Genomic DNA, 226,480 nt, shown 5'->3' on the forward strand with positions numbered 1-226,480 from the left:
GCGCCAGGCCGCCATCCACCTGCAGCGTGGTGCCGGTGATGTAGCTGGCCGCGGCCGAACAGAGGAACACCGCCGCGGTGGCGATTTCTTCCGGCTCGGCGCCGCGGCGCAGCGGCACGTGGGCCAGCTGCTCGGCTTCCAGCTGCGCCACGGTGAGGCCGCGCTCGGCCGCCTGGCGCTGCATCAGGCTTTGCCAGCGAGCGGTGCGCACCGGACCGGGATTGATGGCGTTTACCAGGATGCCGTGCGGCGCGCCCTCGTCACCGAGCGCCTTGGTCAGGTTCATCAGGCCAGCGTTGGCGGCGCCACCGGCCAGATAGCCGGCGCTTGGCTGGCGGCCGGCGCCGCCGATGATGTTCAGCACCCGCCCACCGCCGCGCGCCACCAGCAGCGGCCAGACGGCGCGCGTCAGGCGCACGTAGCCCCAGAACTTGAGCGCAAAATCCTCCTGCCACTCCGATTCGGGCTTGCTCAGCAGCGAGCCGGCGCGGATGGAGCCGGCGTTGTTGACCAGAATGTCGAGGGCGCCGAAACGGGCCGTGTGGGCCGCCACCAGCTGGCCGATGCCCGCCTCGCTGGACAGGTCGGCCGGCACCGCCAGCGCAGTGATGCCGTGGCGCTGCGCCAGCTGGTCGGTCACGGCGCGCAGCGGCGCCTCGCCCCGCGCGCACAGCGTCAGCTGCACGCCCTCGGCCGCCAGCGCCTGGGCAATCGCCCGGCCGATACCGGCGCTGGCGCCGGTGACCAGCGCAATCTTTCCGCGCAGCGCCAGTTCCATGTCGTGTCTCCTCCTGGGGGGGGCGCCCGGCAGTGTAGCGGCTGGCGCAGCCTGGGTCCGGTATTGATAAAAGCGCCAGCACCGGCCCGATAATGGAACTATCCGCTGTCGCCGCGAGCACCCGCCATGAGCCAAGCCCTCGATTACCTGATCCAGGCCCGCCCGGACGCCATGCAGCCGTATTTCGCCTTTCTGAAGGTGGCCGGGCGGCGTCTGGACCCCAAGACCCGGGCGCTGATTTCGCTGATCAGCAAGGTCCATGCGCAGACCGAACGCGGCTTTCGGCAGTACCTGACGCGCGCGCTGCGCAGCGGCGCCAGCGCCGACGAGGTGCTCGACGCGCTGTTGATGGCCTTTCCGATGCTGGGCCTGACGCGGGTCGTGTGGGCAGTGGACCAGCTGCTGGCGCTGGACCTGCCGGAGTTTCGCCTGGAGCAGCTAGGCCACGTGCCGGACTGGCATGCGTTGGCGCCGCTGGCCGAGCTGCCGCCCGCCGGCTGCGTGCGCCGCGAGGCCGACGGCCGCGCCGTGTTCATTCACCGCACGGGCACCGAGCTGATGGTCTACGACGCCCGTTGCCCGCACCAGAGCACCGACATCCCGGAGCTGGCCATCGACGGCGAGCGCTTGACCTGCCCCCGCCACGGCTGGGCGTTCGATCTTGGCAGCGGCATGTGCGTGGCCAAGGGCTCACGGCCGCTGCGGGCGCTGGCTCACCGGGAACAGGACGGGCAGTTGTGGGCGTTCTGGTAAGCCACGAACGGTGTGTGTGGGAGCGGCGCCCTCGCCGCGAACCCTCCAATCAAGCATTCGGCCCGGGGCGGGCCTCCCACAGGTCGCGGTCTGCTAAACGCCCACTTTTGATCGCAACAGCGCGTTCACCTGCGCCGGGTTTGCCTTGCCGCCGGTGGCCTTCATCACCTGCCCGACCAGGAAACCGAGCACCTTGTCCTTGCCGGCCCGAAGCTGCTCGACCTGCTCCGGATTGGCGGCCAGCACCTCCTCGACGGCCGCCTCGATGGCGCCGCTGTCGGTGATCTGCTTCAGCCCCCGCGCCTGGATGATGGCGTCGGCCTCGCCCTCGCCCTGCCACATGGCGGCGAACACGTCCTTGGCGATCTTGCCCGAAATGGTCTGGTCGGCGATGCGCCCGAGCAGTCCGCCCAGCGCGGCCGGGCCGATCGGGGAGGCGGTGATCGGCAGATCGTCGCGGTTCAGGGCGGCGGCGAGTTCGCCGTTGATCCAGTTGGCGGCGAGCTTCGGTTCCGCGCCGCTGGCCAGTGCGGCTTCGAAGTAGTCGGCCAGCTCGCGCTCGGTCGTCAGCAACCCGGCGTCGTAGTCGGACAGGCCGTACTGGGACACGAAGCGCGCCTGACGGGCCTGCGGCAGTTCCGGCAGTTGCGCGCGCAGTTGCTCCACCCAGGCCTCGGACACCTGGATCGGCAGCAAGTCCGGATCGGGGAAATAACGGTAGTCGTTGGCTTCTTCCTTGCTGCGCATGGCGCGCGTCTGGTTGCGCTCGGCGTCGTACAGGCGGGTTTCCTGCACCACCTGGCCGCCGCTTTCCAGCAGCTCGATCTGACGCTCGACCTCGACCTCGATGGCGCGCTCCACGAACCGGAACGAGTTGATGTTCTTGATCTCGGCCCGCGTGCCCAGTTTGCTGTCGCCGACCCGGCGCACCGACACGTTGGCGTCGCAGCGGAACGAGCCTTCCTGCATGTTGGCGTCGGAGATTTCCAGGTACCGCACCAGGGCGTGCAGTTTTTTCAAGTAAGCCACCGCCTCGGCGGCGCTGGACAGCTCCGGCTCGGAGACGATCTCCACCAGCGGCGTGCCGGCGCGGTTCAGGTCGATGCCGGTCAGGCCGTGGAAGTCCTCGTGCAGGGACTTGCCGGCGTCTTCCTCCAGGTGGGCGCGGGTGATGCCGATGCGCTTGACGGTGCCGTCCGGCAGCGTGATGTCGAGGTGGCCGCGGGCGACGATCGGCAGCTCGTACTGGCTGATCTGGTAGCCCTTGGGCAGGTCCGGGTAGAAATAATTCTTGCGCGCGAACACCGAGCGCGGCGCGATCTGCGCGCCGACGGCCAGGCCGAACTTGATGGCCATGGCCACCGACTCGCGATTGAGCACCGGCAGCACGCCGGGCAGCGCAAGGTCGATGGCGCAGGCCTGCGTGTTCGGCGGCGCGCCGAATGCCGTCGCGGCGCCCGAGAACAGTTTGCTGCGGGTGGCCAGCTGGCAGTGGACTTCCAGGCCGATGACGGTTTCCCAGGCGCTCATGCTTGGGCCTCCGGCGCGCGGCGCATGTGCCAGTCGGTCACCTGCTGGTAGCGGTGGGCGACGTTCAGCAACCGCGCCTCGTCGAAATCGCGGCCGATCAGCTGCAGCCCCACCGGCAGGCCCTGCACCAGCCCGCAGGGAACGGACAAGGCCGGCAGGCCAGCCAGATTCGCCGCGATGGTGTAGATGTCCGACAGGTACATGGCGACCGGGTCGTGCTGCTTCTCGCCCAGGCGAAAGGCCGGCTGCGGCGTGGTCGGCGCGGCGATCACGTCCACCTGCCCGAACGCGCTCAGAAAGTCTTCACGAATCAACCGCCGCACACGCTGGGCCTTCAGGTAATAGGCGTCGTAGTAGCCGGCCGACAGCACGTAGGTGCCAATCAGGATGCGCCGCTTGACCTCGGCACCGAAGCCCTCGCTGCGCGTGCGTTTGTACAGATCGGTCAGGTCGGCCGGATTTTGCGCCCGGTAGCCGTAGCGCACGCCGTCATAGCGGGCCAGGTTCGACGAGGCCTCGGCCGGCGCGACGACGTAATAGGCCGGCACCGACAGCGCCGTGTGCGGCAGCGCGATGTCCACCAGCTGGGCGCCCAGGCGCTCCAGTTCCGCCAGAGCCGCGCGCACGGCATCGCCGACGGCGGTATCCAGGCCGGCATTGAAATATTCCGCCGGCAGGCCGATGCGCAGGCCGCTCAAGGGCGCCTCCAGCGCGGCCGCGTAATCCGGCACCGGGCGGTCGATGCAGGTCGAGTCGCGCTCGTCGAAACCGGCCATGACCTGCAGCAGCAGCGCCAGGTCGGCCGCCGAGCGGGCCATCGGCCCGGCCTGGTCCAGCGACGAGGCAAACGCCACCATGCCGTAGCGCGACACCCGGCCGTAGGTGGGCTTCAGGCCGCAGATGCCGGTCAGGGCTGCCGGCTGGCGGATCGAACCGCCGGTATCCGTGCCCGTCGCCGCGCTGCATAGGCCGGCCGCCACCGCCGCCGCCGAACCGCCGCTGCTGCCGCCCGGCACGCGATCCAGATCCCAGGGGTTGCGCACCGGGCCGTAGAACGAGGTCTCGTTCGACGAGCCCATCGCGAACTCGTCCATGTTGGTCTTGCCCAGCATCACCGCGCCGGCGGCGGCCAGGCGCTGGACCACGGTGGCGTCGTAGGGCGCGATGAAGTTGTCCAGCATCCGCGACGCGCAGCTGGTGCGCACACCGTCGGTGCAGAAGATGTCCTTGTGGGCGATCGGGATGCCGGCCAGCGGACCGGCATCGCCGCCGGCCAGCGCCGCGTCGGCGGCCGCCGCAGCCGCGGTGGCCGCCTCGGCCGTGACGGTGATGAAGGCGTTCAGTGCAGCGTTTCGAGCGCCGATGCGGGCCAGGTAGGCGGCCGTCAGTTCGGTGGCCGAATAATCGCCCCGGCGCAGCGCGGCGGCCTGTTCGGTCAGGGTCTGGTCGAGCATGGGTCAGGCTTGCCGTGGGGTGTAAACTGCGCTCATTCGATGACCTTTGGCACCAGATACAGGCCGTCCTGCACCGCCGGTGCGATGGCCTGGAAGCGGCGCCGCTGGTCGGTTTCGGCGACGGTATCGGCGCGCAGGCGCTGGCTGGCGTCGATCGGATGGGCCAGGGGGGGCACCTGCGCGGTGTCGGCACCGTCCAGCTGGGTCACCAGTTCCAGAATGGTGCTCAGTTCGGCCGCATAGGTCGTCAGCTGCCCGGCCGACACCTCGATGCGGGCCAGATGCGCCACCTTGCGCACCTCGTCGCTGCTTATCGACACCCTGTTCCTCGCCGCTGGTTGTTAACGCCGGGCGCCGTTGCTAGATTGCGGCGCCACGGCAGTTTTGTTGCCGTTCCAATATCTTAGAGGCCGGTCGGACCCACTGATGTTCAAAAAACTGTTCGGGCTTTTTTCGAGTGATCTTGCCATCGACCTTGGCACCGCCAACACGCTGGTGTCGGTACGCGGGCGAGGCATCGTGCTGCAGGAGCCTTCCGTGGTGGCCATCCGCCACGGCGCCAGCACCAACGGCCGCAAGGTGATCCAGGCGGTGGGCATCGAGGCCAAGCGCATGCTCGGTCGCACGCCCGGCAACATCACCGCCATCCGGCCGCTCAAGGACGGCGTGATCGCGGATTTCTACGTCACCGAGAAGATGCTGCAGCACTTCATCCGCAAGGTGCACGAACGTGGTTTCTTCCGCCCCAGTCCACGCGTGGTGGTGGGCGTGCCCTGCGGCTCGACGCAGGTGGAAAGGCGCGCCATTCGTGAATCCGCGCTCGGCGCCGGGGCCCGCGAAGTATATCTGATCGAGGAACCCATGGCCGCCGCCATCGGCGCCGGGCTGCCGGTCAGCGAGGCCACCGGCTCGATGATCATCGACATCGGCGGCGGCACCACCGAGATTGCGGTCATCTCGCTCAACGGTCTGGTGTACTCGGAGTCGGTGCGCATCGGCGGCGACAAGTTCGACGACTCCATCATCAACTACGTGCGCCGCAACTACGGCACGCTGATCGGCGAGTCCACGGCCGAGACCATCAAGCATCAGATCGGTTCGGCCTATCCGGGCAACGAGGTGCTGGAAATCCAGGTCAACGGCCGCAACCTGGCCGAGGGCGTGCCGCGCAGCTTCACGCTCAACAGCAACGAGGTGCTCGAGGCGCTGCAGGACCCCCTGCACGGCATCATCGCCGGCCTGCGCAAGGCGCTCGAACAGATCCCGCCGGAACTTTCCGCCGACGTGGCCGAGCGCGGCATGGTGCTGACCGGCGGCGGCGCGCTGCTGCGCGGCATCGACAGGCTGTTCTCGGAGGAAACCGGCCTGCCGGTGGTGGTGGCCGACGAGCCGATGCTGTGCGTGGCCAAGGGCGGCGAGATGGCGCTCGATTTCATCGACCAGGTCACCGACATCTTCGACGAGGAGTGAGTTCCCGCGCGGCCGATCCGGTCGCGCGGTATCGCCGCATGTCCCATGCCTAGCCTGTTCCGGCGCCGCCCGTCGCTGGCGCTCCGCCTGCTGCTGGCAACGCTGGCGGCAGTGGTGCTGCTGTTTCTGGACCAGCGCGGTCCGCGCCTGGTGCCGCTGCGCAGCACCTTGCTGACCGTGCTGCACCCGGTGCAGCAGGCCATCGATCTGCCGTTTCGGGCCTGGGCCTGGGGCACCGACAACTTGCGCGAACGCGCCGTCCTGCGCGCGCAGACCGCTGCCCTGCGCGAGCAGAACCTGCGCCTGCATCTGCAGGTGCAGACGCTGGACGCCCTGCAGGCCGAAAACCGCCGCCTGCGTGCCTTGCTCGATTCGCTGGCGCACACGCAGCAGCCGCTGCGGGCGCTGATCGCCGGCACGGTCAAGGTCGGCCTGGACCCCTACATCGGGCAGATCCAGATCGACAAGGGCTCCCTGCAGGGCGTGTTCGTCGGCCAGCCGGTGCTCGATGCCGACGGCGTGGTCGGCCAGGTGCAGCACGTGGCGGCGCAGACCAGTCAGGTGCTGCTGATTACCGACAGCCGGCACGCCATACCGGTCAAGTGCGTCCGCAGCGGGGTACGCGCCATCGCCGTGGGCCGCGGGCCGATCGGTGCGCTCGACCTGCCCTACCTGCCCAACCACGTCGATATGGAAGTGGGCGACGCGCTGGTCACGTCCGGGCTGGACGATGTGTTCCCGCCGGACCTGCCGGTGGCCACGGTCAGCAGCGTGAACCGCATCGGCGAGGGCGAGTTCGCCGAGGTGCAGGCCACGCCGCGCGGTCGCGTGGACCGCATCCAGGAGGTATTGCTGGTATGGCCGGCGGCGCAGACTGCGCCCGCCGATCCCGGCGCCGCGACGGCCCCGGCGTCAGTCCCGTGAGCGCCGCGCCCGTCCCGCCCCGGAGCATGGCCATCGCCGCCAGCCTGCTGGCGGCAGGATTGCTGTTGTCGGCGCCGCTGCCGGCCTGGGCGGTGGCCTGGCAGCCGCCCTGGCTGACCCTGGTGCTGGCCTATTGGTGCCTGGCCCAGCCGGACCGGGTGGGGATAACCGCCGGCTTCACGCTGGGCCTGTTGCAGGACGCGCTCACCGGCGCGCCGCTGGGCCAGCATGCGCTGGCGCTGGCCGTGGTGGCGGCCGCCGTGTTGGCCGAACATCAGCGTCTGCGCGTGTTGCCGTTGTGGCAGCAGGCGCTGCTGCTGGTGCCGCTGCTGTTGGTACAGCAACTCATCGTGGCGCTGGTGACCGGCAGCAGCGGGCGGCCGGTGTCGGCCGGCATGCTGCTGCCGGCCTTCAGCGGCGCCCTGGTGTGGCCGTGGCTGTTCCTGACCCTGCGCGACCTGCGCCGCCGCGCCAGTCGCTGAGCCCATGGTGCGCCGCCAGCAGACCATCAAGGACCCGGCAGCGGAACTGCGCCTGTTCCGGCGCCGCGCGGCGCTGCTGCTGGTCTTGATGGCACTGGCCGGCGGCGGTCTGCTGGTACGCCTGGGCTTCCTGCAGGTGGTGCAGCACGACCGCTACGCCACCGCTTCCCGTAACAACAGCATCCGCGCCGAGGTGATCGCGCCGGCGCGCGGCGTCATCACGGACCGCAACGGCACGCTGCTGGCCGAGAATGTGTCCAGTTACAGCCTGTACCTGACGCCCGAGAGCGTGCCGGACACGGCCGCCACACTGGCCGGACTCGGGCGCCTGATCGACCTGCGTCCTGCCGACCTGGAGCGCTTCGCCAGCCTGCGCCGCACCCGCCCGCGCTTCGAGGCGCTGGTGCTGCGTCGCAACCTGGACGACACCGAGGCGGCGCGCTTTGCCGCCCACCGTCATCAGTTTCCCGGCGTGGAGCTGCGCGGCGACCTGTCGCGCCATTACCCGCTCGGCTCGCTGACCGCGCACGTGGTCGGTTACGTCGGCCGCGTCAGCGAAGCGGAACTGGCGCAGGCCAGCGCCGAGCAGCGCGCCACCGACAGCATCGGCAAGACCGGCGTCGAGAACTTCTACGACGCGCTGCTGCAGGGCCGGGTCGGTTATCAGCAGGTGGAAGTGGATGCCCATGGGCGGCGGCTGCAGGTGCTCGATCGCACCCGGGCGCAGCCGGGCACGCCGCTGCGCCTCGAACTGGACATCGACCTGCAACGGGCGGCGCAGGCCGCGCTGGCGCAGCGCCCGGGTGCCGTGGTGGCCATCGACCCGAGCAGCGGCCATGTGCTGGCCATGGTCAGCGAGCCGGCCTTCGATCCGAACCTGTTCGTCGGCGGCATCGGCAACGCGGATTACCGCGGCCTGATGGACAATCCGGAGCGACCGCTGACCGACCGGGCCCTGCGTGGGCTGTACCCACCGGGCTCGACCATCAAGCCGTTGATGGGCCTGGCCGGATTGGTCAGCGGCGTGGTGACGCCCGACAGTCACGTCTGGTGCCCCGGCTGGTACACGCTGGGCAATTCCCCGCACCGCTACCGCTGCTGGCAACGCCACGGCCACGGCCGCATGGAACTGCTGCGGGCCGTGTCGCAGTCCTGTGACGTGTATTTCTACGACCTGGCCCTGAAGCTGGGCATCGACCGCATGCATGAGCAGCTGGGCCGCTTCGGGCTGGGGGCGCGCACCGGGATCGACCTGCCCGGCGAGCAGGCCGGTGTGCTGCCGTCGCAGGCCTGGAAGCGCAGTGCCCGCAAGGCGCCCTGGTATCCGGGCGAGACCCTGATTGCCGGCATCGGTCAGGGCTATAACACCGCCACACCGCTGCAGCTGGCCTACGCCACGGCACTGCTGGCCAGTCGTGGCCAAACGCCGACGCCGCGACTGGTAGCGCCACCGCTTGGCCTGCCGCCGGCCGCGCCCGGCCAGTCGCCACAGGCCAGCCCCGAGCAGTGGCAGATCATTGCCGATGCCATGCATGCCGTGGTCTCGCCCGGCGGTACCGCCTTTCGGGCGCTCGCCGGTGCGCCGTACAGCGCGGCCGGCAAGACCGGCACGGCGCAGGTGTTCAAGCTCAGCCAGCGTGCCGACGACCGCGGTCGCACGGCGCCACAGCATCTTCAGGACCATGCGCTGTTCATCGCCTACGCGCCGCTGGAAGCGCCGCGCATCGCGCTGTCAGTGGTCGTCGAGCATGGTGGCTCGGGCAGTGGCACCGCCGCGCCGGTGGCCCGGCAGGTGCTCGATGCCTGGCTGGCGCGCCCGGGAGGCACATGAACAACTGGCTCGCTTTCTGGCGGCGGATCGCCATCGACTGGGCGCTGCTGATCGGCCTGCTTGGCCTGTGCACCATTGGCCTGCTGCTGGCCTATAGCGCCGGCGCCGAAGCCCTGCCGGCGGTGAAAAACCAGGGCCTGCGGGTGGGGCTCGGCCTGCTGCTGCTGGTGGCGGTGGCGCAGGTCCCGATCGCCTGGTTGCAGCGCCTGGCGGCGCCGATTTACCTGCTCACGCTGCTGCTGTTGCTGGTGGTCGACGCCATTGGTGCCATCGGCCACGGCGCACAGCGCTGGCTGGAGCTCGGCCCGCTGCGCTTCCAGCCCTCGGAATTGGCCAAGCTGGCCGTTCCGATGATGGTGGCGCGCTACCTGAGCGACCGCCCATTGCCGCCGACGGCGCGTGACATTCTGGTCAGCGGCGCACTGGCGCTGCTGCCGGTGTTGCTGATCGCCGTCCAGCCGGATCTTGGTACCTCGCTGCTGGTGGCGGCGGCCGGCCTGTCGGTGCTGTTTCTGGCCGGCCTCAGCTGGCGGGTGATCGGCCTTTTCACAGGGCTGGCGGCCGCCGCTGCACCGTTGATGTGGCTGTTTGGCATGCATGACTACCAGCGCCAGCGCGTGCTGACCCTGTTCGATCCGCAGCGCGATCCGCTGGGCACCGGCTACCACATCATCCAGTCGACCATCGCCATCGGCTCGGGCGGTTTCTACGGCAAAGGCTGGCTCGAAGGCACCCAAACGCGCCTGCAATTCCTGCCCGAAAGCGCCACCGACTTCGTGTTCGCCGTGTTCGGCGAGGAATTCGGCCTGCTGGGCGCCATCGGCCTGCTGCTGCTGTACGGCTTTATCATCGGCCGCGGCATGCACATTGCCGCGCAGGCCAGCGACGGTTTTGGCCGGCTGCTGGGCGGCGGACTGGTGTGCACGTTTTTCGTTTATGTTGTGGTCAATATCGGCATGGTCAGCGGCGTGCTCCCGGTGGTCGGGGTACCGCTGCCGCTGGTCAGCTACGGAGGCACTTCGATGGTTACCCTGATGCTCGGTTTCGGCATGCTCATGGGCATCCGCGCCCATCGCAAACTGTGGCCGGCATGAGGCGTCTGGCCGCCCTGCTGCTGGCGCTGGGCAGCGCCGCGCCGGCCTCGGCCGTGCCGCTGGCCGAACATCCGCCGCTGCAGGCCCTGATCGATACCCTGGTCAGCCAGGACGGTTTCGCGCGGGCCGATGTCGAGCGCCTGCTGGCCGGCGCGCAGTTCCAGCAGGGCATCGTCGACGCCATCACCCGTCCGGCCGAGAAGATGCCCTGGTATCGCTACCGGCCGATCTTCCTGACCCAGCAGCGCATCGACGGCGGCGTGGCCTTCTGGCGCGAACACGCGGCGCTGCTGGCGCGGGCCGAGCGCGAACACGGCGTGCCGGCGTCGATCATCACCGCCATCATCGGCGTGGAGACCCGTTACGGCGCCGTCACCGGTCGCTACCGGGCGCTCGACGCGCTGACCACGCTGACCATCGCCGGCCTGCCGCGCAGTGCCTTCTTTGGCCGCGAACTGCGTGAACTGCTGCTGCTGGGCCGCGAGGAACGGCTGGACCTGACCGGCCTGAACGGCTCCTATGCCGGCGCGCTGGGCCTGCCGCAGTTCATCCCGTCGAGCTACCGCGCCTACGCGGTGGATTTCGACCAGGACGGCCGGCGCGACCTGCTCGGCAGCCCGGCCGACGCCATCGGCAGCGTGGCCAACTACCTGCGCCGTCACGGCTGGGAAGCGGGCCAGCCGATCACCGCCGCGGCCACGGCAACCCCCGCCGCGGCCAGCCTGGGCGGGACCGATCCGGCCCTGAAGTACACCGTGAGTCAGCTGCTTGCCGGCGGCGTCAGCGCCCCCGGCGCGGCGCCCGGCTCGCGCAAGGCGGCGCTGATCCGCCTGGAGGCCGAGCAGGGCGACGAGTACCACCTCGGTTTCCAGAACTTCTACGCCATCACCCGCTACAACCACAGCCCGCTGTACGCGATGGCGGTCACGCAACTGGCGGCAGCCATCGGTGCGCAGCACCCGGCCTCACCCTGAATCCGATGTCGCCGCCGGCCGGCTGGCGCTGCTGCTGGTGCTGCTTCTGGCCGGCTGCGCCGGTCCCGGCAGCCGGCCCGGGCCGGACTACCGCAAGGACGGCCCGCCGACCACGGCGGTGGACATCGACGCCATCCCGGACGCCGTGCCGCGCGCCGAACCCCTGTGCCAGCCGTGCCTGCGCCCGTATGAGGTCGAAGGCGTCGCGTTCCGGCCGCTGGCCAGCGCAGCCGGTTACCAGGCGCGCGGCATCGCCAGCTGGTACGGGCGCGAGTTCGACGGCCGCCCGACCGCCAACGGCGAGCGTTACGACATGCTGGCCATGACCGCCGCGCACCCGACCCTGCCGATTCCGAGCTACGCGCGGGTCACGCATCTGGCCAACGGCCGCAGCGTGATCGTTAGAATCAACGACCGCGGACCGTTCAGGCGCGGCCGGCTGATCGATCTGTCCTACGTGGCCGCGGCCAAGCTGGGCCTGGTCGGCCACGGCAGCGGACTGGTCGAGGTGCGGGCCGTGCTGCCGGGCGGATCGCCCGCGCCGGCGGTCATCACGGCCAGCGCATCGCCGGGCGCGCGAGCACTGCCGACCGATGCGGTCTACCTGCAGGTCGGCGCCTTTGGCGAGGCCGCCGCCGCGCAGCGCCTGGCCAGTCGCCTGCGCGGCGAGGCGCTGGCGCCGGTCAGCGTGCAGCCGGCCAACAGCGACAATCGCTGGCTGCACCGGGTGCGGGTCGGCCCGCTGCCGCAGGCGCTGGTGGAACAGACCGTGGCCCGGCTGGGGGCGCTCGGCCTGTCGGCCCTGCGCCTGCCGGCGCACTGATTCACCGACATCGTCAGGATTTTCGGATCCCTAACACCGTTTTCGCGGGCCAGTTGCCACCTCCTGGCAGCGGCCAGCCACTTACCTCAAGAGTCACCATGCAATCCAGATATGCCCTTGTCCGCCGCGCCTTCGGCCTGATGTTTCTGACGGCCGCCGCCACCGCGGCGCCGATACCCAGCGCCCCGCAGCTGGGCGCGCGCAGCTACGTGCTGTACGACTACCACACCGGTCAGGTGCTCACGGCCAAGGATCCGGAAGTGCCGCAGCCGCCGGCCAGCCTGACCAAGATCATGACCGCCTACGTGGCCTTCGATGCGCTCAAGAAAGGCGAGCTCAAGCTGGATGAGGAAATCACCATCAGCGCCGATGCCTGGCGCACCGGCGGTTCGCGCAGCTTCATCGACCCGGCCAAGCCGGTGCCGGTCGAGGTGCTGGTGCATGGCGTGCTGACGCAGTCCGGCAACGACGCCACACTGGCGCTGGCCGAGCACATGGCCGGCACCGAGACCGCCTTTGCCGACCTCATGAACGCCCAGGCCAAGCGGCTCGGACTCACGCAAACCCATTTCGTGAACTCGCACGGCCTGCCAGCGGACGATCACTACTCCAGCCCGCTCGACATGGCGCACCTGGCGGCGGCCACCATCCGCGATTTCCCCGACTACTACCCCTGGTACGCGCTCAAGTCCTTCACCTGGAACAACATCACCCAGCCGAACCGCAACCGCCTGCTGTTCTGGGACGCCAGCGTCGATGGCCTCAAGACCGGCTACACCGAGGCCGCCGGCTACTGCCTGGTGGCCTCCGCCAAGCGCGAGGACATGCGCCTGATCGCGGTCATCATGGGCAGCGCCAGTGACCGCTCGCGCTTCCAGGAAGCGCAGGCCCTGTTCAACTGGGGTTTTCGTTTCTTCGAAACCCACCGTCTGTACCCGGCCGGCGAGAAGCGCACCGACGCCCCGGTGTTCGGCGGGCAGGAGCGCTCGGTGCCGCTGGGCCTGGCCGAGGATGCCTACATCACCGTGCCACGCGGCAAGTACGCCGAACTGGCCGCCTCGGTGGAAGTGGCCCCGCGCCTGACCGCACCGGTGGCCAAGGGCTCGGCGCAGGGCACGCTGCGGGTGAAGCTCGGTGACGAGGTCCTGATGGAGCGCCCGCTGGTGGCGCTGGCCGACGTCGGCGAGGGCAACATCTTCAGACGCGCCATCGACGCCGCCCGCCTGTGGTGGCAGGAATGAGCCCATGAGCGTTGCCCTGCCCAACGAGGCCGACATCACGGTCCATTTCGACGGCGCCTTCATGCCGCTGTCGCAGGCGCGCGTGCACCCGCTGGATCGCGGCTTCATCTACGGCGATGGCGTGTACGAGGTGATCCCTGCCTACGGCGGGCATTACCTGCGCCTGGACGCGCACATCGCGCGCCTGGAGCGCAGCCTGGCCGAGGCGCGCATCGCCAACCCGTACCCGGCCCAGCGCTGGGCGGAAATCCTGACCGAACTGCTCAGCCGCCACGGCGGCGGCGATGCGTCCATTTACCTGCAGGTCACCCGGGGCGTGGCGCCGCGCGATCATGCCTTTCCGGACTGCCCGCCGACCGTGTTCGCCATGCCGCGCGTACTCAAGCCGGTGCCGACCGGCCAGGTCGAGGGGGGGCTTAAAGCCATCAGCCTGGCCGACATCCGCTGGCAGTGGTGCCAGATCAAGTCGATCTCGCTGCAGGGTGCGGCCATGCTGCGCCAGCAGGCCATCGACGCCGGCGCCGACGAGGCCATCCTGCATCGCGGGCGCTGGGTCACCGAAGGTGCCGCCGCCAACGTGTTCGCGGTGATCGACGGCGCCGTGGTCACGCCGCCGCCGAGCAACTGGCTGCTGCACGGCATTACCCGCGACCTGGTACTGGAACTGGCGGCGCAGGTCGACCTGCGGGTCGACGAACGGCCGCTGCGCCTGAAGGAACTGCTGGCGGCCGACGAGATCTGGCTGTCGAGCTCCACCAAGGAAGTGTTGGCGGTAACGCAGCTCGACGGCGCGCCGGTCGGCGACGGCCGGCCGGGTCCGGCCTGGCGGCGGGTGTGGGACGCCTACCAGGCCTTCAAGGCCGACCTGCGCGCCCAGTGACCGGGCTGCGCCTGCGCCGGCTGGGGCAGGTGGACTACGCCGCCTGCCTGGCGGCCATGCAGGACTTCACCGACCGGCGCACGGCCGACACGCCGGACGAGCTGTGGCTGCTGCAGCACCCGCCGGTGTTCACGCTGGGTCTGGCTGGCAAAGCGGAACACGTGCTGGACGCCGGCGACATCCCGGTCGTGCAGTGTGATCGGGGCGGGCAGGTCACCCACCACGGGCCGGGGCAGGTCGTGCTGTACACGCTGCTCGACCTGAAACGCGCCGACATCGGCGTCAAGGCGCTGGTGACCACGCTGGAGCAGGCGGTCATCGATCTTCTGGCCACGCTGGGCATTGACGGCGAACGGCGCGCCGGCGCCCCGGGCGTGTATGTGGCGGGGGCCAAGATCGCCGCGCTGGGGCTTCGCGTGCGCCGGGGCTGCGCCTACCACGGCCTGAGCCTGAACGTGGCCATGGACCTGGCGCCCTTCGAGCGCATCAACCCCTGTGGCTATGCCGGGCTGGCGGTCACGGACCTGCGCACCCTGGCGCCGGCCGCTGCGGACCCGCAGCGGATCGGTGAGTGCCTGGCAAGGACGCTTGCCACGCTGCTTGACCGGCCGCTGGCCGACTGACGGGCGCAACGCCGATTCGGGCGGGCGCATTCGGCCCGAGGGCGGGCCTCCCACGCAGAAGGATTGTGGGAGCGGCGCCCCGCCGCGAATGCTCTGGGACCGAGTTCCTGGTTGCCGCATGACCCGCGGCGAGCCTGGGACCGGCCCGCCTATCCGAAAGCCCCGTCTGCCAGGCCGCAGGCAGCCGTCGTCAGCAGCCGCTTGATCGGAGCTGCCCGATCCACCGCCAGCAGCCCCGCGCCGCGCAGGGCGCGCAGCGGCGCTGCACCGGCGGTGAACAGCCGGTGCAGGCCGACGATGGCCTGCACCACCGGCAGATTCTGGCTGCGCCGCGCCCGCTCGTAAGGACGCAGCGTCTGGATGAGCCCCGGATCGCGCCCACTGTGCAGGGCGGCGATCACCAGGCGCGCCAGCGCCGCCGCATCGCCGATGCCCAGATTGGCGCCCAGACCGGCCATCGGATGCACCACATGCGCCGCGTCGCCGATCAGCGCCAGCCGCGGGCCGACATAACGGGCCGCTTCCAACCCGCGCAGCGGGATGACGGCCCGCTCGCCAATGGCCGTGATCTGGCCCAGGCGATGCTCGAAGGCTTGGCCCAGTTCCAGCATGAACTCGCCGGCCGGCAGCGCAGCCAGGCGCTGCGCCTCGGGCGGCGTGGTGGACCAGACGATCGAGCAGCGGCCATCGGCCAGCGGCAGAAAGGCCAGCGGGCCCGTGGGCAAGAAACGCTGGCGGGCGGTGTGGGCATGCGGGCGCTCGGTGGCGACATGACCGACCAGGGCGCACTGCCCGAAATCGTCGGCCGCCGCGCCGATCCCGGCCCGCAGGCGCAGCGGCGAGGCCGCGCCGTCGGCGCCAACCAGCAAGCGCATCGTCAGTTCGCGGCCATCGCCGAGGCGCACGATCACGCGGTCAGCCCGCACCTCCCAGTCATCCAGCACGGCGGGAGCGAGCAGGCGCGCCGCCGGCAGCTCGGCCAGGCGCGCATGCAGCGCGGCGACCAAGGCCCGGTTCTCGGTAATCGAGCCCAGCCACGGCTGGCCGATTTCCGCGCTGTCGAAGCGGATGCTGCCCACCGAAGCGGCGTCCCACACCTGGATATGGCCAAACGGCGCCCGGCAGGCCGCAGGCACCAGCGGCCAGGCGCCCAGGCGCTCCAGCAGGTCGACGGCCGCGGCGTGGATGGCGCTGACGCGCACGTCGAGCGGCTGTCCCGGCGCCGGCAGCGACGGGGCCGCCTCCCGGTCCAGCATCGTGACCGCGACCCCCGCATCGGCCAGCGCCAGCGCCAGGGTGGCGCCGGTGATGCCGGCGCCGACGATCAGTACCTCGCAGTCGCTCATGGCCAGCGGCCGCGTTGCAGGCGATTTTGCGCGCCGCCCAGGCCCATGGCGCGCGTCATCAAACGCCGCTTGACGGGAGCCAGCAGGTCCAGTGCCGCCAGGCCCAGGCCACGGGCGCCCGCCAGCGGTGGGGCCGGGTTCTCGAACAGCCGCGGCAACCAGCCGGTGACCTGCCGCAACTGCCGCCAGTCGTCCTGCCGTGCGCGTTGATACGCCGCCAGCAGGCCGGCGGCGCCCGGATCATCCTGGCCGGCCGCCGCCGCGGCCAGCAGCCCGGCTACCGCCGCCACGTCGCGCAGCCCGAGGTTGAAGCCCTGCGCGGCGATCGGGTGCAGCGTGTTGGCGGCGTTGCCGATGGCCAGCACCCGCTCGCCGGTCGCCTGCACCAGCCAGCTCTCGGCCAGGCGCACGCTGCGTGGATTCGACAGGCCAAGAAACTTGCCGGCCCGCCAGCCGAAGGCCTCCTGCGCAATCGGCGCCAGATGCTGCGGCGGCAGCGCGGCCAGGTCGCTCGCCCGCTCGTGCGGCAGGGTCCAGACCAGCGTGTAGTCGCCCGCTGCGCAGCCGGGCAGCAGTGCCATCGGGCCGCTGGCGGCAAAGCGTTCGTGCGCCGTGCCGGCGTGCGGCCGATCGGTGCGCAGTTGCGCCAGCAGCACGCTGTCCTGCGTCTGGCGCGCCCGGCGGGGCAGGCCGGCCAGCCGACACACGGTCGAGTCGCTGCCGTCGGCCGCCACCAGCAGGCGCGTGCTGACCGCAGTGTCGCCTTCGGGGCCGCTCAGTGTGACGTCGAGCGCGCCGTCGCGCGGCGTCAGCGCGGTCACTGCGGCAGCGCGGCGCGTCACTGCAGTTTCGGCGACGCGCGCCAGCAGGGCGCGCTGCAGGACCCGATCGCCCACCACCCAGCCGAGCGCCGGGGCGCGGACATCCACCGCCGCCATGCGTGTCACGCCCGGCCAGCCTTTTTCGGTGACTTCCAGCCGCGCAATGGGCACCGCCTGTGGCGCCAGTGCCGGCCACGCGCCAAGGCCCTGCAGGATGCGCTGGCTGCCCAGACCCAGCGCCAGCGCGCGCCGGTCCGGCTGACCGGGCGCCGGTGGCGGCGCGGCATCGACCAGCCACACGCGCAGCGGCAGCGGCGAGAGCGCGCAGGCCAGCGCCGCGCCGGCCGGCCCGGCGCCGGCGATCAGCACATCGCAGTCGGTGCTCATGCGGCGGCCATCAGGGCTTCGATGTCGGCCACTGTCTTGGGCACGCCATCGGTGGTGATCTCGTGCCCGCGGCGGGTGACCAGCACGTTGTCCTCGATGCGGATGCCGATGTTCCACCATTTTTTTGCCACTCCCGGCGTGCCGGCAGCGATGTACAGCCCCGGCTCGACCGTGGTGACCATGCCCGGCTCGAACACTCGCCAGGCGTCGCCGAGCTTGTACTCGCCCACGTCGTGCACGTCCATGCCCAGCCAGTGACCGGTGCGGTGCATGTACATGGGCCGGTAGGCGCCTTCCTCGATCAGTTGCCGCAGCTCGCCCTTGAGGATGCCAAGGCGCACCAGGCCGGCGGTGAGTACCTCCACTGCCGCCTCATGGGGTTCGTTCCAGTGGTTGCCGGGCCGCACCTTGTCGATGGCGGCGTGCTGGGCATCCAGCACGATCTCGTACAGGGCCTTTTGTTCCGGGCTGAAGCGGCCGTTGATGGGGAAGGTGCGCGTGATGTCGGCGGCGTAGCAGTCCAGCTCGCAGCCGGCGTCGATCAGCAGCAGCTCGCCGTCGTTCAGGCGGGCGTTGTTTTCCACGTAATGCAGGATGCAGCCGTTGGCGCCGCCCCCGACGATCGGCTCGTAGGCCGGCAGGCGCGCGCCCTGGCGGATGAACTCGTGCCGCAGCTCGGCCTCGATCTGGTACTCCCACATGCCCGGCCGGCACACGCGCATGGCGCGGCAGTGAGCGGCGGCAGAAATGTCGGCCGCACGGCGCATCACCTTCATCTCGGCCGCGCTCTTGAACAGGCGCAGGTCGTGCAGCAGATGACCCAGGTCCGCGAACTCGCTGGGCACGTGCACACCCGCGCGGCTCTTGCTGCGCAGGCTGTTGACCCAGCCGAGCACGCGCTGGTCGAACTCGCTGTGCGCGCCCAGGCTGTAGAACACCTTGCCGCGGTTCTCCAGCAGGCCGGGCATGATGTCGTCCAGATCGGCGATCGGGAACGCATCGTCGGCGCCGAAGTGCTCGCGTGCACCTTCCGGTCCGGCGCGGCGGCCGGTCCAGGTCTCCTTGGCCGGGTCGCGCTCGCGGCAGAACAGGATGTACTCACCCTGTGGCCGGCCCGGGATCAGCACCGCCACCGCCTCGGGCTCGGCAAAGCCGGTCAGGTACTGAAAATCGCTGTCCGGGCGAAACGGAAACTCCGTGTCGCGGTTGCGCAGGTGGTGCGGATTGGTCGGGACGATGGCGATGCCGCCGTCCATCTGCTGCATCAGGGCGCGGCGGCGGGCGGCGAATTCTTTGGGGGACATGGCGTGGCTGGCGGCTGGTTGATGGCGGTGCGGGCGGGTCCGGTGCGCGTGCAGCCCGGCCGTGCTGGCCGGAAAATATCCGGTACGGCATTTTGCGGCCGGCTTGGTAGATCATAGCCGGCCCCCGTCCACGTCGGGCATCCCGGGAGCACAGACCATGGCACAGCAGGACGAGGCGCTGGCGGCACTGGAAGAATGCCTGCAGGCCGCTGTGCAGCGGGTCGAGGGCTTCGTGCTGGAGTACCGGGCCATGCGCGCCCGGCATCAGCAGCTGCTTGCCGAGCGCGCCGATCTGATGGACAAGGCCAACGCCGCGCGCAGCCGGGTCGAGACCATGATCGCGCGCCTGAAGAACATGGAGCAGCCATGAGCAGGGACAGCGGGGGCGTGGCGGTGCGCGTGCTCGAGCGCGAGTACGTGATCGCCGCATCCGGCGAACAGCGCGACGCGGTGCTCGCCAGCGCTGATTACCTAAACGAGCGGCTGCGGGAGCTGCGCCGCGGCGGGCGGGTGGTCGGCAACGACCGCCTGCTGGTGCTGGTGGCCCTGAACGTGGTCAACGAGCTGCTGCAGGAACGCGGCGCCCGCCGGGATCAAGCGGCCGCCATCGAACGGCTGGGCGCGCTCGCGGCGCGCCTGACCGCCGCCCTCGGCACACTTGAGCCGACGCCCCATTCCGGGTAATCATTGGCACGGGTTCCACTGCGGTGTTCGTGAGTGGATCAATCATTTTCTTGAACCACAAAGCGCAAGCTTTGGAAGCTGTTCGCCGGCCTGTGTGCAGGACCGCCCTGGTAGCGGGAAGCCTGATGGCCGGCCCCTGCTTCCACCTTGAACCATCAGGTTCAAGAGTGACGAACCGCAACGGCACAAGTGGTGGAACCCGCTGATTTCCCGGCCCTCGGCGCCCCGGCGCCGCCGGCCAACCTGCCCGCCCTGCGCCGCAGCCTGCGCGCCGGGCGCCGGCAGATCGGCCGATCCGCGCGCCGCTTGGCCAGTGCTGCCGTTGCCCGAAAATTGTCGACCCTGCCGGCGTTTCAGCGCGCATCGCGCGTGGCCGGCTACTGGCCGGCCGATGGCGAGATCGATCCGCTGCCCGCTCTGGCGCGCGCCTTCGCGGCCGGCAAGGCCTGCTACCTGCCGGTGCTTTGCCCGCAGCGGGATGGGCATCTGTATTTCGCGCGCTGGTGGCCGGGGGCGCCGCTGCGCCGCAACCGCTTCGGCATCGCCGAGCCGGTCGCCCCGCGCCGGGCCTGGCTGGCGCCGCGCATGCTGGACCTGGTGCTGGTGCCGCTGGTGGCTTTCGACATGGCCGGCAATCGCCTGGGCATGGGCGGTGGCTACTACGACCGCAGCTTCGCCTTCGTGCGCCTGGCTTGCTGGCGCCGGCCGCGCCTGGTCGGTGTTGCCTTCGACCGCCAGCGCGTTGCGGGCCTGCCGCGACGGCCCTGGGACGTGCCGCTGGACGCCGTGATCACCGAGCGCCACCGCCATTCCTTCAGGCCGCTTTGAGGCGCCCGGGCGCCATGCTCTAATGCCGGCCCGCGAGGTCCCATCACTCATCCGTCAGCCGGGGATCAATTCATGTCCGACAGCTACCTGTTCACTTCGGAGTCGGTGTCCGAAGGCCATCCCGACAAGATCTGCGACCAGATTTCGGACGCCATCCTGGACGCCTACCTGGCGCAGGATCCGGACGCCCGCGTGGCCTGCGAGACCCTGACCAAGACCGGCCTGGCCTTGGTGGCGGGCGAGATCAAGGTCAAGAAGGGCGTCTTCATCGAGACCGAGGAAATCATCCGCGGCGTGATCAAGGACATCGGCTACACCAGCTCGGACATGGGCTTCGACTGGGAGACCTGCGCGGTCATCAACGCGCTGGGCAAGCAGTCGAAACACATCAACCAGGGCGTCGACCGGCCCGATCCGGAAGACATGGGCGCCGGTGACCAGGGCCTGATGTTCGGCTACGCCTGCCGCGAGACCGACGTGCTGATGCCGGCGCCGATCACCTACGCGCACCGGCTGGTGCGCCGCCAGGCCGAGCTGCGCAAGAACGGTACGCTGCCGTGGCTGCGCCCGGACGCCAAGAGCCAGGTCAGCTTCCTGTACGAGGGTGGCCGCCCGGTGCACATCGACACCGTGGTGCTGTCCACCCAGCACGCGCCCGGCATCGAGCAGTCGGATATCCGCGAGGCGGTGATCGAGCAGATCATCAAGCCGGTGCTGGGCGACTGGCTGGCCGATCAGCCGACCATCCACGTCAACCCGACTGGATGCTTCGAGATCGGCGGGCCGATGGGCGATGCGGGTCTTACCGGGCGCAAGATCATCGTCGACACCTACGGCGGCATGGCCCGCCACGGCGGCGGCGCGTTCTCCGGCAAGGATCCGTCCAAGGTCGACCGTTCCGCCGCCTACGCCGCCCGCTACGTGGCCAAGAACATCGTCGCCGCGGGTCTTGCCGAGCGCTGCGAGGTGCAGGTGTCGTACGCCATCGGCGTGGCCGAACCGACCTCGATCATGGTCGATACCTTTGGCACCGGCCAGGTCAGCAACGTCACCCTGACGCGGCTGGTGCGCGAGCACTTCGACCTGCGCCCGGCCGGCATCCTGCGCATGCTGGACCTGAAGCGGCCGATCTATCGCGCCACCGCCTCGTATGGTCACTTCGGCCGCGACGAGGCAGATTTCACCTGGGAGCGCACCGACCGCGCCGACGCCTTGCGCGCCGCGGCCAACTGAGGGTCGGTCAGAGCTCGGCGCTGCCGGCCGGCTGCACATTGCTGCTGGCGAGCGCGCGCAGCGCTGCCGCCAGTCGCGGATCGGCAGTGGTTTTGGCCACTGTTTCGAGGTGTTCCCGGCTGGCGGTGCTGAGCGGTACCGGCAGCGGCGGCGCAGCGGATGGTGCCGCGCCGGTGGCCGTGGCCACGTGCACCTGCACCGCGTCGACCGGGCCGTAGGGCCAGTCGGCCAGCTGCCGGCACAGCTGCGGCGCCATGAAACGCAGGCGCGTCGCCCAGGCGCTGCCGCTGACGCCCAGACGCAGACGGCCGCGGTCCAGGGCCGCGCTGCGCAGCGCGGCGGCGAGGTCTGCCGGCAGGCGCTGCCGCAGCTGCGCCAGCAGTCTGGCGTGTTCCTCGCTCGCATGCAGCAGCTGCGCAAGCGGTCCGCCGGCAGCCGCCAGCAGCTTGTGAAGGTGTTGCTGGGAACCCATAATGCCTGCCCCCGGTCCGGCCTCCCATGGCTTGGCGACCGCCCGGATTATAGTGTTCCGCGATGATCAGCCTGCATATTCACTGGCTCCGCACCGGCGGCCAGCGCAGCCTCAGTCTGCACGGACCTACCCTGCTGGCGCTCGGCGGCCTGGTGCTGGGCGCCCTGGCCGGCAGTTTTGCGCTGGGCGCGAGCCTGCCGCTGGCCGAAGCGCTGCGCGACCGCAAGGCCGTTCGCCACGAGCTGCGCGCGCAGCGCTCGCGGCTGGACGACACGCTGCTCAGCGCACGCGCCCAGGCGCAGGCCCTCGCCAGCCGACTGGGTGAACTGCAGGGCCGCCTGACGCAGCTGGAGGCCGTCGGCCAGCGCGTAAGCGAAGCGGCCCGGCTGGCGCCGGATGCCTTCGATTTCGACGCCCCGCTGACCAGCGGTCCGGCCGGCGAGCAGCCCTTCGCGGTGGTCGATTTCGTGGCTGAGCTGGACGGTTTGTCGCGCCAGATCGACCGCCGCGCGGCGCAATTTTCGGTGCTCGACCGGGTCATCGGCGCCGGCCTCGTCGAGCGCGGCCCGCAGCTGCCCTCGCCGGTGCCGGGCGCGCAGCTGTCGTCGTACTTCGGCAGCCGCAGCGACCCGTTCAGCGGCCGGCGGGAGTTTCACCCCGGCATCGATTTTCGTGCCCCGCAGGGCGCACCCATCCAGGCCATGGCGGCCGGCGTGGTGGTCGGCAGCGGCTGGGAAAGCGGCTACGGCAACGTCGTCGAGATCGATCACGGCAACGGTTTCCGCACCCGGTATGCCCACAATCAGGCCAATCTGGTTACCAAAGGTCAGACAGTGAAACGCAGTCAGCTCATCGCCCGCGTCGGCCGCACCGGCCACGCCACCGGCTCGCATGTGCACCTCGAGGTGCTGCGCGGCGGTCGACTCATGGATCCGGCCGATTATTTGGGTGCGCTGGCGGCCGGCGAGCCGCTGCGCACGGCCACCCGCTGAGGCCGGCCACATGCTCCAGTCCCTAGTGCGGCGCATCGTCGGCAGCCGCAACCAGCGCGAAGTGAAGCGCTATTTCAAGTCCGTCGGGCGCATCAATGCGCTGGCGCCGCAGTTCGAAGCGCTGACCGACGCTGAGCTTCGGCAATGGACCGATACCCTCAAGCAGCGCCACGCCAACGGCGAAACGCTGGACCAGCTGCTGCCGGAAGCCTTCGCCCTGGTGCGCGAGGCGGCCGGCCGGGTGCTGGGCATGCGCCATTTCGACGTGCAGCTGGTCGGCGGCATGGTGCTGCACGAGGGCAAGATCGCCGAGATGCGCACCGGCGAGGGCAAGACCCTGGTCGCCACGCTGCCGGCCTACCTGAACGCGCTGGCCGGCAAGGGCGTGCACGTGGTGACGGTGAACGACTACCTGGCGCGCCGTGATGGCGCCTGGATGGGCCGGGTGTACGAGTTCCTGGGCCTGACCACCGGCATCATCGTGTCGAACCTGGACCAGGCGGCGCGTCAGGCCGCCTACGCGGCCGACATCACCTACGGCACCAACAACGAGTTCGGCTTCGACTACCTGCGCGACAACATGGCCTTCACGGCTGCCGACCGTGTGCAGCGCAGAAGCTACGGCATCATCGACGAAGTGGACTCGATCCTCATCGACGAGGCGCGCACGCCGCTGATCATCTCCGGCCCGTCCGAGGGCAGCACCGAGCTGTACGCCAAGGTCAACGCGCTGATTCCGCGCCTGACGCGCCAGACCGAACCGGACGGCCCGGGCGACTACCACGTCGACGAGAAAACCCGTCAGGTGCTGCTGACCGATGCCGGTCACGAGCACGCCGAGCAGCTGCTGGCCAAGGCCGGCCTGCTGGGCGAGGGCGAGAGCCTGTACGACGCCGCCAATATCACCCTGATGCATCACCTGAACGCCGCGCTGCGCGCCCACGCGCTGTTCCAGCGCGACGTGCATTACGTGGTCAACAACGGCGAAGTGATCATCGTGGACGAGTTCACCGGGCGGCTGATGCCCGGCCGGCGCTGGTCCGAGGGCCTGCATCAGGCGATCGAGGCCAAGGAGAAGGTGCCGGTCAAGCAGGAAAACCAGACCCTGGCCACCATCACCTTCCAGAACTATTTCCGCCTCTACGACAAGCTGTCGGGCATGACCGGCACCGCCGACACGGAAGCCTTCGAGCTGCACTCGATCTACGGCCTGGAAGTGGTGGTCATTCCCACGCACCGGCCGATGGTGCGCAAGGATCATGGCGACCAGGTGTTCCTGACGGTGGAGGAGAAGTACGACGCCGTGCTGGCCGACATCACCGACTGTCACAGCCGCGGCCAGCCGGTACTGGTCGGCACCGCCTCCATCGAGACCTCGGAGCTGGTGTCCGCGCGGCTGAAAAAGGCCAACATCCCGCACCAGGTGCTCAACGCCAAGTACCACGAGCAGGAAGCGCAGATCATCGCCCGCGCCGGCGAGATCGGTGCCGTCACCATCGCCACCAACATGGCCGGCCGCGGCACCGACATCGTGCTGGGCGGCAACCTGGAGGCACGCCTGCACGGCGTCGAGGATCCGGCCGAGCGCGAACGCATCCGCAGCCAGTGGCAGGCCGAGCACGACAAGGTGGTGGAACTGGGCGGCCTGCACGTGGCCGGCACCGAGCGCAACGAATCCCGCCGCGTCGACAACCAGCTGCGCGGCCGCTCCGGGCGCCAGGGCGACCCCGGCTCGTCGCGCTTCTATCTGTCCCTGCAGGACGATCTGATGCGCATCTTCGCCTCGGAGCGGGTCTCCGGCTGGATGCAGAAGCTGGGCCTGGAACCGGGTGAGGCGATCGAGCACCGCTGGGTCACGCGCGCCATCGAGAACGCCCAAAAGAAAGTCGAGGGCCGCAACTTCGACATGCGCAAGCAGCTACTCGAATACGACGACATCGCCAACGAGCAGCGCAAGCTGATCTACCAGCAGCGCAACGAACTGCTGGAAGCCGACGACGTGTCCGGCACCGTGCTGGCCATGGTGCGCGACGTGGTCGGCGCCACCGTGGACCGCTACCTGCCGCCCGGCAGCGTGGAAGAGCAATGGGACCTGGCTGGCCTGAAGGAAGCCCTGCACGACGAGCTCGGCAGCGCCTGCGACCCGGCGGAACTGGCCAGCCAACCGGACATGGACGCCGCCGCGCTGCGTGCCCGGCTGATCGAAATCATCGAAGCGGAGCTTGCGCAAAAGCAGTCCCGGGTCGAGCCGGCCGTCATGCGCCACTTCGAGAAGGCGGTCATGCTGCAGGTGCTCGACAGCCACTGGAAGGACCATCTGGCGGCCATGGATCACCTGCGCCACAGCATCCACCTGCGCGGCTACGCCCAGAAAAATCCCAAGCAGGAATACAAGCGCGAGGCCTTCACCCTGTTCACGCAGATGCTCGATCGGATCAAGACCGACGTCGCCACCACCCTGCTGCGCGTGCAGGTGCGCGCCGAGGAAGACGTGGAAGCGGTCGACCGTCAGCGCCGTCCGGCCGGCGAATACGACTACCAGCATGCATCGGCAGGTGCGCTGGAAGGCGAGGCCCAGGCCGAGGAAGCCGACCTGGCCGTGGCCCAGCGCCCATCGGCGGCGCCCTTCGTGCGCGGCATGCCCAAGGTGGGCCGCAACGAGCCGTGCCCGTGCGGCTCCGGCAAGAAATTCAAGCAATGCCACGGCCAGCTACAGTGAGCGCCGGGGCCTGATCGGGGGCGCCGCGCCATGGCCGTGAACCTCGCCGCGCCGGACGCGCTGACCCCCGTGGCCGGCGTGCGCCTGGCGGCCGTTGCCGCCGGCGTGCGCAAGCCGGGCCGCGACGACGTGGTGCTGCTGGAACTTGCCCCCGGCAGCCGCGTGGCGGCGGTATTCACACAAAACGCCTTCTGCGCCGCGCCCGTGACGCTGGCCAGGCAGCACTTGGCCGCGGCCGCGCCGCGCTTCCTGGTGATCAACAGCGGCAATGCCAACGCCGGCACCGGCGCCGCGGGCCTGGCTGCCGCGACTGCCTGCTGCGCCGAACTGGCGCGCCTGGGCGACTGCTCGGCGCAGTCCGTGCTGCCGTTCTCGACCGGCGTGATCGGCGAGCCGCTGCCGGTTGATCGCATCAGCGCCGTGCTGCCGGCCGCCCTGGCCAGTCTGCGTGCCGATGGCTGGAGCGCCGCCGCCCGCGCCATCATGACCACCGACACCGTGGCCAAGGGTCACAGCGTCACCGTCGCCAGCCCGCAGGGGCCGATCACCGTGACCGGCATCGCCAAAGGCTCGGGGATGATCCACCCGAACATGGCGACCCTGCTGGCCTACGTGGCCACCGATGCCGCGGTGGCGCAGCCGGCCCTGCAAGCCTGCCTGGCGCGCGCCGTGGGCGGCAGCTTCAACCGCATCACCGTGGACGGCGACACCTCCACCAACGACGCCTGCGTGCTGATCGCCACCGGTCAGGGCCCGGTCACGGTGGACGATCTGGCAAGTCCAGCCGGACCGGCGCTGCAAACCGCCGTGGACGAGGTCTGCCGCGTGCTGGCGCAGGCCATCGTGCGCGACGGCGAGGGCGCCACCAAGTTCATGACCGTGCACATCGAAGGCGGGCGCGACGCCGCCGAGTGCGCGCAGGTCGCCTATGCCATCGCCCGCTCGCCGCTGGTCAAGACGGCTTTTTTCGCCAGCGATCCGAACTGGGGGCGCATCCTGGCCGCCGTCGGTTACGCCGGCCTCGACGCGCTGGCCATCGAGCGCGTGAACGTGTACCTGGGCGACGTGTGCATCGTGCGCGAGGGCGGCCGGGCGGCGGACTACACGGAGGCCCGCGGCCAGGCCGTGATGTCGCAGGACGAAATCACCGTGCGCGTTGAGCTTGGCCGCGGCGGCGCCCAGACCACCGTCTGGACCTGCGATTTCTCCTACGACTACGTGCGCATCAACGCCGAGTACCGCACCTGACCGCGGGCGCTTCAGCGCGCTGGCCATGAGCCGCGATCCGGTCCACGTCGCCGTCGGCGTGCTGCGCCGCGCGGGCGAAATCCTGCTCACGCGCCGCCTGGCCGGCACCCACCTGGCCGGTTACTGGGAATTCCCGGGCGGGAAATTCGAGCCCGGCGAAATGCCGGAACAGGCACTCGCCCGCGAACTGCGCGAAGAACTCGGCATCGAGGTCGTGACCACGCAGCCGCTGATCCGCCACCGTCATCCCTACCCGGGCCGCGACGTCGTCCTGCACACCTATGAGGTCACAGCCTGGCAGGGCGAACCGCGCGGCCTGCAGGGCCAGGCGCTGCGCTGGCTGCCCGCCGACCTCATCGACCCGGCCGACTTGCCGCCCGCCGACGGACCGCTGCTCAGCGCCGCGCGGCTGCCCGACATCTACGCCATCAGCGGCGATTTCAGCGACCAGGCGGATTGTCTGCGCCGCGTCGAGCGCCTCATCGCCGGCGGCGTGCGCTTGCTGTGCCTGCGCTGCCCGGACCTGGACGCCGGCACCCACCGCGCCCTGGCAAGCGCGGTGCTGGCCCGGGCCCGGCCGATCGGCATGCAGGTCCTGCTGCATGGTGCGGCGGATTGGCTGACCGAACTTGCCGCGGAACTTGGCGCCGGCCGCCACCTGCCGGCGCGCGCCTTGGCGGCGCTCGACCAGCGCCCGTTGCCGCCCGGCGCCTGGTGCGCGGCCTCCTGCCACGACGCGAGCGAACTCGCCCAGGCGGCCCGCATCGGCTGCGACTTTGCCGTGCTGTCGCCGGTTGCGGTCACGGCCAGCCATCCGGACCGGCCGGCGCTCGGCTGGGCGCGTTTCGCCACGCTGGTCGAAGCCGCCGCCTTGCCGGTCTTCGCGCTGGGCGGCATGCAGCCAGAACTGGCCCGCGCCGCCCGCGAGCACGGCGGGCAGGGCGTGGCCGTGCTGCGTGGCTTGTGGAGCCGTGCCGGCGGCTGATCGTCTGTAGTCAGCCGCGCGGATGGCTCGCCGCCGCAGCGGCAACTGCCCGTCTATCACAGCAGCGGGCTCACTCCCACTCTATTGTCAACGGCCAGTCGCTTTTCATAGGTAAGGACCGAGCTTTGTCGGCCGGAAATCGGCCGGATACCGACATCTCTACCGTCGCCAAGCAATGCATGACAACAGTCATCCCTATGACTTGGAGCGATGAAGCCCGCTTCACAGCCTTCGGCAAGGCAGAACGGGACGTCCTCACCCGAGGTTGACGGTATCGGAAGTGCCGTGCCGCGAGCCAATGACGGTTGACCCTGCCTCGGTTTCACATACATCAGAACGTTGATAATTTTCTGATGAACGGAGAGCGAGATGGGCAACAGAGCATTGGTACCGAACCGGCAGTACCCGGATGAGTTCAAGGCGGAGGCGGTGCGGCTAGGAGCCTGGGCGGTAGGAATCCATGGCGCTAAGATTTGGCCATGCCAACGACCTACCGCCCGTACGATCCCGACCAGCTTCTGTTGCTGCCTGCGTCACTCAAGGAGTGGCTGCCGGAGCGGCATCTGGCGTACTTCATATCCGACGCCGTGGAAGCGCTGGACCTCAAAGCGTTTCATGCGCGCTATGCGGGTGACGGCCGGCGGCGTCAACCGTTCGATCCATCGATGATGGTCAAGGTGCTGGTGTATGCCTACGCCAGCGGCGTGTTCTCGTCGCGCAAGATCGCCAGTCGTTTGGAAGAGGACGTGGCGTTTCGCGTGCTGGGCGCGGGGAATTTCCCGGCGCACCGGACGCTGCGGGAGTTTCGGCAGCTGCACCTGGCGGAGTTCTCGGCACTGTTCGTGCAGATCGTGCAGCTGGCGCGGGAAGCGGGCTTGGTGAAGCTGGGCCGGATCGGCATCGACGGCACCAAGATCAAGGCCAACGCCAGCAAGCACAAGGCGATGAGCTATGGCCGGATGCGGGAGCAGGAGGCGCGGCTGAAGTCCGAGATTGCGCAGCTGTTGAAGCAGGCCGAGGCGCAGGACGCGCAGGAAGATGCCCAGTACGGCGACCGGCGCGGCGACGCGCTGCCGGATGAGCTGGGACGGCGCGAGCAGCGGCTCAAGATCATCCAGGCGGCCAAGGCGCGGCTCCAAGCGCGGCAGCGCGAGCAGGACCACAGGGACGGACGCAGCATGGACGACGACGGCCAGACGCGCGGTCCGGGCGGGCGTCGCTGCAAGCGCGCCTTCGGCGTACCCGAGGACCAGGCGCAGGACAACTTCACGGATCCGCAGTCGCGGATCATGAAGACGGCCGATGGGTTTCAGCAGGGCTACAACGCTCAGGCGGCCGTGGACGAAGACAGCCATCTGATTGTCGCGACCGGGTTGACGGACTGTGCGGCAGACACCCATCAGCTGCTGCCGATGATCGAGGCCACGATGCGCACCGTGGGCGCTGCGCCGACGATGACGCTGGCTGACAGCGGCTATGCCAGCGAGGACAACTTCGCGGCACTGGAGGCGCGGCAACTGCCCGCGTGCGTGGCGCTGGCGCGTGAAGGCAAGGCCTTGCGCACGATCGATCCAGCGCAACACCCGGCAACGCAGCGCATGGCCGAGCGATTGGCCACGCCGCAGGGCAAGGATCACTACCGGCGGCGCAAGTTCATCCCCGAGCCGGTCTTCGGCTGGATCAAACAGGCGATGGGCTTTCGGCGATTCAGTGTCCGCGGCCGTGAGGCGGTGACGGGCGAGTGGAATCTGGTGTGTCTGGCGCTCAACCTGCGGCGGATGCAGCGGCTGGGATGGGCGCCGACGTAACCGATCAAGGGCGCAATGCGCCACCCACTGCATGCAAGCCCCCCGACCCGCTTCAAAGCGGATCATGCACGGCACGCTCCAGATCGATCATCGCCTCGCGTCGCTGGCGCGCTCGAATCAAGATCGGCTGAAACTTTCAGCCGCCCAGGCTCCTAGCGGAGTCGATCGGCGGCTGCCAGGCGGCGAAGCGGCTCGGGATTCCGGATTCCAGCTTGTGGAACTGGATCCGGCTCAGCCGGGTGGGAAAGCTGGCCACTGGGAAGCCGGGAGCCGTGCCGGTGAAGCGATCCGGGTCGGAGTTGGAGGCCGAGAACGCGCGCCTGCGTCGCGAACTGGCCAACACCCGGCTGGACCTGGAGATCGTAAAAAAAGCGGCGGCGTATTTCGCGAAGCAGTCGCGGTGAAGTACGCCTGGATCGATGCGCACCGCGACCGGTTCAGCGTGGCCCGGATGTGCCGTCAACTGGACGTTTCGCGCACCGGCTACTGCCAGTGGCGAACGCGGCCGCCAAGCCCGCGTGCGCAGGGCAATGCGGCGCTGGACGCCCAAGTGGCCGCACTTCACGCCCAGTACAAACGCCGCTACGGGCGCCGGCGGATTGTGCGGGCGCTGGGGCAGCCGGTCGGCCACGAGCGCGTGCGCAAGAGCCTGCAGCGCCAGGGGCTGCGCCCGCTGTACCGACGGCCCTACCGGGTGACGACGGACTCGGATCATCGCCGGCCGGTGGCGCCCAACGTGCTCGAGAGGCAAGGTCACGCCGTTGTGCTCTCCAGCCCAATCCCGAGCACAGATCCATGCCAGACTTCCTCGCGCCAGTCCCCGTAATCGGTTTCGCGCTTCAGCACCCTAGCCCTCCACACATGGCAAAGCCGCATTCCGTCGACGTGAAGTAGTCGCCTGGTCACGTCGCGGTCGAGGACGAGTGCCACACCAGTGGGACCGCCCATATGCTTCGGATGGGTTGGCCTCCACCTCCAGTTCCAGTGCAGCAGTTCGCCGACTTTGGTCCCAGAGAGAAGCACATCCGCGCCACCCTCTCTAGAAATCGCAATCAGGGGACTTTGTGATTCGTGCGCCGGGAGGCAAGGCATGCGGCTCACAAGATCGGACTGCAGATATCCCACTCTGTTGCCAACCAGCGGCAATAGGACAGGCCGGAGGCGACCTCCCGCCTTCGCCGGAAAGGTCGCCTGTCTGTCCAGCGCATCGATCCGCAGCGTCAGGTCCTCGGCCCTGGGCACGTACATCGTGCCCGGAAGGAAGTCGTGGACCCGGAAGACTTCCTCCGCATCGATGGCTTCGCCAGAGCTAAGGATGGAAACAATCTCCAACTCGCAGTTGTATCGAACGTCTCCATGCAGCGGCAGGTTGAGATGAAGCAGCGACTTAGCCTCGGCTTCTTGCACTTCCCTCAGGACTGAAGCGGCAAGGCGTGCCACCTCTTCCGGCGCACCGGGACGGGCCCCGTGGAGAGGCACCACCCATCCGGGTACCCCACCGGGCAGCATAGGCAGCAGACTGAGGTCAGCCGGCGACGCGACCATAGCCGCGGCCTGGGCCTCCGCAATGGGCATGTTCCAAATATCAGCGGCGAGGGCAAGCGTCCTGAGGAAGGCAGACCTCGCGAGCTGACCACGCCGCGCGACGAACTGGCCCACCTCGCCCCGGTCGCTCTCGGGAAGGAAGAAGCTGAAGTGACCGTCACTGCTGCTGTCGGTATGCTCGATCAGCCGCTCGAACTCGAAGGTCCACTGCGCAATGAAGGGCCTGCCCGACTCCTGCTGCAGGTCTTGCAAGCTGAGCACCAGGGCCCTCGGGACGATCTGGCCGCGTGCGAGTTCCTCTCTCAGCTCTGGTCGCTGGTAGAAGCGCGGCGCCTCGCCAGAGTGACCCTTCAGCCACGAGTGCACGAGCACGGGCGTGCCGAAGGCGTGCCCGATGAAGGCATCAGACAGCGCGGAGGGTGCGTTGATCGAGGCCCGCAGATCCGCCGACGAGAGAACCGGTGCCCCCCGCGCAGCAACCACGATGGCGAGTGCCTCAAGTACCTCCGACTCAAGTGTGAGCGCACGCAACCATCGCAGCAGCGCCTGCCACGTCGCCGCGCCCGTCCTCTCGTTCTTGAGTGCTCCGGCGACCTGATGGATCACTTGCAACTTGGCCATGGGAACGGGCAGGCGGAGCCTGCACATCGCAACATCGAGTAGTTCCGCGCTCGTCATGCCTCTGCCTGCACCAGCCAGGCCGGACTCGTCAGCGGCTGGTCGGAGAAGTCCTCGACGGTCGTATCCACCATAGCCTCGACCACGCTCCTTGCCGCGGCAACCTCGTCCACCGCGAGGAGGAAGTGGACCAGGCGATGGTGCGGGATGGACAGCGAGCCACCAGGCCCGTCCGGCCGGGTTGTATCGGAGATGAACTGCCTCCACCTCTCCTTGTAGTGGGCCGCAAACGTCGCGTATCGCTCAAGCGCCTGCTGCAGGCCGTGGTACTCGTCCCAGCCGCGGCATTGCAGTTGCGCGGCGACCAGCCAGCGGTATGCCGTCTCCCTTCCCTCCAGACGCAGGCTCGTCTGGAAGGCCTGGTCCAGGATGTCGGCGATCCCGCCGAAGCCGTCGCGCCGGTCGCGAAGCGGTTCGAGGCAGCGCAGCAATTCGATACCCCGGCCCCGAGCCAGCCAATGCTCAAACCATCTACGGACGATTCTTCGCTCCGCCACGTAGGCCTTTCGCGAGCGGAGCTCCGCCAGCAGCTCCTGGACACTGGAGGCCGAGTAGATGGTTACGTCGATGTCAGGATCTTCCGGCTCGGGCGAGCTGTAGCGCTCCCGCTCGCTGCCAAGCTCTTCGACCGGCAGGCCGAAGCGTTCCGCGTTGGCGGTGATCAAAACCTGTGCGTGGGGATCGCCTGCCGCTGCGCGGCCGCGCAGCGCGCCAACGGCAGTGCTGTCCCACAGCGCCGCGGCGACGACAGGCATGGCCGGGTCATCGAGCGGCTGGCTCGACAGCAGTTCAGCGAAGACGTTCGCCGCCGTGTACCACTCGGAGGACACGAGGCAGTGGTTGAAGAAGGCGGCGAAGACCCCCGGCATGAGATCGATCATCAGGGCCGCAAGGTCCGAAGGGCGGGTGCCGGAGTCCTCGGTCATGTCCCCCAGAGGCAGGACGACCGGGACAAGCCGGCGCAGCATGTCCGTCGCGAACGCACGATCCTTCGGCGAGATTGCCTTCACTGCATCAAGCGCGAAAGCAATGGTGGGATCCTTGCGCCAGCCGTAGCCGATCACGCAGGCCAGCGACCTGCGCAAAAGGGCGTCGGCGCGCTCCCTGAGTCCGAAAGTGGTCGCGAGCTGGCAGAGCTCGACATAGCTGGCCGCCCTTTCGTTGAAGGGGGTCACGACCGCCGTGATGCCGCGAGCCCGGCCATCGATGTCGTCACCAACGAGTTCGCGATCCAGCAGATCCAGGCCTGGACCAGCAAACCGGTCGCACCAGCTTGATGACGCGAAGTGCTGCGACTTCCTGGCGTGGGCCCACTCAGTGGACGGGACCTTTACCCGACCCGAGCGCAGCGCGGTCAGCAGGAACAGGTCGCCGGACACCTCCGTGAGTGCGTCACGGAATGGGACGTGGTCGGTCACGGCCTCGTAGCCCTCGGGCTGCCTGACTGCGTCCAGGAGGCGGAACGGCAATGCGAACGCCGGGTCCGCGTGGCGGGCCAGGAGTGCCCCAACAGTGTCTGCAAGCATCGCCATTTGCTTGCAGGCTTCCGTCAGCCAGGCTCGCTTGCCGTAGACAGGCGCCGGCTCGACGACCGCGGCACCGCGCTGCGACAGGCATCGCGCAACCCTCGCGAAGAAGAAGCGATGCAGATAGCGCTGCGTGAACTCGCGCGACGGTGAGTTGTGCTGAGCCACATCGAGCAACGGCTCATACTCCTTGAAGTGGCGATGCCTGTAGGTGGCCTTCTGGTAGAGCAGTCGCCAGCACGAGGACAGTGGATGCTTCGAGAACCTGGTGAAGGCCGGCCACTCGTGAACCTTCGCGCGCAGCGCGCCGGCGAGACGCAGGCACGCCAACTCTAGTTCGACCCGCTGAACAAGCGCCATCGGCAGGTAAACGAACGCCATCAGCGGCGCAAGCTCGGCCTTTTTGGTGAGCTCCCGAAGAAATATTTCGAACAGGTGCGCGGCGTCATCTTTCGTGCCGCCGCCGCCGGTGATGGAAAGGATCCGCTCAGGTTCAAACCGGCTGGTGCCTGCGGCAAGCTGCAGCCAGCCCTCGATGGCGACCTTGTACTCATCGCGCGTGTAGGCGCCCACGCTAACTCGGTCGTTGATGCGCCGTCGCATCCGCTCAAGCAGGTCGGTCGCTTCAGCGCTTCGCCCCGCCTGCAGATACTGACCGCCAATCAGATGGAGGCGATCAACACTCGCAGTCTGCAGGCCAGCAGCCAGTGTCTTCAGTGGGTACTCGTCGTCGGTGAGCTGCAAGGCGCAGGCGTGGAGCCGCTCGTAGTCGTCGACCTGGAACTGCGGTCCGTTGTAGACGCGCGTCTTGAGCCACCGCATGCGGATCGCATCCGCAAAGTCACCGTTTCTGAACGCGATTTCCTCGGCACGCTCGAGGATTGCCTCGACCTGGTCTCGGGGATACGCGGTTGCAAGGCTCTCGATCACCCAGTTCCTGTCAGGGCGGGCCAGCAGGTTTCGCGGATCGCCGGCCCGCGCTTCGTACAACCACTGCCAGCCCCAGCGGTGAAACCTAGGAGCGTGATTCTTTAGCCACGCGACCACCTTGGGTAGAAGGACTTGCACCCGCTCGGCATGCTCGGTGATCTCACGGACGAATGCGTACAAGCTTCCGTGGAAGGCCACCTGCCCGGCTTCCGAGTTGTGGAGCAGGTGCCCGATAGCGGGGCTCAGTTCGCCCGGCTCGATGCCCAGGCAGGTCTCCAGGCCCAGCGGCGGCCAGATGAAGCCGGTATCCGCCAGTAGGTGCAGGGCGTCCTTCGCGTGATTCGGCTGTTGCTGCCAGAGCATGCCGTAGTACTTCCGGATGTCTCCGTCCGGCGCCAGCGCGTTTGAGCGGACCGTCGAAGGCTCCAGGACTCGATGCTGCCTGAGCAGTGACTCGAAGGCATAGGTCAGCACCAGCGGGTGGCTGCCAGTGACGTCCTGGAAGGCACCGGCGAGCCCCACCAGGCCGTCTGCCGCCGGATGCCTCGCACTCTCCAACTCGAAACGCCCTGCGTCGAGCTGAGCTCGGAGCCAGCTCTCGATGGACACGAGTGACATACGCGGAAGCTCCCGCCAAACATCGGCGTCGACAAAGCGGCCGAGCTGGAACGGCAATTGCGCGTCGGATACCTTCTGGGTGCCGATGACCAGGGTGACGTTGGCGGGCACTGGCAACAGCGCCTTGAAGAGGCTGTCCAGCGGTTGCCGGTCGCGGTCGTTCTCCCGCCAGACATGGTCGAGGCCGTCGACGACCACGATGAACCGCTTGCCTTCGCTGGCGTAACCGTTCGCGCAAGCCTCGATCCAGCCGCGCAGGTACTCCGGGCCGAGGTGCAGCCCCTGCACATGGGCGAAGTGACGCACCTCCATCTGCGAGATGAGCGAGTTGGCCACGCTCCCCAGCGTGAAACGATCGGAGCGGTCGCCCAAGTCGAGGAAGTAGTGGTGGCGGATGTACGGCAGGTCACGTTGATCGAGTTCCCTGCAGACGTAGCTCAGGAACGTGCTCTTGCCCTGGCCGGGTGAGCCCCAGAGGACCACTGCCGCTTCCGTCTCCAGGTCGCGCAGGAACCGGGCGGCGAACTCCGCGTCGGGCGGCTGGTAACCATCCGGCACGCGAAACGCCTGCTCAAGGGGTCTCGGACGGCGGACGTCGACGGTCCCACGCAGGAAGTCAAGGGTGACCCTCCCATGCGGCGGTGGAAAATTCCTGCGTACCGCCCAATCGATCGCCTCTCGGAACAGGGCTAACCACCCGGTGCGATCACCGTGTCGCGGGATGAAGCGATCGACGACGGTTCGTTCGAGCGCTTCCGCGCCCTGGTAGCTGTGCCGGAACTCGAAACGGTCGAAAAAGGCCCGTGCCCTTCCTTCACCCCCAAGTTGCTCAAGGATCTCGGTGCGTGAAGCCGCGTCGACACGATCCAGGGTCACCTTGAGGGACGACGCGTCGATCGTGGCCTCGAACTCTCGGCTCGGGACTCGGTTCGTGACTAACGCGGCTGTGTGGACGCGTTCCGCCGCGATCTCGAACAGGCCGTCGCACCACTTTTGCAGCAGTGACCGACCCCTCGGCCTGCGGGTTAGCAGCCAATCCCAAGTCAAGGCATTCCCGGCGTCCTGCGCGTTGACGGTGAACTTGACCTGCAGCAGGACGAGCGTGCCATCCCGTCGTTGCGCGACGATATCGTCGAGGCCCTGAGGAACCTCGTCGTGATCGGCCTCGAACTGGACCCAGTCGTAGAGTCCCGGATCGTCAAGCCAGTCACAGAGAAGACCGAGGCCGACGAGGTTCTGGTACACGTACCCGCTAAGCGGGATCGCGGTTCGCTTTATTGCGGTTGACAGTGCTGACATCGTGTGCAGTCTGACCTGCATCGGCAAACGGTTGGCTGCATTCCAACATGGTATTGCGTCAGACCTAGTGTTGTGTCCCATTGATAACCTTACATAGACGCTCGATCTTGGCGAGGATCGATTCGGCCGTGGCGGTCCACATGAAGGGCTTGGGGTGCTGGTTGTAGTGCTTCACGAACTCATCGATCTTGCGCTTGAGGTCGGCCACCGAATCGAACGAGCCGCGGCGAATGGCCTGGGTCGTGATCAACGCGAACCAGCGCTCGACTTGGTTCAGCCACGAACTGTAGGTCGGCGTGAAGTGCAGATGAAAGCGCGCTCGACGTGCCAGCCAAGCCTTCACTCGAGCGTGCCTGTGCGTCCCGTAGTTGTCGCAGATCAGGTGCACGTCGAGCGGCTCAGGCACGTTCGCTTCGATATGCCTCAGGAACGCCAGGAATTCCTGATGACGATGCTTGGGCTTGCACTGCGTCAGCACGGTGCCGTTGGCCACGTCGAGCGCCGCGAACAGCGTCGTGGTGCCGTGGCGCACGTAGTCGTGGGTGATGCCCTCGACGTAACCAAGCCCCATCGGCAGCACCGGCTGGGTGCGCTCGAGCGCCTGGCACTGACTCTTTTCGTCAACGCACAGCACCAGCGCATGATCGGGCGGGTTCAGATACAGCCCGACGATGTCGCGCACCTTCTCGATGAAGAACGGATCGTTCGAGAGCTTGAAGCTCTTGGAGCGGTGCGGCTGCAGGCCAAACAGCGTCAGGTAGCGGTGTACAGTGCTCTTCGACAGCCCGGTTGCGTCCGCCAGGCTGCGACGCGACCAATGCGTCTTGCCGCTCGGCTTTCTGGTCAGTGCGGTATTGATCAACTGCGCGATCTGATCCTCGCCGGTGCTTCGCGGACGACCGGATTTGAGCGCATTGTGCAGTCCGGCGATGCCCTGGTCTGCATACCGCTTGCGCCACAACGACACGGTGGGGCGGCTGACCCGGTAGCGGCGCGCCACCGCGCTGTTGGTCTCGCCGTCAGCCAACCGCAGGATCATCTGTGCCCGACGCGACAACGCGGCCGGCAGACTCTGCGATCGGGCGATCGACTCAAGCTGCATCCGGTCCTGCGCAGTAACCAACAACTCAACCGCAGGCCTTCCCATCGATGTGCCCTCCCAGTGCCAAGCATACCGCTTGGACCGCGCAAATCATGGAAAGTTACATTCGGGACACAACGTTAGGTGGACCAATCACTTCCCTCATCCAACCAAGGCTTCCAGCTCCGTGGACGCCGAGCGCGGCAGCCGCCGGCCTTCCTTCGCCACGTTGACCTGCAAGGCTACCCGCGCCACGTCCAGCACGTCCTGCGCCAGCGAATAGCTGCCCTTGGCCTGCAGCCAAACCAGCACGTCGGCCAGGTGCCAGATTGACGCACTGCCTTCATGCACCGGTGCCGGGAAGCTGCCTGGATGGGCCAGCATGAGCTTGCGCATGTTCTGCCGCGATACGCCGACGATCTCGGCCACATCAGTCAACCCGACGAGATCCGGCGCCACCTCGATCAACCGCGCCGATGGCACAGCGCGGCGCACGTCGGCCAGCGCGCTGCGCACAGCCGCGTCCGCATCAGCTGCCTCACGGGTGAATTCCAGCGCCAGGCGGCTCGGCTGCCCGATGCCGACCAAGGCATCATCGCAGCCGGCTTCACCCAAGCGCTCGACCATTGCATCCAGGTCGCGGTCGTCGTCGGCAAGCTGATACTTCAGGGTGAAGGTGTACTCCATCACGCTACTCCTTGGCACCGTCGTCAACCTCACGTTGCTTACGATGCGTGGTGCAGTTGTCCACGACGCGCCGCAAGGCGCGGGCGTGGTTGCTGGGGTTCTTCGGCGTGCTCCATATACTGGTGATGCAGAACTCGCCGCAGCGGCATTCCTCGTCGTTGTACGGGCAATACATCCGTCCCCAGGCGTGGCTACCGCCGACTTCGACTCGCCAGCCCTGCCCTTCGGCGTGCCTGAGAGCTTCCTCGACCTCTTTCTTCGGGTGAGGGGAACGAGCCATCAGTGGTCTCCAATATGGGGAAGACTGGCGAGGTTGTCAAGTGACAACCTCGCCACCTTTCAAGCAGTTGCGCTCAACGCCGGCGCCACCATGTTCTCCGGCATCAACTTCGGCACGTAGGTCACACCCGCCGCTTCATTGGGCGAGGGGTCACGTGATGCCACGATGAAGCCCCGGGCCGCAGCGATGGCGGCGATGTAGCCGTCTGGCGTCGGGAAGCCGCGCCCGCCGTCCCTGGCCGTCACGGCCAGGTCGGCACAGTGGCGCGCGGCACCCGTGTCGAACGGCAGCACCCGATCCTTGAACAGCTCCAGCAGCGCCGCCAGCGCCCGGTCGAACAGGTTCTTGCGCTTGCCCGCCGGCGCCGCCCGGATGCCAAGACAGCAACTCGGCCAGGGTGACGCGCGACAGATACAGGGTTTCCGCCGCCTGGTCGTTCAGCCAGGCCCTCATGGCGGCGTCTGGTTCCGGCTTCATCACCGCGGAAACGACGTGGGTATTCAGGATGATCATTCAGTCGAAGCTCAAGGGTTTGGCCGGCGTCTTGTCGCGCACACGCTCGAAGACGGCGAAATCTTCGTTGCTCAGACCGATCTTGCGGCCGATGGCGGCCAGGGCATCGCCCACACGCACGCGGCTCGAAGGCTTGACCACGGCCGCCAGAATCTCGCGCACCTCCGCCTCCGTGCTGCGGCCGTGCGGGGGCGCCCGCACGCGCAAGGCGCGATGCACGTCATTCGGCACATTCCTTACCGTCAGGGTGGCCATGATTCGCAGTTCCGTCTTTGCTTTCGGTGACTGCAAGGATGGGTTTGTGCAGTCGTTCGTGCAAGGTTCGAACGATCACAAAAAAGCCCGCAGTGACGCGGGCCTAGCTGTGTTTTGGTGCCTGACCGTACCAGCCGGTGCCGGACCCCAAATCACTCCCACTCGATGGTCGCCGGCGGTTTGCCGGAGATGTCGTAGACCACGCGGGACAGGCCGGGCACTTCGTTGATGATGCGGCGGGAGCAGATGTCCAGCAGCTCGTAGGGCAGGTGCGCCCAGCGGGCGGTCATGAAGTCGACGGTTTCGACCGCACGCAGGGCGACCACCGGCTCGTAGCGGCGGCCGTCGCCGGTGACGCCGACGCTTTTCACTGGCAGGAACACGGCAAAGGCCTGGCTGGTCTTGTCGTACCAGCCGGCGCGGCGCAGTTCTTCGATGAAGATGTGGTCGGCCAGGCGCAGGGTGTCGGCGGCGGCCTTGGTGACTTCGCCCAGGATGCGCACGCCAAGGCCCGGCCCCGGGAAGGGGTGGCGCTGCACCATCTCGGCGGGCAGGCCCAGTTCCAGGCCGATGGCGCGTACCTCGTCCTTGAACAGCTCGCGCAGCGGCTCGACCAGTTTCAGTTTCATGTGCTCGGGCAGGCCGCCGACGTTGTGGTGGCTCTTGATGACCTGCGCCTTTCCGGTCTTGCTGCCGGCCGATTCGATCACGTCCGGGTAGATGGTGCCCTGGGCCAGGAAGTCGACGCCCTCGATCCGGGCGGCTTGCTCGTCGAATACCTCGATGAACAGGCCACCGATGATCTTGCGCTTGGCCTCGGGGTCGGCCACACCCTGGAGTGCGTCCAGAAAGCGCGCCTCGGCATCGACCCGGATCACCTTGACGCCGAGGTTGCGCGCGAACACCTGCATCACCTGGTCGCCCTCGTGCAGGCGCAGCAGGCCGTTGTCGACGAATACGCAGGTCAGTCGATCGCCGATGGCCCGGTGCAGCAGCGCCGCGACCACGGACGAGTCGACCCCGCCGGACAAGCCCAGCAGCACCCGGCCAGAGCCCACCTGCCGGCGCACGCGGGCAATGGCGTCGGCGATGATGTTGCCGGGCGTCCAGGCCGCGCCGCAGCCGCAGATGTCGTGCACGAAGCGGGCGTAGATGCGCGTGCCCTGGGGGGTGTGGGTGACTTCCGGGTGGAATTGCAGGGCGTAGTAGCCGCGCGCCTCGTCGGCCATGCCGGCCAGCGGCACGTCGGGGGTGGAGGCGATGCGCTTGAAGCCGGCCGGCAGGGCGCTGACGCGGTCGCCGTGGCTCATCCACACGTCGAGCAGGCCGTGGCCCTCGGCGTTGACGCGGTCCTCGATGCCGTCGAGCAGCCTGGAATGCCCGTGGGCGCGGATCTCGGCATACCCGAATTCCTTGACCTGGCCGGGCTCCACGGTGCCGCCGAGCTGCACCGCCATGGTCTGCATGCCGTAGCAGATGCCCAGCACCGGCACGCCGAGCGACCAGACCACCTCGGGCGCGCGCGGCGAGCCGGCCTCGGTGACCGACTCCGGCCCGCCGGACAGGATGATCCCCTTGGGCGCAAAGGCCCGCAGCGCGGCGGCGTCCATGTCCCAGGGGTGGATTTCGCTGTAGACGCCCAGCTCGCGCACGCGCCGGGCAATCAGCTGCGTGTACTGGGAGCCGAAGTCCAGGATCAGGATGCGGTCGGCGTGCAGGTCGGTCATGGGCGGGCCAGGGGCGAGGTTGGAGCGGGGCGCGTGTGGGAGCGGCGCCCCGCCGCGAATCTTCCGATCAAGCACGCGGCCCGGGGCGGGCCTCCCACAAGCAAAGTTGCTGCCGGCGACCGCTCAGTACGACGGGTAATTGGGCGCTTCCTTGGTCACCGTCACGTCGTGCACGTGGCTTTCGGCCACGCCGGAACCGGTGATGCGGGCAAAGCGCGTGTCGCGGCGGAAGGCGTCCAGCGTGCGGCAGCCGGTGTAGCCCATGCTGGCGCGCACGCCGCCGCACAGCTGGTGCACGATCGGCACCGCTGAGCCCTTGTACGGCACGCGGCCTTCGATGCCCTCGGGCACCAGTTTTTCGGCTTCGCTGTTTTCCTGAAAGTATCGGTCGCTCGACCCGTACTGGCCGCCCATGGCGCCCAGCGAGCCCATGCCGCGGTAGGACTTGTAGGAGCGGCCCTGGAACAGTTCGACCTCGCCGGGCGCTTCCTCGGTGCCGGCGAAAATATTTCCCAGCATCACCGTGTGCGCGCCGGCGGCCAATGCCTTGGCCAGGTCGCCCGAGTAGCGCACGCCGCCGTCGGCGATCAGCGGCACGTCGGTGCCTTCCAGGCCCTGGGCGGCGTTGTAAATGGCGCTGATCTGCGGCACGCCGACGCCGGCCACCATGCGCGTGGTGCAGATCGAGCCCGGCCCGATGCCGACCTTGACGCCGTCGGCGCCGGCCTCGGCCAGGGCGCGGGCGCCCTCGCCAGTGGCGACGTTGCCGCCCACCACCTGCACCTGCGGCTGCTCGGCCTTGAGCCAGCGCACCATGTCCAGCACGCCGCGCGTGTGGCCGTGGGCGGTGTCCACCACCAGCACGTCGACGCCGGCCTCGATCAGCGCCAGCGCGCGTTCGCGGCCGGCCGCGCCGACACCGACCGCGGCGCCGACCAGCAGGTGGCCCTGGTCGTCGCGGGCGGCGTTCGGGTGCTGGGTCTGTTTTTCGATGTCCTTGACCGTGATGAGGCCGCGCAGGTGAAAGTCGTCGTCCACCACCAGCACTTTCTCGATGCGGTGGGCGTGCAGCAGGGCGATCACGTCCTCGCGCGGCGCGCCTTCGCGGACCGTCTTCAGGCGCGCGCGCGGGGTCATGATGCTGGACACCGGCGCGCTGTAGTTGGTCTCGAAGCGCAGGTCGCGGGCGGTGACGATGCCCACCAGATCCTCGCCATCCACCACCGGTACGCCGGAAATGCGGTGCGCCCGGGTCAGCGCCATCACCTCGCCGATGCTCATGTCCGGCCGGGCGGTGATGGGGTTCTTGATGACGCCGCTCTCGAACTTCTTGACCCGCAGCACTTCGGCCGCCTGGCGTTCGAGGGGCATGTTCTTGTGGATGATGCCCATGCCGCCCTGCAGGGCCAGGCAGATGCCCAGGCCGGACTCGGTGACCGTGTCCATGGCCGCCGACAGCAGCGGGATGCGCAGCGTGATCTGCCGGGTGACGCGGGAACTCAGGTCCACCTCGCGCGGCAGTACGTCCGAGTACGCCGGGATCAGCAGGACGTCGTCGAAGGTCAGGGCTTCGTAGGCGATGCGCATAGGGGGCGACCCGCGGCAGCAGCTTGAGGGTCGGCCCATTATAGGCCGCCGCCGCGGGCCGGCAATGCGCCCGCCGGCAGCCTGTGACCGTCGCCCTATAATCGCCGGCCCTGTTCCGGTCTGCCGCTCATGCCCGCCATCGAACCCGCCGTCAGTCGCGCCGGCCCACCCGAGCGGGACGTGTACACGCCGTCCCGCCTCACGCTGGAGGTGCGCGCGCTGCTGGAGGCCGGGTTCCCGCTGCTGTGGCTGGAGGGGGAAATCGGCAATTTCACCGCCGCCGCGTCCGGGCATCTGTACTTCACCCTCAAGGACAGCCGCGCCCAGGTGCGCTGCGTGATGTTCCGCTCGCGCGCCAGCCTGCTGCGCGAGCGGCCGCGCACCGGCGATCAGGTGCTGCTGCGGGCGCGGGTGTCGTTCTACGAGGATCGCGGCGAGTTCCAGCTGCTGGTGGAACATCTGGAGCCGGCCGGCGACGGCGCCCTGCGCCGGGCGCTGGAGCAGCGCAAGGCGCGCCTGGCCGCCGAGGGGCTGTTCGACCTGGACCGCAAGCGCCCGCTGCCGACCCTGCCGCAGCGGCTGGTGCTGGTCACCTCGCCGCGCGGCGCGGCGGTGCACGACGTGCTGACCACGCTGGCCCGGCGCTGGCCGACCATCCAGGTGCTGCTGCTGCCGGTGCCGGTGCAGGGCGACGGCGCCGCGCCGGCCATCGTCAAGGCCATCGACACGGCCTCCGAAAATGCGCTCGGCGACGTGCTGCTGCTGGTGCGCGGCGGCGGCTCGCTGGAGGATCTGGCCGCCTTCAACGACGAGGCGGTGGTGCGGGCGCTGGCGCGCTGTACGCTGCCGACGGTGGTCGGCGTCGGTCACGAGGTGGACTTCAGCCTGGCCGATCTGGTGGCCGACCAGCGCGCGCCGACGCCGACCGCGGCCGCCGAGCTGGTGGTGCCGGACCGCGGCGAGTGGCTGGCCGCGCTCGCCCAGCGCCAGCGGCGCCTGCTGCGCGCGCTGCAACACCAACTGCAACGCCAGCAGCAGCGCGTGGATTACCTGACGCGGCGGCTGGTGCATCCGGGCGAGCGCCTGCGCCGGCTGGGGGACGATCTGGCCCGCTTGCAGCGGCGCCTGGGGCTGGCGACGATCGCCTGCCTGGCGCGGCGACGCGAACGCCAGGAACGCGCACTGCTGCGCCTGCGTGCCGCCTCGCCGGCGCGGCGCATCGCCGCCGGTGCCGTTCGGCTGGACGCCGCAGCCGGCCGGCTCACGCGGGCACAGACGCAGCTGCTGCGCGCCCGCGGCGAGGCACTGGCCGGTGCCGCCGCCCGCCTGCATGCGCTCAGCCCCCTGGCCACGCTGGCCCGCGGCTACGCCATCGTCTCGCGCCCGCCGGACCTGCCGGTGGTGCACTCGGCGGCGCAGCTGGCAGTCGGCGAGCGGGTACGCTTGCGGCTGGGAAGCGGCGCGGCGGATGCGCGCGTCGAAGCCATCGATGCCAATGGGGACGAGGACTGATGCACACGACACGGATCGACGTCGGGCGAGCGCGGCGCGCGGGCGCACGCCAGCCCGGCGGCATGCTGCTGATCGCGCTGGTACTGCTGGCGACGCCGTGGCTGGCTATGGCCCTGCCGCGGTCCGACCCGGTACCCGGCGGCGTGGCCGTGCTGGCGCTGCCGGCGGGTTTCGATGCGGCCGCAGAGGCGAGCTTCGCCGGCAAGCCGGTGCTGACCGTGCCGGTCGATGACGGCTGGCGGGCAGTGGTCGGCATCCCGCTCGGGCAGACGCCGGGTCCGGCGGCGCTGCGGCTGCGGTTCGCGGACGGGCGCACGCGCAACATCGGCTTTACCGTGGCGGCACGCGAGTACCCCGTGCAGCGCCTGACCATCACCGACCAGGACAAGGTCACCCCGTCGGCCGCCAGCCTCAAGCGCATCGAGCGCGAGCAGGTGGAGATTCTGGCCGCGTTTCGCCATCGCTCCACGCCAGTCCCGCAGCTGCGCTTTGCCATGCCGGCGCAGGGGCCGCTGAGCAGCAACTTCGGCCTGCGCCGCGTCATCAACGGCCAGCCGCGCAGTCCGCATTCGGGCATCGACATCGCCGCCCCGGCCGGCGCGCCGGTCACGGCCCCGGCGCCCGGGCGGGTGCTGCGCGTGGGCGATTACTTCTTTACCGGCAACACGGTGTTCGTCGACCACGGTCATGGCCTGGTCACGCTGTACTGCCACCTGAGTTCGGTGGCGGTGCGCGAGGGGCAGCAGCTGGCGACCGGCGACGCCATCGGCAAGGTCGGCAGCACCGGTCGGGCCACCGGGCCGCACCTGCACTGGGCGCTGAGCCTGAACGACGCGCGCGTCGATCCGCGGCTGTTTCTGGTCACCGAAACCCAAGCCGCGCGTTGATCGGCACACGGCCCGAGGAACGACACATGAGCAGCACCGCGCCCGGCATCGGCGACATCACCGGCAAGCGGCTGCTGATCGTCGGCGCCAGTCGCGGCATTGGTCTTGCCATCGCCACGCGGGCGGCGCAGCTGGGCGCCGTGGTGCATCTGACCGCGCGCAGTGCGCAGGCGGCGGCCGAAACCGCAGCTGCGCTCGCGGCCAGACACGGGACGCAGGTGACGGGGCATGGTCTGGACATCGCTGCCGCCGATGCCCCGGCGAGCCTGGAGGCCGTGCTGCAGGCCGCAGGTGACCTGGACGCGCTGATCTACAACGCCGGTGTGAGTCCGGTCTACGCGCGGCCGGAGCGCATCAGCGACGCGGCCTTCGACCAGATCATGGCGGTCAACCTGCGCGGGCCGTTTCTGGCCGCGCGCGCCTTCGGTGCCCGGTGCCTCACGCAGGGTCGGCCGGGGGCGATCGTGTTCATCGCCTCGGTCGCGTCCCTGATCGGCACGCCGCGCGTGGCTGCCTACAGCGCCAGCAAGGCCGGCGTGCTGGGCCTGACGCGCAGCCTGGCGGTCGACTGGGCGACCGACGGCATCCGCGTCAATGCCGTGGCGCCCGGCTGGGTGGCCACCGACATGACGCAGGGCCTGCAGGACAACCCGCGTTTGCACGAGCGCCTGGCCGCGCGCGTACCGATGGGCCGCTTCGCCCAGCCGGACGAAATTGCCGACGTGGCGCTGTTCCTGGCCTCCGACAGCGCGCGCTACGTGACCGGCTCGGTTTACAGTGTGGACGGCGGCCTGCTTGCGGGCTGACCGTTTTCACCACAGCGGCGGCGCTGGCCGCCTTCAGCCAGGGAGACTGCAATGGCTTACGTACGCGCCTGTTCAGTGAACGACGTGCCGGCCGGCGGCATGGCCCGCTTCAAGGTCAACGGCGAGGCGGTCGTCGTGTACAACCTCGCCGATGGCTTTCGGGCCACCGCGGCGAGCTGTTCGCACGTGTTCGGCCCGCTGGCCCGCGGCAAGATTCTCGACGGCCAGCGCGTGCAGTGCCCGCTGCACCGGGCCGAGTTCGACATCAAGACCGGCGAGGCCGTGAAGTGGGCCTGCTTCCCGCCGGGGGTGCAGCTGCTGAACCTGTTCCGGCCCAAGAAGCCGATCAAGACCTACGCCACCAAGGTGGAAGGCGACGCGGTGCTGGTGGACGTGTGAGGTAAAGGCCTGACCCGCGTCACGGGCGCGGGGCGGGCTTTCTGGCGGCGCCGTCAGCCGCGCGCCAGCACCGAATCGGCCACGAACGGGTTGCTGCGCCGCTCGGCGCCGAAGGTGGACATGGGGCCGTGGCCGGGCACGAAGCGCACGTCGTTGCCGAGCGGCCACAATTGTTCGGGAATGGATCGCAGCAGGTCGGCGTGGTTGCCGCGCGGCAGGTCGGTGCGGCCGATGGAGCCGGCGAACAGCACGTCGCCGACCAGCGCCAGGCGCGCCTCTGCATCGAAGAACACCACGTGCCCCGGCGTGTGGCCCGGGCAGTGGCGTACAGCCAGCTGCACCTGCCCGAAGCGCACTGTGTCGCCGCCCTCGAGCCAGCGGTCGGGCGTGAAGGCGGGCAGCGGCGGGAAGCCGAACATCTGCGCCTGCATGGGCAGGCTCTCGATCCAGAACGCGTCGGCCGGGTGCGGGCCCTCGACCGGCACGCCGTAGCGGTCGCGCAGCGCCACGGTGCCACCGACGTGGTCCAGATGGCCGTGGGTGAGGAAGATTTTTTCCAGGTGCGCGCCGTGGCGCTCGATGGCCGCGACGATGTCCTCCACGTCGCCCCCCGGATCGACCAGCGCCGCGTTGCCGGTCGCCGGGCACAGCAGCAGGGTGCAGTTCTGCTGCAGCGGCGTGACCGGGATGATCTCGAACTGGAGCGTGTCTGACATCGCCGGCGTCAGTCTTGCAGCTTGTGCTCGATGATGAGGTTGTCCTGCACCACCCGGCCGCCGATCAGGTGCTCCTGGATAATCCGCTCCAGCACCGGCGGGGTGCAGGAGTGGTACCAGGTGCCGTCCGGGTAGACCACGGCCACCGGCCCCTGCTCGCAGATGCGCAGGCAACCGGCCTTGGTGCGGTAGACGCCGCCGTCGCCGGTGAGCTTGAGCTCGTTCAGGCGTTTTTTGAGGAAATTCCAGGATTCGATGCCGACCTCGCGCGGGCAGCACTTCGGCTCGCTGGCGTCGGCGCACAGGAAGATGTGGCGGCGGATTCGGTCCACGCCCAGGGATTCGGCGGTCTCGCGGATGGTGCTCATGGAATTCCTCGACGGAGTTGGTGCTGGACGCCGGTCATGGCCGGACGCGGCCCGGCCGGCATGATGGCGGCCGGTCGGCGCGTGCGTCAACGCGGCCCGATCGCGCTGCTGTGCCTGTTGCTGGCCGGCTGCGGACCGCAGGGGGCGCCCCAGCCGCCGCCGCTGCGCGTGGGGCTGGCCCAGCCGGTGCTGGACATCGATCCGCGGCGCGCGGCGGATGCGGCCTCTGCGCGTATGGCGCGGCTGGTCTACTCGCGCCTGGTCGAGCTGGATGCCGATTACCGACCGCGGCCGGCGGCGGCGGACTGGCAGCAACTGGACGCCCTGCGCTGGCGCTTCACGCTGCGCGAGCCGCGCCCCGGCTTCACGGACGGCGCGCCGTTGACGGCAGCGGATGTGGTGGCGACCTACCGGGCGGTGCTCGGGGTCGGGTCGAATGCGGGTGGCGCCTCGCCGCTGCGCTCGGAGCTGGGCGCGCTGGAGGCGGCGGATGAAGTCGCGCCCGGCCAAATCGATTTCACCCTGAGCCGGCCCGATCCGCTGTTCCCGACGCGTCTGACGCTGGGCATTCTGCCGGCTCGATGCGCTGCGCCTGGCGCGCCGACCGTGCCGCCCTGTCACTACGACGGCAGCGGGCCGTTCGCGCTGCAGGAGCTCAGCGCGGACCGGATACGACTGCAGCGCCGACGCGACGGCTTGCAGGTGGAATTCCGGGTGGTGCCGGACCCGACCGTGCGGGTGCTCAAGCTCCTGCGTGGCGAACTGGACCTGCTGCAGAACGACCTGCCGCCGGAGCTGCTGACGTATCTGGCCGGCCGGCCGGGCGTGCAGCTGAGTCGCGCGCCGGGCAGCAGTTACCACTACCTGGGTTTCAACCTGGCCGATCCGGTGACCGGCGACCTGCGTGTGCGTCAGGCGGTGGCGCATGCCATCGACCGCGAGGCGATCATCCGCCATCTGCTGGGCGGCGCGGCGCGCCTGGCCGGCAGCGCGCTGCCGCCAGGGCACTACGCCGCCGCCGAACTGCCGCAGTACGCACACGATCCGGCCCTGGCGCGCCGGCTGCTGGCACAGGCCGGACACGCGCAGCCGCGGCTCGTCTACAAGACCTCCACCGATCCGCTGCGCCTGCGCATCGCTACCGCCATCCAGGCGCAGCTGGCGGCGGTCGGCATCCGCGTGCGCGTGCAAAGCAACGAGTGGGGCAGTTTTTTCGGCGACATCCGGGCCGGGCGCTTTCAGCTCTACTCGCTGGCCTGGGTCGGCATCACGCAGCCGGAGGTGCTGCGCCAGCTTTTCCACAGCGCCTCGCTGCCGCCGGCCGGCGCCAATCGCGGCCGCTTCATGAGTCCGCCGGTGGACGCGCTGCTGGATGCGGCGGCGCAGGCGCAGGGCGATCGTCAGGTCGATCTGTACCGGCAGGCGCAGCGGGCCATCCACGCCCAGCTGCCCTACGTGCCGCTGTGGTACGAGGATAATGTCGCGGTCGCCCGCGCCGGCCTGCGCGGCTACGCGCTGCGCCCGGACGGCGCCTGGGATGCCCTCGAATTCACCGACCCGCCCCCTGTAGATACAGATGCCCGACATCCGCATTGACCTTGCCCGCCAGTGGCTGGAGCTGCGCCAGGATGGCGAGCTGCTGCTGGCGGCGCCGGTGTCGACCGCCGCTGCGGGCCTGGGCGAGCGCTTCGGCAGCTTTCAGACGCCGCGCGGACGCCATGTGGTGCGCGCCAGAATCGGCGCCGGCGCGCCGCTGGGGGCGGTGTTCGTCGGCCGGCGCTGGACCGGCGAGGTCTACAGCCCGCAGCTGGCGGCGCAGCACCCGGGCCGGGACTGGATCCTGACGCGCATCCTGTGGCTGTCCGGCTGCGAAGTCGGGCGCAATCGGCTGGGCGAGGTCGACACGCTGCGCCGCTACATCTACATCCACGGCACGCCGGACAGCACACCGCTGGGCGTGCCCGGCTCCAAGGGCTGCGTGCGCATGGCCAACGCCGAGCTGCTGCGGTTGTTCGAGCTGACGCCGGCCGGCACGCCGGTGGACCTGGTGGGGTGAGCCGCCTGCTGCGCCAGCTGGCCGCCACCGCCAGCACAGTGCTGGCGGTGCTGGTGACGGTGTTTCTGCTGGTGCGCGTGCTGCCGGGCGATCCGGTGGAGGTGATGCTCGGCGAGCGCGCCAGCGGCGCCGACCGCGCGGCGCTGGTGGCGCAGCTCGGACTCGACCGGCCGCTGCCGGTGCAGCTTGGCGATTACCTGCGCGGGCTGGCGCGGCTGGATCTTGGGCACTCGCTGCGCTATCACGAGCCGGTGACGACCCTGATCGGCGCCCGCCTGCCGGCCACGCTGCAGCTGGCCGGGGCCGCGCTGGCCCTGGCCGTGGCGCTGGCGTTGCCGCTGGGGATCGTCATGGCGGTGCGCGCCGGCAGGCTGGCGGGGCGCCTGGCCGGCACGCTGACGCTGCTGGGTCTGGCGCTGCCGGGCTTCTGGTTCGGGCCGCTGCTGATCCTGCTGTTTGCGGTGCAGCTGGGCTGGCTGCCGGTGGCCGGGCGCGAGCAGCTGGCCTCGCTCGTCCTGCCGGCACTGACGCTGGCACTGGGCCTGGCGGCCACGCTGGCGCGCCAGCTGGCGGCGAACCTGAGCGAGGTGCTGGCCGCCGAACACGTGCGCACCGCCCGCGCCAAGGGCTTGCCGCCGGGCCAGGTGCTGTGGCGGCACGGCGTGCGCAATGCGCTGCTGCCGGTGGCCACGGTGTTCGGTTTGCAGGTGGGGGCACTGCTGGGCGGGGCGGTGATCACCGAGACGGTGTTCGCCTGGCCGGGCCTGGGTGCGCTGACGGTGGAGGCGATCGGCGCCCGCGATTACCCGCTGGTGCAGGGCTGCGTGCTGCTGATCGCCGGCATGTACGTGCTGGTCAACGGCCTGACGGAGCTGGCCTACGGCTGGATCGACCCGCGCGTGCGCCGGCCGTGAGAGGGGCCGTTGCGGTGCTGGGCGCCTGGCTGGCGCTGTCGCTGCTGGCGCCGTGGCTGGGTCTGGATCCGGACACGCCGCGGCTGGACCGGGTGCTGCACGCCCCGGCGCTGCTGCCGGGCGCCTGGCTGGGCTGCGACGAGCTCGGCCGGCCGCTGCTCGATCGCCTGCTGGCCGGATCGCGGGTGTCGCTGGCGGTGATGGTGCAGGTGGTGGCTGGCCAGGCGCTGCTGGGCATCACGGCCGGGCTGGCCGGCGGCTATCTGGGCGGCTGGCCGGATCGCTGCCTGCGCTGGGTGACGGATCTGGTGCTGGCCTTTCCGGGGCTGCTGCTGGCCCTGCTGCTGGCCGGATTGCTGGGGCCGGGCATCGACAACGTGGTGATCGCACTGGTCAGTGTCGGCTGGGTTGGCTTTGCCCGGCTGACGCGCGCCCAGGTGCTGTCGCTGCAGCGCGCCGATCATGTGGCGGCGGCGGTGGCGCTCGGCTGCGGGCACGTGCGCATCCTTGGCCGGCACCTGTTGCCGCTGCTGGCGGCGCCGCTGCTGGTGGAGGCGGTGCTGGCCAGCGCGGGCGCCATCACCGCCGAGGCCGGACTGTCGTTTCTGGGCCTTGGCGTGCAGCCGCCGCAGGCGTCCTGGGGCGGCCTGATCCGCGAGGGCGCCCGCTACCTGCTGGTGGCGCCGCATTACCTGCTGCTGCCGGGCGCCGCCCTGGTGGCGGTCATCTACGCCATCAGCGTGCTGGGCGAGAACCTGCGCCGACGGCTCGATCCGAAGGGGACGACATGACTTACGGCTGGGCCGACGCGGTCGGCAATCTTGGCGTGCTGCTGGTGCTCGCCAGCTATCTTGGCCTGCAGCTTGGCCGCATCGACAGTCAGGGCGTGGCGTATTCGGCCTGCAACGCAGCCGGCGCCGTGCTGCTGCTGGTGTCGCTGACGGTCAACTTCAACCTGTCGTCGGTCATCATCGAAATATTCTGGCTGGCCATCAGCGCGGTCGGCCTGTGGCGGGGTTGGCGTCGCCGCGCCAGTCGATAGCGGCCGATAGCGGCCGGTTTGCGCCGGAACAGGTCCTGGCGCCTGCCAGCCGGGCGGCGGCAGGCGCCAGGTCGGGACGCGTCAGACCCGGTAGAAATCCATCACGTCGCGGATCAGGTCGTTGGCGACGATGATCTTCTTGGCGATGATCTTGAGCGTGCCGGCCACCGGCCGCAGCCGGTGCTCGTAGTGGCAGTAGAAGTTGTCGATGGTCTTGTGCCGGTAGCTCATGGTCTGGCAGTTGGAGTAGACCATCAGGTCACCGTCGCCCTGCGGCTCGACCAGGATGTTGGTGATCTGGTGCACCGTGCGCGGCAGCGGCACCGACGCCGATGACATGCCGGTGCGGATGCGAAACACGCGGTCCTCCAGCCCCGAGCGGTCGCCGTACCACATCAGCGACAGCTGGCTTTGCGGGTCGGTGGTCAGCTCGTATTCGGTGTCCCACATGGGGATCCAGAAGGTCGCTTCGGGCAGATACAGGTCCAGCCAGCCGTCCCAGTCGCGCTGGTCGAGGCGACGCGCCTCGGTGTAGAGCAGGTCGGCGCAGGCCTGCGTGATGTCTTGCTTCATGATCGTGTCCTGGCGTGTGGCGGCGGTCAGCCTTGCGGGCCGTGGGTCAGGGTTTTCAGCCACCAGCGGTGCTGGGCGGCCATGATTCCCTCGTCCTCCAGCTTGGTGCCGAAGGACTGTACCTGGATGCCCAGCGAGGCGGCTTCCTCGTTCGGTTCGTTGAAGTGCACGTGCTTGAGGCCGCGCGAGACGTCGTTCCAGCGCGCCGCCTTGGCCTTGAAGGCGATCTGGCTTTGCGTGAACTCCATGATGTCGTCCGGCGTGGCCATGCCCGAGGCGTTGAAGAAGTCTTCCCACTGGCGGATGCGGTGGGCGCGGTTCTTCGGATCCTCGCCCTTGGGCGCGATGCCGTAGATGGTGACCTCGGTCTCGTCCACCGAGATGGGCCGGAACACGCGAATCTGCGTCGAGGTCTGGTCCATCAGGAACACGTTCGGGTACAGCAGCAGGTTGCGCAGGCGCGCCACCATCCAGTGCGCCTTCTGGGCACCGAATTTTTCAGTGTAGGCCGCCAGCTGGTCGTAGTTGGGGCGATCGGCCGGGTTCGGGAAATCACCCCACAGCATGACGTGGCCATGACCCAGGTCGAAGAAGCCGCCCTTTTTCTTGTCGATGCCGCCGACCTGCATGGCCTTGACCGGGTCGGCGTCGCCGCGCAGCTTGCGCCGGTGCTCGGTGGTCATCACGTAGTTGCCGTGCGTGGCGTACAGGTGGTAGCCGTCGACGCCGTTCTCGGCCTGGATCTTCCAGTTGCCCTTGAAGGTGTAGGTGGACGAGCCCTTGAGCACTTCCAGACCCTGTGGGCTTTGGTCGGCCAGCAGGTCGATGCAGGCGGTGGCCGGTCCCAGGTGCTGCTCCAGCGGCAGCACGTCGGCGTTCAGGCTGCCGAAGATGAAGCCGCGATAGCTCTTGACCTGCGGCACTTTCGTCAGGCCGTAGTTGCTCTTGTCGAAGCAGTCCGGGTAGCCGGCGCCGTCTTCCTTGAACACTACCTTGGCGTCGCCGCGGGTGTCGAACACCCAGCCGTGGAAGGGGCAGCTGTAGTCGGCCCGGTTGCCGCGCACTTCGCGTACCAAGGTCGTGCCGCGGTGACCGCAGGCGTTGATGAAGGCGTTGATCTCGCCTTCCGGGCTGCGCACCAGGATTACCGGCTGGCGGCCCATGAACAGGGTCATGAAGTCGTTCGGGTTCGGGATCTGGCTCTCATGGGCCATATAGATCCAGTTGCCTTCCCAGATGCGCTCCATTTCGAGCTCGAAGATTTCCGGGTCGGTGAAGATGGAGCGGTCCACCCGCACCACGCCGGCCTCGACCCGGTCGTCCAGATACCCGGCCAGATTCACGGTGCCGGCGCTGCTGCGTGCGTCCATTGGCGATCTCCTCGCGTGCGAATATGCGGTTTGATTGGAGCCTTGCAGGCTCGTCGAACCGCATTCTGGACAGCGGTGACCGGGTCATCTTGACGGCCGTCAACCTGCAAGGCGCCGGGGCCAACCGAACGCCCGTTGACGTGGTGCCCGGCCAAGGGCAGCATGGCCCACTCAACGCGCCGGGCGGCCGGCAACTTCGTCCACCAGTCAAGGGGAAACGACCATGAGCTACACCAAGCAGCAGATCGAGCAGGAAATCATCCGCATCCTTGAACAGGGCACCGCGGCGGTGAAGAAAGTGGTCGACGCCTATGCCGCGCGGCGCACGCCCGAGCGCGACATGAACTGGCTGTGCATCCAGATGGGCAAGGAATTCGGCGCCATCCTGCTGCATGCGGATCTGGGCAAGGCCGCCATCCGTGCCGGCCTGGACGGTCGCGACATGGACGAGAAGTTCCAGACCATCAAGGAAGAAGTGGCCCACTATCAGGGCTACTACAACCTGCTGAACCGCACCATCGGCAAGGACGCGCCGATCCCGGTCGAGCACATCTACAGCTATGTGCTGGCCAATGTCGGCCCCAACGGCCTGGAGCCGGACGGCCCGATGCTGGCGCAGCGCGAGCGCTGGCCGGCCAACTTCAACTACATCGCCAACATGGGCGCCTATGCCAAGGGCAAGCACCCGTGGGTGGCGCGGGTGTTCAGCGCCACCGGCGAAGGCGCCGCGGGCGGCTGGCACTGGGCCATGAGCCAGCTGCCGCCGGTGGACGATTTCTTCCGCGAGGCGGCCAAGGTGCAAAAGGGCATCGCCATCGACGAGCTGCGCCACGGACCGCAGGAGCTGACGGAAATCTGTGCGGAATACTCGCCGGACTTCGGCGTGGACCTGCAGGACATGTTCCGCGAGCTGCGGCACATGCGCTATCTGGAAGTGCTGCAGCGCAACGAGCAGTTCCTGTACCCGATGAGCGACGACGAGATCGAAGCCATCCGTCAGGAGCTGATGAACGACGCCATCGAGCCGATCCGCGTCTACTCGCAGGCGGCGTAAACGCGCGCCCCGCGCGCTGCGGGATGGTTTGATTGCAAGGCCCCGCCGGAGCATCCGACGGGGTCTTTTTTTATGCGCGTTCGTCAGGTCGGCGTTGCGGTCACGGCCGCCACTCGATGCCGACGAACAATCGTCGCGGCAGGCCCGGGAAATAGCGGTAACTGCCGAAGGCCAGATCGGCGCGCTCGGAGTAGTCGCTGTCGGTCAGGTTGGTGATGCGGGCGAACAGCGTCGTGGCAGCGCTGGTGGCCCAGTCAGCGCGCAGGTTCAGCAGCGTGTGCCCCGGATAGCGGGCGGTGTTGGCCGCATCCAGGTAATACCGCCCCATGCGGATGCCTTCCAATTCCAGGCTCAGGTCGCGGCGCGGCTGGTACTGCCAGCGCAGACTGCCCATGAACGGCGGGGCGGTATCGATCTCGTTGCCGCTTTTGATGAGCTCGCCACCGCTGGCGGCGCGGTCGAAGGCGTAACGATGGCGCGCCAGGCTGGCTGCAAGATGCAGCTCGTGGTGCGGGGCGGGGCGCCAGGTGGCCTCGGTTTCCAGGCCAAAGTGCTTGGTGCGGCCGTCGCTGACGTTCAGGCCATCGGCGTCGGTGAAGATGAAATGCGTCTTGCGCATGCCAAATGCGGTCAGGCTGATGCGGGCATCGGCCCAGGCGCGCTGGTAGCCCAGTTCGACGCCCTGCAGGCGCTCGGAGTCCAGGTCGGCGGTGGTCTGGCCGCGCTGCAGGCGGTACAGCTCGGTGACCTGCGGCGGGCGAAAGCCGCTCGACCAGGCGCCGTGCCACTGGCCGGTGTAGGGATCGCCGTAGCGCAGGCCGAGCCGGCCGGCCAGATTGGCGAAGTCATCCTCGCGATCGGCCGGCCGGTTGTACAGGCAGCCGCCAAAGCCACAGGGCGTGCCGTCGTCGCGCGTGTTGCCGTCCAGCGCCCGGTTGTCGTAGTCATAGCGCAGGTACTCGCCGCGCAGACTCGCCAGCAGATGCCAGCGGCTGGTGGCGTCCAGCGGCAGGTCCAGCGACTGCCACAGCGCGGCCATGCGCGAGGCGACCTCGAAGTCGTAATGCAGGCCGGCCGGTCGGGTGGCCTGCAGGAAGGCCAAACCGGTGCTCAGCGGCCGGGCCTGGACCTCACTCAGAAACCCGCGCGCGTACTCGCCGGCTAGCCCGGCCTGCCAGTCGATGCCGCCCGGCAGCGGCTTTCGCAGGTCCACCAGCACACCGGCGCTGCGCTGGCCGTTGGTCTCGGTGGGCTGGCCGGGCAGGAAGTGCTGCAGAAAATCCATCTGCGACCAGCGCGCGTAGGGCGTGATCGACAGGGCGGTGTTTTCGCCGAGCACGGTGCGCCAGGCGCTGTGCAGGCGCGCCGACGAGGCGTCGCGGTAGGCCTCCGGGTTCACGTTGTCGCGCCGCAGACCGGCCTTGCGGTAAGCGTCCTTGCCGACAATGAAACCGGCCGTTTCCTGGTTGAGGTTGCTGGCGGCAAGGCGACTGCTGACCTGCCAGCGGCCAATATCGGCCCGGTGACCGAGGCCGAGTTTCTGTTCGCCGGTCGGTGTGGCGTCACGAAAACCGTTGGTGTCCGAGCCCAGGGTGTCCAGGCGCCAGTGCCCGGTGCCGGTGGAAACGCGGCCGGTGGCGGTGTCGTCCGGACCGGCTTCTAGGCCGAGTGTCCACGGCTGCGGCCCGGGCCGGGGCGATACCACGTTGATGGCGCCGTGCAGCGCATTGGCGCCGTACTGGCTGCTGGCCGGGCCGCGGGCGACCTCGACTGCGGCGGCCTGCGCAAAATTCACCTCGAACAGCTCGTTGACGTTGCAGAAGCCGGCCGGGCGGATGGGGATGCCGTCTTCCAGAATCTGAAATGCGCCGCAGGCGCCGGGGCCGGTGAGCACCGGCGAGCGGATGGCGATCAGGCTCTCCTGGCCGTCACCGCGGCTGATCCACACACTCGGCACGCGGGCGAACAGCTCGCTCGCGTGCGCCGGGCGCGTGCGGGCGATGTCGGCCGAGTCGATGCGGCTGCCGCTGCCGGCAGCGGTCCAGGCGGCGATGTCGCGCGGCGCCTCGATGGTCACCACCAGCGGCGGGGCAGCCCCATCATCCGCCCGGCCCGCGGCGGGCACGACGACCATGCCCACCAGCAGCAGCGCGGCGACAGGCGCGCCGCCGGAGGGAAAACGCACGCCGCTGCGGGCTCCCGCGAGCTTGAATGTCACAAGCTCTCAAGCCGTCAGATGAATGAACCAGGCCACCAGCCGGGCCAGCACGCCGTAGGCCCAGTCCTTGACGGACAGCCACCAGCCGCCGGTCTGCTCGCGCCGCGTCTGGTGTGCCCGCTCGATCACGTAGGCATGGATGGCGTGCGCGTCGTCGCTGCTGAGGTACTTGGCCCAGCCGACCATGCCCAGGTCCTTGTACAGGCCATCGAGCACGATCTTGTCGAACAGCTCGTGCGTGGCCGGTTGCATGTAGCGCAGGTCGGCCAGCGTGGCGGCCTCGGCGTTCAGGCCATGGCAGACCGAACAGTAGGCGTGATAGAGCGCGTGGCCCTTGGCGATGGTGTCGGCAGATGCCATCTGCGGCGGCAGCGGTGGCAGGGCCGGCGGCGGCGGGGCCGGCGGCAGGCTGGCCTGCCCGCCGAGCTTGAAGGCCAGCAGGCGGCCGCCGACCTTGTCCCCTTCCATCGGCGCCACACCACCCGCCAGGCCCAGCGCCCCGCCCCAGCCGACCATGACGGCGATGTACTGCTCGCCGTTCACGGTGTAGCTGACAGGCGGCGCGACGATGCCCGACTGTGTCGGCGCACTCCACAGGCGCTTGCCGTTGTCGGCGCGGTAGGCCACCAGCTCGCCCTTGGCGGTGCCCTGCAGCAGCAGGTTGCCGGCGGTGCTGAGCATGCCGCCGTTCCACGGGCCATCGTGCTGCACGCGCCAGACTTCCTTCTGCGCGACCGGGTCCCAGGCGGCGATGTGGCCCTTGGCGATGGCCCGCATCACCTTGCGCGTGAGGGCCGGATCCTGGTCCGGCGCGGGCATGGCGGCGGCCATGTCGACCGCCATGTTCCAGGGGTGGCGGCCGTACTTGAAGTCCTTCTCCTGGGCATAGGTAAAGGGCAGGTCCTGCGCCGGGATGTACACCAGCCCGGTCAGCGGGCTGTAGGACATCGGCTGCCAGTTGTGGCCGCCGAAGGGCGCCGGGAAGGTGAGCTTCTTCTCGTCGCGGTACTGCGCCGGATCGGTTTCGACGGGTCGGCCGGTAGCGGGGTCGACATGGGTGGCCCAGTTCACCTGCACGTAGTTCTCGGCCGAGATGAACTGGCCGGTAGCGCGGTCCAGCACGTAGAAGAAGCCGTTCTTGGGCGCCTGCATGATCACCTTGCGCCGCTGCCCGCCGATTTCGATGTCGGCCAGGATCATGTGCTGCGTGGCGGTATAGTCCCAGGTCTCGCTAGGGGTGGTCTGGTAGTGCCACACGTGGCGCCCGGTGTCCGGATCGAGCGCCACGATGGACGACAGGAACAGGTTGTCGCCCTCGCCCTTGCTGCGTTCCCAGCGGTTCCAGGGCGCGCCGTTGCCGACGCCGACGTACAGCAGGTCGAGCTGCGGGTCATAGGCCATCGAATCCCACACCGTGCCGCCGCCACCGCCCTTGTTCCACCACTCGCCGGCCGGGTTCCAGGTCTTGGCGGCCATTTCCACATCCGGCGTCTCGAAGCCCTTGGCCGGGTCGCCGGGCACGGTCCAGAAGCGCCACACCATCTTGCCGGTGGCGGCGTCGTAGGCGGACACGTAGCCGCGCACGCCGTACTCGGCGCCGCCGTTGCCGATGATGACCTTGTCCTTGACGATGCGCGGCGCGCCGGTGATGGTGTACGGCTGGCTGCGGTCGATGGTCAGGGTTTCCCACACCAGCCGGCCGGTGGCGGCGTCGAGTGCAATCAGCCGGCCGTCGATGGTGCCGACGTAGACGCGTCCCTTCCATACCGCCGCGCCGCGGTTCACGACGTCGCAGCAGGCGTTCACACCCCACGAGCGCGGCACCTTGGGGTCATAGGTCCATATCTGTTTGCCGGTGGCAGCGTCGATGGCGTACACGCGGCTCCAGTCGCCGGTGGTGTAGATGACGCCGTCGACGACGATGGGCGTGGCCTCCAGGCCACGCCGCGTGCCCAGATCCGCGAACCAGGCCAGGCCGAGCTGGCCCACGTTGTCGGCGTTGATGGCATCCAGCGGGCTGAAGCGCTGTTCGCCGTAGGTGCGGCCGTGCGCCAGCCAGTTACCGGGCTCGCTATCCGCACCGATGATGCGCGCGCCGTCGATGGCGCCGGGGGCGGCCTGCGCGGCACCGCAGCACAGGCATGCCGCGGCAATTGCCGCCAGCCAACGTGAGCTTTTGAAACCCATCTGTTTCCCCTCCGAAATCCGTTTCGAACGACCGTTCAGGCCGGCGCGCGGCATTATGGCAAAAGCCCGCGCCGCCCACCGGCCTCATCGCTCATCGGTAGCCGGCCGCCTGCAGCGTGAACAGCCGGGCGTAGTGGCCGCCCTGGTGGAGCAACTCGGCGTGGCTGCCGCGCTCGGTGATCACCCCATCGCGCATCACCAGGATTTCGTCCGCCATGCGCACGGTGGAGAAGCGGTGCGAGATCAGGATCGCCATGCGGCGGGCCGCCAGGCGCCGGAAGTGCTCGAACACGTCCGCCTCGGCCTGGGCGTCCATCGCTGCCGTCGGTTCGTCCAGCACCAGGATGTCCGCCTCGCGGCGCATGAAGGCCCGCGACAGGGCGAGCTTTTGCCACTGCCCGCCGGACAGTTCCCGGCCGCCCTTGAACCAGCTGCCAAGCTGCGCGCCGTATCGACCGGGCAAGGTATCGACGAAGGGGGCGGCCAGGCCGTCGCTGGCCGCCTGCTGCCAGCGGGCCTGGTCGTGCAGGTGGGCCACATCGCCGGCGCCGATGTTCTCGCCGACCGTGAACTGGTAGCGGTTGAAGTCCTGGAACACCACCGCGATGCGCTGGCGCAGCGCCGACTCGTCCCAGGCGTCCAGCGGCGTGCCGTCGAGCAGGATTTGCCCCTGCGTTGGCCGGTACAGGCGTGTCAGCAGCTTGATCAGCGTGGTCTTGCCGGCGCCGTTGTCGCCCACCAGCGCCAGACTGCGACCGGGCAGCAGGTGCAGATCGATGCCGCTGACGGCGTCGCCGGTGGCGCCGGGGTAGCGGAACGTCACGCGCTCGAAGCGGATGCCGTCGCCCGGCGCCGCGCCGACCGTGACGTGGCCGACCTTGTCCGGCACCGGCTGTTCCAGGAACTCATACAGATTGGTCAGGTACAGGTTGTCCTCGTACAGGCCGCCGAGCGCCGACAGGCTGGCCGTCACGGCCGCCTGCCCCTGGCGCAGCAGCAGCAGGTACATGGTCATCTCGCCCAGGCTGATGCGCTGCGCCACCGCCTGCAACGCCACCCAGCCATAGCCGCCGTACAGCGCCGCCGTGCCCAGCAGGCCGAGCGCAAAACCCCAGCCTTCGCGGCGCAGGGCCAGGCTGCGGTCGCGCCGGTAGAGCTTTCGAAAGATGTCGCCGTAGCGGCCCAGGATCGGTCCGCCAAGGCCGTAAACCTTGACCTCCTTGGCGTGGTCCTCGCGCGCCAGCACGGTTTCCAGGTAAATCTGCATGCGCGTGTCCGGCGAGCGCCAGCGAAACAGCGCAAACGCCTCGCCGGAGAACCGGGCCTCGGCCAGGAAGGCCGGCAGCCCGGCCAGCAGGAACACGCCCACCGCCAGCACCGAGAGCTGCGACAGCAGCGCCGCGTAGCTGAGCAGCGAGATCAGGTTCTGCAGCAGGCCGAAGCTCTGGCGCACCAGGTTCAGCGGCCGGGTGGAGGCGTCGCGTCGCGCCCGGGTGAGCTTGTCGTAGAACTCCGAATCCTCGAACTGCGCCAGCTCCAGCGTCAGCGCCTTGGCCAGGATCATGTCGTTCACGCGGTAGCCCAGCTGTGCCCGCAGCAGCGACTCGCCCAGCGCGATGCCGCGCTGGGACGCGGCGATCAGAGCCACCAGGGCTGCTTCCACGCCGATCAGCAGCAGCACCGCCCGGGCCCCGGCGTTACCGGCTGCCGCCACCACCACCGCATCGATGATCAGCTTGCCCACCCAGGCCATGCCGGCCGGCAGCACGCCCGCCGCCAGCGTACAGCCGGCCAGCAGCAGCGCCAGGCGCGGATTGGTGGTGATGGCGAGTCGAAAGGCGCGCCGGAAATAGCTGCCCAGCTGGCGGACCGAAACCGTCAGGCCCGGTGTGGCGGAAGTGTCAGTTGTCAAAATTTGAAGTTATGCGTCGTGAAGCCACGTGCCGTTAGGCGACCTGGTCAAGTCGGCGTGCGGGTGAGTGGGGCATCGCGCGCCCGCGCCAACCTCAATGATCGCCGTCCAGTGCCGACTGACCCTGTACACGGCGATCCCGTCTTCGCAGGCGTTGGATTACGGTCTGGCGGACCCCACTGGCCCAGTTGTTTGGTATGTGACCGAAAATTGATCCGGCCTGGTTCCGGTCGAACGCAGTTGCATGTTGGTGGTCGCCCCGGCTCGAATCGAAATTCCACCGTTGATTCTCACCTTGGCCCCATCGCTGAAGCCCGAGTCCAGATTGCACCAATTCGCTCCGGTCAGGACCTGTAGTCCATAGCGCCCGACTGGAACGCCAACTTGCACGTTTGCGCCGGAAGCCACGGAGACTGACTGATACCGCGCTTGACCGCCTGAATCGGTAAGAACGACGACTACTGGGTACTTGTGCAGATTTTGTAGCTCAAGCCCCGAGTACAGCACGTCGGTACGTCGCATGACAGCCGGATCGATTACCAAATGCGAGCCGCTGGGCGGTAAGGGCTCACAGGAGCCGAACGGCCCTTTGATCGGCGCCATTGCAGCTGTGGGAAGTGCTGGTCTGAGGGGCGGCGCATACCGATTGAAAATAGCCATCAGGACCACGGCGACGATGATCCAGACCAGAACAGACATGAACATCTTTCTTCTGGCCACACCGCGCTTGATGACTGGCGGTTTGTGTGCCCGGTTTTTCCTGAATGGCTTGGGGTTGTAATGCACGTCTTTCAGGTGCGAATCCGCTCCCTTCTTGCGCATGTAGTCTCGATCCGATAACCCCATCAGAAATACCTCGTTCATCCATTGGGCAGGGAAGCATGGAACTGACTGGTTTCGCCCGATCGTTCTAGCCGCCGCGCCCGAGTGCCTCCGTTACAGGCGGCGCCAGCGCCACGCGGCGATGCTCACCGCGACCACTGCCTGCACGGCGGCGGCGGCCGGTTTCGGTCCGGTGTACTCGACGCTGAACGGCAGCAGCAGGTCGGCGAGCGCATGCGCGCCAAACGCCTTGAGCAGCCACGGCAGCAGGCCATACAGCAGGGCGAGATAAAGCACCGTCGTGGCAACGACCCGCCGCGGCTGGCGCGCAAAGGCGAAGCAGTGCATCAGCGCCGCATCGCGCACGGCGAACAGCCAGAACACGAAGGCTGCGTCAGCGATCGCCCAGGTTCCGCCGTCCCGGATCGACGCCAACCGGGTGCCGATGGCGAACAGCAGCGCCAGCAGCAGCGCCACCGGCCAGCCGGGCAGCTCCTGCAGCGCCCGGGTCCATTGCCGGCGGTTCAGGCGCATCTGCAGGCGGCGCAGCGTCATGGCGCCGGTTTGTTCCATGAACAGCAGGCCGTAACAGGCCGCCAGACTCACGCCAACGCCCATGATCGCCACCAGGCCTGCCGCAGAGCCATTCGACAGCGAGGTAAAACCTGCCAGGTAGACGGTCACAAAACACAGGAACACCACCAGCGCCCACGGCGTCGTCGGCACGTGCAGGGCGCTGCACATGCTGCGATAGGCGCCAAACACGGCCCAGGCCGCGAACGCCACGGCGCTGACCAGCACGAAATTCACCGTGGCGTAGCTCGCGCCCCACCAGGCGACCGTCCCCTGATCGACGGCCAGCCAGCGGCGCGCCGAACTGGCTACCGACAGCAACACGAACATCCACACCAGGGCGTTGCTGCTGCGCGTGCCTGGATTGCGCTGCGCCGCCATCAGCGAGCCGGTGAAGGCCACGGCATGGCACAGCACGGAGCCGGCCACGATGAGGCCGGCCAGCCTGAGCACGGGCATCGGCAGCTGCCCCACGCCCGCCGCGATGAACACCAGCAGGCACAGGCCGCCGCCATACCAGGCAAATGCCGTGGCCCCGGCGAGCTTGCCCCAGGTCATCTGCCACGGGCCGATGCTGGTCAGGCGCTGCGCATCCCAGGTGCGGTTGCGCGCCTCGTCGCCGATGCCGTCGGCGGCCATCTTGCTGCCCCAGGCAGTCAACAGCACGAGGCAGGCGAAGCCGGCGACCGTGGCCAGCGCGGCATAGCCCCTGCCGTCGCTGTTGACCAGGATCAGCATGCTGACCAGGCCGATCAGGGCCGGCGTCGCCAGCAGCCGGTGGGCCGACAGCTCCAGCCACAGGTTGCGTCGCAGTTCCGGGTTCATGGCGCGGCTCCGTGGGTGCCGACGGTGCGCAGGTACGAGGCATGCAGGTTCTCGCGCTCCTCGGAAAAGCGGGTCACCGGCAGGCCGCGTTCGACCAGCATGCGCAGGACCTCGGCCTGCACGCGGTCGTTACCGGTCAGTTCCAGCAGCGCGTTCTGGCCGGCGTTTTCCAGCATCCGGACGCCGTTCATGCCGGCGATCACGGCGGCCAGCTCCGGCACCGGCGACACGAAGCCCAGGCGCAGCCGGCGCACCGGCTCGGCCGCGCCGCCGGCCAGGGCGCGGTGCTCGATCATCCACCCGCCGCGCAGCACCAGCATGTGGCTGGAATACTCGTCGAGCTCGGCCAGGATGTGCGAGGACACCAGCAACGTCATGCCCTCGTCGCGCAGGCGCGTGAACAGCCGCGCCAGCGCATGGCGCGCCTCCGGGTCCAGGCCCGCCGCCGGCTCGTCCAGCAGCAGCACCGGCGGCGCATGCACCAGCGCCTGGCCGATGGCGACGCGCTGGCGTTGGCCACGCGACAGCTCGCCGCAGCGTCGTTCCAGCAGGTCATCGATTTCGAGGCGCTTGGCGGTTCGCTCCACCGTGCCGGCGATGTCGCGCTCGGCCACGCCGTGCGCCGCCGCCATGTAAGACAGCGCCCGGCGCACGCTCAAGGCGTCGTATAGGCCATAAAAATCGGCCAGATAACCCAGGCGCCGGTGCGCCAGGCGCGGCTGCTCCAGCACGTCGACACCGGCCAGCTCGATGCTGCCCAGCAGCGGTCGGTCCAGGCCGGCGATGCAGCGCAGCAGGGTCGATTTGCCGGCGCCGTTGGGCCCGACCAGCGCCGTGACGCTGGCCGGTTCGATACGGAACGACACCTCCGACAGCGCCTTGACGCCGGGGTACTCGAAGCTGAGCTTATGCACCACGATGGCGGATGAACTGTTCATGCGTGTCTGTTATCGGCCAACGCGGTGTGCAAGGCGCCAGTGCCTGGCTGTTTGCCCAGTGTCCGGGTAAAGCAGTGTCCGGCTAAAGGCTATCGATCGCAACGGCGCCGGTCTCACAGCCGCAGCAAGCCTCTTTCCTGCAGCCACGCCCGGGCGTCGTCGGCGTCAGTCTCGAACCACGCCGCCGCCGAACCCAGCCGAAAGCTGTAGCCCCAGGTGTCCATGTCCTGCATCAGGCGGGCGCGGCCGACGCCCGGCAGGCGATCGGCGAGCAGGATCTGCAGATAGCACACCGCGCATTCCTCGAGATCGTCGCCACCGGCGTCGGTGTGCAGGCCGCGGCGCCGGCCAGCGTCCATGCACAGCCAGTGACAGGCCTCGTGCAGGGCCGAATGCAGCGGTGTATCGGGCCGCACGTGCAGGGTGTCGCCGACCAGGCCGGCTTCGCTTTCGCCCCAGTAGCTGCCCGGAATGTCGGCCCCCGCTGCCAGCCATTCGATGCTCAGCCCGTGGGCGCCGAACAGAGCGCGCAAGGCTGCCGGGTCGATGTCCGCCAGACGCAGTACGTCCATGCTCATGCGGGTTTGCGCAGCAGGTAAAGCGCGACGTGTCCGGCGATCGATTGCGGCGGCGCGCCCGTCAGGCCGGCCTCGCTCGCCAGGCCGAGCACCTGCGCCGGGGTCAGTCGTACTGCCAGGGCCGGGCCGGGTGGCGGCGGCACCGGCAGGAATTCGATGATTGCCAATACGGCGCCGGGCGCCAGCAGGCGGGCGATCTGCGCCAGCAAGTCCTGCGCCTTGCCGGATGCGACCAGGTGGTGCAGCACCAGCGACAACAGCACGCCGCCCGCGGCGCCATCGGGTAACGGCAAGGGCGCGCCAAGGTCGGCTTCGCATACCCGCAGCGGCAGGCCGCCGGCCTGTTGCCGCAGCCAGCGCAGCCCCTGGCGCCAGCGGTCCACGGCCAGCACCGGCGTGCCGGCGCGCGCCAGCGCCAGGCTCCAGTCGCCGCGGCCGCAGCCTAAGTCCAGCACGCAGCGGGCACCGGCCAGGGCGGCCAGCACCGGCGCGCGGTCGACGAAGTCGTAACTGCTGTGTTTGCCCGGGCCGCTTGGCGGCACCAGGGAGGCTTCGGGCGGCTGCATTAGAATGTGGGCATCTGTCGTACGGCGGCGCGCATGGTAAACGCCGCGCCCGGCGACGCCCGATCCGGACCCGGCAAGCCCCATGTTCAACAGCCTCACCGAACGACTCGAAGCCACCGTGCGCCGCCTGCGCGGCCAGGCCTTCCTGAACGACGAGAACATCGCCGACGCGCTGCGTGAGGTGCGCATGGCGCTGCTGGAAGCCGACGTGGCGCTGCCGGTGGTGCGCGGCTTCATCGAGCAGGTGCGCCAGGACGCCATCGGGCGCGAAATCGGCAAGAGCCTCAACCCCGGCCAGCTGCTGGTCAAGCTGGTTCACGACCGCCTGATCAGCCTGATGGGCAGCGAGAATGCGGCCCTGAACCTGGCCGGCGCGCCGCCGGTGGTGATCCTGATGGCTGGCCTGCAGGGCTCGGGCAAGACCACCACCAGCGCCAAGCTGGCGCGACTGATCCGCGAGCAGACCAAAAAATCCGTGCTGCTGGTCAGCGCCGACGTCTACCGCCCGGCGGCCATCGAACAGCTGCGCGTGCTGGCCGGGCAGGTCGGCGCGCAGTTCCAGCCCAGCGACATCAGCCAGAAACCGGTCGACATCGCCACCGAGGCGGTCGCCGAGGCGCGCCGCCGGGCCATCGACGTGGTGATCGTCGACACCGCCGGCCGTCTGCACATCGACGCCGACATGATGGCCGAGATCCGCGCCATCCACGCCGCCGTCAAACCGCTCGAAACCCTGTTCGTGGTCGATTCCATGACCGGCCAGGATGCGGTCAACACGGCCAAGGCCTTCCACGAGGCGCTGCCGCTGACCGGCGTCATCCTGACCAAGACCGACGGCGATGCGCGCGGCGGCGCCGCGCTGTCGATCCGCGAAGTCACCGGCGCGCCGATCAAGTTTCTGGGCGTGGGCGAGAAAACCGGCGCCCTGGAAGCCTTCCACCCCGAGCGCGTCGCCTCGCGCATCCTGGGCATGGGCGATGTGCTGAGCCTGGTCGAGGACATGCAGCGCAACGTCGACCAGGCGCAGGCGGCGCGCCTGGAGGACAAGCTGCGCCGCGGCAAGGGCTTCGACTTCAACGACTTTCGCGATCAGCTCAAGATGGTGCAGGGCATGGGCGGTCTGGGCAGCCTGCTCGACAAGCTGCCCGGCATGAGCGGCATGAATGCCCAGGCCCGCGAGCAACTGGCCGACGGCAAGCAGCTGGGGCGCATCGAAGCCATCATCAACTCCATGACCGCCAAGGAGCGGCGCTTCCCGGACCTGATCAACGGCTCGCGCAAGCGGCGCATCGCCGCCGGCTCCGGCGTGCAGATCCAGGACGTGAACCGGCTGCTGAAGCAGTTCGAGCAGAGCCAGAAGATGATGAAAAAGCTCGGCCGGCCCGGCGGCATGAAGAAAATGATGCGCGGCATGGGCGCCATGCGCGGGGGCTTTCCCGGCCGCGGTTGAGTTTATGGCGGCGCGTCAATAGAATTCGCGGTCCGCCGCAGCCGGCCGATCAGGGTCCGGTGCTTCACAGCCTTCAAGGAAAGTTTCCATGGTGACCATTCGCCTTGCCCGTGGTGGGGCCAAGAAACGGCCGTTCTACCGCGTGGTCGTGACCGATAGCCGCAACCCGCGCGACGGTCGCTTCATCGAGCAGATCGGCTTTTTCAACCCCATCGCCAAGAGCGGCGAGCAGCCGAGCAAGCTCGATCTGGCGCGCGTCGACTACTGGCTGGGCGTTGGTGCCAAGGCCAGCGATCGGGTCGCGGCGCTGGTCAAGCAGTGCCGTAAGGCCGACGCTGCCGCCTGACAACGACGCCACGACCGACGCTGCGCGCTCGGTCGTGGTGGGGCGTGTGGGCGCTCCGCACGGCGTGCGCGGCTGGTCGCAGCTGCAGTCCTTTACCGATCCGCCCGCGGGCCTGCTGCGTCATCCCCGGCTCGAGGCGCAGCGTCGCGGGCAGCGGCTGATGCTCGAGATCGCCGACAGCCGGATGCAGGGCGAGCGCGTGCTGGTGCGCTTCGCGGGCACGGACGATCGCGACGCGGCCGCGAAACTGACCGGCTTCGAACTGAGCGTGCCGCGGGCCGAGCTCGAACCGCCGCCGCCGGGCAGCTGGTACTGGCACGACCTGATCGGCCTGGCGGTGGTGACGGTGGACGGCACGCCGCTGGGGCGGGTCGATCACCTGATCGAAACCGGTGTCAACGACGTGCTGGTGGTGCACGGCGAACGCGAGCGGCTGATCCCGTTCGCGCAGCCGCAGATAGTGAAGAAGGTCGATCTGGATGCCGGCCGTATCGAGGTGGACTGGGACGCGGAGTACTGAGCGCCGGTGCGCATCGACGTCGTGACCTTGTTTCCGGAGCTGGTCGACGCGGTGGCGCAGCACGGCGTGGTCGGGCGCGCCATCGCCAGTGGTATCGCCAGCCTGCACTGCTGGCAGCTGCGCGATTTTGCGACCGACCGCCACCGCACGGTGGACGACGCGCCGTTTGGCGGCGGTCCCGGCATGGTGCTCAAGGCCGAACCGGTGCTGGCGGCGATTGCCGCCGCGCGGGCAGCAGCGCCGGAACCGGCGCGCGTGGCGTACCTGAGCCCGCAGGGCCGGCGCTTCGGTCAGGCGGCGGCCTGCGAGCTGGCTGGCCGGCAGCGCCTGTTGCTGCTGTGCGGACGCTACGAGGGTGTCGATGAACGGGCGCTGGAGCTGGCGGTGGACGAGGAATGGTCGTGCGGCGACTACGTCCTCAGCGGCGGCGAGTTGCCGGCCATGATGATGATCGATGCGGTGGTGCGGCTGTTGCCGGGCGCGCTGGGCGATGCCGAATCGGCGCAGCAGGACTCGTTCATGCACGGCCTGCTGGACCATCCGCACTACACGCGCCCGCAAGTGCTGGAAGGGCGCGCAGTGCCGCCGGTGCTGCTCAGCGGCGATCACGCCCGGGTGGCCCGCTGGCGCCTGCAGCAGGCACTGGCGCGCACCTGGCGACGGCGGCCGGATTTGCTGGCCGAATTGAAGTTGACGCACGAGCAGCAGCGGCTGCTGGATGAATACCGGACAATGGCCGACGCTGACGGCCACTGCCCGGCCTTGGACAATCAGGAGTAAGACCCATGAACATCATCGACCAGCTGAATGCCGAGCAGATGACGCGCACCGTGCCGGACTTTCGGCCCGGCGATACCGTGCTGGTACAGGTGAAGGTGGTTGAAGGCACCCGCGAGCGCCTGCAGGCCTACGAGGGCGTCGTCATCGCCCGTCGCAACCGTGGCCTGCACTCGTCCTTCACGGTGCGCAAGATGTCGCACGGCGAGGGCGTGGAGCGCGTGTTCCAGATCCACAGCCCGCAGATCCAGAGTATCGAGGTCAAGCGCCGCGGGCTGGTGCGCAGCGCCAAGCTGTATTACCTGCGCGGCCTGCAGGGCAAGGCGGCGCGCATCCGCGAGAAGCTTGCCTCGCGCACCCAGGCTGGCTGACCTCGCAACTCCGATGCGGCCGGCCACCCAGCCTGCCGAGTCCCGCGCCAGCATGCCAAGTCCGCTTGGCATGCTCGGCCTGCGCTGCAACCTGAATGGCCTGTGCGAGGTGGCGGTGCTGGCCGATGGCGCGCCGGCGCTCAAGCCTGCCGATCCGCTGCTGCTGGAAACCATGCTGCGGCTGGAAGCCTACTTCGCCGGCGCTACGGCGGATTTCTCCGACCTGCCGCTGGCACCCGAAGGCACGCCCTTTCAGCACCGCGTCTGGGCGGCGCTGCGGGCCATCCCGGCCGGCCGCACTCGCCGCTATGGCGAGCTGGCGGCCGAGCTCGATACCGCTGCCCGCGCCGTTGGCGGCGCCTGCCGTGCCAATCCGCTGTTGCTGGTAGTGCCCTGCCACCGGGTGGTGGCGAGCACCGGCGACGGCGGCTTCATGGGCGCGTCCGATGGCGACTGGCCGCGTCGCAAGCAGCAGCTGCTGGCGCATGAACGCAGCCACTTTCGCGCCTGAGGATCCGCGCGCTGCGGCGCCCTTGTCCAGGGCCGGCGCGCCGGCCGCCGCCCCGACCAAACCGCCGGTCGAACCCCTGCTTGAACAGTTCCTCGACAGCCTGTGGCTGGAGCGCGGCGCCAGCCGCCTGACGCTCGCCGCCTACCGCACCGACCTGCTCAGCTTTGCGGCGCACATGTCCTTGCGCGGCGCGCCGCTGGCCGGCGCCAGCCGTGCCGACCTGCTCAGCTACCTGGCCGCGCCTGCCCAAGCCGGGCTCGCGCCGCGCTCGCTCGGCCGCCGCCTGTCGGCGCTGCGCGGCTTTTTCCGGTATCTGGTCCGCGAAGGCGTAAGGCACGAAGACCCCACCGCGCGCATCGAATCCCCGCGCCTGGGCCGGCCGCTGCCAAAAACGCTCACCGAGGCCGACGTCGAGCGCCTGCTGACCGTGCCCAGCGGCGACACGCCCGAGGCCCTGCGCGACGCCGCCATGCTGGAGCTACTGTATGCCTGCGGCCTGCGGGTGAGCGAGCTGGTGAGCCTACGCGTCGCGCAGGTGGACCTGAACCGCGGCGTGCTGGTGGTGCTGGGCAAGGGCGCCCGTGAGCGGCTGGTGCCGGTCGGCGAGACCGCGGTGGCGCGCATCCAGACCTATCTGGCAAAGGCACGCGGCGCGCTGCTCGATGGGCAGGTCAGCGATGCGCTGTTCGTCACCCGCCGCGGCGGCGGCATGACGCGGCAGGCCTTCTGGCACCGGTTGCGCCACCATGCGCGCCTGGCCGGCTTCGAGCGCCTGCCCTCGCCACACACGCTGCGTCACGCCTTTGCAACCCACCTGCTCAATCATGGCGCCGACCTGCGCGCGGTGCAGATGCTGCTCGGCCACGCCGATCTTTCAACCACCCAGATCTACACCCACGTGGCGCGCGAGCGCCTGAAGGCCCTGCACGCCCAGCATCACCCGCGCGGCTGAGCCCATACAATCCGCCCCACTCCCGCCCGATCGGACCCACCCATGAAACGCCTTCTCGCTTGCGCGCTCGCCGGACTGACGCTGCTGACCGTCACCGGCGCCCGCGCCGACACTCCGGCGGCACTCGCCGCCGTGCTGGCCAAGGTATCGCCCGATGCGCCGCCGACCTCCGTGCAGCCCTCCGCCATCGCCGGCCTGTACGAGGTGATCTTCGGCAGCACCGTCTATTACTTCAGCGCCGACGGCAAGCACATGCTCGGCGGGCCGCTGGTGGAGCTGGCCAGCCGGCGCAACCTGTCCGCCGCAGCGCTGCAGAAAGTCGAGCGCGAGCAACTGATGCCGCAGCGGGTCGCCTTCCTGCGGCAGCTGCGCGACGCCGACGCGATCGTGTTCGCTGCCGCCAAGCCGCAGCACCGCATTACCGTATTCACCGACATCGACTGCGGCTATTGCCGCGAGCTGCACCGCCATGTGGGTCAATACAACGCGGCCGGGATCAGCGTGCGCTACGTGGCCTTCCCGCGCGCCGGCGAGGGCTCGGAGTCGTTCAAGAAGGCCGAAAACGTCTGGTGTGCCGCCGACCGCAAGGCCGCGCTCACCGATGCCAAGGCCGGCAAGACCGTCCCCGACAAGGTGTGCGAAAACCCGGTTGCCGAGCAGTTCCACGCCGGCGAGAAGATCGGCGTGTCCGGCACGCCGGCGATCCTGCTCGACGACGGCCGCCTGCTGCCCGGCTACGTGCCGCCGGACGAACTCAAGCGCGTGCTGGAGCAACCGGCCGGCTGAGTCGACCGGTGCCGTCGGTGGTGCGGTCGTTGCGACACTCACCGCTGACGTAGCCTCCCCGATCGAAAGCGGCCTGACCTTAATCGCGCGCCGATCCGCAGCGCGCTGGTTACCATCGCCTCCCGGCCGGCACGGGTCGGGTGAACCATGAGCAGGGGGAGTCATCGATGGCGATCGAGCCACTTAAAGCCGCACAGCTTTATGCGCCCTGCGCGCCGGAGCTGATTCCCTACCAGAGCACCGCCGAGGTGGCGGAGCCGGTCGACGTGGTCGGCCAGGAACGGGCGCTGGCGGCGCTGGCCTTCGGTACCGGCATCCGCCGCGACGGATACAACCTGTTCATCCTGGGCACGCCCGGCGCCGGCCGGCACGGCGTGGTGCGCCGTTTCCTCGAGCAGCGCGCGGCCAGCCAGGCAACGCCGGCCGACTGGTGCTACGTGCACAACTTCGAGCAGCCGCACCGGCCGCGCGCGCTGCGCTTCGCGCCCGGCCAGGGCAAGGGCTTTTGCGAGGCCGTGGCGCAACTGGTCCAGGATCTGCACAGCACGCTGCCCAGCGCCTTCGAGAGTGACGAATACCAGGCCCGGCGACGGGTGGTCGAGCAGGAATTCAAGGACCGCCACGAGCAGGCCATCGACGAGATCCGCGAGCGTGCCCGCGCCAAGGACATCGCGCTGATCACCACGCCGGGCGGCTTCGCCTTCGCGCCGCTGGTCAGTGGCGAAGTGATGTCGCCGGCCGCCTTCCACAAGCTGCCCGAGGAGACCCGCAAGCGCATCGAGGCCGACATCGAGCAGCTCGAACAGGAACTGGGCGAGCGGCTGCGGCGCCTGCCGCAGTGGCAGAAGGAAGCCCGCCGACGCATCCGCGAGCTCGACCACGACATGGCAATGAGCGTGGTGCAGCCGGCCTTCGCGGAACTGAAGACCGCCTTTGAGGGCACACCGGGCGTGGCTGAATACCTCGACGCCGCCTGCCGCGACGTGGTCGACAACGTTGGCGATTTCACCGCCACGCGCGAGGACGCCGCGCCGCGGCTGCCGTTCGCGCCCGAGCCGAGCTTCACCCGCTACGAGGTGAACCTGCTGATCCAGCACCCGGCCGGGCGCGGCGCGCCGGTGGTGTACGCCGACCTGCCGAACTACCCGAACCTGGTCGGGCGGCTGGATCACCAGGCCCGCTTCGGCACGCTGTCCACGGACTTCACGCTGATCAAGCCGGGCGCGCTGCACGAGGCGAACGGCGGCTACCTGCTGCTGGACGCCCTGCGCCTGCTCGGCCAGCCCTATGCCTGGGATGCCTTGAAGCGTGCGCTGCGTGCCAAGGAGCTGCGCATCGAGCTACTGGAGCGGGCGATCGGCCTGCTGACCACGGTATCGCTGGACCCGGAGCCGATTCCGCTGGACGTGACCGTGCTGCTGATCGGTGACCGCCGGCTGTACTACCTGCTGGCCGAGTACGACCCCGAGTTCGCCGAGCTGTTCAAGGTGGCAGCGGATTTCGAGGACGATCTGCGCCGCAGTCCGGACACCACGCGCGACCTGGCACGCCTGCTGGCCACGCTGGCGAGCCGGCAGGGCCTGCTGCCGTTCGGCTCGGCGGCCGTGGCGCGCGTGATCGAGCACGCCTCGCGCAGCATTGGCGACGCGCAGCGGGTCGATGTGCGCCTGAACTACCTGGGCGACCTGCTGACGCAAGCCGACTATTTCGCGCGCCAGGCCGGCGCGGCGTTGGTGCTGCCAAGCCACGTGCAGCAGGCAATCGACGCGGCGGAGCAGCGCAGCGGGCGCGTGCGCGAGCGGGTGCAGGAGGCCATCCTGCGCGACACGCTGCTGATCGATACCGCCGGCGAGCGGGTCGGGCAGATCAACGGCCTGGCGGTGCTGGGCCTGGGCGGGGTCATGTTCGGCCGGCCGACCCGCATCACTGCCCGCGTGCGGCCCGGCCAGGGCCGCGTGCTGGACATCGAGCGCGAGGTGGAACTGGGCGGCCCGCTGCACTCCAAGGGCGTGCTGATCCTGTCGAGCTTCCTGGCGGCACGCTACGCCGCCGGCGAGGCGCTGTCGCTGTCGGCCAGCCTGGTGTTCGAGCAGTCCTACAGCGGCGTGGACGGCGACAGCGCATCCTGCGCCGAGCTGTACACGCTGCTGTCGGCGCTGGCCGAGGCGCCGATCCGCCAGTCGCTGGCGGTCACGGGCTCCGTGAACCAGTTCGGCGAGGTGCAGGCCATCGGCGGCGTCAACGAGAAGATCGAGGGCTTTTTCGACATCTGCCGGGCGCGCGGCCTGACCGGCAACCAGGGCGTGCTGATCCCGGCCTCCAACGTGCAGCACCTGATGCTGCGCGCCGACGTGCGCGACGCGGTGGCCGCCGGCCAGTTCAACGTCTACGCCGTGCGCACGGTGGACGAGGGCATCGAGCTGCTGACCGGCCTGCCGGCAGGCGTCGCGGACGCCGAGGGCATTTATCCGGAAGGCAGCATCAACGGCCTGGTGTCCGACCGCCTGGCCGAGTACGCGCGCATCCGCGCCGCGCTGGTGCACGGCGGCGAGGGCAACGGCAATGGCGATATCTGAGCAACCGGCGCAGGAACGCATCCTGGTGGCGGTCGATGCATCGGCCGCCAGCCTGCTGGCGCTGGAACTGGCGGCCGACTTGGCGGCGGCGCTGCGCGCCAGCCTGGCCGGGCTGTTCGTGGAAGAAGAAGACCTGCTGCACGCCGCCGGCTTGCCGTTCGTGCGCGAGATACGCGCCCAGTCCGGGCAGGCGGCGCCGTTCACCGCCACCGACCTTGAACGCCACTGGCGCGCCCTGGCGAGCGACGCCCGCAATGCCCTGACGCGCGCCGCCCAGGCCCGCCGGATCGCCTGGAGCTTCGAGGTAGTGCGCGGCCGGGCATCGCAGGTGATGTCGGAAGCAGCCCGCAACGCGCGCCTGACTGGGCTTGGCAGCAGTGCCCGCGCGGCCAGCAGGCTCGGCTCGGTGGCGCGGGCGGCGCTGGTCGCGACCGATTCCTCCCTGCTGCTGGTGCCGCCGCAGCGGCGCCCTGGCGAGCGCTGGGTGGCCCTGGTTGATACGCCCGGCGGCGCAGCGGCCGTATTGGCGCTGGCAAGCGCATTGGCAACGACGCCGGCGGCGCCGCTGCTGCTGGTGGCGCCGTCGCTGGAAGCCTTCGGCCAGGCCGCGCTGGCCGGCACGCCCGGCGCGGCGCAGCTGCACCGCATGGCCTTGCCTGAGCTTGCCGAACTGCCGGCGCTGGTCGCCATCCTGAGTGCTCAGCGCGCGCAGGGCCTGATCCTGGCCGCGGACAGCCGCTTCGCAGACCCGGCTCAGATCGAACGCCTGGTCGCCGATGGCGGCTGGCCGGTGCTGCTGGTGCGCTGACTGCGCCCGACGCCACGCCGGACCCACGCGAGAATGACGGCCCGCAGCGCCTTGTCGCCCGCGGGCGGCGCAACACCGACGGCTATAATCGCGCCCTTTTCGGGGCCGCCCCTGAGCGGTTCAGCCGATTCCGCCACGCGAGACCGCCGGTGACCTTCCAGGACCTGATCCTTCGCCTGCAGAGCTACTGGGCACGCCAGGGCTGCGCGCTGATGCAGCCGCTCGACATGGAAGTCGGTGCCGGCACCTTTCACCCGGCCACGTTCCTGCGCGCACTTGGCCCGCAGCCGTGGGCGGCGGCCTATGTGCAGCCGTCGCGGCGGCCGACCGACGGCCGCTATGGCGACAACCCCAACCGTCTGCAGCATTACTTCCAGTTCCAGGTGGTCATCAAACCCTCGCCGCTGGACATCCAGGAGCTTTATCTGGACTCGCTGCGCGAGCTGGGCGTGGACCCGCTGGTGAACGACATCCGCTTCGTCGAGGACAACTGGGAGTCGCCGACCCTGGGCGCCTGGGGCCTGGGTTGGGAGGTGTGGCTCAACGGCATGGAGGTGACGCAGTTCACCTATTTCCAGCAGGTGGGCGGCATCGAGTGCCGGCCGGTGACGGCCGAGATCACCTATGGCCTGGAACGCATTGCCATGTACCTGCAGGGCGCAGACAGCGTGTACGACCTGACCTGGGTGGACGGCCCGCAGGGGCGCATCACCTACCGCGACGTGTACCACCGCAACGAGGTCGAGCAGTCGCACTACAACTTCGATCACGCGCCGGTGGACGCGCTGCTGGCCGGTTTTGACGCCGCCGAGCGCACCTGCCTGGCGCTGGTCGAGGCCGGCCTGCCGCTGCCGGCCTATGAACAGGTGCTCAAGGCCTCGCACAGCTTCAACCTGCTGGACGCGCGCCGCGCCATCGGCGTCACCGAGCGCGCCCGCTACATCCTGCGCGTGCGCACCCTGGCCCGCGCGGTGGCCGAGGCCTACGCCGCGCCCGCGGGGGAGGCCGCCTGATGGCCGCGCTGCTGATCGAAATCGGCACCGAGGAGCTGCCGCCGCGGTCCCTGCAGGCGCTGTCGCGGGCGTTTGGCGAGCACCTGCTCGGCGGCCTGGTCGAGGCCGGGCTCGCCGACCCCGGCGCGGCGTGCCGGGTGTTCGCCAGTCCGCGCCGGCTGGCCGTGCGCGTGGCCGACGTGCGCGATCAGGCGCCGGCGCGCGAGGTCGAACGCCGCGGCCCGGCGCTGAAGGCCGCCTTCGATGCCGACGGCCAGCCGACGCGCGCCCTGCTCGGCTTCGCGCAGTCCTGCGGCGTCGAGGTGGGCGCGCTCACGACGCTCGAAACCGACAAGGGCGCCTGGCTGGTGCACCGCCACACCCAGCCCGGCGAGGCGCTGGCGGCGGCGCTGCCGCGCCTGTTCGACGCTGCGCTCAAGGCGCTGCCGATCGACCGGCGCATGCGCTGGGGCAGCGGCGAGCACGGCGAGTTCGTGCGCCCGGTGCACTGGCTGCTGGCGCTGCACGGCGCGCAGGTGATCGGCTTCGAACGGTTTGGTCTGGCGGCCGGCAACCTCAGCCATGGCCACCGTTTTCATCATCCGCAGCCGCTGGTCGTCGACCATGCCGACCATTACGAGGCCAGCCTCGAAGCGGCGCGCGTGATCGCCGACTTCGCCGCCCGCCGCGCGCAGGTGGCCGAGTGCGTCAGCGCCGCCGCGGCGGCGCTCGGCGGCCGGGCGGTGCTGGACGAGGCGCTGCTGGACGAGGTCACCGCGCTGGTGGAATGGCCGGTGGCAGTGGCCGGCGGCTTCGACCCGGATTTTCTGCAGGTGCCGGCACCGGTGCTGATCGCCGCCATGCGCGATCACCAGAAGTACTTTCACGTGCTGGATGCAAACGGCAAGCTGCTGGCGCATTTCATCACCGTCGCCAACATCGACAGCCCCGAGCCGCAGCGGGTGCGCGCCGGCAACGAGCGGGTGTTGCGCGCGCGCCTGGCCGATGCGCGCTATTTCTGGGACTCCGACCGCCGCCAGCCGCTGATCGAGCGCAGCGCGGGTCTGGCCGGCGTGGTGTATGAACAGCGCCTGGGCACGCTGGCCGACAAGACCCTGCGCGTGGAACGCCTGGCGGGCCTGTTGGCCGGCGAGATCGGCGCCGATGCCGCGCACACGGTGCGCGCCGCGCGCCTGGCCAAGGCGGATCTGCTGACGCTGATGGTCGGCGAGTTCCCGGAGTTGCAGGGCGACATGGGTGCCTACTACGCCGACCACGACGGCGAACCGGCCGCCGTGTGCACGGCGATTCGCGAGCACTACCTGCCGCGCCACGCCGGCGACGCGCTGCCCGCCTCGCTCGAAGGTCTGGCGCTGGCGCTGGCCGATCGCCTGGACACGCTGGCCGGCATCATCGGGGTGGCCGGCACGCCGGGCGGCGACCGCGACCCCTTCGGCCTGCGCCGGGCGGCACTGGCGGTGGCGCGCATGCTGATCGAGGCGCAGCTGCCGCTCGACCTGCCGGCTTTGCTGGATGCCGCCGCCGAGCCGTTCGGCAAGCCGCAGCTGACGGCGCAGGTGTTCGAGTTCATCCTGGGTCGCCTGCCCGCCTACTACGAGGCGCAGGGCTTCAGGGTCGACGAACTGGACGCCGTGCTGAGCCTCAAACCGGGCCGGCTGCTGGATCTGGACCGGCGCCTGCGGGCGGTGGCGGGCTTTCGAAGCCTGCCCGAGGCTGGCAGCCTGATCGCCGCCAACAAGCGTATCGCGAACATCCTGGCCAAGGCCGGCGCGGAGCCTGCGAACGCCCACATCGACCCGGCGCTGTTCGAATCACCCGCCGAAACAGCGCTGCTGGACGCGCTCACCGCCTCCGAACAGGCCGCTGCACCGCTGGCGGACCGGGGCGATTACGCTGCGCTGTGCCGGCAGCTGGCCACGCTGCGCGGACCGGTGGACGCATTTTTCGATGCCGTCATGGTGATGGCCGACGATGCCGCCGTGCGGCGCAACCGCCTGGCACTGCTGGCGCAGCTGCACCGGCTGTTCCTGGCCGTGGCCGACCTGTCGCGCCTGCAGGGGTGAGTAGTGGCGTTGCCAGCGCGCCCGGCGGCGCGCGGCGCTGGCTGATCCTGGACCGCGACGGCGTGATCAATCACGACAGCGCCGACTATATCCGCAGCCCCGACGACTGGAGGCCCATCGAGGGCGCGCTCGCGGCCCTGGCGCGCCTGCACCGCGCCGGCTTCGGGCTGACGGTCGCCACCAACCAGTCGGGCATCGGCCGCGGTTATTTCGATGTCCCGACGCTGGACGCCATCCACGCCAGGATGCGCGCCGCAATCGAAGCCGCCGGCGCCCGCCTGGCCGCCATCGCCTACTGCCCGCACCGGCCCGAGGAGGGCTGTGACTGCCGCAAACCGGCCGCCGGCCTCTTGCTGCGGCTGATGGCGGAATGCGGCTTTGCGCCCGGCGACGCGCTGATGATCGGCGACGCCGCGCGCGATCTGGAGGCGGCCCGCGCCGCGGGCGTCGCCGCCCTGGTGGTCGGGCCGCAGGCGAGCGAACTTGCGGAAAGCTTCGGCGTGCCGGGTTTTGCGGACCTGGCGGCCGCCACCGACTGGCTGCTGGAGGGTCACTGGCCATGCTGACGTTTCTGCGCTCGCTGCTGTTCTCGGCCGGCATGCTGGTCACCGTCGTCGCCTGGGGTGCGCTGGTGCCGCTGGTGGCGGCGCTGCCGTTTGCCCGCCGCTACGCATTCACCCGCAGCTGGGCCATCGTCAATCTGCGCTGGCTGGAGCTGACCTGCGGTGTCCGCTACCGGGTCATCGGGCGCGAGAACCTGCCCAGCGGGCCGGTCGTGGTGCTGTCCAAGCACCAGTCGACCTGGGAGACGCTGGTGTTCCAGGAACTGTTCCCGCCGCTGGTCTGGGTGATGAAGCGCGAGCTGCTGTGGGTGCCGTTTTTCGGCTGGGGTCTGGCCATGGGGCGGCCGATCGCCATCGACCGCGGCGCCGGGCGGCGCGCGATGGAGCAGATGCTCACACAGGGCAAGCAGCGGCTGGGCGATGGCCTTTGGGTGGTGATCTTCCCCGAAGGCACCCGCATGCGCCCCGGCCAGCGCGGTCGCTATCGCCCAGGCGGCGCGCTGCTGGCGGTGCAGGCCGGCGTGCCGGTGCTGCCGGTGGCGCACAATGCGGGTGAACTGTGGGGCAAGCGGCAGTTCCTGAAGCATCCTGGCACGATCACGGTGGCGATCGGGCCGGCCATTTCAACGAAGGGGGCAGATCCTGCCGCGGTGCTGAACGATGCCGAAAGCTGGATCGAGAACACCATCGCCAGCGGTATGGAGCCGGCGCGAACAGGCCACAACTATCAATAATGTGGTTAGCGGCTCATACTCGCCGGATCAGCCGACGAGCGCGCGTGACCCTGATGTTCGGGCGCCGATCGACAAGCGCCAAACGTGCCTTTCGCGGCGGTGGGTCATGCCAAGACCTCGGGCCTGGACGCCTGCAATGTTCGTGCATTGGTGGCCTGCGACAGGCGTCGGCGACCACTGCCATGACGGGTCGTGGATCATTGGCTGGGCGGCGATGCCTGGCGGTGGGTCGATGTCCTTGGCTCGGCAGATATCGATCCGGCAAACGCGATCGGGTGATTGATCTTGCGCAATCGATCTGCTGATGTGTTGTACCGCACAGCTATCTTGGGAAGAGTCGGGTAGACTTGCCCAACGGTGATACGTGGCTCCTATGTGCCATATCCGGTTTTTTCAGTAACCTCGGGAGACTCTCATGACCAACAAAAAGCAACTGCTCGTCGCGGCCGGCCTTGCGGCGCTCAGCAGCGGCGTGCTGGCGGAAACCTTGGACGATCGCGTTTACCTTAATCTAGGACTGAGCTATACGCTTCCCGATAACGATCGAGACGGTTCATCCGTTGAGGTGGAAAACGCCCCCGGCGGATTTATCGGGGTCGGCAAAGCCATCAATGAGTGGCTGAATCTGGAACTGAACCTGAAGGGTCAGCATGCGGATCTGGACGGCGCCAGCGGCAGCTGGAAGCATTACGGAGCCACCGTCGACGGACTGTTCTTTTTCAACCGTTCCCCCGCCTTCGCCCCGTATGCGGTGGTGGGTGCCGGTGCGCTTCGGTCGGATATATCGAACGCAAAAAATAGCACCTCGCCGGTGATCGAAGCCGGCTTGGGTTTCATGCATGACGTCGACGACGATGGCGCAAAACTGCGGCTGGAAGCCCGCCACCGTTGGGATTTCGCCGATCTGAACCGGCAACCGGGCAGCGACGACAAGACGTTCAACGACTGGATCCTGATGGCCGGTGTCACCATTCCCATCGGGGCGCGTCCGCAGTCGGCCCCGGAACCGCGGCCGGTGGTCACCATGGCCGAGCCGACCCCGCCGCCGGCACCGGCACCGGCGCCGGTCACCGAGACCGTGGTGCTCAAAGGCGTCAATTTCTGCTTTGATTGCGACACGCTGTCGGGCGAGGCTCAGGCAATCCTGGACAGTGATGCCATGGCGATCGTCAAGCATCATCCGAATGCGAGCTTCGAAGTCGCCGGCCACACCGACGCAGTGGGTTCGGACGCCTACAACCTGGCTTTGTCCCAGCGCCGCGCCAGCAACGTGCGCGCGTATCTGGTGCAGCAGGGCGTGGAGCCAAGCCGCATGACTGCCGTGGGCTATGGCGAAAGCCAGCCGGTGGCCGACAACAGCACCGAAGCGGGCCGGGCCGAGAACCGCCGCGTCGAACTGCGCATCACCGAGATGCGTTGAGTCCCTTCGGCCGGGAGGTCTCCCGGCCCTGCGTTTCCCACAAAACCCGCGGCTTGCCGCGGGTTTTGTGCTTTCAGGGGTGCTCATGGCGCGCGTGCGTACTACCATCGCCGGGCCGCTGCCCGCGGCCACGTTCCGACACAACGACGAGGAGAAACCACCATGACCAGCAACACCTACGCCGGCCTGAAGGACCGCGTGGTCATCATCACCGGCGCCGGCCAGGGCATCGGCCGCGCCTATGCGCACCATTTCGCGGCGCAGGGCGCGATTCCGGTGATCGCCGAATTCAATGTCGAGGCGGGCCGCCGGGTCGAGGCCGAGGTCAAGGCCGAAGGCCGTCGGGCACTGTTCGTGCAGACCGACGTCGCCGACGAGGCATCCACGCTGGCCATGGCGCAGGCCGCGCTGGGTGCCTTTGGCCGCATCGACTGCCTGATCAACAACGCCGCCGTGTTCTCGCGCATCACCATGGCGCCGTTCTGGGAACTGCCGGTCGACGAGTGGCGGCGCGCCATGGACGTCAACATCACCGGCTCGTTCCTGTGCGCGCGGGCGGTGGTGCCCAACATGCAGGAGCGCCGCTTCGGGCGCATCATCAACATTTCGTCGGCCACCATGATCATGGGCCGCGAGAACTACCTGCACTACATCACCTCCAAATCGGCCATGGTCGGCATGACCCGCTCCATGGCGCGCGAGCTGGGCAGCTGGAACATCACCGTCAACACCTTCTGGCCGGGCGTGACCAAGACCGAGATCGAGCGCCCGTCGGTGCCCAACGAGGTGTTCGAGCGCATGACGCAGATGCAGTCGATCAAGCGCCTGACCCATACCGACGACCTGGCCCACGGCGTGATGTTCCTGTGCTCGGACGACGCCGGCTTCATCACCGGCCAGAGCCTGCAGGTGGACGGCGGCCTGACCTTCATCTGAACCTTGACCTGATCGGGGACGCCAGGCCGGTCGCCAGTCGCGCTGGCCAGCCTGCCCGGCGCGGCGGTGTTACATTTCGCCGCCTGCGCACAGCCGCCATGGCAACCGAAGCCGAACCATGCCCCGCGAACTGACCCTCGCCCTCGCCCAGATGAACTGTCTGGTCGGGGACATCACCGGCAACGTCGACAAGATCATCGAACTGTCCGCCACGGCCCGGCGCGAACACGGGGCGGATCTGGTGGTGTTCCCGGAACTGGCCCTCACCGGCTACCCGCCGGAAGACCTGCTGATGCGCCCGGAGTTCATCGAGCGCTGCGAGGCGGGCCTCGAGCGCATCCGCCGCGCGGTGGGCGGCATCGCCGTGCTGGTCGGCTTCCCGCACCTGTCCAAGGGCGAGCTTTACAACGCCGCGGCCGTGTTGCGCGACGGCGAGACGCTGGCGCTGTACCACAAGCATCTGCTGCCCAACTACAGCGTGTTCGACGAGAAGCGCTATTTCCGGTCCGGCAGCCGGCCGGCGGTGTTCGAACTCGCCGGCGTGCAGGTTGGCCTGACCGTGTGCGAGGACATCTGGGGTCCGGCGCCGATGGCGCAGTCGGTGCGGGCCGGGGCGCAGCTGGTGGTCAACATCAATGCCTCGCCGTTTCACGTCGACAAGCAAGCCGAGCGCGAGGCCGTCATCCGCGAGCGGGTGTCCACCAGTCCGGTGCCGGTGGTGTACGTGAACATGGTCGGCGGCCAGGATGAACTGGTCTTCGACGGTGGCTCGCTGGTCATGGACGCCCAGGGCCGCATCAGCCAGCGTGCACCGGCCTTCGAGGAAGGCTTGTACCTGGCGCGTTTTCGCCAGGGCCGCAGCGGTCTTGAGCCAATCCCGGGCGAGGTGGCGCAGATCGATTCTGTCGCCAGCGTGTATCAGGCGCTGGTCACCGGCGTGCGCGACTACATCGGCAAGAACCGCTTTGCGGGCGCCATCGTCGGTTTGTCCGGCGGTGTCGATTCGGCGCTCACCGTCGCGATCGCCGCCGACGCGCTGGGCGCCGAGCGCGTCCATGCCGTGATGATGCCCTCGCCCTACACGGCCGACATGAGCCTGGAAGACGCCCGCGCCGAGGCCGAGGCGCTGGGCGTGCGCTACAGCGTCATTCCCATCGCGGACGTGGCCGCCAGCGTCGAGCGGGCGCTGGCCCAGGAGTTCGCCGGCAAACCCCGCGACACGACGGAAGAAAACATCCAGGCGCGTGTGCGCGGCGTGCTGTTGATGGCGCTGTCGAACAAGACAGGCAAGCTGGTGTTGACCACCGGCAACAAGACCGAGATGGCGGTCGGTTACGCCACCCTGTACGGCGACATGGCCGGCGGCTTTGCGGTGATCAAGGACGTGCCCAAACTGCTGGTCTACACGCTGTCCCGCTACCGCAACGGCCTGTCGCAGGTCATCCCCGAACGGGTGCTCACGCGCGCACCGAGCGCCGAGCTGCGTCCCGACCAGACCGATCAGGACAGCCTGCCGCCGTACGAGGTGCTGGACGCGATCCTGGAGCTGTACGTGGAGCAGGACCGCTCGGCCGAGGACATCGCGCGCGCCACCGGCGCGAGTCTGAAAACCATCCGCGAGGTGATCGGCATGGTTACCCGCAACGAGTACAAGCGCCGCCAGGCAGCCCCCGGCGTGCGGATCAGCCAGCGCGCCTTCGGCCGCGATCGCCGTTACCCGATCACCTCCGGTTTCAAGGAGCCGCGCGGCGACTGACGCCAGGCGGACCCGGCGACGGGCGCCCAAGCTACCAAGCCCGGGCGGCTTCTGGTATAAAGACCGGCCATTTCCAGCCGGCGGTCTTGCCGGAACGGTCTTTTGGAGAGTTCCATGTCCAGGGTTTGCGAGGTCACCGGCAGGGGGCCGATGTCCGGTAACAACGTCTCCCACGCCAACAACCGTACGCGTCGGCGCTTTCTGCCCAATCTGCAGAGTCACCGCTTCTGGGTGGCAGCCGAGAAGCGCTACGTCACGCTGCGCCTGTCCTGCCGGGCCATGCGCACCATCGACAAGAAAGGCATCGAGGCCGTGCTGGCCGAGATGCGCAGCCGCGGCCTGAAGCCCTAAACCGAGACCAGAACCATGCGCGAGAAGATCAAGCTGGTGTCCACCGCCGGCACTGGGCACTTCTACACGACCATGAAAAACAAGCGCAACACGCCGGACAAGATCGAGCTGCGCAAGTTCGACCCCAAGGCGCGTGCCTACGTGGCGTACAAGGAAGCCAAGATCAAGTGAGCCGGCGCGGCCGGATGCGCCGCGCAAAGACCGTTCAGCCATGACGGCCGAAGTCCTCGTCGAGATCGAAAACGTCTGCCGCAGCTTTGGCAATCGCCAGGTGCTGCGCGACGTCAGCTTCAGCGTGGTCAAGGGCGAGGTGCTGGGCTTTCTGGGCCCCAACGGCGCCGGCAAGACCACCACCATGCGCATCCTGACCGGCACCCTGGCACCCAGTGCCGGGCGCGTCCTGGTCGGCGGCATCGACATGCTGCAGCAGCCGGTGCGTGCCAAGGCGCAGCTGGGCTACCTGCCCGAAACCCCGCCCCTGAACCGCGACCTGACGGTCGACGAATACCTCGATTTCTGTGCCCGCCTGCGCCGTGTGCCGGGACGGCAGGTGCGCGCGGCGCGCGAACAGGCCAAGGCCCGCTGCGGCCTGCAGGAAGTCGGCCGGCGCCTGATCGGCAACATATCCAAGGGCTTCCAGCAGCGCGTCGGCATTGCCCAGGCGATCATCCACAACCCGTCGGTGGTGATCCTGGACGAGCCCACGGTCGGTCTGGACCCGATCCAGATCCAGGAAATCCGCGCCCTGATCCGCGATCTGGGACAGGCCCACAGCGTGATCCTGTCCACGCACATCCTGTCCGAGGTGCAGGCCATCTGCAGCCACGTGCAGATCATTCGCCACGGCGAGCTGGTACTCAAGGCGGGCATCGACGAGCTGGCCACGCACCTGACCGGCGCGCATCTTGAGATCGCCCTGCGCCGGCCGCCCCCGGCAGACCAGCTGTCGGGCATTCCCGGCATCGCCGCGGTGCACCCGCAGGGCGAGGGTCGCTGGCTGGTGAGTTTCCAGGCCGGTGCCGATCCGACCGACGCCCTGGTGCGCAGTGCGGCAACCGGCGACTGGGGGCTGTACGAGTTGACCCGGCCGCGCCTGTCGCTGGAAGAGGTTTTCCTGGAGCTGGCCGGGGACGATGTGCCCGAGTCCGGCACGCAGCAGGAGCAGGCGGCATGAGGGCGGTACTGGCCATCGCCGGGCGCGAGCTGCGCGTGCTGTTCGCCTCGCCGTCGGCCTGGGCCATGCTGGCGGTGGTGCAGGCGATCCTGGGCTATCTGTTTCTGACCCAGATCGACATGTTCATACAGCTGCGCTCGCAGCTGATGGCCATGCCCGACCCGCCGGGTCTGACCGAGATCGTCGCGCCGTCGCTGTTCGGCAGCGCCGGCATCGTGCTGCTGATGATCGTGCCGCTGATCACCATGCGCAGCTTTGCCGAGGAGCGGCGCAACCAGACCCTGCCGCTGCTGCTGTCGGCGCCGGTGTCCGTGTCCGGCATCGTGTTTGGCAAGTATCTGGCGCTGATGGGGTTTCTCACGCTGGTGACGGCGCTCACGGCCCTGATGCCGGCCAGCCTGCTGCTGGGCGCCAGGCTCGACCTTGGCCTGCTGGCGGCCAGCGTGTTGGGTCTTTGGCTGCTGCTGGGCAGCTTTGCGGCGCTGGGCCTTTTCATGTCGACGCTGACCTCGCACCCCATGACGGCGGCGGTCAGCACCTTCGGCCTGCTGCTGCTGCTGTGGATCCTGGACTGGGCCAGCGGCAGCGCCGGGGAGGGCAGCGGTGAGTTGCTGCGCCAGCTGTCCATGCTCAACCACTACCAGCCGCTGCTGAAGGGCGTGTTCGCCATCGCCGACGTGGCCTACTTCGCCCTGTTCATCGTGCTGTTCCTGGGGCTGAGCATCCGCCGGCTGGATGCCGAGCGGCTGGCCGGCTGAGCGCATGACAGGTTCGAACTCCAGCCGCTTCGCGCTGCGCCTGCAGGGGGCCGTCGCGCTGCTGCTGTTCCTGGCTGTGATCGGTCTGCTGGGTTACCTGGCGCACACCTACGACCGCCGCTTCGACTGGACGGCGACCGGGCGCAACTCGCTGTCGGATGCCAGCCGGCAGGTGCTGGAAAAGCTCCCGGAACCGGTGACCGCCACCGTGTTCGCCCGTCCCAACCCGGAACTGCGCGCCAGTCTCGATGACCTGCTGCGGCGCTACGCGGCCGCCTCGCCCAAGTTCACGGTCAGCTTCGTCAATCCTGATCAGGCGCCGGCGCGGGTCAAGGAACTGGGCATCCGCGCCGACGGCACCGTGCTGCTGGAACTGGCTGGCCGGCGCGAGAAGCTCGAACAGCTCGACGAGCAGGCGCTGACCAGCGCCCTCATGCGCCTGTCGCGCAGCGGTGAGCGCAGGCTGATTTTCCTGGCCGGCCACGGCGAGCGCAGCCCGGACGGGCAGGCCAACCACGATCTGTCCACCTTCACCACGGCGCTGCGCGAGCAGGGCGTGCTGGCGACGCGCCCGGACCCGGCCGGCGGCAAGGATTTTCCGACCGATGCGACGCTGGTGATCACCGCCCCGGCGGTCGACCTGACCGGCGACGAGGTGGGCGCCATCCAGCGTTTCCTGACCGCCGGCGGCAACCTGCTGTGGCTGGCCGATCCGGGGCCACTGCACGGCCTGGAGCCGATCGCGGCCGAGCTTGGCCTGCGTTTCGTGCCCGGCACGCTCATCGATCCGGTGGGCCAGGCCATCGCCGGCAGCGCCCACTTCGCCATCGCCACGGCGGACAACTACCGCTTCCACGCGGCGCTCGCGGGCTTCGAGTTCATGACCCTGTTTCCCCTGGCGGCCGGCCTCGAACACGATCCGAAGGAACCGTGGGCAGCCACCGACCTGATCGAACTGGGCGCCTCCGGCTGGGCCGAGACCGGCCCGCTGACCGAAAAAGTGAGCTTCGACGAGGGCCTGGACCGGCGCGGCCCGTTCATCCTGGCAGCGGCTTTCACGCGCAAGCTGGGCGAGCGTGAACAGCGCGTGGTGGTGGTCGGCGATGGCGATTTCCTGTCCAACAGCTACGTCGGCAATGGCGGCAACCTGAACCTGGGCCTGAATCTGGTGAACTGGCTGGCGGCCGACGAGGGTCTGGTCAGCATCCCGCCGCGCACGGCGCCGGACACGGAACTGTCGCTCTCGCGCGATAACAGTTTGCTGATCGGCTTCGGCTTCCTGTTCGGCCTGCCGGCGGCCTTCGCGGCGGCCGGCCTGGGTGTCTGGCTGCGCCGCCGGGGGCGCTGATGCGCGGTCGGCTGTGGCTGAACCTGGCGCTCGCGCTCGTGGTGGCCGCCCTGGCGGCGGTGGCCTGGTTCCAGCCCGGCAAGACGCCGCCGCCACCCCAGGTCAAGCTCACGACCCTCGACCCGCAGACGGTCAAGCGCATCGAGTTCTACCCGCCGCAAGGGGCGGCCTTTGCCCTGGTGCGGGACGGCAAGGACTGGTTCATCGACAGTCCGCGCCTGCGGGCGCAGCCGTTTCGGGTCGAAACGCTGCTCGAACTGCCGGGCGCCGCCAGCACCGCCCAGTTCACGCTGGCCGACAACAAGGACAATGGTTTTGGCGTCGACCCGCCGCAGGCGCGCCTGCGTTTCGATGACACCGAGATCGCCTTTGGCCTGACCAACCCGGTCGGCCTGCGCCGCTACGTGCGCGTCGGCGACGCGGTGCACCTGATCGAGGACCGCTTTTTCCACCACGCGGCCTCCACCTGGGTGGCCTGGGTCGACCGGCGCGTGCTGCCGGAAGGCGTGACGCTGACCGCGCTGGAGCTGCCGGGCCTGAGGCTGCGCCGTGAAGGCACCGCCTGGCAGATCGACCCACAGCGCCCGCAGGCCAGCGCCGACGCCATCGCCACGCTGATCGAGGAATGGCAGCGCGCCTATGCCATGGACGTGGAGGAAACCACCGCCGTTCCGGCCGACGCCCGGGCCCTGCGCCTGGAATGGCAAGGCGGGACGCTGGACCTGGCTCTTGCGCAGGACGGCGACGAGTGGCTGCTGTACCGGCGCGATGCGCCGGTGCGTTACCGATTCAGCGCCAATCAGGGCAAGCGCTTGCTGGAAATCGAGCAGCCGGCACCGGACACTGCCCAGCCGCCCGGGGCCACCGAACCGGCAGCGTCGGACGAGCTTGACGGCGAAGCCGCGGAATCCTCAGCCGCGCCGCCGGCCAGCCCGCCCACCGCCGCGCCCTGATGCCGGAGCTGCCGGAGGTCGAGACCACCCGGCGCGGGCTGGAACCGCTGCTGATCGGCCGGCGCATCACCGGTGCGGTGGTGCGCAACGCAGCCCTGCGCTGGCCGGTGGCGCCGGAACTGAGCAGCCGGTTGCCCGGCGCCGCCATCACCGCCGTCGGCCGGCGCGCCAAATACCTGCTGCTGAGCACCGCGCACGGTCATTTGCTGCTGCACCTTGGCATGTCGGGCAGCCTGCGCGTGCTGCCGGCCGGCACGCCGCCGCTCAAGCACGACCACGTCGACATCCTGCTGGACGATGGCCAGTGCCTGCGCCTGCGCGATCCGCGCCGCTTCGGCAGCATTCTTTACGCGGGCGAGGATCCGGCCAGCCACGCGCTGCTGAGAAACCTCGGCCCCGAGCCGCTGGAGACGGACCCCCAGACGCTTGGCGCCCACCTGCACGCGGCCTCGCGAAGCCGTCGCGTGGCAGTCAAGCTGTTCCTCATGGACGCCAGCGTGGTGGTCGGCGTGGGCAACATCTACGCCAGCGAGGCGCTGTTTCGGGCCGGCATCCGCCCCGGCAAACCGGCCGCGAGCCTCAGTCGCCCGGCCTGCATGCGCCTGGCGGCAGTCATCCAGGCCGTGCTGGCCGAGGCCATTGCCGCCGGCGGCACCACGCTGCGCGATTTTTCCAACAGCGACGGCCTGCCGGGCTATTTCGCGCAGGAGCTGGCAGTGTACGGCCGCACCGGGGCGCCGTGCCGGGCCTGTGCAACGCCCATCCGGGAGCGGCGCATGGGTCAGCGATCGACCTTCTGGTGTCCGGTCTGCCAGGGCTGATGACCGCTCAAGCCCGCAGCCCCATGTCCTTGAGCAGCGGCATCACCTTCTCGCCGAAGTAGTTCAGCTCCGGCGCGTAATCCAGCCACGACAACAGCAGGATGTCGACGCCGATGTCGGCCAGGCGGCCGATTCCCTGCGCCACCTGCAGTGGCGTGCCGACCAGCGGGTAGCCGCCCCAGCCGACGATGAAGCGCTCGGTCAACTCGCGGGCCGCCTCGGGCGTCATGGAGCCGCTCTGCACGCCAAACGTGGTCAGCAGGTTGTCGAGCGCGGCGTAATCACCGCGGGCGACGATGTGGTCCCACACCGCGCGCGCCTCGGCCTCGCTGCTGCGGCACACCACGGCGGCCGAGCTCATGATGCCGATGTCCCGCCCGTAGCCGGCGGCCTTGCCGCGAATCTGCCCGATCAGCTCGCGGCCCTGCTCCAGCGTCGAGACGATGCAGAAATTCACGTCCATCTCGCGCGCCGCGTAGTCGATGCCGGCCGGTGAAACACCGGCGTTGATCAGCAGCGGATAGGGCTGCTGCACGGGTTTGGGGAGCATGTAGCCGCCCTTGATCGTGTAGTACTCGCCCGAATAGTCGAAGTCCTGCTCCTGCCACAGCCGCTTGCAGACCTGAATCCACTCCGTGGCGCGCGCGTAGCGGTCGTCGTGCGGCAGCTGCTGCACGCCGAACATCTCCATCTCCGGCGTGAACCAGCCACACACCACGTTGATGCCGAAGCGGCCGTTGCTGATGCGGTCGATGGTCGCCGCCTGCTTGGCGGCCACAATCGGGTGCACGGTCGGCACGTGCGAGGTGGCGAACAGGTGGATGCGCTCGGTGCGCGCCGCCAGCGCGGCAGCCCAGGTATAGACCTCCAGGCAGTCGCCGTTGAAGTCGGTCGCGCCGCCGAACCCCTTCCAGCGCCCGACTGGCACCAGCAGGTCGAAATCCAGCGCTTCGGCCTGCAAGGCCAGATCCAGGTTCTGTTCCCAGGTCGGCCGGAACGACGATTCGGCGGTGCTGATCGTGCAGCCGTTGCTGACGTTGCTGCCAAAGATGCCAAGCTTGATCCGCTGCTTCGGGTCGAACAGCCGGTGATCGGCCCGCCCGGTGGGTATGGCCATGTGTTTCTTCTCCTCGTCGCGTGGGGGCGCCCATCAGTTATAAACCCCGAAGCGCCTTTTGCACCACGACCGCCATGTACAACCTGTTTCGCGACCTGCCGACCAGTCCAGACACCCGGGAGCGCATCGACTGCCTGCTGGACCGGCCCGGGCTGCGTGTGGAGCGCATCGTGTCCACCGGTCAGGCCAGCCCGCCCGGGTTCTGGTACGACCAGGCCGAGCACGAGTGGGTGGTTTTGCTGCAGGGCGCGGCAGAACTGACCGTCGACCTGCCCGACGGCCCGCAGACCGTAAGCCTGCGGCCCGGCGACAGTCTGGAATTGCCGGCCCACAGGCGCCACCGCGTCGAAGCTACCTGCGCCGATCCGCCGACGCTGTGGTTGGCGCTGTTCTGGCCGGCTGACGCATCGTGAACGGCCCGGCCGTGCGCGTGCTGCTGCTGGCCGATACCCACGGCGTGCTCGATCCGCGCATCGCGGAACTGGCGCAGGACTGCGCGCTGGCCGTGCATGCCGGCGACGTGGGCGCCAGCGCGGTGCTGGAGGCGCTCGCCGCCGCTGCAGGACGGGTGCTCGCCGTGCGTGGCAACAACGACGTGCCGGGCAAGTGGCTGGGCCCGGCAGCGGATCTGCTGGCCCTGCCCGAGTGCATCGAGGTGCCCCTGCCGGGCGGCACGCTGGTGGTGGAACACGGCCACCGGCACAGCGCCAGCCGCCGTCACCTGCGCCTGCGCGCCGCTCATCCCGGCGCCCGCGCGGTGCTGTATGGACACAGCCACCGTCTGGCGCAGGACTGTGCCACCGCGCCCTGGATCCTGAACCCCGGTGCCGCCGGCCGTGCCCGCACCGGCGACGGACCGTCGTGTCTGCTGCTGGAGGCGGGTGCGCACGCATGGCGGATCAGCGTATGGCAGTTCCCGGCGCTTCCGCGTGGCACACGGGTGAGGGCATGATCACGCACGTCAGGACATCCGCACGATTCGCCGCCGGCTGCAGCGGCACCGCGCATGGTTGAGGCCTTCCCGCCAGCCGCTGGCACAATGGCGGCCCCCACGTTCCGGACTGCGACGCCATGCGCTGCCTGATTGCCTGCCTGCTTGTCCTGGCCATGACCCCGGCAACCCGCGCCGGCACCGATCGCCTGCCCGACGACCTGAGCTTTACGGTGGTCGATGGTCGCCAGCTGGCCGCCACGGCGCTGCGCGGCCGGCCCCTGCTGATCGTGTTCTGGGCCAGTACCTGCGCGCCTTGCATCGCCGAGATGCCCGAGCTGTCCGCGCTGTACAAGGAACTGCACCCGAAGGGTCTGGAACTGATCGCGCTGGCCATGCCCTACGACCCACCCAACCGCGTGATGGCCGCCCGCGAGGTGCTGGAGCTGCCGTTCCCGGTGGCCATCGACATCACCGCTACCGTGGTGCGCAGGCTTGGCGTGCCACCGCAGACGCCGCAATTTCGGCTGGTGGATGCCAGCGGACAAATCGTGGCCGTACACAACGGCGTGTGGCCAATCGATGATCTGAAGGCGGCGCTTTTGCCGCTGCTGGCCGACAGCTGAGAGGTTTGCGGATGCTGTGGATCAAATCGCTGCACGTGATCGCGATGGTGGCCTGGTTCGCCGGGCTGTTCTACCTGCCGCGGCTGTTCGTGTACCACGTCGACTGCGCGGACGAGGCCGGCCGCCGGCGCTTCCAGATCATGGAACGGCGCCTGTACCGGGCCATCATGACGCCGGCTGCGGTGGTCACCGTGCTGGCCGGGCTGGCGCTGCTGGTGGACTACGCCTGGGCGGCCTACGGCAAGGCCGGCTGGCTGCATGCCAAGCTGACGCTGGTGGCCCTGCTGGTGGTCTACCACTGGCTGTGTGGCCGCTATCTGGCGGCCCTGCGCGATGGGCGCAACACGCACAGCGCGCGCTTTTTCCGCATCTTCAACGAGCTGCCGACGCTGATTCTGGTGGCCGTGGTCTGTCTGACGATCGTCAAGCCGTTCTGATACCGGTTACGGGCTGACCGGGTTCCCTGCGAACCCGGCGTCAGGGCTTTGGCAAGGGACTTGCTGCCCTTTGGGTTCGCCACCTGCGAATTCGACCATGACCACCGCCCACACCGTTTTCAACGAGACCGCCGCCTTGCTGGTGCTTGGCGCCACGCTGGGCTTTGTCGGCCAGTGGCTGCGCCAGCCGCTGATCGTGGCCTTCATCGTGGCCGGCATCGTGGCCGGGCCGGACGTGCTGGGCGTGGTGTCGAGCGCCGTGCATGTGCAGGTGCTGGGCGAACTCGGCGTGGCCGTATTGCTGTTTCTGGTGGGCCTGAAGCTCGACCCGGGCCTGCTGCGCACGCTCGGCCCGGTGGCGCTGGTCACCGGCAGCGCGCAGGTGCTGCTGACCGCGCTGGCCGGCGCTGGCGTGTCGTTGGCGCTGGGCATGCCGGCGCGCACGGCCGCCATCATCGGCCTGGCGCTGACGTTCTCCAGCACCATCATTGTCATCAAGCTGCTGTGGGACAAGGGCGAGGTGGACTCGCTGCATGGCCGGCTGGCGCTGGGCCTGCTGATCGCGCAGGACCTGCTGGTGGTGGTGCTGATGGGGCTGCTGGCGGGGCTGCGCGGCGAATCACAAGGCGGCCTGTGGCAGGCACTGATCGGTGGGCTGGTGCTGCTGGCGACGGTGCTGCTGTTCACCCGCTATCTCGCGCAGGGGCTGCTGGCGCGCATGGCGCGCTCACCCGAGTTGCTGGTGACCTTTGCCGTCGCCTGGGCGGCGTTGCTGGCCGGGCTGGCGGATGCCCTGGGCCTTGGCAAGGAGCTGGGCGGGCTGCTGGCCGGCGTGTCGCTGGCCTCGACGCCCTTTCGGGAGGCCCTGGCCTCGCGCCTGGCCAGCGTGCGCGATTTCCTGCTGCTGTTTTTCTTCGTCAGCCTGGGCGCCAGCCTCGATTTCGGCGCCCTGCATGGCAGTCTGGTGCCGGCGCTCGTGTTGTCGGCATTCGTGCTGATCGGCAAGCCGCTGATCGTGCTGCCGATCCTTGGCCTGGCCGGCTACGGACGACGCACGGCGTTCATGGCCAGCCTGACGCTGGCCCAGATCAGCGAGTTCTCGCTGATCTTGCTGGCCCTGGCCACGCAGGCCGGGCTGGCGGACCCGGCCACGCAGGCGCTGGTGACGCTGGTGGGACTGGTCAGCATCGGTGCCAGCACCTACCTGGTTACTTACTCGGGCGCCATCTATGCCTTCGTGGAACCACTGCTGGCGCGCGTCATCGGCGACCAGGCGCGCCGTCAGGCGCCCAGTGAGGCGCCGCCGGCAGCCGACGTCATCCTGTTCGGCCTGGGCCGTTATGGCACCGCCATTGCAGACGGGCTGCGCAGCCGCGGCCTGAGCGTGCTGGGTGTGGATTTCGATCCGGAAATGGTTGCCCGCTGGCGGGCGCGCGGCCTGCCGGCCTATTACGGCGATGCAGCGGACCCGGATTTTGGAAAATCCCTGCCCCTGAGCGGCGCGCAGTGGGTGGTCTGCGCCATCCCGGTGCACGGCGGCAGCCTGACGCACGACGATCCGCGCCTGGCGCTGGTCGATGCCCTGCGCAACAGCGGCTACCGGCAGAAAATCGCGGTCGCCATCCAGGCGCAGGACGACCTGCCGGGGCTGCGCGGCCGCGACGTCGACCTGGTGCTGCTGCCGATGGCGGACGCCGCCGCCGAGGCGGTCGACCTGATCACCGGTGCGCCGCTGGTGGCGCCCAGGCGGTGGAGCTGACGGACCACCGGTCGCGGTCGGCCGCAGGCTGCACGGTAGCTGGTGCTGCTGCCGATCAGGGGCACTCCAGCACCACCATCGCCACCGCGTGGTCCCGCTCGTCGGCCAGGCTCAGGTGCCAGGCGACGATGCCGCGGCGGGCGCAGTGCGCGGCCGTGGCGCCGGACAGTTCGAGCAGCGGCCGGCCGGCGGCGTCGTGCGCCACGGCGATCTGGGGCAGCGTTACGCCGTCGGCGATGCCGGTACCCAGCGCCTTGCCGAAGGCCTCCTTGGCGGCGAAGCGCTTGGCCATGAACGGTGCGCGGGCGGGGCTGGCGAGGTAGTCCTGCCACTCGCTGTCGGCCAGCAGGCGACGGGCGAAATGATCGCCATGCTGGTCCAGGATGCGCGCGATGCGCGCCACCGCGACGATGTCGACACCGATGCCGGCGATCACCGCGACGCCTGCGCGATGGCCTGTTGCATTTCCGCCACCGCCGCGCGCAGGCCGACGAACACGGCCCGCGCCACCAGCGCATGGCCGATGTTCAGCTCGGCAATGCCGGGCAGGGCGGCGATGGCGGCGACGTTGTCCAGGTTCAGGCCATGGCCGGCGTTGACGGTGAGACCCAGGCGCCGCCCCTCGTCCACCGCCTGACGGATGCGCGCAAGTTCGGCTGCGCGCTCGGCTGCGGATGCGGCATCCGCATAACGGCCGGTATGCAGTTCCACCAGCGGCGCGCCGCAGCGGCGGGCGGCGGCCAGTTGCCGCGGCTCGGGGTCGATGAACAGCGACACCTGTACGCCGGCCGCCGACAGACGCGCCACGGCATCGGCGATGCGGGGCTCCTGGCCGGCGACTTCGAGCCCGCCCTCGGTGGTCAGCTCCTCACGCCGCTCCGGCACCAGGCAGCAGTCGGAGGGTTTGAGGCGACCGGCAATGCCGATCATCTCGTCGGTGACGGCCATCTCCAGGTTCAGCCGGCACGGCAGGCGCTCGCGAAGCGCCGTCACGTCGGCGTCCTGGATGTGCCGCCGGTCCTCGCGCAAATGCAGGGTGATGAAGTCGGCGCCGCCGGCCAGCGCCTCGAAGGCGGCCAGCACCGGGTCCGGATACACGGTGCGGCGGGCTTGGCGCAGCGTGGCGACGTGATCGATGTTGACGCCCAGCAGCGGCGGGCGGGATGGGGCGTGATCGTTCATCAGGGCATTTCCGGACGCGGCGTCTGGCCGGCGAGGGCGCGGAACAGCTCGCGGCTTTTCAGTGGCTTGTCGCCGAAGTGCCAGGCGAGCTGCGCCCGCAGCAGGCGTTTGCAGGCCGGCAGGTGCGCCGGCTCGCCCAGGGTGTCGTCGCGCAGGGCCAGCAGTGCGGCGCCGGGCAAGTCGCCGTCGGGCGTCCGAGTGGCGCCACGTTCGGCCTGGTAGTGGTAGCGGGCGGTCGGCTCGATGGCGGCGCCGTCGACATCGTGCTCCAGCTGCAGCCCGTAGCCGAGCTCGGCCAGCAGGTCGCGCTCGAAGCGGCGCAGCACCGGCTCGTCAGCCACCCCGCCGGTCAGGGTTTCGAGCGCGCGCCGGTAGGCCGCGTACACGGCCGGGTGCGCATCCAGCCGCGCACAGGCCCGCAGCAGCAGCTCGTTCAGGTAAAACGCCGCCGCCAGCGCGGCGCCCTGCAGCGGATCGACATAACCATCCGGCTCGGCCTGGGTCAGGGTCTTGAGGTCTCCAGCGCCGGTCCAGGACAGCAGCAGCGGGGCGAACGGTTGCAGCACGCCGGCCAGGCGCCCGCGCCCGCCGCGCGCCACCAGGCCGACGCGGCCGTGCTCGCGGCTGAAGCATTCGAGCAGCAGGCTGCTGTCACGGTAGGGCCGGCGGTGCAGCACGTAGGCCGGCGCCAGCAACACCGGCGCGCGGCTGCCCGCTTGTTCTGGAACCATGCGCGCGGGCCCGACTACTCGCTCTGGTAGCCGAGCGTGCGCAGGGCCACATCGTCATCGGTCCAGCCGCTTTTCTCGCGCACGACCAGCTGCAGAAAGACGTGCGTTTCGAGCAGTTTCTCCAGGTCCGCCCGCGCCTCGCTGCCGATCTGCTTGAGCATGGCGCCGCCCTTGCCGATGACGATGCCCTTGTGGCTGGGCCGCTCGACCCAGATGATGGCGCTGATTTCGGTGCGCCCCGGTTGCTCGTCGAAGCTCTCGATGCCGACCGTACACACGTAGGGCAGCTCCTGGTGCAGATGGCGCATGAGCTTCTCGCGCACCAGTTCGGCGGCCATGAACGACAGGCTGCGGTCGGTGACCTGATCTTCCGGAAACAGCTCCCCGCCGGCCGGCAGCAGGCGACCGACGATCTGCATCAGCCGCTCGACGTTGGTGCCCTTGCGGGCCGACACCGGCACGATTTCGGTAAAGCAGCCCTGTGCGCCGAGCTGTTCGAGCTGCGGAAACAGCGCCGCCTTGTTCGGGACCAGGTCGATCTTGTTGACCACCGCCACCGCCGGCCGGCCGCTGGCCTTGACCAGTTCCAGTACCCGCTGGTCGTCGGCGGTCCAGTGCGTGCCCTGCACCACCATCAGCGCCAGGTCCACGCCTTCGAGGGCACCGGTGGCGGTGCGGTTCAGATACCGGTTCAGCGCCCGGCCCTGGCCGGGGTGGATGCCCGGCGTGTCGACGAACACGGCCTGCACGCCGCCCTCGGTGCGAATGCCCAGCAGGCGGTGACGCGTGGTCTGCGGCTTGGGTGAGGTGATGGCCAGCTTCTGCCCCACCAGGCGGTTGATCAGCGTGGACTTGCCGACGTTGGGGCGACCGACGATGGCAACGTAGCCGGAGTGTTCGACGGGTGTGGTGTCAGTCATGAGTTTGCAGTCGTTCCAGTGCGGCGGCGGCGGCGGCCTGTTCGGCGGCGCGGCGGGTGCCGCCGGCGCCGCGGACGGGGTCCGGCAGCGGCGGCACCCGGCATTCGACCTCGAACTGCCACACGCCGGCCTGTTCCTGTTCGCTGACCAGATGGTACTGCGGTCGCTCCAGGGCGCGGCTTTGCAGCCATTCCTGCAGGCGGGTTTTCGGATCCTTGAGTGTCTCGCCCGGTTGCAGCTGCGCCAGCGCCGGGCCCAGCAGGTGCAGCACCCGCTCGCGACAGACCTCGATGCCGGCGTCCAGGTAAATGGCGCAGACCAGGGCCTCGAAGGCGTCGGCCAGGATGGATGCCCGGCGATGGCCGCCGGTCTTGCGCTCGCCGGCACCCAGTTCCAGGAATTCGCCCAGCCGCAGTTCGTTGGCGGCCACGGCAAGCGCCTCGCCGCTGACCATGCGCGCGCGCAGGCGCGTGAGCTCGCCCTCGGTGGCCTGGGGAAAACGCTGCGTCAGCGCCTCGGCGATCACGAATCCAAGCAGGGCATCACCCAGGAACTCCAGGCGCTCGTTGTGCTGGCGCCGCGCACTGCGGTGGGTCAGGGCGCGGCGCAGCAGGCCCGGGTCGGCGAAGCGATGGCCCAGGCGCAGCTGCAACAGGTCCAGCGGGTCCGTCAATCGCTTCCGCTCACCGTGCCTTCGACCTGCAGCTCATGCCGGAAATGCATCGTCACGCCGATGTTGTAGAACACCGGCGCCTTGTAGTCGTACTCGACGACGATGCGCTTCTTGCCGGTCTTTTTGTCGTAATCGATCTTCAGGTCGTTCTTGGTCGGCGTGGGGTTGTAAAGACCGCTCATGTCGAAGCGTTTTTCGAGCAGACTCCATATCGCCGGCTTGCCCATCTGGCCGATGGTGCTGTCCTCGGCCAGCGAGTTGACCGCCTTGCGCACGGCGAAGGCTTCGTAATACCCCGGATACATGGCCAGGCCGACCATGAAAAAAAGCGCTGCCACGGCAAGGGCGATGGCGAGCGAGAAAAAGGACCAGCCGCCTTGACGGCCAGCGGGCAGTTTTTTTTGCATGTCGGACGCTCCCGGTATCAGGCCGTCTTTGCGGCCCGAGGCATTATCAACCGGTCGGCGCTGAATGAAACAGGCGCGTATCACGGAATACTGGAGCCGATGCGCCGCCAGTTGACTGCAAACTGCCCACCATCCCAGCTCATCCAGATGAAAAACGCCTTGCCGACCAGGTTCTGGTCCGGCACGAAACCCCAGTAACGGCTGTCCTTGCTGTTGTCGCGGTTGTCGCCCATCACGAAATACTGCCCGGCCGGCACCACCACCTCGCCCTGCGGACTCGGTCGCTGCGGCATCCATTGCACCTCGTAATGGTGCGATCCGAGTTGTTCCGGCAGGCGCAGAAACTCCACGCCACCATCCTGCACCGGCTTCGCGCCGTCGCGCTGCGTGACCGGCTCGCCGTTCACATAGAGCACCTTGTCGTAATAGCCGATGCGATCGCCGGGCACGCCGACCACGCGCTTGATGTAATCGATCGACGGCTCGGGCGGGTAGCGGAACACCACCACATCGCCCCGCTGCGGGCTGCCGATGTCGATGATCTTCCTGTCGATGACCGGCAGGCGGATGCCGTAGGCGAACTTGTTGACCAGGATGAAATCGCCCACGTGCAAGGTCGGCAGCATGGAGCCGGACGGAATGCGAAACGGTTCCACCAGGAACGAGCGCAGCAGGAACACGGCCAGGATCACCGGGAAGAACGAGCGCCCGTACTCCACCCACCAGGGCATTTTCTGGGGCTGCGTGCCGGCCGCGCTGCGGTGACGCACCAGCCAGATTTCGTCGATCGCCCAGATCACGCCGCTGACGACCAGCAGCAGGAACAGCAGCAGCGCGAAATCCACGGCTTATTTCTCCTTGCCGGTGTGCAGCACGGCCATGAAGGCCTCCTGCGGAATCTGCACGTTGCCGACCTGCTTCATGCGCTTCTTGCCCTCTTTTTGCTTTTCCAGCAGCTTGCGCTTGCGCGTGATGTCGCCGCCGTAGCACTTGGCGGTGACGTTCTTGCGCATGGCGCGCACCGACTCGCGGGCCACGATCTTGGCGCCGATGGCGGCCTGGATCGGCACCTCGAACATCTGCCTCGGGATCAGCTCGACCATCTTGGCGACCAGCTCCCGCCCGCGCTGGGCGGCGGTCTGGCGGTGCACGATGGCCGACAGCGAATCGACCTTTTCCTTGTTGACCAGCACGTCGAGCTTGACCAGATCGGCCGGCTCGAAGCGCGTGAATTCGTAGTCGAAGGAGGCAAAGCCGCGGCTGACGGATTTGAGGCGGTCGAAGAAATCGGCTACCACCTCGGCCGCCGGGATGTCGTACTGCACCGACACCTGCCCGCCCAGGTGACTCATGCGCGTCTGGCGGCCGCGTTTTTCCTCGCACAGGCCGAGCACGGCGCCCAGATACGCCGGCGGCACCAGAATGGTCACGGCCAGGATCGGCTCGCGGATTTCCTGCAGCTGGGACGGGTCCGGCAGCTTGGCCGGGTTGTCCACCAGCAGCACCTCGCCGGAACGGGTCAGCACCTCGTAGAGCACGGTCGGCGCAGTGGTGATCAGTTCAAGGTCATATTCGCGCTCCAGGCGCTCCTGCACGATTTCCATGTGCAGCATGCCCAGAAACCCGCAGCGAAAGCCGAAACCGAGCGCCTGCGAGGTCTCCGGCTCGAAACTGAGCGAGGCGTCGTTCAGGCGCAGCTTGCGCAGCGCCTCGCGCAGCGCCTCGTAGCTGGACGAGTCGACCGGGAACAGGCCGGCGAACACGCGCGGCTTGATGCGCTGGAAACCCGGCAACTGGGCCGGCGCCGGACGCGCGTCCTCGGTGATGGTGTCACCGACCGGGATGGCGTCGATGTCCTTGATGGCGGCAATCACGATGCCGGCCTCGCCCGGGCCCAGCTCGGTCACGTCGCGCCGCTTGGGCGTGTAGATGGCGAGCCGGTCGATGGTGAACACGCGTGCGTTGGACATCACGCGGATGCGCTGGCCGACCCGCAGGGCGCCGTTCATGACCCGCACCAGTCCGACCACGCCCAGGTAGTTGTCGAACCAGGAGTCGATCACCAGCGCCTGCAGCGGCGCATCGACATCGCCCTTGGGCGGCGGAATGCGCGCGATCAGCGCCTCCAGCACGTCGTCCACGCCCTGGCCGGTCTTGGCGCTCACGCACACGGCGTCCTCGGCGTCGATGCCGACGATTTCCTCGATCTCGCGCTTGACCCGCTCCGGCTCGGCGGTCGGCAGGTCGATCTTGTTCAGCACCGGCAGCACCTCGAGGCCCTGCTCGATGGCGGTGTAGCAGTTGGCGACGGTCTGGGCTTCCACGCCCTGCGCCGCGTCCACCACCAGCAGCGCGCCCTCGCAGGCCGCCAGCGAGCGCGACACCTCGTATGAGAAATCGACGTGACCGGGGGTGTCGATGAAATTGAGCAGATATTCATGGCCGTCGGCGGCCACGTAGCGCAGCGACACGCTCTGCGCCTTGATGGTGATGCCGCGCTCCCGCTCCAGGTCCATGGAGTCGAGCACCTGCGCCGACATTTCGCGCTGCGTCAGGCCCTGGCAGCGCTGGATGAAGCGATCGGCCAAGGTCGATTTGCCGTGGTCGATGTGGGCGATGATCGAAAAATTGCGAATTCGGTCGAGGGGCGTCATCGGCAGGTCGGGGGCGGACCGAATGGAGAAGGGTGGGTGGGGCTCGCGGCCCGGTTCCAGTGGCGCATGACGGTTCGGGTCGGCGCCAGCCGCCGGCCCGAACGCCTGCCGAGCCTGATCCATAACGACGGAAGGGGCGCCGCAGCGCCCCTTCCAAAGGCGCCACACTATAACACGCGCCCCGCCTGGCCCCCGAAGGCTCCTGAGCCGCCTACTTTGGCACCCGCAGCGCCAACCACAGCGGGTTGTCGCCGCGCTGCACCAGCAGGCGCGCCACCTTGCCGGCCGGCAGGCGATCGACCAGGCGCTTGAAGCCGGCGGCGTCGTCCACGGTTTGGCTGTTCACCGACAGGATCACGTCGCCGCGCTGCACACCGGCTTCCTGTGCGGCGCCTGCGTCCACCCGGCGTACCAGTACGCCACCGCGCTCGACGCCGGCACGCTCGCGCTGCTGGTCGGTGAGGTCCGCCACCAGCAGGCCGAGTCGGTCGGAACTGACCTTGGCCGGCGCAGGCTTGCCGGTCGCGGAACGGGCCTCGGCGGGCAGTGCCTCCACGGTCAGCTGCAGCGTGCGCGGCTTGCCGGCGCGCAGGATTTCCACGGCCACTTTGCGCCCGACGGCGGTGCGGCCGGCCCGCGGCGGCAGGTCGCTCGAATAGACGATGTCCTCGCCGTTGAAGCGCAGGATGATGTCGCCGGCTTCGATGCCGGCCTTGGCGGCCGGCCCGTCCGGCATCACGCGCGCCACCAGCGCGCCACGCGGCTGCGGCATGCCGAAGGATTCGGCCAGCTCGCGCGTCACGTCCTGGATCAGCACACCCAGCCAGCCGCGCGTGACCTTGCCGCTGGCCTTGAGCTGGCTGACGACGTCCATGGCGACATCGATCGGCACCGCGAACGACAGCCCCATGAAACCGCCGGTGCGGCTGTAGATCTGCGAATTGATGCCGACCACCTCGCCGTCCATGTTGAACAGCGGGCCGCCGGAGTTGCCGGGGTTGATGGCCACGTCGGTCTGGATGAACGGCACGTAGGTGTCCTGCGGCAGGGCGCGGCCCTTGGCGCTGACGATGCCGGCGGTGACGCTGTGGTCGAAACCGAACGGCGAGCCGATGGCCAGCACCCACTCGCCGACCTTCAGACGCGCCGGATCGCCGATTTTCACCGTCGGCAGCGAGCCGTTCTTCGAGGCCACCTTCAGCAGGGCGATGTCGCTGCGCTCGTCCGAACCGATCAGCTTGGCCGGCAGTTCGCTGCGATCACTCAGGCGCACCATGATCTGATCGGCGCCCTTGACCACGTGGTGGTTGGTCAGCACATAACCGTCGGCGGAAATGATGAAGCCCGAGCCCAGCGATTCTGTGGGCAGGGACGGCAGCTCGCCCTGCTCGCCGAAAAAATGCCGGAAGAACTCGTTCAGCGGCGCACTGTCCGGATCGTCCAGGCCTTCCGGCAGTTCGAATGGCAGCTTCGGGCGCGCGGCCTGGCTCGGTGCCGGCTTGTTCTCGCTGCTGATGTTCACCACCGCCGGTCCGTACGCGGTGACCAGGGAGCTGAAATCCGGCAGGTCGGCGGCCTGAGCCGGACCGTACACGGGCACGAGAACACACACCAGCCAGGCAAGGACGGATCGGGTGACAGTTTTCACGGGGGGGCGCCGGAGGTTGCGGGCGACGCGGCCGGAGTCGCCAGGGAAGTGGGCGAGACCGGCGTCAAGGCTTCGACGACCTGCTTCAGGGTGGCCATCGGTGCCGCCCCCAGCGCGGTGACCTGACGCCCGTCAAGCCGCGCGCCGAAGGCGGGCATGGCCTGTACGCGTCCGGCGCCCAGCAGGGACTGTTCGCCGGGGGCCGGGGTGTCGATGAATACCGAAACGGTTGCCAGACCATCGGAAATGGTCAGTTGCTCGACGTCCTGGCTGCTATCGGGTGACTGGCGGCGGATATAGCCGCTGACACCGAAACCGGGCGGCAGCGTGCCGATGGTCCAGGGGATGGCATCCGCCGATGGGCGTTGCCCGAGGATATGTTCCGTCCACTGCAGTTGCGCCGGGCTGGAGCCGGTTTCCTGCAGCCACTCGGCATCGTCCAGCGTCTGCACCAGTTCAAGATCGACGAAGAACACCTGGCGCAGGACCTTGCCCTGACTGTCGATCAGGCCGGCCTTGAGCAGCAGGCCGGTTGCGGTGTCGGTGCCCAGCAGATACGCAAACCGGAACTGATCGCGCGGCCGGGCCAGCGTGAAGTCGGCCGCATGATCGGCCAGTCGACCCTTGCCGACCGGGGTAAATTCGTAAAACTCGGCCAGTTTTTGCAGCCGGCGCGGCAGCAGGCTGGCAAACGCTGCGGCCACCAATGCCTCATCGTGTGCCGGTCGGGCTGTTGACAGGGCGATACGGCAGTTTTGTCCCTGGCGGCGCAATTCCCAGTAAGTGCCTTGCAGGCTGCGCACGCGGTCGAGCCCCCCGTCGGCCCCGGCGCGGTGCAGTATGTGGAGGCTTTGCGCCTGATCGCCCTCGATCTGCACGACGTGGCCACGGTAGGACAGAGTGTCGGCTGCCGCCAGCATGCGCTGGATGATCTGCGGGGTGTCGGCGGCGAGCGCCTTGCCACACGCCAGCGCAAGCGCCAGCAGCACCGGCGCCGGTTTCATTGCCTGCTGTCGGTGCTGACGTCACGCAGCAGCGGGGTCAGCGAGTCCTGTCCGGCGAGCAGGGCGTTGTCGGCATGCGCGGCCCAGTAGCCCTCCAGCCGACTGGGTTGCTGCGCGGCAGCAGGCGCGCGCACCTCGCCGCTTGCCAGGATGGGTCCGGTGATCGCCTCGCTGGTTTGTGTGGCCAGCTGATCGGTTGCGCCGGGCGCTTGCCACTGCCGAACCCCGATCACGGTGGCCAGTGCGACCGAGGCAGCCAGGGCGCCGCCGACGGCATAGCGCGGCCAGTGCCGTGCCGGGCGAGCCGGCGCAATGGCCGGCAACAGATAGGTCGCCTCGCCGGCAATGGCCTCACGCACCGCGGCGCTGATGTCGAAGGTCGGATCTGCTCCTTCGCGCAGAAGGCCACGTATCCGGTGCATCCGCCGCCACTGGGCCGCCAGCGCATCATCGCGACACAGCGCATCCAGCAGCGCGTCAGCCTGGTCGGGATCCAGTTCGCCGTCCATCAGCTCGGACAGCGCTTGGTGTTGTGGCTCCGTCATTCAGGTCTCCACCGGGTTACAGGAACGGTTTGAGTTTCGCATCGAGTGCCCGCCGTGCACGAAAGATGCGCGAACGCACGGTGCCGATCGGGCAATCGAGCACACGGGCAATTTCATCGTAGCTAAGACCTTCCATTTCGCACAAAGTTAACGCCGTGCGCAGATCCTCGGGCAACTCGGCCAGTGCCCGCCCCAGCGCCGACTGCAGCTGATCACGTGCGGCATAGGACTCGGGAGTTGCCGTGTCCGCCATCACCACGCCGGCGGCCTCGACATCACCGTCGGTGATGTCGACATCGTCGGTGGGCGGGCGGCGCGATCTTGCCACCAAATGATTCTTGGCGGAATTGACCGCGATCCGGTACAGCCAGGTGTAGAACGCGCTGTCGCCCCGAAAATTGGGCAGCGCCCGGTAGGCCTTGATGAATGCCTCCTGCGTGACATCCTGTGCCTCGGAGCGATCGGACACCAGCCGGCCGACCAGTTTGGCCACACGCACCTGATATTTGCTTACCAGCAGATCAAAGGCGCGTTTCTCGCCGCGTTGAACGCGGCGTACCAGTTCCAGGTCGATGGCGCTGTCGTCGTCACCTGGTTTGGCTTCGCCAAAAGTGGTCATCGGGATGTCGCGGTCGATCCGGCCGCGCACCGAACCGGCGGCAGCGAAAACAAGGGTGGGAGGGCAGGGCGGACGCGACGCGTCGCCCGGCAGCCGCGGCGAGTCATGCATGTCTCCCTGAGCAATCGGTGAAGCGCAGATTGCGCTTTTGTTACATTGCGAGGGATTTTATCAGTTCAAGGCCCAACCCTCGGCGCGCGTTCACATGTCGACCAGCGATCAGGTGCTCATCATCGGCGGCGGGGCGGCGGGCCTGAGCCTGGCCCTGCGCCTGGCGGACCATGTGCCGGTGTGCATCCTGGCCAAGGGGCCGCTCACCGAGGGCTCGAGCCTGTACGCCCAGGGCGGCGTGGCGGCCGTGCTGGGTGACCAGGATTCGGTGGAATCGCACGTCGCGGACACCTTGGTGGCCGGTGCCGGTTTGTGCGACGAAGCGGCGGTGCGTTTCACGGTCGAGCGCAGTCGCGAGGCCATCGCCTGGCTGATCGACCAGGGCGTGGCCTTCACCCGGCTGACCGAGCCCGGCGGCAACGGCCCGTTCGATGACTACCACCTCACGCGCGAGGGCGGCCACGGGCAGCGGCGCATCATCCATGCGGCCGACTCCACTGGCCGGGCCATCACCACCACGCTGGAAGACAAGGTCCGTGCGCATCCGAACATCACCCTGCACGACTACCACATCGCGATCGACCTGATTACCACCGCTCGTCTGGGCAAGGAGCCGAATCGCTGCCTGGGCGCTTATGTGCTCGACCGGCGCAGCGGCAAGGTCAAGGTGTTTCGCGGCCGCGCGGTGGTGCTGGCCACCGGCGGCACCGGCAAGGTGTACCTGTACACCAGCAACCCGGACGTGGCCACCGGCGATGGCATCGCCATGGCCTGGCGGGCCGGTTGCCGGGTCGGCAACATGGAGTTCATCCAGTTCCATCCGACCTGCCTGTATCACCCCAAGGCCAAGAATTTTCTGATTTCGGAGGCCCTGCGCGGCGAGGGCGGCCGCCTGTGCCTGCCCGGCGGCGAGCGCTTCATGCAGCGCTACGACGACCGACTGGAGCTGGCCCCGCGCGACGTGGTGGCGCGCGCCATCGACAGCGAGATGAAGCGCCTGGGCCTGGAGTGCGTGTACCTGGACATCAGCCATCAGCCGGCCGCCTTCATTCACGAGCATTTTCCAACCATCGCCGCGCGCTGCCAGGAGCTGGGCATCGACATCACGCGCGAGCCGATTCCGGTAGTGCCGGCCGCGCACTACCTGTGCGGTGGCGTGGTGACCGACCTGGCCGGCCGCACCGACCTGGCCGGCCTGTACACAGTCGGCGAGGCGGCCTATACCGGCCTGCACGGCGCCAATCGCCTGGCCAGCAACTCGCTGCTGGAGTGCCTGGTGTTTGCGCAGGCCGCCGCCGCCGACATTCTGGCCGGCCCGCCCGACACCGGCGGCGACATCGCCATTCCGCCCTGGGACGAGAGCCAGGTGACCGACTCCGACGAGGAAGTGGTGGTAGCCCACAACTGGCAGGAGCTGCGGCGCGCCATGTGGGATTACGTCGGCATCGTGCGCACCGACAAGCGCCTGGCGCGGGCCTTGAGCCGGGTGCAACTGCTGGCGCGCGAGATTCACGAGTACTACGCCAATTTCCGCGTCAGCAACGACCTGATCGAGCTGCGCAACCTGGTGCTGGTGGCCGAGCTGATCGTGCGCTCGGCGCAGCAGCGGCGCGAGAGCCGTGGCCTGCATTACAGCCTGGACTGCCCACAGCTGAGCGATGCCCGGCCGCCGCGCCCGACCCTGCTCAGCCCGCCGTGCGCAGGCTGACGCGCAGTCGGCGCAGCGCATCGGCGCCGACGGCGTCGGCCGCCAGCGGCAGATAAAGCCTCTGTCGCTCGTTTCGCAGCGCCAGAATCACCAGCCACGGGTGACAGAACGACCGCTGGGGCTCAACCTGCCAGCCGGTCTGACGCCGTCCATCGCGGCGGGTCAGCGTCCATTCACCGTCCATCTGGCCCTGGGCGCGCAGCACATCGCCGGGTCTGTCGGACAAGGCCCGCCACAGCGCGAGGCCGATCAGCGCCGTGGCGAGCGGCCAGGCCAGCGGCGGCGTGACGTAAAGCAGCCCGATAAGGCCTCCCAGATGCAGCAGCCAGGCCAGCGCGGTCAGCCGGGCCGAGCGGCCCGGGCATAGATCATGCACGGCCGCCGAGCCTGACCAGCACGGCGGCGGTGTCGGCGTCCGCCGCCGGCGTGCGACCGAGCACCAGGTCGAGCAGGTCGTCGTCCTCGAGTGCCAGCAGGCGCTCCAGGGCCGCCCGCTGGGCCGGGTCCAGGTCGGCCAGGTGCCGGTCCAGAAAGCGCGCCAGCAGGACGTCGAGTTCCTTCTTGCCGCGGCGGCAGCGCCAGCGCAACGTAGAATCGCTGAGCATTTCCCAAGTTCCGTTTGTAGTGTATTGGAGGCGCAGTCGTGGCCTGGATGCCTGTTCTACCCGAAGCCGACCCGTGCGCACCAGCGCCCGGCGAATGCGTACTGATGCCGCTGACGCACCTGGCGGTGATTTGTGTCACGGGGGCCGATGCAATGGCCTTTCTGCATGGTCAGCTCAGCAATGACGTGCAGGGCCTGGCGCCCGGCGCGAGCCTGCTGGCCGGGTACTGCAACGCCAAGGGGCGTTTGTATGCGCTGCCGCGGCTGTGGCGAGCCGGCGAGGACTGGCAGCTGTGCCTGCCGGCCGACACGGCCGAAACGGTGCTCAAGCGCCTGCGCATGTTCGTGCTGCGCAGCCGGGTGACGCTGGCCCTGCGCGCAGACCTCACCTTGCTCGGCGTGGCGGGCGAGGGCGCGGCCGCTTGCCTGGCCCAGGCCGGGTTGGCCGTGCCGGGCGCGCTCAACGCCGTCGCGCAGCAGCAAACGGTGACCGTGCTGCGCTGGCCCGGATCGCCAGAGCAGTTTCTGGTGTGCGTCGGTGATGAGGCCGCACCGGCGCTGTGGGCGGCCTTGTCGGCCGGCGCTCGCCCGGCGCCGGCGCCGGTCTGGCGTTTGCTGGATATCGACGCTGGCCTGCCGAGCATCTACGCACCGACGCTGGAAGCCTTCGTGCCGCAGATGGTGAACCTCGAGTTGGTGGACGGCGTCAGTTTTCGCAAGGGCTGCTACCCGGGGCAGGAAATCGTGGCTCGGATGCACTACCTGGGCAAAGCCTCGCGGCGCATGTATCGCCTGGGCGCCGCCGGCAGCCCGCCGGCGCCGGGTACGCCGTTGCTGGATGCGGCCGGCCGGGAGGTCGGCAACGTGGTCGATGCGCAGGCCGTTGACAACTCCGGCTGCAGGCTGCTGGCCGTGGTACAGGTGACGGCGGCCGACGGCGCGCTGCGCCTGGCCAGCGGCGAGACGCTGCATCGTTTGCCGCTGCCCTATGCGCTGGAGCCGTGAACCGGCGGGCGCGGCCCGAGCGGCGCGTTCAGCCGCGCCGGGCGAGCCGGTGCCACAAGCGCGCGTCCGGGCCTTGCAGATGCCGTCCCGCCGCCAGGTAATAGCCGATGAAGCGTCGCCGGTCGGCCCGCGACCAGCCCAGGCTGCGGCGATTCAGGCTGTCCAGATCCCGTCTCGCGCAGTCGACGCGGCGCAGGCGCCATTTGCATTTTTCAAGGTCGATCAAGACCACCGGCGCGGTGGGCGTGGCGCCCTGCTGCGCGAGCCAGTCCAGGTTGACCATGATGTGCTTCGGGTAGAGGCAGTTGTGCTCAAGATGCATGGCGTGCAGGCGCCGGACCACGGTGGCCACCGCCTGCAGTACGCGCTGACGCTGCCGTCGCTGCGGCCAGCCGGCCTCTTGCCACTGCGCGGTCAGCGCATCGAGCGGCCGGTAACCGGCCAGCTCGCGCGTCACCAGAACGCCGCGCTGGTGTCCATCGACCGGCTGCGTCGCGAAAAGCACCGGTTCCGCCACCGGGATACCGGCGGCCCGACAGCGCAGCAGAATGCGAAACTCGCGCTCGGCGGTGAGTCGGCCGCGCAGCGGATGCCATGCGCTGCGAAATACATGGTCCTGCTGGCGCTTGACGAATACCCCGATGTCCGGCGCCAGCTGGTAGCGACACACCGAACTCCAGCCCCCGCGTTGCCGGTTGCCGGCTTCCACCTCGTCCAGGCGCAGTGTCCACCAGGCCTGGAACTGGTCCAGCCCCGCGGCGGCGAGCATGGGCGCCCAGGGCGGCAAGCTTTCGAATCGGGATGCCTTGGTCACGTCGGTTTATCGGTCACCGGGCATGGTTCTGGTGAGGCGCTCGCGCCTTCATCGGTGGGCCAGCCGTTTTGAACGTTCTTGTTGGGCCGATACCCATCGAGACTGCGGGTCTGCGTGGCGGGGCGCACAAAAAAGCCCGGGCGGCGAGCCGTCCGGGCTTTTCGTGTCTTCTGAGTGGCGCGCCCGGAGAGATTCGAACTCCCGACCGCCTGGTTCGTAGCCAGGTACTCTATCCAACTGAGCTACGGGCGCGCGAAGCGAGCAATTATCGCGATTTGCAGCCTGCGCTGTCAACCAGAAACGATGGCGGAGAGAGAGGGATTCGAACCCTCGATGGGGCTTTTGACCCCATACTCCCTTAGCAGGGGAGCGCCTTCAGCCGACTCGGCCATCTCTCCGGGAGGGCGGGCAGAATACCCGCTTCCCCGGTCCGGCGCAAAGCGTTCAGTCCTGTTCGGTCAGTTCGGTCGTCGACTCGACGCGTTCCTGCTGGATGCGCTCGTAGATTTCCGCCCGATGCACCGGCACGTCGCGCGGCGCCTTGACCCCCAGGCGCACCTGGTTGCCCTTGGTGCCCAGTACCGTGATTTCGATGCCGTCGCCGATCATCAGCGTTTCGCCGGCCCGGCGCGTAAGAATCAGCATGATTACCCCCTATCGGTTCCCGACGGTCACGGGTCATCCCATCGACCCTACGGCCTGAGTTCGGCGCAGGCAGCCCCGTCGTGGGGCATTGCAACACAAACGTTTGGTTTTTCAAACCGCGGGACTGGCCAGGCCAAAGGCCTCATGCAAGGTGCGCACGGCCAGCTCGACGTATTTCTCGTCCACGATGACCGAAATCTTGATCTCGGAGGTCGAGATCATGCGGATGTTGATGCCCTCGGCGGCCAGCGCGTCGAACATGGTCGCCGCCACCCCGGCGTGCGAACGCATGCCGACGCCGACCAGTGAGATCTTGGCGATCTGGTCATCGCCGCCGACGCTGCGCGCGCCCAGCTCGGCGGCGATTCCGCCCAGCAGGGACATGGCCGCCGGGTAGTCGTTGCGGTGCACGGTGAAGCTCATCGTGGTCAGGCCGTCCTGACCGATGCTCTGCACGATGACGTCCACTTCGATGTTGGCCCTGGCGATCGGACCGAAGATGGCCGAGGCCACGCCCGGCCGGTCGGGGATGCCGGCCACGGTGATCTGCGCCTCGTCGCGGTTGAAGGCGATTCCGGAAATGAGCGGGTCTTCCACGCCGTGGTCCTCCAGGGTGATCAGGGTGCCGGGGCCGTCCTCGAAGCTCGACAGCACGCGCAGCGGAACCTTGTATTTGCCGGCGAATTCGACCGAGCGAATCTGCAGCACCTTGGCTCCCAGACTGGCCATTTCGAGCATCTCCTCGAAGGTGATGCGATCCAGGCGCCGGGCGCGCGGCTCGACGCGCGGGTCGGTGGTGTAGACGCCGTCGACGTCGGTGTAGATCTGGCACTCGTCGGCCTTGAGCGCCGCCGCCAGCGCCACCGCCGTGGTGTCCGAGCCGCCGCGGCCCAGGGTGGTGATGCTGCCGTCCTGATCCACGCCCTGAAAGCCGGCCACCACCGCCACTTCGCCGGCGTCGAGGCTGGCGCGCAGGCGGCGGTCGTCGATGTCCAGGATGCGCGCCTTGCTGTGCGCGCTGTCGGTCAGGATGTGCACCTGCGTGCCGGTGAACGACCGCGCCGGCACGCCGCGCTCGGCCAGCGCCATGGCCAGCAGCGCGATCGACGCCTGCTCGCCGGTGGCCAGCAGCACGTCCATTTCACGCGCCGGCGGGCGGGCGCTGATGGATTTGGCGAGTTTGATCAGGCGGTCGGTCTCGCCGGACATGGCGGACACCACCACCACCACCTGGTGGCCTTCGGCGCGCGCCCGCCCGACGCGGTCCGCCACGGCGCCGATGCGCTCGGGGCTGCCCATGGACGTCCCGCCGTACTTTTGCACGATCAGGGCCATTGCCTGTCTTGCTCCTCGAATTGGGTTGAAAAAAGTCGCTTCAAGCGAGGCGTTGGCGGACCCAGTCCACTACGCCGGCCAGCGTCTGCGGCAGGGCCTCCGGCCGGTCGCCACCGGCCATCGCCATGTCCGGCCGGCCGCCGCCTTTTCCGCCCACCTGACCGGCGACCGCGTTGACCAGCTCGCCGGCCTTGATGCGGTCCGTCAGATCGGCCGTCACGGCCGCTACCAGGCCGACCTTGCCGCCATCGACGCTGGCCAGCACCAGTACCGCGCTGCCGAGCTTCTGACGCAACTGGTCGGCCAGGTCCCGCAGGGCCTTGGCGTCCACCGCCTCCACCTGCGTCGCCAGCACCTGCACGCCGGCCACCTCCACCGCCTGCCCGGTCAGGCTGTCGCCGGCCTGGTTGGCGAGCTTGCCGCGCAGGCGTTCGAGCTCCTTGTCCTGGTCACGCTGGCGTTGCAAAACCTGGTTCAGCTTGTCGAGAAGCTCGGCTTCGCTGGTCTGCAGGGCCGCGGCCACGCTGCGCAGGCGCTCCTGCGCCTGGGCCAGCCAGACCATCGCGCCTTCGCCGGCCACCGCCTCGATGCGCCGCACGCCAGCGGCCACCGCCGATTCGCCGATGATCTTGACCAGGCCAATGTCGCCGGCGCGCCTCACGTGGGTGCCGCCGCACAGCTCGACCGAGAAATCGCCGATGCGCAGCACGCGCACTCGCTCGCCGTATTTCTCGCCAAACAGCGCCATGGCGCCGGCCTGCTGGGCCTCGGCCAGTGCCATTTCCTGCACCTGCGCTTCATTGTTGGCGCGCACCTGGGCGTTGACCAGATCCTCGATGGCACGCAGCTCACCAGGGGTCAGCGGCTTGCCATGAGAGAAGTCAAAGCGCAGGCGCTCGGCATCGACCAGCGAGCCTTTCTGCGTCACGTGTGGCCCGAGCACCTGGCGCAGCGCGGCGTGCAGTAGGTGCGTGGCGGAATGGTTGGCGCGGATGCGCGTGCGCCGGGCGACGTCGACACGGGCTGTGACCTCATCACCGACGGCGAGTGCGCCTGACGCCAGTACCCCCACGTGCAGGTGCACGTTGCCTTCCTTGCGGGTGTCGGTGACGTCGAACCGGCCGGCGGGGCCTTCGAGCCGGCCCTGATCACCGACCTGGCCACCGGATTCCGCATAAAACGGCGTCTGATCGAGCACCACCGTGGCCTTCTCGCCGGCACCGATGCGCTGCACCGGCGCGCCATCCTTGAACAGCGCCTTCACGCTGGCTTGAACTTCGTCGTGCTCGTAGCCTCTGAAATGTTCGGCCCTTATAACTTCAGCGTCGATAAAATCGCCGATCCGCACACCTTCCTGGGCATGGAACTGGCTGGCCGCCCGGGCTCGCTCGCGCTGCTGCGCCATGGCCTGCTCGAAGCCGTCCAGATCGATCTCGAGGCCCCGCTCGCGGGCAATGTCCGCCGTCAGGTCGACCGGAAAACCATAGGTGTCGTACAGGCGAAACACGGTCTCGCCGGGGATGCACCGGCCCTCCAGGCCCTGCATGTCCCGCTCCAGGATGGCCAGGCCGTGCGACAGGGTCTGGGCGAAGCGCTCCTCCTCTTCCAGCAGGGCCGCTTCCACGGCCGACTGTGCCTGCGTCAGCTCCGGGTAGGCATCGCCCATCTCGCGCACCAGGGGCGCCACCAGGCGGTGGAAGAACGGCCCGCTGGCGCCCAGGCGCTCACCGTGGCGCACGGCGCGGCGGATGATGCGCCGCAGCACGTAGCCGCGGCCTTCGTTGCTGGGCAACACGCCGTCGGCGATCAGGAATGCGCACGAGCGGATGTGGTCGGCAATCACCCGCAGGGAGCGCGAGGCCAGGTCGTCGGTGCCGATCACCTGCGCCGCCGCGTCGATCAGGCCGCGAAAGATGTCCGTGTCGTAGTTGTCGTGCACCCCCTGCAACACCGCCGCCAGGCGCTCGAGGCCCATGCCGGTATCGACCGAGGGCTTGGGCAGGGGCTTCAGGCTGCCGTCGGCCAGGCGCTCGTACTGCATGAAGACCAGGTTCCAGATCTCGATGTAGCGGTCGCCGTCGGCGTCCGGCGAGCCAGGCGGGCCGCCGGCGATGCCTGGGCCGTGATCGTAGAAAATCTCGGTACACGGCCCGCACGGGCCGATGTCACCCATGGACCAGAAATTGTCGTCGCCGGGAATGCGCCGGAAGCGGCTTTCCGGAATACCGATCTCGCCCAGCCAGATGTCGGCGGCTTCGTCGTCCTCGGGGTGGATGGTGACCCACAGCCGCTCGGCCGGCAGGCGCAGCACCTCGGTCAGAAAGCTCCAGGCAAAGCGGATGGCGTCGCGCTTGAAGTAATCGCCGAAGCTGAAGTTGCCCAGCATCTCGAAGAAGGTGTGGTGGCGCGCCGTGTAGCCCACGTTGTCCAGATCGTTGTGCTTGCCGCCGGCGCGCACGCAGCGCTGCGCCGAAGCGGCGCGCCGGTACGGGCGCTGCTCCAACCCGAGGAACACGTCCTTGAACTGCACCATGCCGGCGTTGGTGAACAGCAGCGTGGCGTCCCCGTGCGGCACAAGCGAGCTGGAAGCCACCTCCTGGTGCCCGTGGCTGGCGAAGAAATCCAGAAAACTGCGGCGGATGTCGGTGCTTTTCATGCGTCGTCGTCGGTGACGTTTGTCAGGGCTGCGCGAATCTGCGAACTGGTGAAACCGCGGGCCTGCAGCTGGCGCTGCTGGCGGGCGCGTTCTGCCAGGCTTGCCGTCGTTTGGCGACCGGCTTTCTGCGCATGCGCCGCGCGGCAAGCCGCATACCAGTCAGGGTGTTCTGTGTCGACCACACGGTCGATCACTTCACTGTCCACGCCGTGACTGCGCAAGTCGGCCTGGGCGCGCAGCGGCCCGTAGCGGCGCCGCAGCAGTTCGGTTACCCGCGCTTGCGCATACCGTGTATCGGACAGGTAACCGGCATCCACGAGGCGTTGCAGGGCGGTGTCGGCATGCTGCCGGTCGATGCCCCGCTGGGCGAGCTTCAGAGCCAGTTCACTGCGGGTGTGCTCGCGCCGGGCGAGCAACTTCAGCGCCTGCGCGTGGGCCGCTTCAGCCGGATCGTCCACGCCCCGTCACGAAGGCTCAGGCCGGACTCGCCGCCTCGGCCGCCACCTTGCGGGCCGGCAGCATGCGGCTGCGAATCAGCGCCTCGATGGCCTCGGCCGTTTCGGGGTTGGCACGCAGGAAATCGCGCACGTTGTCCCGACCCTGTCCGATGCGCTCGCCATTGTAGGAATACCAGGCACCGGATTTCTCGATCAGGCCCAGGTTCACGCCCAGGTCCAGGATTTCGCCCTCGCGTGACACGCCGCTGCCGTACAGGATGTCGAACTCGGCGGTCTTGAACGGCGGCGAGACCTTGTTCTTGACCACCTTGACGCGGGTTTCGTTGCCGATCACCTCTTCGCCTTTCTTGATCGAGCCGATGCGGCGGATGTCTAGTCGCACCGAGGCATAGAACTTGAGCGCGTTACCGCCGGTGGTGGTCTCCGGGCTGCCGAACATGACGCCGATCTTCATGCGAATCTGGTTGATGAAGATGACCGTCGTGTTCGAGCGGCTGATGCTGGCGGTCAGCTTGCGCAGGGCCTGCGACATCAGGCGCGCCTGCAGGCCGACGTGCGAGTCGCCCATCTCGCCCTCGATTTCGGCCCGCGGCGTCAGCGCCGCCACCGAGTCGACCACCACGATGTCAACGGCGCCGGAGCGCACCAACATGTCGACGATTTCGAGCGCCTGCTCGCCGGTGTCCGGCTGGGATATCAGCAGCTCGGCGATGTTGATGCCCAGCTTCTCGGCGTAGGACGGATCGAGCGCGTGCTCGGCATCCACGAAGGCCGCCGTACCGCCGAGGCGCTGCATCTGCGCCACGGTCTGCAGGGCGATGGTGGTCTTGCCGGACGATTCCGGGCCGAAGATTTCGATCACGCGCCCGCGCGGCAAGCCGCCAACGCCCAGCGCGATATCCAGGTTCAGCGAGCCGGTCGAAACCGCCTCCACGTCACGGACTGACCCGGGATCGCCCAGACGCATGACGGCACCCTTGCCAAACTGCTTCTCGATCTGCCCCAGCGCAGCTGTCAGTGCCTTCTGCTTGTTGTCGTCCATGCCGTTCCCGTGCCCTGCAGGCGGATGCAATGAGTCGGCGGGCATTATTCCACAGGGCGCCGCGGCTGGCCTAACACAAGGCCCACGGCGCTTGCCCTGGATGGCGATAGCGCAAGAGGCCCCGCCGCGTCGCCGTCCATGGCGACTTTGCCCTCCGTAGCACGGGCAGGAACCGGGAAATCGACAGGCGGCGGTGGAAAAAAAACCGGGCCGGGGTGACCCCGCGGCCCGGTAACGCCGATGAGGCAAACCGATTGTCGGCCGACTCCCTGTGCAAGGGGGAAGCCAGGGTGGCCGGGCCGACCGTCGATTCGCCGATGAGCGGTGTCAGCAGCCATGCCATCCGTGGCTGACTGCGCAGACCCATCAGGACACGCCCGCCGAGGCGTGTCCTGACGATCGACGCGCTGCCGCCTTCGTGGCGACGGCCTGACGACCGCTCAGGCAGTGCGGTGTTAAGCAGCGAGCGTGCCGTATACCGCCAAAGTTAATGTTCAAGCCGTTTTGCTGATCTGCTGGCCTGGTCGGGGTACGCCCTTCCGCAAGGATCGGCCGCTTTCAATGGACGAAATTGTCACCCCGGCCTAGACTTCAAGCCATCTTGTAACAATTTTGTCGGAATTCATGAGCAAGCCCGCATCGGATCTTCCGCCCGGTTCCGCCAGCCTCGTCTACCAATGGCAGGGCGATACCAAACATTTCCCCGACATCGAGGATCTGGCCCGGCGCTTGCGCTTCGCGCCCGCGGAGGGCCGGATCTGGCTCGACGACCAGCGGTCGATCCTGATGCGCGACAGCGCCTTTGGCTCCCTGCGGCGGGAACTGATCGAGTCGATCGGCTTCACGCGCGCGCGGACCGTGCTCAAGCGCGTCGGCTATGCCGAGGGCACACGAGACGCCGCCCTGGCGCGCCGGGTGCGGCCCGAGGGCGACCTGTTCGACGCCTTCGCGGTTGGCCCGCAGGTACACGCGCTCAGCGGTTTCGGTTGGCTGGAGGTACAGGAACTGCGCGTCGATCCGGTCACCAATGCGTTCTATGGCGCGTTTCTGCTGCGCGATTCGATCGAGGCAGACACCCACGTGAACACGCTTGGCGTCAGCGCCGAGGCGGTGTGCTGGACTGCCGTCGGTTATGGTAGCGGTTACAGCAGCGCCTTCGCCGGCCGGCCGATCATCGTGGACGAAGTGGAATGCCGCGCCATGGGCCACGACCACTGCCGCCTGATCGGTCGCACGGTCGAGGAATGGGACCGCCGCCGCCGCAAGGCGCCGTACTTTCGGCCGCAGGAGTTCGTCAACCGCTTCGGCAAGCCGGATGAAGACAGTGGCCAGGCACCCGCCTCGACCGGACCGGCCGTGGACGTCGTGGGCATTTCAGCCGGCTTTGGTGCCGCCATACACCTTCTGGGCAAGGCGGCGCCGACCGACGTCACCGTCCTGTTCCTGGGCGAAACCGGCGTCGGCAAGGAAATCTTCGCGCGCATGTTGCACCGCATGGGCCGTCGCAGCGAGCAGCCTTTCGTGGCGGTCAACTGCGCGGCCCTGCCGGAGAACCTGATCGAGGCCGAGCTGTTCGGCGTGGTCAAGGGCGCGTACACCGGCGCGACGGATTCACGCCCCGGTCGCTTCGAGCGCGCCCACGGCGGCACGCTGTTTCTGGACGAGATCGGCACCCTGACCCTGAGCGCGCAGGCCAAACTGCTGCGCGCGCTACAGGAGGGTGAGATCGAGCGCGTCGGCGACAGCCAGACCCGCAAGGTCGACGTGCGCCTGCTGGCGGCCACCAATGTCGACCTCAAGGACGCGGTCGCGCGGGGCACATTTCGGGAAGACCTATACTTTCGCCTGACCACGTTTCCGGTGCGCATCCCGCCGCTGCGCGAGCGGCGCGACGACATTCCGCTCCTGATGCGCCACTTCCTGCATCGGTTCAGCCAGCGTCACGGCAAGACCGCGGGCAGCTTTGCGCCGGAAGCCGTGGAAGCACTCCTGAGCTACGCCTTTCCCGGCAACATCCGGGAGCTCGAGAACATGATCGAGCGCGGCGTGCTGCTGGCGGACGACGGCGAGCCGATCGGCATCTCACACCTGTTCACCGCGCAGCAGGGAGCGCTGCCGGCCACCTTCGGCATCGACGCCCGCGGCCAGTTGGCCGAGCGATCCCGGGCCACGCAGGCAGACGACGGCAGCGAGAACCTGCGCGAGCGACTGGCGCCGCTGCTGGACACGCACAGCGGCCCGCTGGACGCCGCCGAACAGACCCTGATCGACCTGGCAATCGAACAGGCGGAAGGCAACCTCGCCCGGGCCGCAAGGCAACTGGGCATCAGCCGCCGCCAGCTTGCATACCGCCTGGAAAAACGCAGCGCCGGTCAGGCGCAGGGCCAGGCGTCGATCGACGAATAGCGCACGTCCCGGCCGACCGGCTGCGAACGCAGCAGGCAGAACTCGGTCGCCGACCAGGCCAGCGGCAGCATCGAGACCTCGCCCAGGCGCCGCAGCCGACGCAGCATGGTGACGTGCGCTGCGAACGGCCGCGGCGGCACCACCACGGTGTCGCGCACCGCCTCGCGCAGGGCCGCCGCCAGCGCCGTGGCCGCCGGCAGCGGCTGACTGGGCACTGCGCACAACAGCCGTGGGCCGGGCCAGTATTCGATTCGGTCGAGCGACATCCTGAACGATGCGCAGCGCACACCGGCCGCCGCCCGCCGCACCGCATCGAGCTGGCCCGGTAAAAGCTCGCCCAGAAACAGCAGCGTCAGGTGGATGTTTTCCGGTGCCACCGCGAAGCCGCCGCAGCGGCGCTGGCACCAGACAGCCAACCGGCCAAGCTCGGCCTGCAGCGCCGGCGGTGGCAGCAGGGCAAAAAACAGCCGCTCGCCGGCCATCAGGCCAGTCGCGCCGCCGCCAGCAGGGCCAGTTGCAGGGTGGCGCCGGCCAGCAGGCCGGCCGCCAGGTCGTCCAGCATCACGCCCAGACCCCCGCCGACCTGGCGGTCCAGCGCCCCGACCGGCCAGGGCTTGAGGATGTCGAAGGCGCGAAACAGCGCGAATCCCGCCAGGTAATGGGGCCAGGCCAGCGGCACCGCCAGCAGCGTCAGGGCCATGCCCACCACCTCGTCCCAGACGATGGCGGAGTGGTCCGATACCCCCAGGCGCCGCCCGGCAATGTCGCAGCACCACACACCGACCAGACTGAGCAGCGCCAGCACAATTGCGGCCACGGGCAGCGAAACCTGCGTCAGTGCGGCGGCCAGGGGCAGGCCCAGCAAGGCGCCGAAGGTTCCCGGCGCCCGCGGCGCCAGACCGGCGCCAAAGCCGAGTGCCAGTGCGCAGGCCGGCTGACGCAGCAGCGCCGCAGGCGGGCGGCGCGGTCGCTCAGCGGAAGTGGTCATGACCAGCCTGCGTTGCCGGCCGGGTTTGGCCGGCTTCATCAATCAGCCACAGTTCGGGCGCGGCCTCGATCTGGCCGACGCGGGTGAGCGCACAACCGACCTTCGCTGCCAACACGCCCAGGGCCGGCTCGTAGCGCGGGGGCACGGTGAAGCAAAGCTCGTAGTCATCGCCGGAACCGATCAGGCTTTCGTCAAAAGCCACACCAAGGGCACCCTCAGGCAGCGGCAAACGGGCCAGTTCGAGCCGGGCGCCGACACCGCTGCTGGCGCAGATGTGGCCCAGATCCGCCAGCAGGCCGTCGGAGACGTCGATGGCCGCGCTGGCCAGGCCGCGCAGGGCCAGGCCGAGCGCCACCCGCGGCTGCGGATAGTCGAGCCGCTGCGCGGCATGGGTGGCGAGCGCTGCCGGCAGCGTGATTTCGCCCCGCCGCGCCCGGACCGCCAGACCCGCCGCGCCAATCTCGCCGCTCACGTACACGCCATCGCCAGGTCGGGCGCCGCTGCGGCGCAGCGCCTGTCCACGCGGCACGTGGCCAAGGGCGGTGATCGTGACGGCCAGCGGCCCCCGGCAGGTATCGCCGCCGACCAGGGACACGTCGTACGTGCGCGCGAGCGCCGCGAAACCGGCCGCGAACGGTGTCAGCCAGGCGTCATCGGCCGCCGGCAGGGTTAGCGCCAGCAAGGCCCAGGCCGGCTCCGCGCCCATCGCAGCCAAGTCGGACAGATTTACCGCCAGAGCCTTGTGGCCGAGCGCCGCAGGCGGGCAATCGGCAAAGAAGTGCACACCGGCGACCAGCGTGTCGACCGTGACCACCAGCTCGTGTCCTGGTGGCGGGTCGAGCAGGGCGGCGTCGTCGCCGATGCCCAGCACGACGTCGGCGCGCTGCTGCGTCAGGGCGGCGAAATGGCGGGCGATCAGTTCGAATTCACCGGGCATTACGGCGGCGATCCGAGCGGGAGGGGCGCGTCAGGTCGGCAGCGCGCGCTCGGCGGCACGCAACTCGCGTGCCAGGCGATCGAGGATGGCGTTCACGTAGCGGTGGGCATTGTCGCCGCCGAACTGCTTGGTCAGCTCCATCGCCTCGGCGATGACGACCCGGAACGGAATGTCCCAGCGGGCTTCCAGCTCGTAGCTGCCCAGCCACAGGATGGCGTGTTCGACCGGGTCGAGCTGCTCCAGTGGGCGATCCAGCAGCGGCGCGATGCGCTGGTCGTACTCGGCGTGCCGGCGGCCGACCTCGGTCAGCAGCTCGTGGAAATATTCGGCGTCGATGTCGCCGAGTTCGCGCTCGGCCAGGAACTGGCTCTCGATGCTGGCCAGGCTGTCATCGCCGCCGGCCAACTGCCATTGATACAGGGCCTGCAGCGCGCCGCGGCGCGCCTTGGAACGGGCTCGGGACATGGGTTCACGCGCTCCGTCAGCCGATGGCGGCCAGCAGGTTGACCATTTCGAGCGCCGACAGGGCGGCGTCGGCGCCCTTGTTGCCGGCCTTGGTGCCGGCCCGCTCGATGGCCTGTTCGATGCTGTCCACGGTCAGCACGCCAAAGGCCACCGGCAGGCCGCTGCCCAGCGCCACCGACGACAGGCCCTTGGCGCACTCGCCGGCCACGTAGTCGAAGTGCGGCGTGGCGCCGCGGATGACGCAGCCGAGCGCGATCAGCGCGTCGACGCGGCCGGACGCGGCCAGGCGCTTGGCAGCCAGCGGTAGCTCGAAGGCGCCGGGCGCCCAGGCAACGGTGATGTCCGATTCCGCCACGCCGTGACGGCGCAGCGTGTCGATGGCGGCGGCCAGCAGGCGCTCGCTGATGAAGTCGTTGAAACGCCCGACGACGATGCCAAAACGGCTGCCGGCACGCGCCGTGAGGCCGCCGGAAAGCAGGGTGTGGGACGCACTCATGACCGGAATCATTCCTCGCGGGCCGCCTCGGGCGGCACGAAATCGACCAGTTCCAGGCCGAAACCGGCAAGACCGTGCAGTTTACGCGGCTTGCCCATGATGCGCATGCGCCCGACCCCGAGCTGGGCCAGGATCTGCGCGCCAACGCCGTACATGCGCAGCTCCGGGTTCGGGTCCAGGCCCGGCAGCGGCACACCCAGGTGACGCATCTTGTAGGCCTGCACTTCGCCCAGCAGGGTCTGGGGCAGGTCGGTGGGACTGAGCAGCACCAGCACGCCGCGACCGGCGTCGGCGATGGTCGCCAGCGCCCGGCGCACGGACCAGCGGTTCGGCGCCTGGGCGCCCAGGATGTCGCGCAGCACGCTGGCCTGCTGCACCCGCGCCAGGGTCGGCTCATCGCGGCGGATATCGCCCATCACCAGCGCCAGGTGCACCTCGCCGTGGTCGTTCTCGTGGAAGGCCACCAGCCGAAAGCTGCCGAATTCGCTCTCGAAGGTACTCTCGGCCACCCACTCGACCGAGCCTTCCTGCTCCACCCGATAGCGGATCAGGTCGGCGATGGTGCCGATCTTGAGGCCGTGCGTCCTGGCGAATTCGACCAGCTGCGGGTAGCGGGCCATGGTGCCGTCTTCGTTCAGGATCTCGACGATCACGGCCGAGGGCTCGAAGCCGGCCAGGCGTGCCAGGTCGCAGCCGGCCTCGGTGTGACCGGCGCGCGTCAGCACGCCGCCCGGCTGCGCGCGCAGCGGAAAGATGTGGCCCGGCATGACGATGTCGTTCGGCCTCGCATCGGGCCGCACCGCCGCCTGCACCGTCACCGCCCGATCGGCAGCCGAAATGCCGGTGGTGACGCCGCTGGCGGCCTCGATCGATACCGTGAAATTGGTAGTGTTCTTGTCGTTGTTGTCGGCCACCATCAGCGGTAGGTTCAGCTGCCGGCAGCGCGCCTCGGTCAGGGTCAGGCAGATCAGGCCGCGGCCGTAGCGGGCCATGAAGTTGATGGCTTCCGGGGTCACGCACTCGCCGGCCAGAATCAGGTCGCCCTCGTTCTCGCGGTCGGCGTCATCCATCAGGATGACCATCTTGCCGGCCCTGATGTCGGCGATGATTTCTTCGGTGCTGTTCAGGTGCATCTTCGGATCGATGGCGTTCATCGGTTCAGGAATCCATGTTCGGCCAGCAGGGCCATGTCGACATCGCCGCCCGTATCGCGCCCCAGCAGGCGCTCCAGGTAGCGGGCCAACAGGTCGACTTCGAGGTTGACGCGGCTGCCGGCGCGCAGCGCGTCGAGGCTGGTGTGGGTCAGTGTGTGCGGCACGATGTTGACACCAAACTGGGCGCCGCTGACGGTGTTGACGGTCAGGCTCACGCCATCCACGGTGATCGAGCCCTTGGCGGCGATGTAGCGGGCCAGCGCCGCGGGGGCACGCAGGGTAAAGCGCTGCGAGCGGCCGTCGGTTTGGCGCGACACGACCTCGCCGACGCCATCCACGTGGCCACTGACGATATGTCCGCCGAGGCGCTCGCCCACCGCCAGCGCGCGTTCCAGGTTCACGCGCTGGCCGACCGACCAGGCGCCCAGCGTGGTGCAGGCCAGTGTCTCGGCCGACACGTCGGCCACGAAGCCGTCGCCGCTGAACTCGACCGCCGTCAGGCACACGCCGCTGACGGCGATGCTCTCGCCAAGCGCGCCGTCGAGTAGCGGCAGGCCCGCGATGCGCAGGCGCGCGTCGGCGCCGCGCCGGTCGATGGCGGCGACCTGGCCGACGGTCTGGATGATGCCGGTGAACATGGCGTGGTGGGCTTCCGGGGGTCAGGCGCGAGCGGCCGGGCGCAGGCGCAGCCGAAGATCGGGGCCGAACGATAGAACGTCCAGCGGTTCCAGGTCGAGCCGCGCGTCCATATGCGGCACCGGCGGCAACTCGAACACCGGCCGGGCGTCGTGCCCGAGCAGGTGCGGTGCAATGTAGACGATCAGTTCGTCGACCAGAGCCGCCGCCAGGAACGCGCCGGCCAGGCGCGGTCCGGCTTCGACCAGCACCTCGTTGCACTGGCGCCGGCCAAGCTCATCGAGCAGCGCGCCAAGGTCGATGCGGCCCGCGCCCGCGGGCAGGGTCACGATCTGCGCCCCGGCCGCGGTCAGCGCGGCGGCTTGCGGTGCGTCCACTTGGCAGGTTGCCACCAGCGTGTTGCCCGGTTCGCGAAGCAGGCGCGCCGTCGGCGGCAACTTCAGCGCGCTGTCGAGCACTACCCGCAGTGGCTGGCTGGCGACGTCCGGCAGGCGCACGGTCAGTTGCGGGTCGTCCGCCAGCACGGTGCCGATGCCGGTGACGATGGCCTGCGAGCGCGCGCGCCAGCGCTGCACATCGGCACGCGCCGCCGGTCCGGTGATCCAGCGCGCGGCGCCATCCGCCAGCGCGCTGCGCCCGTCCAGGCTCTGCGCCATCTTCACCCGCACATACGGCCGCCCGGTCGCCATGCGCTTGATGAACCCCGGGTTCAGCGCCGCGGCCTCATCGGCGAGCAGGCCGCATTCGACATCGATACCGGCCTCGCGCAGCAGCGCAAGCCCCTTGCCGGCCACCTGCGGGTTCGGATCCTGCATGGCCGCCACCACGCGGGCGACGCCGGCGCCGATCAGCGCCTCGGTGCAGGGCGGCGTGCGGCCGTGGTGGGCGCACGGTTCGAGCGTCACATAGGCCGTGGCGCCGCCGGCCCGCGGGCCGGCTTCCAGCAGTGCGTTGACCTCGGCATGCCCCTCGCCGGCGCGGCGGTGGTAGCCCTCGCCAACCACCGCGCCATCACGCACCAGCACGCAGCCGACCAGCGGATTGGGCGCCGCGGTGTAACGCCCGCCCTCGGCCAGGGCCAGGGCGCGGCGCATCCAGTGGGCGTCGTCGGTCACGGCTCAGGCGGCCGACCAGTGGGCAGGCCGGCCTGCTCCAGGCGCTCCACTTCGTCCCGAAACGCGCGCAGGTCCTCGAAGCTGCGGTACACGGACGCAAAGCGCACGTAAGCGACCGGGTCCAGCACCCGCAGCTCGTCCATCACCCACTCGCCAAGCTGCAGCGACGGGCACTCGCGCTCACCCAGGCTGAGCAGCTTGCGCTTGATGCGCACCAGCACCGCGTCCACCTGATCGCTGCGCACCGGGCGTTTTTCGAGCGCCCGCTCCATGCCGGCGCGCAGCTTGGCCTCGTCGAAGGGCACCCGGCCGCCGTCGCGCTTGACGATGCGCGGCCAGGACAGCTCGGCCTGCTCGAAGGTGGTGAAGCGCGCGCCGCAGGTCAGGCATTCGCGCCGGCGGCGCACTCGATCGCCTTCTTCGGCCAGGCGCGAATCCACCACGCGGGTGTCGGGCGCGGCGCAGAATGGGCAGCGCACGACGGCAGGCCTAGTCGCCGTAGACCGGGAAGCGCTGGCACAGCGCCAGCACCTGCGCCTTGACGCGCTGCTGCACGGCCGTGTTTTCGAGATCATCGAGCAGGTCGCAGATCCAGCCAGCCAGCTCGCGCACTTCCGCCACGCCAAAGCCACGGGTGGTCGACGCTGGCGTGCCGATGCGGATACCGCTGGTCACGAACGGGCTTTGCGGGTCGCCCGGCACGGCATTCTTGTTGACCGTGATGTTGGCCGCGCCCAGCGCCGCCTCGGCCGCCTTGCCGGTCAGGCCCTGGTCGATCAGGTCGACCAGGAACAGGTGATTGTCGGTGCCGCCAGAGACCACCTTGTAGCCGCGATTGACGATCACATCGGCCATCGCCCGGGCGTTGTCCACCACCGCGCGCTGATAGTCCTTGAAGTCAGGTTGCAGCGCCTCCAGGAAGGACACCGCCTTGGCCGCGATGACGTGCATCAACGGCCCGCCCTGGCCGCCCGGAAACACGGCGGAATTAAGCTTTTTCTCGATGTCCGGGTTGGCGCGGGCCAGGATCAGCCCGCCGCGCGGCCCGCGCAGGGTCTTGTGGGTGGTGGAGGTGGTGACGTCGGCGATTTGAACCGGATTCGGATACAGCCCGGCCGCCACCAGGCCGGCCACGTGCGCCATGTCGACCACCAGGTAGGCGCCGACCGCATCGGCGATGGCCCGGAAGCGATGCCAGTCCATGGCCCGCGAGTAGGCGCTGAAGCCGGCGACGATGACCTTGGGCCGGCACTCGCGCGCCAAGTGCTCGACCTGATCGTAATCGACCAAGCCGGTGGCGATGTCGATGCCGTACTGCACGCCCCGATAGATCTTGCCCGAGAAGCTGACCGAGGCACCGTGCGTCAGATGCCCGCCGTGGGCGAGGCTCATGCCCAGCAGCGTGTCGCCCGGCTCCATCAGCGCCATGAACACCGCGGCGTTGGCCTGCGAGCCCGAATGCGGCTGCACGTTCGCGTAATCGGCGCCGAACAGCTCACGCGCCCGCTCGATGGCCAGCCGCTCGGCCACGTCCACGTACTCGCAGCCGCCGTAGTAGCGGCGCCCCGGATAGCCCTCGGCGTACTTGTTGGTCAGCTGCGAGCCCTGCGCCGCCAGCACGCGCGGGCTGGCGTAGTTCTCAGACGCGATCAGCTCGATGTGCTCTTCCTGGCGGCGCACCTCGTCCTGCATGGACTGCCACAGCTGGGGGTCGAAATCGGCAATGGTCAGGGCGCGGCTGAACACGGGCTTCACTCCGGAAGAGGCGTCGGCAGGAACGCGGCGTCACGCGCCGGGTCGACAGCGGGGGCGGGCGGACTAGTTTATCAGGCCGCCCCCGATCATCCGGGCACCCCACGGGCGGTTTGTTACCATCCGCCAGCCCCTGAATCTGCCCTGCCCACGCCGTGAAGCTGACCGATACCGCACAGCTCGCCGACCTGCACGCCCGCATCGACGCCGCCTGCCAGCGCCTGGAGATAGACGGCGCGCAGGGCCTGCCCGATCCGGCCGAATGGGCCATCCTGCCGCGTCACGACGACGACCGGGCGCTGTTCGAGGAGCTGTGCTTCCATATGTTCGCGGCCGGTTTCTCGCGCGAGGTGGTGCGCCAGAAATGGCCGGCCACGCGCAGCGCCTTTGCCGATTTCGACATCGCCGAACTGGCCGGCTGGGATGGCGCTCGGCTGGAACCGCTGGTCACCGACCGGGCGCTGATCCGCAACCGGCGCAAGATCGAATCGGTGGTGCACAACGCCGGCGTGGTGCAGGCGCTGGCCGCCGAACACGGCTCGTTCAGGGCCTGGCTGGGCAGTTATGCGGCCGGGCAACTGCATGTGCTGCACAAGGAGATTGCGCGCCGCTTCGCCAGCGTGGGACCGAGTGCCGGCGAGTGGTTTCTGCTCACGGCCGGCTTCGCATACTACTTTCGCACCGACCACGCGCAGCGCCTGTTGCAGCGGCTGGGCCTGCTGCCGGCGCGGGTGCGGCCCGAGGATTTCAACACCGTGATGGAATCGGTGCATCAGGCCAGCGGCGCCAGTCGCTGGGCGGTCAGCGCGCAGATGTTTCGCTTCGCCAGCGGTTTTCACCTGCGCGAGGGCATTTGCCAGGAATCGCCGCGCTGCCCCAAATGCCCGCTATGGGATTACTGCGACCACTTCAATCAGGCCGGGACTGGCTGATGCGTACCTGCATGCCCGGTTGCAGCAAAACGTTGGGGCTGAGCACCACCCTGGCGTCGCGCTCGAGGCCGGTGACAACCTCGATCTTGGCGCCCAGATTGCGCCCCACGGTAACCGGCAGCAGTGCGTAGCGCTGATCGGTGCCGATCACGCCTACCACGCTGCGCCCGGCCTGGTTGCCCACGGCCCTGGCCGGCACCAGCAGCGCAGCGGGCCGGCGCAGCAGCAATTCCGCTTCGCCCACCAGGCCGGCCGGCAGGCGCAAGCCCGGATTGGCCATCGAAAGCTCCACCCGCAGGGTGCCCAGCTGCGGATCGATGGCACCGGAGCGGCGTGTCAGGTGCGCCTCGAACACCTCGCCTGGCATCTCCTCGAAGCGCAGCCTGGCGCTGCCTTGCGCCGGCAGGTGCACGGCGGCGGCCTGGGGCACGTCCAGCTCCACGCGCAGTTCATCGAGCCGGACCAGGCGGAACAGCGGACGGTCATCGCCTGTGCTGCTGCCGGAAACGTAGTCGCCGCGCTCGATGTGGCGCTCGGCAATGGTGCCGGAAAACGGCGCCCGCACGGTCTGGAACGACTGCAACTGGCGCAGGTGTGCCAGTTCGGCCTGGGCGGCGTCGCGGTCGGCAAGCGCCTTGGCCAGCGCGGCCTCGCGCTCGTCCAGCAGCTGCTGCGACAGCCAGCCGCGCTGCGCCAGGGGCCGGCTGCGCTCGACGCTGGTGCGCGCCAACTGCAGGGAGGCCCGCGTTTGCGCCAGCAAAGCCGCGGCCCGTTGCGCCTGGCGGTCGATCTCGGGCGCCGAGATCACCGCCAGCACCTCACCTTTCTGGACCCGGTCGCCGATGTCGACGCGCCGCTCGGCGATGAAGCCGGTGGCACGCGCGCGAATCAGCGCCTGCTCGACCGGCGCCGTGCGCGCCGGCAGGCGTATCAACTCGGCAGCCGCGGTCGGTTCGGGAAGCACGGTGCGCACCAGCGGTATCGCCACGGGCGGTGCCTCGGGCCCGGTCGCCCCGGCGGAGGGCTGGCCGCAGGCGGCGAGCGTCAGCAGCGCCAGCAACAGGCCGCCGGCGCGCAGTGCGCGGCCGGCAAGTCCGGTCGGTCGAGGGTGCGTCATGGGTGGTCCTGCGCCGGTTGCATCAATTGAGCCTGGTGGTGCCGCGCCACGGCGCCGCGACCGGCGAAGCGCGCATACAGCAGCGGCACGATCAGCAGCGTGGCCACCGTACCCAGCAACAGGCCGCCGACTACCGCGCGCCCGAGCGGCGCGTTCTGCTCGCCGCCTTCACCCAGGCCAAGCGCCATCGGCAAGGTGCCGACGATCATGGCCAGTGCGGTCATCAACACCGGCCGCAGGCGGGTGGTGGCGGCCTCGGTCGCGGCAGCCAGAGCGCTTTGACCGGCGGCCAGGCAGTCGCGGGCGAAGCTGCCGACCAGCACGCTGTTGGCGGTGGAGACGCCAACCACCATGATCACGCCCATCAGGGCGGGCACCGAGACCGGCGTGCCGGTCAGCCACAGCGCGAAAACCGCGCCGGACAGCGCAAACGGCAGCCCGCCCAGGGTCAGCAGCGGCAGGCGCCAGGACTGGAAATTCACCGCCAGCACCAGAAACACCAGCACGGCGGCGATCGCCAGCCCGCCGGCGAGCTGCGCATAGGCTTGCGCCATCAGCCGGGCCTGGCCGGCGACCTCGATCCGGTTGTCGGGCTGTTGCTGGGTGCGCAAGGTCTCGAGCAGGCGCTCGACGTCGTCGTTGACCGCCCCCAGGTCGCGGCCGGCGACATTGGCCAGCACGTCGATCGTCGGCGCTAGCGTGGTGCGGCTGATCAGCGCCGGCATCCGGCGCGCCTCGACGCTGGCGATGGTCCGCAGGCTGACGGTGCCCCCGCTGCTGCCGCGCACCCGGATGTTGAGCAGGTCCTCGATGCCCGGCAAACGGGCGGGCGGGGCCTGCACCTGAACCGTGTAGGAACTGCCGGCGGCATCGTCGGCCCAATAGCTGGGGCTGACCGTCCCTGCCGACCCCAACAAGCCCAGCAGCGCGTCGCCCACATCGCGCTGGCTCACGCCCAGTTGCAGCGCGCGCACGCGATCGATCCGGATGAAGTACTCGGGCAGATTCGGCACCTGGCGCTGGATCACGTCGACCACGCCGGGTATCTCCCGCAAGCGTTCCATCAAGGTGCCGGCGAGCGCCAGGTTGCCGGCCACGTCGCGCCCGAGCAGGCGAATGTCGAGCAGGCTCGGCCAGCGGCCCGACAGGGTCTGCGCGGTGGCATCGGCAGCCAGCGCATGCAGCGCGAGGGATGGAAAGCGCGTGGCCAGGCGCTGGCGGATTGCGGACAGGTAATGCGCCGCCGGCGCATGCTCGGGGGTGAGCTGTATCAGCAGCTCGCCGTCGAAGCTGCCGATCACCGGGCTCGTCACCCAGGCCAGATTGACCGGGTCCGGCGCGCCCAGGTTCTCGGCGATGCCGGCGATCTCCTCGGCCGGGATGATGCGGCGAATCTCGCGCTGCACGTCGGCAAACAGGCGCGCCGTGTCCTCCAGGCGCGTGCCGGGGGGTGCCCGCAGGTAGAGGCGGATGAGCCCGGCGTCGGTGCTTGGAAAAAACTCGCGCCCCAGGTTCACGGCGGCGGCCAGGCCCAGCAACAGGACCAGCAGCGCCGCGGCCGAGACCGGCCAGAAACGCGGCAGCAGCCGATCCAGCAGCCGCCGGTAAGCCGCCTGCAGCGCCTCCAGGCCGTGTTCCAGCGCCGCGTGCAAGCGCGAGAGGCCCCGCCCGGGCGCGCCTGCCGTGGCCCGGCGCCCGAGCTCCGGCGCGAGCATCAGATAGGCCAGCGTCGGCACCAGCGTGCGCGACAGGACGAAGGAGGCGATCAAGGCAAAGATCACCGCCAGCGCCAGCGGCGCGAAGATGTAGCGCGCCACCCCGCTGAGCATGAACATCGGCGTGAAGACGATGCAGATGCTCGTGGTCGACACGAACTCGGCAAATACCACTTGCTGCGCGCTGCGCAAAATCGCCTCGCGTAACGGCCAGCCCGCTGCGGCGTTGCGGTTGATGTTTTCGATCTCCACCAGCGCGTTGTCGACCAGCAGGCCGATGGCCAGCGCCAGCCCGCCCAGGGTCATCAGGTTGAAGCTGTGGCCACTGGCCAGCAGGCCGCATACCGACGCCAGCAAGGCCAGGGGTATCGAGGTCAGGACGATCAGCGTAGAGCGCCAGGAGCCCAGAAACAGCAGCACCACGCTGGCCACCAGCAGCGCCACCACGACGCCCTCCTTGACCACGCCGCCGATTGCCGCGCGCACGAACTGCGACTGATCGAACAGCGGCTCGATCCGCATGCCCGCCGGGGCGGCGGCCCGGATCTGCGGCAGGCGCGCGAGCAAGGCATCGACGATATCCACGGTCGAGGCATTGCCAAGCTTGAGCAGTTGCACGATGACCGCGTTGTTGCCGTCCAGGCGCGCGATGTTGGTCTGTAGCGCCGCGCCATCGCGTACGTTGGCCACATCGCGCAGCAGGATCACCCGCTCGCCGACGGTGCGCAGCGGCAGGTTCTCGAACGCCGCGACCTGGGTCGGGCTGGCGTTGACGGTCACCTGCAGTTCGCGCCCGCCTTCGCGCAGCACCCCGGAGGGCAGGGTCAGGTTTTGCGCGTTGACGGCCTGGATGACATCGCTGGGGGCCAGCGCGTGCGCCCGCAGCGCCGCCGGATCGAGGTCGATCATCACCTGCCTTTGCGCGCCGCCGTAGGGCAAGGTCATGCGCACGCCGGGAATGGTCTGGATGAGTCCGCGCAGTCGCAGCCTGGCAAAATCGAAAATCTGCGCATCGTCGAGCGTGTCCGACGACAGCGCCAGCTGCACGATGGGCACGCTGGACTGCGAATAGCGCACGATGATCGGCGGCGTGGCGCCCGGCGGCAGACGGCGCAAGATGGTCTGCGAGATCGCCGTGACCTGGGCGATCGCCAGCTCGACGTCGACGTAGGGCTGAAAGTCCACGGCGATGATGCTGGCGCCGCTGAAGGTCTCGGCCCGCACCTCGCGCACGTCGTCGACGTTGTTGAGAATGGAGACCTCGCTGAACGAGGCGACCTTGGTCGCCATCTCGCGGGCATTGAGCCCGCTGTAGGTCCAGATGACCGTCACCGCCGGAATGTCGACCCGCGGCAGGATGTCGGTGGACATGCGCCGCGCCGCCAGCACCCCGAACAGCAGGATCGCGATCACCAGCACGCCGACGCTGTAGCGGTGGTCCAAGGCGTAACGGACTATCCACATGGCGGCCGCCGCCGTGGATACACCCGCGCAGCGATCGCCGGGCCGGGCTGCCAAAAAACGGGTCGAGCAGGATGCATGGGGGCGTCTGGGGCGTGGCGGGTGCGTTGATCCTTGGCCACCGGCATTAAGGCAGCGTTAACGCCCGGGTCGGCAGCCAACCGTCCGGCAGCCGTGGGGATGCGCCGGCGCTGCCGGGCCGCTGGGCAGCGGCGATCGGCGCGCCAGGAGCGCGCTGGCCGCCCCGGGCCCATTTTTGCGAGGTGTGACGATGCACGTGTTGTTGATCGAGGACGACGCCCTGGTGGGCGCCGGCATCGAGGCCGGGCTGCGCCTGCACGGCCTTGCGGTCGATCGCCTAAGCACCGTGACTGAAGCCGACGCGGCCCTGCAGGCGTTTCACACCGATGTAGTGATCCTCGACCTCGGACTGCCCGACGGCAGCGGCATGACGCTGCTGGCGCGCCTGCGCCAGCGCGGCGACAGCGTCCCGGTGCTGGTGCTCACCGCCCGCGATGCGGTGAAGGACCGGGTCGCCGGTCTGCGGGCCGGGGCCGACGACTACCTGCTCAAGCCTTTCGATCTCGATGAGCTGGTGGCGCGGCTGCAGGCGCTGCTGCGGCGGGCCGGCGGGCACAGCCAGCCGATGCTGGTGCACGGTCCGCTGCGCCTGGACCCGGTGAGCCGGCAGGTATGGCTGCACGACGCGCCGGTCAGCCTGTCGCGCCGCGAGCTGGCCTTGCTCGAGGTCTTGCTGCACTCACGGCGCGCGGTTTTGAGCGCCGAGCAGCTCAAGGACAGCCTGTACGGCTTCGAGGCGGAAGTGGAGAGCAACGCCGTCAACGTGCACATCCACCATCTGCGCCGCAAGCTCGGCAGCGGCATCGTCAAGACGGTGCGCGGCCTCGGTTACCAGCTGGGCGAGCCGGCGCCGCTGCCCACCGACCAGGTGCCGACATGAGCCTGCAGCGCCGGCTGCTGGCCACGCTGGGCCTGTCGCTGTGCCTGCTGTGGGGCGCCGCCGCGGCCTGGCTGCTGCGCGACCTGCACCGACAATGGGCCACGACGCTGGATCAGCGCCTGGCGGCATCGGCACGCATGGTCGCCGCTTTGGTGGCGCAACTGCCGGCCGATGTCTGGGAGCGCGGCAGCGGGCCGGCGCTGTCGATTCCCTCCAGCACCGGCCTGGCCTGCCAGGTCAGCTCCCCGCGCGGCCAGATCATCGCCCGCACGCACGGTGCGCTGCCCGGCGTACTGGACGGGAACGCGCCCGGCTTCGGCGAGCGCACGGTCGACGGCGAGCGCTGGCGGGTCTTCACCTACCTGCACGGCCGCCTGCGCATCACCACCGCCGATCGGCTCGTCGAGCGCGAAGCCCTGCTGCGCAACGTCGTGCTGGTGGCGGTGCTGCCGTTTGCCGTGGCGTTGGTCGGCAGCATGGGCTCGCTGTGGTGGGGGGTGCGGTCGGGCCTGCGGCCGCTGCAGCAGTTGCGGCGCACGCTCGGGCGCCGCCATCCGGAAGCGCTGGCCCCGGTCGAGGCAGCAGCCCTGCCGGCCGAGCTGCAGCCGCTGGTGACGACCCTCAACCACCTGTTGGCGCGCATTCGCGAAACGCTGGCTCGCGAGCAGCGCTTCACCAGCGATGCGGCGCATGAGCTGCGCACGCCGCTGACTGCCATCAAGACCCACCTGCAGGTGGCACGCCGCGTCGATGGCGCGGCCGCGGCGGTGGCCCTGGGCCACGCCGAAGAAGGCGTAGCCCGGTTGCAGCGCACCCTGGAGCAGTTATTGACCTTGGCGCGCCTGGAAGGCGGCCAGCCGTGGCAAGAAGGCGCGCCCGCATTGGCCGAGGACGTGGCGCGCCTGGCGCTGAGCGATCTGTCGGCGCCGCAGCGGCTGCTGCGCAGCGGGCCGGCCATCCACGCGCGGCTGGCGATACCGCGGGAGCTGGCCGCCACGGCGCTGCGCAACCTCCTCGAAAACGCCCTGCGTCACACCCCGCCGCCGTCGACCGTCACGCTGCAGCTGAGCCGGGATGCCGAAGGCGTGCATTTTCGTGTCATCGACCAGGGACCGGGGGTCAGCGACGATCAACTGCCGTACCTGACCCAACGCTTCTGGCGTCAGGGTACAGGCGCGGGCAGTGGCCTCGGGCTGGCCGTTGTCGCAGCCATCGCCGCACGCTTTGGCGGGCGACTGTCATTCGGCCGGCGACCCGGCGGCGGGCTGGACGTCCGACTGACCCTGCCCGAGCGCACGTGCCGCGGCTCAGCGCCCCCACCACCCGACGGCGCTGCGCCGTGCGACACCCGCGCCGGATGACGACACCGCCCGTGGATCAGCGCCCATCCTGGCCGAGCAGACCATCGAACAAGCCCGGCTCATCACCGGCCCCGTCCTGCGGGTCGCTAGACGGCGCAGACGGGATGGTGGCGGTGGCCTCGGCTGTGCCTTCGACGGTTTCGTACTGACGGGCTTCCTCGGTCTCGACGAAACGGGCCAGATCGCGGCGGCCGGGTTTTTTCCCGTCTTCCGAACCGACGCCGCCGATCAGGCGCGCCAGGCGGCTACCGGACTGCTCGGCCTGCGCCGGCACGTCGACCGTGGTGCGCGTGCTGGCGGTCAGCAGATTCTTTTCACGCGCCCCGGCAACCGGCAGCACGTCGCCTTCCACACGCGCCAGGCGGTCGCCCTCGAACAGCAGCGTCACGGTGCGCTGCGCGCGCATCTCATAGCCCTTGCGCTCGGTGTAGGTGTAGTCCCAGCGCTCGGGCCGGAACGGGTCGCGCAACTGTGGCGTACCCAGCAGGGCGCGCACGCGCTCGCGGTCCATGCCCGGCTGCAGGCGCGCCAGCATGGCCGCATCGACCACGTTGCCCTGGCGAATGTCCATGCGATAGGGCGCCAGCGCCGGAATCAGCGGCCGCGCATCGGCGGCATCCGGCTGGCGACCGGCGCAACCGGTCAGCAAGAGCGCAAGGGCCACAGCCGGCAGTAGACGTTGCATCGGGATGAGTTCCGGGCGGGGCGGCATGCCCGGCGGACAGGCCGGGAAGACAGGACGAAGGCTAGTTTACAATGCCGCCAGGCCCCGGCAGGGATGTTCGGCGCCCGGCCCGCATGCGTTTGCGGCTTGCGCCCGTGCCTTGCCCCCGCAGCTTTCCCGAGAATACCCATGGCCAACAGCAATGTCCTGCGCAAGGCCGGCCTGAAGGTCACCACGCCGCGCCTGCGCATCCTGGAGTTTCTGGAGACCAGCGACCAGCGGCATGTCACCGCCGAGGACGTGTACCGCGCCCTGCTGGGCACCGACGAGGAAGTGGGCCTGGCCACCATCTACCGCGTGCTGACGCAGTTCGAGCAGGCCGGCATGGTGGTGCGCCATCACTTCGAGAGCGAACGGTCGGTGTTCGAGCTGGGTACCGGCGTCGGCCCCTGCCACCACGACCACCTGGTGTGCGAGCGCTGCGGCGCGGTGCTGGAGTTTCGGGACGATGCCATCGAGGCCGCCCAGCAGCGCATCGCGGCGGAACGCGGCTTCAAGGTGACCGACCACAGTCTGTACATCCACGGCGTCTGTGACGCCTGCCAGCGCGAGGCGGCCGAGCGCGGTCGCTGACCGGCTTCGTCACCCGCCGGCCGAAACCTTGGCACCGGCCGGCGCATCCAGGCGCAGCATCACTGCGATCTCGTCGCAGCGGTTGAATTTGTAGCATTTCACGCACACCTGCCAGACCTTCTCCGGCAGGTCGTCCTTGCTGACCACCTCGAAGCCCAGGCGGGCGAAGAAGCCCGGCACGTAGGTCAGCGCCATCAGGCGCTTCAGGCCCACTGCTCTGGCCTGCGCCATCAGCGCCCGTGTCAGCTGCTCGCCGATACCCTGGCGGTGAAAGGCCGGCGCCACCGCCAGGCTGCGCACCTCGCCCAGGTCCGGGCCCATGATTTCCAGTGCCCCAACGCCGGCCAGGGCGCCATCCCGTTCGGCGACGATGAAGTCACGCACGTGTCGCACCAGGTTTTCCTGCGTGCGCGGCAGCAGGTTGCCGGCTGCGGCCTGCGCGCGCAGCAGGGCGTGTATGGCCGGCACATCGGCCAGCCGGGCCGGGCGCACGGAAAATTCGCGATCGGACATGGCTCAGGACTGCTGCGCAGCGTTCAGCATTTCGGCCGCGTGGGCGCGCGTGCGCTCGGTGATGTTCAGGCCGCCCAGCATGCGCGCGATTTCGTCCACCCGCGCGCCGGCCGGCAGGCGCTCGACCGCCGTGGCCGTGCGCGCTTCGCCTGCCTGCTTGCTCACGCGCAGGTGGTGGTGCGCCTGCGCGGCCACCTGCGGCAGGTGGGTGATGCACAGCACCTGCCGCTTGGCGCCCAAGCTGCGCAGCAATCGGCCGACGGTTTCGGCCACCGCGCCGCCGATGCCCACGTCCACCTCGTCGAAGATCAGGGTCGGGATTTCGCCCTGCGCGAGGGTGGCGGCCTGAACGGCCAAGCTGATCCGCGACAGCTCGCCACCGGAGGCGACCCGCGCCAGCGGCCGCCAGGTGTCGCCGGCATTGGCCAGGATGCGAAATTCCACACGCTCGGCGCCGGCCGCACTGGCGTTGCCATCCTCGAGCGGCAGCAGCGCAACCTCGAAACGCGCGCCGGGCATGCCAAGGCCACCGATGCACTCGCTGACCTCGCCGGCCAGGCGCGCGGCGGCGGCGCGGCGGGCAGCCGTCAAGGCGGCCGCGGCTGTCTCATAGTTCGCGAAGGCGGCGCGCTGTGCCTGCTCCAGCGCCGCGCGGGGCAGGCCGGCCTCTTCCAGCGCCGCCCGTTCATCGCGCAGGGCGCCGTGCAGCACGGCCAGCTCGGCCGGGGCCACCTGATGCTTGCGCGCCAGCGTCATGGCGGCGGCAACGCGGTCTTCCAGCCAGCGCAAACGGGCCGGATCGAGGTCCAGTTTTTCCAGGTAATGGCGCAGCGCCGATACGGCCTCGGACAGCTGCGCCAGCGCGCCGTCGAGCAATCCGACGACACCGGCAAGGCGCTCATCGAAGCCTGCCAGACGCTGCAACTGGCCGGCTGCCTGCGCCATCTGGCCGTAGGCGCCGGCGCCATCGTCGTCCAGGGCGCGCAGCGCGGCGCCACCGCCTTCGACCAGCGTCTGGGCGTGCCCGGCACGGCGCAGCTCGGCATCGATCTGTGGCCACTCGTCGGCGCCCAGCGCCAGCGCGTCCAGTTCGTCCAGCTGGTAAGCGAGCTGCTCCAGGCGCTGCGCGCGGCCGGCGGCGCTCGCCTCTGCTTCGTCCAGTGCGCGGCTGGCCGCCTGCCAGCGGGCGTGGGTATCGGCGACGGTATCCAGCAGCGGCCCGGCGCCGGCGTAGCGGTCCAGCAGCGCCCGCTGCGCGGCCGGTCGCAGCAGGGCCTGATAGGCGTGCTGGCCGTGGATGTCTACCAGCAACTGCCCGAGCTCGCGCAGCAGGCCGGCCGCCACCGGGCGGCCATTGACGTAAGACCGCGAGCGGCCGTCGGCGCGCACGGTGCGGCGCAGGATGCAGTCACTGCCGTCGGCCAGGTCGTTGGCATCCAGCCAGGTTAGCGCGGCGGGTACCCCTGCGACGTCGAACACGGCCGTCACCTCGGCCTGCTCGGCGCCGACCCGGATCGAATCGGCGCCCGCGCGTTCGCCCAGGGCCAGCAGCAGCGCGTCCACCACCAGCGATTTGCCGGCGCCGGTCTCGCCGGTCAGCGCGGTGAGGCCGGTTTCGAACTCGAGCTCGGCCGCCTCGACGATGGCGAAATTTTCGATGCGCAGTCCGACCAGCACCCTCAGCCTCCCCAGTGCATTTTGGTGCGCAGCAGCTCGAAATAGTCGTAGCCGGCCGGATGGATCAGGCGCAGCGGGCGCTCGCGGGCGCGGATCAGCACCCGGTCGCCGATTTCCAGCGGCAGGCTTTGCTGGCCGTCGCAGACCACCCGCGCCCGGGACCAGCTGTCGTTGGTCAATTCGATTTCGATTGCTTGCTGGGCACCCAGCACCATCGGCCGGATGGCCATCGTGTGCTGGCAGATCGGCACCACCACCAGCGCCAGCAGGTCCGGATACAGGATCGGCCCGCCGGCCGACAGCGCGTACGCGGTCGAACCGGTCGGCGTGGCCACGATCAGGCCGTCGGCGCGCTGGCGGTTCAGCAGCCGGCCGCCGGCGCGGGTCTCGAATTCGATCATCTTGAGGCTGTCCCACTTGTGCAGGGCCACCTCGTTCAGGGCAATGCCGGTGCCCAGCACCTGCCCGCTGCGGTGGATTTGAACCTCCAGCAGCAGGCGTTCCTCGGCAAAGAATTCGCCGCGCAGGATGCTCGGCAGCACGTCGAAGGTTTCGGCCGGCGAGATGTCCGCCAGAAAGCCCAGACGGCCCAGGTTCACGCACAGCAGCGGAATGTCGAGTGCCGCCAGGATGCGCGCCGCGGCCAGCAGGGTGCCGTCGCCGCCCAGCACGATGCCAAGATCTGTGCCTTCGGCCGCCAGGCGGCCGCGAACCCGCGCATCGGCGGCGGCGTCCGAGTCGGGCCGCACCTGCGCACCGCCGACCCGGCAGCCCAGCTGCGGCAATGCCGCGCGCAGGCGATCGGCCAGGCCACTGACGACGGCATCGTCACGGTGCCACAGCAGGGCGGGCTGGCGAAAAGCGAGCGGCATGGTGGCACGGGCGGCGAGCGGGGCGCGCGCGACTCTAGCACGCGCCGCCGGCGCGTCAGCGGCCGGGTCGGGCGACAGATTCGGGGGCGGGCGGCCGGAGCGTTCGGTCATTTGTTTATAGTATGGCCAGACCGCGTATCCAGTCGGCAAACCCGAGTTCGCCGTGCCCGCGCCCAGAAGCACTACCTCCGACGAGCTGAACGACCGTGCCCTGAGGCTGCTCAAGGGGCTGGTGGAGCATTACGTCGCCGACGGCCGGCCGGTTGGATCCAAGACCTTGGCACGCGATCTGGATCTGGGTCTGAGCCCTGCCACGCTGCGCAACGTCATGGCCGACCTGGAGCGGCTGGGCCTGATCGCCGCGCCGCACACCTCGGCCGGGCGCATCCCGACGGCCAAGGGCCTGCGGATGTTTGTCGACACCCTGTTGCGCGCCACGCCCATCGACGACACCGAAGAAGGCATGCTGCGCCAGCAGCTGGGCGCCAGCACCGACCCCGGCGGGCTGGTGGAGACGGCCGGCCGGCTGCTGGCGGATCTGAGCCAGCAGGCCGGCGTGGTGTTGTTGCCGCGGCGTGACGTGGCACGCCTGCGGCAGGTGGATTTCGTCAGCCTGTCGGACGGCCGGCTGCTGGTGATCCTGGTCACCGACGACGGTGACGTGCACAACTGGGTGGTCCGCCAGCCGCGCAGCTACAGCGAGGCAGCCCTGACGCAGGCAGCCAACTACCTGACCGAGCACCACGCCGGCCAGACCCTGGCGCAGATGCGCGGCGCCATCCTGAAGGAGCTGCAACGGGCGCAGGCGGCGGTCGGCGCGTTCATGGAAACCATGCTCGACCTGGCCGAGCGACTGGTGCCGCCACCGGCCGGCGGCGATGTCGCCGGCGACTACCTGATTCGCGGCGAGTCGAACTTGCTGGTCGGCGCCGACCCGGCACCGGATCTTGGCAAGCTGCAGGCGCTGTTTCGCGCCTTTGGCGAGAAACGCGAGCTGCTGCACGTGCTCGACGAATGCCTGCACGGACAGGGCGTGCAGATTTTCCTGGGCGCCGAGTCGGGCTACCAGTTCCTGGGCGATTACAGCCTGGTGACCGCGCCTTACGAGGTCGATGGCCAGGTCGTCGGCGCGCTGGGCGTCATCGGTCCGTCGCGCATGCCCTACGAGCGGGTGGTGTCGGTGGTGGATGTGACCGCCCGCCTGCTGGGCGCGGCCTTGAATCGGCGTCTGCCCGCCCCCAGCTGAGCGCACACGTCCTGAATGCAGGGCCGATGAGGATGGGCCCGCTGGCCCCAATCGCACCTTTTTTCGAGAGTTTGCCCATGACCGACCCGACCGATCCGCCGGTGGCCGATGAGCCGGCGGCCGAGCCGCAAACCGACGCCACCACCGCCCCGCCGCCGGAAACCCTGGAGCAGGCGCAGGCCCGCGCCGACAGCGCGCGCGACCAGATGCTGCGCGCCCATGCCGACATGGAAAACCTGCGGCGGCGCTACGAGCGCGAGCTGCAGAACGCCGTCCGCTATGGCGTGGAGACCCTGGTGGCTGAACTGCTGCCGGTCCGGGACAGCCTGCAGGAGGGTCTCAAGGCCGCCGAGGCGCAAGGTATCGACCCCGCTGTGGCGCTCGACAAGATCCTCGAAGGCACGCGCATGACGCTGGGCATCCTCGACAAGGTGCTGACCAAGGCCGGCCTGAGCGAGGTCCACCCGCAGGGCGAACCGTTCAATCCCGAGCTGCACCAGGCCCTGAGCCTGGCCGACTCTGCCGAGCTGCCGCCCAACCACGTCGTGCACGTGGTGCAGACCGGCTATCGCCTGCACGACCGGCTGGTGCGTCCGGCCATGGTCATAGTTTCGAAATAGACGCTTGAAACCGGGCGCTGGCGACACCACCTGACCGACAACGCCCAATCCCCCGTTCACGGAGACCCTGCACATGGCCAGAATCATCGGCATCGACCTTGGCACCACCAATTCCTGCGTGGCGGTCATGGAAGGCGGCAAGCCGCGCGTGATCGAAAATTCCGAGGGTGACCGCACCACCCCGTCCATCATTGCCTTCACCAAGGACGGCGAGGTGCTGGTCGGCCAGTCGGCCAAGCGCCAGGCAGTCACCAATCCGCACAACACGCTGTACGCGATCAAGCGCCTGATCGGCCGCCGCTTCGACGACCCGGTGGTCAAGAAAGACATCGGCATGGTGCCGTACAAGATCATCAAGGCCGACAACAACGACGCCTGGGTGGAGGTCGACGGCAAGAAGATGGCGCCGCCGGAGATCTCCGCCCGCGTGCTGCAGAAGATGAAAAAGACCGCCGAGGATTACCTGGGCGAGCCGGTCACCGAAGCCGTCATCACCGTGCCGGCCTATTTCAACGACTCCCAGCGCCAGGCCACCAAGGATGCCGGCCGCATCGCCGGGCTGGACGTCAAGCGCATCATCAACGAGCCGACCGCGGCCGCGCTGGCCTACGGCCTGGACAAGAAGCGCGGCGACCAGAAGGTGGCCGTGTATGACCTGGGCGGCGGCACCTTCGACATCTCCATCATCGAGATCGCCGAAGTCGACGGCGAGCACCAGTTCGAGGTGCTGGCCACCAACGGCGACACCTTCCTGGGTGGCGAAGACTTCGACATGCGCCTGATGAACTACCTGGCCGACACCTTCAAGAAGGACAGCGGCGTCGACCTGCGCAACGACCCGCTGGCCCTGCAACGCCTCAAGGAAGGCGCCGAGAAGGCCAAGATCGAGCTGTCCTCCGCGCAGCAGACCGAGATCAATCTGCCCTACATCACCGCCGACGCCAGCGGTCCGAAGCACCTGAACATCAAGCTGACCCGCGCCAAGCTCGAATCCCTGGTCGAGGACCTGATCACGCGCACGCTCGAGCCGTGCCGGATCGCGCTCAAGGACGCCGGTCTGTCGGCCAGCCAGATCGACGAGGTGATCCTGGTCGGCGGCCAGACGCGCATGCCCAAGGTGCAGGAGGCGGTCAAGGATTTCTTCGGCAAGGAGCCGCGCAAGGACGTGAACCCGGACGAAGCCGTCGCCGTGGGCGCCGCCATTCAGGCCGCGGTGCTGGCCGGCGAGGTCAAGGACGTGCTGTTGCTGGACGTGACGCCGCTGTCGCTGGGCATCGAGACCCTGGGCGGCGTCATGACCAAGCTGATCGAGAAGAACACCACCATCCCGACCCGCGCCGCGCAGACTTTCTCGACCGCCGACGACAACCAGACCGCGGTCACCGTGCACGTGCTGCAGGGTGAGCGCGAAATGGCGGCCGGCAACAAGTCGCTGGGCAAGTTCGACCTGACCGACATCCCGCCGGCGCCGCGTGGCATGCCGCAGATCGAGGTCACCTTCGACATCGACGCCAACGGCATCCTGCACGTGTCGGCCAAGGACAAGGCCACCGGCAAGGAGCAGAAGATCGTCATCAAGGCCTCCAGCGGCCTGTCCGACGAGGAGGTGCAGCGCATGATCCGCGACGCCGAGCTGCACGCCGAGGAAGACCACAAGGCCGCCGCGCTGGTGCACGCCCGCAACCAGGCCGACAACCTGGTGCATCAGGTGCGAAAGACTCTTGCCGACCTGGGCGACAAGCTGGGCAGTGACGAGAAGGCCCGCGTCGAGGAAGCCATCAAGGCCACCGAGGAAGCCGCCAAGGGCGACGACCAGGCTGCCATCGAGGCCGCGACAGCCGCGCTGACCGCCGCCTCGCATGGCCTGGCCGAGAAGATGTACGGCGGCGGCGACCAGAGTGAGCCGCCGGCCGGCGCGGCAGCCGGCGGCCGGGCCGGCGACGACGTAGTCGATGCCGAGTTCAAGGAAGTGCACGACGACAAGTAAGCGCGGCCACAGCCGCCATACCCCGGACCGGCTTGCCCGGTCCGGGGTTTTTGTTCATCTGGACCGATAGCAACAACCCTCAGTCATGGCCTCACAGGACCTCTACGAAGTGCTCGGCGTGGCGCAGACCGCGCACGAGGGCGAAATCAAGAAGGCCTACCGACGCCTGGCGATGAAGTACCACCCGGACCGCAATCAGGGTGATGCCGAGGCCGAGGAGCGCTTCAAGCAGGTGCAGGCCGCCTACGAGGTGCTGTCCGACCCGCAGAAGCGTGCCGCCTACGACCGCTTCGGCCCCGCCGGCATCGACCCGCAGGCGGGCGGCGGCGGGTTCGGCGACATCTTCGGCGACGTGTTTGCCGACATCTTCGGTGGCGGCGGCGGTCGCGGCGGGCGGGGCGGGGCGGGGCGGGGTGCCGACCTGCGTTATGAGCTCGAAATCAGCCTCGAGGACGCCTTCCGCGGCACCGTCTCCACGCTCGACATCCCGGTGCTGAGCACCTGCGAGACCTGCAACGGCAGCGGCGCCCGGCCGGGCACCGCGCCGGTCAATTGCAAGACCTGCGGCGGACATGGCCAAGTGCGCATCCAGCAGGGCTTTTTCTCGCTGCAGCAGACCTGCCCCACCTGCCGTGGCGCTGGCCAGGTGATCAGCGACCCGTGCACCGACTGCCGTGGTGCCGGACGCGTGCAAAAGTCCAAGAAGCTCGAAGTCAAGATTCCGCCCGGTGTCGACACCGGCGACCGCATCCGCCTGGCCGGCGAGGGTGAGGGCGGCCGTCGCGGTGGCCCGCCGGGGGACCTTTACGTCGACATCCACCTGCGTCCGCACCCGCTGTTCGAGCGCGACGGTGGCGACCTGTATACCGAGGTGCCGATCAGCGTGGTGACGGCAGCGCTCGGGGGCGAGCTGGAGGTGCCCAGCCTGGAAGGGCGGCTCAACCTGACCGTGCCCGCCGGCACCCAGACCGGGCGGGTGTTTCGCCTGCGTGGCAAGGGCATGCCGTCGGTGCGCGGGCGCGAGGTGGGCGACCTGATGGTGCGCGTCACCGTGGAGACACCGGTCAATCTGGACGATCGGCAGGAACGCCTACTGCGCGAACTGGGCGAAACCATGGGCGAGCGCCACCGGCCGCGCGAACAATCCTGGCTGGATCGGGTGAAACGCTTTTTCGAATAGATCGGCTCGAATAATCCCGCCCGAATCGCGCCAGGCCCGCGCGGCGGCGCCGCCCGACATACCCGAGGTTCCTGCATGACCGACGCCAACACGCCACTGCGCATCGCCATCGCCGGCGCCGCCGGGCGCATGGGCCGCACGCTGATCGCCGCCTGCGCCGAGCAGCCGCAGCTGCAGCTGGCCGCCGCCTTCGAACATGCCGGCAGCAGCGCGCTGGGCCTGGACGCCGGCGTGCTGGCTGGCCTGCCGGCCAACGGCGTGGTCATCGCCGCCGACGAGGCCCTCGCCGCAGTTCCCTTCGACGTGCTGATCGACTTCACCGGCCCGGCCGCCACACTGGCCCACGCCGCCGCCTGCGCGGCCAGCGGGCGGGCCATGGTGATCGGTACCACTGGCCTCGATGCGGCGCAGAAAGCCGAACTGACGGCGGCAGCCGCCCGCACGCCGATCGTGTTTGCACCCAACATGAGCGTGGGCGTGAACCTGTGCCTGGCGCTGCTGCGCCAGGCGGCGCGCGTGCTGGGCGACGATTTCGACGTCGAGATCATCGAGGCCCACCACCGGCACAAGGTGGATGCACCCTCCGGCACCGCGCTGCGCATGGGCGAGGTGGTGGCCGAAGCCCTCGGACGGGATTTGAGCCAATGCGCCGTGTACGGACGCGAAGGCCAGACCGGCGCCCGGCCGCGCGACACCATCGGCTTTGCCACCGTGCGCGGCGGCGACATCGTCGGGGATCACACGGTGTTGTTCGCCGGTGACGGCGAGCGGATCGAAATCACCCACAAGGCCAGCAGCCGCCTGACCTTCGCCCGCGGCGCGCTGCGCGCCGCGGGCTGGCTCAAGGGGCGTCCGGCCGGGCTTTATGACATGCAGGACGTGCTCGGGCTGCGCTGAACTGAGGCGCCGGAGGTCTTGCCACCGCCCCCCATCGACGGCCAGCGCGTGGCGGCCGGGCGAAGCGAGCGAGTAGCGGCGGGACTCAGCAGGGAACTGGGTACCACTTGCCGTTGAAATAGATCCATATGACGCATGGGCTTGCGAGCTTGAGCACCGTTCCCGGACTCAAGTTGCGAAGATTCCGGGCGATTTCCGGTGGCGAGTCGCTGGGCTGGATGGGCGCGCCGTCTGCGGTCCGTGGCTCGAGGTTGCCGTCCTTGTCGGGCACCAGCACGAACGGCAGGCCGGCAAAGGGATTGGCCTTCGGCTCCGCGGGCGGCTCCCCCTTGCCGCAGCCGGACAGGCCGGCACCGACCAGGCACATCGCCGCAGCGAGACTTGCCAGAGTGCGCTTTTTCATCGTCGCGTCGTCTCTCGGGTATGGGTTGATGGGTTGACGGGTCAGTCCAGCATCAGGCTGACGCTGGCATAGATCTGACGCCGGGGCTGCAGCTGCGGATTTTTTGGGTCGGTGTCCTGAAACTGCACCCGGGTATCGAACAGGTTTTGCACGCCCACGCTCACCAGCCCCAATCGACGCGGCAGGCGGTAGGCCAGGCGCGCGTCGCTCAGCCAGAAGCTGTCCTGCGCGTGACGGCGCTCGCCGCGGGTAGTGAACAAGAAATCGCCGCTTTGCCGATAGCCGGTGACAGCGAAATCGGCCAACCACCCCGACGGGTGACTGTAGCGCACCGCCAGCGGCAGGCTGTGGGTGCGCAGGTCAAGGATGCCCCAGTTGCCGGACTCGACGATCAGCGGGAAATCTTCTCGGTACCTGTCCTTCTGGTAGAGGTACTCGGCGCGCAGCGCCCAGCGCGGGGCGGCTGCCCAGTACGCGTACAGCCGGTGCAGTTGCTGATGGGCGTCGCTGAGTTGCCGACCGGCCAGAAAATCCAGATAAGGCATCCTCAAATCACGCCAGGTCGCCTCCATGCCGACGTCGAGTCCATCGGCCAACCGCCGGTCGAGACCCAGCGCATAGCGGTCGCTGCGCGTGCCGATCACGTCGTCGAAGAACTGCACGAAGCCGGCCACCTGCACCGGCTCGATGGTGCCCTTGCCGATCAGCGCCCGGTCGACCGACCGCAGTACCGCGGCCCGCAGCGTGGTGCGCTCGTCGAGCGTCCAGACCAGCCCAAGCTTGGGGCTGATGCGGGTCTTGTCGATGACGTCTGCGTCCACCGCATCCACCGCCAGCCCCAAGGTCCATCGCATGCCGGCGGGCCCGCCCAGATAGCCGTAGGCGTAACCGGTGTGGTAACGCGTGCGTTGATCGAGCACGAGGCCGTTGATGTCGATGTTGCCGTTCTCGCGGTAATAGCCACCGCCCAGCAGCAGACGGCTGTCAGTACCGCGGATCAGCTGCTGCGCCTCGGCCAACAAGGGCTCAGTGGCGCCGCGGTTTTTGACCGGGAGCGTGATCGGCCCGACCGGCAGCACGATGTCGACATCGAAATCCTGCCCCTCATCCACGCGCTCGCGCTGCACCGACACCAGCGTGCTGTTGCCGGGCGCCCAGTCGTGCCGCAGGCCCAGGCGATAGGTGTCGCGATCCCGGAACTGGCGCAGCGTTGGCGAAGCCACATCGTCGAACGGGTACAGGCCGATGTCGCCGCGCTCCTCGCGGCTGCGTCGCGCCTCGACCTGCACGCTGGTATCCGGCGTCACGCGCCAGTGGGCGAACAGGTCGTATAGGTCGATCTTCTGGTCGGCGTTGTCCCGAAAGCCGTCGGTTTCGTAATGAAACTGCGCCGCCGAAATCGACAGCGGCCCGGCCAGCACGGTGGCCATCAGATCGTCGCTGAACAGGTCATCGCCGCCGCCGACGGCGCTTGCCAGCGCCGTTACCCCATCGCGCACGAACAGCGGCGTGTACTCGTTCAGGCCGCTTTGCAGCGACACCGCGCCCTGGCGGATGGCCAGATCCTCGGCGCGCGCCTGCGGTTGCAGCGGCAGCACGCTTTGTGGCTGCCACAGCTGGGCCTGCAGGAGCTCCGACAGGCGGCCGGTTTCGTGATCGGGCACGCCCAGATAACTGTCGGCCAGCAGGCGATGGGCGGAAAAATCGGCAGGATCGGCGGCCAGCGATTCCGCGCCGCGCCGCTGCGCCAGCTGGCTGAAACCGAGAGCCTCGTAGACACGGCCGGCGCCCGCCTGACGCGCCGCGAGGTCCTCGTCCAGCTGCAGCTGCGAGCGGTAGACGGCGCGGTTGTCATTGCGTTTCACGGATTCTTCGAGCGAGGCCAGGGCCTCGACCGGCCGGTTGTCGGCCAGCAGGCCGAGCGCCTCGTAGAACCACGGCGTCGGGTCGGCCGGGTCGAGGGCCTTGGCGCGGCCCAGTTCGGCCTGTGCCGGATGGCTGCGCTGCTCCGACAGGTAGGCCTTGGCCAGATAGCTGCGCAGCAGGGACTGGCCCGGATCGAGACTGACCGCGATCTCCATCTGCCGGCGTCCGGCGGCCAGCCGGTTCTGGCGGATCAGCGCCAGGCCCAGGCCCAGACGCGACAGCGGGTCCAGCGGATCGAGCGCTGCCGCCTGCTCGAAACTCGCCTGCGCGGACGCCGCGTCATCGGCTGCCAGATCGGCGAAGCCGAGCGTGCGCAGCGCCAGCGCTGCCTGCGGTCCGCGCACGGCCGGCTGCGCCAAGCGGCGCGCTGCCCGGTAATTGCCGCTGGCCAGCTCCAGTTCGGCCAGGCGCAGGGTAGGCAGCTCATCGCCCTTCGCTAACTCGGCGGCGCGCGCCGCCGAGCGCCGGGCCGCCGGCAGGTCGAACAGCGCCTGCTGGGCATATGAGCGTGCCAGCCAGGCATTGGGCTGATCGCCGGCCAGCGTGACCGCCTCGGCACTGAACCGGTCGGCGGCGGCCGTATCGCCCTGGGCAATCGCGATCACCGTCTGCAAGGCCCGCGCCTGCGCCCGTTCGGCCGGCCCGGCCTCGCTCGCCGCCGTCTCGGCAAGTTGCGCCGCGGCCCCGGCATCGCCCGCGGCCAGCCGCGCCTGTGCCTCGCGCAGGGCAGCCGTCGTGGCCAGCGGCGGGTAATGGAGCGCCCACTCCAGGCCCTCGCGGCTGCGGACTGCCAGGCGCAGCTCACTGCCGCCGGGGCTCACACGCAGGCTCTGGCCGGGCACCAGTTGCCGGCCCTCGACCGTCACCCGGCCCTCGAACAGCGCCAGCTCGTCGGCTGCGGGCGCCGCAACGAGCAGGAACTCCGTGCCGTCGATGGCGGCATTCAGGTACGGCGTCGAGGCATCGAAACGCTGGCGGGTGCGGCTCAGAAAGTGCCCGCGGCCGCGCTCGATGCGTACCGTCGGCGTGGCTGCGTTGGGGTGCCGGCGAATGGACACGGCGCTCAGGCCGCCCAGGCGCAGGAGGGTGTCGTTCGCCAGTTCGAGCGCCGCGCTGCCGCCGTCGCCGACGCGTACCGACACATCCTCACAGAAGGTCTCGCCGACGGCTGCCGGGCGCCAGTCGGCGTGTGCCACCCGCTGCGCCTCGACCTGGCCGTGGGCGCTGGCCAGCCGGGCCAGCTGATGCTCGCAGGCCTGCGCCGTCGCCACACCCAGCAGGTACAGCAGCACGCCGGCAGCTGCGGCCGGGCGCCGGAAATTCCCAGTCAATACCGCCATCTCCCTGAAATTTATTCTTGTGGGATGAGCGCTGGCGGGCTGTCCGCCGCGCGTCACGGCGATCGGTCGCAGCCCGGCTACTTGGGCACCACGATCACGCCGTCCTTGGGCAGCTTATCACCCAGCCCCTGCAGCAGCCCATGCAGGATTTTGAGGTAGAAGGCGGCCACCGTGTCACCCGGGTCGATCGCCAGCGCCGCCTGAAAGTCACGCCGCGCGCTGACGGCATCGCCGGCCTGGAAGGCGCCCAGCGCCGCCGCAAACGGCGCTCGCGCAGCGGCCTGCGCAGCGCTGGGTACGGGCAGCAGCTCATGGATATCGAGGGCCTGCGCCTTGCCGGCCAGCTGGAAGCGCCCGAGGCGCCGATGGTCGATTCCCGGCAGCCCGCTGATGGTCGCCGCGCTGGCCAGTATCCGGGTGCCCAGATGCTTGTTCAGGCCCTCGATGCGACTGGCGGTGTTCACCGCGTCGCCGATGGCGCGGTACTCGAAGTGATCGAGCGCACCGACCGGACCGAGCATCAGCTCGCCGACGTGCAGGCCGATGCGGGTGGGCAGCCCGCCGCCGCCGGGCACCTCGAACGCCGTCAAAACCGCCTGAATGTCCAGTGCGGCCCGGCATGCCCGCAGCCGCTGCGCGAGGTTCGCGCGCTTGATCGGCCACAGCGCCAGCGCCGAATCACCCACGATGTCGGTCACCATGCCGCCGTGGGCGCTGATGGGCGCCAGCAGGGTCGCGTAGTAGCGGTTCATCAGCTCGCGCAGCTGGCCGGGCGGCAGGTGTTCTGCCAGCGTCGCGTAGCCAGCAGCGTCGCTGACCAGACATACCGCCTGTTGTTGGGTGGCTGCCGGGCGGGCCGGCGCATCGGCGCTGGCTCGCGCGATCTGACGCACGACGTGGGCCGGCAGATAGTGGCGAAACTCGGCCGCCACCTGCGCCCGCTCGCGGCCGCTGTGGCGGGCACGCAGGGCCAGCGCGCCCAGCAGCGCGACCACGATCTGCGCCAGCCAGGGCGCCAGTGGCAGCCACAGATGGAGGTGACCGAAGGCAGTCAGCACCGCCATGCCGGCGCCGCCGGCCAGCCCCAGCGCCAGGGCGCCGGCGGCTGGCGGGCGCAAGGGCATGAACGCGCCGGCCAGCCCCAGCGCGGTGAGCAGCAAGCCGGCAGTCACGGCGAGCGGCGAGGCCGGCACCAGAAACTCGTTCCGCAGCGCATTCAGGTACGCCGTCGCGGCAATCTCGACCCCCGACAGATCAAGCCCGTCGGGGCGGCTGACGGCGGTCAGGAAGCTGTCGGTCTGGTTCGGAAAATACGGCTCGACGTGGCCGACGAATACCGCCCGGCCGGCCAGATCGGGCGCCTCGCCCGCCAAGACATCGGCCGCCGACACGATGCGCACACTGCGCGGCGGCCCGTAGAAATTGAGCATCCGTTCCTGCGGGCCGCGCGCGAGCTCACAGGCTGCCCGCTGCACGGGCGTTGCCGCTGCGCCGACTGGACAATCGATGTCGCCGGCCTGCACCCGCAGCGCGGCGGCCGGCAGCGTGGCCAGGCCAGGCGCCGCCGGGTGCTGGACCCAGACCGTATCCACGCGCGCCGGGGACTTGGGCAGCACGAAGGGCGCCACCGCCGCCGCGGCATCGGCAAAGGCACTGTACGGTCGGTGCAGGGTGTCGATTTGCAACTGCGCGTCGGCTCCGGCACCGGGCAGGGCCTGCACCTGGCGCTTCATCTGCCCGAACAGCACCACGTTGCCGGCCTCGGCGATGGCGGAGGCCAGCGCCGCATCGCCATCACCCAGGCGTGCCCGGGCGAAGAACACGTCGATCGCAATCACGCTGGCCCCGCCCGCGGCTGCGCGCCGGATCAGCTCGGCGTAAATACGCCGCGGCCAGTCGGCAAAGCGCGACGGCAGCCCAAGACGCGCTGCCGACGAACTGTCGATGGCGAAGATCACCGCTTCGGCCGGCTCAGGCAGCGGACCGCGACTGGCAAACAGCCACGGCAGGGTCAATTCACGCTCCAGTCGGTCGGCGCCGGGCAGTTGCCAGGCCGCAAGCCCGGCCACCCATGCCGCCGTCGCCAACAACAGACCCTGCCGCAATACGCGGCGGCGCCCTGCGCCGCGGGTTTGCGTCGCGCCAACTTCGGGCCAGATAATCGCGCGATTCACACCATCTCCCGCTTTGGCGCCAGCGCACGGTCCATGTTGTCGCAACTGGCACAGTTTTCCATTCTGCAGCCCCTGTCGGATGCCGACCTGCAACGCCTGCTGCAACTTGGTCAGGTGCGCACGGCGCCCGCCGGCCACCTCCTGATCGGCGAGAACGAGGCCAGCACGGCAGTGTATTTCCTGCTCTCGGGCGAGGCGCGGGTGTTCATCACCGGCGCCGACGGCCGGGAAGCGACGGTCAATACCCTCAAGGCCGGCAGCTGGTTCGGCGAGCTGGCCATCCTGGGCGACGGGCTACGCTCGGCATCGGTCATCGCTACTGCTCCTTCGCGCCTGCTGAGCGTGCCAGGCCCGCTGCTGCGCGGCATCCTGGTGCGTTATCCGGAAGCGACCGAGCGTCTGCTCGAAACCCTCGGGCGGCGCATCCGCGGCTTGACCGAGACCGTGCGCGGCTTCGCGCTGGGCGATGTCTATCAGCGCCTGGCGCAGCTGTTTGGCGAGCTGGCGGTTGAGCGGGACGGCGAGCGCTTCATCCCCGATCCGCCGCCGCAGCGCGAGCTGGCGGCGCGCTGCGGCGCCTCGCGGGAGATGGTGGCACGGGTGCTGCGCGAGCTGCGCAAGGGCGGCTATGTCCAGACCAGCCGGCAGCGGATCGTGCTGAAAAAACCTTTGCCGGCGCGGTTTTGAACGCCCGCGCCGGCCGGTAGATCAAAGCGGATAAATGATGTAGCGCGGCGGCACCGCCGTATCCATCACGGCCCGCTTGGAGGCAAAGCGCAGCGCGCCGCCCTCGTCGACGATGAGGTCCTCGTAATGCCCCACCGCCAGCAGCGCCGATTTACCCTCGGAATTCGTGTAGAACACCGAGAAATTGGTGCTGGCGGCGATAGCGCCGTCGTCGCCCCAGGCGCACAGGTCGCGCGACAGCAGGTGCCGCGCCTGGTAATGCTCGACGACCGAGTTCCAGACCTCGTTCACGTACTTGACCCGATCGCGCAGGCGCTCGTGGCAGTCGTCCAGCATCATGCCGACCGGCAGCCCCATCCGCACGTTCTCGGCCGAGGTCAGTTCGTAGCGGCCGGTGCCGGCAAAGCAGGCCAGCCAGCCTTGCATGTCGCGCCGGTCGAGCGCATGCGCATAGGCCTGCTGCAGGGCATCCACCCGCGCCAGCAGGCCGGGATCGGTAATCACGGTCATGCTCACAGCCCCATCACCTGCTTGTAGTAAGCCCACCAGGGCGTGTTGCCGGCCTCGTCGTTCTGCAGGCTGCGGTGGCCATCCGGGCTGTCCTTGAGGCCCTTCAGGAAGTTGATCTCGCCGCCCGGCGCGCCCATGGCCTTTTGCACCCGCTCGAACATCGAGCCGTCCTCGATGCTCACGAAGCCGCTCGGGCCCAGCAGGTTGGCCGACTGGCGAATGCGGTGCTGCAGCAGTTCCGGCGGGTCGTCGGCAAAGCCGAGATAGGTGTAATGCACCTCGGTCTTGGTCGGCCCGAGCGGGCGGCCGAAGCGAAAATTGATGGCATTCAGGTGCTTGACCACCTGCGTCACCGGGCGCAGCAAGTTGACGGCAGCGGTTTTCTCGTCGCCCTCGGTGAACACCAGCGTCGGGTCGGCGAGGTAACCGTTGTCGACCATGCGCTGGGCGCCGTAGTGCGCCCCCCAGTGCCCGGCGAAGCCGTCGGCCACCAGCGGCGCCGTGCCGCCCTGGTAGTTCAGCATGCGAAAGGCGGTATGGAGCAGGCCGGCGTGGTAGCCGTCGTTGTCCATGTATACCTTCCAGTTGCAGTTGAAGATGATCTTCTGGTAGCCGAGCAGCTTGAGTTTGCGCTCGCCGCCGCCGAGCGCGGCGCGGATGGAATCGGCCACCTCACCGAAGAACTCGTCGATCGGCGGCGTGGCCTCGTCGAAGGTCGCCCATACCACCTGGTTCCACAGCACCGCGCGCAGCCGGCGCAGGCCGTAGTGGCGCTTGTCGAAGTTCTCGGGGAAGCGCTCCTCGCCGGGTACCTTGCGCAGATTGCCGCAGTTGTCATAAGCCCATGCGTGGTACGGACAGCTGAAGTCGGTCGCCGTGCCCTTGAAGTCGGTGGTGATCTGCACCCCGCGGTGAGCGCAGGCGTTGACCATGACCGCGAATTCGTCGGCGCCGGTGCGGGTGACGATCAGCGGTGTCTCACCAACCACGATGGTCTTGTAGTCATTGACGGCCGGCAGTTCCGCCTCCAACGCCACCGGCTGCCAGAACGGCCCGTAGAAGATCCGCTCCAGTTCCTGGCGATAAATCGCCTCGTCCGTGTAGAGGGCGTAGGGAATGCGCGTGTGGTCGGTCCATGCCCGGATCGGCAGGTCGCGGCTGGGTGCGTTCATAATCGGTGCTCCGCAATCGTTGACAGGGCTCGGCGTGCCCGTCTGCGCTTTATATAACAGCTTCGCTTGAACACACCAGAACGTTCGTTGACCATCGTCAGGCCGACTCGCATCAATGCCGGCACCCCGCTTCTGATACCACCGGACTATGCCCACAGCACCCTCGGCCTGACGGCATCGATCGAGGTGGCCTGTGGCGGTCCGGGCGCGGGCACGGCGCCGCTGTCCGAACTGCCGTCCGGCGCACTCGCCGCAAAACGCAGCGTGGTGCAGCTGATCATCGACGGGCTGGGCCTGGATTACCTGCGTCAGGCGAGCCCCGATGGAGTGCTTGCAAACAGCATCCTGTGCGGTCTGAGCAGCGTGTGTCCGGCCACCACCTCGGCCGCCATCACCAGCTTTTTCACCGGCCTGGCGCCGGCCAGCCACGGCCTGCTGGGCTGGTTCACGCCATTCGAGGCGCGCGACCAGGTCGTGCTGCCGCTGCTGGCGCGGGTGCGCAACGGGCCGGGCCTTCCGGCAACGGATCTGGCCACGCTCTATCGCAGCCCGCCGTTGGCCGCCCGCCTGGCGCGGGACTGCCATGTGGTCACCGGCCGGCGCATTGCCGGCTCGGCCTACTCGCGCTTCCACGCCGGCCCGGCGCAGGTACACGGCTACCGCTCACTCAGTGGCCTGTTCGGGCAGCTCGAGCGCCTGGTGCGTGCCGACGGCCCGCCCCGCTACGTGCACGCCTACTGGTCGGAACTGGATCACCTGGCGCACGAGCACGGGGTTGCGAGTCGCCGCACACGCGAGCACCTGCGCCAGATCGAGGCTCAGCTGGGGCGGTTCCTGAAAGCCATCGCCGGCAGCGACACGCTGCTGCTGGTGACGGCCGATCACGGCTTCATCGACACCGCGCCCGAGCGCAGCCTGCTGCTGAACGATCACCCGGACCTGGCGCAGCAATTACGCCTGCCGTTGGCCGGCGAATCGCGCCTGGCCTTCGTGCACGCCAAACCGGAGCAGCGCGAGACGCTGGGGCTGGACCTCGCGGAATTTCTGGGCGATCGGGCCACGGTGCTGAGCGGTGCGCAGTTCATCGCGGCCGGTTTTCTGGGGCCAGGCGAGCACCACCCGGCACTCGCGCAGCGGGTCGGCGACTGGGTGGTTGCGATGGCCGACGGCTGGACCCTGCGCGATCGCCTGCCCGGCGAGAAGCCCTTCATGCCGATTGGTGTTCACGGCGGCCTGAGCGCCGCCGAACTGAACGTGCCTGTGGCGGTGTTCGAGGCCTGAGACGGGCCTGTTTCAGGCTGCCTCGTCACCGGGCGGCGGCGGCAAGGGCGGCGGCGGGCACTGCTCGCGCAGCAGCCGCGCCAACTCACGGCAGGCGTCGGTGACCGTGAACACGCCGGCCAGGCGGCCCTTGCGGGTGACCAGGGCCGAGCCGATGCGCCGCGCCACCAGCGTGTCGAGCACCTGATCCAGCGGCGCATTAAGGTCCACGACGTACACATCCGTGGCCATCGCATCGCGCACCTTGAGACCGCTGCGCTGCGCATAATCCGGATCCAGGCCCAGCAGCAGCTTCAGGTCGCGATCGCTGATGATGCCGACCAGGCGCTCGCCGTCCATGACCGGCAGATGGTGCAGCCGGTGCCGGTTCAGGAACTCGCGCGCTTCGGACACCGGCGCATCGGCCGCGATGGCGTGCGGAAACGGCGTCATGATGCGGCGAATTTCGGGCATCCGTTTCACGACAAAACCCTGTGCAATAGCTTCGGCCAGCATGCCACAGGACGGCCGCAACGGCCTTCAGGCGACCTCCGGCGCGCCGCGCCGGTACCAGTCGCGACTGCGATTGACCAGGGCGACCAGGGCCAGCATGGCCGGCACCTCCACCAGCACGCCGACCACCGTGGCCAGCGCCGCTCCAGAATGCAGGCCAAACAGGCTGATTGCCACCGCCACCGCCAGCTCGAAGAAATTCGACGTGCCGATCAGCGCCGCCGGGGCGCCCACCGCCAGCGGCACCCGCCAGGCACGCGCCCACAGGTACGCGATGCCGAAAATAAGCGCCGTCTGCACCAGCAGCGGCACCGCAATCAGCACGATGTCCAGGGGCCGCTCGACCAGCGTGCGCGCCTGAAACGCGAACAGCAGCCCGACGGTGGCGATCAGCGCCACCACGGTCAGCGGCTTGATGCGCGCGGTGAATGCCGTCACCGCCGCCACGCCACCGCGGCGCTCCAGCCGCCGGCGCGTGAGGTTGCCCGCCACCAGCGGTATCACCACGTACAGCAACACCGACAGCAGCAGCGTGCCCCACGGCACGGTCACCTGCGTGACGCCCAGCAGCAGCGCCACGATGGGCGCAAAGGCGAACACCATGATCAGGTCGTTCACCGCCACCTGCACCAGGGTGTAATTCGGATCGCCGCGCGTCAGGTTGCTCCACACGAACACCATCGCCGTGCACGGCGCGGCGCCCAGCAGGATCATGCCGGCGATATAGGCCTGCGCCAGCTCCGGCCCGACCCGCTCACCCCAGATCGGACCGAAGAACAGCAGCGCGATGCCGGCCATGGTGAACGGCTTGATCAGCCAGTTGACCACCAGCGTGATGACGAGGCCGCGCGGGCGGTCGCCGACCCGGCGCACGGCGGCGAAATCGATGCTGACCATCATCGGGAAGATCATGGCCCAGATCAGCACCGCCACCGGCAGGTTCACGTGGGCGTATTCCAGCCGCGCCAGGGTGGCAAACGGCGCGGGCGCCAGATTGCCCAGCAGCGTGCCGACCAGCATGGCCAGCGCCACCCACACACTCAGATAACGCTCGAATACACCCAGCGGCGAAGCCTTCGTCGCAGAGCACACTGTCTTCATCGCAAACTCCGAAGCGCGGGGATGAGGTCGCCGACCCTATCATCGGGCCGGCACGCGCGAGTCTACTGGCCGCCGTCGGTTTTTTTGTCGCATGCGTCAACCCGACCGGCGTCAGAACCGTGATGGGCATCGGTCTGGCCGGCGGCACAGCGCTGGCCGAACAGGACCGTGGCGCATGAGCAGCGCCAGCACCCTCTCGCCCGAGCAACGGGCAGAGCGTCTGGACCGCTGGCGAAGTGCCCCGGACGCGGCCCCCCGGCGACCGGACGCCGATCGCTAGTCGTTCTGGTCGGCCATGGTGCTGCTGGCCTCGGCGGGGTTGGCAGCGCTCAGGTACACGTCGAAACGCACTGCGCGGCCCTTGAAGCACAGGTCCACGTCGGCTGCCAGGGCCGGCGCGTGCAGGGGCCGCTTGACCACCACGCGCCGCCGCGCCCGCGTGCGCGCCAGCGCCAGCAACTGGGCACCACCCTCGTCGTCGCCGGTCAGCTCGCGCAGCAGTTGCAGCTCGCGCCTGGGCAGGGCGGTGCGGCCCTCGCCGGGGAACATCGGATCAAGATAGATCACGTCCACCGGCCCGAGGTCCGCGGCGCCCAGCATCGCCCGCGCATCGGTGTGAACCAGCCTGAGGCTGCCTGGAGGCGGCAGGCGCGGGGCGCGCTGCAGGGCATCCTGCACCAGCGCATGGATGACCGGCTGGCGCTCGCAGGCGATCACGTCGAAGCCGGCCCGCGCCAGACGCCAGGCGTCCGTGGCAAGACCGGCCGTCAGGTCCAGCAGCCGCGCCGGGCGGTTTTTCATGCGCGTGGCGCGCAGCAGTTCCCCGCCACCGTGGGTGCCAATCCGGTCGAAATCGACTCGCAATGGTGTCAGGCGCCGGCCCGGTGCACGCAGCTCAAGTCCAGTCGGGCCATACACCAGCGCCAACCGCGCGATCTCCTGCCGGTCAACCAGTGGCAGCCCGTGTTCGGCCGCGAGCCGCGCCGGGCGCTCGTCATCTGCCGCTGCCAGTACGGCGACCGCCAGCAGCACGTCAGCTGTGCCGCCGCTCACCGGGCCAGGCTGCGGACTGCATCTCGATGAGGCGACTGACCGTGCGCTGGAACTCGAACGCCATCCGCTCGCCGCGATATAGCTCGCCCGGCGGCGCCGCGGCGGACACGATGAGGTTCACGCCCCGGTCGTAGAACACATCGACCAGATTGGTAAACCGGTGCGCGACGTCGTACTCGTCGGCGTCCAGCCGCGGCACGCCCGACAGCAGTACGGTGTGGAAGCGCTCGGCGATTTCCAGGTAATCCATGGCGCTGCGCGGCGTGCGGCACAGGGCTTCGAAATCGAACCAGGCCACATCGCTGCCCCGGCGGCGCACGGCGACAGGGCGGCCGTTGACGCTCAGCGGCGCCGATTTTTCGTGCTCCGGTACCAGACGGGTGAAGGCCGCTTCCATGCCGGCCTCGGCATCCGCCCCGAGCGGGCTCATGTAACGGCGCAGGTCGTGCAGGGCGCGGCGCCGGTAATCGACTGGTCCGTTCAGCTCGATGACGTCGAGCCGCTCCTTGAGCAGCGCGATGGTCGGCAGAAAACGCGCCCGCTGCAGGCCATGCAGGTACAGATCTTCCGGCCGGCGATTGGAGGTGACCACCAGATACACGCCACGCGCCAGCAGCTCGCGCAGCAGGCCGCCCAGCAGCATGGCATCGGCGATGTCATGGACCTGGAACTCGTCGAAGCACAGCACCTGCGCCTGGCTCGCCCAACCGTCCGCGATGCGCGGCAGCGGGTCCGCGATGTCGCCCAGGCGCCGCCGCTCCTCATGCACGGCCAGCATGAACTGGTGGAAATGCAGCCGGCGCTTGCGCTCGCCCGGCACGCAGTCGAAGAACAGGTCCAGCAGGTAGCTCTTGCCGCGCCCGACATCACCCCATAGGTAGGCGCCAGACAGCGGCGGTTGGACGGGGCGGCGGATGAAGCTGGGTAGCCAGGCGCGGCGCGGCGGGTTGACTAGCGTGTGCCACAGGACATCGAGCCGGGCGGCGGCGGCCTCTTGCAGCGGATCGGCCACGAAATCCGGCTGCGTGGTGTCCCAGCGGTAGCGGGCCAGCGGCGTGGTCGGAACCGCCTGCAACATGGGGCCGCCGCCGCGCCTACAGGTGGCGCTGCACCAGCCGCTTCTTGATGTCGGCGATGGCCTTGGCCGGGTTCAGGCCCTTCGGGCAGGCGCTGGTGCAGTTCATGATGGTGTGGCAGCGGTACAGCCGGAACGGGTCCTCGAGCTGGTCGAGCCGCTCGCCGGTGGACTCGTCACGGCTGTCGATGATCCAGCGGTGCGCCGCCAGCAGCGTGGCTGGGCCGAAGAAGCGGTCCGAGTTCCACCAGTAGGACGGACAGGATGTCGAACAGCAGGCGCACAGGATGCACTCGTAATGGCCGTCGAGCTGGTTGCGGTCTTTCTTGGACTGCCGATGCTCGCGCCCGGACGGCGGCGGCGTTTCGGTCTTCAGCCACGGCTCCAGCGCCGCGTACTGGGCATAGAAGTGCGTCAGGTCCGGCACCAGATCCTTGATGACTTCCTGGTGCGGCAGCGGAAAGATGCGCACGTGCGTGCTGCGGCAGTCGGCGGTGGCCTTGGTACAGGCCAGCGTGTTCACGCCGTCGATATTCATGGCGCAGGAGCCGCACACGCCCTCGCGGCAGGAGCGGCGGAACGTCAGGCCACCGTCCATGCGATTCTTGATGTGCAGCAGGGCGTCCAGCACCATCGGCCCGCACTCGGCGGTATCGACCTCGTAGGTCTGCGTGCGCGGCGCCTGGTCAGAGTCTGGATCGTAGCGGTAGATCTCGAACTGCACCGTGGTCCCCAGGGTGGGAACTGCCGCCGGCTCTGAGCGGGGCGGTGTGGCCAGCAGGTCGCGTTCGACGCGGGCTTTTTCAGCCATCTTGCTCGTTCCTCTGTGCTCAGTAGACGCGTTTCATGGGCGGGATCGGGGCGACCTCATCGGTCAGGGTGTGGGCGGTCACGCTCCGGTAACCCAGGCGCACCTGCCCGCTGACCACGTCCGGCACCCAGGCCAGACTGTGCTTCATCCAGTTCACGTCGTCGCGCTCGGGGTAGTCGTCGCGGGCATGGGCGCCGCGCGATTCCTTGCGCTCGGCGGCGCAGTCCATGGTGGCCAGCGCCACCGTGAGCAGGTTCTCCAGCTCCAGCGCCTCGACCAGGTCCGTGTTGAACACCATGCCGTGATCGGTCAGGCCGATGTCGGGCAGCATGGCCGCCGCCTCGCGGATTTCCTTGACGCCGGCCTGCAGCGTTTCTTCCTTGCGGAACACCGCGCAGCGCTGCTGCATGGTGCGCTGCATGCGCTCGCGGATGTCCACCGGCGCATGGCGGCCCCGGGCCTGGCGCATGCGGTCGAAGCGCTCAATGCCGCCGCGGCCGGCCGCTGCCGTGACCTTGGGCTGCGGCAGTGTCGGCAGGGTGTCCTTCAGACGCAGCGCTGCGGCGCGACCGAACACGATGATGTCCAGCAGGCTGTTGGCGCCCAGGCGGTTGGCGCCGTGCACCGACACGCAGGCCGCCTCGCCGATGGCAAACAGCCCCGGCACCACCACGTCGTTGCCGTTGGCATCCTGGTTGATGACCTCGCCGTGGTAGTTGGTCGGGATGCCGCCCATGTTGTAGTGCACGGTCGGCAGCACCGGGATCGGCTCGCGCGTCACGTCTACGCCGGCGAAGATGCGCGCCGTCTCGGAGATGCCCGGCAGGCGCTCGTGCAGGGTGTCGGCACCCAGGTGTTCCAGGTGCAGCAGGATGTGGTCCTTTTTCGGGCCGCAGCCGCGGCCTTCCAGGATTTCCACCGTCATGGCGCGCGACACCACGTCGCGCGAGGCCAGATCCTTGGCGCTGGGCGCGTAGCGCTCCATGAAGCGCTCGCCGTTGACGTTGGTCAGGTAGCCGCCTTCGCCGCGCGCGCCTTCGGTGATCAGACAGCCGGCCGGGTAGATGCCGGTGGGGTGGAACTGCACCATTTCCATGTCCTGCAGCGGCACGCCGATGCGCGCCGCCAGCGCCATGCCGTCGCCGGTGCAGATGTGCGCCGCGGTGCAGGACTGATAGGCGCGCCCGTAGCCGCCGGTGGCCAGCACCACGGCGCGGGCGAAGAAGCGGTGCAGGCGGCCCTCGACCATGTCGTAGGCGACCACGCCGATAACCCGGCCGCTGTCGTCGGTCATCAGGTCGACGGCGAAATACTCGACGAAAAACTGCGCCTTGTGCTTGAGCGACTGCTGATACAGCGTGTGCAGCATGGCGTGGCCGGTGCGGTCGGCGGCGGCGCAGGTGCGCTGGGCCGGTGTCTTGTGGTCGGCCTGGTACTGGCCGCCGAACGGGCGCTGGTAGATCTTGCCGTCGTCGGTGCGCGAGAACGGCATGCCGGCGTTTTCCAGCTCGATCACCGCCGGGATGGCATGCTGGCACATGTACTGGATGGCGTCCTGGTCGCCCAGCCAGTCCGAGCCCTTGACCGTGTCGTAGAAGTGATCGCGCCAGTCGTCCTCGACCATGTTGCCCAGCGCGGCATTGATGCCGCCCTGCGCCGCCACCGTGTGCGAACGGGTCGGGAACACCTTGGTGATGCAGGCCACCGACATGTGCTCGGCCGCCATGCCGAAAGTGGCGCGCAGGCCGGCGCCGCCGGCGCCCACCACCACCACGTCGAACTGGTGGTCGGTGATCGTGTAATCGCTGGTCATTCCGCTGTTCATCTCCGGGGCCTGCTCCGTCACTGTCCGAACATCACGCGCAGCACCGACACCGTGGCCACGCTGCCGAGCCCCACTGCCACGACCAGCAGCCCGATCAGCGCCAGCAGGCTCTGCGCCGGCACGTGGATGTAGTCCTCGATCAGCACCCGGCTGCACAGATAGGCGTTGATCATCGCGATCAGGAAAAACACCAGCATCAGGCCACCGGTAGTCGGCGCCGCCAGCCAGGCGCGGGCCTCGTCCAGCGACACGCCGCCGGCGCTCAGGCACACCAGCTGCACCAGCAGGACCGCACCCAACCCGATCAGCGCCGCGGCCGTCAGGCGCTCCCAGAAAAATGCACCGGTGCCGGCGCCGCTGGCGCCATAGCCCCGCGCCAGCGCACGCGGCGAGCGAAACTGCGTCATCAGCCGGCCCTCATGGCGATGTAAAGCCACACCAGCACGCTGGCCACGGCCGAGCCGATCAGCGCCAGCCGGCCGGTAAGCCGGGCGGTGTCGAGATCGAAGCCGTAACCCATGTCCCATGCGAAATGGCGAATCCATTGCGCGGCGTAGAAGAACGCGCAGAAGGTCCAGCCAAACAGCATGACCTTGCCGACGATGCTGCCCCATAGCGCGCTGAAGGCATCGAACAGCGCGCCGCCCTGCGCGATCGCCAGCAGCCACGCGGCCAGAAAACCGAGTCCGCCGAGCAGGGCGGCGCTCACGGCGCGGTGCAGAATGGACGTGTAACTACCGATCAGCGGACGGTAGATGGTCAGGTGAGGCGACAACGGCCGCGGTTTGCCCATGGGGCAGACTCCCTTGCTGGATACATTTTGTTTTGCATCGCGGCAGGACCGGGCCGGCGGATGCAAGCCCGCGTCGGTTCCGACGGCGCGTAGCAGGCGGGCGAGTTTAACATGCAGGCCCGCCGCGCTGATGGTCGGTTGGTGGCGCGCCGGGTATGCATTAGAATTCCGCGCCCCCGAAAACCCCATGCCGGCCGTCGAGCCAGACGCCGGCAGCGCACCTGGAGTCCCGCCAATGGGGATGACCGAATCGCCACTGAGCGGCTTCACGCCCTACCAGCCCAAGAAGGGCGAGGCCTACATGGGCGAGCCGCAGAAAGAGCACTTCCGCCAGATCCTGCGTGCCTGGCGCGACGAGCTGAGCGCCGAGATGGAGCGCGCCCGGCACCGCATGCAGGACGAGACCGTCAACTACCCGGACCCGACCGATCGGGCCACGCAGGAATCCGAGATGACGCTCGAACTGCGCACGCGCGACCGCGAGCGCAAGCTGATCCGCAAGATCGAGGAAACGCTTGACCAGATCGACAGCGGCGAGTACGGCTACTGCGAATCCTGCGGCGCCGAGATCGGCCTGCGCCGGCTGGAAGCCCGCCCGACCGCCACGCTGTGCATCGACTGCAAGTCGCTGGCGGAGATTCGCGAGCGCCAAATGGGCTGAACCGCCGCGGTCACAGTCCCGGCGGACCGATATTCAGCGACGCGAACGCCGCCCGATGCCGATCCAACTGTTTCACAACCCGCGCTGTTCCAAATCACGTGTGGCGCTGGCGCTGCTGCGCGAGCGCGGCGTGCAGCCGGAAATCGTCGAATACCTGAAACAGCCGCCCACGGCGGCCCAGATCGATCGCCTGCTGACCCAGCTGGGCCTGGAGCCGCGACAGTTGATGCGGCGCGGCGAGGCGGTTTATCGGGAGCTTGGCCTGGACGACCCGGGTCTGACCCGCGCGGCCTTGATCGCGGCGATGGCCGACAATCCGATCCTGATCGAGCGGCCGATCGCGGTCCGTGGCGAGCGCGCCGTGCTCGGCCGCCCGCCGGAAAAGGTGCTGGCACTGCTCGACGACTGAAGCCGCGGCTAAGCGCGCTGTGGCTGCGTGTGCGGCGCCCCCGCCGACAGGCTCCGGAGCTTGGCTCAGGCCGCCCGACTGGCCTCGATCAGGGCGGTGATCGCCTTGGGGTCGATGCGCGTGGCGAGCGCCACATACGGCGCGATGGGATGGTTCAGCAGCGGTTGCCGGCGTTCGGCCCAGGCGAGCGGAGCACCGAACATCGCCTCCACCTGCGCCGCCATGCGCGGCAGCACGGGCTGCAGGTACAGCATCAGCAGCCGGAACAGATTCAGCGCCTGACTGCACACGGCGTGCGCGTCGGCCAGGCGCGCCGGGTCCTTGACCAGCGACCACGGCGCCTGCTGGGCGATGTACTCGTTCGCCTTGTCGGCCAGGGCCATCACCTCCCGCATGGCGCGGCCGTATTCGCGGGCCTCGTAGGCGGCGGCGATGTCCTCACCGGCCGCGGCGAATTCGGCATACATCTGCGGCTCGGGAAGCGCCGCGGACAGGCGGCCGTCGAAGCGCTTTTCGATGAAGCCGGCCGTGCGCGAGGCGATGTTGACCAGCTTGCCGACCAGGTCGGAGTTCACGCGCGCCACGAAATCGTCCAGGTTCAAATCGATGTCGTCGATGCCCGCGCCCAGCTTGGCGGCGAAGTAGTAGCGCAGCGGTTCCGGTGGCAGATGGTCCAGCCAGCTGCGGGCCTGGATGAAGGTGCCGCGCGACTTGGACATCTTCTGCCCGTCGACAGTCAAAAAGCCGTGGGCATTTACCGCCGCCGGCTTGGCGTAGCCGGCGCCGTGCAGCATGGCCGGCCAGAACAGGGCGTGGAAATAGAGGATGTCCTTGCCGATGAAGTGGCGCACCTCGCGCTGGGCCCAGAAGGCGCGCACCTCGTCCAGCGTCACGCTGCGACCGTGCCGGCGGTTCAGCCAGTCCCACAGGCTTGCCAGATAGCCGATCGGCGCGTCCAGCCAGACATAGAAATATTGGTCGTGCGAGCCGGGCACCTTGAAGCCGAAATACGGCGCGTCGCGCGAGATGTCCCAGTCGGCCAGGCCGGCCTCGAACCACTCGGCGATCTTGTTGGCGACTTCCTCCTGCAGATGCCCGGCGCGGGTCCAGTGGGTCAGCAGGTCCGAGAAATCGCTCAGGCGAAAGAAGTAGTGCTCGGATTCCTTGAGCACCGGTTCGGCCCCCGACAGGGCCGAACGCGGGTTTTTAAGATCGGTCGGCGCGTAGGTGGCGCCGCACACCTCGCAGGAGTCGCCGTACTGATCGGCGGCGCCGCAGCGCGGGCACTCGCCGCGGATGAAGCGGTCGGCCAGGAACATGCCCTTGACCGGGTCGAAATGGCGCGTCACGCCATAACGCACGATGTGCCCGGCGGCCGACAGGCGCCCGAAGATGTCCTCGGCCAGCTGCCGGTTCTCGTCGCTGTGGGTGGTGTAGTAGTTGTCGAAGCCGATGCCGAACTCGGCAAAGTCGGCGCGGTGCTCGGCGCCGATGCGCGCCACCAGGGCCTCCGGCGTGATGCCTTCGGCCTGCGCCCGCAGCATGATCGGCGCGCCGTGGGCGTCGTCGGCGCACAGGTAGAGGACATCGTGCCCGAACAGGCGCATGGCGCGTACCCACACGTCGGTCTGGATGTACTCCACCAGGTGGCCGATGTGGATGGGGCCGTTGGCATACGGGAGGGCGCTGGTGACCAGGATCTGGCGCGGCATGGCAGGCGGCAAAAGCAGTGGCGGTGGGGCTGAGCGGGCCGGCAGGATAGCACGGCGCCCATAGGCCTCCGTGCTAGAATCGGCGCCCTTTTGCGCCGGATTGGTGGGTCGTTCAGGGCCCTGTCCGAACCACGCCGGCGCCTCGTGTCACAGACCCGGAGCAGCATGAGCGACACCCTGCACAGCGCCGCCCAGGCCGCCCTGGATACTGTCATCGATCCCTGGAACGGCGCCAGCCTGAAGCCGGCGCTGCGCACGGTGGCCTTGGATCAGGGCCGCCTGAGCGTCGAGCTGGTGCTCGGCTACCCGAGCGCCGGCCTGGCAAGCGAACTGCTGCCGGCGGTGCAGGCCGCGCTGGCTACCTTGCCGGGCGTGCAGTCGGTGCAGGTCAAGCTCAGCCACGCTATCGTCGCCCACGCCGTGCAGCAGGGTGTACAGGCGGTGCCGGGGGTCAAGAACGTGATCGCCGTCGGCTCCGGCAAGGGCGGCGTCGGCAAGTCCACCACCGCCGTGAACCTGGCGCTGGCCCTGGCCCGCGAGGGCGCCAGCGTGGCCTTGCTGGATGCCGACGTCTATGGCCCCAGCCTGCCGACCATGCTCGGCGTGACCGACAAGCCGCGCCTGGTCGAGGGCGATCAGCGGCGCATCGCGCCGCTGATCGGCCACGGCGTGCAGTGCATGTCGATCGGTTTCCTGATCGACCCGGACGCGCCCATGGTCTGGCGCGGGCCGATGGCCACGCAGGCGCTCGAACAGCTGATCCGCGACACCGCCTGGCAGGATGTCGACTATCTGGTCGTGGACCTGCCGCCGGGCACCGGCGACATCCAGCTCACGCTCGCCCAGCGGGTGCCGGTCAGCGGCGCCATCATCGTCACCACGCCGCAGGACATCGCCCTGCTGGACGCGGTCAAGGGCCTGAAGATGTTCGAGAAGGTCAAGGTGCCGATCCTTGGCATCGTCGAGAACATGAGCACCCACATCTGCAGCCAGTGCGGGCACGAGGAACACATCTTCGGCGCCGGCGGCGGCGGTCGCATGGCCGAAAAATACGGCGTGCCGCTGCTGGGCTCCCTGCCGCTGAATGTGCATATCCGCGAACAGGCTGACGGCGGTCAGCCCACGGTGGCCGCCGATCCCGACGGACCGATCGCCCGCGCGTATCGGGAAATCGCCCTGCGCGCTGCGGCCAGCCTGGCCAGGCGCGGCAAGGATTACGCCCGCCATTTCCCCAAGATCACCGTCGTCAACGACTGAACCGCCCGGCCTGGAAGCACCGCATGAGCATCAAATCCGACCGTTGGATCCGCTGCATGGCCGAGCAGCAGGGCATGATCGAGCCGTTCGAACCGCGTCAGGTGCGCGAAGTCGACGGCCAGCGGGTCATCTCCTACGGGCTGTCGAGCTACGGCTACGACATCCGCGTGGCGCGCGAATTCAAGATATTCACCAATGTGCATTCGGCGGTGGTGGACCCCAAGAACTTCGACGCCGCCAGCCTGGTCGATGTCGAATCGGACGTGTGCGTGATTCCGCCCAACTCCTTCGCGCTGGCGCGCACCGTGGAGTACTTCCGCATCCCGCGCAGCGTGCTGACGGTGTGTCTGGGCAAGTCCACGTACGCCCGCTGCGGCATCATCGTCAACGTGACGCCGTTCGAGCCGGAGTGGGAGGGCTACGCCACGCTGGAGTTCTCCAACACCACGACGCTGCCGGCAAAGATTTATGCCGGGGAAGGCTGCGCGCAGGTGGTGTTCTTCGAGTCCGACGAGACCTGCGAGGTTTCGTACAGGGACCGCGGCGGCAAATACCAGGGCCAGGTCGGCGTGGTGGTGCCGCGGCTGTGAGCGTGGCCCGCGGCGGGGCATAATCGGCCCGGTACCGCGCCGACTCATGCTCAAGCCGTCGGGCCTTGCGGCGATAACCCAAAAATCAGTCAACGATTGCCGAGGAATACTCCAGATGAACAAGAAAGTCGCTGCACTCATGCTGACCGGCGGCCTGAGTGCCGCGCTGGGCGGTGGCGCCATGGCAGCCGGGGGTGACAACTTCGAGCGGCCGCAAGACGCGGTGACGACCAGCACGACGGCGACCAACGCGGGCAGCGGGGCGGACGACGGCTTCGATGAGTGGGAGCAGGAAACCACGCCCGAGGTCAGCGATCCGCTGGAGAAAATCAACCGCGGCGTGTTCTGGTTCAACGAACAGGCCGACCGCTTCGTCATCAAGCCGGTTGCCAAGGGCTACGACTGGGCGCTGCCCAAGCCCGTCAAGCGCGGCGTGAGCAACGTGTTCGACAACCTGTTCACGCCGGTGGTGGCGGTCAGCGACCTGCTGCAGGGCAATTTCCAGGAAAGCGCCGAGGATGTCGGCCGCTTCGTGGTCAACAGCACGGTCGGCGTGGTCGGCATCTTCGACGTCGCCACCGGCTGGGGCCTGGAAAAGCGCCGCGAGGACATCGGCCAGGCCTTCGGCGCCTGGGGTATTGGCTCAGGGCCGTACCTGGTGCTGCCGATTCTTGGGCCGAGCAGCGTGCGCGATGGCGTCGGCCTGGTCGGCAACTACTTCCTGTTGCCGCAAAATTACATCGAGGACGACGGCACGCGCTGGGGTGTCACCATTCTGGGCGGCATCGACACCCGCTACCGGCTGCTCGACGCCAGCACGGTGCTGGAACAGGCGGCGCTGGACCGCTACGCCTTCGTGCGCTCGTCTTACACGCAGCATCGGCAGAATCTGGTCGAGAACAAGGACGGCGGCAAGCCCGTGCCGGCCGCGAGCTTCGGCCAGTAGTATCCCGCCGCCCGCATGGCGGGCGATCCGGACCGCCAATCAACAAAAAGGCCGCGGAGCATCCGCGGCCTTTTTGCTTGACCGGCCTGAGAACGGCGAGCGGATTCCGAGCGATCTTCTTTCTTAACGCACCTGCGCGCTGCCCTGGCGACGTGGGTCGCTGGCTGCCTGCATGGCGCCGCTGCGGGTGTTCCAGGCGATGGCCTGCATGTTTCCGAAGCGGCGGTCGACTTGCTTTAGCGTATGACCGAGCTTCTGCAGGCCGGCGATGTCGGTTTCGCTGAGGCCCTGCGGCTCGTACTCGACCACGTCCGGCAGGAACTGGTGGTGGTAGCGCCCGGTGCCCACCCAGGCGGCCGGGTCGTCATTGCCCTGCGCAAACGTGAGCGTGCCCAGCAGCACCATGCTGATGATGCGGCTGCCGCCGGGCGTGCCCAGCACGGCCACCGTGTCGCCGCGACGCAGGATGGTCGGGGTCATGCTCGACAGCGGCCGCTTGCCCGGCGCGATGGCGTTGGCGTGGTTGCCCACCAGGCCGTAGGCGTTGGGGCTGCCCTCCTTGGCCGAGAAATCGTCCATTTCGTCGTTCAGCAGAATGCCGGTGCCCGGCGGCACGAAGCCGGAGCCGAACGGGATGTTCACGCTCAGCGTCGCCGACACCACGTTGCCGCGGGTGTCCACCACCGAAAAATGCGTGGTGTCGGTGCCTTCCGCCGCCGCCGGGGCGCCCGGCAGGAAGGCGCTTGGCGTGGCCCGGTCCGGCCGGATGCCGGTACGCAGGCCGGCGGCATAGTCCTTACTGACGAGCTGGGCGATCGGCATGGCCACGAAGTCCGGATCGCCCAGATACTCGGCGCGGTCGCGGTAGGCGCGGCGCATGGCCTCGATGATCAGGTGCTTGCCGGTTACCGCATCGCGCAGGTTCAGCGCATAGCCTTCCAGGATGTTCAGTGCCGTGATGAGGGCGACGCCGCCCGACGAGGGCGGTGGCGCGGTCAGGATGTCCGTGTCGCGATAGCGACCGCGCAGCGGCGTGCGTTCGACGGCCTTGTAGTCGCGAAGATCGGCCTCGGTCCAGGCGCCACCGGCAGCGTTGACGCCGTCGATGATCAGCCGCGCCGTCTCACCGTCGTAAAAGCCCGCCTTGCCCTTGCGGGCCAGGCGCTGCAGCACCGCGGCCAGATCCTTCTGCACCAGCCGAAAACCGGGCTTGGGCGGTTCGCCCTGGTCCAGAAAGATGGCCGCCGCGGCCGGTGAGGCGGCCAGCGCGCTTTTTCGCATGGCCGTCATCTGCAGGTGGAATGCGTCCGGCTCGAAGCCCTCGGCCGCCAGGCGGATGGCCGGGGCGAGGTTGCGGGCCAGGTCGAGGCGGCCGCAGCGGCGGGTCAGGTGCACCAGCGCCGCCGGTTCGCCGGGGATGCCGGCCGCCTGCGGGCCGTCGAGGGACTTTTGCCGCACCGGCTGGCCGTCCGCGCCCAGGTACATGTCGCGCGTGGCGCTGCGCGGCGCGGTCTCGCGCGCATCGACGAACAGCGCCTCGGTGTCGCGGCGCTGGATCAGATAAAACGCGCCGCCGCCGATGCCGGAGCTGACCGGTTCCACCACCGCCAGCGCGGCGCTGATCGCCACCGCCGCATCGCAGGCGTTGCCACCGGCTGCCAGCACCTCGAAGCCGGCCTCGGTGGCCAGCGGATGGGCACTGGCGATGGCGCCCAGGCGCGGGGTGGCGGTGGCCGGCAGGGCGCACAGCCAGACAAGGACAAAAAACAGGCGACGCACGTTGATCTCCTGGGTTGATACGACCGGCTTACATGCCGGTAAAGCAGGCGCCGCCGTCGACGGAAATCATCTGCCCGGACACGAAATCCGACAACGCCGACTGCAAATACACGGCCGTGCCGACCAGATCGTCCGCGTACTGCTCGCGACCGAGCGAGCAGATCGACTTCATGGCGCCGGTGATGCCCTCGGCGTGGTTCTCGCGCATGATGTCGAGGCTGGCCTGGCTCTGGATGAAGCCCGGCACCAGGGTGTTGACGCGGATGCCGGCGGGCCCGAGTTCGCGCGCCAGGCAGCGGGTCATGGTGGCCACTGCGCCCTTGCTGACCACGTAATGCAGCAGGTTCGGATTGCCCAGCTGGATGGTGTTGGACGAGATGTTGACGATCTTGCCGTAGCCCTGCCGGCGCATGGCCGGCACCACCGCCTTGCAGGCGTGCCAGGTGCCGGTGACATTGATGTTCATCATGCGCTGCCAGGCATCTTCGGTGATTTCGTCGAAGGGCAACATGCGCGCGCCCTCGGTCACGGCGCTGGGGCCGAACATGGCGGCATTGTTGATGATGCCGTCGATGCGGCCGAAGGCGGCGAGCGTGGCGTCGGCCATGGCCGTGCAACTGGTCATGTCGGTGATGTCGACTTTCACGCCCAGGCCGCGCCCGCCGAGCAGGCCGACCGTCTCGGCACAGTCCAGGATGTCCGCCGCCACCACCGTGGCGCCGGCTTCGTGCAGCGCCTTGGCGTAGGCCTGACCGATGCCGCGCGCCGCGCCGGTGACGATCACCACCCGTCCGTCCAGTAATCCGCTCATGGTTCGCTCCTCCCGGTCGTGTGTGAAAGCTGCGCCCGGAGTCTAACCGCCGTTGCCGGCACGTTGGCGCTGCAGTCGGCCCGGCGGTACGCTTGCTGGCCCACCTCGGCCGTGTCCATCCAATGCGGAGCCCTGCATGAGCCTGTTGCCGGTCACCCTCGACGACAAATACGCGCAGCCCCACGGACGGGTGCTGGTGTCCGCCACGCAGGCCCTGACACGCCTGCTGATGGAGCAACGCGTGCGGGATCAGGCGGCGGGCCTGAACACCGCCGGCTACGTGTCCGGCTACCGCGGCTCGCCGCTGGGTACGCTGGACAAGGCGCTGTGGGACGCCGGCAAGCATCTGGCCGCACACCACGTGGTGTTTCGGCCCGGCGTCAACGAGGACCTGGCCGCCACCGCCATCTGGGGCACGCAGCAGCTGAAGGTCTTCGAAGGCGCCCGCTACGACGGCGTATATGCCATGTGGTACGGCAAGGGCCCGGGCGTTGAGCGCAGCGGCGATGCCCTGCACCACGCCAACCTGGCCGGCACGGCGCCGCAGGGCGGCGTGCTGATGGCGGTCGGCGACGATCCGGTGTGTCACTCCTCCACCGTGCCGCAGCAAAGCGAGTTCGCGCTGATGGCCGCCGGCATTCCGGTGCTGGCCGCCGGCAGCGTGCAGGAGGTTTACGACTACGGCCTGGCGGGCCTTGCCATCTCGCGCTTCTCGGGCGTGTGGGTGGCGCTCAAGCTGGTCACCGACATCGCCGAATCGACGGCGGTGGTCGATCTGGATTCGCCCGGCAGCCATGTCGTCATCCCGGCCGATTTCGTCATGCCGCCGGATGGCGTGCACCTGCGCGTGCCGGACTGGCCGACCTTTCAGGAAGAACGCCTGATGCGCTACCGACTGCCGGCGGTGCTGGCGGCGGTGCGGGCCAGTGGCCTGGATCGGATCACGCTGGCCAGTCCGCGGCCGCGGCTGGGCATCGTGGCCTTTGGCAAGGCGCACGAGGATCTGCGCCAGGCGCTGCTCGACCTGGGCCTGGACGACCGCACGGCCGGCGAGCTTGGCATCAGCATCTACAAGCCGGCGCTGATCTGGCCGCTGGAGCCGCAGGGCATGAGCGATTTCGCAGCCGGCCTGGAAGAACTGCTGGTGGTGGAAGAAGGCCGGCCGATGCTGGAGGGCCAGATCAAGGACCTGCTGTTTGGCCTGCCGGACAGCCGCCGGCCGCGCGTGCTGGGCAAGCGCGACCTTGACGGTCGGGTGCTGTTTGCGGACCACGGCGAGCTGTCGCCACGACCCATCGCCCGCGTGCTGGCGGCGCGCCTTGCCCTGCTGGCGCCACAGTCCGGCATGGACAGCCGCATCGCGCTGCTGGAGGGCCAGCGCGAGCGCGCCAGCGCCTATCAGGCCAAGTTCCAGCGCACGCCGTATTTCTGCTCCGGCTGCCCGCACAACACCGGCACGCGCATTCCGGACGGCAGCGTGGCGCTGGCCGGCATCGGCTGTCATTTCCTGGCCCAGCGCATGGAGCGCAACACCAAGACCTGGACCCACATGGGCGCCGAGGGCGTCAGCTGGGTCGGCATGGCGCCGTTCACGGACCTGAAGCACGTGTTCGTCAACCTCGGTGACGGCACCTACTACCACTCCGGCCTGCTGGCGATCCGTCAGGCGGTGGCCGCCGGCGTCAACGTCACCTACAAGATTCTCTACAACGACGCCACCGCCATGACCGGCGGCCAGCCCATCGACGGCCCGATCAGCGTGGCGCAGATCACCCACCAGATGCATGGCGAGAGCGTGCAGCGCATCGCCGTGGTCAGCGACGCGCCGGAAAAATTCAACCGCCGCGAGTTTGCCGAGGGGACCACGCTCGACCACCGCGACCGGCTCGACGCCGTGCAGCGCGAGCTGCGCGAATACCCCGGCGTGTCGGTGCTGATCTACGAGCAGACCTGCGGCACCGAGAAGCGCCGTCGGCGCAAGCGCGGCACGCTGGCCGAGCCGGACAAGCGGGTGTTCATCAACGACCGCGTGTGCGAGGGCTGCGGCGACTGTTCGGTGAAATCGAACTGCCTGTCGGTGCTGCCGCTGGAGACCGAATTCGGCCGCAAGCGCGCCATAGACCAGTCCGCCTGCAACAAGGATTACTCCTGCGTGAAGGGCTTTTGCCCGAGCTTCGTCACCGTGCACGGCGGCAGCCTGGCGCGGCGCAGTGGCAGCGCCGTGCCGCAGGACCTGCTGGCAGGCCTGCCGGAACCTGCAGCGCCGGCACTCGATGGCGCGTTCGGCATGCTGGTGGCGGGCATCGGCGGCACCGGCGTGGTCACCATCAGCCAGCTGCTGGCCACCGCCGCGCACATGCAGGGCCTGCACGTGCAGACGCTGGACGACACCGGCCTGTCGCAGAAATTCGGCTCCGTGTTCAGCCACGTCCAGATCGGCGTCAGCGCCGATGCGCTGCACGCGGCGCGCGTGGGCGACGGCAACGCCAATCTGCTGCTGGGCCCGGACCTTGTGACCTGCGCCAGCGAGAAGGTGCTGGCCAAGGCGCGCGCCGGCGGCACGCACGCCGTGGTCAACACTTACGAGCAGATGACTGGCGACTTCACCCGCCGGCCCGATCTCACGCTGCCCGGGCAGGATCTGAAGCACGCCGTCAGCGAGTTTTGCGGCGACGGACGGGTGCATTTCGTGGATGCCACGCGCCTGTCGCGCCAGCTGATCGGCGACGCCATCGGTGCCAACCTGTTCCTGCTCGGCTACGCCTGCCAGCGCGGCCTGCTGCCGGTATCGCCGGCCGCTCTGGAGCGCGCCATCGTGCTCAACGGCGTGTTCGTCGACGGCAACACCACCATCTTCCGCTGGGGCCGGCTGTATGCCGCGCAGCCGCGGCAGGTGGAGGACATCGCCGCCGCCGGCCACCAAGCGGGCCGGGCCGAGGCGTTCTCGCATGATCTGCCGAGCCTGATCGCCCGCCGGGTCGAGGACCTGACGGCCTATCAAAGCGCCCGCTACGCCGAGCGCTTCCGCAAGCTCGTGCAGCGCGTGCAGGAGGCCGAGACGACCCGCGCCAGGGGCATGACCGGTCTGACCGAAGCGGTGGCGCGCAACTTCTACAAGCTGCTGGCCTACAAGGACGAGTACGAGGTGGCCCGCCTGTACACGGACGGCGAGTTCCTGGCCAAGCTGCGCGAGACCTTTGCCGGCGACACGCGCCTGCGCTTCCATCTGGCGCCGCCGCTGCTGGCGCGGCGCGATCCGACCAGCGGCGAACTGCAAAAGCGGGAGTACGGTGCCTGGATGCTGCCGGTGCTGAAGGTGCTGGCCAGGCTGAAATTCCTGCGCGGCAGCCTGCTCGACCCCTTCGGACACACCGCCGAGCGGCGCATGGAGCGGCGCCTGATCGGCGAGTACGAGCGCACCGTCGACACGCTGCTGGCCGGGCTCGATCACGACAGCCACGCGCTGGCGTTGCAGATCGCAGAACTGCCGCAGCAGATGCGCGGCTTCGGCCACATCAAGGAAGCCAACGTGGCGCAGGCCAAGGCCCTGGAGGCGCAGTTGCTGGAGCGCTACCGGGCGCCACGCGAGCAACGCGCCGCCGCCTGAACGGCATTGCCCAAACGTCCGTTCTGCAGTAGATTCCGGCACCTGCCACGACCTCTGCACGGTCGGTCGGCACCCGGTTACGGAGGAGAAAAAAATGGCAGCCAGTGCCGCCGGCCAAGGCCGGTTAGTGATGGGGTTGGGTGCGGCGGCGGTGCTTTTGATGCCCGCCGCCGCCCTGGCCACCGAAGGGCAGGTCATCGACGCCTCCGGCAAGCCGGTGGCGCAGGCGATGGTGACACTGCAGCCGGCCGAGCTGGCGCTGGGCGCCTCCATCTATACCGTCTTCACCGACGCCGACGGCCGCTACACACTGCCGGCCAAGGCGGTCGGTACGCAGCTGTCGGTGCGCAAGCTCGGCTACGCGCCGGTCACGCTGGACCCGACCCAGGCGACGAAAATCACCTTGACCCAGGCGCAGAACGTGGCCGACAGCGCGCCGCCGTCGGCCTGGCTGCCGCGCACCGGTGCCGACGACCTGGCGCGCGCCAATACCGTCCTGCAATGCACCAGCTGCCACCAGTTCCCGTCGCAGAAGGTGCGTCATTACTCGGAAATGCTGGACGGCAAGTCCGAGGCGGAAAAGCAGGCCGCCTGGAAGGCCATGATCAACTACATGCGCGTCAAGTTCGTGCAGATCGGCCCGGACCAGAGCCTGTACGACCCGGCCAAGATGGACTTCAAGGCCATCCTGGACCCGACCCTCGGATCGTTCGATGCGCACGACGAGGAGCAGATATCGGCCTTCCTGGCCAAGCATCTGCCGACCCGTTTCGATCAACTGAAAAGTTATGACTACGGCGCGCCGCTGGGCGTGACCGCAAAAACGGTGATGCGCGAAATCCAGCTACCACAGGATTCCTTCGTGCGCGAGGTGGGCCTGACGCCCGATTCACCGTACCTGTGGGGCGCCGACCTGCAGCACAACCGGCTGCTGCGCGTGGATCCGGAAACCGGCGACCAGAAGCCGTATCCGATCCCTTACCCCGGCCCCACCGGACCGCACACCATCGTCGACACCCCGGACGGCAAGTTCTGGGTGACCATGCTGGAGCAGGGCGTGGTCGGTCGCTTCGACCCGAAAACCGAGCAGTGGCAGCTGTTCGACAAGTTCGGCAAGTTCGAGATGGCGCACGACATCGCACCGGACTACAAATTCCAGGCCATGCCGGATCCGAAGGGCCGCTACTGGTTCACGCTGATCGGCAGCAACCGCATGGCGAGCCTGGACCCGGCAACCGGTCAGATCACCACCATCGACACGCCCAAGGACGAAGGCGAGTCGCCCATGCACAGCTCCCTGTACGGCGCGGTAATCACCCGCGACGGCAAGCGCGTGTGGTTCTCGCAGCTGTCCGGCGGTATCGGTGCCATCAATACCGAAACCGACAAGCTGGATGTCTATGTCCCGATGCCGCAGGGCGCTGGCCCGCGGCGCATGGCGATCGACGACCAGGACGTGCTGTACGTGCCCATGTTCGGCACCGGCGAGCTGCTGATCTATGACAGCAAGGCCGACAGGGAACTGGCGCGCGTGATGATGCCGGACCCCAGCAACGCCTCCTACAGCGCGGTCTGGGATCCGTGGCGACGGGTGGTCTGGATCGGCACCAGCAACACCGACGTGATCTACAGGTTCGACCCAGCCGATCGCAGCTTCGAGGTGTTCCCGCTGCCCAGCGCCATGGGCTACCTGCGCATGATCACCTTCGACCGGCGCAACGGCAACCTGTGGACGGCGTACTCCAACATCCCCACCGGTGCGGGCCCGAGCCGCTTCGTGATGGTCGATCCGGGCGACGCCATCACAGTCGGCGCGGCGCAATAATCCGGCAGCAAGGATCGATCACTGCCGCCTTCGTTGTCGATCCGGCTGCCGGTGGGGCATGATTCGCTGTGGCGGCCCGGTATCACCAAAATCCAGATTGGCCTCGCGATGAAATACCGCATTTTGATCGCCCGCCTGTCGGCGACGCTGATGCTTGCCTGGCTGCCGATGCTCGCCCGGGCCGACATGTTGCCCGGCAAATCGTCGGCCATCGGAACGGTGCCGCACGCCGCGCTGAAAACACAGCTCGTCGAGTACCGCGATGGCGACCAGGTTCTGGAAGGCTATCTCGCCTACGACGCCGCGAAAGTCGGCAAACGCCCTGCGGTATTGATCGTCCATGACTGGAAGGGCGTTGGTCCCAACGTCCAACAGCGCGCGCAGCAACTGGCGCGACTGGGCTATCTGGCGTTTGCCGCGGATATTTACGGCAAGGGCGTGCGCCCGGATTCTCCCGAAGCGGCCAGCGCCCAGGCCGGCAAATACAAGCAGGATCGCGCGCTGTTTCGGTCTCGCCTGCTGGCAGGCTACCGGGCCATGCTGGCCAGCTCGCAAGCCGACGCTGCCCGCACGGCCGCGATCGGCTACTGTTTTGGCGGTACCGGCGTGCTGGAACTGGCCCGCGCCGGCGCCGACCTGCGGGGCGTGGTCAGCTTCCATGGCGGGCTGGACAGCCCAACGCCCGCCGACGGCAAGAACATAAGAGGCAAGGTGCTGATCCTGCACGGTGCCGAGGATCCTTTCGTCAAGCCGGCCGACATCGATGCCCTGCTTGCGGAATTGCGCAGCGCCGAGGTCGACTGGCAAATGATCACCTACAGCGGCGCCGTGCATTCGTTCACCGATCCCGAGGCCGGCAACGACGCCTCGACCGGCGCCGCCTATAACGCTTCTGCCGACCGGCGCTCCTGGGGCGCGATGCGGCTATTCTTCGACGAACTGTTCAATGCATCGGGCGGCAAGCTGAACGACAAATGAGCAGGGCGCATGGATGCACAAGGTCGCCTTGAATTGACACAAGTCAGGTCGCGTCGGGTCTTGCTCGCTTTTTTTGCCGTTGACTGACTCGCACTGCCGCCGGGCAAGGTCTGCGTGTCCATCATGAGCGGAATCGAACAGCGCCTTCTTGTTTGCGCCTACGCCCGCCTGCCCGCCGACTTCTACGCGCCGCAGGCGCCGACCTTGCTGCCGCAGCCCTACCTGATCGCCTTCAACCTGGACCTGGGCGGACAGCTCGGCCTGTCTGGTGGTCTGGGGCCACGAGACATTAATACGCTGTGCGGCAACCACGTGCCGGCGCACGTGCAGCCACTGGCCGCGGCGTACGCCGGTCACCAGTTCGGCGTCTACGTGCCGCAGCTGGGCGACGGCCGGGCGCTGCTGCTGGGTGATCTCATCGATGTCGACGGCGCCCGCCACGAACTGCAGCTCAAGGGTGCCGGACCCACGCCGTTCTCGCGTGGCGCGGATGGGCGTGCCGTGCTGCGTTCCACCATCCGCGAGTACCTGGCCAGCGAGGCCATGCACGGCCTGGGCATTCCAACCACCCGCGCGCTGGCCATCGTCGGCAGCGACCAGCCCGTTTACCGCGAGCAGATCGAGACCGCCGCCGTTCTGGCGCGCCTGGCGCCCAGCCACGTGCGCTTCGGCTCGTTCGAATTCTTTCACTACCGGGGCGAGGCCCAGCGCGTGGCGCAGCTGGCCGATTTCGTGATCGACACGCAGTTTCCGGCGCTCGGTGGCCTGCCTGATCGCCATGACCGCCTGCTGCGCGAGGTGATCGAACGCACCGCCCGACTGGTCGCCGCCTGGCAGGCGCAGGGCTTCGTGCACGGCGTCATGAACACCGACAACATGTCCATTCTGGGATTGACGCTGGACTATGGGCCGTACGGGTTTCTGGACCACTTCGAGGCTGCGCGGGTGTTCAACCACACCGACCAGCGCGGCCGCTACGCCTATGCCAACCAAGGCCAGGTGGCACTGTGGAACCTGCACGCGCTGGCCGAGGCCCTGTCCACGCTGATCCCCGCCGACGCGCGTGAGGCGGCGCTGGCTACCTTCGAGCCGCTGTTCGTCGGCGCGTACGGCGAACTCATGCGCCGCAAGCTCGGGCTTCGGGAAGCCCGCGCGCAGGATGCCGATCTGGTCGATCGCCTGCTGCAGGCGCTGCAGGCCGGGCGAGTCGATTACCCGGCTTTCATGCGCGGCCTGGGCGCGTTTCGGCCGGACGACGCGGCGACTCGTGCGCCGCTGCTGGCCCTGTCGCGGGCGCCGGCAGCACTCGCCGCGTGGCTGGACGATTACGCCGGCCGGCTGGCCGGGGAAAGCGACCCGGGCGAGGCCCGCCAGGCGCGCATGGACGCCATCAATCCGCTCTACGTGCTGCGTACGCATCTGGCGGAGCGCGCCATCCGTCGGGCGGCCGATCATCGTGATTACAGCGAAATCGAGCCCCTGCGCCGCCTGCTGGCGCGGCCGTTCACACCGTGTCCGGAAATGGACGAGTACGCCGCGCCGCCGTCGGATGACGGCGGCGCGATCGAGTTGTCCTGCTCGTCCTGACTCAGTGCCAGTTGATGCCGGCGTCCGGCGGTACGGCGCCCAGCGCCTTCATCAACGGCAGGAAGTTGACCTCGTCCCATTCCTCGGCGTTCAGGCCGTCCTTGATGCGCATGATGTGGATGAAGCTGACCTCGATGACCTTGTTCGTGGGCGCCGCGCCGTTGAACTCGCCGATGTGCTGAAAGCTCAGACGGCCGCGGCTGACCACCTTGTCGCCCTCGGCGATCTGGTCCTCGAACACGCGCTTGACGATCGGCAGCGACTTCTGGATGTGCTTGTTCACTTCCATGTGCGTCTTCACGTTCAGCGGCTCGCGCGCCATCGGCAGGTGAAACAGGTGCTCGGGGTGCAGCAGCGCCTCCATTTCGTCGAAGCGCTTGGCATCCATGGCCGCGAAAAATTTGCGCACGAACTGCTTGTTCCGTTCGGCTTGGTGCTGGTCCGACATGGTTACTCCTCCTGTTGTGGTGAATCCGCGCCGGTCGTGGCCGCTCGGGGACGATCATAACGCGCTGCTGCGACGGCCAGGTCGCACGCTACCAGCCGGCGGCCGGGCACAAAAAAGCCGCTTGCCGGAAACACCGGCAAGCGGCTTTTACGCACGCAGTCGGCGTTTCAGGCTTCGCCGAAGAAATCCAGCACCAGCTTGTTGAAGCGGGCGCTGTGCTCGATCTGCGTCCAGTGGCCGCACTTGCCGAACATATGCAGCTGGCTGTTGGGCAGCAGCTCGAACAGGCGCACCGAGTTGCTGAACGGCAGGATGCGGTCCTCGCGGCCGTGGATGATCAGCGCCGGGGATTGAATCCTGGCGATGTCCTCCTCCGGGCTGGCCAGGGCGTCGATCCAGCGCTGGCGCGGCGCCGGGAACATGCTGGCGTAAGCTTCCTGCACGCCCTCGCGCAGGCTGGCCTCGTAGCGCAGGCGCGCTAGCTCGTCGCTGACCAGATTGCGGTCGTAGGCGAACAGGTCGAGCATCTTGCGCATGTTCTCGAGCGAGGGCGTGTAGCCCCAGGCGTAGTCCAGACCCTCGGTGAGCGGAAATTTCACGCCCGCCGCGCCCATCAACACCATGCGGTTCACCCGCCCGGCGTGGCGGATGGCGGTGGCCAGCGCCAACGCACCGCCGTAGGAATTGCCGACCAGGTTGACCTTGTCCAGCCCCAGCGCGTCGATGAAATCGACCAGGTGCTTGACCCATGTATCCAGCGTGTATTGCACGCCGGCGGGGCGCTCGGTGTAACCGAAGCCCAGCATGTCCGGCGCCAGCACGCGCACTTTCTGCGACAGCACCGGAAATGCCAGGCGCCAGTTGGAGAAGGCGCTCACGCCCGGCCCGGAGCCGTGGATCAGCACCGTCGGGTAGCCCTCGCCAACGTCGTGGTAATTGGTGTTGATGCCGCCGGCGTTGATCCACTTGCCGATTTCAGGATTGCTCATGGTTTTCTCGCGGGGTTGAAGCAGTGGGGGAGGCCGACAACCTAGCCCAGCTCTTCGAGCAGGCTGACCAGGTCGTCGGCGTGCTCCTCTTCCATCGCCAGGATGCCTTCCAGCATGCGCCGGGTAGTGGAATCGTCGGTGCCGAGGTAGGCGATCATCTCGCGGTAGCTGTCGATGGCGATACGCTCGGCCACCAGATCCTCGCGGATCATGTCAGCCAGCGTCCGGCCCTCTACGTACTCGGCATGGCTGCGCGTGAGCATGCCCTCCGGCGACAGGTTCGGCTCACCGCCGAGCTGGACGATGCGCTGCGCGATCTGGTCGGCGTGCGCCTGCTCCTCGTTGGCGTGGGTCAGGAATTCCTGCGCCACGCCTTGGGCGTTGATGCCGGTGGCCATGAAGTAATGGCGCTTGTAGCGCAGCACGCAGACGATCTCGGTGGCCAGCGCCTCGTTCAAAAGCCGGATGACGGTGTCCAGATCGGCCCGGTAGCCGGCGGTGACGGCGCCGCGCTCGATGTGCTCGCGGGCCCGCTTGCGCAGTTCCTTGATGTCGGTGAGAAACGGCTTGTCGGCTTTCTTCTTGGCCATGGGATGTCTCCGGTGTGGCGGGGGCGGCTTGGGGCTCAGCGTCCCAGTTCCTTGGCCGATTGGCCGGCGATGCCCCAGTTGGTCTTGGGCACGTCGTTGATGAGTACCCGCACCGCTTCCGGCTTGGCGCCGAGCACGCGGCAGACGGTTTCGGTCAGCTCGCGGATCAGGCCCAGTTTCTGTTCCTCGGTGCGGCCTTCGAGGATGCTGACTTGCAGGAATGGCATGGCGGTCTCCTTAAGCGAAATTGACCGAGATGGACCCCAGGTCCTGGTAGTGCACGGTGATGTTGTCGCCGGCCTCGACCGCGATGGCAGCGGTGACGCCGCCGGTCATGATGAAGCTGCCGGCTGGCAGTTCCTGACCCTTGGCGCCGAGCATGTTGGCCAGCATGGCCACGCTGGCGGCCGGGTGGCCCAGCACTGCCGCGCCGCAGGACAGACCCACCGGCTGGCCGTTCTTTTCCATCACCAGGCCGAGCGTTTTCAGGTCCACCTCGGACACGTCCCGGCTGCGCCCGCCGGTCACGAAGCGGCACGAGGAGCTGTTGTCGGCGATCACGCTGACCATGTCGAACTTGAAATCGCGGTAGCGCGAGTCGATGACTTCCAATGCCGGCAGCACGAAATCGGTGGCCGCCAGCACGTTGCCGATATGCACGCCCGGGCCCTTGAGCGGCGCCTTGGTGACGAAGGCGATCTCCGCCTCCACCTTGGGGTGGATCAGCTTCTTGGTGTCGATCGTGCCGCCGTCCTCGATCGCGAAGTAGTCGTACAGCAGACCGTAGCCGGGCTTGTCGACACCCATCTGGACCATCTTGGCGCGCGAGGTCAGGCCCATCTTGTAGCCGACCTGGCGGATGCCGCGGGCGAGCTTGCGATCGCGGATCGCCTCCATCACCTGATAGGCCTCGGCGATGGTCATGTCCGGGTGGTCGTCGGTGATCTTGGTGACGTCGTAGGCTTCGAGTTCAGCCGTCTCCAGGTGCTCGGCCAGCTTGGCGATGGTCGCGGAATCAAGTGCCATGCGCGGGTCCTCAGGCGTGGGCGGCTTGCTTGCCGCGTTCGGCCAGCATTTCGAGCGCGATCGATTCGATCATGTCTTCCTGGCCGGCGACGGTCTTGCGACGACCGCATTCGACCAGCAGGTCGCGCACCGGGATGCCGTAACGGTCCGAGAAGCGCTTGGCATGCAGCAGGAAGGTGGAGTAGGTGCCGGCAAAGCCCAGTGACAGCGAATCCCGGTCCACGCGCACCGGCTGGTCCATGATCGGGCGCACCACGTCCTCGGCCACGTCCATGATCTTGTACAGGTTCACGCCGGTTTCGATGCCCAGGCGATCGCACACCGCCACCAGGGTTTCCAGCGGCGTGTTGCCGGCGCCGGCGCCCAGGCCCGCCGCCGAGCCATCGATGCGGTTGGCGCCGGCATCGATGGCCGCCAGCGAGTTGGCAACCGACATCGACAGGTTGTTGTGGGCGTGAAAGCCCAGTTCGACGTTCGGCGCCAGGTTGGCGCGCAGCAGGCCGACCTTGGCCGTGACGTCGTCCGGCAGCATGTAGCCGGCCGAGTCGGTCACGTAGATGCAGGTGGCGCCGTAGGACTCGAACAGCTTGGCCTGCTCCAGGATTTTTTCCGGGCTGACCATGTGCGCCATCATCAAAAAACCGACCGCGTCCAGGTTCAGCTTGCGGGCCAGACCGATGTGTTGCTCGCCGCAATCAGCCTCGGTGCAGTGCGTGGCCACGCGGATGCAGGACACGCCAAGATCGGCCGCCATGCGCAGGCCGTCCACGGTGCCGATGCCCGGCACCAGCAGGCAGGACACCTTGGCCTGCTTCAGGTGCGGCACGGTCGCCTTCAGGTATTCCTCGTCCGTGTGCAGGCCGAAACCGTAGTTGATGGAGGTGCCATCCAGGCCGTCGCCGTGGGTGACCTCGATCATCGGCACACCGGCCTCGTCCAGCGCCGAGGCGATGGCGGTCATCTGTTCCAGCGTGATCTGCTGGCGCTTGGCGTGCATGCCGTCGCGCAGGCACATGTCGTGCAGGGTGACCTTGCGGCCTTTCAAGTCTTTCAGGGCCATGGCGATGTCCTCGGGTCAGGCGGCGGCGGTCTTGTACTGCGCCGGATTGAAGCTGCCGGCGATGATCTCTTCGGCGATCATCTCGGCCGTGCGGGTGCCGGCGGCGGTCATGATGTCCAGGTTGCCGGCGTACTTGGGCAGGTAGTCGCCGAGGCCCTCGACCTCGATGAAGATCGACACCCGGTTGCCATCAAAGACGATGTCGTGCAGCAGGCGGTAGCCGGGCACGTACTTCTGCACTTGCTCGATCATGTCCGTGACCGAGGCGCGGATGGCGTCCTGGTCGGGCACGGTCTCGGTCAGGCAGTGGATGGTGTCGCGCATGATCAGCGGCGGCTCGGCCGGGTTCAGGATGATGATGGCCTTGCCCTTGCGCGCGCCGCCAACCACCTCGATGGCCTTGGACGTGGTGCGGGTGAACTCGTCGATGTTCTTGCGCGTGCCGGGGCCGGCCGACTTGGACGCCACCGTGGCGACGATCTCGCCATACACCACCGGCTGCACGCGGCTGACCGCATAGACCATCGGGATGGTGGCCTGGCCGCCGCAGGTGACCATGTTCACGTTCATCTCGCGCTTGCCCAGATGATCCTTGATGTTCACCGGCGGCACGCAGAACGGGCCGATGGCGGCCGGCGTCAGGTCGATCATCACCACGCCGCGCGAGGTCAGCTTGTCCGAGTTTTCCTTGTGCACGTAGGCCGAGGTGGCGTCGAACGCAATCTGGATGTTGTCCTCGGCCAGGTGCGGCAGCAGGCCGTCGACGCCCTCGTGGGTGGTCTTCATGCCGGCCTCGCGCGCCTTGCGCAGGCCGTCGGAGTCGGGGTCGATGCCGACCATCCAGACCGGATTGAGCACCGGGCTGCGCTTTAGCTTGAACATGAGGTCGGTGCCGATGTTGCCCGACCCGATCAGGGCGCAGTTGATTTTCATGACGAATTTCCTCGGCAGGCCAGGAAGCGGCCGGAATGCCGTCGCCCGGCGGCGAGCGGCCCGGAAGGCACGGTCCGGACCTGCAATGGTACTTGGCCGCTGGCGTGGGCCACAAGGTATGCACTTTGCGCGATCCGAGGCTCGCAGCATACTGTTTGGCCCACAGCCTGCCGCTGTCTGCCACTGGAGCCACGCATGACCGACAACCCCTACCACTGCCGCCGATTCGAGGCTCAGATTGCCGTCGTCACCGGCGCTGCGCAGGGTATCGGCCGCGCCACCGCGCTGCGCCTGGCCGCCGAAGGCGCGCGGGTGATCGTGGCCGACCGCGCCGCGCCGCAGGCCGATGCGGTGCGGGACGAAATCCGCGCCGCCGGCGGGCAGGCCGAGGTGGTGCTGGCGGATCTGGAAACCTGGGCCGGCGCGCAGCAGCTCGCCGCGGGCGCGTTGGCCGCCTATGGGCACATCGACGTGCTGGTCAACAACGTCGGCGGCACCATCTGGGCGCGCCCGTACTGGGAGTACGCGCCCGAGGAAATCGAAAAGGAGGTCCAGCGCTCGCTGTGGCCGACGCTGTGGACCTGCCGCGCGGTGATTCCGCATCTGGTCGAGCGGCGCTCGGGCGCCATCGTGAACGTCGGCTCCACGGCCACGCGCGGCATTTATCGGGTGCCGTACACCGCCTGCAAGGGCGGCATCCACGCCATCACGGTGTCCCTGGCCTACGAGCTGGCCGAGTTTGGCGTGCGCGTGAACTGCATTGCCCCTGGCGGCACGGACGTCGGCCAGCGGGCGATTCCGCGCACCCCGGCGCCGCCCACCGAACGTGACCAACAGTGGATGAAGGGCGTGCTCGACCAAACCCTGCAGGACACCTTCATCAAGCGCTTTGCCACGCCCGAGGAACAGGCGGCGGCGATCTGCTTCCTGGCCGCGCCCGAGGCCTCGTACCTGACCGGCTACGTGCTGCCGGTCAGCGGCGGCACGCCGATCTGAAGCGCATCAGTCCTTGAGCGCCTCGCCCAGGCCGCGCCAGCGGTTGACCAGGTCGTGGCGGATGTCGAACAGGTCCAGCAGGCGCCCGACGGTGTGCGTCACCAGGTCGTCGAGCGACTTCAGTTCGGCGTAGAAGGCTGGCACCGGCGGGAAGATGATGCCGCCCATCAGCGTCACCGCCTCCATGTTGCGGATGTGCGCCAGGTTCAGCGGCGTCTCGCGGGTGACCAGCACCAGCCGGCGGCGCTGCTTGAGGATGACGTCGGCGGCGCGCGCGATCAGGTTGTCGGAATAGCCGTTTGCCACCGAGGCCAGCGTCTTCATCGAGCACGGCACGATGACCATGCCCTCGGTGATGAACGATCCGGAGGCGATGCTGGCGCCGATGTCCTTGACGTTGTGCACCACGTCGGCGACGGCCTCGAAGTCCGGCCGCTCGCGGCGCAGTTCCTGGCGGGCCGTCAGCACGGCGGCCGACGACATCACCAGGTGCGTTTCGATTTCGCCCAGGGCGCGCAGCTGGCGCAGCAGCTCGTAGGCGTAAATGGCGCCGGTGGCGCCGGTGACGCCGACGATCAGACGTTTTTTCATGCTTCCCCTCGCTTGCCGGCTGGCTATCGGCGCAATGCCTGGACGGCCCGCTCCAGCCCCTCGACGGTGAGCGGGTACATGCGGTCTTGCAGCAGCTCGCGCACCAGGCCGATGGACGGAATATAGCCCCAGTCGGCGGGCCGTTCGGGATTCAGCCATGCGGTCGATGGATAGGCCTCGACCAGCCGGCGCAGCCAGGTGGCGCCGGCCTCCTCGTTGCGATGTTCCACGCTGCCGCCGACGTGGGTGATCTCGTAGGGCGCCATGGACGCATCGCCGACGAAGATCACTTTCCAGTCGCGGCCGTACTTGCGCAGCACCTCCCAGGTAGAGAACCGCTCGGCGTGGCGGCGCGCGTTGCTGCGCCACAGGCGCTCGTAGACGCAGTTGTGGAAGTAGAAATATTCGAGGTGTTTGAATTCCGCCCGCGCGGCCGAGAACAAGCGCTCGCACAGCCGCACGTGCGGGTCCATGGAGCCGCCCACGTCCAGGAACAGCAGCACCTTGACCCGGTTGCGCAGCTCGGGTCGCAGGTGCAGGTCCAGATAGCCGCGCCGGGCGGTGCCGCGAATGGTGCCGTCGAGGTCCAGTTCTTCGGCCAGCCCCTCGCGCGCCAGCCGGCGCAGGCCCTTGAGCGCCACCTTGATGTTGCGCGTGCCCAGTTCAACCTGATCGTCGAGATCCCGGAACTGCCGCTGCTCCCACACCTTGGCGGCGCGCCGCTGGCCGCCTTCGCCACCGATGCGCACGCCCTCGGGGTGGTAGCCGCCGTGGCCGAACGGCGAGCTGCCACCGGTGCCGATCCACTTGCTGCCGCCCTGGTGGCGGCCTTTCTGCTCGGCGAGGCGCTGGCGCAGGGTTTCCAGTAGCGCCTCAAGGCTGCCGAGCGACTGCAGTCTGGCCTTTTCCTCGTCGGTGAGCAGCTTTTCGATTTCCTTGCGCAGCCAGTCCTCGGGGATGGCACCGCCCAGCTGCTCGAAGGCGATTTCGGCGCCGCGAAAATAGGCCGCGAACACGGTGTCGAAGCGGTCGTAGAACCTCTCGTCCTTGACCAGCGCGCAGCGGGCGAGGTGATAAAGCCCCTCGGCACTGCGCGGTGGCACGTCGCGCCCGAGCGCCTCCAGAAACGTCAGGTACTCGCGCACGCTGACCGGAATGCCGGTGGCGCGCAGCTGCTCCAGGAACGAGGTGAACACGGCGCGAGGTGCCCTGCCTCAGCGCCCCTCGCGCCGGTGCAGGAACACCAGCTTCTCGAACAGGTGCAGGTCCTGCTCGTTCTTCAAAAGCGCGCCGTACAGCGGCGGCAGGCTGGTCTTGATGTCCGCGCTGCGCAGCGTCTCGGCCGGGATGTCCTCGGCCAGCAGCAGCTTGATCCAGTCCAGCAGCTCGGAGGTCGACGGTCGCTTGCTCAGGCCCGGCGTGTCGCGCAGCTCGAAGAAGGTGCCCAGCGCCGCCGCCAGCAGCTCGCGCTTGAGACCCGGGAAATGCGTCTCGACGATGCGGCCCATCGTGTCTGCATCCGGAAAGCGGATGTAATGGAAAAAGCAGCGCCGCAGGAAGGCGTCCGGCAGGTCCTTTTCGTTGTTGGAGGTGATGATGACGATCGGCCGCCGCTGGGCGCGCACCGTCTGCTGCGTCTCGTAGACGTGGAACTCCATGCGGTCGAGCTCCAGCAGCAGGTCGTTCGGGAACTCGATGTCGGCCTTGTCGACCTCGTCGATCAGCAGCACCGGTGTGTCGTCGGCCTCGAAGGCCTGCCACAGCTTGCCCTTGACGATGTAGTTGCCGATGTCGTGCACGCGGGCGTCGCCCAGCTGCGAGTCACGCAAGCGCGCCACCGCGTCGTACTCGTACAGACCCTGCTGCGCCTTGGTGGTCGACTTGATGTGCCACTCGATCAGCGGCTTGCCCAGCGCGCGGGCCACTTCCACCGCCAGCATGGACTTGCCGGTACCCGGCTCGCCCTTGATCAGCAGGGGCCTTTCCAGCGTGATGGCGGCGTTGACCGCCAGCGTCAGGTCGTCGGTGGCGACGTAGCGGTCGGTGCCGGTGAAGCGGTCGGTCATGGCGCGGTCTCAGACTGGGCGTGGCGCAAGCGGATGGTCGTGCAGGCCAATGATGACCCGTCCTGGCGCACGTTCAAAGCCCGCCAGTTGCCGCGGCCTAGGCTACGCGGTGCGGCCGACCCCTGAGCAGCCGAGTCGGCCCGGCCTGAAGACGCCTACTCCAGATACGCATCCTGCGTCTTGATGACGCGGTAGACCGTCTCGAGCACCGGCACCTGCAGGCCAAGCTCGGCCGCCTTGTCCAGGAAGGGCTTGAGCAGGAAGTCGACCTCGGTTTTCTTGCCGCGGATGACGTCCTCGTGCATGGAGGTGCGCCCGCGCATGCCCTGCTGCTTGAGGCGCTCGCCAAGCTTCATCATCAGCGCCACGCCGCCCTCGAAGTCGAGCTCGTTCAGTTCCTTGAACTGCGACATGGGCGCGTAGAAATTCTGTGGCGTGTAGCCCATGGCGCCGTACACGCGCAGCATGTCCTTGGCCAGGGCCACGTAGTGTTCGGCGCCCTGGCGGATCAGCAGGCCGTCCTGGAAGTACAGGCGCAGGCCGAGCGTGGACACCGACCAGCCGGACGCGGTGCCGATCTGCACCAGTTTTTCCCACAGCACCTGCATGATGTTGGGGACCGATTTGGCCACCAGGCCGGCGCGGGTGAAGGCCTCGGCCAGCGCATCGGTACGGGCGCTGGTGCCGCCGTCGAGCTCGCCGAACCAGGCCGTGATGGGCGTCGTGAGCGGGTTGCTGACCACGCCCGGCTCGTGCAGCGTGCCGCCCTCGATGGTGGAGGCGCCGACCACCTTGTCGCGACCGGCCCACTGGCGCAGGCGCTCTTCCTTGCCGATGCCGTTCTGCAGCGAGAACACGTTCTTGCAGCGGGCTTTCAGGCCCTCGGCCTGGGCCAGCGCGGTTTCGGTGTCCTTGCCCTTGACCAGGATGATCAGGTGGTCGAATTCACCCGCCGCCTCGTCGGGGCTGGTGACGGCGCTGAGGTTCTCGCGCACCAGATGCTCGCCGCGCACGCCGCTGATCTTCAGGCCCTTGCTGTTGATCGCCTCGGCATGGGCCGGGCGGCAGATGAGGGTGACGTCCTCGCCGGCCTTGGCGAGGTAACCGCCGATGACGGAACCCAGACCGCCGGCACCCAGAATGACAAAACGCATGGTTCTTCCTTAGGTTCGAAGGGGGAAAAATCAGGCCTTGCGCCGCCGGCGCAGCAGAACCACCAGCAGTACCAGCACGGCGATGGCCGGCAGGATGAGCGTGAACAGCTTCGGGCGGATGCCGAACAGCCATATCTGCTCCAGCGTCGGCGCGTGCGCATAGGCACCGCCAGGGTGTTCCGGCGGAACCTGGTCGGCCGGCGTGCTGCGGATGTACTCGACCAGGCGCGTGAGTTCCTCGTCTGTGACGTCGGTCGGGCGCAGCGGCGGCATGCCCAGCAGGCCATTGCGCACCACGTGGGCGATGTACTCGCCCGGCAGGTCCTGGCGGTTCAGGATCACCGACTGCGCCTCGCCCTTGGTCTGGCTCAGCTTCAGTGCCCCGGGGTGAGCGGGGCCGGGGGCGTGGCAGGCGCGGCAGAACAGCACGAACAGCTCCTCGCCGCTGCGCTCGCCGACCGGCGTGGTGGCATCGGCGACCGGGCTAGTTGCGGCATCGGCTGCCGGGGCATCGCTTGCGCCATGTGCGAATGGCAGGCTGCCGGCCAGGCCCAGCAACACGGCGGCGACAAGGCGCAGGGTGTTTTTTTGAACGGTCATAGCTGCGCCTCAGGTACGGGGGCCGGTCCAGTTGGACGGCCAGATGCCGGACTTGCCCGGCGACAGGATGCCGTTCGGATCCAGGGCGTCCTTGATGACCTGGTTCACCTTGCGCAGGGCGCCGCCCTGGCCGTCGTACATGTCGGCGATGATGTCCATGTAGGTGAGGTTGGCCTTCAGCTCGCCGTAGCCGTGCTTCTTGGCGATGGCCACCAGCTCGCGCGAGCAGGCATCGGCACGCTGGCGGGCGTCCTCGTCGCGCGGGTCGAACATGATCATGACCAGCGTGATCATGGTGCGGAACATGGCCACTTCTTCGCAGATCATGTCGAAGCCGTGGCGGTTGAGCAGTTCCTTGAAGGTGTTGAACATCTCCCAGGCGTTCTTGCCGGTCATGGCCGCCATCGGAGTGAAGTTCAGGTGCCCGCCGCCGGCCCAGTTGACCAGGTTGAACTCGGTCATGTTCGGCTCGCCGCGCATCAGCTTCTCGCGGTAGTTCCAGCCGGCGTCATCGGCCGGCCGGTCGCCTTGCAAATAGACCTTGGCACCGGGAATGCTGGTCAGGGCGTGCTGCACCATCTGCCAGGTCATCTCGACGTTCTCGGGCAGGCCGTACAGGGCGCCGTACAGGTTCCACATGCCAAGGTCCAGTTCCTTGGCCACCTCGCGCCAGCGCTCGTCGGGGATGATGCCCGGCTTGTCCCACAGCTGCTTGCGCAGGCGCTGCACCGAGGCGCTGTAGGAGATGTGCTCGATCACGGCGCCGTTTTGGATGATCATGTTCATCTTCAGCGGGCGCAGGATGTCCATCAGCGGGCCGATGTCTTCCTCTTTCTCGTAAGTGACCATGAACGGCTTGTAGGCCGGCGGGACCGGCATCAGCCAGAAGCCCATCTTGGTGACGATGCCGAAGTTGCCCTGCGAGAACATGCCGTCCACGTAAGGCCCAAAGCCGTACTTGAACAGCTGCCAGCTGGTGTTGCCGGGCATGGCGCCCATGCCGGTGCGCAGCAGCTGGCCGTCGGCCAGCAGCACCTCCATGCCGCAGGAGAACAGGAAGTGGTCGGCATACGGGGTGTAGCCGGCGCCGTGTTCGAGCGCGTTGCCGATCACCCCGCCCCAGCCGGGCGCGGCGCAGTCGATCCACAGCTTGTAGCCCTTCTCCTGCAGGTGCTGGTAGAGCTGGAAATACGACACGCCCGGCTCGACCAGGCAGTAGCCGGATTCCTCGTTTACTTCGAGGATGCGGTTCATGCGCTTCAGGTCCAGCACCAGATAGCCGGCCTGCTTGGGGGCCGGGCCGCCGTAGGCAAAGTTCTTGCCGTTGCCGTAGGTCCACAGCGGTAGCTTGTACTGGTTGGCCACCTGCAGCACGGCCTGTACCTCGGCCACCGAGGCGGCCGAGATGGCAGCGGATGGCATGCGCGTTTCCGGCGGCACCGCCGACATGTGGTCCAGATAGGGCTGCAAATCCCCCTCCGGGTCCGTGAAGACCCAGGCCGCGCCCACGATCTTGCGGATTTCCGCCAGGGCGGCCTGGAAATCCTCGCGCGCTACGCCGTGCGGCAGGTACTCGGGCATCGATTTCTCCTTGCGGTGGCCTTAAGGCCACGGGTATTGCGTTGTTCGTGGGATTCGGCGGATCAGTCGGCCAGCACCGGCGCCATCAGGCGCAGCCACTCGCGATACTGGCCGTGCAGCAGCACTTCATCCTGGAAATCCGGGCCGCTCATGTGGGCGTCCATGCCGACCGCCGCGGACTCCTCGTCACCGCCGGCGCGCACCTGTGCGAAGCCGCGGTCGTAGCCCAGCTGCCAGGGCACCAAGCGGCCCTGCAGACCGTCGTGGCAGGCCTCGAAGGTGGCCAGGTCGTCCGGTGTGGCCAGGCCGGTGGCATTGTAGAAGTCCTCGAACTGGCGGATGCGCCGGGTGCGCACCTCCGGGCTGTCCTCGCGCGCGGCAAGCGCGAAGCTCTCGACCTTGGTGAAGTCCACCGACACCGGCTTGATGACGCGAATCTGCGTGGCCGCGTGGTCCATCAGCAGCAGGTTCGGGAAGATCAGCAGATTGCGCAGGCGCCCGACCACCCACTCGGCATGCGCGGCGCCGTGGCGCTGGGCGATCTGTTCGCGCCGGCCCCACACCGGGCGGTTCTGCGGCTGGCCGAAGCTACCCCACATCAGGGTGTGGCCGTGGCCAAAGTCGTACCAGCCGCTTTTGAGCTTGAGCAGGTCGTCGCCGCCGAAGCTGCGCTGCACGCCGCCGGCTGCGGCCTTCTCGGCCCGGCGCTGCGCGTCGCGCTTCATGATGCCGACGTAGTTGGCGTGCACGGCGGTGAAGTGGTAGCCGTCGATGCCGTTTTCCGGCTGCAGCTTCCAGTTGCCGCGGTGGGTGTAGGTGGACCAGCCGCGCAGCACCTCGAGCGGGCTCTCGGACTGGTCCATGACGAAATCGATGGCCTTGGCGGCGCCGCCCAGGTGCTCGGCCAGCGTCGGCACGTCCGGGTTCAGGGAGCCGAACACCAGGCCGCGATACACCGCCAGCTTCGGGATGGTCTTCAGGTCATGCGACTGCTGCTCGAAAGCCGGCGGATAGGCGCCGCTGGCGTGGTCCTTGATGTCGACGTTCTTGCCGGCGGTGTCGTATACCCAGCCGTGATACGGGCAGGTCAGGAACTGCTGGTTGCCCTTGCGCGTGCGGCACAGGGTGGCGCCACGATGCGCACAGGCATTGACGAAGCCATGCACTTGGCCATCCTTGCCGCGCGTGATGACCACCGGCTGGCGGCCCATCTCGGTGGTGAAGAAATCGCCCGGATTGGGCACCTGCCCCTCATGGCACAGGAATATCCAGGTGTTCTCGAAGATGTACTTCATCTCCAGCTCGAACAGCTCGGCCTCGTTGAACAGGCGCCGGCTGACCAGGAAGGTGCCGTCCTGCGGCTGGTCCACGACCAGTTCGCGCGGATCGAGAAAGGGATGAGCTTCGATGGGCTTGTTCATGGTGCAACCTCCGGTGGGGGCGGGCGGCTCAGCGCGATCCGGTCAGCAGCTGGTGCCAGCGCCGGTAGAAGCTGTGGAAGATGTTCTCGTCGGACCAGTTCGGGCCGGTCGTGTGGGGCGTCGCGCCGATGCTGCGGGCGGCGTCATCGGCGCCCTGGATGAGCCGCCCCAGGCCCCGGTCCAGGTGCTGCTCGGTGCCGGCCAGGCCCTGATTGCCGGCCTGGCAGGCTTCGAACTCGCGCAGGTCGTCCGGCGTGGCCATGCCGGTGGCGTTGAAGAAGTCCTCGTACTGGCGGATGCGCCGGTTGCGTGCCTGGGCGCTCTCGCCCCGGGGCGCGATGCCGAAGATGGTGACTTCCGTCTTGTCCACGGCCAGCGGCCGGAACACGCGAATCTGGGTCGAGGTCTGGTCCATCAGGAACACGTTCGGAAACAGGCCCAGGTTGCGGCTGCAGTCGATCATCCAGTGCGCCTTGACCGGGCCGACGCGCTGCTCGAGTTCGTCGCGGCGTTGCGCCAGCGGCCGGTCCTTGGCGCCCGGTACCTCGCCCCACAGCAGCGTGTGTCCGCCGCCCAGATCGTAGGCGCCACTGGTCATCTTGCTGATGTCGCCGCCGCCGACGATGGCCTTGACCTTGTCTTCCCGCGCCATCGCCATGCGCCGCTGGACCATGGCCACGTAGTTGGCGTGCACGCTGGTGACGTGGTAGCCGTCGACGCCGTTTTCGGCCTGCAGCTTCCAGTTGGCGTTGAAGGTATAGGTCGAGCTGCCGCGCAGTACCTCGAGACCGTCCGGCGACTGCTCGGCCATCAGATCGATGAACGGCATCGCCGCCCCCAGATGCTCGGCGAGCGTCGGCACCTGCGCTGACAGCGAGCCGAACACGAAGCCGCGGTAGGTGTCGAGCTTGGGGATGGCCTTCAGGTCATGCGACTGCTGTTCGAAGGCCGGCGGATAGGCGCCGCTGGCGTGGTCCTTGATGTCGACGTTCTTGCCGGCGGTGTCGTAGACCCAGCCGTGATACGGGCAGGTCAGGAACTGCTGGTTGCCCTTGCGGGTGCGGCACAGGGTGGCGCCCCGATGCGCGCAGGCGTTCACGAAGCCATGCACCTGGCCGTCCTTGCCGCGCGTGATGACCACCGGCTGGCGGCCCATGTGGGTGGCGAAGAAGTCGCCCGGGTTCGGGATCTGGCTTTCGTGGCACAGGTACAGCCAGCTGCCCTCGAAGATGTGTTTCATCTCCAGCTCGAATAGCTCCGGATCGAGGTACACGTCGCGGTTGACGGCGAAAACGCCCTCGCCGATGCGATCATCCAGCAGCATGTTGAACTGTTCGATTTTCATGAGTTGCTCTCCTCCTGGTGGGGGCAGGTGACCCGCCCGGCGCCGTCTATGCGGCGCTCGGCACGGGTGTGTCGGAAATCCAGTCCGGCCAGCCGGCGGCGCGGTTGGCGGCAATGGCCAGCTCCCGTTCGCGGGCGCTGGCGTGGTGGGTGTCCCAGTGTTCCAGCAGCGGGCGGCCGATCAGCCGTTCCCACAGCGGGGGAATGAGCGCCAGCACGAAGCAGGTCACGGCGCTGGGCATCTGCGGGGCGTTGGGGCGGGGCGTCAGCCGCCAGTAGGGGCGGTCCGGGTCAACGTGGTGCTGCGAGTGGGTCACGATCTCGAAGGTCAGCGCCCGACCCAGCGGCGTCAGGTGGTTCCAGGCGTGGCGATCCTCGATCGGCGTGCCCGGCTCGCGCAGCAGGCCGTAGTGCTGGATGTAGCTGAAGATTTCCAGGATGAACAGGCCCATGGCCGACACCAGCATCAGCAGCAGCATGCCGGTGAGGCCGGTGGCCAGATAAAAGCCGCCCAGCAGCAGCAGGTACATGCCGACGCCGCGCAGGATCAGGTTCTGTGGCGACCAGAAGCTCAGGCCCAGGCGCTTCAGGCGCGTCATCTCGATCTGCCACGAGCGCCGGTGCTGGCGGTATGCGGCACGCACGACGAAGCGGTACACGTTCTCGCCGCGAAACGGCGTCTCGGTGTCGTCCGCCGTGTCGGTTTCGATGTGATGCACGTGCACATGCGCCAGCGCGCTGTAGCCGGAGGCGAAGATCGTGCCCAGCACGCTGCCGACGAACTTGCCCGCGGCACTGTGGCGATGAAACATCTCGTGCGCCGCCGGCAGGCCGCCCAGCGCCGTCATGAAGGCCACCGACACCGCGGCGCCGAAGTAATCGAGCGGCGCCAGATCCGCGTTGGCCGTGCCGATGCGCCAGGCGAACACCACCCACAGCAGTGCCACCGGCACCACCTGGAAGTACAGGATCACGTCCGCCAGCAGCGGATGGGCGCCCCGGCGCATGCCGTGATCCTTGCCCAGCAGCGGGTCGGTCACCGCCACCACCAGGAAGGCGGCAAAGCCTAGCCACACCCAGTGCCCGCCCAGCCACAGGCCGAGAATGCCGCTGGCCACCAGCAGTGCCGGTGACATGTAACGCAAGTAATCGAGTCTGGTCATCGTCGTTCCCTGTCAATGTCCAGTCGGCAGGGCCGGCGGCCTCAGCGCGCCACCGGCGGAATCACCACGCCGAACCGTTCCGGGTGGCTGGGGTCGATCTGGAACACCTTGCGGCGCTTGGCCGGATCGATCGACAGCGCCGGTTCCGTGTCGCGCCAGGTAAAGCAGCAGGCGGTGCAGTAGTGCACGGTCCAGATCACCTGGCCGTTTTCCTTGCCCTGGTATTCGACGCGGTTCTTGTCGCCGCCGCAGCGGGGGCAGTTCAGGGCCATGTCAGTTACCTCCCTGCAGGGCACGGATGCGGGCGGCCAGGGCATCGATGGCCGGGCCGGATGGCGGGCTGACGATTTCCACGTCGCCGCCGATCGGGTCGGGCGGCATGTGCGTGGTGGCGTCGATGATCAGGTGATGGCCCTTGCCGGGCGTGACCGCGGCCGGGTCGATCATGATCATGGCCATGTCGTTCAGGACCATGATGTCGCTGGCGCGGGTGCGCACCGACAGCGCCCACATCACCTGGTTCAGGTCGAACGGATCGACGTCGGCATCGACCATGATCAGGTTCTTCAGATACATCAGCCCGTGCGGCGTCGACAGCGCGCGCAGCGCCACGCTCTTGGCAAAACCTGCGAAGCGGTTCTTGACCGCGATGATGCCGGTCAGGCCGTGCTGGTAGAGCGCGTTGACGGCCACCACTTCGGGGAATTCTTTCTTGAGCACGGCGTAGATCGGCGCCGAAGTGTTCAGCCCGATCAGCGTGTCGTGCTCGGTCCAGCCGCGGCCGATGTAGATGTTCTCGAAGATCGGGTTCTTGCGGTGCGAGACGGCCGTGACCTTGAACACCGGCGCCCGGCGCACGCCGCTGTAGGAGCCCGGGAACTCGCCAAAGGGCCCCTCGAACTCGCGCCGGCCGTGGATGTACTCGGCCTCGATGACGATCTCGGCATGCGCCTGAATGTCCAGACCATTGCCCGATTCGGTCAGCTCGATCGGCGAGCCCATCATGGCCGAGGCGTAGGCGTACTCGGACTCGTCGTAGCCGATGGGTGTGGCGGCAAACATGGCCATGGCCGGGTGGTTGCCCAGCATGACGGCGATCTTGAGCGGCTTGCCGGTTTCCTCGGCCGCCTGCATGTGCCGGCCCATGTCGTGGATCGGCACGCTCATCAGCGTGAACTCGTCCGGCCCATGCGGCTGGATGCGGTATATGCCGACGTTCTGCTTGCCGAAGTTGTCCGGGTCCAGCGGATCGCGGCTGACCACGTTGGCCTTGCCGATGTAATAGCCGCCATCGAAGTCGTTGATGCGGTACAGCGGCAGGATGTCGTACAGGTTGATGTCGCGCTCGATGCGCACCTCGTGCACCGGCGCCTGGTCCGGCTTGACGCGCGGCAGCTGCGCTTTCTCCGATCCCCAGCGGCTGATGATGTCGTAAAACATTGTCTTGATGGTGGTGTTCTTCGGGTGCCCGAGCAGCACCGCCAGATTCGCCCAGCTGCCGTGCACGCCGGTCACCAGGCGCTTGCCCGGGTAGCCGCGGATCTTGTCGAACAGGATGGCCGGTGCGCCGGGCACGTCCTGCCCGGAGGCGACGCAGATCTCGCGGATGTCCGGCTCCGGCATCACCGGGTCAGGCCAGGTGATGCACTGGTCGTGGCTGGCGAGCAGGTCCAGGAAGTCGCGCAGCGAGCGCACCGAACTGGCCAGCTTGATCGGCAGGTCGGAGTATGTGTTCATGGCGTGTCGCCTCCGGTGTCGGGTCCGTGTGAACTCAGTGGTGGCCGGGCGCGTCGGTCGGCAGCTGGATGGTCACCCACTTCCATTCGGTCATGGCGTCGAGGTCACAGTCCGTGCCTTCGCGGCCGACGCCGCTCTGACCGACGCCGCCGAACGGCACGTGCGGCTCGTCGTACAGGCTCGGGGCATTGATGTGCACCATGCCGGTGTGGATGCCGGACGCGGCCGTCAGCGCGCTGTTGATGTTGCTGGTGTAGATGGCTGCCGACAGGCCATAGGGCGTGTCGTTGGCCATGGCGAGGGCTTCTTCCAGCGTGTCGAACGGATACAGCGACGTGACCGGGCCGAAGGTCTCTTCGTAGAACAGCGTCATGGCGGGCGTGACGTCTGTCAGCACCGTCGGGGCGCACTGAAAGCCGCTGAACGTGCCGCCGGCCAGCACGCGCGCGCCCTTGGCGGTGGCATCCTCGATGTGCGTCTTGACGCGGCTGCGCTGGCGGCCGGAAATGATCGGCCCCAGCGTGGTGCCCGGATCGCGCAGGTCGCCGCCCTTCAGGCCCGCTGCCGCACCGGCCAGGGCCTGCGCGAAGCGATCGAAGATGCCGCGCTGCACCAGGATGCGGGACGAAGCCATGCACGCCTGACCCTGGTAGAAGAACGTACCCATGGCCGCGGCGCGCACGGCGCCGGCCAGATCCGCATCGTCCATGACGATCAGCGGGCTCTTGCCGCCCAGCTCCAGGGTGAACTTCTTCAGCTGCTTGGCGCAGATTTCTGCGATGTGCCGGCCGACCACCGACGAGCCGGTGAAGGTGACCGACTTGACCAGCGGGTGGCCGGTCAGGGCATCGCCGATCAGCGCGCCGTTGCCCAGCACCACGTTGAAGCTGCCGGCCGGAAAACCGGCCTCGTGATAAAGCTGCGCCACCCGCAGCGACAGCCGCGGCGCGTGCTCGGAGGGCAGGTTCACGAAGGTGTTGCCGCAGGCCAGCGCCATCGCCGACTGCTTGATGACCTTGATCATCGGCACGTTGAACGGCGTGATTCCGGCCACCACGCCCAGCGGCTCGCGCAGTGACAGGCTCCAGCGGTCGGCCGAATCGGACGGCAGGGTCTGCCCGGTGATGCGCCGCGGCACGCCGGCGGCGGCGCGCAGCATGCCGATGGCGAATTGCACCTCGAAGCCTGCTTTCATCAACGGCGAGCCGACCTCGTCGATGAGGATGTCGATGAAGTCCTGGCGGTCGCGTTCCAGCAGCGCGGCGGCCTTTTGCAGCAGCGCCTCGCGGTCCTTGGCCAGCAGCTTGCGAAAGGCCGGAAAGGCCTGCGCGGCGGCCTGCACGGCGCGCTCGACGTCCGCCGCGTTGCCGTCGGCGGCGCGGGCGTAGATCGAGTCGTCCAGCGGATTCAGGTCGTCGAAATACTGGCCGCCAGCCGGCGGCACGGCGGCGCCGCCGATCCAATGGTCCAGCGTGACGGGGGTGGTCGATTGCGGGGCGTTCATGCGAGATCCTTGTCGTGCTCAGGGTTGGCGCAGGTAGGTGATGAGGGCGTCCAGTTCCTCATCGGTGATGTCGGTCGGGCGCAGGGGTGCCATCTCGATCAGGCCGCGGCGCACCACGTGCTTGACATAGGCGGGGTCCAGATCCTGGCGGCCCTTGAGCGGCGCCTTGTCCCAGCCGAGGCGGTCCGCCAGCACGCGCGTGCCGGGGCCTTCGGTGCCGGGCTTGTGGCAGCCCTCGCAGAACAGGGCCCAGGATTTCTCGCCGCTGCGCGGCCGGGCGTCGATGCCGTCGGGGGTGGGCTCGGTGGCCATCGCACCGCAGCTGGCTGCCAGCAGGATCAGTCCGAGTGTGCGCCGCATCAGGCTTTCTCCTCACGCATGTGTTTGGGCCAGATACCCATCTTGCCGGGCGCCAGGATGCCGTTCGGGTCCAGCGCGTCCTTGAGCTTGTGGTGCAGCTTCCACAGGGCGCCGTCGTTCCAGTTGTAGGTGCCGGCGATCCTGTCCATGAAGGCCAGATGCGTGCGGTACTCGCCGTAGCCGGCCTTGGCCGCGTCGTCGATCAGCATGCCGAACAGCTCGCGGGCGCGGCGGCGCTGGTCGGCGTCCGAACGGTCGAAGGTGAGCGAGAACACGTGATGCATGTCCCGCCAGCCGACCGCGAACTCGCCGATGTAGTCGAAGTCGTACTCGTGCGCGCGGTTCTTGATCAGCTCGTACTGCTTGACCGCGTCATCGCCGCGGGTCGGCGAGATCGGTGAGAAGTCGACATGCGCGCCGGCGCCGCCGACCCAGTTGGTCATGTTGAACTCGGTCATGTTCGGAATGCCGCGCATGAGTTTCACGCGGTAGTCCCAGGACGGGTCGCCCTTGCGGTCCTCGTCGAAATAGAACTTGGCGCCCGGAATGCCGCCCAGGGCCTCGCGCACCACCTTGAAGGTGTTGTCCATCATCGGCTTGGGGCCGTACAGGGCGGCGTAGAAGTTCCACATGCCCAGCTTGTGGTCGGACATGATTTTCTTCAGCGCGCTGTCGGGCAGGCGCTTTTTCGGATCGCCGTACTGGGCGCGCGTGGTCTTGATCGACGCCTCCCACAGCAGGCCGACCGTGAAGGCGCCGTTCGGGATCAGCATGTTCACCTTGAGCGGGCGCACCGCCTCGGTGATCGCGTGCAGGTCTTCCTCGCGCTCGTAGGTGACCATGAACGGCATGTAGCCCGGCGGCTCGGGCATCAGCCACATGCCCATCTTGGTGACGATGCCGAAGTTCGACTGGGTGAAGATGCCGTCCAGCACTGGGCCGAAGCCGTACTGGAACAGCTGCCAGCACTGCGTGCCGGGCAGCGAGCCCTGACCCGTGCGCAGCACCGTGCCGTCGGCCAGCACCACCTCCATGCCGCAGTGCATCATGTAGTGGTCGCCGTAGGGCGTATAGCCGACGCCGTGCTCCAGCGTGTTGCCCAGCACGCTGCCCCAGCCGGGCGCGGCCGGGTCGATCCACAGCTTGTAGCCCTTTTTCTGGATGTACTCGTACAGCTGGAAGTAGGTGACGCCCGGTTCCACCAGCGCGTAGCCGAACTCCTCGTTGACTTCGAGGATGCGGTTCATGCGTTTCAAGTCCAGCACCACGTGGCCGGCCTTGCGCGGCGCCGGCCCGCCGTAGGCAAAGTTCTTGCCGCTGGAGATGGTCCACAGCGGCACGCGGTGATCGTTGGCGATCTTCAGGATTTTCTGGATCTGCTCGACGCCGTCCGGGGCGACCACGGCCGAGGGCAGGAACACGTCATCCTCTTCCGGGGAGAAGGCATCACGGTAGCTGCGCAGCGCCGGGCCGTCTTCCGACACCACCCACTGCTTGCCGACCACGGCGCGCATTTCCTCCACCGCCTGAAAGAACTGTTGCGGGGTCAGCCAATCGGGCAGCGTGGGCATGTCGGGTTTCTCCTTAGTTGAAACGGGGTGCGGACGGCTGCGGTGCGGGATCAGGCGCGCATCGGCGCAAGCAGCCAGGTCACCATCTGGCCAGGCTTGCGCGCCGGGTGGCGGGCAGTGCAGCTGACCGCCTGGGTTGCGATGCATTCCCGGTCTGCCGGCAGGCCCGCCAGGGTGCGGCCGAGCGCGTGCGGCCAGGCATCGGCGCTGCGCTCGAGCAGCGTGGCCAGGTCGCCCAGCCAGGCGTCGTCGCCGCGCAGGCGGTGGCGCAGGCGGTCATTGCCGAGGTAGTCATGCTCGCCGTGGAAGGCCAGTCCGTAGCCGTGCGGCGCCGCGACCTGCCGGGCGATCATGAGCGCCGTCGGCGTGGTCAGGCCCAGTACCGCCCGCCCGGCGGCCGTGGCATCGGCCACCACGCCAAGCACGGCGCCCGGATCCGCGCCGACACCATGGCTGCGGTACGCGCGCTGGGAGACGGCAGTCAGGAAGGCGTCGCCGTCCGCATGGCGGGTATCGCACACGGCCTCGAACGGCTGCCCGGTCGGCGCTGCGCGTGGACGCACCACCGCGCCTGAGGCTGGAACCAGCGACGCCAGGCCGGCAAGACTGCCACCCCGCAGGAACGCGCGACGCGAAACCATGGACTCTCCCTCCTCGTGGGCAACGACGTGCGTGCGCGGCAATCCCTGCGAGCACGCTGACCCGGCATCTTAGCCTTGCCCAAACGGGCGGGCAAACGCCCGTTCTGGCCGATGCTGGCCAAAGGCCGCGTGCTGGTTAGAATGCCTCGACCGATCGGCCGGTAAATGCGGGCCCCGGCGGGGGAATTCGCGGCAGCCACAGCAGGAGAAGGACGATGAGCGTACATGCGGTCGAGAAGGTGTTCTGGGAGTTCGGCAACAAGCCGGCGCGTATCGACGCGTTTCGCCGCGATCCCGACACGTACTTGAAGAACTACGCGCTGACCGACCAGGAGCGGGCGATGATCCGCACGGTCGACCTGAAGGCGCTGCAGGCGCACGGCGTCAGTTCGCTGCTGACGTTGATGGTCTGGCCGCTGCTGAAAGGTTCGGACGAAATGCCATTCGATTATCTTGTGCACATGAATGACGGCAAGCTGCCGGACATGGGCATGACCGGCTTCAAGGCGATCGGCCTGAAGGGCTATATTCGCTTTCGCCAGCTGCGGGCGGCGATCAGGCGCGCCTTGCGTGGCGGCGGCCCGGCCAAGGTCGGCGCCTGATACATCGATAAACACGGCATGGCGGCCGCGCCGCCGGCATCACGCGACAGTCCCCAGGAGGAGACGCACATGGCAAGCATCGTCGGCGGATTCTGCGTACCCCACGACCCGGCCATCACGGCCTTTCCCGAAGTCGCCAACAAGCGCCAGGCGGCCAACATCATGGCCGGCTTCGCGCGGGTGGCCCGGCGCGTCGCCGAACTGCAGGCGGATACGGCCATCGTGATCGGTGACGATCATTTCGCGCTGTTCGGGCCGCACTGCCTGCCAAGCTTCCTGATCGGCATCGGTGACGTCGAGGGGCCGGAAGAGAACTGGATGCACATCGATCGCTATCCGGTGCCCAACAATGTGCCGCTGGCCGAGCACATCATGAACTACGGTTTCGACCACGGTTTCGACTGGTGCGTCGCCAAGTCGCTGGTGCTGGATCACGGCACCATGATCCCGGTGCATCTTGCGGTTACCCCCAACCCGGGCGTGCGGACCATACCTATATATACCGCCGCAGCCGTGACGCCCTTGCTGCGCATGAAGCGCGCCCTGGCGCTGGGGCGGATGATCGGCGATGCGGTGGCGGCCTTCCCCGGCGACGAGCGGGTGGTGGTGATGGGCTGCGGCGGCATCAGCCACCGCGTGGGCACCTCCGACATGGGGCGGGTGGATCAGGCCTTCGACCAGATGATTCTCGACATGGTCGTGCGCGGCGATGTCGAGGCGATGTCCGAGCTGGACGATGCCTACGTGTTGCGCGAGGGCGGCAACGGCGCCTTCGAGATCCGCAACTGGATCGTCGCCATGGCCGCCATGCCGCGCTTTCGCGGCGAGGTGATCTGCTACGAGCCGGTGCCGGAGTGGATCACCGGCCTGGGTCTGGCCGAACTGAAACCGGCCGCCTGAACCGTCCCGCCGATCGTAACCGTCCAATTCGAAACCATGAACGCACCACACGCCTCGTCTCCCGTCTGGCCGCACAGCGCAGTCACGCAGGTTCCCTACGCGCTGTACACCGACCCCGGCATCTATGCCCTGGAGCAGGAGCGCCTGTTCCGCGGCCCGACCTGGAACTTCCTTGGCCTGGCCGAGGAGGTGCCAAACGCCGGGGACTTCAAGACCAACTTTGTCGGCGACACGCCGGTGGTGCTCAGCCGCGATGTCGACGGCAGCCTGCATGCCTGGGTCAACCGCTGCGCCCATCGCGGCGCCCTGGTGTGCCGGGAACTGCGCGGCCACAGCGCATCCGGCACGCACACCTGCGTCTACCACCAATGGGCCTACGACAACCGGGGCGATCTGGTCGGCGTGCCGTTTCGCAGGGGCCTGGGCGGCAAGGGTGGTTATCCGGCCGACTTCGACATGGCAAAGCACGGCCTGCAACGACTGCGCGTCGAGTGCGTCGAGTCGATGGTGTTCGCCACCTTCGACGACCAAGCCGAGCCGCTGCACGACTACCTGGGGCCGGTCATGCTGGCCAATATCCGGCGCGTGCTGGGGCGGCCGATCGAGGTGCTGGGCACCGCCCGCCAGCACATGCGCGGCAACTGGAAGCTGTACGCCGAGAACACCCGCGACAGCTACCACGGCGCCCTGCTGCATCTGTTCTATCCGACCTTCGGCATCTACCGCCCGGCGCAGGACAGCGCGGCGGTGATGGACCAGGGCCACCGTTTCCACAACCTGTTCCAGATCATGACATCGGGCAGCGGCGGGGACGTTTCCGAGTACCAGAACAAGGGCATGCGGGCCATGCCGGCCGCCGACAGCCTGGCCGACAGCCGCGTCATCGAGTTCAAGGACGACTACGCCGACGGTATCTCGCTGACCATCCAGTCGCTGTTCCCGAACGTGGTGCTGCAGCAGATCCAGAACACGCTGGCCACGCGCCAGATCGTCACCCGCGGTATCGCCGACACCGAGGTGGTATGGACCTTCTTCGGCTACGCCGGGGAAAGCGCCGAAATCCGTGCGCACCGCCTGCGCAACATCAACCTGGTCGGCCCGGCCGGTTTCATATCGATGGAAGACGGCGAGGCGGTCCAGATCGTGCAGCAGGGCCTGGCCGGGGTCGAAGCCGGCGCCGCTTCGGTGCTCTCCATGGGCGGCGACAGCGACGCGGACCTGGATCGGCTCGGCATGGACGAGAACTCGATCCGTGGCTTCTGGCGCGGCTACCGGCAATTCATGCAGCTGTGATCAGGCCCGCCGCCAGGTCACGGCGAATGAGAACCGCTTGCGGCATAATCGACACCCCCTGGCGGGCCTGGACTGGCCCACTGCGTCAACACGGAGGTGAAACGTGGTCAAGGTAGACGAACTGGTGGATGTCGCCCACGGCGTCCAGAGCAAGCGGGTGTTCTGGGATCAGGAGGTCTATGAGCAGGAGCTCGAGCGCGTATTCGGCCGCTGTTGGCTGTTCCTGACCCACGAGAGCCTGATCCCGAATTTCGGCGATTTCGTGACCGCCTACATGGGCGAGGACAAGGTCATCGTGGTGCGCCAGAAGGACGGCTCGATCAAGGCCTTCCTGAATTCCTGCACCCACCGCGGCAACCAGGTCTGCCATGCCGATTCCGGCAACGCCAAGGCGTTTACCTGCAGTTATCACGGCTGGTCCTTCGGCGCCGATGGCTCCCTGGCGGCCCTGCCGCTGGAGCAGTCCGCCTACTACGGACACTTCGACAAGGCCGACGCTGGCCTGCGCGAGGTCGCCAAGGTCGACAGCTACCGCGGCTTCGTGTTCGGCTGTTTCGATCCACAGGCGCCTACACTGACCGACTACCTGGGCGAGATGGGCTGGTACCTGGACACCTGGATGGACAGCACCGGCGGCGCCGAGCTGGTCGGTCCGCCGATGAAATCCATCCTGCGCTGCAACTGGAAGGTGCCGGCCGAGAACTTCATCGGCGACGGCTACCACGTCGGCTGGACCCATGCCGCGGCCATCAAGGTGCTGGGCGGGCCGCTGTCCGGCCTGGCCGGCAACGCGGAAATCCCCTTCGACGACGCCGGCCTGCAGGTTACCTCGCGTCACGGCCACGGCTTTGGAGTGATCTGGGACGGCCTGGGGGTGCTTCACGATGCCCCGGCCTACCGCGACTACGCCTACGCCAATCTGCCGGCGGTGACCGAAAAAATGGGTCCGTGGCGGGCCAAGCTCTACACCGGCCACTGGAACGCCGGGATCTTTCCCAACTGTTCGTACCTGTATGGCACCAATACCTTCAAGGTATGGAACCCGCGCGGCCCGAACGAAATCGAGGTCTGGACCTGGACGCTGGTCGAGAAGGCCATGTCGCCGGAACTGAAGGCCGAGGTGGTCAAGCAGGCCATCCATACCTTCGGCACCGCCGGCACGCTGGAGAGCGACGACGGCGAGAACATGGAAACCTGCACCTGGTCCAACCGCGGCCCGCAGACCCGCAAGGGCATGATGAACAGCCAGATGGGTCAGATCAACGATGCCGAGCATCCGGAACTGCCGGGCATCATCGGCAAGAACTTCATCGGCGAGACGTCCTATCGCGGCTTCTATCGCTTCTGGGCCGAGATGATGCAGGCCGAGAATTGGGACGCGGTGCGCGCCAACGACGCTACCTGGAAAGACGCCCTGATCAAGGGCGCCGCCGAGGCCAAGGCCACGGAGCGTGCGGCATGAATGCGCCCACCCTGCAATCCTTCAGCCCGGTGCAGCCGGACGAAACCCGGCCGGTGGATCTGGCGCTGCATCACGCCGTGTCGCAGTTCTACTTTCGCGAGGCGCGGCTGCAAAACGGCCGTCAGGCGCGTCAGTGGCTGGAAACGATGGTCGATCCGGACATCCACTACTGGCTGCCGATCCTCGAAGACCGTTTCGCCAAGGACCCGCGTCCACAGCCGACGCCGGCCGAGCCGGCGGTCTACAACGATAACTTCGCCGACCTTGGCAAGCGCATCCAGCGCCTGGAGACGGGCCTGGTGTGGATGGAAGACCCGCCATCGCGGGTGCGCTTTCTGGTCACCAACATCGAGGCCTACCACACGGCCGAGCCGGACCTGATCGGCACCTTCTGCAACGTGCACGTGTACCGCAACCGGCGCCAGCGGGACGAGACCCACCACTTCTACGGTCGTGAGGACCTGCTGCGCCGCGGCGCGGATGGCCAATTGCGGCTGCTGCGGCGCAAGATCGTGCTTGACCAGCGGGTGGTGCTGGACAAGAACCTGTACATGTTTCTTTAAGAAGCGGGAGCCTGCCGTGAGCCTCTATGCCGTTGAAAAAGTATTCTGGGAATTCGGTACCGATCCGGACCGTATCGCGGCCTTCCGGGCCGATCCGGACGGCTACCTGGCCCCCTACCGGCTGGAGCCGGACGAACGGGACATGATCAAGCGCGTGGACCTGAAGGCACTGGCCGAGCGTGGCGTCAGCACCCTGCTGACCATGATGGTGTGGCCCATGCTCAAGGGCCCCGAGGGCATGCCGTTCTCGTATCTGGAGCACATGAACGGCGGGGTCATGCCGCCGTTCCCGGGCATGCCGCCACAATCCTGATCCCCCACGGAGTACATCGCATGGCACAGATCGTTGGCGGTTTCATCATGCCGCACGACCCCCTCATCACCGGCAATCCGGAAATCGCCGACCCGGCCCAGGTGGCTGCGGTGGAGGCCGCCTTTGCCCGGGTGGTCGAGCGCGTCAAGGCACTGAAGGCCGACACGGCCATCGTGATCGGCGACGACCATTTCACCATGTTCGGCCCGCACTGCCTGCCGCCCTACCTGATCGGCATCGGCGACGTCGAGGGGCCGGAGGAGAACTGGCTGCGCATCGAGCGCTATACGGTGCCCAACAACACGGCGCTGGCCGAGCACATCATGAACTTCGGTTTCGATCGCGGTTTCGACTGGGCGGTGGCCAAGTCCCTGGTGCTCGACCACGGCACCATGATCCCGATCCACAAGGCCGTCACGCCTGCCGGCATGCGCACCATCCCGATCTATACCGCCGCTGGCGTGACGCCGCTGCTGCGGACCAAGCGGGCCAAGGAACTTGGGCAGATGATCGGCGCCGCGGTGGCGGCCTTCCCCGGCGATGATCGCGTCGTCGTGTACGGCACCGGCGGCATCAGCCACTGGGTCGGCACCGCCGAGATGGGCCGCGTCAACCCCGAGTTCGATCGCCTGGTGCTGGGCATGGTCGAGCGCGGCGACGTCGACGGCCTGGTCAACCTGAGCGACGAGTACGTGCTCGAGCACGGCGGCAACGGCGCGCTGGAAATCCGCAACTGGATCGTCGCCATGGCAGCCATGCCGGCCGGCATCCGCGGCGAGCTGTTCTGTTACGAACCGATGCCGCCGTGGATCACGGGCATCGGCATCGCGGAACTCAAACTGGCAGCCTGACCGGAGACCCAATGAACCAGCTCCCCCTGCGTTACGAAGTCGAGGAACTGATCCACGCCTACGTGCAGTGCATCGACGACGACCAGCTCGAAAGCTGGCCGGATTTCTTCACCGACGATTGCGTCTACAAGGTCATCCCGCGCGAGAACGCGGATCTTGGCCTGCCGGTGGCGGTGATGTTCTGCGACAGCAAGGGCATGCTGCGCGACCGCATCGTGGCCCTGCGCAAGGCCAACATCTACGCCCCGCACTTCTACCGCCACCTGGTCAGCAACGTTCGGGTGCTGGGCGAGCAGGATGGCGTGATCAGCGCGCAGACCAATTACGTCGTGTTCCAGACCCTGCTGGACGGCGAGACGCGCATCTACAACGCCGGCAAGTACCTGGACAAGATGGTGCGTGTGAATGGGCAGCTGCGCTTCAAGGAAAAGCTGTGCGTGTTCGACACCAACCGCATCCAGACGCTGATGGTGACGCCAATCTGATGCGCACGGCGCTCCGGCGCTGCGTTGCTTGACAAGCCACCGCCCCGTCTGGGACTGCCCAGGTGGGGCGGCTTGCGTTTTGGCTTCGCTGTTTCTTCAGTGCCCGGAAAATCCAGGATGGATTTATTCAGCGCTCCCCTGGTGGCTCGCCCCGCGCGTGGACAGCATGGCCTGCTTCGGCTAGCATCCTTATCCCCCATTTGCGCCATGCCAAGCGCCCGTACGAGAGCGAGGGAGACGATTCATGAGCGAGCAATTTTCAAAAGTAAGCGCGCTTCTGTTCGAGGAAGCGGCGGCACTGGACGAGCAGCGCTGGGACGACTGGCTGGCCCTGTTCACGCCCGATGTCGAGTACTGGATGCCGGCCTGGGACAGCGAGCACGAGCTGACGCAGGATCCGACCAGCGAAATCTCGCTTATTTACTACAGCGACCGCAGCGGCCTGGAAGACCGCATCTGGCGCATCAAGTCCGGCATGTCATCGGCCTCGACGCCGCTGCCGCGCACCTGCCACCTGGTCACCAACATCCGTGTTGGCGCCGTGGTCGACGGCCTGTTGCAGGTCAAGGCCAACTGGCAGGGCAACGCCTATCGCCACGAGAAGACCGATTCCTTCTATGGCAGCTATACCTATGGGCTGCGCGAGGAGCAGGGCAAGCTGCTGATCGCGCGCAAGAAGATCGTACTGATGAACGACACCATCCCGTCGGTGGTCGACGTCTACAACGTCTGAAGCGCCCGCAGCGCTCGGCGCGGCCCCGGTATCCTGTCGGGTATCGGGGCCGTCGTGTCTTGAAGGCCGTGGCCGGTAGTGCCGCGGCGCCAGCCCGGCAAAGGAATTGCGCATGTTCGGCCTATTCAAACGCCAGCCCAAGGAACCGGGCATCGTCCGTATCGAGCCGCTGGGTATCGAGCTGCCCGTGCCCGGCAACCAGAGCGTGTTGCAGGCGGCGCTGGAGGCCGGCGTCGATTTCCCGCACAGCTGCAAGGTCGGCACCTGCATGGCCTGCCGCAGCCGTCTGCGGGAGGGCAAGGTCAAGGCCATCCGCGATTTCTCTTATGTGCTCAGCGCCGAGGAGCTCAAGGCCGGCTATATCCTCGCCTGCCAGGCCAAGGTGGCGCCCGGCGAGCGGATCGTGCTGGAGGTCGACATCGACAGCCAGCGCCCGCACCACCCGCAAATCACCACCCAGGGCCGCATCGCTGCGCAGCTGCCGCTGACGCGCGACATCGTCGAGGTACGTGTCGCACTGGACCAGCCCCTGGCCTACACGGCCGGGCAGTACGCGGCCCTGCGCCCGGCCCACATCGCGCGGGCGCGCGAGTATTCCTTTGCCGCCTCACCCACCGCGGGCGGAGACCGGGAGCTGAGCTTTTTCATCCGCCTGACGCCCGGCGGGCAGTTCACCGGCTGGCTGTTTGAGCAATCCCGCGTTGGCGAGACCCTGGAGATCACCGGCCCCGGCGGGGATTTCTGGCTGCGCGCTGCGGATGCGCCGCTGGTGTTCGTGGCCGGTGGCAGCGGCCTGGCGCCGGTGCTGTCGGTGCTGGAGGCGGCCGCCAATGCGGGGGTCGCGCGCGATGCGGTGTTCCTGTTCGGCGCCCGCACGCAGGCCGATCTGTACAAGCTGGACGCGATCGAGGCCATAGCCGCGCGCTGGGCCGGCAGCTTCCGTTTTGTACCCGTGTTGTCGCACGAGCCGCCCGACACTGGCTGGGCCGGCGCCCGGGGCCTGGTGACCGAATTCCTGGCCGCGCCCCAGGTGCCGGACCTGGCCAGCCGCCATGCCTACCTGTGTGGCCCGCCGCCGATGATCGATGCGGCGCTGGCGGTGCTGGCGGCCGCCGGCGTTGCCGATGAGCACGTGCATTACGACAAGTTTCTGGATTCCAGCAGCCTCGCTTTGAAGGCTTGAATCCGCCCGTCCCAGCGGACGGGCGCTGCGGGATGGTTTGTCCCCGCCTAGCGCGCGGACATGCCCCCGTCCACGGTGTAGGTGCCGCCGGTGCAATAGCCGCTCTCATCGCTGGCCAGGAACAGCATCAGATCGGCCACCTCCTGCGGCGTGCCGTAGCGCTGCATGGGGATGCGCTGGGTGATGGCGGCCTTGGCGGCGTCCGGCTGCCCGGGCAGGAAGCCGGTTTCGAGCGAGCGCATCATGCGCGTCTCGATCGGTGCCGGATTCACCGTGTTGACGCGGATGTTCAGCGGTGCGCACTCGGCCGCCGCGGTGCGCATCAGGCCTACCACCGCGTGTTTGCTGGCGCAGTAGGCCGACATGTTTTCCGCCCCGCTGAGGCCGGCCACGGATGAGGTGATGACGATGCTGCCGCCGCCGCGCCGGGCGATGGCCGGGATGCAGTATTTGAGGCCCAGCCACACGCCGCGCACGTTGACGGCCATCACCCGATCGAAGGTGGCGATGTCGTAGTCGGTGATGGGCCGCACTTCGCCTTCGATGCCGGCGTTCAGAACCGCGATGTCGAGGCCTCCGAAGCGCTGTACGGCGGCCTGAACGCAGGCGGCCATCTGCTCGGGCTGCGACACGTCGGCGACGCAGTAGCCCATCTGCGCGTTGCCATCGGCAACCGCCTGCAGGGCGGCTTCGTCCCGGTCCACCAGCAGCACCCGAGCGCCCTGGGCGACGAAGCGGCGCGCGGCGGCCGCGCCTATGCCACCGCTGGCCCCGGTGATAATGGCAACCTTGTTCGTGAGTCGATTCATCGGCAGGCCTCCTCGGGCGTGGTCTTATGGTGAACGTGCAAGGTTTAACGCGGCCGGCGCATGAACCGCAAGCCCGGTGCCTGGCTGGCCAGGGGGGTGAGTGTTGGAAATCATCGAAGCCATGCGGGGTCGCACGTCGGTCCGCGCTTATTTGGACAAGCCCGTTGCCAGGGAAACCCTGGAGCAGGTGCTCGAAGCAGCCCGCTGGGCGCCATCGGGCACCAACACGCAGCCGTGGCGGGTGCTGGCCGTCAGCGGCGCGGTCCGGCAACGCATCGTCGATGCGCTTCTCGCTCACGTGGCAGGCGGCGGTGCGCCCGGTGCCCACTACGACTATTACCCCGAGACCTTCGTGGAACCCTACAAGGGCCGGCGCTGGCGCTGCGGGATGCAGCTCTATGGGGCGTTGGGGATTGGCATCGACGACAAGCCAGGCCGCCAGCGGGCCATGCTGCGCAATTTCGAATTCTTCGGTGCGCCGCTGGGTTTGTTCTTTTACACCGACCGGGCGATGGCAAAAGGCTCGTGGGTCGACATGGGCATGTTTCTGCAAAACGTCATGCTCGCCGCGCGCGGCTGCGGGCTTGAAACCTGCCCACAGTTCGCGCTGGCCATGTATCCGGACATCGTCGCGCAGCACCTCGACGCCCCGCAAAACCACGACCTGGTGTGTGGCATGTCGATCGGCTATGGCGATCCCGACGCGCCGGTCAATCAGTACCGCACCGAGCGCATGGCGGTTGACGAGTTTCTGACCTGGGCCGAGTAGTGGTTCCTACGCACCCGGCGCCGAGTGCAGCCACTGCGGCCAGCCGGCGCGGGCGTTCGCTTCCATGGCCAGCTCCTGCTCGGCCGGGCTGGCGAAGTGGCGGTCCCAGTTCTCGAGTCGCGGTTTGGCGATGACCCGCTCCCACAGCGGCGGGATGAACGACGCCAGAAAACACGCCACGATGCTCGGCATCTGCGGCGCCTGCGTGTACGGACGCAGCAGTTCGTAATGCTTGTCCGGGTCCAGGTGATGCTCCGAGTGGGTGGAAATCTCGAACGACACCGCCCGGCTGAACGTGTTCAGGTGATTCCACGAGTGGTGCGGCAGCAGTGGCGTGCCCGGCTGGCGCACGATCCCGTAGTGCTGCGTGTAGTTGAAACCGCCCAGGATCAGAAAACACACCGCCCAGGCGCCGATCAGCCACGGCAGGCCGAGCGGTCCGGCCAGCCACAGAAAAAAGCCCACCCAGGCGCCGACGCTGAGCAGCGCCCACACCACGCGGCTGCGCCACCACAGCACCGAATGACCGCGCTTGGCCAGGCGTGCCTTCTCGAACCGGTAGGCCTTGATCGTGCCGTCCACGATCGAGTTCCACACGAAGCGGTACACGGACTGGCCGCGCACCGGGGTGTCGGAATCGTCGGCCGTGCCGACGAACGGGTGATGCCCGTGCACGTGGTTGAGGTCGTTCATCGGCAGCCCGAACACCGTCAGGTACAGGCTGCAATAGGCGATTTCGAGCGGGTGTTTGCGGTGCATCAGCTCGTGCGCCGACGGCAGGCCGCCCAGCGCACTCAGGAAGGCAACCGCAATCAGCGCGCCGATCATGTTGAACCAGCCAAGGTCACCGGCGCGGATGTGCAGTGCAAACAGCACCCACAAGGTCACCATCAGGGGCAGCTGCAGGTACAGCACGCCGTTGTAGAACCACTTGCCGGCGCCCCCGCGCAGGCTGTGATCGGCCCCGGCCGTGAAATCCAGCAGCGCTAGGCTGACAAATCCCGCCAGGCCCAGCCAGACCCAGGCCCCGCCCAGATACAGGCCCAGTACGCCATTGCACAGCATGGCGGTGGCTATCAGGTAGCGTGCGTATTCGCCGATCCTTGGCATGAATATTTATCCTTGGCAGAGGTGGGTTGTCCGATCAATCGGTCAGTAACCAGGCGGCGCCGCCTGTCAAGGGCGATTGAGAAAAAGTTCGCATTTTTCTGCGCCGCTTAATTGCCACACGTGTTTTTTGTGCGTATGGTAGCGCCCGCGCCGTTCCCGGACACACGTTCGGGAACGCTAGGGAAAGGCCATGGCAGAAGGAGAAGCCTGAATGCAAACGCGTGCCGCCGTCATTCGCGAACCCAAGGGGCAGTTCACCGTCGAGACCGTCGACCTGACGGAACCGGCCGACGACCAGATTCTGGTCCGCGTCGTCGCCGCTGGCATGTGCCACACGGACCTGTCGATCCGCGACCAGCTGTATCCGGCCCCACTGCCAATGGTGCTCGGTCACGAGGGCGCTGGCGTGGTCGAGAAGGTCGGCCGCAACGTGCGCAAGGTGGTGCCTGGCGATCACGTGGTGCTCACCTTCTACAGCTGCGGCCTGTGCGCCAACTGCCTGGCTGGCCAGCCGCTGTCCTGCCTGAATGCCTTTGGCCTGAACTTCGGTGGCCGTACGCCGGACGGCCAGTGCACCATCCACAGTCACGGCCAGGAAATCGGCTGCAGCTTTTTCGGTCAGTCGTCCTTTGCCGGCTACGCCCTGTCGTATGAGCGCAACACCATCAAGGTGCCCAAGGACGTGCCGCTGGATATCCTGGGGCCGCTGGGGTGTGGCATCCAGACCGGTGCCGGCTCGGTGCTGAATGCGCTCGATCCGCCCGCCGGCAGCACCATTGCCATCTTCGGCGCCGGCGCCGTGGGTCTGAGCGCGGTGATGGGCGCCGTGGTCGCCAACTGCACCACCATCATCTGCGTCGACATCAAGGAAAACCGCTTGGCGCTGGCCAGGGAGCTGGGCGCCACGCACGTCATCAACGGCGCGCAGTGCAACCCGGTCGAGGAAATCCAGAAGATCACCGGCGGCCTGGGCGTGCCGTACATGCTGGAAACGACCGGCAACCCGAAGGTCCTGGAAGGCGCCGTGTTCAGTCTGGGGATGGGTGGTGTTGGCGGCATCGTCGGCGCCCCGGCCATGGGCACCACGGTCAGCGTGGACGTGAACTTCATGCTGTTCAACCGGACTCTGCGCGGCATCATCGAGGGCGACAGCAACTCGGACGTGTTCATCCCGCGCCTGATCGAGCTGTACAAGCAGGGGCGGTTCCCGTTCGACAAGCTGATCAAGTTCTATAGCCTGGATCAGATCAACCAGGCGGCGGCGGACTCCGAGGCCGGCGGCACGCTCAAGCCCGTCCTGCGCATGGCCTGAACGCAACAACAGTTTTAGGGCGTCTGTAGCCGCAGACGCGGGGAAGTCCCCTGCACTGACGGGGGGACATCAAGGGGGAGAGGGGCGTCGCCGATGGCGATTGCCGTGACTCGGTCACTCGGGAGGGATATACCCAAGATGCAAACGCAAACTGTGAAGTCGGTTCGTGCGGCGCTGCCGGCCGGTGTGGTGGCCCTGCTGGGGTCGGCGATCCTGGCGCCGGGTAAGGCGGTCGCGGTGGAGTTCGAGTACTCCGGCTACATCCGCGAGCACCTGTCGGTCAACCTGCAGGACAACGACCAGTTCGAGCCCAAGGGCTCACCGGGCGGCAATCCGGCGACGTTCATCGGCGACGAGTTCGGTGGCCAGGGCGAGTTCTCGATGATCCGCCACAGCGGCAAGCTGGAAGCCTCGGCCGATTTCGGCCCGTTCCAGATTGCCGGCGTCGGACGCATTGCGCGCGAGACCCGCACCAGCTACGAGCGTGGTCTGCAGAATTCGTCGAAGGCCATTCCCGCGTACGTGACCACCGGGGCCTTTGGGTATGGCGCGCTCGCCGCGCCACCAGCGTTCGGCGGTTTTGGTGTGACCACGAATGCTAACGGTGGCCCCCTCATGCCGGGTGACGCAGTGTTCGCCAATGCCGGGCTGTTCGGCTACGGCGGCGGCACCACCGATGACCTGTTGCTGGACGACTACGACTCGACCGAACTGCGCGAGCTGTACGTCACGTTCGACATCACCGATCGCATGCACTTCAAGCTCGGCAAGCAGCAGGTGGTGTGGGGCGAGACCGATTTCTTCCGGGCCATGGACATCATCCACGGCTACGACCTGCGCTGGCGCTCGTTCCTGGAGCTCGAGAACGAGGAACTGCGCAAGCCGCTGAACCTGGCCAACGTCACCATCGATGTGCCGGAGCTGGCCGGTGCGCTGCAGCTGATCTACCGTCCGGGCTGGGATGGCGCCGACGACGTGGGCGACGACGGTCCCATCAACGGTGGCCGCTGGGCACCCGCGCCCTGGGCGGGCGCCGGTGTGACCAGCTCGCTGATCGGGCCGGTCAACCGCCACCACAAGTATGGCGACGAGGACGACGCCAACTACGGTTTTCGCTGGTCGGGCACCTTCAAGCAGGTGGGCTATTCGTTCGCCTACTACCGCGGCATCAGCAGCGAAGGCGTGACCACCTACAACCCGATCCTGAGCCCGGGCGGCAGCAACTGGCTGTGGGATCCCAAGGACAACGGGATTGGCCCCAATCAGCGCCTGGTGGAGCTGCTGTCGCCAAAGGTCGAGACCTACGGCTTCACCTTCAACGCCTACTCCGGCGCGCTGGATTCGGTGCTGCGCGGCGAGTTGGCCTTCACGCCCAACAAGCCCTACAACACCGGTACCCGTACCTACCTCGACCTGCTCGGTGCTTTTCAGGGGATGGGGACGTTGCCGCCGGCTGGAACACCCACACCAAGTGGGCCGATGCCGCCGTTGAAGGGCATTCTGAACGATCCGAACGATCCGGGCTCCGCCTATTCCGTGGGCAACCTGTTCACGGCCGACGGCACCCCGGTCGGGCTGGCCCTGGACGTGCCCGGCCTGGGTCCGGTGATCGAGAAGGACACCCTCAAGATCATGCTCGGCGCGGACAAGAACCTGAACTGGACCATGAACACGCTGGGCACCTCGCGGCCGGCGTTCTGGACCATGCAGCTGTTCGACACCTGGGTGTTGAACTTCGATCGGGACGACGACATCGTCGAGAACTTCGGGTTCGGCGCCTCGCGGCGTGAGCACCAGACGATACTGACCAATGCCTTCTCGTTCCCGTACAAGTACGACACGGTGACGCCGGGCATCGCGCTGGGTGTGGACCTGGGCAGTTTCGACTCGTTCCTGATCCCGTCGCTGGATCTGCAGTACGGCGACCACTGGCGGGTGCGTTTCGAGGCCGACCTGTTCTTCCCGACCCATGTCGAGAAGACCAACCTGGGCATGACGGACACCAAGACCCGTACGCTCGGCACCCTGCACAACCGCGACCAGTTCGTGGCGCGTATCACGTACCAGTTCTGAAGAAAACTGGGCGACGCGCCTGCAACCAACCCCTCCGGCTTTCGGCATCTGGCCGGTAGCCGGCGGGGCATATTTAACGAAGTGAGGAGTTACAGGATGTTCAAGACAGATTTTGTCCGCCTCCTGGCGGCGAGTGGCATGACCGCTGGGTTGATGCTGACCGGGCCAGCTATAGCCGAGGAAGTGGCCGACGGCACGCTGCTCAGCGCGGCCACCATCGACAGCCTGCTGGACAAGACCTTGGATGGTCAGCCCATTCGCAGCGTGCTGGTGGGTGAGCAGGAAAAAATGATCCGCCAGTACGGCTGGCAGATGAACCTGGTCAAGGCCAAGCCCGTCAACGTCACCTCGGGCCTGCTGGAGCTGACGGAAAAGCACAAGGGTGAAGCCAGCCTGGATGCCAGCAAGCGCCTGGTCAACCACACCGCCGGTGTGCCGTTTCCGGAGCTCGATCCAGCGGACCCGGATGCCGGTTACAAACTGACCTACAACATTCTGCGCGTCGGCTGGCTGGGCGATGCCCTGAACCTGCAGCCGCTGACGTTTCTGATCATCGACGGCAAGAAGGGTCTGGAAAAGGAGCAGGGCTGGGTGTACCGGCGCTTCCTGATGTCCGGCCGCTTGAGCGAGCCGCATGCATTGGACCCGAACATCGCCAAGTACGAAGCCCTGGTCAATGTGTATCCCAACGACACCCGCGGCCTAGGCCTGCTGACCGTGAACTACACCGATGGACGCTTGCCCGACGTGTATGCCTACGTGAAAAGCCTGCGCCGCGTGCGCCGGCTCTCGTCGGGGGCGTGGGCCGACCCGGTGCAAGGCACCGACCTGCTGTTTGACGATACGTTCGGCTTGAACCTGGACCCGACTTGGTACGAGAGCTGGAAGCTCATCGGCAAGCGCCAGGGTTTGGGTGTGGACCATTCGGTCCTGCCCTCGCTGGACGAAAAGGCCTCCGGCAAGGCGAAGTACCCGTTCATGAATCTGGCTGAAGCGCCGTACTGGAATTTCCAGCCGGACAACTACGAGGTCAAGGACGTCTACGAACTGGAAGGTAAACCCAAGAGCAACCATCTGGTCAGCCGCCGGCACATGTTCGTCGGTGCCACGCTGGGCGCACCCAAGTTCTACTGGCAGGATCACTACGACCGCAAGGGTGAACACTGGCACACCGAGTTCGTTGGCTACAAGGACGTCAAGTGGGATGATGGCCGCACAGGTCCGACCGTGACCGGCGTACTGCTGGTCGATGTCCAGCGTCTGCATGCCACGGCGTTTGGGTACTCGGCGGCATTCCACCATAATCCTCCGGACGCCAAGGCTGCCGATTACACACCGGAAGCTCTGCCGCGTATGCTTGAATAGTGCGATCAGCGGGGTTGGTTAGGCCGACCCCGCCGTTTCTGGTAACGCCGCCGCAGTCTTGCGGCGGTTTTTTTTCGCGGTACCAAGGCCGAGGCGGCTGGTGCCACAAATGACCCGGATTCTTCAGACGAGGCCTTAGGACATGGCGCAGCAGTCGATGACGTCGAGAATGTGGGCGATCTTGTCGCCCGTACTGGTGGTGGTAGCGCTGACTGCCTTGTCTCGGGTGCGGCTCGAAGTGCCGCGAGTGATTATTGAGCCGCCCGTGATCGAGACCCGGGACAGGTTCATGTCGGTGGCGGTGGTCGGCGACGTGTTCTGGGCCGTCGGGAAGGACGGCAAGATCATCCGCAGCGAGGATGCCGGCAAGACCTGGGTGCGCCAGACCACCGGCTTGCACACGAATTTTCAGTCCATTGCCGCCTGGGACGATCAAAAGGCGGTAGTGGTCGCCAATGAGGGCAAGGGCCTGGTGACGGCGGACGGCGGGCAGACCTGGCAGGCAATCACGCTGCCGGTGTCGGAGATGGGCAGCGGCAAGGTCCTGCGTGTGCGTCTGGACCCACAGGGGCGAGCCTGGGCCGTGTCCGAAATCAACGTCATCATGCGCTCGGCCGATTTCGGCAAGACCTGGGAGCGCTTGACGCAGGTCGACGACGACGTGGCCTGGAACGACATCGCCTTCACGGGCGAGGGGACCGCGTGCGTGGTGGGCGAGTTCGGTCGCCTGGCGTGCAGCGCCGATGATGGCGTGACCTGGGAGCCGCGCCCGACCAATGTGGAACCCAGCCTGATGTCGATCGTGTTTCGCGACTCGCAGCACGGGCTGGCGGTGGGTCTCAGCGGCATCGTCCTGGCCACGGATGATGGCGGAGCGAACTGGCGTCAGGTCCAGGTGGCGGCTCTGGAGCGGCATTTGTTTGACGTGATCTGGACCGGCGCTCGCTGGGTCGCTGTCGGCGACAAGGGCGTCCTGCTGACCGGCGACGCCGACACGGCGCACTGGGAAATCGGCCGCGTCAACCCGGCCGATTTCGCGTGGCACATTGCACTGGCGCGCCACGGTGAAGGCTTCGTGACGGTCGGCCTCAACGTCGGGCGTTGGGAGGCCGGCCAGTGGGAGCTGTTTGGCCCGCGCCTTCGCTAGCGCCTGAGCGCTCAGTCTTGCAGCAGCACGCAGTCATCAAGCAGGGAATCAGGTAATGCAACAGGTCAGTTGGATAGAGCGGTTTGCGGCGTACTGCATCGCACGCCGGGTGCTGGTGTCGTCGGTCATCCTCGCGCTCACGGTCATGTTTGGCTATTTCGCGGCGCACGTGGAGATCAAGACGATCTTTCACGATCTGCTGCCCAAGGGCCATCCGTTCATCGAGATCAACGACAAGTACAACGAGCGCTTCGGCGGACCGAACATCGTCTCGATCATGGTCGAGGCCGAGCAGGGCGACATCTTCCAGCCCAAGGTGCTCGAGCGCATCAAGCAGATCACGGACGAGCTCTACCTGGTGCCGGCGATCAATCAGTTCCAGGTGATCTCACTGGCGTCACGCAAGATCCGATCCATCAATTCGTCCACCGCGGGCATCGAAACCAAGCCGATGATGTGGCCGGAGTTGCCCAAGGACCAGGCCGAAATCGACCTGCTGCGCGAACAGGTGCTGGCCAGCCCGTTGGTTTACGGCCGTTACGTGTCGGCCGATCTGCGCTCGGCGCTGGTGACGGCCGACTTCATCGACCGCCTGATCGACTACGAAAAACTGTACGACGGCGTCACCCGCATCGCCGAGAAGTACAACGGCGACGGCGTGCGCGTGCGCGTGGTGGGCGAACCCCTGTTGACCGGCTGGGTGGTGCATTTCCTGCCCGAGACCTTCCATCTGTTCCTGATCACCATCGCCATCATGGCGGTCTTGTTGTTCGTCACCGTGCGCACCTGGCGGGGCATATTGCTGCCGATGCTGGCCGGCGTGGTCAGCGCGGTGTGGGCGCTGGGCATCGCGAGTCTGTGCAAGGTCAATTTTGATCCGTTGATCATCGTCGTGGCCTTCCTGGTGACGGCTCGGGCGATATCGCACGCAGTGCAGATGCTGGCGGCCTTCGACGATGAAGTCGAGCGCGGTCATGTGCCGCGTGATGCAGCGGCCAAGGCCTTGGTGGCCCTGTTCCGGCCTGGCATGCTGGGCGTGGTGGTGGATGCGGTGGCGGTGGCCATCGTGGCTGCCATGCCGATGCCGCTGTTGCAGAAGACCGCATTTGTTGGCGCGGTCTGGCTGGGCACCATCGCAGTGTCCGCCATGGTGCTGGTGCCGACCTTGCTGTCGTGGGTGACCAAGCCGCATGCGGTGGCGTTTCCGATCGACACCAACCGCTGGGTGTTGCGCCCGATCCTGAACCTGTGCGGGACACTGGTGCTCGGTCGTCGGTCCGTCGCGGTGGTGCTGATCGGCCTGGCGGCGCTGTTGGCATCGGGTTTCTATGCCACCAAGGTGACGGTGGGTGACGCCTTGCCCGGCACGCCGCTGTTGTGGCCGGATCATCCGTACAACGTCGATGCCAAGGCGATCAACGATACCTTCCAGGGCAGCGACCAGATGTTCGTGGTGCTGGAGGGCGAAGGCCCCAACGCGCTGAAGGACCCCGAGGTACTGACCAACGTCGACAATTTTCAGCGGTACCTGGAAACGCAACCGCAGATCGGTGGCACCGTGTCCGTGGTGGATCTGATCGGGCCGGTGAATGCGAACCTGCACGAGGGCAATCGCCGTTTCGAGGAACTGGGTCCGACGGCGGACATCAACGGCGAGCTGCTGTTCATGTACATGCAGGGCACCGACCCGGGCGATATGGACCGCTTCGTGGACGCCGATTTCAAGGACGGCGCGGTAACCATGTTCTTCCGCGACCACAAGGGCGACACCATCCGCACCGCCGTGTCGCGTATCGAGGAATACCTGGAAAACAATCCATTGCCGGGCGAGTCGACCTATAAGCTGGCCGGCGGGCTGGTGGGTGTACTGGCCGCAGTGAACGAGGAAGTATTCGCGCGGCAGGTCGAGAGCATTGCGCTGGCCTTGCTGACGCTGTTCGTGTTGTCTGCCATCGCCTATCGTTCGACGGTGGCCGGCCTGTTCTATATGCCACTGGTGGTCATGTCGAACACGATCACGTTCGCGTTCATGGCTTGGAAGGGCATCGGCATGAACATCAACACGCTGCCGGTGGCTGCGCTGGGCATAGGCTTGGGCGTAGACTATGCGTTCTATATCGTCGATGGCGTCAAGGAGCGCTTCGAGGAAACCGGCGACGTGATGTCGGCCATTAGCGGCTCCTTGCGTACGGCCGGTCGCGGCGTGCTGATCACCGGTGGCACCATGATCGCCGCGGTGCTGGTGTGGTACGCCTCGTCGCTGAAGTTCCAGGCCGAGATGGGGCTGCTGATGGCGCTGTGGCTTACCGTGTCGGCGATCACATCGCTGTTGTTGATCCCGGCCATGATCTATGTGTTTCGCCCGGCCTTCGTGTTCGGGGATGGTACGGCTCACGCGGCACCGAAGGAGGCGCTGGCGTGATGGCGCTTGTGGCGGGCGACGTGCGCCCGCCGTGGTTTCAGTTATGGGGATGACATGTCGGATTTGATCAAGCTGTGCAAGGTGCAGGACGTGGCGCCGGGGCAATCCTTGCAGGTGGACGCCGAAGGGCTGCCCGCGCTGGCTGTCTACAACCTCGAAGGCGAGTACTACGTCAGCAACAATATGTGCACCCACGGCATGGCCTGGATGACGGACGGCTATGTCGAGGGCGACGAGGTCGAGTGCCCGTTCCATGGCGGTCGCTTCAACATCCGCACCGGGGAGCCGACGGCGTTTCCGTGCGTGGTGCCGCTGCAGACCTACCCAGTGACGGTGGTCGATGGCGAAGTGTGCATCCAGCGGCCGGCGGCCTGAGGGTTGCCTTGGCCATCCTGAAGAATCAGCCCGGGTTTGAGCATGCTTGATCTGTCTGCACTGACTCCGGTCGACCTGCACTATCAGGTCGGCAAGCTGCTCAGCGACTACGTCGAATGCATAGACGACGACCGCCTCGAGGAGTGGCCGGACTTGTTCGTCGAGGATTGCCTTTACCAGGTGATCGCCCGCGAGAATGCGGACCGCGGACTGCCGACCTCGGCCATGTATTGCGACAGTCGCGGCATGTTGCGCGACCGGGTGGTGGCGTTGCGCCATGCCAACATCTACGCCAAGCACTATTACCGGCACGTGCTCAGCAACGTCAATGTCAAGGGCGTGCAGGACGGCGAGGTGCTTGTGCAGAGCAATTACGTGGTGCTGCAGACGCTGGTCGAAGGCGACACCAAGGTGTTCAACGCCGGCAAGTACCTGGACCGGATCGTGGCCACGCCCGACGGACTGCGTTTCAAGCGCAAGGTGGTGGTGTTCGATACCTACCGGATTCCCAACCTGCTGGTGACACCGCTCTAAGTCGCGCAAGATTGGCTGCTCATCCAGCGCCAGATCGGAGGCTCCCCCCATGAATGCAATACGCGAACCGGCCCTTGGGCACTTGCGCTGGCCAACCGCCGGCGGCAGTCGAGTTCCCTACGGCGTCTTCACCGACCCGGCCATTTACGAGCTGGAACAACAGCGATTGTTTCGCGGCGACGCCTGGTCGTTCGTCGCGCTCGAAGCGGAGATTCCCGCCAGCGGCGACTACAAGTCGACCTTCGTTGGCGACTCGCCGGTGGTGGTCAGTCGTGCCGAGGACGGCTCGATCCATGCCTACGTCAACCGCTGTGCGCATCGTGGCGCCGCGATCTGCCGCGAGCTGCGCGGCAACGTGCAAAACCACACCTGCGTCTACCACCAATGGGCGTATGACCTCAAAGGCAACCTGATCGGCGTGCCGTTCCGGCGCGGCCTGAACGGCCAGGGCGGCATGCCGGCTGATTTCGACATGAAAAAGCACGGCTTGCAGAAGCTGCGCGTCGAGTCTTACGGTGGGCTGGTGTTCGCAACCTTCTCGGAGTCGGTGGAGCCCCTTCCGGACTACCTGGGCCCAATGCCGTGCAAGGCCATCGACCGCATCATGAACCGGCCGATCACGGTGCTGGGCGACCAGCGCCAGTACGTGGCCGGCAACTGGAAGCTGTACGCCGAGAACACCCGCGACCCGTACCACGCCAGCCTGCTGCACCTGTTCCACTGTACCTTCGGCCTGTATCGGTCCAGCCAGAAAGGCGTGAGCGTCATGGACGCCAAGCGTCGGCACTCCATGTTGACTGCCATGCGGGGCACTGACGAAGGCATGGTTGATGGCTATCAGGACACCCGCACCTACAACACGGATTTCACGCTGGCCGATCCGTCGGTATTGGCCGGCCGGCCGGAGTTCGACGACGGCGTCACGCTGGTGATCCTGGCCGTGTTCCCGAACCTGGTCGTCCAGCAGATCGCCAACACGCTGGCGGTGCGCCAGATCATCCCGCGCGGCGTCGACAAGTTCGAACTGGTCTGGACGCAGTTCGGCTACGTCGACGATGACGCCCAGATGCAGGCCATCCGCAACAAGCAGGGCAACCTGATCGGCCCGGCCGGCCTCATTTCCATGGAAGACGGCGAGGCGGTCGAGATCGTGCACCGCTCGATCATTCGCGACCAGGACCAGACCTCCTACATCGCCATGGGCGGCGAGCAGGCCAAGGATGCCGAGCACCTGGTGACCGAGGGCAGCATCATCGGTTTCTGGGAGTACTACCGCGAGGCGATGGGCTGGGCAGCCTGAGCGATTCTGAGCGATACCGACGAGGAGGGCGTCATGGCGTCTAAGGTCATTGATTTTTATATTGATTTCACAAGTCCGTTCACGTATCTGTGCAATATCAAGTTGCCGGATCTGGCCGCCAAGTACGGTTACCAGCTCAATTACCATCCGATCGACATCCCGACCGCAAAGCTGGCAGCGGGCAACTACGGTCCTTCCAACCGGCAGGTGCCGGCCAAGATTCGCGCGCTGATGCAGGACCTGAATCGCTGGGCGGCGCACTACGGCGTGCCATTCACGTTTCCCAAGGGCCTGAACGCCTGGCGCATGAACATCGGCACCTTTTACGCCATTGAAAAAGGCAAGGCGCGCCAATATGTGGACGAGGCCTATCGCCTGGTGTGGGCGGACGGAGTCGATCCGAACGACGACGCCGTGCTGCGCGGACTGGCCGAGACTGTGGGTCTGGATGCCGACGCTTTCATGGCGTATGTGTCCTCGCGCGAGGGTGAAAAGGCGTACGAGGCATCGCGGGTCGCAGCGCACGCGCGGGGCGTGTACGGCGTGCCGATCATGATGGTCGACGACCAGATTTGGTGGGGCAACGACCGGCTGATGTTTGTCGAGGAATACCTCAAGGCCCACGCCGCCTGAGGGAAAGGCAAGAGGGTTAGGGTTCCATGCCGATTTATGAGTACGCCTGCCGCGCCTGTGGCGTGCAGCGCGAGGTGATGCAGAAGGTCAGCGATGCGCCGCTGACGCACTGTCCGGCCTGCGGGGCTGAAGCGTTCGAGAAAAAAGTCTCGGCGGCCGGCTTCCAGCTCAAGGGCGGTGGCTGGTACGTGACCGATTTTCGCGACGGAGCCCGCAAGACGGTGGGTGGCACGGACACGGCGGGCGATGCGCCTGCGACCCCTGCACCCGCAAGCACTCCGGCCAGCGGCGACAGCAAGCCCAGTACGTCGGCCCCGGCCAGCAGCGCGGCGTCGGTCGACTGAAGCGGTATCCTGCGGCGCCAGGCAGGCGGGGCCAGTCCCGTCCGCCTGGCGCCTTTTGCATTTTCTGAAGCGGGCGATCGGATACCCATCGCCCGAACAACGAGCATCGGAGCCTCTAGTGCGTAGCGTCTATTGCGGCTTGGTCGACAGCGCGGCCCTGGGTCAGACCGTCACCCTGTGCGGCTGGGTGCACCGTCGGCGCGATCACGGCGGCGTGATCTTCATCGACCTGCGCGACCGCGAGGGCCTGCTGCAGGTGGTGATCGACCCGGACACCGAGGCGGCCTTTCGCACTGCCGAGCTGGTGCGCTCCGAGTACGTGCTCAGGGTCGTCGGCACCGTTCGGCGCCGGCCGACGGGCACCGAAAACACCGCCATGCGCAGCGGCGAGGTGGAAGTGCTGGCCAGCCACATCGAGGTGCTGAACGCCGCCCAGACGCCGCCGTTCCAGATCGACGAGGACGAGGTCCACGAGGAAAAGCGTCTGCGTTACCGGTACCTGGACCTGCGCCGGCCGGCCATGCTGGACCGCCTGCGCTTGCGGGCACGGGTCAGCGGCTGGTTGCGGCGGTTTCTGGAGGCCGACGGCTTCATTGAGGTCGAAACGCCCATCCTGACCCGCGCCACGCCGGAAGGCGCGCGCGACTATCTGGTGCCAAGCCGCGTGCATCAGGGCAGCTTTTTCGCCCTGCCGCAGTCGCCGCAGCTGTTCAAGCAGATTCTGATGATGGGCGGCCTGGACCGTTATTTCCAGATCGCGCGCTGCTTTCGCGACGAGGACCTGCGCGCCGACCGCCAGCCGGAGTTCACGCAGCTGGACATCGAGGTCTCGTTCCTGGACGAGGACGCCTTCATGGCCATCATGGAGCGCATGATCCGCGGGCTGTTTGCGGACGTGCTGGGCGTTGAGTTGCCAGACCCGCTGCCGCGCATGAGCTACGCCGAGGCCATGTCCCGTTTCGGCATCGACCGGCCGGATTTGCGCAACCCGCTGGAGCTGGTCGAGGTCTCGGACCTCCTGCGCGAGACCGACTTCAAGGTCTTCTCCGGCCCCGCCAACGATCCGGAAGGCCGCGTCGCCGCCCTGTGCGTGCCCGGTGGTGGCGCCAGCATGAGCCGGCGCGATCTGGACAACTACGTCGAGTTCGTCAAGCAGTTCGGCGCCAAGGGCCTGGCCTACATCCGCCTGGCCGAAGGTGCGGATGGTGGCGTCGAATGGCAGTCGCCGATCGTCAAGTTCCTCAGCGGCGAGACCGTTGCCGCCATCCTGGAGCGGGTCGGTGCCACCGTGGGCGACGTGGTGTTCTTCGGTGCCGACAAGGCGAGCGTCGTCAATGGCTACCTGAGCCAGCTGCGCAGCAAGCTGGCGGACGATCTTGGCCTGCTCGATGGCGGCTGGAAGCCGCTGTGGGTGGTCGATTTCCCGATGTTCGAGCACGATCCGGACAGCGGCCGCTGGCAGGCGCTGCACCATCCGTTCACTGCCCCGCAGGTGCCCGACACGGACGCCATGCTGGCGGATCCCGGGCGCTGCCTGTCGCGCGCCTACGATATGGTGCTCAACGGCTCGGAAATCGGCGGCGGCTCGATCCGCATCCACCGGCCGGACATGCAGCAGGCCGTGTTCGGCCTGCTCGGCATCGGCGAGGAAGAAGCGCAGGCCAAGTTCGGCTTCCTGCTGGAGGCGCTCGGCTACGGCGCGCCGCCGCACGGCGGCATGGCCTTTGGCATCGACCGGCTGGTGATGCTGATGGCCGGTGCCAGCTCGATCCGCGACGTGATCGCCTTCCCCAAGACGCAGCGCGCGCACTGTCCGTTGACGGACGCGCCCTCGACCGTAGACGATAGCCAGCTGCGGGAACTGGGCATCCGCAGCGCGCTCAAGAAGCCCGCAACCACCTAATCTGCATAGCGATTTTCGTCATGGCCGGCCATTCCAAATGGGCTAACATCCAGCACCGCAAATCGGCGCAGGACGCCAAGCGCGGCAAGCTGTTCACCAAGCTGATCCGCGAGCTGACCACCGCCGCCCGCAGCGGCGGCGCCGATCCGGCCACCAACCCGCGCCTGCGCACCGCCATCGACAAGGCGCTGGCGGCCAACATGACGCGCGACACCATCGACCGCGCCACCAAGCGCGGCGCCGGTGGTACCGATGGTGATAACTACGAGGCGGTGCGCTACGAGGGCTACGGCCCGGGCGGCGTGGCCATCATGGTCGATTGCCTCACCGACAACCGCAACCGCACGGTCGGCGAGGTGCGCCACCTGTTCTCCAAGCGCGGTGGCAACCTGGGCACCGACGGCTCCGTGGCGTATCTGTTCGAGGCCCGCGGCAGCATTGTCCTGCCGGCGGATATAACCGAGGAGCGCGCCTACGAGCTGGCGCTCGAAGCCGGCGCCGACGACGTGCTGGTGCAGGACGGCACTATCGAACTGCTGACCGCCTTCGATCGCCTGCACGAGGTGCGCGAGGCGCTGCTGGCGCTGGGCGTCACGCCGCAGTCGGCGGAGCTGGCCGAGCGGCCGACCACGTCGGTGCAGCTGGACGCCGAACAGACGCTGCAGGTGATCAAGCTGCTGGATGCGCTCGAAGACCTGGACGACGTGCAGCAGGTGCACTCGAACGCGGAGTTCTCGGACGAGGCGCTGGCAGCGCTGGCCTGACGGGGCGGCGTGACGCGCATACTGGGCATCGATCCTGGCTCGCGACTGACCGGTTTCGGACTCATCGACGCCCGGCGCGGGCGCGCGCAGTACGTCGAAAGCGGCGTCATCCGCATCGATCCGGGGCCGCTGGACGCGCGCCTGGCCTGCATTTTCAGCGGCATTACCGATCTGCTGGCCGAGTTTCAGCCCACCTCGGTCGCCATCGAGAACGTATTCATGCACCGCAACGCCGCCTCGGCGCTCAAGCTCGGCCAGGCCCGCGGCGCCGCCATCGTGGCGGCGGCCGTGGCCGGCGTCGCGGTGGCCGAGTACACGCCGGCCGAAATCAAGCTCAGCGTGGTCGGCAACGGGCGTGCTGCCAAAGCCCAGGTTCAGTTCATGGTCAGCCGGTTGCTGGGGCTGGCCGCCCTGCCGCGGGTCGATGCCGCCGATGCCCTGGCCGGTGCGCTGTGCCATGCGCAGCGCCTAGCCAATGATCTGCCTTCGACAGCCAGCCGGCGGCGCCGATGATCGGACGCATCGCCGGCACGCTGCTCGCCAAATCGCCGCCGATGCTGCTGGTGGACGTGGGCGGCGTGGGCTACGAGATCGACGCCCCGATGAGCACCTTCTACCGCCTGCCGGCCATCGGTGAGCCGGTGCTGCTGCACACGCATCTGCTGGTGCGCGAGGACGCGCAGCTGCTGTACGGCTTCGCCAGCGAGGCCGAGCGGGCGCTGTTTCGCCAGTTGCTCAAGGTCACTGGCGTCGGGGCGAAGTTGGCGCTGGTCATCCTGTCCGGCGTGGCGGTGGACGAACTGCTGGCCATTGTTGGCGATGCCGATGCGGCGCGTCTGGTGCGCATTCCCGGCATTGGGCGCAAGACCGCCGAGCGCCTGATCCTGGAACTGCGCGAGCCGCTGGGGCGCATGGCGAGCACGCCGGCCAGCGCCCTGGCGCCGCATGGCGACGCCCTGCAGGATGCGGCCAGTGCGCTCGAAGCGCTGGGCTACAAGCCAACCGAGGCACGCGCGGCGCTGCGTGACCTGGCGGCCGAGGATCAGAGCAGCGAAGACCTGATCCGGGCGGCGCTCAGACGGCTGATGCGGGGCTAGTACTCTGCTTCGCAAATACCGGAACATGAAAACGCGTCTTCCGACTCATGGCGGCGTTGCTCATCCTCGCAATAGCGACAGCTATTGCTGCGGTTCGCGCCTTGCCCTGAGCCGGAATCCATCGTTTTCATCCTGTTCCTTGATTTACGAAGCAGAGCACTAGGCATGGCAATCGAACGCGACGGCATCCTCAAACCCCAGCCGGTGGCGGTAGAGGAAGTGCATGTCGAGCGCGGCATCCGGCCAGGTCGCCTCGCCGATTACGTCGGCCAGCAGGCGATCCGCGAGCAGCTCGACATCTTCATCGGCGCCGCCCAGGGCCGCAAGGAGGCCATGGACCACGTGTTGCTGTACGGCCCGCCGGGCCTGGGCAAGACCACACTGGCGCACATCATTGCCCACGAGCTGGGCGTCGGCCTGCGCACCACCTCCGGACCGGTACTGGAGCGGCCGGGCGATCTGGCCGCCATCCTGACCAATCTGGCTCCCAACGACGTGCTGTTCGTGGACGAGATCCATCGCCTCAGCGCCACCGTGGAGGAGGTTCTCTACCCGGCGCTGGAGGATTTCCAGCTCGACATCATGATCGGCGAGGGGCCGGCGGCGCGCTCGATCAAGCTCGACCTTCCGCCGTTCACGCTGATCGGCGCTACCACGCGTGCCGGCCTGCTGACATCGCCGCTGCGCGATCGCTTCGGCATCGTGGCGCGGCTGGAGTTCTATACCGAGGAGGAACTGACGCTGATCGTGCAGCGCGCGGCGCGGCTGTTTGATTTTGTGCTGGACGAGGGCGGCGCCCACGAGCTGGCGCGCCGCTCGCGTGGCACGCCGCGCATCGCCAACCGCCTGCTGCGCCGGGCGCGTGATTACGCACAGATGCGCGCTGACGGCGCCGTGACGCGCGAGGTGGCCGACGCGGCGCTGGCCATGCTGGGCGTCGACCAGCGCGGCCTGGACGGCAACGACCGGCGCCTGCTGTCGGCCGTGCTGCAGAAGTTCGGCGGCGGCCCGGTGGGTGTGGACAACCTGGCGGCGGCCATCGGCGAGACGCGCGACACCATCGAGGACGTGATCGAGCCGTACCTGATCCAGCAGGGCCTGCTGATGCGCACGCCGCGCGGGCGGGTGGCCACCGAGGCAGCCAGTCTTTACCTGGGCCTGGCGCCGGCCGTGGCGCGCGGCGCTGCGCGGGACGATCTGTTCGACGACTGAATTTGTGCCGGCAGCGGGCGCAGTGCCGGCCGGCAGGTAAAATTCCGCGCTGCGGCAATGGTCTTAAGTGGCCGATGGCGCCGCCGCCTCACCGCAACCCTTCCCAAACACCCCCGCGGAGCATTGCTTGGCCAACGAGTTATCCATTGCCCACCTGGTGTTGGGGGCAGGTCCGGTCGTCAAAACCGTCATGGTGATCCTGCTCGGGGCCTCGGTGCTGTCCTGGACCATCATGCTGCGCAAGCGGCGCGCGTTTGCGCAGGTGGCGGCAGCCATCGAAGCCTTCGAGCGGCGCTTCTGGTCCGGTCAGGACATGGAAGAGCTCTACAAGGCGGCCGCCGGCAGTATTTATCCGCCGGGCAGCGTCGAGGGCCTGTTCATCGGTGGTTACCGCGAGTTCCGGCACCTGTACGAGCAGCCACATCTGCCGATCGAGGCGGCGCTCGATTCCGCCCAGCGCGGCATGCGGGCCGGCATGTCGCGCGAGATGGAGGCGCTCGACGAGCACTTGCCGTACCTGGCCACGATCGGCTCGATCAGCCCGTACATCGGCCTGTTCGGTACCGTGTGGGGCATCATGAGCGCCTTCCAGTCGCTCGGTACCACCGGTCAGCCAACCTTGGCTTTGGTCGCGCCGGCCATCTCCGAGGCGCTGGTCGCCACCGCCATGGGTCTGTTCGCGGCCATTCCGGCGGTGATTGCCTACAACCGCTTCGCGTCGGTGGTGGATCACCGCGCCGGCCAGTACGAGGCCTTCATCGAAGACTTCATGAGCCTGCTGCAGCGCCAGGCACATGCGTTTCGAGCCGGCCTGGGACAGCGCGGCGGCGTGAAGGGCTGACCGGCATGGCGCAGACGCAGGGCCGCCGCAGGCGCGGCCGGGTGGTGGCGGAAATCAACGTCGTGCCCTACATCGACGTGATGCTGGTGCTGCTGATCATTTTCATGATCACCACGCCGTTGCTGGAGCAGGGCGTGAAGGTGGACCTGCCGCAGGCCGAACAGGGCGAGCAGGTCGAACAGGAAAAACAGACCCCGATTCAGGTCACCGTGGACAAGGACGGCCGGTATTACTTCGACTTCGAGACTTATCGCAGCGAAGAGGGCAAGCCGGAGACTGCTGAGCGGCTGATTGCTCTGACTCAAGTGGCGCTGGAGAAGGCGCCCGATGCGCCGGTAGTGGTGCGCGGGGACAAGGCGGTGCCGTATCAGGCGGTCATCGACGCCATGGCCCTGCTCCAGCAGGCGGGCGCCAGGAAGGTCGGCCTCATCACCCAGGTTGCCGACTGAGCGCATGGCGAAACGGCGCGGCTCGAGCGGCGATCTGTCCCGCCCCCTGTTCTGGGCGGTGCTGGCTCACGTTGCCCTGATTCTGCTGCTGACGGTGGGCATCGATCTGTGGAAGGACAAGCCGGCGCGCCCGGCCGGCCAGCCGATCGAGGCCGAAGTGATCGACCCGGCGGCCCTGGATGCGGCCCGCGAACGGATCGATGCCGCTGAAAAGGCCCGTGCCGAGGCGGACCGTGCGCGTCAGGCCAAGCTCGAGGAGGAGCAGCGGCGCATCGAAGAGCTTCAGCGCCAGCGCGAGCGCGAACAGGAGCGTGCGCAGGCTGCCGCCGAGCAACGTCAGCAGGAGGAAGCCGCGGCTGCGAAAGCCGTCGAACAGGCGCAGCGCGAACGCGAGGCGGCCCAGCAAGCCGCGCAGGCAAAGCAGCAGGCGCAGGCCGAGGCACGTGCCGCTGCGGAAAAAGCCGCAGCGGCCAAGGCGGCAGCAGAAAAAATTGCCGCCGAGAAGGCCGCTGTTCAGAAAGCAGCAGCCGACAAAGCTGCGGCCGACGCCAAGCAACAGGCGGATGCGATCGCCGCCAAGCAGGCGGCCGAGCAGAAACTCCAGCAGGAACAGGCGGCCAAGGCGGCGGCCCAGAAAGCAGCAGCCGAGAAAGCTGCTGCCGAGAAGGCCGCCGCTCAGAAAGCGGCGGCCGACAAAGCCGCAGCGCAACAGGCAGCCGCCGCCAAGGCTGCAGCGGACAAGGCCGCGGCAGATAAAGCAGCCGCGCAGGCCGCCGCTGCAAAGGCTGCCGCCGACCAAGCTGCCGCCGCGCAGGCAGCGGCCGGGGCCGCCGAGCAGGCAAACCAGATCAACGGCTTTGTCGCGGCAATCCAGCGGCAGGTGCAGGCGCGCTGGCGCAAGCCGCTGAACTGGCCGCCGGGCCTGCGTTGCGAGCTGCGCGTGAAACTGCTGCCCAGCGGCGAGGTGATCGGTGCGCAGGTGGTGGCATGTGGGGATGATCCGGCCTTCGTCGAGTCGGTCGAGCAGGCGGTGATGGCGGCGTCGCCGTTACGGGTTCCAACGGATATCAGGCTGTTCAATGAACATTTCCGAAACTTCATTTTCGAGTTCAAGGCGGATGCGGTTTGACCTGCGCTGGATGGGGCTGCTGTTGCTGGCCCTGGTCGGCGCGGCGCACGCGGAGCTGCGGATCGAGATCACGCAGGGCGCGGCGCAGACCATCCCGATCGCCGTCGTGCCGTACGCCAACGACGGCGGGGCCGACTCCATTCACGCCGTGGTCGGGGCCGATCTGACGCGCTCCGGGCAGTTTCGCGTGGTGGCCGACGAGCAGATGCTGTCGCGCCCGACCGAGGCGGCGCAGGTCGATTTTCGCGACTGGCAGCTGGTGATGGCCCAGTACCTGACCATCGGCCGGATATTGCCGCAGCCGGACGGGCGCTTCACGGCCGAGTTCGAGCTGTTCAACGTCGCCACCGGCCAGCGCATGACCGGCGCCCGCTTTCCGGGCGTTGCGCCGGCCAGCAAGCGCCGCCTGGCGCACCACATCGCCGACTTGATCTACGAAGCCATCACCGGCGTGCATGGCGTGTTCGGCACTCGCGTGACCTACGTGACGCAGGTCGGCAACAACTACGAGCTGCAAATCGCCGACGCCGACGGCTACAACCCGGTCACGGTGCTGCGCACGCAGGAGCCGATCCTGTCGCCCACCTGGTCGCCGGATGGCCGGTTCGTCGCCTATGCGACCTACGCCAACCGGCGGGCCGCCATTTTTCGTCAGGATGTCAGCACCGGCGTGCGCCAGCTGGTGGCGTCGTTTCCGGGTCTGAACGGCGCCCCGGCGTTTTCCCCGGACGGCGGTCGTATTGCGATGGTGCTGTCCAAGGATGGCAACCCGGACATCTACGTGATGGACCTGGCCGG

General features: G+C 68.3%; 216 protein-coding genes, 2 tRNA genes, 1 other RNA gene and 4 pseudogenes (2 of these 223 cut by a window edge). 115 read left to right on the plus strand and 108 right to left on the minus strand.

Annotated elements, in window-relative coordinates; all coding sequences use genetic code 11:
- Positions 1-778, minus strand: the 5' portion of a protein-coding gene (locus H5U26_RS02170; protein WP_290616194.1) for an SDR family oxidoreductase. 11 nt of this gene lie to the left of the window's left edge; only the first 778 of its 789 coding nucleotides appear in the window; it begins with the start codon at positions 776-778; the stop codon falls past the left edge of the window.
- Positions 779-904: 126 nt separating this feature from the next.
- On the opposite strand from H5U26_RS02170, the gene H5U26_RS02175 reads away from it, so the two are divergent.
- Positions 905-1,531 (plus strand): Rieske 2Fe-2S domain-containing protein, encoded by a 627-nt coding sequence (locus H5U26_RS02175; protein ID WP_290616196.1) that lies wholly within the window; start codon positions 905-907, stop codon positions 1,529-1,531.
- Positions 1,532-1,624: 93 nt separating this feature from the next.
- On the opposite strand, the gene gatB is transcribed toward H5U26_RS02175, so the two are convergent.
- The 3 genes from gatB to gatC are packed head-to-tail and all read right to left on the minus strand — an operon-like array spanning position 1,625 to position 4,835.
- Complete coding sequence (gatB, locus tag H5U26_RS02180) at positions 1,625-3,061, minus strand: Asp-tRNA(Asn)/Glu-tRNA(Gln) amidotransferase subunit GatB (protein WP_290616198.1); 1,437 nt, start codon at positions 3,059-3,061, stop codon at positions 1,625-1,627.
- A complete protein-coding gene (gatA, locus tag H5U26_RS02185; RefSeq protein ID WP_290616200.1) occupies positions 3,058-4,515 on the minus strand; it encodes an Asp-tRNA(Asn)/Glu-tRNA(Gln) amidotransferase subunit GatA in 1,458 nt (485 codons plus the stop codon). Before gatA ends, gatB begins: the two co-directional genes overlap by 4 nt.
- Before the next feature lie 32 nt (positions 4,516-4,547).
- Positions 4,548-4,835 (minus strand): Asp-tRNA(Asn)/Glu-tRNA(Gln) amidotransferase subunit GatC, encoded by a 288-nt coding sequence (gene gatC / locus H5U26_RS02190; protein WP_290616202.1) that lies wholly within the window; start codon positions 4,833-4,835, stop codon positions 4,548-4,550.
- Positions 4,836-4,941: 106 nt separating this feature from the next.
- Between gatC and H5U26_RS02195 the strand changes: the two genes are divergently transcribed.
- From H5U26_RS02195 to lipB, 10 genes are all read left to right on the plus strand, one after another.
- The gene (locus H5U26_RS02195; RefSeq protein ID WP_290616204.1) at positions 4,942-5,985 is read left to right on the plus strand and encodes a rod shape-determining protein; all 1,044 of its coding nucleotides are present in this window, start codon (positions 4,942-4,944) and stop codon (positions 5,983-5,985) included.
- 45 nt (positions 5,986-6,030) lie between these two features.
- Positions 6,031-6,909 carry a rod shape-determining protein MreC gene (gene mreC, locus H5U26_RS02200; protein WP_290616205.1) on the plus strand — a complete coding sequence of 293 codons (879 nt, stop codon included), beginning with the start codon at positions 6,031-6,033 and terminating at the stop codon, positions 6,907-6,909.
- 26 nt (positions 6,910-6,935) lie between these two features.
- Positions 6,936-7,391, plus strand: coding sequence for a rod shape-determining protein MreD (mreD, locus tag H5U26_RS02205; protein WP_290616207.1), 456 nt, complete (start codon positions 6,936-6,938; stop codon positions 7,389-7,391).
- Positions 7,392-7,395: 4 nt separating this feature from the next.
- Positions 7,396-9,222, plus strand: coding sequence for a penicillin-binding protein 2 (mrdA, locus tag H5U26_RS02210; RefSeq protein WP_290616209.1), 1,827 nt, complete (start codon positions 7,396-7,398; stop codon positions 9,220-9,222).
- Positions 9,219-10,316, plus strand: a complete 1,098-nt coding sequence (gene rodA / locus H5U26_RS02215) for a rod shape-determining protein RodA (protein ID WP_290616211.1) — start codon at positions 9,219-9,221, stop codon at positions 10,314-10,316. The genes mrdA and rodA overlap by 4 nt, the downstream gene beginning before the upstream one ends.
- Positions 10,313-11,290 (plus strand): lytic murein transglycosylase B, encoded by a 978-nt coding sequence (gene mltB, locus H5U26_RS02220; protein ID WP_290616213.1) that lies wholly within the window; start codon positions 10,313-10,315, stop codon positions 11,288-11,290. Before rodA ends, mltB begins: the two co-directional genes overlap by 4 nt.
- Entirely contained in the window at positions 11,265-12,113 is an 849-nt protein-coding gene (locus tag H5U26_RS02225) for a septal ring lytic transglycosylase RlpA family protein (protein WP_290616215.1), read from the plus strand. Before mltB ends, H5U26_RS02225 begins: the two co-directional genes overlap by 26 nt.
- A 98-nt stretch (positions 12,114-12,211) precedes the next feature.
- Positions 12,212-13,354 (plus strand): D-alanyl-D-alanine carboxypeptidase family protein, encoded by a 1,143-nt coding sequence (locus H5U26_RS02230; protein ID WP_290616217.1) that lies wholly within the window; start codon positions 12,212-12,214, stop codon positions 13,352-13,354.
- Between the two features lie 4 nt (positions 13,355-13,358).
- Complete coding sequence (locus H5U26_RS02235; RefSeq protein WP_290616219.1) at positions 13,359-14,234, plus strand: D-amino acid aminotransferase; 876 nt, start codon at positions 13,359-13,361, stop codon at positions 14,232-14,234.
- On the plus strand, positions 14,231-14,857 hold the full coding sequence (gene lipB, locus H5U26_RS02240; RefSeq protein ID WP_290616221.1) for a lipoyl(octanoyl) transferase LipB: 627 nt from the start codon (positions 14,231-14,233) through the stop codon (positions 14,855-14,857). Before H5U26_RS02235 ends, lipB begins: the two co-directional genes overlap by 4 nt.
- A gap of 149 nt (positions 14,858-15,006) precedes the next feature.
- On the opposite strand, the gene H5U26_RS02245 is transcribed toward lipB, so the two are convergent.
- From H5U26_RS02245 to pepP, 3 genes are read right to left on the minus strand one after another with little or no spacing between them, the layout of a single operon-like run.
- Positions 15,007-16,203, minus strand: a complete 1,197-nt coding sequence (locus tag H5U26_RS02245) for an FAD-dependent oxidoreductase (protein ID WP_290616223.1) — start codon at positions 16,201-16,203, stop codon at positions 15,007-15,009.
- Positions 16,200-17,411, minus strand: a complete 1,212-nt coding sequence (locus H5U26_RS02250; protein WP_290616224.1) for an FAD-dependent monooxygenase — start codon at positions 17,409-17,411, stop codon at positions 16,200-16,202. The genes H5U26_RS02245 and H5U26_RS02250 overlap by 4 nt, the downstream gene beginning before the upstream one ends.
- Entirely contained in the window at positions 17,408-18,715 is a 1,308-nt protein-coding gene (pepP, locus tag H5U26_RS02255; protein WP_290616225.1) for a Xaa-Pro aminopeptidase, read from the minus strand. Before pepP ends, H5U26_RS02250 begins: the two co-directional genes overlap by 4 nt.
- A 157-nt stretch (positions 18,716-18,872) precedes the next feature.
- Here pepP and H5U26_RS02260 point away from each other — a divergent pair, with 157 nt between their 5' ends.
- The 5 genes from H5U26_RS02260 (at position 18,873) to metK (ending at position 21,460) form a co-directional block, all read left to right on the plus strand.
- Complete coding sequence (locus tag H5U26_RS02260) at positions 18,873-19,085, plus strand: hypothetical protein (RefSeq protein WP_290616226.1); 213 nt, start codon at positions 18,873-18,875, stop codon at positions 19,083-19,085.
- The gene (gene zapA / locus H5U26_RS02265; RefSeq protein ID WP_290616228.1) at positions 19,082-19,399 is read left to right on the plus strand and encodes a cell division protein ZapA; all 318 of its coding nucleotides are present in this window, start codon (positions 19,082-19,084) and stop codon (positions 19,397-19,399) included. The genes H5U26_RS02260 and zapA overlap by 4 nt, the downstream gene beginning before the upstream one ends.
- 12 nt (positions 19,400-19,411) lie before the next feature.
- A non-coding RNA gene (gene ssrS, locus H5U26_RS02270) (6S RNA) lies at positions 19,412-19,599 on the plus strand.
- Positions 19,589-20,227, plus strand: a complete 639-nt coding sequence (locus tag H5U26_RS02275) for a 5-formyltetrahydrofolate cyclo-ligase (protein WP_290616230.1) — start codon at positions 19,589-19,591, stop codon at positions 20,225-20,227. Before ssrS ends, H5U26_RS02275 begins: the two co-directional genes overlap by 11 nt.
- A 72-nt stretch (positions 20,228-20,299) precedes the next feature.
- Positions 20,300-21,460 (plus strand): methionine adenosyltransferase, encoded by a 1,161-nt coding sequence (gene metK, locus H5U26_RS02280; protein WP_290616232.1) that lies wholly within the window; start codon positions 20,300-20,302, stop codon positions 21,458-21,460.
- Positions 21,461-21,467: 7 nt separating this feature from the next.
- On the opposite strand, the gene H5U26_RS02285 is transcribed toward metK, so the two are convergent.
- Complete coding sequence (locus tag H5U26_RS02285) at positions 21,468-21,932, minus strand: DciA family protein (protein WP_290616234.1); 465 nt, start codon at positions 21,930-21,932, stop codon at positions 21,468-21,470.
- Between the two features lie 62 nt (positions 21,933-21,994).
- Here H5U26_RS02285 and H5U26_RS02290 point away from each other — a divergent pair, with 62 nt between their 5' ends.
- The 6 genes and pseudogenes from H5U26_RS02290 to H5U26_RS02315 all read left to right on the plus strand — a co-directional run.
- On the plus strand, positions 21,995-22,924 hold the full coding sequence (locus H5U26_RS02290) for a M23 family metallopeptidase (protein WP_290616236.1): 930 nt from the start codon (positions 21,995-21,997) through the stop codon (positions 22,922-22,924).
- A gap of 10 nt (positions 22,925-22,934) precedes the next feature.
- The gene (gene secA / locus H5U26_RS02295) at positions 22,935-25,643 is read left to right on the plus strand and encodes a preprotein translocase subunit SecA (protein WP_290616238.1); all 2,709 of its coding nucleotides are present in this window, start codon (positions 22,935-22,937) and stop codon (positions 25,641-25,643) included.
- Between the two features lie 30 nt (positions 25,644-25,673).
- Positions 25,674-26,891 (plus strand): bifunctional glutamate N-acetyltransferase/amino-acid acetyltransferase ArgJ, encoded by a 1,218-nt coding sequence (gene argJ, locus H5U26_RS02300; protein ID WP_290616240.1) that lies wholly within the window; start codon positions 25,674-25,676, stop codon positions 26,889-26,891.
- Positions 26,892-26,916: 25 nt separating this feature from the next.
- On the plus strand, positions 26,917-27,876 hold the full coding sequence (locus tag H5U26_RS02305) for a Nudix family hydrolase (RefSeq protein WP_290616242.1): 960 nt from the start codon (positions 26,917-26,919) through the stop codon (positions 27,874-27,876).
- A 479-nt stretch (positions 27,877-28,355) separates the two neighbouring features.
- A complete protein-coding gene (locus tag H5U26_RS02310; protein ID WP_290616244.1) occupies positions 28,356-29,684 on the plus strand; it encodes an IS1182 family transposase in 1,329 nt (442 codons plus the stop codon).
- 146 nt (positions 29,685-29,830) lie between these two features.
- Positions 29,831-30,435 (plus strand): annotated as a pseudogene (locus H5U26_RS02315) (IS3 family transposase); the annotation flags it as partial.
- A gap of 2 nt (positions 30,436-30,437) precedes the next feature.
- On the opposite strand, the gene H5U26_RS02320 reads toward H5U26_RS02315, so the two are convergent.
- From H5U26_RS02320 to guaB, 9 genes and pseudogenes are all read right to left on the minus strand, one after another.
- On the minus strand, positions 30,438-31,907 hold the full coding sequence (locus H5U26_RS02320; RefSeq protein WP_290616246.1) for a hypothetical protein: 1,470 nt from the start codon (positions 31,905-31,907) through the stop codon (positions 30,438-30,440).
- Positions 31,904-36,226: an NACHT domain-containing protein gene (locus H5U26_RS02325; protein ID WP_290616248.1), complete on the minus strand. Its 4,323-nt coding sequence runs from the start codon at positions 36,224-36,226 to the stop codon at positions 31,904-31,906. The genes H5U26_RS02320 and H5U26_RS02325 overlap by 4 nt, the downstream gene beginning before the upstream one ends.
- 118 nt (positions 36,227-36,344) lie before the next feature.
- On the minus strand, positions 36,345-37,427 hold the full coding sequence (locus H5U26_RS02330; protein WP_290616250.1) for an IS630 family transposase: 1,083 nt from the start codon (positions 37,425-37,427) through the stop codon (positions 36,345-36,347).
- Between the two features lie 96 nt (positions 37,428-37,523).
- On the minus strand, positions 37,524-38,048 hold the full coding sequence (locus tag H5U26_RS02335; protein WP_290616252.1) for a DNA-binding protein: 525 nt from the start codon (positions 38,046-38,048) through the stop codon (positions 37,524-37,526).
- 4 nt (positions 38,049-38,052) lie between these two features.
- The gene (locus H5U26_RS02340; protein ID WP_290616254.1) at positions 38,053-38,328 is read right to left on the minus strand and encodes a hypothetical protein; all 276 of its coding nucleotides are present in this window, start codon (positions 38,326-38,328) and stop codon (positions 38,053-38,055) included.
- Positions 38,329-38,387: 59 nt separating this feature from the next.
- Positions 38,388-38,841, minus strand: a pseudogene (locus H5U26_RS14880) (PIN domain-containing protein).
- Positions 38,842-39,096 carry a stabilization protein gene (locus H5U26_RS02350; protein WP_290616257.1) on the minus strand — a complete coding sequence of 85 codons (255 nt, stop codon included), beginning with the start codon at positions 39,094-39,096 and terminating at the stop codon, positions 38,842-38,844. It abuts the pseudogene before it with no gap.
- 152 nt (positions 39,097-39,248) lie between these two features.
- Positions 39,249-40,823, minus strand: coding sequence for a glutamine-hydrolyzing GMP synthase (gene guaA, locus H5U26_RS02355; protein ID WP_290616259.1), 1,575 nt, complete (start codon positions 40,821-40,823; stop codon positions 39,249-39,251).
- 123 nt (positions 40,824-40,946) lie between these two features.
- Positions 40,947-42,410 carry an IMP dehydrogenase gene (gene guaB, locus H5U26_RS02360; protein WP_290616261.1) on the minus strand — a complete coding sequence of 488 codons (1,464 nt, stop codon included), beginning with the start codon at positions 42,408-42,410 and terminating at the stop codon, positions 40,947-40,949.
- A 129-nt stretch (positions 42,411-42,539) separates the two neighbouring features.
- On the opposite strand from guaB, the gene xseA reads away from it, so the two are divergent.
- From xseA to H5U26_RS02380, 4 genes are read left to right on the plus strand one after another with little or no spacing between them, the layout of a single operon-like run.
- Positions 42,540-43,922, plus strand: a complete 1,383-nt coding sequence (gene xseA, locus H5U26_RS02365) for an exodeoxyribonuclease VII large subunit (protein ID WP_290616263.1) — start codon at positions 42,540-42,542, stop codon at positions 43,920-43,922.
- The gene (locus H5U26_RS02370) at positions 43,922-44,809 is read left to right on the plus strand and encodes a M23 family metallopeptidase (RefSeq protein WP_290616265.1); all 888 of its coding nucleotides are present in this window, start codon (positions 43,922-43,924) and stop codon (positions 44,807-44,809) included. Before xseA ends, H5U26_RS02370 begins: the two co-directional genes overlap by 1 nt.
- 26 nt (positions 44,810-44,835) lie before the next feature.
- A complete protein-coding gene (locus tag H5U26_RS02375; RefSeq protein ID WP_290616267.1) occupies positions 44,836-45,615 on the plus strand; it encodes an SDR family oxidoreductase in 780 nt (259 codons plus the stop codon).
- A gap of 51 nt (positions 45,616-45,666) precedes the next feature.
- Positions 45,667-46,014 carry a Rieske (2Fe-2S) protein gene (locus tag H5U26_RS02380; RefSeq protein WP_290616269.1) on the plus strand — a complete coding sequence of 116 codons (348 nt, stop codon included), beginning with the start codon at positions 45,667-45,669 and terminating at the stop codon, positions 46,012-46,014.
- A 53-nt stretch (positions 46,015-46,067) separates the two neighbouring features.
- Here the strand turns inward: H5U26_RS02380 and H5U26_RS02385 are convergent, their stop codons facing one another.
- The gene (locus H5U26_RS02385; protein ID WP_290616271.1) at positions 46,068-46,730 is read right to left on the minus strand and encodes an MBL fold metallo-hydrolase; all 663 of its coding nucleotides are present in this window, start codon (positions 46,728-46,730) and stop codon (positions 46,068-46,070) included.
- An 8-nt stretch (positions 46,731-46,738) separates the two neighbouring features.
- On the minus strand, positions 46,739-47,098 hold the full coding sequence (locus H5U26_RS02390; protein WP_290616273.1) for a hypothetical protein: 360 nt from the start codon (positions 47,096-47,098) through the stop codon (positions 46,739-46,741).
- A 36-nt stretch (positions 47,099-47,134) separates the two neighbouring features.
- Between H5U26_RS02390 and H5U26_RS02395 the strand changes: the two genes are divergently transcribed.
- Genes H5U26_RS02395 through H5U26_RS02415 form a run of 5 tightly spaced genes read left to right on the plus strand, consistent with a single transcriptional unit; the run spans position 47,135 to position 51,110 of the window.
- Positions 47,135-48,694, plus strand: a complete 1,560-nt coding sequence (locus H5U26_RS02395) for an ABC transporter substrate-binding protein (protein ID WP_290616275.1) — start codon at positions 47,135-47,137, stop codon at positions 48,692-48,694.
- Complete coding sequence (locus H5U26_RS02400) at positions 48,675-49,154, plus strand: L,D-transpeptidase (RefSeq protein ID WP_290616277.1); 480 nt, start codon at positions 48,675-48,677, stop codon at positions 49,152-49,154. The genes H5U26_RS02395 and H5U26_RS02400 overlap by 20 nt, the downstream gene beginning before the upstream one ends.
- A 5-nt stretch (positions 49,155-49,159) precedes the next feature.
- On the plus strand, positions 49,160-50,068 hold the full coding sequence (locus H5U26_RS02405) for an ABC transporter permease (RefSeq protein WP_366055873.1): 909 nt from the start codon (positions 49,160-49,162) through the stop codon (positions 50,066-50,068).
- Complete coding sequence (locus tag H5U26_RS02410; RefSeq protein WP_290616281.1) at positions 50,065-50,859, plus strand: ABC transporter permease; 795 nt, start codon at positions 50,065-50,067, stop codon at positions 50,857-50,859. Before H5U26_RS02405 ends, H5U26_RS02410 begins: the two co-directional genes overlap by 4 nt.
- Positions 50,856-51,110 carry a hypothetical protein gene (locus H5U26_RS02415; protein ID WP_290616283.1) on the plus strand — a complete coding sequence of 85 codons (255 nt, stop codon included), beginning with the start codon at positions 50,856-50,858 and terminating at the stop codon, positions 51,108-51,110. The genes H5U26_RS02410 and H5U26_RS02415 overlap by 4 nt, the downstream gene beginning before the upstream one ends.
- 81 nt (positions 51,111-51,191) lie before the next feature.
- Here H5U26_RS02415 and H5U26_RS02420 read toward each other — a convergent pair whose 3' ends face one another.
- Together H5U26_RS02420 and H5U26_RS02425 are read right to left on the minus strand one after the other, a co-directional pair.
- Positions 51,192-51,683, minus strand: a complete 492-nt coding sequence (locus H5U26_RS02420; RefSeq protein ID WP_290616284.1) for an aromatic-ring-hydroxylating dioxygenase subunit beta — start codon at positions 51,681-51,683, stop codon at positions 51,192-51,194.
- Positions 51,684-51,709: 26 nt separating this feature from the next.
- Positions 51,710-53,053, minus strand: coding sequence for a Rieske 2Fe-2S domain-containing protein (locus H5U26_RS02425; protein WP_290616285.1), 1,344 nt, complete (start codon positions 53,051-53,053; stop codon positions 51,710-51,712).
- Positions 53,054-53,276: 223 nt separating this feature from the next.
- Between H5U26_RS02425 and H5U26_RS02430 the strand changes: the two genes are divergently transcribed.
- The gene (locus H5U26_RS02430) at positions 53,277-54,107 is read left to right on the plus strand and encodes a hypothetical protein (RefSeq protein ID WP_290616286.1); all 831 of its coding nucleotides are present in this window, start codon (positions 53,277-53,279) and stop codon (positions 54,105-54,107) included.
- 100 nt (positions 54,108-54,207) lie between these two features.
- Here H5U26_RS02430 and H5U26_RS02435 read toward each other — a convergent pair whose 3' ends face one another.
- From H5U26_RS02435 to H5U26_RS02470, 8 genes are all read right to left on the minus strand, one after another.
- Positions 54,208-56,292, minus strand: a complete 2,085-nt coding sequence (locus H5U26_RS02435; protein ID WP_290616288.1) for a TonB-dependent receptor — start codon at positions 56,290-56,292, stop codon at positions 54,208-54,210.
- A gap of 39 nt (positions 56,293-56,331) precedes the next feature.
- A complete protein-coding gene (locus tag H5U26_RS02440) occupies positions 56,332-58,512 on the minus strand; it encodes a PQQ-dependent dehydrogenase, methanol/ethanol family (RefSeq protein WP_290616290.1) in 2,181 nt (726 codons plus the stop codon).
- Positions 58,513-58,603: 91 nt separating this feature from the next.
- A complete protein-coding gene (locus tag H5U26_RS02445; protein ID WP_366055874.1) occupies positions 58,604-60,337 on the minus strand; it encodes an ABC transporter ATP-binding protein in 1,734 nt (577 codons plus the stop codon).
- Between the two features lie 246 nt (positions 60,338-60,583).
- Positions 60,584-61,288 (minus strand): hypothetical protein, encoded by a 705-nt coding sequence (locus tag H5U26_RS02450; protein WP_290616294.1) that lies wholly within the window; start codon positions 61,286-61,288, stop codon positions 60,584-60,586.
- A gap of 72 nt (positions 61,289-61,360) precedes the next feature.
- Positions 61,361-62,644 carry a hypothetical protein gene (locus H5U26_RS02455; RefSeq protein WP_290616296.1) on the minus strand — a complete coding sequence of 428 codons (1,284 nt, stop codon included), beginning with the start codon at positions 62,642-62,644 and terminating at the stop codon, positions 61,361-61,363.
- Positions 62,641-63,582, minus strand: a complete 942-nt coding sequence (locus H5U26_RS02460) for an ABC transporter ATP-binding protein (protein ID WP_290616298.1) — start codon at positions 63,580-63,582, stop codon at positions 62,641-62,643. Before H5U26_RS02460 ends, H5U26_RS02455 begins: the two co-directional genes overlap by 4 nt.
- 113 nt (positions 63,583-63,695) lie before the next feature.
- Entirely contained in the window at positions 63,696-64,160 is a 465-nt protein-coding gene (locus H5U26_RS02465; RefSeq protein WP_290616300.1) for a hypothetical protein, read from the minus strand.
- Entirely contained in the window at positions 64,157-64,726 is a 570-nt protein-coding gene (locus tag H5U26_RS02470) for a class I SAM-dependent methyltransferase (RefSeq protein ID WP_290616302.1), read from the minus strand. Before H5U26_RS02470 ends, H5U26_RS02465 begins: the two co-directional genes overlap by 4 nt.
- An 82-nt stretch (positions 64,727-64,808) precedes the next feature.
- Between H5U26_RS02470 and ffh the strand changes: the two genes are divergently transcribed.
- The 24 genes from ffh (at position 64,809) to mutM (ending at position 87,713) form a co-directional block, all read left to right on the plus strand.
- The gene (ffh, locus tag H5U26_RS02475) at positions 64,809-66,176 is read left to right on the plus strand and encodes a signal recognition particle protein (protein ID WP_290616304.1); all 1,368 of its coding nucleotides are present in this window, start codon (positions 64,809-64,811) and stop codon (positions 66,174-66,176) included.
- An 88-nt stretch (positions 66,177-66,264) separates the two neighbouring features.
- Positions 66,265-66,522, plus strand: a complete 258-nt coding sequence (gene rpsP / locus H5U26_RS02480; RefSeq protein WP_290616306.1) for a 30S ribosomal protein S16 — start codon at positions 66,265-66,267, stop codon at positions 66,520-66,522.
- Between the two features lie 34 nt (positions 66,523-66,556).
- Positions 66,557-67,042 (plus strand): ribosome maturation factor RimM, encoded by a 486-nt coding sequence (gene rimM / locus H5U26_RS02485; RefSeq protein ID WP_366055860.1) that lies wholly within the window; start codon positions 66,557-66,559, stop codon positions 67,040-67,042.
- 6 nt (positions 67,043-67,048) lie between these two features.
- Complete coding sequence (gene trmD / locus H5U26_RS02490; RefSeq protein ID WP_290616308.1) at positions 67,049-67,822, plus strand: tRNA (guanosine(37)-N1)-methyltransferase TrmD; 774 nt, start codon at positions 67,049-67,051, stop codon at positions 67,820-67,822.
- A gap of 5 nt (positions 67,823-67,827) precedes the next feature.
- On the plus strand, positions 67,828-68,190 hold the full coding sequence (rplS, locus tag H5U26_RS02495; RefSeq protein ID WP_290616310.1) for a 50S ribosomal protein L19: 363 nt from the start codon (positions 67,828-67,830) through the stop codon (positions 68,188-68,190).
- Between the two features lie 52 nt (positions 68,191-68,242).
- Positions 68,243-68,701, plus strand: a complete 459-nt coding sequence (locus H5U26_RS02500) for a methylated-DNA--[protein]-cysteine S-methyltransferase (protein WP_290616312.1) — start codon at positions 68,243-68,245, stop codon at positions 68,699-68,701.
- Positions 68,676-69,653 (plus strand): site-specific tyrosine recombinase XerD, encoded by a 978-nt coding sequence (gene xerD / locus H5U26_RS02505; protein ID WP_290616314.1) that lies wholly within the window; start codon positions 68,676-68,678, stop codon positions 69,651-69,653. Before H5U26_RS02500 ends, xerD begins: the two co-directional genes overlap by 26 nt.
- A 42-nt stretch (positions 69,654-69,695) precedes the next feature.
- Positions 69,696-70,439, plus strand: coding sequence for a thioredoxin fold domain-containing protein (locus H5U26_RS02510; RefSeq protein ID WP_290616316.1), 744 nt, complete (start codon positions 69,696-69,698; stop codon positions 70,437-70,439).
- Between the two features lie 167 nt (positions 70,440-70,606).
- Entirely contained in the window at positions 70,607-73,015 is a 2,409-nt protein-coding gene (locus H5U26_RS02515; RefSeq protein ID WP_290616318.1) for an ATP-binding protein, read from the plus strand.
- Positions 73,002-73,823, plus strand: a complete 822-nt coding sequence (locus H5U26_RS02520) for a universal stress protein (protein WP_290616319.1) — start codon at positions 73,002-73,004, stop codon at positions 73,821-73,823. Before H5U26_RS02515 ends, H5U26_RS02520 begins: the two co-directional genes overlap by 14 nt.
- 149 nt (positions 73,824-73,972) lie before the next feature.
- Positions 73,973-74,836 carry a glycine--tRNA ligase subunit alpha gene (glyQ, locus tag H5U26_RS02525; RefSeq protein ID WP_290616321.1) on the plus strand — a complete coding sequence of 288 codons (864 nt, stop codon included), beginning with the start codon at positions 73,973-73,975 and terminating at the stop codon, positions 74,834-74,836.
- Positions 74,836-76,899, plus strand: coding sequence for a glycine--tRNA ligase subunit beta (glyS, locus tag H5U26_RS02530; RefSeq protein WP_290616323.1), 2,064 nt, complete (start codon positions 74,836-74,838; stop codon positions 76,897-76,899). Before glyQ ends, glyS begins: the two co-directional genes overlap by 1 nt.
- Complete coding sequence (gene gmhB / locus H5U26_RS02535) at positions 76,896-77,465, plus strand: D-glycero-beta-D-manno-heptose 1,7-bisphosphate 7-phosphatase (RefSeq protein ID WP_290616325.1); 570 nt, start codon at positions 76,896-76,898, stop codon at positions 77,463-77,465. Before glyS ends, gmhB begins: the two co-directional genes overlap by 4 nt.
- Complete coding sequence (locus tag H5U26_RS02540) at positions 77,459-78,196, plus strand: lysophospholipid acyltransferase family protein (RefSeq protein ID WP_290616327.1); 738 nt, start codon at positions 77,459-77,461, stop codon at positions 78,194-78,196. Before gmhB ends, H5U26_RS02540 begins: the two co-directional genes overlap by 7 nt.
- Positions 78,197-78,611: 415 nt before the next feature.
- Entirely contained in the window at positions 78,612-79,616 is a 1,005-nt protein-coding gene (locus H5U26_RS02545; protein ID WP_290616329.1) for an OmpA family protein, read from the plus strand.
- 162 nt (positions 79,617-79,778) lie between these two features.
- The gene (locus H5U26_RS02550; RefSeq protein WP_290616331.1) at positions 79,779-80,552 is read left to right on the plus strand and encodes a glucose 1-dehydrogenase; all 774 of its coding nucleotides are present in this window, start codon (positions 79,779-79,781) and stop codon (positions 80,550-80,552) included.
- Positions 80,553-80,670: 118 nt separating this feature from the next.
- Complete coding sequence (locus tag H5U26_RS02555) at positions 80,671-82,308, plus strand: NAD+ synthase (protein ID WP_290616333.1); 1,638 nt, start codon at positions 80,671-80,673, stop codon at positions 82,306-82,308.
- A 114-nt stretch (positions 82,309-82,422) separates the two neighbouring features.
- The gene (rpmB, locus tag H5U26_RS02560) at positions 82,423-82,659 is read left to right on the plus strand and encodes a 50S ribosomal protein L28 (protein WP_068804821.1); all 237 of its coding nucleotides are present in this window, start codon (positions 82,423-82,425) and stop codon (positions 82,657-82,659) included.
- A gap of 15 nt (positions 82,660-82,674) precedes the next feature.
- Positions 82,675-82,830, plus strand: coding sequence for a 50S ribosomal protein L33 (gene rpmG / locus H5U26_RS02565; RefSeq protein ID WP_068804818.1), 156 nt, complete (start codon positions 82,675-82,677; stop codon positions 82,828-82,830).
- A gap of 40 nt (positions 82,831-82,870) precedes the next feature.
- The gene (locus H5U26_RS02570; RefSeq protein ID WP_290616338.1) at positions 82,871-83,833 is read left to right on the plus strand and encodes an ATP-binding cassette domain-containing protein; all 963 of its coding nucleotides are present in this window, start codon (positions 82,871-82,873) and stop codon (positions 83,831-83,833) included.
- Positions 83,830-84,591 carry an ABC transporter permease subunit gene (locus H5U26_RS02575; protein ID WP_290616340.1) on the plus strand — a complete coding sequence of 254 codons (762 nt, stop codon included), beginning with the start codon at positions 83,830-83,832 and terminating at the stop codon, positions 84,589-84,591. The genes H5U26_RS02570 and H5U26_RS02575 overlap by 4 nt, the downstream gene beginning before the upstream one ends.
- Positions 84,592-84,595: 4 nt before the next feature.
- The gene (locus H5U26_RS02580) at positions 84,596-85,939 is read left to right on the plus strand and encodes a GldG family protein (RefSeq protein WP_290616342.1); all 1,344 of its coding nucleotides are present in this window, start codon (positions 84,596-84,598) and stop codon (positions 85,937-85,939) included.
- Positions 85,939-86,892, plus strand: a complete 954-nt coding sequence (locus tag H5U26_RS02585; RefSeq protein ID WP_290616344.1) for a DUF4340 domain-containing protein — start codon at positions 85,939-85,941, stop codon at positions 86,890-86,892. The genes H5U26_RS02580 and H5U26_RS02585 overlap by 1 nt, the downstream gene beginning before the upstream one ends.
- Positions 86,892-87,713, plus strand: a complete 822-nt coding sequence (gene mutM / locus H5U26_RS02590) for a bifunctional DNA-formamidopyrimidine glycosylase/DNA-(apurinic or apyrimidinic site) lyase (protein ID WP_290616345.1) — start codon at positions 86,892-86,894, stop codon at positions 87,711-87,713. The genes H5U26_RS02585 and mutM overlap by 1 nt, the downstream gene beginning before the upstream one ends.
- A gap of 7 nt (positions 87,714-87,720) precedes the next feature.
- Here mutM and H5U26_RS02595 read toward each other — a convergent pair whose 3' ends face one another.
- A complete protein-coding gene (locus H5U26_RS02595) occupies positions 87,721-88,830 on the minus strand; it encodes an LLM class flavin-dependent oxidoreductase (protein ID WP_290616347.1) in 1,110 nt (369 codons plus the stop codon).
- Between the two features lie 74 nt (positions 88,831-88,904).
- Here H5U26_RS02595 and H5U26_RS02600 point away from each other — a divergent pair, with 74 nt between their 5' ends.
- The 5 genes from H5U26_RS02600 (at position 88,905) to H5U26_RS02620 (ending at position 92,583) form a co-directional block, all read left to right on the plus strand.
- Positions 88,905-89,243 carry a cupin domain-containing protein gene (locus tag H5U26_RS02600; RefSeq protein ID WP_290616349.1) on the plus strand — a complete coding sequence of 113 codons (339 nt, stop codon included), beginning with the start codon at positions 88,905-88,907 and terminating at the stop codon, positions 89,241-89,243.
- A complete protein-coding gene (locus tag H5U26_RS02605) occupies positions 89,240-89,782 on the plus strand; it encodes a metallophosphoesterase family protein (protein ID WP_290616351.1) in 543 nt (180 codons plus the stop codon). Before H5U26_RS02600 ends, H5U26_RS02605 begins: the two co-directional genes overlap by 4 nt.
- A gap of 119 nt (positions 89,783-89,901) precedes the next feature.
- The gene (locus H5U26_RS02610; RefSeq protein ID WP_290616353.1) at positions 89,902-90,387 is read left to right on the plus strand and encodes a TlpA disulfide reductase family protein; all 486 of its coding nucleotides are present in this window, start codon (positions 89,902-89,904) and stop codon (positions 90,385-90,387) included.
- An 11-nt stretch (positions 90,388-90,398) separates the two neighbouring features.
- A complete protein-coding gene (gene hemJ / locus H5U26_RS02615; protein WP_290616355.1) occupies positions 90,399-90,824 on the plus strand; it encodes a protoporphyrinogen oxidase HemJ in 426 nt (141 codons plus the stop codon).
- A 97-nt stretch (positions 90,825-90,921) separates the two neighbouring features.
- Positions 90,922-92,583, plus strand: coding sequence for a cation:proton antiporter family protein (locus H5U26_RS02620; RefSeq protein ID WP_290616357.1), 1,662 nt, complete (start codon positions 90,922-90,924; stop codon positions 92,581-92,583).
- A gap of 55 nt (positions 92,584-92,638) precedes the next feature.
- Here the strand turns inward: H5U26_RS02620 and acpS are convergent, their stop codons facing one another.
- From acpS to rpoE, 12 genes are all read right to left on the minus strand, one after another.
- Positions 92,639-93,019: a holo-ACP synthase gene (gene acpS / locus H5U26_RS02625; protein ID WP_290616359.1), complete on the minus strand. Its 381-nt coding sequence runs from the start codon at positions 93,017-93,019 to the stop codon at positions 92,639-92,641.
- Complete coding sequence (gene pdxJ / locus H5U26_RS02630; protein ID WP_290616361.1) at positions 93,016-93,765, minus strand: pyridoxine 5'-phosphate synthase; 750 nt, start codon at positions 93,763-93,765, stop codon at positions 93,016-93,018. Before pdxJ ends, acpS begins: the two co-directional genes overlap by 4 nt.
- Positions 93,765-94,496 (minus strand): DNA repair protein RecO, encoded by a 732-nt coding sequence (recO, locus tag H5U26_RS02635; protein ID WP_290616363.1) that lies wholly within the window; start codon positions 94,494-94,496, stop codon positions 93,765-93,767. Before recO ends, pdxJ begins: the two co-directional genes overlap by 1 nt.
- A 14-nt stretch (positions 94,497-94,510) precedes the next feature.
- Positions 94,511-95,416 carry a GTPase Era gene (era, locus tag H5U26_RS02640; protein WP_290616365.1) on the minus strand — a complete coding sequence of 302 codons (906 nt, stop codon included), beginning with the start codon at positions 95,414-95,416 and terminating at the stop codon, positions 94,511-94,513.
- Complete coding sequence (rnc, locus tag H5U26_RS02645; RefSeq protein WP_290616367.1) at positions 95,409-96,089, minus strand: ribonuclease III; 681 nt, start codon at positions 96,087-96,089, stop codon at positions 95,409-95,411. Before rnc ends, era begins: the two co-directional genes overlap by 8 nt.
- Positions 96,086-96,496, minus strand: coding sequence for a DUF4845 domain-containing protein (locus tag H5U26_RS02650; RefSeq protein ID WP_290616369.1), 411 nt, complete (start codon positions 96,494-96,496; stop codon positions 96,086-96,088). Before H5U26_RS02650 ends, rnc begins: the two co-directional genes overlap by 4 nt.
- 80 nt (positions 96,497-96,576) lie before the next feature.
- A complete protein-coding gene (gene lepB, locus H5U26_RS02655; protein ID WP_366055861.1) occupies positions 96,577-97,341 on the minus strand; it encodes a signal peptidase I in 765 nt (254 codons plus the stop codon).
- Positions 97,342-97,344: 3 nt separating this feature from the next.
- Positions 97,345-99,150 carry a translation elongation factor 4 gene (gene lepA / locus H5U26_RS02660; protein ID WP_290616371.1) on the minus strand — a complete coding sequence of 602 codons (1,806 nt, stop codon included), beginning with the start codon at positions 99,148-99,150 and terminating at the stop codon, positions 97,345-97,347.
- Positions 99,151-99,361: 211 nt separating this feature from the next.
- Positions 99,362-100,744 (minus strand): DegQ family serine endoprotease, encoded by a 1,383-nt coding sequence (locus H5U26_RS02665; RefSeq protein WP_290616373.1) that lies wholly within the window; start codon positions 100,742-100,744, stop codon positions 99,362-99,364.
- A 50-nt stretch (positions 100,745-100,794) separates the two neighbouring features.
- Entirely contained in the window at positions 100,795-101,802 is a 1,008-nt protein-coding gene (locus H5U26_RS02670) for a MucB/RseB C-terminal domain-containing protein (protein ID WP_290616375.1), read from the minus strand.
- A complete protein-coding gene (locus H5U26_RS02675) occupies positions 101,799-102,347 on the minus strand; it encodes an RseA family anti-sigma factor (protein WP_290616377.1) in 549 nt (182 codons plus the stop codon). The genes H5U26_RS02670 and H5U26_RS02675 overlap by 4 nt, the downstream gene beginning before the upstream one ends.
- Positions 102,348-102,363: 16 nt before the next feature.
- Positions 102,364-102,966 (minus strand): RNA polymerase sigma factor RpoE, encoded by a 603-nt coding sequence (gene rpoE / locus H5U26_RS02680; protein ID WP_323758939.1) that lies wholly within the window; start codon positions 102,964-102,966, stop codon positions 102,364-102,366.
- A gap of 205 nt (positions 102,967-103,171) precedes the next feature.
- Here rpoE and nadB point away from each other — a divergent pair, with 205 nt between their 5' ends.
- On the plus strand, positions 103,172-104,785 hold the full coding sequence (gene nadB / locus H5U26_RS02685; RefSeq protein WP_290616381.1) for an L-aspartate oxidase: 1,614 nt from the start codon (positions 103,172-103,174) through the stop codon (positions 104,783-104,785).
- Here nadB and H5U26_RS02690 read toward each other — a convergent pair.
- Both H5U26_RS02690 and H5U26_RS02695 read right to left on the minus strand, forming a co-directional pair.
- Positions 104,763-105,161, minus strand: coding sequence for a protein YgfX (locus tag H5U26_RS02690; protein WP_290616383.1), 399 nt, complete (start codon positions 105,159-105,161; stop codon positions 104,763-104,765). The two genes, nadB and H5U26_RS02690, sit on opposite strands and share 23 nt — an antisense overlap.
- Positions 105,154-105,390 (minus strand): succinate dehydrogenase assembly factor 2, encoded by a 237-nt coding sequence (locus tag H5U26_RS02695; RefSeq protein ID WP_290616384.1) that lies wholly within the window; start codon positions 105,388-105,390, stop codon positions 105,154-105,156. The genes H5U26_RS02690 and H5U26_RS02695 overlap by 8 nt, the downstream gene beginning before the upstream one ends.
- Before the next feature lie 104 nt (positions 105,391-105,494).
- Between H5U26_RS02695 and H5U26_RS02700 the strand changes: the two genes are divergently transcribed.
- Entirely contained in the window at positions 105,495-106,394 is a 900-nt protein-coding gene (locus H5U26_RS02700; RefSeq protein WP_290616386.1) for a hypothetical protein, read from the plus strand.
- A gap of 28 nt (positions 106,395-106,422) precedes the next feature.
- Here H5U26_RS02700 and H5U26_RS02705 read toward each other — a convergent pair whose 3' ends face one another.
- The 8 genes from H5U26_RS02705 to recA all read right to left on the minus strand — a co-directional run bounded on the left by H5U26_RS02705 (position 106,423) and on the right by recA (position 113,344).
- On the minus strand, positions 106,423-107,208 hold the full coding sequence (locus H5U26_RS02705) for a lipopolysaccharide kinase InaA family protein (protein ID WP_290616388.1): 786 nt from the start codon (positions 107,206-107,208) through the stop codon (positions 106,423-106,425).
- A 175-nt stretch (positions 107,209-107,383) separates the two neighbouring features.
- Positions 107,384-107,460, minus strand: a tRNA-Arg gene (locus H5U26_RS02710).
- Positions 107,461-107,512: 52 nt separating this feature from the next.
- Positions 107,513-107,606: transfer RNA gene (locus H5U26_RS02715), tRNA-Ser, on the minus strand.
- A 46-nt stretch (positions 107,607-107,652) separates the two neighbouring features.
- Positions 107,653-107,853, minus strand: coding sequence for a carbon storage regulator CsrA (csrA, locus tag H5U26_RS02720; RefSeq protein WP_290616390.1), 201 nt, complete (start codon positions 107,851-107,853; stop codon positions 107,653-107,655).
- 111 nt (positions 107,854-107,964) lie between these two features.
- Positions 107,965-109,188: an aspartate kinase gene (locus tag H5U26_RS02725; RefSeq protein ID WP_290616392.1), complete on the minus strand. Its 1,224-nt coding sequence runs from the start codon at positions 109,186-109,188 to the stop codon at positions 107,965-107,967.
- 40 nt (positions 109,189-109,228) lie between these two features.
- Complete coding sequence (alaS, locus tag H5U26_RS02730) at positions 109,229-111,844, minus strand: alanine--tRNA ligase (RefSeq protein WP_290616394.1); 2,616 nt, start codon at positions 111,842-111,844, stop codon at positions 109,229-109,231.
- Positions 111,841-112,302: a regulatory protein RecX gene (locus H5U26_RS02735; protein ID WP_290616396.1), complete on the minus strand. Its 462-nt coding sequence runs from the start codon at positions 112,300-112,302 to the stop codon at positions 111,841-111,843. The genes alaS and H5U26_RS02735 overlap by 4 nt, the downstream gene beginning before the upstream one ends.
- Positions 112,303-112,318: 16 nt before the next feature.
- Positions 112,319-113,344, minus strand: a complete 1,026-nt coding sequence (gene recA, locus H5U26_RS02740; protein ID WP_290616398.1) for a recombinase RecA — start codon at positions 113,342-113,344, stop codon at positions 112,319-112,321.
- A 624-nt stretch (positions 113,345-113,968) separates the two neighbouring features.
- On the opposite strand from recA, the gene H5U26_RS02745 reads away from it, so the two are divergent.
- A complete protein-coding gene (locus H5U26_RS02745; RefSeq protein ID WP_290616400.1) occupies positions 113,969-115,750 on the plus strand; it encodes a sigma-54-dependent Fis family transcriptional regulator in 1,782 nt (593 codons plus the stop codon).
- On the opposite strand, the gene thpR is transcribed toward H5U26_RS02745, so the two are convergent.
- Genes thpR through glyA form a run of 10 tightly spaced genes read right to left on the minus strand, consistent with a single transcriptional unit; the run spans position 115,717 to position 123,287 of the window.
- Positions 115,717-116,232: an RNA 2',3'-cyclic phosphodiesterase gene (gene thpR / locus H5U26_RS02750; RefSeq protein WP_290616402.1), complete on the minus strand. Its 516-nt coding sequence runs from the start codon at positions 116,230-116,232 to the stop codon at positions 115,717-115,719. The two genes, H5U26_RS02745 and thpR, sit on opposite strands and share 34 nt — an antisense overlap.
- Positions 116,232-116,738: a phosphatidylglycerophosphatase A gene (locus tag H5U26_RS02755; protein WP_290616404.1), complete on the minus strand. Its 507-nt coding sequence runs from the start codon at positions 116,736-116,738 to the stop codon at positions 116,232-116,234. The genes thpR and H5U26_RS02755 overlap by 1 nt, the downstream gene beginning before the upstream one ends.
- Complete coding sequence (gene thiL, locus H5U26_RS02760; protein WP_290616405.1) at positions 116,722-117,675, minus strand: thiamine-phosphate kinase; 954 nt, start codon at positions 117,673-117,675, stop codon at positions 116,722-116,724. Before thiL ends, H5U26_RS02755 begins: the two co-directional genes overlap by 17 nt.
- Positions 117,676-117,705: 30 nt before the next feature.
- Positions 117,706-118,140: a transcription antitermination factor NusB gene (gene nusB, locus H5U26_RS02765; protein ID WP_290616407.1), complete on the minus strand. Its 435-nt coding sequence runs from the start codon at positions 118,138-118,140 to the stop codon at positions 117,706-117,708.
- A gap of 16 nt (positions 118,141-118,156) precedes the next feature.
- Complete coding sequence (gene ribE / locus H5U26_RS02770; protein WP_290616409.1) at positions 118,157-118,636, minus strand: 6,7-dimethyl-8-ribityllumazine synthase; 480 nt, start codon at positions 118,634-118,636, stop codon at positions 118,157-118,159.
- Between the two features lie 8 nt (positions 118,637-118,644).
- Positions 118,645-119,769, minus strand: coding sequence for a bifunctional 3,4-dihydroxy-2-butanone-4-phosphate synthase/GTP cyclohydrolase II (ribBA, locus tag H5U26_RS02775; protein ID WP_366055875.1), 1,125 nt, complete (start codon positions 119,767-119,769; stop codon positions 118,645-118,647).
- Positions 119,770-119,786: 17 nt separating this feature from the next.
- The gene (locus H5U26_RS02780) at positions 119,787-120,428 is read right to left on the minus strand and encodes a riboflavin synthase (RefSeq protein ID WP_290616413.1); all 642 of its coding nucleotides are present in this window, start codon (positions 120,426-120,428) and stop codon (positions 119,787-119,789) included.
- A gap of 21 nt (positions 120,429-120,449) precedes the next feature.
- The gene (gene ribD, locus H5U26_RS02785; RefSeq protein WP_290616415.1) at positions 120,450-121,541 is read right to left on the minus strand and encodes a bifunctional diaminohydroxyphosphoribosylaminopyrimidine deaminase/5-amino-6-(5-phosphoribosylamino)uracil reductase RibD; all 1,092 of its coding nucleotides are present in this window, start codon (positions 121,539-121,541) and stop codon (positions 120,450-120,452) included.
- Positions 121,538-122,020 (minus strand): transcriptional regulator NrdR, encoded by a 483-nt coding sequence (gene nrdR / locus H5U26_RS02790; RefSeq protein ID WP_290616417.1) that lies wholly within the window; start codon positions 122,018-122,020, stop codon positions 121,538-121,540. The genes ribD and nrdR overlap by 4 nt, the downstream gene beginning before the upstream one ends.
- Positions 122,021-122,030: 10 nt before the next feature.
- Positions 122,031-123,287: a serine hydroxymethyltransferase gene (gene glyA / locus H5U26_RS02795; RefSeq protein ID WP_290616419.1), complete on the minus strand. Its 1,257-nt coding sequence runs from the start codon at positions 123,285-123,287 to the stop codon at positions 122,031-122,033.
- A gap of 161 nt (positions 123,288-123,448) precedes the next feature.
- Between glyA and H5U26_RS02800 the strand changes: the two genes are divergently transcribed.
- The gene (locus tag H5U26_RS02800; protein ID WP_290616421.1) at positions 123,449-124,225 is read left to right on the plus strand and encodes a DNA-3-methyladenine glycosylase I; all 777 of its coding nucleotides are present in this window, start codon (positions 123,449-123,451) and stop codon (positions 124,223-124,225) included.
- Here H5U26_RS02800 and H5U26_RS02805 read toward each other — a convergent pair.
- Positions 124,203-125,342, minus strand: a complete 1,140-nt coding sequence (locus H5U26_RS02805) for an efflux RND transporter periplasmic adaptor subunit (protein WP_290616423.1) — start codon at positions 125,340-125,342, stop codon at positions 124,203-124,205. The genes H5U26_RS02800 and H5U26_RS02805 overlap by 23 nt on opposite strands.
- The gene (locus tag H5U26_RS02810) at positions 125,339-128,521 is read right to left on the minus strand and encodes an efflux RND transporter permease subunit (RefSeq protein ID WP_290616425.1); all 3,183 of its coding nucleotides are present in this window, start codon (positions 128,519-128,521) and stop codon (positions 125,339-125,341) included. The genes H5U26_RS02805 and H5U26_RS02810 overlap by 4 nt, the downstream gene beginning before the upstream one ends.
- A gap of 268 nt (positions 128,522-128,789) precedes the next feature.
- On the opposite strand from H5U26_RS02810, the gene H5U26_RS02815 reads away from it, so the two are divergent.
- Together H5U26_RS02815 and H5U26_RS02820 are read left to right on the plus strand one after the other, a co-directional pair.
- Positions 128,790-129,479, plus strand: a complete 690-nt coding sequence (locus H5U26_RS02815) for a response regulator (RefSeq protein WP_290616427.1) — start codon at positions 128,790-128,792, stop codon at positions 129,477-129,479.
- Positions 129,476-130,840, plus strand: a complete 1,365-nt coding sequence (locus tag H5U26_RS02820; RefSeq protein WP_290616429.1) for a sensor histidine kinase — start codon at positions 129,476-129,478, stop codon at positions 130,838-130,840. The genes H5U26_RS02815 and H5U26_RS02820 overlap by 4 nt, the downstream gene beginning before the upstream one ends.
- Positions 130,841-130,856: 16 nt before the next feature.
- Here the strand turns inward: H5U26_RS02820 and H5U26_RS02825 are convergent, their stop codons facing one another.
- The gene (locus H5U26_RS02825) at positions 130,857-131,525 is read right to left on the minus strand and encodes an outer membrane protein assembly factor BamE (RefSeq protein WP_290616431.1); all 669 of its coding nucleotides are present in this window, start codon (positions 131,523-131,525) and stop codon (positions 130,857-130,859) included.
- A gap of 168 nt (positions 131,526-131,693) precedes the next feature.
- Between H5U26_RS02825 and fur the strand changes: the two genes are divergently transcribed.
- The gene (gene fur / locus H5U26_RS02830) at positions 131,694-132,137 is read left to right on the plus strand and encodes a ferric iron uptake transcriptional regulator (RefSeq protein ID WP_290616433.1); all 444 of its coding nucleotides are present in this window, start codon (positions 131,694-131,696) and stop codon (positions 132,135-132,137) included.
- Between the two features lie 9 nt (positions 132,138-132,146).
- Here fur and H5U26_RS02835 read toward each other — a convergent pair whose 3' ends face one another.
- The 3 genes from H5U26_RS02835 to H5U26_RS02845 are packed head-to-tail and all read right to left on the minus strand — an operon-like array spanning position 132,147 to position 135,310.
- Positions 132,147-132,650 carry an N-acetyltransferase gene (locus tag H5U26_RS02835; protein ID WP_290616435.1) on the minus strand — a complete coding sequence of 168 codons (504 nt, stop codon included), beginning with the start codon at positions 132,648-132,650 and terminating at the stop codon, positions 132,147-132,149.
- Between the two features lie 3 nt (positions 132,651-132,653).
- Positions 132,654-134,327 (minus strand): DNA repair protein RecN, encoded by a 1,674-nt coding sequence (gene recN / locus H5U26_RS02840; protein WP_290616437.1) that lies wholly within the window; start codon positions 134,325-134,327, stop codon positions 132,654-132,656.
- Between the two features lie 2 nt (positions 134,328-134,329).
- Positions 134,330-135,310: an NAD(+)/NADH kinase gene (locus tag H5U26_RS02845; RefSeq protein WP_290616439.1), complete on the minus strand. Its 981-nt coding sequence runs from the start codon at positions 135,308-135,310 to the stop codon at positions 134,330-134,332.
- A 52-nt stretch (positions 135,311-135,362) separates the two neighbouring features.
- Here H5U26_RS02845 and hrcA point away from each other — a divergent pair, with 52 nt between their 5' ends.
- The 5 genes from hrcA (at position 135,363) to dapB (ending at position 141,129) form a co-directional block, all read left to right on the plus strand.
- Positions 135,363-136,445, plus strand: a complete 1,083-nt coding sequence (gene hrcA / locus H5U26_RS02850; protein ID WP_290616441.1) for a heat-inducible transcriptional repressor HrcA — start codon at positions 135,363-135,365, stop codon at positions 136,443-136,445.
- 77 nt (positions 136,446-136,522) lie between these two features.
- Positions 136,523-137,065: a nucleotide exchange factor GrpE gene (locus H5U26_RS02855; RefSeq protein ID WP_290616443.1), complete on the plus strand. Its 543-nt coding sequence runs from the start codon at positions 136,523-136,525 to the stop codon at positions 137,063-137,065.
- A 73-nt stretch (positions 137,066-137,138) separates the two neighbouring features.
- Complete coding sequence (gene dnaK / locus H5U26_RS02860; RefSeq protein ID WP_290616445.1) at positions 137,139-139,052, plus strand: molecular chaperone DnaK; 1,914 nt, start codon at positions 137,139-137,141, stop codon at positions 139,050-139,052.
- Positions 139,053-139,137: 85 nt separating this feature from the next.
- Positions 139,138-140,232 carry a molecular chaperone DnaJ gene (gene dnaJ / locus H5U26_RS02865; RefSeq protein ID WP_290616447.1) on the plus strand — a complete coding sequence of 365 codons (1,095 nt, stop codon included), beginning with the start codon at positions 139,138-139,140 and terminating at the stop codon, positions 140,230-140,232.
- A gap of 75 nt (positions 140,233-140,307) precedes the next feature.
- On the plus strand, positions 140,308-141,129 hold the full coding sequence (gene dapB, locus H5U26_RS02870) for a 4-hydroxy-tetrahydrodipicolinate reductase (protein WP_290616449.1): 822 nt from the start codon (positions 140,308-140,310) through the stop codon (positions 141,127-141,129).
- Between the two features lie 85 nt (positions 141,130-141,214).
- On the opposite strand, the gene H5U26_RS02875 is transcribed toward dapB, so the two are convergent.
- The 3 genes from H5U26_RS02875 to H5U26_RS02885 form a co-directional block, all read right to left on the minus strand.
- Positions 141,215-141,532, minus strand: a complete 318-nt coding sequence (locus H5U26_RS02875; protein WP_290616451.1) for a hypothetical protein — start codon at positions 141,530-141,532, stop codon at positions 141,215-141,217.
- Between the two features lie 41 nt (positions 141,533-141,573).
- Positions 141,574-144,789 (minus strand): FecR domain-containing protein, encoded by a 3,216-nt coding sequence (locus H5U26_RS02880; protein WP_290616453.1) that lies wholly within the window; start codon positions 144,787-144,789, stop codon positions 141,574-141,576.
- Between the two features lie 86 nt (positions 144,790-144,875).
- The gene (locus H5U26_RS02885; protein ID WP_290616455.1) at positions 144,876-146,972 is read right to left on the minus strand and encodes an adenylate/guanylate cyclase domain-containing protein; all 2,097 of its coding nucleotides are present in this window, start codon (positions 146,970-146,972) and stop codon (positions 144,876-144,878) included.
- Between the two features lie 33 nt (positions 146,973-147,005).
- Between H5U26_RS02885 and H5U26_RS02890 the strand changes: the two genes are divergently transcribed.
- Positions 147,006-147,659: a Crp/Fnr family transcriptional regulator gene (locus H5U26_RS02890; protein WP_290616457.1), complete on the plus strand. Its 654-nt coding sequence runs from the start codon at positions 147,006-147,008 to the stop codon at positions 147,657-147,659.
- 21 nt (positions 147,660-147,680) lie between these two features.
- On the opposite strand, the gene H5U26_RS02895 is transcribed toward H5U26_RS02890, so the two are convergent.
- A complete protein-coding gene (locus H5U26_RS02895; RefSeq protein ID WP_290616459.1) occupies positions 147,681-148,169 on the minus strand; it encodes an aromatic-ring-hydroxylating dioxygenase subunit beta in 489 nt (162 codons plus the stop codon).
- A gap of 2 nt (positions 148,170-148,171) precedes the next feature.
- A complete protein-coding gene (locus H5U26_RS02900) occupies positions 148,172-149,341 on the minus strand; it encodes an aromatic ring-hydroxylating dioxygenase subunit alpha (RefSeq protein WP_290616461.1) in 1,170 nt (389 codons plus the stop codon).
- A gap of 87 nt (positions 149,342-149,428) precedes the next feature.
- Here H5U26_RS02900 and H5U26_RS02905 point away from each other — a divergent pair, with 87 nt between their 5' ends.
- A complete protein-coding gene (locus tag H5U26_RS02905) occupies positions 149,429-150,622 on the plus strand; it encodes an alkaline phosphatase family protein (protein WP_290616463.1) in 1,194 nt (397 codons plus the stop codon).
- Between the two features lie 12 nt (positions 150,623-150,634).
- Here H5U26_RS02905 and H5U26_RS02910 read toward each other — a convergent pair whose 3' ends face one another.
- From H5U26_RS02910 to sdhC, 8 genes and pseudogenes are all read right to left on the minus strand, one after another.
- The gene (locus H5U26_RS02910; protein ID WP_290616843.1) at positions 150,635-151,075 is read right to left on the minus strand and encodes a CBS domain-containing protein; all 441 of its coding nucleotides are present in this window, start codon (positions 151,073-151,075) and stop codon (positions 150,635-150,637) included.
- A gap of 66 nt (positions 151,076-151,141) precedes the next feature.
- On the minus strand, positions 151,142-152,215 hold the full coding sequence (arsB, locus tag H5U26_RS02915) for an ACR3 family arsenite efflux transporter (RefSeq protein WP_290616465.1): 1,074 nt from the start codon (positions 152,213-152,215) through the stop codon (positions 151,142-151,144).
- A 276-nt stretch (positions 152,216-152,491) separates the two neighbouring features.
- Positions 152,492-153,268: a class I SAM-dependent methyltransferase gene (locus H5U26_RS02920; RefSeq protein WP_290616467.1), complete on the minus strand. Its 777-nt coding sequence runs from the start codon at positions 153,266-153,268 to the stop codon at positions 152,492-152,494.
- Positions 153,249-154,346 carry a cell division protein ZapE gene (gene zapE, locus H5U26_RS02925; RefSeq protein ID WP_290616469.1) on the minus strand — a complete coding sequence of 366 codons (1,098 nt, stop codon included), beginning with the start codon at positions 154,344-154,346 and terminating at the stop codon, positions 153,249-153,251. The genes H5U26_RS02920 and zapE overlap by 20 nt, the downstream gene beginning before the upstream one ends.
- Positions 154,347-154,362: 16 nt before the next feature.
- Positions 154,363-155,061, minus strand: a pseudogene (locus H5U26_RS02930) (succinate dehydrogenase iron-sulfur subunit); the annotation flags it as partial.
- Between the two features lie 112 nt (positions 155,062-155,173).
- Positions 155,174-156,979 carry a succinate dehydrogenase flavoprotein subunit gene (gene sdhA / locus H5U26_RS02935; RefSeq protein ID WP_366055862.1) on the minus strand — a complete coding sequence of 602 codons (1,806 nt, stop codon included), beginning with the start codon at positions 156,977-156,979 and terminating at the stop codon, positions 155,174-155,176.
- A 17-nt stretch (positions 156,980-156,996) separates the two neighbouring features.
- On the minus strand, positions 156,997-157,386 hold the full coding sequence (sdhD, locus tag H5U26_RS02940; protein ID WP_290616475.1) for a succinate dehydrogenase, hydrophobic membrane anchor protein: 390 nt from the start codon (positions 157,384-157,386) through the stop codon (positions 156,997-156,999).
- Positions 157,386-157,772, minus strand: a complete 387-nt coding sequence (gene sdhC / locus H5U26_RS02945) for a succinate dehydrogenase, cytochrome b556 subunit (RefSeq protein WP_290616477.1) — start codon at positions 157,770-157,772, stop codon at positions 157,386-157,388. The genes sdhD and sdhC overlap by 1 nt, the downstream gene beginning before the upstream one ends.
- 235 nt (positions 157,773-158,007) lie before the next feature.
- Here sdhC and dksA point away from each other — a divergent pair, with 235 nt between their 5' ends.
- Together dksA and arsC are read left to right on the plus strand one after the other, a co-directional pair.
- Positions 158,008-158,433 (plus strand): RNA polymerase-binding protein DksA, encoded by a 426-nt coding sequence (gene dksA / locus H5U26_RS02950; protein ID WP_290616479.1) that lies wholly within the window; start codon positions 158,008-158,010, stop codon positions 158,431-158,433.
- 55 nt (positions 158,434-158,488) lie between these two features.
- Positions 158,489-158,842 carry an arsenate reductase (glutaredoxin) gene (arsC, locus tag H5U26_RS02955; protein WP_290616481.1) on the plus strand — a complete coding sequence of 118 codons (354 nt, stop codon included), beginning with the start codon at positions 158,489-158,491 and terminating at the stop codon, positions 158,840-158,842.
- A 74-nt stretch (positions 158,843-158,916) separates the two neighbouring features.
- Here arsC and metG read toward each other — a convergent pair.
- A pseudogene (gene metG / locus H5U26_RS02960) lies at positions 158,917-160,554 on the minus strand (methionine--tRNA ligase); the annotation flags it as partial.
- 165 nt (positions 160,555-160,719) lie between these two features.
- On the opposite strand from metG, the gene apbC reads away from it, so the two are divergent.
- From apbC to H5U26_RS02975, 3 genes are all read left to right on the plus strand, one after another.
- Entirely contained in the window at positions 160,720-161,811 is a 1,092-nt protein-coding gene (apbC, locus tag H5U26_RS02965) for an iron-sulfur cluster carrier protein ApbC (RefSeq protein WP_290616485.1), read from the plus strand.
- A gap of 23 nt (positions 161,812-161,834) precedes the next feature.
- Positions 161,835-162,401 carry a dCTP deaminase gene (gene dcd, locus H5U26_RS02970; RefSeq protein ID WP_290616487.1) on the plus strand — a complete coding sequence of 189 codons (567 nt, stop codon included), beginning with the start codon at positions 161,835-161,837 and terminating at the stop codon, positions 162,399-162,401.
- Positions 162,402-162,516: 115 nt separating this feature from the next.
- Positions 162,517-163,347, plus strand: a complete 831-nt coding sequence (locus tag H5U26_RS02975) for a VacJ family lipoprotein (RefSeq protein WP_290616489.1) — start codon at positions 162,517-162,519, stop codon at positions 163,345-163,347.
- 123 nt (positions 163,348-163,470) lie between these two features.
- Here the strand turns inward: H5U26_RS02975 and ggt are convergent, their stop codons facing one another.
- Positions 163,471-165,126 (minus strand): gamma-glutamyltransferase, encoded by a 1,656-nt coding sequence (ggt, locus tag H5U26_RS02980; protein ID WP_290616490.1) that lies wholly within the window; start codon positions 165,124-165,126, stop codon positions 163,471-163,473.
- 28 nt (positions 165,127-165,154) lie between these two features.
- Positions 165,155-165,937, minus strand: a complete 783-nt coding sequence (locus H5U26_RS02985) for an SDR family oxidoreductase (protein WP_290616492.1) — start codon at positions 165,935-165,937, stop codon at positions 165,155-165,157.
- A gap of 136 nt (positions 165,938-166,073) precedes the next feature.
- On the opposite strand from H5U26_RS02985, the gene H5U26_RS02990 reads away from it, so the two are divergent.
- The 4 genes from H5U26_RS02990 to H5U26_RS03005 all read left to right on the plus strand — a co-directional run bounded on the left by H5U26_RS02990 (position 166,074) and on the right by H5U26_RS03005 (position 173,934).
- On the plus strand, positions 166,074-169,544 hold the full coding sequence (locus H5U26_RS02990; protein ID WP_290616494.1) for an indolepyruvate ferredoxin oxidoreductase family protein: 3,471 nt from the start codon (positions 166,074-166,076) through the stop codon (positions 169,542-169,544).
- Between the two features lie 160 nt (positions 169,545-169,704).
- The gene (locus H5U26_RS02995; protein WP_290616496.1) at positions 169,705-171,369 is read left to right on the plus strand and encodes a carboxypeptidase regulatory-like domain-containing protein; all 1,665 of its coding nucleotides are present in this window, start codon (positions 169,705-169,707) and stop codon (positions 171,367-171,369) included.
- Between the two features lie 33 nt (positions 171,370-171,402).
- Complete coding sequence (locus tag H5U26_RS03000; protein ID WP_290616498.1) at positions 171,403-172,347, plus strand: dienelactone hydrolase family protein; 945 nt, start codon at positions 171,403-171,405, stop codon at positions 172,345-172,347.
- Between the two features lie 123 nt (positions 172,348-172,470).
- On the plus strand, positions 172,471-173,934 hold the full coding sequence (locus H5U26_RS03005; RefSeq protein ID WP_290616500.1) for a protein adenylyltransferase SelO: 1,464 nt from the start codon (positions 172,471-172,473) through the stop codon (positions 173,932-173,934).
- A 1-nt stretch (position 173,935) separates the two neighbouring features.
- Here H5U26_RS03005 and H5U26_RS03010 read toward each other — a convergent pair whose 3' ends face one another.
- The 7 genes from H5U26_RS03010 to H5U26_RS03040 form a co-directional block, all read right to left on the minus strand.
- Entirely contained in the window at positions 173,936-174,382 is a 447-nt protein-coding gene (locus H5U26_RS03010; RefSeq protein ID WP_290616502.1) for an ester cyclase, read from the minus strand.
- Between the two features lie 167 nt (positions 174,383-174,549).
- On the minus strand, positions 174,550-175,371 hold the full coding sequence (locus tag H5U26_RS03015; RefSeq protein WP_290616504.1) for an alpha/beta hydrolase: 822 nt from the start codon (positions 175,369-175,371) through the stop codon (positions 174,550-174,552).
- Positions 175,372-175,412: 41 nt separating this feature from the next.
- Positions 175,413-175,961: a ferritin-like domain-containing protein gene (locus tag H5U26_RS03020; protein ID WP_290616506.1), complete on the minus strand. Its 549-nt coding sequence runs from the start codon at positions 175,959-175,961 to the stop codon at positions 175,413-175,415.
- Between the two features lie 35 nt (positions 175,962-175,996).
- On the minus strand, positions 175,997-176,188 hold the full coding sequence (locus H5U26_RS03025; RefSeq protein WP_290616508.1) for a 4-oxalocrotonate tautomerase family protein: 192 nt from the start codon (positions 176,186-176,188) through the stop codon (positions 175,997-175,999).
- 10 nt (positions 176,189-176,198) lie between these two features.
- On the minus strand, positions 176,199-176,987 hold the full coding sequence (gene dmpH, locus H5U26_RS03030) for a 2-oxo-3-hexenedioate decarboxylase (RefSeq protein WP_290616510.1): 789 nt from the start codon (positions 176,985-176,987) through the stop codon (positions 176,199-176,201).
- Positions 176,988-176,997: 10 nt separating this feature from the next.
- The gene (gene dmpG, locus H5U26_RS03035; RefSeq protein ID WP_290616512.1) at positions 176,998-178,047 is read right to left on the minus strand and encodes a 4-hydroxy-2-oxovalerate aldolase; all 1,050 of its coding nucleotides are present in this window, start codon (positions 178,045-178,047) and stop codon (positions 176,998-177,000) included.
- 15 nt (positions 178,048-178,062) lie between these two features.
- Positions 178,063-178,980, minus strand: a complete 918-nt coding sequence (locus H5U26_RS03040) for an acetaldehyde dehydrogenase (acetylating) (protein ID WP_290616514.1) — start codon at positions 178,978-178,980, stop codon at positions 178,063-178,065.
- 195 nt (positions 178,981-179,175) lie between these two features.
- Between H5U26_RS03040 and H5U26_RS03045 the strand changes: the two genes are divergently transcribed.
- Positions 179,176-179,976 carry a 1,6-dihydroxycyclohexa-2,4-diene-1-carboxylate dehydrogenase gene (locus tag H5U26_RS03045; RefSeq protein WP_290616516.1) on the plus strand — a complete coding sequence of 267 codons (801 nt, stop codon included), beginning with the start codon at positions 179,176-179,178 and terminating at the stop codon, positions 179,974-179,976.
- 6 nt (positions 179,977-179,982) lie between these two features.
- On the opposite strand, the gene H5U26_RS03050 is transcribed toward H5U26_RS03045, so the two are convergent.
- The 15 genes from H5U26_RS03050 to H5U26_RS03120 all read right to left on the minus strand — a co-directional run bounded on the left by H5U26_RS03050 (position 179,983) and on the right by H5U26_RS03120 (position 195,709).
- Positions 179,983-180,567, minus strand: coding sequence for a UbiX family flavin prenyltransferase (locus tag H5U26_RS03050; protein WP_290616518.1), 585 nt, complete (start codon positions 180,565-180,567; stop codon positions 179,983-179,985).
- 23 nt (positions 180,568-180,590) lie between these two features.
- Positions 180,591-181,763, minus strand: coding sequence for a VWA domain-containing protein (locus H5U26_RS03055; protein ID WP_290616520.1), 1,173 nt, complete (start codon positions 181,761-181,763; stop codon positions 180,591-180,593).
- Positions 181,764-181,781: 18 nt separating this feature from the next.
- Positions 181,782-182,633, minus strand: a complete 852-nt coding sequence (locus H5U26_RS03060; RefSeq protein ID WP_290616522.1) for a MoxR family ATPase — start codon at positions 182,631-182,633, stop codon at positions 181,782-181,784.
- A 155-nt stretch (positions 182,634-182,788) separates the two neighbouring features.
- Positions 182,789-183,787, minus strand: a complete 999-nt coding sequence (locus H5U26_RS03065) for a ketopantoate reductase family protein (protein ID WP_290616524.1) — start codon at positions 183,785-183,787, stop codon at positions 182,789-182,791.
- 30 nt (positions 183,788-183,817) lie between these two features.
- A complete protein-coding gene (locus H5U26_RS03070) occupies positions 183,818-184,387 on the minus strand; it encodes a cytochrome c (RefSeq protein ID WP_290616526.1) in 570 nt (189 codons plus the stop codon).
- A gap of 9 nt (positions 184,388-184,396) precedes the next feature.
- Complete coding sequence (locus H5U26_RS03075) at positions 184,397-185,968, minus strand: FAD-binding oxidoreductase (RefSeq protein WP_290616528.1); 1,572 nt, start codon at positions 185,966-185,968, stop codon at positions 184,397-184,399.
- A 62-nt stretch (positions 185,969-186,030) separates the two neighbouring features.
- On the minus strand, positions 186,031-187,389 hold the full coding sequence (locus H5U26_RS03080) for an aromatic ring-hydroxylating dioxygenase subunit alpha (RefSeq protein ID WP_290616530.1): 1,359 nt from the start codon (positions 187,387-187,389) through the stop codon (positions 186,031-186,033).
- Positions 187,390-187,417: 28 nt separating this feature from the next.
- Positions 187,418-188,734: an aromatic ring-hydroxylating dioxygenase subunit alpha gene (locus tag H5U26_RS03085; RefSeq protein ID WP_290616532.1), complete on the minus strand. Its 1,317-nt coding sequence runs from the start codon at positions 188,732-188,734 to the stop codon at positions 187,418-187,420.
- A 46-nt stretch (positions 188,735-188,780) separates the two neighbouring features.
- Entirely contained in the window at positions 188,781-189,896 is a 1,116-nt protein-coding gene (locus H5U26_RS03090) for a fatty acid desaturase (RefSeq protein ID WP_290616534.1), read from the minus strand.
- Between the two features lie 41 nt (positions 189,897-189,937).
- Positions 189,938-190,168 (minus strand): non-oxidative hydroxyarylic acid decarboxylases subunit D, encoded by a 231-nt coding sequence (locus H5U26_RS03095; RefSeq protein WP_290616536.1) that lies wholly within the window; start codon positions 190,166-190,168, stop codon positions 189,938-189,940.
- Position 190,169: 1 nt separating this feature from the next.
- A complete protein-coding gene (locus tag H5U26_RS03100; RefSeq protein ID WP_290616538.1) occupies positions 190,170-191,633 on the minus strand; it encodes a non-oxidative hydroxyarylic acid decarboxylases subunit C in 1,464 nt (487 codons plus the stop codon).
- Positions 191,634-191,667: 34 nt separating this feature from the next.
- On the minus strand, positions 191,668-193,137 hold the full coding sequence (locus H5U26_RS03105; RefSeq protein ID WP_290616540.1) for an aldehyde dehydrogenase family protein: 1,470 nt from the start codon (positions 193,135-193,137) through the stop codon (positions 191,668-191,670).
- An 18-nt stretch (positions 193,138-193,155) separates the two neighbouring features.
- A complete protein-coding gene (locus H5U26_RS03110) occupies positions 193,156-193,497 on the minus strand; it encodes a cytochrome c (protein WP_290616542.1) in 342 nt (113 codons plus the stop codon).
- Entirely contained in the window at positions 193,497-195,068 is a 1,572-nt protein-coding gene (locus H5U26_RS03115; RefSeq protein WP_290616544.1) for an FAD-binding oxidoreductase, read from the minus strand. Before H5U26_RS03115 ends, H5U26_RS03110 begins: the two co-directional genes overlap by 1 nt.
- Positions 195,069-195,118: 50 nt before the next feature.
- Positions 195,119-195,709, minus strand: a complete 591-nt coding sequence (locus H5U26_RS03120; RefSeq protein WP_290616546.1) for a hypothetical protein — start codon at positions 195,707-195,709, stop codon at positions 195,119-195,121.
- Between the two features lie 215 nt (positions 195,710-195,924).
- On the opposite strand from H5U26_RS03120, the gene H5U26_RS03125 reads away from it, so the two are divergent.
- The 10 genes from H5U26_RS03125 (at position 195,925) to H5U26_RS03170 (ending at position 204,094) form a co-directional block, all read left to right on the plus strand.
- Complete coding sequence (locus tag H5U26_RS03125; RefSeq protein ID WP_290616548.1) at positions 195,925-196,311, plus strand: hypothetical protein; 387 nt, start codon at positions 195,925-195,927, stop codon at positions 196,309-196,311.
- 69 nt (positions 196,312-196,380) lie between these two features.
- Complete coding sequence (locus H5U26_RS03130) at positions 196,381-197,211, plus strand: hypothetical protein (RefSeq protein ID WP_290616550.1); 831 nt, start codon at positions 196,381-196,383, stop codon at positions 197,209-197,211.
- Between the two features lie 36 nt (positions 197,212-197,247).
- A complete protein-coding gene (locus H5U26_RS03135; protein WP_290616552.1) occupies positions 197,248-198,504 on the plus strand; it encodes a Rieske 2Fe-2S domain-containing protein in 1,257 nt (418 codons plus the stop codon).
- Positions 198,505-198,607: 103 nt separating this feature from the next.
- A complete protein-coding gene (locus tag H5U26_RS03140; protein ID WP_290616554.1) occupies positions 198,608-199,966 on the plus strand; it encodes an aromatic ring-hydroxylating dioxygenase subunit alpha in 1,359 nt (452 codons plus the stop codon).
- Positions 199,963-200,529, plus strand: coding sequence for an aromatic-ring-hydroxylating dioxygenase subunit beta (locus H5U26_RS03145; protein WP_290616556.1), 567 nt, complete (start codon positions 199,963-199,965; stop codon positions 200,527-200,529). Before H5U26_RS03140 ends, H5U26_RS03145 begins: the two co-directional genes overlap by 4 nt.
- A gap of 16 nt (positions 200,530-200,545) precedes the next feature.
- Positions 200,546-200,842 (plus strand): hypothetical protein, encoded by a 297-nt coding sequence (locus H5U26_RS03150; RefSeq protein ID WP_290616558.1) that lies wholly within the window; start codon positions 200,546-200,548, stop codon positions 200,840-200,842.
- A gap of 20 nt (positions 200,843-200,862) precedes the next feature.
- Positions 200,863-201,693: a hypothetical protein gene (locus tag H5U26_RS03155; RefSeq protein WP_290616560.1), complete on the plus strand. Its 831-nt coding sequence runs from the start codon at positions 200,863-200,865 to the stop codon at positions 201,691-201,693.
- Between the two features lie 11 nt (positions 201,694-201,704).
- A complete protein-coding gene (locus tag H5U26_RS03160) occupies positions 201,705-202,178 on the plus strand; it encodes an aromatic-ring-hydroxylating dioxygenase subunit beta (RefSeq protein ID WP_290616562.1) in 474 nt (157 codons plus the stop codon).
- Positions 202,179-202,422: 244 nt separating this feature from the next.
- Entirely contained in the window at positions 202,423-202,911 is a 489-nt protein-coding gene (locus tag H5U26_RS03165) for an aromatic-ring-hydroxylating dioxygenase subunit beta (protein WP_290616564.1), read from the plus strand.
- Between the two features lie 112 nt (positions 202,912-203,023).
- Positions 203,024-204,094 (plus strand): 2Fe-2S iron-sulfur cluster binding domain-containing protein, encoded by a 1,071-nt coding sequence (locus H5U26_RS03170; RefSeq protein ID WP_290616566.1) that lies wholly within the window; start codon positions 203,024-203,026, stop codon positions 204,092-204,094.
- A gap of 47 nt (positions 204,095-204,141) precedes the next feature.
- On the opposite strand, the gene H5U26_RS03175 is transcribed toward H5U26_RS03170, so the two are convergent.
- Positions 204,142-204,903 carry an SDR family NAD(P)-dependent oxidoreductase gene (locus tag H5U26_RS03175; RefSeq protein WP_290616568.1) on the minus strand — a complete coding sequence of 254 codons (762 nt, stop codon included), beginning with the start codon at positions 204,901-204,903 and terminating at the stop codon, positions 204,142-204,144.
- 121 nt (positions 204,904-205,024) lie between these two features.
- Between H5U26_RS03175 and H5U26_RS03180 the strand changes: the two genes are divergently transcribed.
- Positions 205,025-205,672 carry a nitroreductase gene (locus H5U26_RS03180; RefSeq protein WP_290616844.1) on the plus strand — a complete coding sequence of 216 codons (648 nt, stop codon included), beginning with the start codon at positions 205,025-205,027 and terminating at the stop codon, positions 205,670-205,672.
- A gap of 6 nt (positions 205,673-205,678) precedes the next feature.
- Here H5U26_RS03180 and H5U26_RS03185 read toward each other — a convergent pair whose 3' ends face one another.
- The gene (locus H5U26_RS03185; RefSeq protein ID WP_290616570.1) at positions 205,679-206,782 is read right to left on the minus strand and encodes an alkane 1-monooxygenase; all 1,104 of its coding nucleotides are present in this window, start codon (positions 206,780-206,782) and stop codon (positions 205,679-205,681) included.
- 211 nt (positions 206,783-206,993) lie between these two features.
- Between H5U26_RS03185 and H5U26_RS03190 the strand changes: the two genes are divergently transcribed.
- The 19 genes from H5U26_RS03190 to tolB form a co-directional block, all read left to right on the plus strand.
- Positions 206,994-208,094 carry an NAD(P)-dependent alcohol dehydrogenase gene (locus H5U26_RS03190; protein WP_290616572.1) on the plus strand — a complete coding sequence of 367 codons (1,101 nt, stop codon included), beginning with the start codon at positions 206,994-206,996 and terminating at the stop codon, positions 208,092-208,094.
- A 138-nt stretch (positions 208,095-208,232) separates the two neighbouring features.
- Positions 208,233-210,167 carry a DUF1302 family protein gene (locus H5U26_RS03195; RefSeq protein ID WP_290616574.1) on the plus strand — a complete coding sequence of 645 codons (1,935 nt, stop codon included), beginning with the start codon at positions 208,233-208,235 and terminating at the stop codon, positions 210,165-210,167.
- 96 nt (positions 210,168-210,263) lie between these two features.
- Positions 210,264-211,532: a DUF1329 domain-containing protein gene (locus tag H5U26_RS03200; RefSeq protein ID WP_290616576.1), complete on the plus strand. Its 1,269-nt coding sequence runs from the start codon at positions 210,264-210,266 to the stop codon at positions 211,530-211,532.
- A 142-nt stretch (positions 211,533-211,674) separates the two neighbouring features.
- Positions 211,675-212,679: a YCF48-related protein gene (locus tag H5U26_RS03205; RefSeq protein WP_290616578.1), complete on the plus strand. Its 1,005-nt coding sequence runs from the start codon at positions 211,675-211,677 to the stop codon at positions 212,677-212,679.
- A 55-nt stretch (positions 212,680-212,734) separates the two neighbouring features.
- Positions 212,735-215,101: an efflux RND transporter permease subunit gene (locus H5U26_RS03210; protein WP_290616580.1), complete on the plus strand. Its 2,367-nt coding sequence runs from the start codon at positions 212,735-212,737 to the stop codon at positions 215,099-215,101.
- A gap of 54 nt (positions 215,102-215,155) precedes the next feature.
- On the plus strand, positions 215,156-215,476 hold the full coding sequence (locus tag H5U26_RS03215) for a non-heme iron oxygenase ferredoxin subunit (protein ID WP_290616581.1): 321 nt from the start codon (positions 215,156-215,158) through the stop codon (positions 215,474-215,476).
- A gap of 42 nt (positions 215,477-215,518) precedes the next feature.
- Positions 215,519-216,010 carry an aromatic-ring-hydroxylating dioxygenase subunit beta gene (locus tag H5U26_RS03220; RefSeq protein WP_290616582.1) on the plus strand — a complete coding sequence of 164 codons (492 nt, stop codon included), beginning with the start codon at positions 215,519-215,521 and terminating at the stop codon, positions 216,008-216,010.
- A gap of 49 nt (positions 216,011-216,059) precedes the next feature.
- Positions 216,060-217,310 (plus strand): aromatic ring-hydroxylating dioxygenase subunit alpha, encoded by a 1,251-nt coding sequence (locus H5U26_RS03225; protein ID WP_290616584.1) that lies wholly within the window; start codon positions 216,060-216,062, stop codon positions 217,308-217,310.
- Positions 217,311-217,343: 33 nt separating this feature from the next.
- The gene (locus H5U26_RS03230; RefSeq protein WP_290616586.1) at positions 217,344-217,943 is read left to right on the plus strand and encodes a 2-hydroxychromene-2-carboxylate isomerase; all 600 of its coding nucleotides are present in this window, start codon (positions 217,344-217,346) and stop codon (positions 217,941-217,943) included.
- A 26-nt stretch (positions 217,944-217,969) separates the two neighbouring features.
- Positions 217,970-218,287, plus strand: coding sequence for a zinc ribbon domain-containing protein (locus H5U26_RS03235; protein WP_290616588.1), 318 nt, complete (start codon positions 217,970-217,972; stop codon positions 218,285-218,287).
- A gap of 118 nt (positions 218,288-218,405) precedes the next feature.
- Positions 218,406-220,190 (plus strand): aspartate--tRNA ligase, encoded by a 1,785-nt coding sequence (aspS, locus tag H5U26_RS03240; RefSeq protein ID WP_366055863.1) that lies wholly within the window; start codon positions 218,406-218,408, stop codon positions 220,188-220,190.
- Positions 220,191-220,210: 20 nt separating this feature from the next.
- On the plus strand, positions 220,211-220,954 hold the full coding sequence (locus tag H5U26_RS03245; RefSeq protein WP_068805496.1) for a YebC/PmpR family DNA-binding transcriptional regulator: 744 nt from the start codon (positions 220,211-220,213) through the stop codon (positions 220,952-220,954).
- Positions 220,955-220,963: 9 nt separating this feature from the next.
- Positions 220,964-221,467 carry a crossover junction endodeoxyribonuclease RuvC gene (gene ruvC / locus H5U26_RS03250; protein ID WP_290616594.1) on the plus strand — a complete coding sequence of 168 codons (504 nt, stop codon included), beginning with the start codon at positions 220,964-220,966 and terminating at the stop codon, positions 221,465-221,467.
- A complete protein-coding gene (gene ruvA / locus H5U26_RS03255; protein WP_290616596.1) occupies positions 221,464-222,051 on the plus strand; it encodes a Holliday junction branch migration protein RuvA in 588 nt (195 codons plus the stop codon). The genes ruvC and ruvA overlap by 4 nt, the downstream gene beginning before the upstream one ends.
- Before the next feature lie 165 nt (positions 222,052-222,216).
- A complete protein-coding gene (ruvB, locus tag H5U26_RS03260) occupies positions 222,217-223,263 on the plus strand; it encodes a Holliday junction branch migration DNA helicase RuvB (RefSeq protein ID WP_290616598.1) in 1,047 nt (348 codons plus the stop codon).
- A gap of 127 nt (positions 223,264-223,390) precedes the next feature.
- A complete protein-coding gene (tolQ, locus tag H5U26_RS03265) occupies positions 223,391-224,104 on the plus strand; it encodes a protein TolQ (protein WP_290616600.1) in 714 nt (237 codons plus the stop codon).
- 5 nt (positions 224,105-224,109) lie between these two features.
- Positions 224,110-224,553: a protein TolR gene (tolR, locus tag H5U26_RS03270; RefSeq protein WP_290616602.1), complete on the plus strand. Its 444-nt coding sequence runs from the start codon at positions 224,110-224,112 to the stop codon at positions 224,551-224,553.
- Between the two features lie 4 nt (positions 224,554-224,557).
- Positions 224,558-225,682 (plus strand): cell envelope integrity protein TolA, encoded by a 1,125-nt coding sequence (tolA, locus tag H5U26_RS03275; protein WP_290616604.1) that lies wholly within the window; start codon positions 224,558-224,560, stop codon positions 225,680-225,682.
- On the plus strand, positions 225,672-226,480 hold the 5' portion of the coding sequence (tolB, locus tag H5U26_RS03280; protein ID WP_290616606.1) for a Tol-Pal system beta propeller repeat protein TolB. The gene runs 475 nt beyond the window's last position; the window shows 809 of its 1,284 coding nt (coding positions 1-809); its start codon is at positions 225,672-225,674; its stop codon lies beyond the right edge, outside the window. The genes tolA and tolB overlap by 11 nt, the downstream gene beginning before the upstream one ends.

Source organism: Immundisolibacter sp., assembly GCF_014359565.1.
Classification (GTDB): domain Bacteria; phylum Pseudomonadota; class Gammaproteobacteria; order Immundisolibacterales; family Immundisolibacteraceae; genus Immundisolibacter.

Bases quoted from the DNA above. Each gene is read 5' to 3' on its own strand.
- H5U26_RS02175 (WP_290616196.1), top strand. From the start codon at position 905: ATGAGCCAAGCCCTCGATTACCTGATCCAGGCCCGCCCGGACGCCATG.
- gatB (WP_290616198.1), bottom strand. From the start codon at position 3,061: ATGAGCGCCTGGGAAACCGTCATCGGCCTGGAAGTCCACTGCCAGCTG.
- gatA (WP_290616200.1), bottom strand. From the start codon at position 4,515: ATGCTCGACCAGACCCTGACCGAACAGGCCGCCGCGCTGCGCCGGGGC.
- H5U26_RS02195 (WP_290616204.1), top strand. From the start codon at position 4,942: ATGTTCAAAAAACTGTTCGGGCTTTTTTCGAGTGATCTTGCCATCGAC.
- mreC (WP_290616205.1), top strand. From the start codon at position 6,031: ATGCCTAGCCTGTTCCGGCGCCGCCCGTCGCTGGCGCTCCGCCTGCTG.
- mreD (WP_290616207.1), top strand. From the start codon at position 6,936: ATGGCCATCGCCGCCAGCCTGCTGGCGGCAGGATTGCTGTTGTCGGCG.
- mrdA (WP_290616209.1), top strand. From the start codon at position 7,396: ATGGTGCGCCGCCAGCAGACCATCAAGGACCCGGCAGCGGAACTGCGC.
- rodA (WP_290616211.1), top strand. From the start codon at position 9,219: ATGAACAACTGGCTCGCTTTCTGGCGGCGGATCGCCATCGACTGGGCG.
- mltB (WP_290616213.1), top strand. From the start codon at position 10,313: ATGAGGCGTCTGGCCGCCCTGCTGCTGGCGCTGGGCAGCGCCGCGCCG.
- H5U26_RS02230 (WP_290616217.1), top strand. From the start codon at position 12,212: ATGCAATCCAGATATGCCCTTGTCCGCCGCGCCTTCGGCCTGATGTTT.
- H5U26_RS02235 (WP_290616219.1), top strand. From the start codon at position 13,359: ATGAGCGTTGCCCTGCCCAACGAGGCCGACATCACGGTCCATTTCGAC.
- H5U26_RS02245 (WP_290616223.1), bottom strand. From the start codon at position 16,203: ATGAGCGACTGCGAGGTACTGATCGTCGGCGCCGGCATCACCGGCGCC.
- H5U26_RS02250 (WP_290616224.1), bottom strand. From the start codon at position 17,411: ATGAGCACCGACTGCGATGTGCTGATCGCCGGCGCCGGGCCGGCCGGC.
- pepP (WP_290616225.1), bottom strand. From the start codon at position 18,715: ATGTCCCCCAAAGAATTCGCCGCCCGCCGCCGCGCCCTGATGCAGCAG.
- H5U26_RS02260 (WP_290616226.1), top strand. From the start codon at position 18,873: ATGGCACAGCAGGACGAGGCGCTGGCGGCACTGGAAGAATGCCTGCAG.
- zapA (WP_290616228.1), top strand. From the start codon at position 19,082: ATGAGCAGGGACAGCGGGGGCGTGGCGGTGCGCGTGCTCGAGCGCGAG.
- metK (WP_290616232.1), top strand. From the start codon at position 20,300: ATGTCCGACAGCTACCTGTTCACTTCGGAGTCGGTGTCCGAAGGCCAT.
- H5U26_RS02285 (WP_290616234.1), bottom strand. From the start codon at position 21,932: ATGGGTTCCCAGCAACACCTTCACAAGCTGCTGGCGGCTGCCGGCGGA.
- H5U26_RS02290 (WP_290616236.1), top strand. From the start codon at position 21,995: ATGATCAGCCTGCATATTCACTGGCTCCGCACCGGCGGCCAGCGCAGC.
- secA (WP_290616238.1), top strand. From the start codon at position 22,935: ATGCTCCAGTCCCTAGTGCGGCGCATCGTCGGCAGCCGCAACCAGCGC.
- argJ (WP_290616240.1), top strand. From the start codon at position 25,674: ATGGCCGTGAACCTCGCCGCGCCGGACGCGCTGACCCCCGTGGCCGGC.
- H5U26_RS02305 (WP_290616242.1), top strand. From the start codon at position 26,917: ATGAGCCGCGATCCGGTCCACGTCGCCGTCGGCGTGCTGCGCCGCGCG.
- H5U26_RS02310 (WP_290616244.1), top strand. From the start codon at position 28,356: ATGCCAACGACCTACCGCCCGTACGATCCCGACCAGCTTCTGTTGCTG.
- H5U26_RS02320 (WP_290616246.1), bottom strand. From the start codon at position 31,907: ATGACGAGCGCGGAACTACTCGATGTTGCGATGTGCAGGCTCCGCCTG.
- H5U26_RS02330 (WP_290616250.1), bottom strand. From the start codon at position 37,427: ATGGGAAGGCCTGCGGTTGAGTTGTTGGTTACTGCGCAGGACCGGATG.
- H5U26_RS02335 (WP_290616252.1), bottom strand. From the start codon at position 38,048: ATGGAGTACACCTTCACCCTGAAGTATCAGCTTGCCGACGACGACCGC.
- H5U26_RS02340 (WP_290616254.1), bottom strand. From the start codon at position 38,328: ATGGCTCGTTCCCCTCACCCGAAGAAAGAGGTCGAGGAAGCTCTCAGG.
- H5U26_RS02350 (WP_290616257.1), bottom strand. From the start codon at position 39,096: ATGGCCACCCTGACGGTAAGGAATGTGCCGAATGACGTGCATCGCGCC.
- guaA (WP_290616259.1), bottom strand. From the start codon at position 40,823: ATGACCGACCTGCACGCCGACCGCATCCTGATCCTGGACTTCGGCTCC.
- guaB (WP_290616261.1), bottom strand. From the start codon at position 42,410: ATGCGCATCGCCTACGAAGCCCTGACCTTCGACGACGTCCTGCTGATC.
- xseA (WP_290616263.1), top strand. From the start codon at position 42,540: ATGCCCGCCATCGAACCCGCCGTCAGTCGCGCCGGCCCACCCGAGCGG.
- H5U26_RS02370 (WP_290616265.1), top strand. From the start codon at position 43,922: ATGCACACGACACGGATCGACGTCGGGCGAGCGCGGCGCGCGGGCGCA.
- H5U26_RS02375 (WP_290616267.1), top strand. From the start codon at position 44,836: ATGAGCAGCACCGCGCCCGGCATCGGCGACATCACCGGCAAGCGGCTG.
- H5U26_RS02380 (WP_290616269.1), top strand. From the start codon at position 45,667: ATGGCTTACGTACGCGCCTGTTCAGTGAACGACGTGCCGGCCGGCGGC.
- H5U26_RS02385 (WP_290616271.1), bottom strand. From the start codon at position 46,730: ATGTCAGACACGCTCCAGTTCGAGATCATCCCGGTCACGCCGCTGCAG.
- H5U26_RS02390 (WP_290616273.1), bottom strand. From the start codon at position 47,098: ATGAGCACCATCCGCGAGACCGCCGAATCCCTGGGCGTGGACCGAATC.
- H5U26_RS02395 (WP_290616275.1), top strand. From the start codon at position 47,135: ATGGCCGGACGCGGCCCGGCCGGCATGATGGCGGCCGGTCGGCGCGTG.
- H5U26_RS02400 (WP_290616277.1), top strand. From the start codon at position 48,675: ATGCCCGACATCCGCATTGACCTTGCCCGCCAGTGGCTGGAGCTGCGC.
- H5U26_RS02415 (WP_290616283.1), top strand. From the start codon at position 50,856: ATGACTTACGGCTGGGCCGACGCGGTCGGCAATCTTGGCGTGCTGCTG.
- H5U26_RS02420 (WP_290616284.1), bottom strand. From the start codon at position 51,683: ATGAAGCAAGACATCACGCAGGCCTGCGCCGACCTGCTCTACACCGAG.
- H5U26_RS02425 (WP_290616285.1), bottom strand. From the start codon at position 53,053: ATGGACGCACGCAGCAGCGCCGGCACCGTGAATCTGGCCGGGTATCTG.
- H5U26_RS02430 (WP_290616286.1), top strand. From the start codon at position 53,277: ATGAGCTACACCAAGCAGCAGATCGAGCAGGAAATCATCCGCATCCTT.
- H5U26_RS02440 (WP_290616290.1), bottom strand. From the start codon at position 58,512: ATGGGTTTCAAAAGCTCACGTTGGCTGGCGGCAATTGCCGCGGCATGC.
- H5U26_RS02450 (WP_290616294.1), bottom strand. From the start codon at position 61,288: ATGAACGAGGTATTTCTGATGGGGTTATCGGATCGAGACTACATGCGC.
- H5U26_RS02455 (WP_290616296.1), bottom strand. From the start codon at position 62,644: ATGAACCCGGAACTGCGACGCAACCTGTGGCTGGAGCTGTCGGCCCAC.
- H5U26_RS02460 (WP_290616298.1), bottom strand. From the start codon at position 63,582: ATGAACAGTTCATCCGCCATCGTGGTGCATAAGCTCAGCTTCGAGTAC.
- H5U26_RS02465 (WP_290616300.1), bottom strand. From the start codon at position 64,160: ATGAGCATGGACGTACTGCGTCTGGCGGACATCGACCCGGCAGCCTTG.
- H5U26_RS02470 (WP_290616302.1), bottom strand. From the start codon at position 64,726: ATGCAGCCGCCCGAAGCCTCCCTGGTGCCGCCAAGCGGCCCGGGCAAA.
- ffh (WP_290616304.1), top strand. From the start codon at position 64,809: ATGTTCAACAGCCTCACCGAACGACTCGAAGCCACCGTGCGCCGCCTG.
- rpsP (WP_290616306.1), top strand. From the start codon at position 66,265: ATGGTGACCATTCGCCTTGCCCGTGGTGGGGCCAAGAAACGGCCGTTC.
- rplS (WP_290616310.1), top strand. From the start codon at position 67,828: ATGAACATCATCGACCAGCTGAATGCCGAGCAGATGACGCGCACCGTG.
- H5U26_RS02500 (WP_290616312.1), top strand. From the start codon at position 68,243: ATGCCAAGTCCGCTTGGCATGCTCGGCCTGCGCTGCAACCTGAATGGC.
- xerD (WP_290616314.1), top strand. From the start codon at position 68,676: ATGAACGCAGCCACTTTCGCGCCTGAGGATCCGCGCGCTGCGGCGCCC.
- H5U26_RS02510 (WP_290616316.1), top strand. From the start codon at position 69,696: ATGAAACGCCTTCTCGCTTGCGCGCTCGCCGGACTGACGCTGCTGACC.
- H5U26_RS02515 (WP_290616318.1), top strand. From the start codon at position 70,607: ATGGCGATCGAGCCACTTAAAGCCGCACAGCTTTATGCGCCCTGCGCG.
- H5U26_RS02520 (WP_290616319.1), top strand. From the start codon at position 73,002: ATGGCGATATCTGAGCAACCGGCGCAGGAACGCATCCTGGTGGCGGTC.
- glyS (WP_290616323.1), top strand. From the start codon at position 74,836: ATGGCCGCGCTGCTGATCGAAATCGGCACCGAGGAGCTGCCGCCGCGG.
- H5U26_RS02540 (WP_290616327.1), top strand. From the start codon at position 77,459: ATGCTGACGTTTCTGCGCTCGCTGCTGTTCTCGGCCGGCATGCTGGTC.
- H5U26_RS02545 (WP_290616329.1), top strand. From the start codon at position 78,612: ATGACCAACAAAAAGCAACTGCTCGTCGCGGCCGGCCTTGCGGCGCTC.
- H5U26_RS02550 (WP_290616331.1), top strand. From the start codon at position 79,779: ATGACCAGCAACACCTACGCCGGCCTGAAGGACCGCGTGGTCATCATC.
- H5U26_RS02555 (WP_290616333.1), top strand. From the start codon at position 80,671: ATGCCCCGCGAACTGACCCTCGCCCTCGCCCAGATGAACTGTCTGGTC.
- rpmB (WP_068804821.1), top strand. From the start codon at position 82,423: ATGTCCAGGGTTTGCGAGGTCACCGGCAGGGGGCCGATGTCCGGTAAC.
- rpmG (WP_068804818.1), top strand. From the start codon at position 82,675: ATGCGCGAGAAGATCAAGCTGGTGTCCACCGCCGGCACTGGGCACTTC.
- H5U26_RS02570 (WP_290616338.1), top strand. From the start codon at position 82,871: ATGACGGCCGAAGTCCTCGTCGAGATCGAAAACGTCTGCCGCAGCTTT.
- H5U26_RS02575 (WP_290616340.1), top strand. From the start codon at position 83,830: ATGAGGGCGGTACTGGCCATCGCCGGGCGCGAGCTGCGCGTGCTGTTC.
- H5U26_RS02580 (WP_290616342.1), top strand. From the start codon at position 84,596: ATGACAGGTTCGAACTCCAGCCGCTTCGCGCTGCGCCTGCAGGGGGCC.
- H5U26_RS02585 (WP_290616344.1), top strand. From the start codon at position 85,939: ATGCGCGGTCGGCTGTGGCTGAACCTGGCGCTCGCGCTCGTGGTGGCC.
- mutM (WP_290616345.1), top strand. From the start codon at position 86,892: ATGCCGGAGCTGCCGGAGGTCGAGACCACCCGGCGCGGGCTGGAACCG.
- H5U26_RS02595 (WP_290616347.1), bottom strand. From the start codon at position 88,830: ATGGCCATACCCACCGGGCGGGCCGATCACCGGCTGTTCGACCCGAAG.
- H5U26_RS02600 (WP_290616349.1), top strand. From the start codon at position 88,905: ATGTACAACCTGTTTCGCGACCTGCCGACCAGTCCAGACACCCGGGAG.
- H5U26_RS02610 (WP_290616353.1), top strand. From the start codon at position 89,902: ATGCGCTGCCTGATTGCCTGCCTGCTTGTCCTGGCCATGACCCCGGCA.
- hemJ (WP_290616355.1), top strand. From the start codon at position 90,399: ATGCTGTGGATCAAATCGCTGCACGTGATCGCGATGGTGGCCTGGTTC.
- H5U26_RS02620 (WP_290616357.1), top strand. From the start codon at position 90,922: ATGACCACCGCCCACACCGTTTTCAACGAGACCGCCGCCTTGCTGGTG.
- pdxJ (WP_290616361.1), bottom strand. From the start codon at position 93,765: ATGAACGATCACGCCCCATCCCGCCCGCCGCTGCTGGGCGTCAACATC.
- recO (WP_290616363.1), bottom strand. From the start codon at position 94,496: ATGGTTCCAGAACAAGCGGGCAGCCGCGCGCCGGTGTTGCTGGCGCCG.
- era (WP_290616365.1), bottom strand. From the start codon at position 95,416: ATGACTGACACCACACCCGTCGAACACTCCGGCTACGTTGCCATCGTC.
- H5U26_RS02650 (WP_290616369.1), bottom strand. From the start codon at position 96,496: ATGCAAAAAAAACTGCCCGCTGGCCGTCAAGGCGGCTGGTCCTTTTTC.
- lepA (WP_290616371.1), bottom strand. From the start codon at position 99,150: ATGACGCCCCTCGACCGAATTCGCAATTTTTCGATCATCGCCCACATC.
- H5U26_RS02670 (WP_290616375.1), bottom strand. From the start codon at position 101,802: ATGAAACCGGCGCCGGTGCTGCTGGCGCTTGCGCTGGCGTGTGGCAAG.
- H5U26_RS02675 (WP_290616377.1), bottom strand. From the start codon at position 102,347: ATGACGGAGCCACAACACCAAGCGCTGTCCGAGCTGATGGACGGCGAA.
- rpoE (WP_323758939.1), bottom strand. From the start codon at position 102,966: ATGACCACTTTTGGCGAAGCCAAACCAGGTGACGACGACAGCGCCATC.
- nadB (WP_290616381.1), top strand. From the start codon at position 103,172: ATGTCGACCAGCGATCAGGTGCTCATCATCGGCGGCGGGGCGGCGGGC.
- H5U26_RS02695 (WP_290616384.1), bottom strand. From the start codon at position 105,390: ATGCTCAGCGATTCTACGTTGCGCTGGCGCTGCCGCCGCGGCAAGAAG.
- H5U26_RS02700 (WP_290616386.1), top strand. From the start codon at position 105,495: ATGCCGCTGACGCACCTGGCGGTGATTTGTGTCACGGGGGCCGATGCA.
- csrA (WP_290616390.1), bottom strand. From the start codon at position 107,853: ATGCTGATTCTTACGCGCCGGGCCGGCGAAACGCTGATGATCGGCGAC.
- H5U26_RS02725 (WP_290616392.1), bottom strand. From the start codon at position 109,188: ATGGCCCTGATCGTGCAAAAGTACGGCGGGACGTCCATGGGCAGCCCC.
- alaS (WP_290616394.1), bottom strand. From the start codon at position 111,844: ATGAAAAGCACCGACATCCGCCGCAGTTTTCTGGATTTCTTCGCCAGC.
- recA (WP_290616398.1), bottom strand. From the start codon at position 113,344: ATGGACGACAACAAGCAGAAGGCACTGACAGCTGCGCTGGGGCAGATC.
- H5U26_RS02745 (WP_290616400.1), top strand. From the start codon at position 113,969: ATGAGCAAGCCCGCATCGGATCTTCCGCCCGGTTCCGCCAGCCTCGTC.
- thpR (WP_290616402.1), bottom strand. From the start codon at position 116,232: ATGGCCGGCGAGCGGCTGTTTTTTGCCCTGCTGCCACCGCCGGCGCTG.
- H5U26_RS02755 (WP_290616404.1), bottom strand. From the start codon at position 116,738: ATGACCACTTCCGCTGAGCGACCGCGCCGCCCGCCTGCGGCGCTGCTG.
- thiL (WP_290616405.1), bottom strand. From the start codon at position 117,675: ATGCCCGGTGAATTCGAACTGATCGCCCGCCATTTCGCCGCCCTGACG.
- nusB (WP_290616407.1), bottom strand. From the start codon at position 118,140: ATGTCCCGAGCCCGTTCCAAGGCGCGCCGCGGCGCGCTGCAGGCCCTG.
- ribE (WP_290616409.1), bottom strand. From the start codon at position 118,636: ATGAGTGCGTCCCACACCCTGCTTTCCGGCGGCCTCACGGCGCGTGCC.
- ribBA (WP_366055875.1), bottom strand. From the start codon at position 119,769: ATGCACCTGAACAGCACCGAAGAAATCATCGCCGACATCAGGGCCGGC.
- H5U26_RS02780 (WP_290616413.1), bottom strand. From the start codon at position 120,428: ATGTTCACCGGCATCATCCAGACCGTCGGCCAGGTCGCCGCCATCGAC.
- H5U26_RS02805 (WP_290616423.1), bottom strand. From the start codon at position 125,342: ATGACGCACCCTCGACCGACCGGACTTGCCGGCCGCGCACTGCGCGCC.
- H5U26_RS02810 (WP_290616425.1), bottom strand. From the start codon at position 128,521: ATGTGGATAGTCCGTTACGCCTTGGACCACCGCTACAGCGTCGGCGTG.
- H5U26_RS02815 (WP_290616427.1), top strand. From the start codon at position 128,790: ATGCACGTGTTGTTGATCGAGGACGACGCCCTGGTGGGCGCCGGCATC.
- H5U26_RS02820 (WP_290616429.1), top strand. From the start codon at position 129,476: ATGAGCCTGCAGCGCCGGCTGCTGGCCACGCTGGGCCTGTCGCTGTGC.
- H5U26_RS02825 (WP_290616431.1), bottom strand. From the start codon at position 131,525: ATGCAACGTCTACTGCCGGCTGTGGCCCTTGCGCTCTTGCTGACCGGT.
- fur (WP_290616433.1), top strand. From the start codon at position 131,694: ATGGCCAACAGCAATGTCCTGCGCAAGGCCGGCCTGAAGGTCACCACG.
- H5U26_RS02835 (WP_290616435.1), bottom strand. From the start codon at position 132,650: ATGTCCGATCGCGAATTTTCCGTGCGCCCGGCCCGGCTGGCCGATGTG.
- H5U26_RS02845 (WP_290616439.1), bottom strand. From the start codon at position 135,310: ATGACCGAACGCTCCGGCCGCCCGCCCCCGAATCTGTCGCCCGACCCG.
- H5U26_RS02855 (WP_290616443.1), top strand. From the start codon at position 136,523: ATGACCGACCCGACCGATCCGCCGGTGGCCGATGAGCCGGCGGCCGAG.
- dnaK (WP_290616445.1), top strand. From the start codon at position 137,139: ATGGCCAGAATCATCGGCATCGACCTTGGCACCACCAATTCCTGCGTG.
- dnaJ (WP_290616447.1), top strand. From the start codon at position 139,138: ATGGCCTCACAGGACCTCTACGAAGTGCTCGGCGTGGCGCAGACCGCG.
- dapB (WP_290616449.1), top strand. From the start codon at position 140,308: ATGACCGACGCCAACACGCCACTGCGCATCGCCATCGCCGGCGCCGCC.
- H5U26_RS02875 (WP_290616451.1), bottom strand. From the start codon at position 141,532: ATGAAAAAGCGCACTCTGGCAAGTCTCGCTGCGGCGATGTGCCTGGTC.
- H5U26_RS02890 (WP_290616457.1), top strand. From the start codon at position 147,006: ATGTTGTCGCAACTGGCACAGTTTTCCATTCTGCAGCCCCTGTCGGAT.
- H5U26_RS02895 (WP_290616459.1), bottom strand. From the start codon at position 148,169: ATGACCGTGATTACCGATCCCGGCCTGCTGGCGCGGGTGGATGCCCTG.
- H5U26_RS02900 (WP_290616461.1), bottom strand. From the start codon at position 149,341: ATGAACGCACCCAGCCGCGACCTGCCGATCCGGGCATGGACCGACCAC.
- H5U26_RS02910 (WP_290616843.1), bottom strand. From the start codon at position 151,075: ATGCCCGAAATTCGCCGCATCATGACGCCGTTTCCGCACGCCATCGCG.
- arsB (WP_290616465.1), bottom strand. From the start codon at position 152,215: ATGAAGACAGTGTGCTCTGCGACGAAGGCTTCGCCGCTGGGTGTATTC.
- zapE (WP_290616469.1), bottom strand. From the start codon at position 154,346: ATGTTGCAGGCGGTTCCGACCACGCCGCTGGCCCGCTACCGCTGGGAC.
- sdhA (WP_366055862.1), bottom strand. From the start codon at position 156,979: ATGAACAGCGGAATGACCAGCGATTACACGATCACCGACCACCAGTTC.
- sdhD (WP_290616475.1), bottom strand. From the start codon at position 157,386: ATGACGCAGTTTCGCTCGCCGCGTGCGCTGGCGCGGGGCTATGGCGCC.
- sdhC (WP_290616477.1), bottom strand. From the start codon at position 157,772: ATGGGCAAACCGCGGCCGTTGTCGCCTCACCTGACCATCTACCGTCCG.
- dksA (WP_290616479.1), top strand. From the start codon at position 158,008: ATGGGGATGACCGAATCGCCACTGAGCGGCTTCACGCCCTACCAGCCC.
- arsC (WP_290616481.1), top strand. From the start codon at position 158,489: ATGCCGATCCAACTGTTTCACAACCCGCGCTGTTCCAAATCACGTGTG.
- apbC (WP_290616485.1), top strand. From the start codon at position 160,720: ATGAGCGACACCCTGCACAGCGCCGCCCAGGCCGCCCTGGATACTGTC.
- dcd (WP_290616487.1), top strand. From the start codon at position 161,835: ATGAGCATCAAATCCGACCGTTGGATCCGCTGCATGGCCGAGCAGCAG.
- H5U26_RS02975 (WP_290616489.1), top strand. From the start codon at position 162,517: ATGAACAAGAAAGTCGCTGCACTCATGCTGACCGGCGGCCTGAGTGCC.
- H5U26_RS02985 (WP_290616492.1), bottom strand. From the start codon at position 165,937: ATGAGCGGATTACTGGACGGACGGGTGGTGATCGTCACCGGCGCGGCG.
- H5U26_RS02990 (WP_290616494.1), top strand. From the start codon at position 166,074: ATGAGCCTGTTGCCGGTCACCCTCGACGACAAATACGCGCAGCCCCAC.
- H5U26_RS02995 (WP_290616496.1), top strand. From the start codon at position 169,705: ATGCCCGCCGCCGCCCTGGCCACCGAAGGGCAGGTCATCGACGCCTCC.
- H5U26_RS03005 (WP_290616500.1), top strand. From the start codon at position 172,471: ATGAGCGGAATCGAACAGCGCCTTCTTGTTTGCGCCTACGCCCGCCTG.
- H5U26_RS03010 (WP_290616502.1), bottom strand. From the start codon at position 174,382: ATGTCGGACCAGCACCAAGCCGAACGGAACAAGCAGTTCGTGCGCAAA.
- H5U26_RS03015 (WP_290616504.1), bottom strand. From the start codon at position 175,371: ATGAGCAATCCTGAAATCGGCAAGTGGATCAACGCCGGCGGCATCAAC.
- H5U26_RS03020 (WP_290616506.1), bottom strand. From the start codon at position 175,961: ATGGCCAAGAAGAAAGCCGACAAGCCGTTTCTCACCGACATCAAGGAA.
- H5U26_RS03025 (WP_290616508.1), bottom strand. From the start codon at position 176,188: ATGCCATTCCTGCAAGTCAGCATCCTCGAAGGCCGCACCGAGGAACAG.
- dmpH (WP_290616510.1), bottom strand. From the start codon at position 176,987: ATGGCACTTGATTCCGCGACCATCGCCAAGCTGGCCGAGCACCTGGAG.
- dmpG (WP_290616512.1), bottom strand. From the start codon at position 178,047: ATGGCCCTGAAAGACTTGAAAGGCCGCAAGGTCACCCTGCACGACATG.
- H5U26_RS03040 (WP_290616514.1), bottom strand. From the start codon at position 178,980: ATGAAAATCAACTGCGCCCTGATCGGGTCGGGCAACATCGGCACCGAC.
- H5U26_RS03045 (WP_290616516.1), top strand. From the start codon at position 179,176: ATGACCGACAACCCCTACCACTGCCGCCGATTCGAGGCTCAGATTGCC.
- H5U26_RS03050 (WP_290616518.1), bottom strand. From the start codon at position 180,567: ATGAAAAAACGTCTGATCGTCGGCGTCACCGGCGCCACCGGCGCCATT.
- H5U26_RS03060 (WP_290616522.1), bottom strand. From the start codon at position 182,633: ATGACCGACCGCTTCACCGGCACCGACCGCTACGTCGCCACCGACGAC.
- H5U26_RS03065 (WP_290616524.1), bottom strand. From the start codon at position 183,787: ATGCGTTTTGTCATTCTGGGTGCCGGCGGTCTGGGTTCCGTCATCGGC.
- H5U26_RS03070 (WP_290616526.1), bottom strand. From the start codon at position 184,387: ATGACCGTTCAAAAAAACACCCTGCGCCTTGTCGCCGCCGTGTTGCTG.
- H5U26_RS03075 (WP_290616528.1), bottom strand. From the start codon at position 185,968: ATGCCCGAGTACCTGCCGCACGGCGTAGCGCGCGAGGATTTCCAGGCC.
- H5U26_RS03080 (WP_290616530.1), bottom strand. From the start codon at position 187,389: ATGAACAAGCCCATCGAAGCTCATCCCTTTCTCGATCCGCGCGAACTG.
- H5U26_RS03085 (WP_290616532.1), bottom strand. From the start codon at position 188,734: ATGAAAATCGAACAGTTCAACATGCTGCTGGATGATCGCATCGGCGAG.
- H5U26_RS03090 (WP_290616534.1), bottom strand. From the start codon at position 189,896: ATGACCAGACTCGATTACTTGCGTTACATGTCACCGGCACTGCTGGTG.
- H5U26_RS03095 (WP_290616536.1), bottom strand. From the start codon at position 190,168: ATGGCCCTGAACTGCCCCCGCTGCGGCGGCGACAAGAACCGCGTCGAA.
- H5U26_RS03100 (WP_290616538.1), bottom strand. From the start codon at position 191,633: ATGAACACATACTCCGACCTGCCGATCAAGCTGGCCAGTTCGGTGCGC.
- H5U26_RS03105 (WP_290616540.1), bottom strand. From the start codon at position 193,137: ATGAACGCCCCGCAATCGACCACCCCCGTCACGCTGGACCATTGGATC.
- H5U26_RS03110 (WP_290616542.1), bottom strand. From the start codon at position 193,497: ATGCGGCGCACACTCGGACTGATCCTGCTGGCAGCCAGCTGCGGTGCG.
- H5U26_RS03115 (WP_290616544.1), bottom strand. From the start codon at position 195,068: ATGCCCACGCTGCCCGATTGGCTGACCCCGCAACAGTTCTTTCAGGCG.
- H5U26_RS03120 (WP_290616546.1), bottom strand. From the start codon at position 195,709: ATGGTTTCGCGTCGCGCGTTCCTGCGGGGTGGCAGTCTTGCCGGCCTG.
- H5U26_RS03125 (WP_290616548.1), top strand. From the start codon at position 195,925: ATGAGCGTACATGCGGTCGAGAAGGTGTTCTGGGAGTTCGGCAACAAG.
- H5U26_RS03130 (WP_290616550.1), top strand. From the start codon at position 196,381: ATGGCAAGCATCGTCGGCGGATTCTGCGTACCCCACGACCCGGCCATC.
- H5U26_RS03135 (WP_290616552.1), top strand. From the start codon at position 197,248: ATGAACGCACCACACGCCTCGTCTCCCGTCTGGCCGCACAGCGCAGTC.
- H5U26_RS03145 (WP_290616556.1), top strand. From the start codon at position 199,963: ATGAATGCGCCCACCCTGCAATCCTTCAGCCCGGTGCAGCCGGACGAA.
- H5U26_RS03155 (WP_290616560.1), top strand. From the start codon at position 200,863: ATGGCACAGATCGTTGGCGGTTTCATCATGCCGCACGACCCCCTCATC.
- H5U26_RS03160 (WP_290616562.1), top strand. From the start codon at position 201,705: ATGAACCAGCTCCCCCTGCGTTACGAAGTCGAGGAACTGATCCACGCC.
- H5U26_RS03165 (WP_290616564.1), top strand. From the start codon at position 202,423: ATGAGCGAGCAATTTTCAAAAGTAAGCGCGCTTCTGTTCGAGGAAGCG.
- H5U26_RS03170 (WP_290616566.1), top strand. From the start codon at position 203,024: ATGTTCGGCCTATTCAAACGCCAGCCCAAGGAACCGGGCATCGTCCGT.
- H5U26_RS03175 (WP_290616568.1), bottom strand. From the start codon at position 204,903: ATGAATCGACTCACGAACAAGGTTGCCATTATCACCGGGGCCAGCGGT.
- H5U26_RS03180 (WP_290616844.1), top strand. From the start codon at position 205,025: ATGCGGGGTCGCACGTCGGTCCGCGCTTATTTGGACAAGCCCGTTGCC.
- H5U26_RS03185 (WP_290616570.1), bottom strand. From the start codon at position 206,782: ATGCCAAGGATCGGCGAATACGCACGCTACCTGATAGCCACCGCCATG.
- H5U26_RS03190 (WP_290616572.1), top strand. From the start codon at position 206,994: ATGCAAACGCGTGCCGCCGTCATTCGCGAACCCAAGGGGCAGTTCACC.
- H5U26_RS03195 (WP_290616574.1), top strand. From the start codon at position 208,233: ATGCAAACGCAAACTGTGAAGTCGGTTCGTGCGGCGCTGCCGGCCGGT.
- H5U26_RS03200 (WP_290616576.1), top strand. From the start codon at position 210,264: ATGTTCAAGACAGATTTTGTCCGCCTCCTGGCGGCGAGTGGCATGACC.
- H5U26_RS03205 (WP_290616578.1), top strand. From the start codon at position 211,675: ATGGCGCAGCAGTCGATGACGTCGAGAATGTGGGCGATCTTGTCGCCC.
- H5U26_RS03210 (WP_290616580.1), top strand. From the start codon at position 212,735: ATGCAACAGGTCAGTTGGATAGAGCGGTTTGCGGCGTACTGCATCGCA.
- H5U26_RS03215 (WP_290616581.1), top strand. From the start codon at position 215,156: ATGTCGGATTTGATCAAGCTGTGCAAGGTGCAGGACGTGGCGCCGGGG.
- H5U26_RS03220 (WP_290616582.1), top strand. From the start codon at position 215,519: ATGCTTGATCTGTCTGCACTGACTCCGGTCGACCTGCACTATCAGGTC.
- H5U26_RS03225 (WP_290616584.1), top strand. From the start codon at position 216,060: ATGAATGCAATACGCGAACCGGCCCTTGGGCACTTGCGCTGGCCAACC.
- H5U26_RS03230 (WP_290616586.1), top strand. From the start codon at position 217,344: ATGGCGTCTAAGGTCATTGATTTTTATATTGATTTCACAAGTCCGTTC.
- H5U26_RS03235 (WP_290616588.1), top strand. From the start codon at position 217,970: ATGCCGATTTATGAGTACGCCTGCCGCGCCTGTGGCGTGCAGCGCGAG.
- H5U26_RS03245 (WP_068805496.1), top strand. From the start codon at position 220,211: ATGGCCGGCCATTCCAAATGGGCTAACATCCAGCACCGCAAATCGGCG.
- ruvA (WP_290616596.1), top strand. From the start codon at position 221,464: ATGATCGGACGCATCGCCGGCACGCTGCTCGCCAAATCGCCGCCGATG.
- ruvB (WP_290616598.1), top strand. From the start codon at position 222,217: ATGGCAATCGAACGCGACGGCATCCTCAAACCCCAGCCGGTGGCGGTA.
- tolR (WP_290616602.1), top strand. From the start codon at position 224,110: ATGGCGCAGACGCAGGGCCGCCGCAGGCGCGGCCGGGTGGTGGCGGAA.
- tolA (WP_290616604.1), top strand. From the start codon at position 224,558: ATGGCGAAACGGCGCGGCTCGAGCGGCGATCTGTCCCGCCCCCTGTTC.